Below are 227,845 nucleotides of genomic sequence, written 5' to 3' on the forward strand. Positions count from 1 at the left end.
CGCGCCCCGCGGTGGCGCGCTCCACCAGACGTACGTCGAAGACCTGGCGGCGCGGCACATGGCCGTCGGGGTGCTCGATGCGATCGCAGCAGCGTCTGCGCCGCGGTCTTGCCCATGGCTTCCAGCGGCTGGTGGACGGTGGTGAGGCCGACCATGGACCAGCTCGACATGGCGATGTCGTCGAAGCCGATGACGGACAGGTCCTCGGGCACCCTGAGTCCCCGCTGATGCGCCGCCTCCAGGACGCCGTACGCCACGATGTCACTGCCGCACAGGACGGCGGTGGGCGGCTCGGCCGCGTCGAGGAGTTCGAGGCCGTGCGCAAGACCGGTGGCGTGGGTGTGGCTGCCCCAGCGGGTGAGCGCGGGGTCGAGCGGCCGAGGGCGTCGAGCGCGGCGGCGAAGAAGCGGGTGCGCTCGCGCCCGGAGGAGGTGTCTGATGGCCGGCGAGCAGGGCGATGCGGCGGTGGCCGTGACCGGCCAGGTACTCGGCGACGATACGGCGGCCCGCGGCGTCGTCCACGAGGACCCGGTCGACCTCGCGGCCGTCCACATCGCGGTGGAGCAGCACGAGCGGCATCCCGGACTCGAGGAAGTCATCGACCGCCGTGGACTGCACGGTCGCCGCCGCAAAGACGACGCCGTCGACGGTGCCGCCGCGCAGCGCCTCCAGATCACTGGGCCCCGCGCCGTCGGTCTCGGCGCCGCGGGTCAGCAGGACCGTGCGGTACCCGGCCGAGCGGAACTCCTCATGCAGGGTGGTGATCTCCTGCGGGTAGAGCGCGGTTGACGACGTCGGGAGTGACCACGGCCACGGCGTGGGCGCGGCTCGTGGTCAGAGCGCGGGCCGCCGCATTGGGCGCGTAGCCGAGGCGGCGGGCCGCACCGAGGACCGCGTCGCGGGTACGGGGCGCGACGAGCGGATCGCCGCGGAAGACCCGGGAGACCGTCGACTGGGACACTCCCGCGGCCTTCGCCACGTCACAGCCGTTCGCCACCCGCGCCTACCCTCGTGTCACTGTCTTCGATTCGGATCTGGAGTCACGGCCTGCGGACCTCGTGCCACCGCCTCCGGAACCGCCTCAGCCTACCGAGCCCGCCTCAGCACTCCGGCCGCGGCCAGCACCGCGTCCGCCCCGGCGCGCGCCCGCCTGCGCGAACTCCCGCGCTCCCAGCCGTTCGGCGAGGAACACCGACGGCGCCTCGACACTCACCGGCGTACCCGCCGGCACCGCGGCCAGGAAGTCGGCGAGCGGCAGTTCGCCCTCCCCGGCAACGCGCGCAACGCTCGTGACTCCAGCTTGAGGTCACTGCCGTCGGTGGACTGACCGAGCGGGAGGCGCGCGGGGCGGGGCAGGTCGTGCGGCTCGGCGAGCGGGGCGTCGCACAGCTGGACGTGGGGCACCAACGCCCGCTCCAGCGCCCGCAGTTCGTCGACGGTGCCGCCGAACCGGTGGACGTGCAGGGAGTCGAGCAGGACGGCGCAGCCCGCGGCACGGGCGAGGTCGGCGGCTCGGGGATCGAGTGCACCGGCTGGTACGTGATGGGTTCGAGGGTCGGCACCAGGCCGTAGGGCGCCGCGTCGCGGGTGAGCGCGGCCAGCGAGTCGGCGAGGCGCGCCCGGTCGGGGTCGGCGCCGACGACACTGAGGTGGGTGGCCCCGAGCCGGGCGACCGTCTCCAGGATCGGCAGCCACCGCTCCCGGCTCACCCGCTCATCGAGGGTGAGGAACTCGATGTCCCGCACGTACAGCCCGGTGTCCTTCAACCGCAGCAGCGTCTCGTCGAGCAGCGAGCCCGGCCCGCTCATCGGGTACTGCTCCTCCCCTCGCCGTGGCGGGCACCACCCGCAGCCCTACGAAGTCGAACCCGGCCTCCGCGGCCACGTCCACCAGTTCGGGCGGCGGGCAGCCGAGAGCGTGAGGTGCGATGCCCATGGGGTGCCGGTGCGCGTCATGCGGGACTCCTGGGGTTCCGGGGAAGTGCGGCGCTCTTGACGTCTGGCGAGCCAGGTCCGTAATTTCTACGCAACGTTAGTGACTGCGCAGTCATTCGCTGGCGAAGTCCTCAACCCGCCACTTAGTGAGCGGAGACCGCTGCTCGTTCCGAAGCGGTAAGCGCAATCCACTCACGCTAATCGCGACTGCGCACCCACTACCTGCACGATGCACGCCCACCCACACCCGAGGAGCCCCACCCATGCCCCCCTCCGCTCTCCGCATCGGCCTCATCGGCGCCGGCCGCATGGGCACGGCGCACGCCGGGTTCATCGCGCGTGAGGAGGAAACGGTCCTCGTCGGTGTCGCGGATCCCTCCAGTTCGGCGCTCGCGGAGGCCGAGGGCGTGCCGCACTTCGCCGACCACCACGCCCTGCTGGATCCCAACGGCGGCGCCGGTCTCGACGCGGTGATCGTCGCGCCAATCCGAACGGGGCGCATGTCGCCACAGCCCTGGACTGCATCGCGGCTGGCGTGCCCACGCTCCTGGAGAAGCCGGTGGCCGTGGAGCACGCCGAGGCAGCGCGACTGATCGCGGCGGAGGCGGCGTCGGACATCCCGGCACTCGTCGGCCACCACCGGCGCCACCACCCGGCCGTCACGGCAGCCAGGGAACTGATCAGCGCGGGGGCGATAGGCCGCCCGTCGGGGTCAGCGGCATCTGGACGACCAGGAAGGACGACACGTACTTCGACGCCGCGTGGCGCCGTGAGAAGGGCGCGGGCGTCATGCTGATCAACCTCGTCCACGACCTCGACCTGATGCGTCATCTGTGCGGCGAGATCGTCGCCGTGCAGGCCGCGACCAGCAACGCCGTACGCGGTCACGCAGTGGAGGACACCGCCAGCGTCGTGCTGACCTTCACCGACGGCGCGCTCGGCTCGTTTCTGGTGTCGGACGCGGCGGTGGCGCCGTGGGGCTGGGATCAGGCGACCGAGGACGATCCGACGTGCCCGTACCGGCCCGACACGTCCTGCTACTCGATCGCGGGCACGACGGGTTCGCTCTCCTTCCCGCAGTTGGCGCACTACTTCCACGACGGCGGGGCGTCCGGCGACTGGATGCGCTCCGCTGTCGCTGCGCTACAGAACCGAAGGGGGCCGGCGACTGCGCACACGAACCAACTGCGCCACTTCGTCCGCGTGCGCGCGCGGCGCGTGCGCGCCGCTCGTCTCGGTCGCCGACGCCGCCCGCACGCTCGCCGTGGTCGAGGCGGCCGGCCGCGCGCGCGGCCTCCGGCCACACCGAACCCGTACCCCTGACATCACCGGGCCCGCACACCCGCGCCCCAGACCCTGATCACCGCACCGAAAGAGTGAGAGTCCTCATGCGCACCCTGTCCTGCGACCTGCTGGTCATCGGCTCCGGAGCGGGTGGCCTGTCCGCCGCGGTGACGGCCGCCCACCACGGGCTCGACGTCGTCCTCGTCGAGAAGGACACCGCGATGGGAGGCGCGACCGCCTGGTCCGGCGGCTGGATGTGGACCCGCGCCACCCCCTGCACGAAGGCCCCCGCGAGGACATCGACCAGCCCCGTACGTACCTGAAGAACGTGCTCGGCCAGCGCTACGACGCCGACCGCGTCGACGCCTTCCTTCACGCCGCGCCGCACATGGTGGGGTTCTTCCACGAGCGGACAGCGACGCGGTTCGTCGACGGTGGTGGCATCGCCGACATCCACGGCGATCTGCCGGGCGCCTCACAGGCCGGGCGACAGGTCGGTCCAGAAACCGGTGAACGGCTGGCGCCTGAAGCCGTCGCGTGCTGCGCAAGCTGACACGACAGATGTACGAGACGTCGTTCCTCGGCATGGGCATCATGGCCGGCCCGGACCTGCAGAAGTTCCTGCACGTCATGTCGGGCCCGCGGAACTTCGCGCACGCCGCGTGGCGGGTGGGCCTGCACACGGTCGACATGGCGGTCCGCCGCCGCGGCATGCAGCTCGTCAACGGCCCCGCTCTCATCGCCCGGTTGGCGAAGTCCGCGGACGACCTGGGCGTGCGCATGTACGTCGGCGCTCCGGCGAAGCGGCTGCTGCTGGAGGGAAAGGCGGTGCGCGGCGCGATCGTGGCGACGGCGCGGGGCGAAGTGGAGGTGCGGGCCCGTCGCGGCACGGTCCTGGCCACCGGCGGCTTCCCGAACGACGCCGAGCGCACCGCCGCCCTCTTCCCGAAGGGCACCGGTGAGAACCACAAGACGCTGTCCCCCGCAGCGACCACCGGGGACGGAATCCGGATGGCCGAGGAGGCGGGTGCCGTCCTCGACACCTCGGGAGCCTCGCCGGCCGCCTGGTGCCCGGTGTCCCTGGTGCCGTCTCGCCAACGGCCGGGTGGGCCGTTTCCCGCACATCATCGACCGTGGAAAGCCGGGCGTGATCGGGGTGTTGCGCGACGGCCGCCGCTTCGTCAACGAGGCCGACGGCTACCACCAGTACGTCGACGCGATGATCCGTGCGACTCCGGAGGGCGAGGAGGTCGCTTCCTGGCTGATCTGCGACCACCGCTACCAGCGCCGCATGCCGTTCGGCATGTCGCGCCCGTTCCCGCTCCCCCGCTTCCCGTATCTGCGCAACGGCTACCTGCGGCACGGCCGCACTCTGGAGGAGCTGTCCGTCGCCTGCGGCATCGACCCGACCCAACTGCGCCGCACCGTCGATGAGTTCAATGCCGGCGCGATACGGGGCATCGACCCGGAGTTCGGGCGCGGCAGGACGGCGTACAACCGCAGGTCGGGGATCGTCTGCCCGCGGCCCGAACTCCGTCACTCGGCCCCATCGAGAACGCCCCGTTCTATGCCATCAAGGTCTACCCGGCTCGTTCGGTACGTTCGCCGGGCTGCGCGCGGATGCCCACGCCCGCGTCCTCGACGCTGCGGGCGACCCGATCGAGGGCCTCTACGCGGTCGGCACCGACCAGGCGAACGTCCTGGGCGGGCACTACCCGTCGGGTGGCATCAACATCGGCCCCGCGATGACGTTCGGGTATGTGGCGGCGCGCCGCGCGGCGGGCGTCACGGGTACGAGTGGACGTCTGCTGAGGTTGTGGACACCCACGCAAAACCCCAAGTCGCTGCCGGCGGTCGGCCGCGCCAAAGGCAAGTCTTGAGGTGAGCTGCGGAACGCGACCGGTCGGCTCCGCGACGAGTGTGGTCGGAGCCGACCGGTGCGGGCGGGTCACGAGAATCAGCGGCGTCGCTGGTCGGCGCGGAGTTCAGAAGTCGCCGTAGCTGTTGTCGACCGGGTTGACGGTGACGCCGGGGGCGACGATGTCGTCGATGGCGTCGAGCACGTCGGAGACAGGGTGATGTCCGCAGCCGGCAGGAACGCCTCCAGCTGGTCCATGGTGCGCGGTCCGATGATGGCGGAGGTGACGCCGGGGTGGTTGATGACGAAGGCGACGGCCAGCTCGATCAGCGTGTGGCCGGCTTTCTCCGCCACGACGGCGAGCTGCTCGACGGCCTCCAGCTTGCGCTGGTTGGCCGGGGTGCTCATGTCGAACCGAGCCTGGGGCCGGGCGGCGGAGGCCGGACCTTCGGTGGCGTTCTTGCGGTAGCGGCCGAGAGCCAGCCGCCGGAGAGCGGACTGTAGGTGAGGGTGCCCATGCCGTGCCGGCGCACGGTGGGCAGGACGTCTTCCTCGATGCCGCGCACGGGGATCGAGAGTACGGCGGCTGCTCGGTGACGAAAGCGCTCAAGTTTCGCTCGGGAAGCCCAGTGCGCCTCGACGATCTGAGAGCCGGAGTAGGACGAGAGAGCCGATGTAGCGGAACCTTGCCCTGGCGGACCAGATCGGTGAGGGCGCCGAGGGTTTCTTCGACATCGGTGTCGGGGCTGGGGCGGTGCACCTGGTAGAGGTCGATGTGGTCGGTACCCAGCCGCTTCAGCGAGTTCTCGACCTCACGGATGATCCAACGACGGGAGCCGCCACGCTGGTTGGGGTCGTCGGCGTTCGTGGGCATGAAGAACTTGGTCGCCAGGAACACGTCCTCGCGGCGGTCCTTCAGTGCTTGCCGACGATCTCCTCCGAGACACCGGCGGAGTACACGTCGGCGGTGTCGACGAGAGTTGATGCCCGCGTCCAGAGCGCGGTGGATGATCCGGATCGAGTCGGCCTCGTCCTCGCTGCCCCAGGGGCCGAACATCATCGCGCCCAGGCAGAGCGGGCTGACCTGGACGCCGGTGCGGCCGAGCGGTCGGTACTGCATGTGGATCTTCTCCCTTGTGCGTTCGGGTGTGCCCGGTCAGTCGCTGGTGGCCGGGAGGTCTGCGCCGGCGGTGGTCCAGCTGGCGAGGAGGGCGAGGGCCTGCTGCTCGGGTGAGTCCGGCTCGGGGGTGTAGAAGTTCAGTCGCAGGCCGGGGTCGGAGGGCAGTTCCATCGCCTCGTGAGGGCAGCGCGAGATCGCCTACCAGCGGATGGTGGAGCTTCTTCACACCGGAGCGGTGGAACTTCACGTCGTGGCAGTGCCCACCGGCTGGCGAACTCACTGCTCTTGGTGGTCAGTTCACCGATGAGATCGGTCAGGGCCTTGTCGTGGGGTGCGCGGCCCGTCTCGGTGCGCAGGAAGGCGACGGCGTCGTTTGCGCCCTTGTCCCAGTCGACCCAGAAGTCCTGGCTCGCGGGGTCACAGGGACATGTGGCGGGCGGTGTTCACCGGCCCGCGCTGGGCGAACAGGGGTGAGTCGAAGACCGGTGCGTACAGGGCGCGGCCAAGGGTGTTGGCGGCGACGGTGTCGAAGCGGGCGTTGCGCACGTACGCCGGCACCCCGGTCATCGAGTCGAGCAGGCGAAGGATCGTGGGGCGGACCCGTGAAGCGGTCAGCGCGGGGCGCCGTCCTGCCGGGGTGGACGCGCGTGCCGGGTCGTAGAGTGGGTGCGTTCTGCCTCGTTGAGCTGCAGAGCGTGCGCGAGGGCTTCGAGGACGGCGTCGGACGCGCCGCTGAGGTTTCCGCGCTCGAGGCGGACGCAGTGGTCCACGCTCATGCCCGCAAGGAGGGCGACCTCCTCACGGCGCAGCCCCGCGACGCGGCGGTTGCCGCCGTACACGGGCAGACCGGCCTGCTCGGGGGTGATCCAGGGCCCGCCGGGTGCTGAGGAACTCCTTGACCTCGGCAGCCAGCTTCTTCTTGTCGGGGCCTGGGACACGGGGACTCCTTCGGTATCGGCGTGGATCTTGTGCCGGTTTCTCCACGGTAGGCCGGTCCGCCAGCTCTGCGAGGTACTGCCGAGTACCTGGAAGAGCAATGACTCCCACCTGCCGGCACGTGTGCGTTTTCCTGAAGAAGGAGACCGAGGCCGGGATGCCAGGGACATCGATTCCCGCACCCGACTGTGCACCGATCCGAAGGAACATTGTGCGCACCGCATCCCCACCCGCAGCCGCGCCGACCACACGGCCGACCCGAGCGTTTCTGCGCCCGTCGGCGCCCCGAGTCCGCACGACGCTGATCCTCACCATCATCTGCGTCAGCTGCTTCATGGTCATCCTCGACAACTCGATCGTCTTCACGGGCTGCCGCAGATCCAGTCCGCCATGGGGTTCTCCGGGACCGGGCTGTCGTGGATCACCAACGCCTATGTGCTGGTCTTCGGCGGACTGCTGCTCCTGGGCGCCCGGGCCGGTGACCTGTTCGGACACCGCAGGATGTTCGTGTGCTCGCTGGTCGTCTTCGCGCTGGCCTCCCTCCTGGTCGGCGCGGCGCAGTCCCAGCGGTGGCTGATCGGCGCCCGCGCCTTCCAGGGGGTCGGGGCGGCTGTGCTGGCGCCTTCCGCGCTGTCGTTGCTGACGCGCAGTTTCGCCGAGGGCCGCACCCGTAACCGGGCGATGGCCGCCTACAGTGCCGTCGCCGGTCTGGGTGCCTCGCTCGGCCTGGTCGTCGGGGGCCTGTTCGCCGACCTGATCTCGTGGCGGGCCGGGTTCTTCCTCAACGTGCCCGTCGGTCTGGTGATGATCCTGCTTGCCGTGCGATACCTGCCGGAGACGCCCGGCGGCGCGGCGGCTTCGATGTCACCGGCGCGCTCCTGGCCACCCTCGGATCGACGCGCGCTGGTCCTGGGCATCGTCGATGCCACCGACTTCGGCTTCAGGGGCGCCCGCGCCGCCGTCGGCCCGCTGGCAGCCGGCCTTGCTGCTGCTCGCCGTGTTCGTCGTGGTGGAGCGGCGGACCACGCAGCCGATCGTCCCTCTGCGGCTGTTCGCCGGCCGGGAGCGCAGCGGCGCCTACCTCGCGCGGATGCTCTACATGGGCGCGATGATGGGGTTCTTCTTCTTCACCGCGCAATACGTGCAGAGTGTGTACGGCTGGACGCCGCTGCAGGCCGGTCTGGCGTTCCTGCCGATGACCTTGAGTCAACTTCGTCGTCGCCGTCCAGGTGCCCCGTCTGCTCGAGCGGGCCCGCAGGCCGCTGGTGCTCTCGCGGCGTCGTACTGACCGCGGCCGGCATGGTGTGGCTCAGCCGTCTGGCCCTGCACACGCCCTACGTCACGGGCGTGGCGCTGCCCATGATCCTGATCGGTGCCGGACAGGGCCTGGCGCTGGCCCCCATGCGACCTCCAGCGGCGTCGACGGCGTCGCCTCCGGCGATGCCGGCGCCGCGTCGGGCCTGGTCATCACGGTGCATCAGATCGGCAGCGCGCTGAGCCTGTGAGCATCCTGACCGCCGTCGCCGCGAGTGCGGCGACCGGCTCCACGGCCCTCGACATCGCTTCCCGCTCGAGCGCGGCCCTGACCGGCTCCGCCGTCCTGCTCACCCTCGCGGTCCTGACCGTCCTCACACCCTGATCGTGCCCGCACGCACCCCCGTGCCGAAAGGTCCCTGTGATGCAGAACCTCACCCTCAACAACGGCGTCCAGCTGCCCACCCTCGGGCTCGGCGTCTTCCAGACTCCGCCGGATGGGACCGTCGCCTGCCGTCGGGCCGCCCTCGACCTCGGTTACCGGCATATCGACACCGCCGCCGCCTATGGCAACGAACGCGAGGTCGGCCGGGCCCTCCACGACTCCGGTGTACCGCGCGAGACGTCTTCATCGAAACCAAGATCTGGATCAGCGACTACGGCTACGGCGAGACCCTGCGCGGCTTCGACAAGAGCGCCGCCAAGCTCGGCATCGATCAGATCGACCTGCTGATCCTGCACCAGGCCCTGCCCTCCGGCTTCGACAAGACCCTCGCACGCCTACCGCGCCCTGGAAAAGCTCCTGGCTGACGGCCGTGTCCGTGCCATCGGCGTCAGCAACTTCCTGATCGACCACCTGCGCGCACTGCTCGACGCCACGTCCGTCGTCCCGGCCGTCAACCAGCTGGAGATCCACCCCTACTTCCAACAGCGCGACGTCCTCGACTTCGAGCGACAGCCACGGCATCCTCAACCAGGCGTGGTCGCCCATCGGCGGCATCACCTTCTACCCCGGCTACGGCGAGGACCGCAGGAGTGTCCTCCAGGACCCGGCCGTCACCGGGATCGCCGAGGCGCACGGCAAGAGCCCCGCCCAGGTCCTGCTGCGCTGGGGCATCCAGCAGGCCGCTCGGTGATCCCCAAGTCCACCAAGCGCCACCGCATCGCGGAGAACATCGACGTCTTCGACTTCGACCTCACCCAGGACGAGTTGAAGGCGCTCGATGCTCTGGAGACCGGCCGCCGCGGCGCCCCGAGCCCGCGAACGTCACCCTCGCCGCCTACGGCAAGACCATCCCCGAAGCCTGACCACTCCTGTGCGCCGGCATCAAGCCAAAGACATCAACACCGCCTACGAGCGCATCAACTCCTCCGACGTCCGCTACCGGTTCGTCATCGACGCCGCGACCTTCGCCAAGCCGTCCCAGGCATAGCCGGAGGACCGCGCTCACCCGCCCCGCCCCCGGCTGAGGGTGACCTGCGTCGACGGCACCGCGGACGATCCGCTGCACAGAACGCGTGATCGTCACACCCGAGTGAAACTGTCGACACGGGAGCCCGCCGCGTACCTCAACTGCAAGGAATTGAACATGGCAAACCGCCCGCTGACCGTGCTGGTCGTCGGCGCCACCGGCAGCATCGGACGGCTCGTCGTCGATGAGGCGATCGCCCGCGGGCACACCGTCCGCGCCCTGGTACGTGACCACGCGAAGGGCGTCCGACTGCTGCCCGCCGACACGAACTCGTCACCGGCGATGTGACCCGACCCGAGACCCTGCCGGACGCGGTGTCCGGTGCCGACGCGATCATCCTCACCCTCGGCTCCTTCGGCACCTCCTCCTCCCCGCAAACGGTCGACTACGCCGGTGTACGCAACGTCCTGACCGCCCTGACCTCCGCAGATGGCCCAGGCCCCCGGGTGAGTGCTGATGACGTCCATCAGGGGCCACCACCCGCAGCAGCAGCTACGGACACCTGCTGGAGTGGAAACGCCGCTCGGAACGCCTCCTGCGGGCCAGCGGCCTCACCCCACCATCGTGCGCCCGGGCTGGTTCGACATGAACAGCCCCGACGAACACCAGCCGGTGTTCCTCCAGGGCGACCGCCGCCGCTCCGGCGGCCCGCCGGCTGGAGACCATGCGCGCGCGCCGACATCGCACGCGTCCTGGTGGCCTCCCTCACCTCGCCCGAGGCAGCCGACCGTACCTTCGAGCTGATCGCCGAACGGGGCGCTGCCCCCAGCGACTTGGGCCCGCTGTTCGCGGCACTGGATCAGGACCCGCCCCAATCCCTGGACGCGGTGCACGACAGAGGCCAACATGCCCCTCGAAAGGAACCGCAGCGGGTACGCGGCGACCTCGAGAGTCGTCCAGGCACGCGCCGCCACCTGACACCACCGCCGTTTCCCGCGCAGTGCCCGCCCTGCTCACACCAAGGAGTCACCGTGCCCACAGCCCCCGCCGAGGCAGACCGGGAGGCCATCCTCAGACTCACCACAGCTACCTCGACGCCATGGTCAAGGCAGACACCCCAACGCTCGACGGCCTGCTCGACGGCGGCTTCACCCTCACCCACATGACGGGATACGCGCAGCCCAAAACCGAATGGCTCGCCGGGATACGAGCCGGGCAGTTCGTCTACCACTCCATCGACGAGACGGACACGATCCTCGACCTCGACGACAGCACAGCACGGCTGACCCTGCGGACCATGACCGACGCGACGGTGCACGGCAGCCGCTCCACCTGGCAGCTGCAGTTGATCACCGACTACGCCCATCGCGACGACACGTGGATTCCCTGAGAACGGCCGCCACCACATGGTGAGCAGCAGCCGAAGACCACCGGATGTCCCTGATACAGCAAAGGGTCAATCCGTCCGACCGGTTGTGAGGAGAGCGCATCGTGGCGGCCCTTGAGTTCGTCGTCGTACTCGGATGCGCCCTGCTGGTCAGCGGCGCCTCGCCCACCGGCTCAAGGTAGCCACGCCCGTCATGCAACTGGCCGCCGGTGTCCTGCTCGGCTTCGTACCCGCGCTGCGCGCAACCGAGCTGCCACCGGATGTGCTGCTGCTCGTCTTCCTGCCGGTGCTCCTGTACTGGGAGAGCGTGACCACCTCGCTGCGAGCGATCCGGCGGGATCTGCGCGGCATCATCCTGACCGGCACCCTTCTGGTCGTCGTCACCGCCTGGGCCGTGGCCGCGCTCGCCCACGCCCTCGGCCTGCCGTGGGGCCCGGCCTGGGTCCTGGGCGCCGCCGTGGCACCGACGGACGCCACCGCAGTCGGCGTCGTGTCCCGGCTGCTGCCCCAGCGCAACGTCACACTGCTGCGCGCCGAGTCGCTGATCAACGACGGCACCGCACTGGTCGTCTACAGCCTCGCGGTAGGAGTCACCGCAGGCTCCGAACACCTCAGTGCGGCCACGTGAGCTGGCTGGTGGCGCTGTCCTACGGAGGCGGCCTCGCAGCCGGCGCGGTGGTGGCGTGGCTCGGCATCCAGCTGCGACGCCGGGTTCGACGCCTGGGCGACACCCTGCTGGACAACCTTACGATCATCCTGATCCCGTTCAGCGCCTACCTGGTAGCCGAACAGCTTGAGGCGTCAGGAGTGCTGGCGGTGGTGGCGTGCGGTCTCATCATGAGCCAGGCCGGGCCGAGTCTGGGTCGGGCATCGGCACGGCGGCAAACGGAAGCCTTCTGGTCGCTGGCGATGTATCTGCTCAACGGAGCCCTGTTCATCCTGGTCGGAATCGAAGCGCAAGCAGCGGTCCGCGCCCTGTCCGGCGCTGCCCTGACCAAGGCACTGGTGATGGTGGCGGCTGTGGCGTGTGCGCTGGTCGTCGTCCGCTTCCTGTTCCTGTTCACCACGGTGTACGCCATCAGGGTGCTGGACCGGCGCCCGCAGCAGCTTCGGCGCCGGATGGGCCATCGGGCACGCGTGGTGAGCGCGTTGGCCGGCTTCCGCGGAGCGGTTTCCCTGGCTCTGGCCCTGTCTGTGCCTTACACGGTCGATTCCGGCGCGGCGTTTCCCGACCGCGACACGATCGTCTTCGTCACCTCTGGTGTCGTCGTCTCCGCTCTGGTGGTCCAGGGGCTCGTCCTCCTGCGGTCGCCCGCTGGGCGCGTCTGCCCCGGGACACGGGCTGGGAGGAAGAACTCGCCCTCGCCGCGAGCGCCGGTTCGCAGGCCGCACTCGATGCTCTGCGCGAGGTCGCAGCCGATCTGGGCATCGACGCTGATGTCACCGAGCGGCTGCAGGCCGAATACGAGACGCACCTGAGCGCGGTGCACGCCGCCGGCACTGCGAGCGACCCGGAGTCGGGAGCGCTGCTGCGGCGCCGAGCAGCAGGAGACCGCCCTGCGTCTGGCTCTGCTGGAGCACAAGCGCTCCGCCGTGATCGCCCTGCGCGACAGTCACCGCATCGACGACTCCGTGCTGTTGCGGGTCCAGGAACAGCTGGATGCGGAGGAAGTCCGCCTGACGCAGCTGAAGAAGGACCGGTGACCGATGGCCTGCAGGCACCCCTGTCCGTGGGCCCTGGCCGACCGGTCAGACCGCGGCCCAGCCGTCGTCTACCGGGACCACGGCGCCGTTGATGAACGTGGCGTGCTCGGAGGCGAGGTAGACGATCGCGTCCGCCTGCTCGTCGAGCGCTACCGCGACGGCCGATGTTGCCGCGGATGAGGGGGCCGAGGACCGCGGGACCGTGTGCGTCGGGGCGGGGTTCGACGTGAATCTTGGTCTCCGTGGGGCCGGGAGCCACCGCATTAGTCCTGATCCCCTCGCCCTGGTACATGACGGCGAGGTTCTTGACCAGGCCGATTACCGCGTGCTTGGAAGCGGTGTAGGCGGCACCTGGCGGCGCTGCCCCGCAGTCCTGCCTCGGAGGCGGTGAAGGCGATGGCACCGCCTCCCGCGCTGATCATGCTAGGCAGTACGGCACGAGTCAGGCGGAACGGGGCGGTGACGTTGACGCGCATCACACGATCCCATTCGGTCTCGCCGAGCGCGGACATGCGGTCCATGATGCCCGCGTTGTTCACCAGGACGTTCACGGTGCCGGATCGTTCCACGGCACGCTCCACGAGCCGCTCGACCACCCGCTGGTCGCTGAGGTCGCCGATGACCATGGCTCCGCTGCCGCCGGCGGCCTCCACCTCCCGTTGAGGTCTGGGCTCGGGGTGGGTACTGGGGCCCGATGGGGGCGGGCAAGGTCAGGCCGTCTGCTCTCAGGCTCCGCGCAGTTGCGGTGCGGCTGCCTCTGCAGGCCTTCTGGGGGCGCTCAATCAGCGGGGAGGCCGGGCGCCGACGGTGATGCGCCCGGCCGCGGGGATCACGCGTGCTGGTCGCCGCTGCCAGCGGACACGGGCTCGTGGGCAGCGTGGGTTACACCGTGACCTGCTGCCGTCGGCCGCTGACGCGGGATGAAGGAGAGGCCACCGCAAGGGCCAGCAATGCGGCTCCGGCCCCGATCCCCATCACCGTGCGAAACCCGTTCTGCGAGGCCACTTCGGCCGGGCCGAAGCTGATGGTCATCTGAGACAGCACCACTCCGGCCAGGGCGCTGGAGACGGAGGTGCCGATGGCTCGCATGAGGGTGTTGAGACTGTTGGCGGCGGCGGTCTCAGAAACCGGGACGGCACCCATCACCAAGGCAGGCATCGCCCCATAAGCAAGGCCGACACCGGCGCCGATGACGCAGGAAACCAGCACCAACTGCCAGATCTGCGCCATCAGGAAGATGTTCAGGACGTAGCCGGCCGCGACCGTGACGGCGCCCAGCATCAGGGTCGTCTTCGGCCCCTGAGCTCGGGAGATACGAGCCGAGAAGGGAGCCATCGCCATCATGACCAGCCCCTGCGGGTGCCAGCACAAGACCGGAGACGAGCAGCGACTGGCCGAGGCCATATCCGGTGGCTTCAGGAAGCTGGAGCAACTGGGGCAGCACCAGGGACATCGCGAACATCGAGAAGCCGAAGGACATCGAAGCCAGGTTGGTGAACAGCACCTGCTTGCGGGCGGCGACCCGCAGGTCCACCAGGGCGTACGAGGTGCGCAGTTGATAGGCGCCCCAGATGAGCAGGATCACGATGCCGGCCGCGAACAGGCCCAGGGTCGTACCGCTGGTCCAGCCCCAGGCCGCGCCCTTGGAGATGGCAGAGCAGCAGGCACACGAGCGCGGCGGAGAGCCCGAGTGCACCCATGAGATCGAAGCGGCCTCCGCTGCGCACCCGCGATTCCGGCACCAGGGAGACGACCAGCACACGGTGGCCAGGAGGCCGGCGACGGTGGAGACCCAGAAGAGTACGTGCCAGTCGAAGTGGTCGGCGATCAGCGCGGCGGCGGGCAGGCCCAGGGCACCGCCGACACCCAGCGAGGCGCTCATCACCGCGGTCGCGGAGGCCAGTTTCTCGGTCGGCAGTTCGTCTCGCATGATGCTGATGCCGAGCAGGGATCGCGCCCGCGGACAGCCCTGCAGCGCACGTCCGATGATCATCGGTACGAGGAATCCGCCAGGGCGCACACCACCGATCCGGCGGTCAGCAGCACCAGGCTGATCAGCAGCATGCGGCGCTTGCCGTACATGTCGCCCAGACGGCCGATGACCGGAGTGGCGACCGCAGGGGCGAGCAGGGTGGCGGTGACCGCCCGAGCGGTGTCGGAGGGCGAGGCGTTGAGGAGGTCGGGCAGCTGCGGCACCAGTGGGATGACCAGGGTCTGCATGAGCGAGACCACGATCCCCGCGAAGGCGAGCACCGCCACGACGGCGCTGGCACGTGGGGCCGCGACCTTCCCCTCTTGGGCGGGCTGGATGGGCGCGTCGGACATGGGAAGGGGCCTCCGTCTGGACAAGTGGGATGCGAAGCGACAAACTTTTAATTCAAGCCGTTGATTTAAAACTAGACCTCGCCTTCAGTCGGGTCAAGCGGGCCCCGCAAGGAGGAAGCAATGCGTTGCGGCGCATCCCGCCCGCGAGGCCGCGGACCACGCTGCGGGCGGGCGAGGACCTGAGCCCGGTGCTCGCTAGGCTGACAGCAGCGTCGCCCGCCACCGACGAAGATGCGGGGGCCGTGGGTGGCGAACGGGACTGGCCGATCAGCGCCAGCGCGATGTCTCAGAGTGGTGAGGGCGGTGGCCGGTAGAAGCGTGCGCGAGGAAAAGGTCGAGGCGACGAGGGAGGCCATCCTCACGGCCGCGGAACGCCTCTTTGCCGAACGCGGCGTCTACAACGTCTCCAACCGCCAGATCAGCGAAGCCGCCGGCCAGGGCAACACCACGGCAGTCAACTATCACTTCGGCAACAAAACCGACCTGGTCCGGGCCATCTCCCGCCGCCACACGAACAGATCGAACTCATCCGCGACCGCATCGTCACGCAGAAACCCAGGGCTCCACAGCGCTGCGGGACTGGGTAGCGTGCATGGTCCGCCCCGTCACCGAGCACCTCGACGCCCTGGGCAGCCCACCTGGTATGCGCGCTTCAACGCCCAGGTGACCGCTGATCCCGCACTCTACAGAAGCCATCGCGGCCGAACCCGCCACCGCACCTCACTCCGCGCGCTGCTCGACGGTCTCAACACCTGCCTGCCCGCGCTGTCGCCCACGGTGCAGGCCGCCCGCGGGGCCATGGCCCGACACCTCATCGTCCAGATGTGCGTGGAACGAGAGCGCACGCTCACCGGCGGCCAGGCATGCGCCCTCCGCCTGGGCGGACACCGCCGACCTGCTCATCGACGCGCTCACAGGACTCTGGAACGCGCCAGTGAGCGGCTCGGCACCCTGAGGCGCCGCAGGCCCTCCAGACGGTCGAGGGCGCCCGGCTGCCGAAGCCTGGTGCCGGCGGCAGCAGCTCTACGGAGCAACAGCCAGAAACGAGGCCGGAGTTGCCACCTCTGCGTGTGAGCGGTTCACACGGGAGTTCCGAGTCGCTCCGCGAAGGACGGACGACCGTGAGGGAATCGCTTTCGGTGTGTGGGCGAGGACGGACCCACCGGTGATGTTGCCAGAGACAGCGTGGCAGCGATGCCGCCACAGCGCGTGCGGCGGCGACCACGGCGGCCGAGCAGCACGATCTCCTTGCACAGCACCTACGGGGTGTGTGCCACTGGCCGCGGAGGTCGATGCGGGCACGACCCGGCACCGACAGCGGCCGTCCGACGGGATGCCCCCGGACGTCGCTTGAGGCCGGCCCCTGCCGCCGCAGGGGCCAGCTCTCGCTCGCTCAGTTCGCTCCCTTCTTGGATTGGATGGGCGGATTGTCCGGTGTCATCGATTCCTCATGCGGTCTGTCAGGCCGCGAGGGTGAGGTCGGCGGCGTGAGCTCGTAGCACCGCCCTTCGCTCAGGACAGCACGCGGTAGGTCACGTGTGTGACCGAGTCCGTTGCTCGCGACTCCAGTTGTTCAAGATTCAGTGACGGCACGCCGTCGAACAGCCGGTGCCGGCACCGAGCGTGAGCACGGCACGATGTGCAGCCGCAGCTCGTCGACCAAGCCTGCGGCGAGGTACTGAGTTGATGGTGAGTCGCGCCCCCGTGGATCGACACGTTGCGGTCCCCTGCCGCCTCGCGAGCCTGCAGCAGCGCGGATTTGATGCCGCCGGTGACGAAGTGGAACGTGGTGCCGCCGTCCATCGGTTGTGGGTCGCGCGGATGGTGGGTGAGCACGAAGACCGGTGCGTGATACGGCGGATTGTCGCCCCACCATCCCTTCCACTGTCGATCCCATGCGCCGCGTACGGGGCCGAACATGTGCGCCCCATGATGAAGGCGCCGACCATCGTCAGCCGGTCGAGCTCAGCCTGCCGCCGCTCCGGGTTTCGAACATCCAGGCGTGCAGTCTGTCGCTCCCCAGCCATCGCCGGCGTCGTCGCCGAACGCGCTGCTCGGTCTGGTTGAGTCGGCCGAGTACCCGTCGACGGAGATCGAGAGGTCGCAGGTCACCTTGCCCACATGTTCGGTCACTGTGCCGTCCTCCTGGTAGCGACTTATCGTTACCTTCGCGGTGAGCCGTCTGCAGGGGTAGACCATTTCGGGCCCGCAAACTCATCGCCCGGCCCTGCCTCCTCCCCCGGCGCCGTGCGACTGCCCGCGACCAGTGACGCTGATGGCACGCGCTCAAGGTTCCCTACGCTGTTCTGCGGGACGTGGTGAAGCCCTTCGTATAGTTCATCCACCCTGGGGTGTCGGCGTGATGCGAATGTGGCTGTCAAACCGGCAGACCTGAACGAAGGCGTCGGGGGCTCTGGTCCACTTCGAGTGGTCGCGCGCACAGCGTGACTGTCGATCTTCTCGTCATGAGGGCGCCGACGAAATGCAGCTCGTGGGGTGACGGAATGTCGGCGCGCGGCCCAAGCTTCGATCAGTCTGGCGGTACTTGCGGGATCTGGCCCGCTGGGGCTGGGCGGCAAGCCATTGCTGTAGTTCTCGGTGGCGGAACTGGTAAGCGTTTCCTGAACGTCGCAGCAGGCCGGCGCGGTAGGCGTAGGCAAGAGTCGTGGTCAAGTGGAACGGCAGAACCTTCCGGGCGCACCACAAGAAGACCACGTAGCGGCGTGCCGACCGAAGCCCGACTATCAGCCCAGGCATCAGCCCGAACGCAAGCCCCAACGGCAGGCCGAGACGCAAGCCACCCGCCAGCCCCAACGCCAGACCGACCGCCAGGCCGAACTTCGCGTCTCCCGGCATGACCTCTCAGGGGCGGCGATGCGTCTCGGGTCAGCCTGCGCCCCAATCGCCAGGCCGACCACCGCCAGCCCGTACGCCAGGCCGACTCGCCAGCCGTACGCACGCCCAGCGCGAGCCCGATCGCCAGCCCGGCCGGCAATTTGGCTGTCAGCCCGACCGTCAGACGACCCATCAGCCCGAACGTCAGTCCCAACAGCAAGCCCGACGGTCAGCGCGGCCAGGGAGCTCCTCGAATTCGTGCGGATGGCCTGCCACGCTCCATCTGCGCGGGAGGCTGGTGGTCTGACTCCCCGCTATCACGCGGTGACACAGGGGTACACGGCGAACGTCACGGTAAGGAACGTGCTGATGGGCCATAGCAGCAGGATCGCGGGCAGGCAGGCGAGCAAGATCGCCAGTGTCGTAAGTGTGGCATCCCAGGCGCGTACGCGAGCGTGGCCGGCGATCGGCCACAGCTCGTACAGATGGATGTCCGTGCGCGCGCCGACGCCGGTGACTGACCCGTGGCCAGCGGTGCGGAGTTGAGATGTCTGGCGATGCAGGTGAGCCAGCTCCGGATCTGGTCGGCCTGGTAGCCGCGGGGCGGCGGATACAGGTTGCAGGTGGCAGGGATCAGCAAGGCGAGCAGGTGCTCGTCCAGTTCCTGCGGGTGGACAGGGCGCGCAGCGGTGCCGGGTCGGTAGTGCGGTAGACGGTGGCAGCCAGGGACAGGCGCCACGGTGTACTGAGATGCCCGGCCAGCAGGCCGGAGCGAGCCCGTGCGCAGCTCCTGCAGGAGGCTGGCCCAGCGGGAGTTGCCCTGGGTTCGGGCGGCGAGGTAGGCGCGGGCCCGGGCCGGGGTCACGGGCTGGATGGCAATTCGAGTGGCCGGGGTGAGCCGGGCCGGCGGCCGCGACGGTGCCGTGGCCGCGAGCGCTTGGTAGTGGGCGGTGCGGCAGAGCAGGATCAGTGGGGCGGGATCCTTCCCGTGGCTGTGAGGCATTGAGTGCCTTCAGCGCCGCCCGGGCGCGGGGGCATCGGGGTCGGGGAGCTGACGCCCCTGGGGGTCGCAGACCGGAGCGCCGTCCGCATCGGTCAGGCCGGGATCCATCTCATCCAGCCCGTCCAGGACCGGCAGGATCCAGTGAGCCGTGCACCAGTTGGTGGGCACGCAGCAGGGGCTGGTCGTAGGACGCGTGGTGAGGTGAGCGGTGAGGAAGTCCTCCAGCGGTAGCGCAGGATCCCACTGGGCCAGCGACAGGCGCACCGGCACCGGGTCGGTGGCGCCCCGGGTTTGATCAACTCGGTGAGGAGCTCCAGCGCCAGGACCGTCTTGCCGGCGCCGGGTTCGCCGGTGATGACCAGCCGCCGTGCTTCGGTGCTGCTGTAGTAGGCGGCGATGGCCGGAATGTTGGGGGTGCCGTCGCGCAGCTGCCCGCGAGCCAGTGGCCCAGACGCGCTGGCCGGTGTCTCCCGGGTGAAACGGACGATTGATCAGGTGGCGGTCTCCGTCGGCGAGGTTGGCACCCTGCAGGTCCAAGAGCTCCTTGCCCTCGGCCCGGGCGACGGCGTCGGCGAGGGTTCGGGCGGCAGACTCCCCAGTGCGGCGGCATCCGCCCGCTGCTCCCAGCCCGGCCCTGGCCAGCAACAGGCCGGCCATCGCCACCACAAAGCTAGGAACCACGAAGGCGAACGTGACCACGTTCGCTGACGCTCTCGCCCCGACGCAGCTCCCGAACGCCCCAGCCTGCGGCAGCCAGCGCCGCCACCACCCCAGCCACACACAGCACCGCCCAGATGCGGCGCTCCCGTCGCTCCCCACCCATCACCATGGATACGAGGGTCCCAACCCGCCCACACGCATTCACCCGCCGCCGCACGTCCGTTACCCAGCGGCGACAATCCGTCCACGTGCGCGGCCATCTTGTCGACGGCAGCACGGCCGCGCCGGCGCCACGTCCACCTCCGTGAATCAACCCGCAACGTCCAGGGCAGCACGCCCGCCTCAGTCCATTCAGACAGTGATCACGTAGGCCACCGAACAGCGCCCCCGAACACACGTCGAAACGACATCACGCAGAGTTACACAGCTAGAGGATCGTGCCCTCGATACGCACGCATCGGCCGCGGCTTTCGTCCGGCGGAGGGTAGATCACTACGGGCGTGCTGCGCCGTGTTCTCAGCGTGCAGGCAGGACCGTAGTACCGCATGCGGGCCTTCTCCTGGACGCACGGTGCCGGTCCGGCGGCGGGGTCGGAGCCGCATCGCCGACCGTGCGGCTCCGACCTTCCGCTCGCAGCGCCAGCCTCGGGCAGGTTCCCGCATTCCAAGACCCCGCGAGCAGACCGGTGAGGAAGCACCCGGGGATGCGCGCTGCCCCAGCAGCGGGCCCGACCCAAGGTCACGAGGCCGCGCCGCTATGTGACTTCCTATCCGGTGCACGCGCGTAGCAGTCCCCGCGGTGCGACCTTCGCTCTGCGTCTCCGCGTGCGCGAAGAGCCGGCGGGCCAGGGGACAGCGCGCAAGTCGACCGAGGTGGCCCGCGAAGCTGCCTCCCGGCGTACCGTCGGAGCAACGAGCGCATCCGGCGTGGGCGGGGAGCGCATGTCAAGGCGGTTGGGGGACGGCCGCTGCCGGTGGTGCGGCAGCGGCCGTCCTGGCGTGCGGGACTCGTGCTCCCCTGCCTGTCCCGCACGTGGTGTCCCCTGGGGCCGGGAGGCGGGAGATGCTCTACCGGTGGCAGGGGACGGGAGCTGGGATCGCTTCAGTCGGCGATTGCGGTCCCAGCGGGCATGCAGGCCACGCCACATTGAGCCGCCTCTGCAGCAGGGAGGCAGGCAGGGCGCGGGCAGCAGCCGGTATTGCCAGTGGCGCTGGTCCCAACGCCTCCACCAGAGAGTAGAACGCCAACTCGCGCTATCTCAAGGGGTACTTGACACGCTGAGCTTTGTGTTTCACCTCTGTCACTTGCCAGCGGCCGCTTTGCCCGTAGCACGCAAACCGTCTGCCAGTCGTCAGGCGCAGAGCGCCGGACCGGCTCACCGAATGCGCGGCTCCGACCTCTCCCTCGCGGACCGTGCAGCGGGCACTTCTCCCGCTGCTCCGTCCACGGAGCAGGCAGGAGACACGTGGCCGACATCCTGCGGCCACTCGGCCCTACCGGCGACGATCCGACGCGGCGCGCCAGCGAACTCCTCGCTCTGGCGCATCAGATAGCCGGCCTTGACCTGGAGAGCATTGACGTCGATCGGTTTGTGGATGATGTCGGCAACACCCGCCTCCAATGCCTCGCCGGTCAGCGCATCGTCCAGCCACATCCCCTGTGACCAGGATGATGGGAATGCGGCAGGTCTGATCCAGCCGAACCAGATAGCGGGCCACCTCCAGACCGCTGACCCGGGGCATGCGCACATCCATGACGATCAGCCCGACGCCGCCCTTCAAAGCCGCTTTCAGCGCCTGTGCGCCCCCGGTAGCGCGTTCCACCGGATAGCCGAGCGGTATCAGAGCGGCCTCCAGGGCAAGCAAGGTGTCCTCGCGGTCGTCGACCAGCAAGATCCGCAACCTGTCCGCCATGGCCGCCCTCCTCGACGCCGATGCGTCCTCCTGCCAGGAGTCTGAGCCCTCAGATCACCTTCCTGCAGCGGCTTTGCGCAGCAACAGAGCCAGAGTTGTGTCCCTACTCCGTGTGAATGGTTCACACGAGGAGTTCCGCCGCATTGCGGGAGGACGGACGACCGTGAGCGAGTAACTTTCAGACTGTGGGCGAGAACCGGCACTGGGGTGATGATGTCGAGATGGCGCGGCAGCGTGCCGCCGCAGCGCGTGCCCGTGCCGCCAGTATCGGTCGCGGCGGCCGAGCAGCACGATCTCCTGGCGCAGGAGCAAGGGCGGCCTGAGGTGCTCCGAGGGCTGGCGGCGCTGCATCGTTCGATGGCTGCCAGCCATCCGGCGGCCGCCGAGATGCAGGAGGCGTACGCCGCCGGATGGCCGCCTGGTCGCTCAGGAAGCAGGAATCCGTCCCCTGTTCATGGGCAGCGTGGTTGCGGCGTGCGGGGTCGGGGGCGGGGCGCTGGTACTGCTCGGCCCGAGCATCGGGACGCCTCGCGGTCGCCACGTCCGATCAGCGTGCCGAACGGGCGCAGGATCTGGAGTGGGTGCTGGGGGAAGGCCCGGTCAGGGAGGCGGCGCGTAGCGGTGGTGTGGTGGCTGCCAGGGGCTCCGGTCTGATGGCGCGCTGGCCGGTCTACGGGTGTGGCATGCATGATCTCGGGCTGCGGGCTCGCTGCCGCCGTGCCGCTTACAGCCGGGGAGAGACGGTTGGGTGTGCTGGCGGTGTACGACCACGAAAGCCTGCCCCGGCCGGCAGACCTCCAGCGCATCGGTGCGGCCCTGACCGAGGACATCCTCCTCGGCCCGGGCGGGGACCCTTGGCTGTACGGGGAAACCGACCTCCACAGCGAGGTCCACCAGGCCGCCGGCATCACCGCGGAAAGAGAAGGCTGCAGCGTCGCGGACGCCCTGGTCCTCATCAAAGCCCGCTCCTACACGGAGGGCACGACCACGAGCGACATCGCCCACCAAATCATCCACCACGGCCTTCGCCTGACCAACGAGCCGGAATAGGCCACGGCTGCTACGGCCCGCGCATCGTCGGGGCAATCGAACGCGTGACCCACTACGCGCATGCGCAACCTACCGATTCCGGATGATCTCGTACACACCCTGATGGAGTGGACGCGTACGAATCGCTCGCCCACGAGGGGACGGTCCGCACGCCGTCCCGCGGCGGCTCCTGGTGCTGCTCCCCGTCCGGCTGGCTGCGCATCTCTGCTGGACAGGCCGGACACTCCCGCTAGGCGTCCGTATGGAGCTGCGGCGCCCATTCATCCGGTCGTAGATACGGGAGCACCGTGCGGCGCCGACGCTCGCCCGGATCGGAGCAGTCGGACTGCGGTCACAGTCCGCAGTCCACCACCGGATGCGCCAGCTGCAGACGCTGGGCCTGGTCCGCATACGGAAGGGCCAAGCCCGATCCAGTGGGATCCCTCGCCGCCCGGCGCAGCCGAGGGCCATCCGCCCGCCCAGCGGGGTACGTACGGAGACCGTCGTGGCCCCGTCCGTCGCGACATCGGACGCCCGGTACGCACCACGGAGCGGCCGAAGCGAAGGCGTTCCGTGTGCGCGCCGCCGGGTCACCAGGCCAGGCAGGTCAGTCCTGCGAGAACAAACATGGCGAGCGTGATCCCGTGCACCAGACGCGTCCGCGCCTGCAGTTGAGTGAGCGCCGTGCTGCTGTCGCGACTGCACAGGCAGGTGTCCGGATGCGGGGCGGGCGAGTCGAGCCAGTAAGCGTCCAGGAGCTGGGCATGCGGGGCAATGGTGGTCTCGTCAGGGTGCATGAATGGTTCAACGCAGAACGCCGGACGAATGCTACGGCCGTGTCAAAGGCAGGTGCAGCCCGCTACCCGGACGGCTCGACGACGACGGGCAGCCGTTTGCCGGTGCACGTGGCGGGCAGGAGAGGCCGCTCGGACGCGGTTGGCAAGCAGTCCTGTTACGGCGTTGAGTCCGAGTGGCGGGTTCGGGCAAGGAGAGATCGTTCCTCGGTCGGCGAGCGGCAGGTGTGGTTCTCGCGCGGCGGGCTACTTCGGTCTGACGGCGTGCGCGGCAGTGAATCCCCGTGGGTCTGCCGCGCCGAGGCTCTCCGGTTCAGGCTGGAGCCGGGAGAGCCGCCCTGGCTACAGCGATGCCCTGCTCGCACAACTGGCGTGCCACCTCACGCAGTTTGATGTTGTTCTCCTGCGAGTAGCGGCGCAGCACGCTGAAGGCTTCGTCCTCGTCGATGTGGTGCTGGGCCATCAGGATGCCCATGGCCTGGCCGATGGTGTGGCGGGTGTCGATCGCCTGCTGCAGCCCGGCATGCTCACGGGCCCCGGATATCGCGACCGCGGCGTGGGAGGCAGCAGCCAGCCGGCGGTCTCGCTGTCGTCGGTGAACGCGCCGGGCCGGTGCGAGTAGAGGTTGAGCGCGCCGAGGTTGTCCTTGTCCTCGGTGTACAGGAGGAAGCCCATCACGCTGCCGATCCCGAGGGCGTGGGCCTTGGGCGCGTAGGCGCGCCAGCGCACGGACTCGGTGGACAGGTCACGCAGACGGAAGACGGGGTGCTCGATGCGGGCGGCGTCGAAACAGGGGCCCTCGCCCAGCTGTTCCTGCAACCGGTCGCTCTCATCCACCAGGGGATCGGTCGACGCCAGGGTGGTCACCTGCCCCCGGCGCAGGGTGAGGATGCCGGCCGCATCACAGTCGTCGACCAGGCCGACGGCCGCATCCGTGATCTTGTCCAGGGTCGTATCCACACTATCCCGGGCCAGGAACCCACGCGCCATCGACGCCAAGTGCACAGCAAACTCACGCCAGTCCATGAAGCTCCCCTACCCCCGATCTCCCGATTATGGAGATGCCGTGCAGTGCTGAATCCGTCGAGACCGCTACGCGCATGACGACCGTGCCGTTCTCAAAGGGGCCTTGCCGCAAACCAACTCCCCCCTGCGGCAAGGCCACTTGTGAGACAGGGCGTCCCCCTTCACGCGCTGCCCCACCAGGTCCTTCCGTGGACCTGTAAGGCACTGCGAGAGCACGCTCCACCGGATGGGCATCGCCCATGCGCTGAACAGAGCACCAGCATGAGCGCGGGTCGCTGGCCAGCCCGGTCGCGGGCGGGGGCGCGGCGGACGCCATGAAACGACCTCGGCGACTGATCAGGCGACCGCGACTCGTGCCCGGTGCCTGCGCACGGCGTCGCGATTGGCGCAGCGATGTGAGCAGTAGCGCTGCCGTCCGGTTCGTGAGGTGTCGGCGAAGGCCCTGTCGCATTCGATTACTTCGCAGCGCCGTAGCCGGTGCATGCCGCGGCCCGCGAGATGCATTGCGGTGCCGACCGCGAACAGCGTGAACAGCACGGAGCCGAGCGGCTGGTCCGCGTCCCGGTAGTGCAGGTGCCAGCCGGTCCCGGGGTGGGAGGTCAGTCTCGGGTAGGCGGCGGCTCGGCCAGCATCCGGTTCAGCAGATCGGCGCGCTCCTGCTCTCCGGTGGCGTCGACGATCTGCTCCCAGGCGTTCAGCGCGGCCTGGCCACGGCTGAGGTCGTCCGCTGTCACCCGGCGTTCCAGCGTGAGCCCGGCGGCGCGACAGCGGTCTGCCAGCTCAACTGCGCTCTCTGGCCGGTGGTTGGCCAGGTCCGCGGCCAGGTTCACCGCACCCTCGCCGTAAGTTGAGTTGCATGAGACTATTACATCAGCGTGGTCCGTATGACACAACAAGCCGCCCGACTCACCGGATCAGGGCTCACGACCCGTGGCGCTATCGCTGGATCGTGCTGGGCATCGCCACCTTCACCCAGGCCGCGTCCGGCTTCTTCGTGGGCGGCCTCGGAGCACTCGGCGTGCACCTGCAGAGCGCCCTGGACCTGACCACCGCACAGTTGGGACTGCTCATTTCGGCGGCCCAACTGGTCCCGCTGGCCGGGCTGCTGGTCGCCGGCGAGCTCCTCGACCGCTACAGCGAGCGCTGGGTGGTCGGGGTCGGTGCCAGCATCGTCGCACTGGCCCTGGGCGCGGGAGCCTGGCTCCGGGATACGCGGCCCTGCTGGTCGCGACTCCTGCTGGTCGGTGCGGGATACAGCACCGTCCAGCCGGGCGGAAGCAAGTCGGTGGCCTCCTGGTTCGACGGGTCACAGCGCGGCTTGGCGATGGGCATCCGGCAGGCAGGTCTGCCCCTGGGAGCAGCGCTCGCATCGGCCGTACTGCCCCTCGTCGCCGAAGGGTTCGGCTGGCGAGCGACCTTGTTGACCGGCGGCTTCGTCGCACTCCTCGGAGCCGCCCTCTTCGCTGGGCTGCTACCGCCGCCCGCCCGCCGCGTCCGCTCGACAGGACAAGGGCCGTCGGACCCGCTCGCGGCGCAACTGGGCGCCCGGCTGCGCATGCTCCGTGAACCGTCCACGGTGAAGATCATGTTGTCGGGGACCAGTCTGATCTCGGTGCAGTACGGCGTGGCCGTCCTAGCCGTGCTCCACCTCCACCAGACGTCATCGGTCGGCGCCGGACAGGCCGCCCTGGTCCTGGTTGCCTCCCAGGGTGCGGGCGTTGCGGGCCGGATATGTCTGGCCGCCTTGAGCGACCGGAGCGGCTCCGGGCGCTATGCCATCGTGCTGGTCTGCATGGTCGCTGCGATCGCCGGACTGGTCGTGCTGATGACACCGGCCGGGCGGGCACCGGTCGTAGCTTCCGCAGTCTTCGTCTGGCTCGGCTTCTTCGGATTCGGCTGGTACGGCCCGTGGGTCGCCTACGTCACCGAAGCGCTCCACCGGGCAAGACCGGCTTCGCCCTGGGCCTGGCCATGTCCGTCAACCAGATCGCCATCGTCACCGTGCCGCCCGCGCTCGGCCTGCTGGTCGACCTCACCAGCAGCTTCACCCCGGCCTGGGCGCTGCTTTCCTTGTTGACCGTCGTTGCCCTGGCGGTCACAGTCAAGGCGGAACTCCACACCCGCTGACGCGCCTCGGGCCATTGCCCCTCAGGCATAGCCCGAAGGCGCGGACGACCTCAACTCCCCACCGCGCCCGTGATGTTCGTAATCGGCGCCAGTACCGGACGGACCAGGCCGCTTACCCAGGACACCTCAGGCGATACCGACCTACCGCTGGCGATGGGCTGAGCCGGGAGGGCGCCCTGCCCGGCAGGCCTCGCCGTGCTCGCACTGCTGTGGAGAAAACTGTCACGCTGCCGTGACCCGGCCTCTGTCCGACTCCGCACACGAGGGGCCGAGGCAGCCATCGCGACCGCGCAGACCCGCACCAACACCGGCAACGACCACCACACGCCATGGAGGAGAACACAGTGCAGAGCATCGGCATCATCGCAGTGGGCGAGATCGACGGGTCCATCATCTGAGCGCCTGCCCATCGGGAGCGATGCATCGGCCGGCATCTTCCTCTCTCCCCGGAGGCCCGCACCACCTGGTTCGATCCGGCTAACGCCGCAGCTCTCAGAGACCCTGGACGGCCTCCCAAGAGGTGATCTCATCAGGTTGCTGCCGTGAGTGGACGAGCGGCTTCTCACATGCCGCGGTCTGGGCCGTATCAGGGCGTTCCGGGCGTTCGCCGGCGGACATTGGAAGGTGCTGCAACCGCACGCCAGGGGTAAAGGCTGCGCTGTTGGGCCCGGTCATGTCTTCACCGATGAGGTAGCGGTAGAGCCATTCCGCGAAGCTCATGCGGTGCTCTGCCCAGGTTTCGTCAAAGCTCACCAAGAACCTCGGAGCATCAGGGGCGGCGATCAGGAAGATGAACTCTCCGCGGTCGGTGCTCGCGATCGGCCACAGCCCGTTGCGGGTGCCGAAACTCAGCTCGTCAAGGTCGAAGAGCAGGCAGTCCTCGTCCGCGTCGAGATCGTCCCACGACACCTCGGACCACGCCTGATCGTGCTGCGGATGTACTCGCCAGGTTCCACCCCTCGGTCGCGGGGTGGGAGAGGTAAAGGTGCCCATTGATCTGAATGGGGGCGTGTGCGCGTCCACAAGGACCCGGTAGTCGGGCGGAAGCTGTATGCCGGTCGGCAGATGGAGACGGTCCCAGGCGGCCGGATCCTCGCATAGCGATTCTGGGCCGGGCCGAGCACCTACCATCACGGCAGCCAGGTAGTCAGTCATGAGTTCCTCGACGGTGCGTACGCGGCGCGGTCCACGGAGTTGAACCGCGCTATCAGAAGCTCCGTACTTTACGGACCACGTCGAGTCGATGACCTTGGGAAGCTGCGATAACAGACTCAGAGCGGCGGCCATGCCGGCGGTAAGAGCGAGAGAGTCCCGTGCCTGCGCTCGTACCCACCGTGCAGGGAGTCGGCATCCAGCGAGCCGGGCGCAACCGTCCGCTCCACCGTCCAGCGATGATGTCAGCATCTGGGAGGACTCGAAGCCCTTGCGCGCGATGCGCGGGTGATGTCCTGCGAGCGCAGCTGCATCGGCGCAGGCGATGGCAGTCGTACCCTGGCCGCCATGGAGCTTGGCGGAGTCTCGCCGCTTCGCATGGCCACGGCGTGCGCGGAGGAACCGCACCTGACTGATTCCCTATCCGGGCCACCGTGCTCGACAAGACCGAGCGCGCTACGCCTCGCACAGCAGGCCGGCCATCTGGACCGGGCGGGCGATCCGGTCGGCATCCTGATGTTCGTCAACTTCAGGTCTCGCCATGTCCTGGGCGGGCAGGCCGACCTGATGCCCGGCAGGCGCGTCAGGTCGGGTGTCATTCTTCGCCGCGCGCGCGCAGGCCATCGCGCACGGCGGTGCGCTGTTCCCCGCTGCCTCGGCCCAGCCCCTGCATGGCCGACGGCCGCTGGTTCGAAAGCGACTTCAGTGGCGGCGGCGGCGACGGCGAGCCGCAAGGCCGATCAGCGCGATGCCGCCCGCGCCGCCGATCATCGGCAGCCGCCGGTCGGAGCCGGCGAACCAGGTTCGGGCGGCCGAGGCGCCCAGGCGCATCGTGTCGCAGACCAGGCCGATCGCAGCCGGGACAAGGCCTGAGGACCATCATCTGCAGCGGGACGTTCGCGCCGTCGCTCACGAACTGCGGCAGGACCGCGGCGAAGAAGACCAGGCTCCTTGGGGTTGGTGGCGCCCACCTCAGCAGGCCGTCCAGGACGGTGTGCGCAGATCACCGCGCCGTTCGCTTTCCCCGGTCGTCAGGTCGGCGCTCATGCCGGCCGCGGTGGCGGTACGCCTGGACGCCGAGGTGGGCAGAGGTGAGGCGCCGCCGGCCGGCTTCACGACGGTGAACACGGTCGCCGAACTCTGCACCAGGGCCCCGACGCCGAGGGCGACGGCCAGGACGAGGGCGTGCAGCAGCCCAGGAGGTTGCCCAGCACGGTGGCGAGTGCGGTGCGGCGTCCGTGGGCGAGGGCGCGGCCGACGACAACAGGACGCTTCGGTCGGGGATCGCGGTCGCGACGAGGGACATCGCGGCGAACGCGAGGAGGCTTTCGGTACTCACCATGGGCCGGGACTTCCTGATCTGTGCCGCGCCGCCGGAGTAGGGCCGCGCGGTGCAGAGAGCGGTACGAGGGGCGGGCCCGGCGCATGCGGGCGGGGCGGTTACCGGGAGAGCCAGCGCGCCGCGCCGGGCCAGGACGGCGGAGTCGATCTGAAGGGTGCGATGGGCCGCTCTCCACGGCGCATACGCAGTAGACGGGCCGAAGATCCGGCTCCGCGACCGCCGTAGTCGACCAGGCACGGAGCCCGGGCCGGTGTGGCTGACCGGCGGGACACGGGCACCAGGCCACTCCGCGGCGAGCAGGCCGGCGTCCGCCGTGCGCAGCCGGGGGCGGCTGATACCGAGCACGGCCAAGCCAGGCGAGCGAAGTCCACCCGGTCCTCCGCCCGCAGCGCCACGAGCAGCAACGGCACGTCCGTTGTGAAGGCGAGCGTCTTGACCGCCTGCGACCAGGAAAGGGCGGGGCCTGGCGCTCGGCGACGCCTGTGCGCGGCGGCGCGCTCGCTGTGGACGGTGTACCGGCAGCCGTCCGCACGTCCAGCACGGCTCGCCATGGCGCTTCTCGGGCGTACTCATGAGAAAACCACCTGCGGCCTTCGGCTCAGCAGAAAGAACAAGGAGTCGACCTGCGGCCGGTGTAGGCGCGCGGTCTGCTCCGAGCCTCGCTCGACACGGCGAGATCCGATCAACTGATTGTGAAATCCTGCACTCGTGATCACTCCTGCGCTTCGCCGACACGGCCGAGGAGGACATCGCCTTCTCCGTCTCTGCTCGAAGCCATCCACTCCTGGCACGTCTCACCGCGGCCACCACTGCCCTGCATCGTGCCCTGTCCGACGGTGCCGCCGCCTCCTCCGTCCGCCCTGCGCAGGCGGATGCGCGAGCACGACTACGTCGTGGCCGACTACATCCCCGCCCTCTTCGAAAGCCAAAGTGCCGGTGATCACAACGCCGACTTCGCGGACCAGCTCGCGGCCGTACGGGCACTGCCGCCGCCCGCTCTGCTAGCCGCCGAACTCGCCCGAACGCTCGTCGACACCACACCGCCACTGCGGAGTCGACCTCGTCGACGACCCCGCGCCACCCGCGCCGCCGCCCTCGACGAGTACCGGAACGGCGATCCCGGGCGGCGACACGGCTGGAGGGCGTCCTCACCGACTTGCCGTGCTCGACAGGCGTACTCAACGTTCTAGAGGACTACTGGCACGACGCCTTCGCCTCGGAGTGGGGGCGCATCGAGCCCTCGCTGGCCGCGAGTCGATCTGCGCTCAGGCGCCCGGATCGCCCACGAGGCCTGCTCCGATGCTTCTTGCACCCTCGCCCCCCAGGTCCGCATCGACTGCCCGCCGACGCGCTCCTGCGGCTCGACCGCCCGCGCACGACCACGACGTCGCTGTCGCGCGCGAACGCGCCCGCCTCGACTGGCAGATCGCCACCGCCCTCGCTGCCTCACCTCCGCCCGTAGAACTGAACGAACGATGCCTGCGAGCCCTGCGGGCATCGCCGCTGCAAGACCTGTGTCCGGCAGACCACACGACCAGCCGTCGCAGTCAGTGCCACCACGCGCATCGGCCCAGCGTCTGCCGCAGAGCCAATCGCACGAAGCAGGCCAGGACTTTGGCACACAGGGAAAAAGCCTGCCCCTGGGGCCCCGGCCGCTCCCTTACATGCCACCTATCGCGCTCAGCCGCCAACTAGCGCTCTGACCGCATAGGTTCACCGGGTGGGGCGGCATCTTCGGCTGGAGGATCGAGCCAAGGCCGTCCGGCTGCGACGTGTTCTCCACCGCCCACTCGCGGAAGAGCATGAGTGCCTCGCTGAGGTTGCAGGGTCCGCATGCGGCGTGAAAGGCCGTGGCCGAGGAGTCCACGCCACGCGGCCCACTCGTCCTTGCTGCGTTTGACTTCCTTGCAGCAGGAAGTCGTGCTCCTTCGAGATCGGTGTCCTCCGGGTCGATGCGGACCGACCAACCGCGCTGTCAAGCGTGTCGATCTTGATGCCCCATTCCTTGCTCCCAGTCCTCATTGCACTGTGCGGAGTACCACTGCAGCCAGTCCAGGACGTCCTCGGCGTCGTTCATGGCACGAGATGCTAGGTCAGCCGCCAGTCCAGCACCGGACGCGGATGGTGCAACTTGTCCCGGGAGACGCGATGGCCGAGCCGGTACGCGTGCGCGAAGGCTGACCGATCGCGAGGGGCAGCGGCTACGCGGCAGACCGTGCGGCGAAGCGCAACCCCGTCCGCTACCGGCGCGCAATGATGCTGCTGGCCTCGCCGGCGGGAGCGAGTGCCTGTCATTGCCCAACTCGTGCATCGCGGACGAGGAAACCGTGCGCGATTTCGGTTCTGTGACGGCGCGAAGAAACAACCGCTCAACCGGCCGCGTGCCGATCAACATCACCCGTAGGGTGGTCTGATGCTCGATCGCTTGGAGATCAGAGTTCTGCCGCCGGGCCGATTCGCTGCTCAGGTGCGGCTCTGGGTCAACGGCGACGCGACATCATCGAAGCAGCGTGGTCGACGCGGGCGGCCGCGCGGGCCGTATGCCGCCGGCGTCCTGCCGGCGGGGCGGCCCAGCCCTCTCCGGGCGACCAAGGTAGCCCGCCGCCTGAAGCTGAGAACCCGACTGCACCGGCGGGTGCTGCAGCTTCCTGAGCGTGGTCGTGCAGCGGTCCGAGAGATCGTGCACTGGTCGCACTGGGAGATCCGCAGGCGGCACACACACCTGCTCCCTATCCTGCCAGAGTTCCACTTCGATGCGAGTCAGTACGACGCCGAATTGGCCCGCGCCGAAACAGACCCCTGGTGGAAGGTGCACCCGTAGACCCGACACGGCACTGCCCCGCCCGGCCACGGAATCGCACCGACTGAACACGTCCCAGGCCAACGGGACGCATCAGCAGCCCCAGGCCCCGTCGGAACTCGTGAACACCCCGGCCAACCTGCGACCGCCAGCCACCTCCCGAAATCACATCGAAGTGCCGCCCGCTCTCGGATCCGGGTCAAATGCCGGCCAGCGGCGACGGCAGCGCAGCGTATGTAGAGGAAGGCTCACCGGACAGCTCCTGTCCGAGCGCCCTGAGGCCCAAGCGGCAGAGCGCCCAGGACAGCTGCTCGGCGAAGCCGATGACCACGAATAACGGGGCACTGGGAACGGTGCTCGGTCAGCGCGCCCGCCAACAGTACGGAATCGGGGTCCGGCCCCGTGCGCCTGCAATCCTCAATGAGCTGCCAGAGCGCGTTCTCGTCCATGCCCGCGAGCATGACTCAGGCGTCTGACCCTATGTGCTCCAGCGTCATCTCTTCGTTGCTGCTGTGAGAAGGACGGGTTAGCGGAGCAGTGGCAGTGGTTGAGCCCGCGCTGCGGAACTCGCTCATGTCGGATGAGCGCGAAAGCGGTTGACCTCAACGTGGCGACGAAGGGATTGAGGGACCGGGTGGCGCACCTCACACGCCTCAACTGTCGCGCACGTACAACCCTTTCGCTTCATCGCTGATCAAGACAGTGCGGTCGCCGCGGCCGTGCGTGATGTGGGCCAGCCCATCCGCGAGCTGGTCCGCCCGCCGACAGTCCATAACGGAGCCTCCTCATGCCCCAGCACTCCCGCAAGAAGTTGACGTCCGGCAAGAAGGTGACCCTGGCCGTCGGTGCACTGGCCGCCTCCGGGCTCGCTGTGGGCCTGCTCGTCACTCCCTCCGCGACGGCGGGCGAGACCGACGCGGCCGAGGCGCTCAAGCAGAACAAGGACGCGGCTGCCGACGCCTCGGCGGCGAAGGCCGCCGCGCCCAAGGCCAAGACCCTGGCCGCGAGCGCTGCCGACACCACCGTCGTCTCCGGTATCACCGTCAACGGCGGCAACAGCGCCCGCGTCGGGACCACGAACACGCAGACGATCACCGTGAAATGGGCGATCAGCGGCGGAACGAAGCTCTACGGCAGCAATGCGTCGATCTGGCGCGGCACCGACCGCGACAGCGGGCTGAAGCGGTTCCTCAACTCCGAGCAGTTCAAAGCGGACACCGACCCCTGCGTGCAGTCCGACGATGCCACGTACAACTGCACGGCCACCTTCAAGATCGACCCCCAGAGCTACCTGGCGAACGAGGACGCCGGAGCCTGGAAGATCTCCCTGTGGGCGATCACCGACGCGGCCACCGACGTGGACACCGACAACGCCAAGACCTGGTACCTCAAGCGCTGGTCCCGGCTGAGCAACAACGCGGCCCCCGAGCCCGTCGCCAAGGGCAAGACGATCACGATCACCGGCAAGCTGGAGCGCGCCAACTGGGACACCCACAAGTACGCGGGCTACACCCAGCAGACCGTGCGCCTCCAGGAGCGTTCGCTGACCGGCTCGTACGCCACCACCAGCAGCCACGTCACGGGCACCGGCAGCCTCGCGGGCGTCGAGAAGCAGACGCGCACCGCCACCACCGACCGCTGCTACCGCTACAAGTTCGAGGGCACCTCCACCACACCGCCGGTCACCGCCACCGGGGACTGCGTAGACGTGCGCTGAGCCCGCTGACCTGGCTGACCGGACACCGGGTCAGCCAGGCGACGGACGCACGTTCGTCCCGGTGCTGGCCGGCCTGCGGATCCGATCGCGCGATCCGGGCCGGCCCGGCCCGGACACCTGCTCGGCGACAGGGCTGCCTCGATCGAGTCGCGCCACCCGCGCCTATCCGCGAGGCCGCACCGTCAACCCGACTTCTCCCCCGGCGCCGGCGCACGGACACTGCCGGCGGCGCGGAACAAGCGACTCGTCGAATTCGTCGACGACTCCATCACCACGGGCACCACCTCGTCGAGAACCACACTCACTTCCTACGGCAGGCTGGCCGGAGAACGACTCGGCGGGTGGCGCTCGCGCCGACTCCAGGGCCGGATCCCGGGCCAGCGCAGGGGCCAGTGCAAGGGAGCATGCCCCTTTGCACTGGCCCGTGTGCTCCGGGCAGGAAATCAGCTGCGGGTGATCTCCACCGTCGCCTCAGCCGAGGAGGCGGCGTGCCAGTGGTCGCCGCCGTACGCCACGACGTAGCGGACCTCGCCGGGCCTGGCCGGGGCGTCGGCCGCCGTGAAGGTGCCGTCGGCCGCCACCGGTACGGCGCCCAGGGAGACGCCTTCAGGGTGGGTGGCGTCGTAGCGTGTGACCGTGACCGTGGTACCGGGAGCGATTCCGGGGGTCAGCGTGCCCGTGAGGGTCAGCGTCCGGCCCTTCCTGCTGGTCGCCGGCGCGTTAAGAGTGAGCGCCGTCTGCACCGTGGTGTCGACCTGGAGAGAGTGGAAGCGGAGCCCCATGACCCCGCTCTCCCCCGTCACGGCGAAGAGCCGGCTCCCGTCCGGCGCCCAGGCCAGGCCCCGGACCACCGGGCTCTGCGTGGCGGCGCCCAGCTCGACCGCGGCCAGCGGAGCCGGGGCAGTCGGAGCGTACAAGGACACGTCCGGCACGTCGGCGCTGGTGTTCTGGGCGCCCCCCGCCACCGTGCCGTCGGGCCCGGCGGCGACCGCCAGGGGCGAGGCCGGGGCCGTATGCGTCGCCACGTCCGAGAGATCGTCGAGGCGGAAGGCCCGGTACCCCGGCGAGATGAGGGCAGCGGTCAGGATCGTACGGCCGTCCGGTGTCACGTCGATGTCCCGCAGACCGTTCATCTCGGTCCCGGACAGCACCCGCCGCTTGGCCATCACGGGCAAGCCGCTGCTCACGTCGTACACCGTGAGGGTGTTGCGGTTGGGGTCACCGGTGCCGACCACCAACACGTTCGGGTCGGCGGGAGAGGTGACGAGCTCCGCCCCGAAGTCCAGCGAACTGTCCAGGCCCAGTTCGACGACCGGCTCGGCGCCGCGCACGTCGATCGAGCCGAGATCCCCGCTGACGCCGTAGCCGAACCACAGCTTGCCACCCGCGACCGCCACACCCCACGGTGCTGTGCCGTCACCCACGTGGTACCGCGCGGTCTCCGCCAGAGTCGTGGTGTCGTACGCCACGATGGTGTCGATGTCCCGCGCGGCCACGTACAGGGTCTGGTTGTCCGGCGAGAGCGCCAGCCCGCCGGCCCCCGGGAGCCCGCCGAGCCACGTGCTCTTCCCGTTGTAGTCCGTCACCACCACACGGCCGTCGGCTCCGGCCGGCATGCTGAGGAAGATCTTCTGATGACTCCCGTCGACCTTCATGTCGGCGAGCTGGTACAGCGGCAACGACACACCGGTCGCCGCGTACGCCGGCGTACCCCCCGGTACCGCCAGCAGTAAGGAACCGAGCACCGCAGCGAACGTGGCACCCAGCATGCGTCTGGAACTGCGCACGGCAGAACCCCCCTCTGTGTCCTGTGAGTTCGCGCCGGCAGCCCCCTCGACCAACCGGCGGAGACGACGCATGGCGCCGTCGCTGATCATTCTGCGTCGCGATGGGTGAATCCGGCGGCCTATTGGGCAAGAAAAGCCAAGAAACCAGGGTCTGTGCGTAAGGCCCGTTCTTGGTGGCCTTGCCGGCACGGTCGCGGCAACGGCCACGGCAGAACCCGGGATCCACCCCGCCCGCCGTACGTCTACACGGGTGCCCCCACGTCGACCGGCTGGGCGCCGGACTCGACGCGCCGCCCCTCAGCCGGTTCACCCCGGACTGCCCCGCAACTGCTGCGGGAGTTGTCCTTGCGGGACGGGCGTCGGCCTTGAGACCCAGAACAGCGGCCCGATCTGCCGCATCGTCAAATCCGTGCGCCAGAACGCCGCGACCAACAGGATCCGGCCCTCCAGAGGCAGGACCCACTCCCGTCCCCGACCGCGGCGCACCACCACCACGGCGCCGCACCAGAGCGGACAGCTTGCGGAATGCACGTGTCACTCGCGCGCCGCGGCGAGCGTCAGTGTCATCTCGCCGGTGATGATGAGCCTGCTGTCGATCCGCGGGAGCGGCAAGCATCTCGTTGGGCCAGACCTCCACCAGCGCCGCCTGCGCCACTGCCTCGGACTGGGCCTGGTCACGCGATCATTGGACACCAGGGCTCGGTCCGACGAGGAGGATGAATGACCAGCCGCGAGCCGACAGCACCCGAAGCCATGCCGCAAACGGGCAGCGCCCTGACGGTGTGGCACACACCCATCAGGGCGCGCGCCGCCGTGCTGTTCCTGCACGGCGGCCGGGCGGACAGCCGCTCTCCCTCACGGCCGTGGCATCTTGCCGCACTGCGGATACGGCCCTTCCTGAAGGCTGTCGCCGCCGCCCTGCCCGATGACGTTCTTCTCGGGCAGGTGCGCTACCGCGTGCGCGGCTGGAACGGCACAGACGCTGACGCCTTGCACGACGCTCGCCTGGCACTACGCGAACTGTCGCGGCTGGCCGACGACGTGCCCGTGATTCTCGTGGGCCACTCCATGGGCGGACGAGCCGCCCTGGGTGCCGCAAGCGACGCCAGAGTCCGGGCCGTCGTGGCCCTCGCCCCTTGGCTTCCCGAGGGCGAACCCGTGGCGCACCTGCGCGGCAAGGAGGTCGTGGTGCTCCACGGGGACCGCGACCAGGTCACCGACCCGCACGCATCGGCGGTGTTCGTGCAGCGAGCCAGGACAGCCGGCTCTCAGGCACAGCTGCATCTCGTACCAGGCGGCGACCACGCCATGCTGCGCGGCAGCGCACATTGGCACCGCACGACGGCGTGGACTGTCGCGTCCCTCGTGACGGCCCGAACCAGGCCCCCGCACAGCTGAATCGAAAGCCTTGCTCGCCGTTCGCGGCGCTCCCCCGCTGTCGACAGCTGTGCTGCGCGCTCCGATCACTCATGCAAGGCCGTCGGCTGTGCGTTCCAATGCGGCCAGCTCGGCCGAGAACTGGGCTCCGGCGAGCAGCGCCAGGTTCGACAGCCACAGCCAGATCAGAAAGACGACGCTGCCGGCGAGAGATCCGTACAGCCTGCCGTAGGTGGTGATCATGGATGTGTAGAGCGCGAAGCCAGCCGTCACGACGAGCCAGAGCACGGCGGCCAGAACACCGCCCGGAAGACTGAGGTGACGTGCGCGGGCGCTTTGGGGACCGTTACGGAACACGGTGGAGACCAGCGGCATGATCAGAGCGAGCAGCAAAGGCCAGCGGGCGATCGACCAGGCGAGTGTCACCGTGGAGTCCAGATGCAGCGCTCGACCGATGCCCTCGGCCACCGGTCGGCTCAACACGAGCACCAGAGCGATCAGGACGAGAAGAGCCAGCAGGGCGAACGCAGTCAGGACGATGCGGTGCGCCCGCGACAGGGGCGTGCGCCGGTCGGGGGTCCGATGCATGTGGTGCAAGGCGCGGCGGAAGACCGCCAGATAGCTGCACGCGGACCACAGCGCGCTCACCAGGCCGGTGGAGATGACCGTCCAGGCGCCGGCGTTCTCCCGGATCATGCGGGTGAGCAGTTCGTGGAGCTGGTTGCCCGACTGCCCCGGCGCATAGGCGGTGACGTGCTCGACCAGGGATTGCGCGGTGGCGGGGCTCACGAGACCGAACGTCGCCACCATCACGAGCAGGCCTGGCAGCACGGCCAGGGTCGCGTAGTAGGTGAGCGCGGCGGCGTAGTCGGTGATGTCGTCGTTCCACAGCGCCACGGGCGTGCGGCGTAGCGCACGACGCAGATCCCCGTGCGAGGGGGCGATGCGTTCGGCAGCGGCTGCGCGGGCGGGGATCGGGGCGGGCTCAGTGGACATGAGGCGTGTGGTGGTGTGTGCGGCGCAGCCGCACGTGGACGCTGAGGGGACGCGGCTCAACCGCGGAACGGGCCTCCTCGGCAATGGCGTTGAGCGCGCCGATCACGCTGCCGGGCGCGACGCCGGGCTCCAGCCGCACCACCTGCCGTACGTGGAGGTGACGCCGGCGGCGGGCAGCCAGTGCCGTTCCTGCGAGCATTCCCTGAAACGCCCTGCTCACCGTGAGCCTTCCTCTCCTGTGCCCCACGACGGGGCAGCTGATCATTCCGTCCGTGCCGAGCGCAGCCGGCCGTCCGTGGGCTACTCGACCCGGGAGTCGGCCTGGGTGGGGGCGTCGTCGTCTTCGGGAAGGTGGACGTCGTTGACCGTGATGTTGACCTCGACGACCTCCAGGCCGGTGATCCGCTCGACCGCGAGGATGACGTTCTCACGTACATCCGCGGTGGTTTCCATGATCGGCACGCCGTACTCGACCACGAGGCCGAGGTCGATGGCGGTCTGACGCTCTCCCACCTCGACCTTCACCCCGCGGCCCACGTTGGCCCGGCCGCCGGGGATGCGCTCGCGGACAGCTCCGATCGTGCGTGACAGGCCGCCACCCATCGTGTGGACGCCGGGGATCTCCCGCGCCGCCATGCCCGCGATCTTCACCACGACCACGTCCGCGATCGCGGTCTTGCCCCGCGTCGATGCCGGCTCGTCCGCGCCCGGGCGCCCGGCGCCGACCTCGGTCGTGGTCTCGGAAAGCGTGCTCGCCTTCACCGAGGCACCCTCTTGCTCAACGGTTGCGATCTGCTGCGTCACGATGTCCACATCTCCCTGCTTCGTTGACTGCGTGCACCAGTGGTCTGTCTTCTTGGACCCTGCCCGCCGACGGTTGTGATGCGGCAGCACCAGATATTCCTCATGCCCCGCCGACTCGCTCGCATCCGCGGCGCGCCCACCAGCCCTCTACCCCCAGATCGGGATTTCGCTCATGGCGTGCCCTTCACGCCGTGCACAGAGGACCTGGCTCTCACCGGTGCAGAGACGGCACAGATGGCGAGCGCCGCCGGCGACGAGCATCCGACGCCCGGCCCTGCGACCGGTCCGTCCCCGCGATCGAGCGAAATGGTCCCCCTCCTCCGTCCCAGAGCGCTGTCGCGACGGATCAGGGGCAATCGGCTCGCGGACGCCTCCTTCGCGAGGTGGATTCGCGCGGCATTCCCGAAAGCCGCGTCACAAAGACGTCGGGCCTCAGGCCCCGGGCGGCGAGCGGCCAGGCGGGACTGAACTCAACTCCACCTCCACGCCCCACTCGGCGTCTCACCCGTGCATGGCGAGCGCTGCCGCAGCCGGCTCATCACCAACTTGTGGCGCTGCGCACTCTGCGGGCGCCTGCATTCTCGGCGCCGACAGTTCCCGGCCGTCAGGGCCGTTCGGCGGAACTGCGCAGACCGCGGGCTTCGTTCCGGCGTGGAGGCGCTCGCCTGTTGCTACTCCTTTGAGCCTGGGCGCTGCATACCTCGATGGTGTGACGGACCAATCCGGGCGCACCCTTGGGACGGATTCCGGTTATGGACCACGACACAACTCACAGGCCACTGGACGGCGTCAAACGCTTGGCACTGGGCGCACTGAGCGGTCTCCTGGCCGGCTACGCGGCCCTCACGGTGGCAGAGCTGGTCTCGGCAGCGGTGCGACCCGAATCTGGACCGATCATCGCGGTCGGCGGGTCCGCCATCGACCGCACGCCTTCCGGCGTGAAGGACTGGGCGATCAGGCAGTTCGGCACAAACGACAAGCTGGTGCTCCAGCTCGGGATCCTCGCCGTACTGACCGTACTGGCCCTGGTGTTGGGCATGGTGGCGACCCGGTGGAGGCTGATCGGTTCACTCGGTGTGCTCGCGTTCGGTGTGGTGGGGGCACTGGCAGCTGCGAGCCGTCCGGACTCGACGAGCATGAAAGACGCGCTGCCCTCCGTGGTGGGCGCGCTGGTGGGAGCCGGTCTTCTCTACTGGCTGATCGGACGCCTTGGTCCCACCCGTCGCAAGGTCGAGGGCCCGGACAGCCCGGATGTCGGGCGCGGCAGCACGACGGACACGGGCTCCGATGACGCGCACGATGCATCAGCGTCACCGGCCCCCGCGTCACCGGGGGCGGACTCGGCAGGGTGGGACCGACGAGGCTTCGTACTCGCCGCGACGGCTGCTGCCGCGGCCTCCACCGGTGCGGGCCTGGTCGGACGCGCGCTCAACGGCTCCCAGGGCCAGAACGCGGTCGCCTCGCGCAAGAGCGTCGTGCTCCCGGCGCCGTCGTCAACGGCTGCGCCCGTTCCCAAGGGTGCGGCACTGCGCATTGACGGGATCAGCCCATTCATGACGCCCAACGACGACTTCTACCGCGTCGACACCGCCCTCGTCGTACCCAAGGTGGACGCGACGTCCTGGCGGCTGCGCATCCACGGCAAGGGAGTCACACGGGAACGCACGATCTCGTTCGACGATGTGCTGAAGATGCCGCTCATCGAGCGGAACATCACCCTCACCTGTGTCTCCAACGAGGTCGGCGGCCCCTACGTCGGCAATGCCCGCTGGATCGGCGTACGCCTGGCCGACCTCCTCCGGGAGTGTGGCGTCAAGGCGCCGTCGAAGGGTGGCCGCGCTGACCAGCTGGTGGCCCGGTCGGTGGACGGGATGACGATCGGCAGCCCGGTGGAGGACGTGATGGACGGGCGGGACGCCATGCTCGCCGTGGGCATGAACGGACGGCCCCTGCCTTTCGAGCACGGCTTCCCGGCGCGGATGGTGGTGCCGGGCCTCTACGGCTACGTGTCGGCCTGCAAGTGGATCGAGGACATCGAGCTGACCACGTTCGACGCCTACGACTCGTACTGGGTGAAGCGTGACTGGGCCCAACGCGCGCCCATCAAAACGGAGTCACGGATCGACACCCCGAAGCCGTTCGGGCGCCCGAAGGAGGGGGCTGTCATGGTCGCCGGCGTCGCGTGGGCCCAGCACCGGGGCATCGAGAAGGTCGAGGTGCGCGTCGACGACGGTGAGTGGCAGGAGGCCAGGCTGGCAGTGGAGGACACCCGCGATACCTGGCGACAGTGGTCCTATGCCTGGGACGCCACCAAGGGCAACCACACGCTGACGGTGCGGGCCACCGACAGCACCGGTGAGACACAGACCGAGAAGCGCACGCCGCCCATTCCCGACGGCGCGTCCGGTTGGCACTCGGTCGTCGTCACGGTGGAGGCGTAGCGCGAGAGACGGCGCCGAGCAGGATTCGACGATCAGGGTTCTGATGACAGATGGTTCCGGCGACCATGAGCCCTCCGGCGGCGCTGGAACTGCCGGCCTGAGCATCAACTTCAAGGGCGGGCATGCCATCCACGCACGCGCGCGTGAGAGGCGCCGCTCCCTCCTCCCGGTGGGCGCCTCTCGGATTGGGTTGGTGCCTTGCGGTGCGGGACCTCAGCTCTTGGGCATCAGGACCGTGTCGATGATGTGGACCGTGGCGTTGGAGGTCGGGACGTCGCCGCAGACAATCTTGGCGCTGTCGTTGACCTTGTAGCTGTCGCCGGATCCGGCGGTGGTCAGCATGCCGCCTTCCAGAGTCTTGAAACTGCCGTCGGCCAGCTTGTCCTTCGCCACCTTCTCGCCGACGACGTGGTAGGTCAGGATCTTGGTGAGCTGGTCCTTGTTGTTGAGGACCTTGTCCAGGTCAGCCTTGGGGATCTTGGCGAACGCCTCGTTGGTCGGCGCGAAGACCGTGATGTTCTCCGCCTTGTTCAGGGTGTCGACCAGACCGGCCTTCTTCACCGCGGTGACCAGGGTGGAGAGGTCGGGGTTGTTCGAGGCGGCGGTGGCGACCGGGTCCTTGGCCATCCCGTCGAAGGACCCGGCGCCCTCTTTGGGCACGGACGAGCAGGCCGGACCGAAGGGTCCCGACATGTCGTCTGCGGTGGCCGCGGGTGCCAGTGTGATCACTGACAGCGGCAGCACGAGCGCCGCCGCTCCGGTGACGATGCGGCTGCCTGCGTGGTGAGCGGGTCATGACGAACACTCCTTCGTGGCGGGTGAACGGGTCCCGCCGGGCCCCGGCCGCCCGGGGTCGGTGAGGGCGCGGGCAACCGGGGTTCGGCGCTTCCTTCGCGCCCTCACACCGGTAATCCGAAGCCATCCGTGAGCCGGATTGGGATGATTTGCGCATTTTGTCACCCATGGCAATCCGGCCCGGCCGCTGGCGCGGATTACTGGTGGAGGGCGCACTCGGATGCGGCGCCGCAGCATCGACACCGCGGACGCAGCGGGCAGGGGGCGAGCACCACAGGGAGTTCGGTCATGACACACCCGAAGAGCCAGGCCGGGATGCGCAGCGCAGTCCTGGCAGCAGCTTGCGCGCTGGCCGCCGGGCTCGCCGCCGGCACGGCCCATGCCTCCGACCCCGGCCCCGGCCCCGGCCCCGGCCCCGACGACGGATGGAACCAGTCAGCCACGTACGGCTACACCATCACCTCGACGACCACGTTCTGGCCCGTTTCCGCTACGGACAGCAACCCTGCGGCCCCCGCTGTGGTGACATCCTGGACGCCCCTCGCCGTCCGCGACGCGCCGACCACTCATACGAAGGCGACGTCCCATCTGCCCGTGGGAGCCCACATCCGGCTGTTCTGCCAGACCACGGGTGAACGCGCACAGGGGACATCCACCTGGTACTTCGACAACGACGCGCACGGCTGGGTCAGCGCGGCGTACGTCCATCCCACCCACGGACAACCGCCCGGCTGCTGAGCCGACCACGTCACCATCATCCAGGGGGTGTGGAGACGCTGTCATGACCGCCCTGGACCCGCGGCCCGACGATCCTGGCCGGGTCGCCCGGGACGATCACCTCCTGCCCGTCGACCACCGCCTGGGCAGGTCTACCGCTACTGCGCCGGCTTCGTGGGGGGTTCCTCATGGCCTTCGGCATCCTCGGCCTGACCGGCCGGATCGGCTCCTTCGCCATGAGAACCGGCGACATCGCCCGTCGCGCACCGGACGGCACCGTCGTACACCCGTCACCCGATCGGGAATCCACCAATCCGCCGCCCCGGGTGGTTCCGGATTCCCGTCGATGGAGGCGAACGGCCTTCATACAACCGATCTTTGAGGGATTGTCATGCAGACTCGAGTCCGCCGTGCAGCCGTCGCCGTAGCTGCCGCCGCCATGCTGCCGCTCGCGCTGACCGCATGCTCCGACAGCGACTCCAAGGACAAGGCCTCCGACAGCGCTTCGACGTCCGCGGACAAGAGCTCGGCGATGGCCAGCCCTTCCGACGACATGACCCAGGCCAGCGCGCCCTTCGGGCCTGCCTGTTCGTCGGTGCCCAAGGACGGTGCCGGCTCGTTCGACGGGATGGCCAAGGACCCGGTCGCCACCGCCGCCTCGAACAACCCGGCCCTCTCGACACTGGTCACCGCGGTGAAGAAGGCAGGTCTGGTCGACACGCTCAACAACGCCGAGAACATCACCGTCTTCGCGCCGACCAATGACGCCTTCGCCAAGATCCCCAAGGCCGACCTGGACAAGGTCCTCAACGACAAGGCCCAGCTCACCAAGATCCTCACCTACCACGTCGTGGGCCAGAAGCTCGCGCCGAAGGACCTGGAGAACGGCTCCTTCGAAACGCTGGAGAAGTCGAAGCTCACGACCTCGGGTTCCGGCGAGAGCTACAAGGTCAACGACAGCGCGAACGTGGTCTGCGGGAATGTCAGGACGGCCAACGCCAACGTCTACATCATCGACACCGTGCTCATGCCGAAGAGATGACGACCACGGAAGCGGCGCATTCCGCAGGGCCTCCCACAGGTTCCGGGGAATCGTGCCCACCAGGGCGGGCGGCGATGCGGAACCGCAGCCGCCGAGCGTGCAGCAGGGGCCGGGCGCTCCCGCAGCGTAAGTCAGGAGCCGCGGGTGAGGCTCGGTTGAAAGAACTCCACAGACGATGGGGAGCGGGTCCGTGGTTCGGGCCCGCTCCGCGGTCGGACGAGCTGAAGCGTGAGAACTCAGCAGGTGGACGGCGTACCGTCGTAGAGTCCGGAGTCCGCCGACGACGCTGCGCTGGTAGTAGCCGCAAGTGGAACGCCGAGCGAAGTCGAACGTGGCTCCTGGCTCCAGGTGCCAGATCCGCACCAGACCCGCCACCACGGTCTCGATGACGGCCATGGTGGGCACGAGGCTGTCGTACGGGGGCGAAAGATCGAGTGGTGACCCGCGCGATGCGTTCGCCCTCCTTCAGCCGATCATGCGCCTCTTCGCCCAGTGCCCAGTTACCAGGTCGACAGCGAGGTCGACGACGTCATTCTGACGACCTTCCCGGAGTTCGCGGCCGCGGCAGCGGCTCCTGCGAGGATTCCTCGTGCGCGCCGTGCGCTACCTTGCGGCCGAAGCGGCATCCGGCAGCCTTTCCTGCGTGCCCTCCGCCACCGCTTGCGCCTGATGGCGCTCCGCTACGACCGGTGCGGCCCCCTCGTAGTTCGTCTCGCGTTCCACGGCCCCGGTGAGCGAAGTACGCCATGAGGCTGGACCGGCCGCCGGGGAGGTAGGTCGACGCGCAGGCGCGGGAGATCCCCATCCCGGCTGCCACGCGGGCAATCGAGCGGTTCTGACATCACTGCACGAGCCGAAGCTTCCCCTCGGGAGGCAGCGGAGGATTCCGATGAAGCACGGGCGTTCCTAACGCCAAGGGTCGAGGGCGAGCTTGCCCTGGGTCCGGCCCTCTTCGAGTTGCTGCAGCACCTTCGGTCCCTCGGCCAGGGGATGCACGTGGGGGTTGCCGGGTGGGTACACGCCGTGGGCGATGAGGGCCTCGATCTCAACGAGCAACGACTGGTAGAGAGATGGTGCCGCGACCGCCAGTGCACCGATGTGCAGACCCTTCACTTGGACCGGGTGGGTGAAGACCAGGTCGTGGGTGGAGAGGGTGGCGTCGCCGGAGGCGGCGCCGAACACGACGATGCGTCCGGTGAAGGGTTTGGTAACGGACAGGCTGGTCTTGAACGTGGCCTGTCCGACTGATTCCAGGACCAGATCGACGCCGCTGGTCAGGCGGGTGATCTCTTTGGCCAGATCGGGGCGCCGGCCATCCAGGACCTCGTCGGCGCCGAGCGCCCTGACGGTGTGATGCTTCGCCGGTGAGGCCGTGGCGATCACGCGTGCGCCGTAGTGGCGGGCGAGGCGGACGGCGGCCTGCCCGACGCCTCCGGCCGCGGCATGTATGAGGACCGCCTCACCCCTCTTGATCTCGCCCAACGGCTTCAGTGCCGCCAGGGCGGTGGCCCAGTTCAGCACCAGGCCGAGGGCTTCGGCGTCGCTCCAGCCGGCCGGGACGGGAAGCGCACCCGCGGCCGGCATCGTCATGTACTGCGCGAAGGCGCCCGGTCCGGCTCCGACAACATGGGTGCCGAGCTGCAGCGGAGTCTCTACGTCCGGGCCGACACCTACGATCTCGCCGGCGGCCTCGAAGCCCGCCACGTAGGGCGCCTGCGGACCTCCTCCGTAAGTACCGTGGGTCTGCATGGCATCGGCGAAGTTGACCCCGGCGGCGCCGACGCGGATCAGATACTCGCCGCGCCCCGGGGTGGGGCGGCGGTGAGCAGTCGTGAGGGCCAGGTCCTTCGGTCCCCTGCGCGAGTACTGGACCAGTGCTCGTCCCGGTTGCTCGACGGTGTTCTGCTGCTTGTTGATCTCCATGCACTGAACGTAGGAGCCTGACACTTGTGTCAAGGTCAAGAGGGCTGTCCGAGATCGGTACGGCGCGCCTCACGCAGGTAGGCGTCGAGTGCCGCGTGCTGATCGCTGAGCACAGCGATGCGGGCGGCGAGCCGATCGCGATGGCGCTGCACCTCATGGAGGAATTCCGCGCGCACCACATCGGTGCCGGCATCGGATCCGTCAGTGAGACCGGGCAGGGCTTCCCTGATCAGCCGTACGGGCAGCCCGGACTCCAGCAGCGAGCGGATGACGAGCACCCGGTCGATGGTGGACTGGCAGTAGTCGCGGAACCCGTTGCTGAAACGGCCGGGGACGATCAGGCCCTCGTCCTCATAATGCCGCAACGATCGCGCACTCACGCCGCTGGCCCTCGAAGCCTCACCAATCTTCATAAAGCCAACCAACGTCCAGGAGCATCGCAATCTTCCGGCACTCGCCGACGACGCGTTGAAGACCTGCTCAGGTGTCAACAACCTCATGTCCCGCGACATCTTGGGGCAGCGTTTGTCCGCCGGTTTGGGCAGCAGTTGCGGATCTTGAGGCCCGCCAATGTTCAGGAATACCACTGAGGTTGTGGGCATGATGTCGTCAAGGTCAGTCCAGTGGCTGCGAGACATCTGTCGATGACGTCGCTGCGGTATTGCAGCTTGCGCGCCCGGTCAGTGTCCTGATGCGCTCCAGCGTCCGGATCTGGTTCGGCCAGCCGTGCGCGAAGGGCCCTTCGGCCAGTTCCCGCTCCAGCACCGCGACCAGGTCCTCGCTCAGCGTGGGCCGGGCGGCCCAGCCATACCGCAGCCGTCACCGACCGCCAGCCCCAAACGGACATCACGGTGACACGTTCAGTAGCAGCGTTGGCGGCGTCACTGCCCGGCGCATGGCCGGGTGAATCCGGCTGCGACCCTGGTCAGCATCTGGGCGAGGAGGTGGAGAGCTCGTGCCCGTGTCGGCACTCCGCGCGCTGTGCCGGTCCAGTAGGTGTTGGTGAGCCTCTCGGTCACCACGAGGGTTCGGCTGTCGTCCTTAGCTGCGAGTACGAGGACGAACCGCACGCAGTCGCCGATGTCGGTGTCCTGAGGGTGCTGGTTCACGAAAGTGTGCAGACGTGCTGTCAGGGCGGGCAGAGTGCGGTCCGTCGGGAAGACGACCGCGAGTCCGGCAAGGGCCAGCCGGCCGGACTGCGGGGCATTCCGCGGGCCAGCGCGCCAGCATGTCAGGGGTGTGCCACTGGACCGCGTTGCGGGCCCGGGCCTCGCTGTCGGGATCGGTATGTTGCGGGGCAGCCGGCCAGGTTCCGGCGAGGTGGCGCTCGGGGGCGGTGGCTGCACGGAACAGCAGGTCGACGGCTTGGAACCGGTACCGGGCGGAAATCCGGTCGTCGACGGCCAGTGCCGCGAGCAGGGCGAGGCCATCGGCGGTGTGGGGCTGACAGGTGTCCTGGTGGAGGATCTCGTTGTAGAACTCGGCGAGGAAGGCCCGGTCGTCCCAGTCGTGGTCTGTCTCTGAGCCGAACAGGATCGCCGCTTGAAGCGGCATGCGGTCCGGCAGGCGATCGGCGACGACGTCCCGGAAGAGCTGCCGGATCGGCGGACCAGAAGCGATCGAGTCGCTCCGGGTCTGCTCGGGTGCGGCGCGCGTGTCCATGACCAGCGCAGCCTACTGGAGCGTCTCGGGCTGGTAGCCCACCGCCCGGAAGGGTCGGGCCATCGAGGCAGGCAGCACCAGAGGTCAGCCGGCCTTCGCCCAACTCCACAGCCCGAGCGCGATCAGCATGACGTGACTTGCCGGCAGTCCCGGAGTCCTCGATCATGCGGAGCGGCCGACCCTTCCTGATCCATTCGCAGTCGGCGAGCGCGTGTTCGGCACACGATTCGACCGGCGCCGCGGGCGACTGAACCGACTTGGCCGGTGATCGCGTTGCCTCGCAACCGGTCGGTGGGGATGCTGATCCGCAGGAGGTGCTAAGTGATCAGCGTCGCGTTGAGGCTGTCCGTGCGAAACCTGAAGCCCGAGGATCTGCCGCAGTGCACATGGGCAGGGTCCTCCCTTCATCTCGCCGGTGTCGCCCGGCAGTTGGAGCGCGCGAGCAAGGGCGACGTCGACTACCTGGTGGTCTGCACGCCCACTGGCCTTCCCATCGCCAAGGGCGGTGTCGACTACCGGGTCAAAGAAGGCGCCGGCACGCTGTGGCAGCTGGCCGTCCACCCCGCCCTGCAGTCCTGCGGCATCGGGACCGTCCTCGTCGGCGCCGCGGAACAGCGGGTCAGGGACCGAGGCCTGCGGTACGCGGAACTGAGCGTCGAGGACAGCAACCCACGCGCCCGCGCACTGTACGCACGCCTGGGATACACGGCATACGACCGGCAACCGGATTCGTGGGACGAGCAAGGCTTTGACGGCTCGCTGCGTCGTCGCGAAACGATGTGCACGCTGATGCGGAAGATCCTGCACTGACGGGCGCCGACCGGCCGGGAGTTCGGCGTCATGTGGGCGCCCTCCCGGCCCTGCCGTGGCGGGCCGTGCGGTCGCCGTGTCGAGCATGAACTGCGCGGCGGCCTTCCGCCGGATCCGCGTCCTCGCGCCATAGCTCGGTGATCAGCTTGCCGAACTGACGTGGGCTCAGCCCGGTGAACGGGGCTATCCAGGACGGCTCGAACGCCCATATCACAGCAACCACAGCGAGATCGTCGCAGAGAACTACCGCATGGCACGATAACCGCCATGTCAGGTCAGGTCTGGGTGTCACTCATATCGCTCGGCGGCGTTGCCCTCGGCGGCTCGCTGTCCTTTCGGCTCCCACCTCGATGAACCGCTCCAGCAGCACCAGCCGTTCCCCGCGCCTGGCCTCCGACAGAGCGATACATCGTCCAGCACAGAACTCAACTCTCCGCGGAACGCGCTGAACAACAACGGCAGGTGATTCTGCCAGTTGGAAGTCGCTTCTCTTGGCGATCGGGCGCCGGGCATCATCGCCACCGGCAGTGGCCACGGTGCGAGAGGACAAGTACGGCAAGCCCGGTCCCGGGGGTACATCGACTCGACCTCGTTGGCGTCCACGACGCGGTCAAGGTTCCAGCGCCAGGCAGGGGTTCACGGCTCAGGTGATCGGTCACGGCAGGGCTCGCCCGCGTCGTTGCCGATCACCGGGACGGTGAACACCGATGCGGTGGCGATGGTGGGGCGTTCGGAGTGGCCCCAGCCGAAGGAGGCTCAGCGGGTCTTCGGATCAGCCACACCCGGTAGGTTTCGTACGGCCAGCGCCACAGCCTCGCGGGCTGTGGCGCACAGGCCGAGGTCCTGCGCCACGATGCTCTTGCCCACCCCGTACGTGCCATCACTGTTCGCTGTCAGGCATGGGCCGGTTGGGGTCAGCTGGGGGCGCGTGGTGGCCGAGAAGCGCAGTACCCAGTGACTGGTGAACGGGTACAGGTCGCGCAGTGCAGGCTCGGCAAACGCAGCCTCGACCAGGCTCCGATAGGCCGGAGACCAGGATGAAGACAGCTCAGTCGCCTCAAGACGCAGGTGCTGCCATTCGCTTTCCATCCTGCGTGCAGGATCTGGGTCACGCAGATCGAATCGGCCGGTCAGATGGACGAACGGAGCGGCGTCGCTGATCTCACGGAGCGTTTCGCCGTCGTGCCATGCGCGGGCAACCGCTGCAACCGCTGCCAAGTCGGCCGTCCTGCCCTCGATGAGAGCCATATTGTCGAAGGCGTCAGCGCCGCGGATCGACCAGCAGCGCTCGTGGCGCCATCCATCGATCTGCAAAGGCAGGCGATGTGGCACGGCGCAGCTGACCGCAGCATGAGTCAGCGGCTCGGATTCCGAGCTGGCGATCGGAATGGCGAACAGGACGCCCCCGGCTGCGAATCGGAGGGCCGCGCCAAGACTGCCCTGGTGCGCGACATCGGGGTACAGGGAGGAAGGGTCAGGAGGTATGGCCATGAAGCCTCATTGTGCCGCGACCGACGAGAAGAACGGTTGCACGGTGGATCACGACGGCGCTAACGAGCCCGTGCCTGGTTGGCGGCCGGGCGTCGTGGTTGGTTGATGGCAAGCGTTGCCCGCTTGGTGGTCGTCAACGGATCGCGGATGACCGGGATGACCATGAATGTGATCCCGGAACTCGTCGCTGAGATCGGCCCGTCGTGGGCCGATCAGCAGTAACGGCGACTTCGGGACGGCCGCGGCAACGAGCTGTCGAAGCGGGATCCGTCTGACACCGTGGCGTCACCCGACTGCAGCGTGGAGCGACACGGTTGTGGAGGAGCAGGGCGAAGCTGACGAGGGTGCGGCCCAGTCCCGCGTGGGAACGAGGACCGGGCCGCGGCGCGATCAGCCCGTGACGCGGACGCCGAACTGGAAGCTACCGATCGTGCTCATCGACTCGTAGCGCACCGAAGCCCCCGGATACGGCGCGTGCACCACCTGGCCGTTGCCCGCGTAGAGGCCGACGTGCTCGGTGTTGTTGAAGAACACCAGGTCACCGGGCTTGAGGGCGCTCATGCCGATGTGGGCTCCCTCGTTGACCTGCGTGTACGTGACCCGGGATATCTGGACCCCGGCCTGCCCGTACGCCCACTGTGTGAGGCCTGAGCAGTCGTAGGAGTTGGGGCCCGTGCCGCCACGGACGTACGGTTTGCCGATCTGGGAGGCGGCCGCGTTCAGGGCGGCGGCACCGAACTGGGAGGCGGCCACTTCGTTGCCGAGGTCGACGCGGTCGGCGGAGGAGCGGCTGGCGCGCTCCTCCTCGTCGGCCATCTTCTGGCGCTCGGCGGCGGTCAGGGTGTTGAGCAGCTTCTGCGCCGAGCTGAGCTTGCCCTGGATCTCCTTCTTCTTCTTGCCGAGTTCGGTGCGGGTGTCGGAGAGGTCGTTGAGCTTCTCCGATGCCTCGGCGCGCTCCTGGGCCAGCGTGCGCTGTTTCTCCTGGACCTTCTTCAGCGCCTCCAACTGCTGCGTGGAGAGCGAGTCGAGGGTGGACGCCTTGTCGAGGTAGTCGTCCGGGTCGGCGGAGAGGAAGAGCTGGACGGAGGGATCGATGCCACCGGAGCGGTACTGCTCGCTGGCCATCGCGCCGAGGCCCGTGCGCAGTTCGTTGAGCTCTTCCTGCCCGCGGGCGACCTTGTCCTGGAGCTGGTCGATCTCCTTCTGCAGCTTCTTCTGCTTCTCCTGGGCCCCGTCGTACTGGTTGGTGGCCCGCTCCGCCTCTTCGTAGAGCTTGTCGACCTTGGCCTTGACCTCGCTCTTGTCGGGCTTGGGCGCGGCGTTGGCCGCCTGCGAGGTGAGTGCCACGGCAGCGGCGGCGGTCGCGGTGAGCACGGTCACCCGGGTGCGGCTCGACTGCTTGGGTCGACGGTGGGACGCCACGAAGGCGGGCTCCTTCATCCTCCGGCCGCCCACGGAACGACCAGTGGGCGGTGCCCTCCACCGTCACTCGCCTCGTGGGAGTGATCATTTGAAGGTCCGAGACCCGACCTTAGTGACCTTCCTGTGACCATTTCAAAGTCTTGCGTGAAAAAACTTGGCCACACCTGCATTATTTACGCACAACTCACGTCCAGTGATGCCAACTTGACGGTATGCAGCCGTCCGACGGCCCTGGGCTGCGCCTCGGCCTCGCGGTCTTCTCACCTCGCCGACCTTGCCCGGACCGAGGGTGCGGGGACCGACCGCTTCCAGGGCCGCGCCGAGCCCACTGTGTACGGACCTCCAGGGTCGTAGGACCGGTTCAGGGCGGTCGTGCGGCAGCAGGTTCCAGGCGTAGCGGGCGAAGAGCCCGCGGTCGCCGAACTTCCCGTCTGACCAAACGGTGACGGTAGACCGCAATTTCCCTGTGTCCACGGTCGGCCCCTACCCGATCGGTTCGCCTCCCACGACCGGCGAGGGCCCGAGAGGCAAGTCACGCGCGAGAAACTGGCGCCCCCAATTGTGAGCGGGAACGGACCGCATCGGGGTGTCCCGATTCTCCCCAGACGCCGAGCTTCCGTCCGGCGTGTGGCACGGTGCGGAGCATGTGGGACTCCTGGGTCGACGCGCCTGGCGCAGGGCGGGGGCTCACGAACGGCCGAAATGCCAGTGCAGCCAGCTGTCAAACGACACAATCTAATGCGCCGGAGCGACATACACACAGCAAGCAGATCGGTCGGGCTCTCAGGGAGCTAGGCGGCCCAAACGGGCTGACCCGTATGCGGGGAGGCCTGAAGTCGACCTGGCGGAGCGACTGTTGAACCGGCAACCTGGTTAGCTGCTGCGCGCCGCGCGGTGGCAGTCGGTCCCGGCGTCTCATCTCCGTGATAACGGGACCGACACGCATTCCATGGGACGCTCGGAGCCGACAAATCTGATGACGCATTCAGCCTGCCCGCACCGGTCTGCCGGCACGAGCCGATCCACGCGTCCGCGGAGTACGGACGGGGCACGGAACACGAGGTCCTGGGCCAACTAGGGCGTGTTTGAAATGAGGTCACAGAGACTGCCGTATCAAGGCGAGTTGGACGGTCGCTTCGTAGCGGACGGCGAGCTTGTCGTAGCGCGTCGCGACGCCGCGGGCCTGCTTCAACAAGCCGATCCGGCACTCGACCTTGTGCCTGGCCTTGTACTTCTCTCGGTCGAAGCCGGGTGGTCGGCCACCGGCCGATCCCCGGCTCCGCCGGTGTCCGGCCTGATCGCGCTTCTCCGGGATGGTGTGCGCGATGTTGCGTCTGCGCAGGTAAGCGCGGATCTCACGGGAGGAGTACGCGCGGTCGGCGAGCACGTGATCAGGCCGGACACGAGGCCGCCCGCCGCCCGGCCGGGGGACCCGGATGCGGTCCATGACCTCGATGAACTGCGGCGCGTCGCCGCGTTGGCCGCCGGTCACCACGATGGCGAGGACGTGCCCGGCGGCGTCGGCGGCCAGATGGAGCTTGGTACTCAGGCCACCACGCGAACGGCCGAGCCCGTGGTCCGCCGGTTCGTCCGCCAGGCCGCCGTCGTCCGGCCGGCCCTCACGGTCAGCCCCCTTTTGCGGGCTCCAGCGGCGTGCTGATGGGCCCGGCAGACCGTCGAGTCCACCGACACCTCCCACTCGACGTGTCCAGCAGCATCGGCCTTGACCTGCAACTTCTCCAGGACGCGGGCCCAGGTCCCGTCGATCTGCCAGCGCCGGAACGCCGAGTACGACGTCTCCCATGGTCCGTACCGCTCGGGTATGTCCCGCCACGGTGAGCCTGTCCGGGCCCGCCACCAGATCCCGTCGAAGACCTGCCGCCGGTCCCGCGGCTTGCGCCCCATCGTCGGCAGCGGTGGCAACACCGCTTCCAGGCGCAGCCATTGGTCGTCCGTCAGATCTCCACGAGCCATCCCAAGATCGTTTCACGACCTTGATCAACATCTCAAACACGCCCTAGTTGTCTGACCGTGGAGGTTCACCGGGTTCCGTTCGGGTCCGAGCGTCACAGGAAGTCGAATGCGGCCTGGCTGTGCGTCTGCGACCATGCAGCACCGTGGAGATCAACAATTTTGTCGTCCGGCGTGCGGTCGACTCCGATGCCGCGACAGTGGCCGAGGTGTGGCTGCGTTCCTTCACGGCCGCGCTTCCCAGTGTGCGTCGCGCTCATACGAACGACCAGGTCAGAAACTGGTTCCGGCAGGTGGTCGTGCCCAGTCTGGAGACCTGGGTGGCGACGGTCGACGGGGCGGTGGTCGGGATCATGGTGCTGGACGGCGACGACCTGGACCAGCTCTATCTCGATCCGGCCTGGCAGGGCCGAGGAATTGGCGATCATCTAGTGGAGGTGGCGAAGCAGCGTCGACCGGCAGGTCTGACTCTGTGGACGTTTCAGATCAACAAGCCGGCCCGCCGCTTCTACGAGCGACACGGCTTCATCCCCACCGAGTGCACCGACGGTCACCGTAACGAGGAGCGGGAGCCGGACATCCGATACCTATGGCGCCCTGCCTTGGGGGCGAATGCCAACGGGGGTGGCATGGCGGAGTTCGTGTCGATCGATGCGCGGCAGTTCCATCGGCTGCCCGACGACGTGGACCTGAAGCAGGGCGCTCTGTGCGCGAGGGGTCGAGCACATTGTGGTGTCCGAGCCCAACGCTGAGCGTCGGGGCAAGATCGCGGCGCTCGGGGCGCATGTCGTAGATCCCGTCGGCGAGGATCTCGAAGCGGTGGTCTCGGGCCTGACGGGAGGGGATGGTGTCGATGTGTTCCATGACGCTGCCGGTGCCGGTGCGGCGCTCCGTAGCGGCCTGGCCAACCTCGCTCCCGGCGGCCGGGTGATCTTGCAGTCGGGGCACGAAGGGCCGTTCGAGATCCAGCCGAACGAGATCATGATGGGCGAGTTCGAGTTGCTGGGGTCCCTGGGATACCGGCCCGAAGAGTTTGACGGTGTGATCGGGTGTATGTCCGCGGGCGAGTACGACACCAACGGCTGGGTCGAGGTGATGAAACTCGACGATGCTGTGGAGGCCATCCACCGGCTGCGTGCGGGAGCCGGGACCAAGATTCTGCTGCGTGTGGGGTGACGCCGGCACAGCACGGTGGGCGGACTGCCGGTTCGCCCACCGACCCCCTCGTCCAGCGGAGTCGTTCAGTGTGCCGCATCCATCTCGTTCTCGCGCCGCTGCAGCCAGTCCAGGTACCAGCTGCGAAACGTGTGGGGCATGCCGTGCGCGTCAGCGTACGGTTCAAACGGAGGGTTGTCCGCGCAGTCCCGGTCGCGGAGTTCGCCGCGGTGTGGTCCGACGAGGATGAGCCAGCCGGTCATTCCGCATCCGTTGTCGCTGATCTGGACCGCACCCCGAACGCGATCCAGGTACCAGAGGTTCTCGCCCGCCTCGCCGAAGGCCGTGAGGTAGTCGTCGTAGTAGTCGTCCTCCTCGTCAGGGGTGGTGGGCTCGTAGCCGGCGGCACGAAGCGTTGATGCTTGCCTGTCGCGCCAGTGTTCCGACTCGACGAACGGCCCGCTCGGGTCAGGCCGCAGGGGTACGTCATGGGTCCCCCAGACCCACGCCCATTGCCCGTCGATCCGTCGCAGGGATGTCAGTTCGTGCTCCGGACCGGGCCCGCCCGCACCGACCTCGGCCAGGAAGGTGCGGTACTCCTCGGGGAGTTCGACACCGTACTGGTCCTCGACCTCAGCGATCTCGGCGGCCGTCAGAACCGGCTCGAAGACCGGCTGGTCATCCGGCCGGCTCCAGCCGCGGGCTCGGCGCCCGGCCAGTTCTATCGCGATCACACGTTCACGGACCCCGGACCAGTTGCTCTGTGTGCCCACTCGGCCTCCCCTGTCGATGGCCTGCTGGACACTAGCCGACGCCACCGACACCCGCCGCCACCGGCCGGAGCAGGAGCAAGGGCAAAGGGCGGCATGATTCGGGGGATGCAGTGGTGACGCGGCCTCATTCCTGGCGTGGGAATGAGCGCTGGTCGTAGAGGCAGACCGTGGCTTGGCAGGTTCGCAGGCGTGAGGTATCGGGGCTTCAACAGCACGGGCCACACGGAATCAATGAGCGTTGTCAGCGTTACCGCTCCAGAGCGAGGAGGTCCTCAGCGGCGTACGACACTCGATTTCATGTCGCATCAGGGGTCTCCGAAGATGTGCCGGGTCCTCAGACGGGCCGCGCACGTCCCGTTCAACAAGCCTCGCTTCGGAGGCCTGTTTGGCCGCTCCTTCGTCTCGCCGTGCTGCAACAGCTCGCGAATTCTCAACAAGGCTGCCCACGGCGGGATGTCCCAAGCCACCATCCTGAACCGCTCGATGTCTTCACCCGTCGTGCCGAGGCGGCGGAAGACCCCCAGCAGGATCCGCTTCGCTGAAGAACAGCAGTGACGGCCACGTGAAGGTTCATTTCCGCATGGAGATAGACGAGGACGGCCGGCCGCCGACAAGCGTCGAGAGCATGTGGGCGAATGCGGCGGCGGCTTGGCACGTCACAGCTCGACGATGGAGTCAGAAAGTCCAAGAGCATGCGGAATTCATGCATGGCCGCCCGGACGCATGCGTCACCAGGATGACCTCCATGAACAACACCTCAGACCGGGCCGACACCCTTCACCCGCTGACCTCGAACGGCTACGAACTCGATGCCGATCGGCTGGGCCCCCTCAAACCGGTCACACCCGAAGAACTGGATGATCGGGAGACCGTACTGGCCCGCTTCGAGCAGGACGGCTACCTCTACATGCCGGGTTTCCTCGACAGAACGAGCGTGCTGGACTTCCGCCGGCACTACTTCTCCGCCCTGTCCAGCAGCGGACTGACCCGGCAGGGAAGCGATCCCGGCGAGGGCATCGCCGCCGACCCCGGGTGCGTCGACCGGGGGCGGCTGCGGGCGACCCTCTTCAACGAAGTCGTACCCGGCGCGGAGTACGAGGCGCTCTGTCGTCATCCACGACTGGTCGCCTTCTTCCGCTGGCTGCTCGGAGAGGAGGATCTGCACCTCCACCGCCGCAAGATCATCCGGCATGTCGCCCCGGACGAGGCCGGGATCGGAACGGCGACCCAGGCCCATTACGACCTGGTCTACCTCCGCGAGGGCACGGACCGAGTGGTGTCGGCCTGGATTCCGCTGGGAGACATCCCAGTCAGTCGCGGCCCTCTCATCTACCTCGAGGGCAGCCATCACGTGACGCTCCGACAGGAGGCGGAGGGCACGCTCAAGCGCCCGGCTGCGTCCCTCACCGCCGACCTGCCCGCCCTTGCCAACGCATACGACTCACGCTGGCTCGTCACCGACTTCACGGCGGGCGACGTCATGATCCACAACGCGCACATCATCCACGCGTCGCTCGACAATCATGACTCCGACGGCGTGTTCCGTCTGTCCACCGACATCCGCTACCAGCCCGCGGCCCAGCCGGTCGACCGGCGCTGGCAGAACCACTGGCATGACCAGGACGGCCTCTGACCGGAGGCGGCTCACGGCGAGGTCACCGTCTCGCCAGCTGCGTACGGTCGAGTCCGTCGACACGTCCCAGCCGAACTCGCCTACCGCATCAGCCATGGCCGATACACGCTGAATCGAGCGTTCCCAAGTTCGTCTGACGACCACGGCCGACGGCCCGCGACGGGACTCGACGGGACTCGACGGGACTCGACGGGCAAGGATTCATATGGAGGGTGTTGGTCGCGCTCCTTCGGTGCGGCGGCCTGCTACTGCTTGCTCATCTTCCGTACACCGCCCGCAGCGGAGCGCAGGGTATGTGCCGCGTCGAACGAGCGGGTGAGAGCGCGGTGCGCGGCGTCGCGTACGGCGCCGGGTGGGCGTCGTACGGGGCCGCGGCGCAGCAGGTCGGTCCAGAGGTCCAGGTGCCGCTGGGCGATGCGCGCCGGGTCGAAGCGGGCCGAGTTCCGCAGAGCTGCCTCACCCATCTGCCGTCGCAGTTCGTCGTCACCGACCAGTTCGAGCAGTGCGGCCGCGATGCCGTCCACGTCACCGGAGGTCGTCAGGCGTCCGTCGACGCCGTCCGCGATGATCTCGCGTGGTCCGACCGGGCAGTCCGTCGAGACGACGGGCAGACCGCAGCGCATGGCTTCGACGATGGTCATGCCGAACGACTCCTTGGCGGAGGCCGAGGCGGCTATGGAGGCCTTGGCCCACTCCGGTTCGAGTGGGTTCACCTTGCCCATGAGGAAGACGTTGCGGCTCAGGTCGAGTTCACGGATCAGGGCGGTCAGGGACTGTTTCGTGTCACCGGTGGCGTCGCCGTTGCCGAATATCCGCAGCTGCCAGTCCGGGTGGGCGGCGACGACCTGGGCAAATGCCGTGACGAGGAGGTCGTATCGCTTCGTGGGGGTGAGTCGGCCCGCGGCCACGATCAACTTGGCGGTGCCGTCGGCCGGTTGCACGGATGGGGCGGGAACACTGTTCGGTATCGCTTCCACCCTCACCCCCGGCAGGTTCAACTGCCGGTAGGCATGGGCATCGGCCTCGGTCACGGTGGTGAGCGCGTCCAGCGACGGGTAGCGGTGGCGCATCTCATGGCGCATGCGCAGTCCGTAACCCGACAGGGTGAGGTTCTCCTGGCCGACTCTCACGGCAGCCGGATGCGCTTGCCGGGCGATGTGCACGTTCAGGCCGGGCCGGGTCCCGACGACCACGTCGGCGTCCAGGCCCGACAGGTACCGGCCGATGCGTTCGTCGGTGAGGCGGCTGTACTGGTGGTGGCGGCCGTCGGCGCGGGGGAAGACCCTGGCGCGCTGGGCGTACCGGGGGTCGTCGCCGTCGTAGTCGGGAGAGGCGGCGCGTCTGTCGACCAGAGGGGTGAGCCTCACCCCTGGGGGCGCGCCCATGAACGGCACCCGGCGGTGCCGGAAGACCGAGATGATCTCCACGTCGTGCTGTTCGGCCAGTGCCGTGGCGAGGTTGAAAGTCGTCCTGATCGTGCCGCCGATGCCGTAGGCGTTGTGGATGAGGAAGCAAATGCGCATGCGCGAGACATTTCGTGAGGGGCGAGGGATCTTGAACGGATGACGCCCAAGTCCGCTTCGGGACAGGGGACTTCGCCGCGTCGTGCGACGCGCGTCCTGGGTCTCCCGGCAGTCTCGTGCGCGGCGCGTCCGCGCCGCTTCGGGCGAAGGGTCCCGGTCCAGGGGCGCAGGAGGGCCATGGGAACTGCAGCCGTTCGGATGATGTGCTGGGGCGGAGACAGCGGTAGATGTGGTGAGTAGGGACCCGTGGACAGGGCGCGCACAGGAAGAGGATCAATCAGTGACTGAGCACCATGACGCGGGCCTGGGGAGCTCCGATCCCGACGCGTGGTGGCTGACGGCAGCCATGCAGACCGCGTTCGTCCTGCTCCTCGCCGGCTCGATCACGCGCCTGCTGACGCACGACGGGCCGGATGCCCACACCGGCTGGAGCCTCGGACTGTTTGTCCTCTTCGGGCTGCTCCATCTGAGCGGACGAATATGGGCCCCTGCCCCGCGACTTGGCGAGCGGCCCACCACCCGGTACCTCCTCCGCCTCGGTGGGGTGGTTGCCGTCTGGCTGGTCCTGCTCGTCCTCGAACCCAGCGCGACGTGGTGCACCCTGCCGCTGCTCTTCACCGGTCTGCTCCGGCTGCCGGGGCAGGTCGCGGTGGCGCTGGCCGCGCTGCTGACGCTCCTGATGGTCGCGTCCGAACTACGCGTGGCGACGGGCCCGTTCAACCCCAACCTGGTGATCGCGCCGGTGGCCCTGGGCATCGTCGCCGCGGCTGTTCTGCTGCACAGCCGGCGCCTGGCGGACCGGCAGCGCCTGCTGATCGACGACCTGGTCCGCGCCCGCGGTGAACTGGCCGCGAACGAGCGGCACACAGGCGCCCTGGCCGAACGGGAGCGGCTGTCGGCGGAGATCCACGACATCCTCGCGCAGAGTCTGTCCAGTCAGCAGATGCTGTTGCAGGCCGCTGACCGGCAGTGGCGCACGGCGCCGGACACCGCGCAGGAACACGTCCGCGAAGCCCTGGCGGGCACCGGCCGTGCGCTGGCCGAAGCGCGCCGGTTCGTCCGCGACCTGACCCCGCTCGACCTCGACGGGCACACCCTGGTGCATGCGCTGCGGGGACTCGCCGTGCCACCCGGCGGGCCACCGCCGGACGCGGAGACCGCGCCGGGCCCGGCCGTCGAGTTCCGGCTGGACGGCACACCCGGAGATCTTCCCGAGCAGATCGAGACGGCCCTGCTGCGCGTGAGTCAGGGCGCGCTCGCCAACGTACGCGAACACTCGGGAGCGACCCGGGCGGTCATCACCCTGACCTGTTCCAAGGACTCCCTCTGCGTCGACATCGCCGACAACGGCCGCGGTTTCGAACCGGGCCGCGCCCCTCGCCGGCGGGAGGCCCGCACACGCGGCCACGGCCTCGCCCTCATGGAGATGAGGGCGAGGCAGACCGGCGGAACGCTCCGCATCGAGTCGGCACCCGGCGAGGGGACGGTCGTGACGATGTCCGTGCCCCTCGCGACGCGAGAAGACACGACCACCCGAACACCGCTCAAGGCAGAGGAGGCGACACCGTGAGACCTGCCGAGAGCCGCGAACACGGACAGAACACCGAGGGATCCGAGCCGGCTGGTTCGGACTCCGGTGGCGGGACAGCCCCCGTCCGTGTTCTCCTCTGCGACGACCACGCCGTGGTGCGCGCGGGACTGCGGGCGCTGCTCCACAGCACCGAGGGAATCGATGTCGTCGGCGAGGCAGCGAGCGGAGAGGACGCGCTGGCGGCCGCCACGCGTCTGCGGCCGGACGTGGTTCTCATGGATCTGCAGCTCGGCGACGGCATGGACGGGGTGACGGCCATCCGCCGGATGGCCTCCATGGCTGCCGGACCCGATGAGCGGGGCGGACCGGTACCGCGGGTCCTGGTCCTCACCATGTTCGACACGGACGCCGACATCACCCGCGCCCTGGCGGCCGGCGCCACCGGCTACCTGCTCAAGGCGGAGCCACCGGAGCTGTTGTTCGCCGCGATCCGGGACGCGGCCGCCGGACGCCCCGTGCTGTCGGGGACGGTCGCCGACCGGATGGTGTCCCGGATCCGTGACCCGGGCCCCTCCCTCACCGAACGCGAGCGGGACATCCTCGGCCAGCTCGTCGGCGGGCTCACCAACCGCGAGATCGCGCGCGCCCTGTTCCTGAGCGAGGCCACGGTCAAGTCCCACCTGGGCCGCATCTACACCAAGTTGGAGGTGCAGACCCGGGCGGCTGCGGTGGCGACGGCCGCGCGCCACCGCCTGCTGCCGTGAGGAGCAGCACGAGGGCGATGCCTCGCGCGGGCGACCCCACCCGCGGACAGTTCGGTCAGCAGGCCCGCACAGGACCGGCCAGTGTGACGCCGACGGAGACGAAGGCCAGGAACAGGCCGCCCGTGTGCCGCAGCGGCGGAACGGACCGCTGCTCGCCAAAACCGCGCATGAGGGCACCCGGCGATCCCCGAGCCAGGGCGCGCCCGCGGTTCCGGTCGCGGCGGTAGCGATGATGTGGCCGGGCAGGTGGTTGGTGGGGCGCTTCACCGCGGAACCCTTCTGATGCCAGTCGGCGGTGAGCTGCACGCCCAGCGTGCAAGGCCCCGCGTCGTCGAGACGACTGCGGGAAGGCAGGACCGGCGTGTTCGCCGCGCGGGCGCCCAGCTGTTGTTCGGTCACGGTCTCTTTCCAGGGCGCGGCCTTCGGGCGCTCTATCAGCGGCCGGCCGCCGACTGTCAGGGAGCCGGACACGATCCGCCGCACCCACCTCAAGGGCCGTCGCGATGTCGTCGAACAGGCCCTGGGCAGTCCCGTACGCCGGAGGCCGGGGCCTTCGTCGAAGGGCGGACCGCGGCTGCGGTCTGCCGGACAAGGCGAAGGGCCCCCGCGCGGTCCCACGAGAAGAGATGCGGAGCCTCGTCATCACCATTGCCGAGGGTGACAGACCTCGCTATGTTAATGAGAAATCACATCGCTCGATCAGCTCGACAGTGATCAGAATGCGCATCTTCCTACGTCAGGTGTGCAGTTTCTCCTGGCTGGCTCCATCTCGGAGCCAGTAAGTCAATTCAGAGTCTCGAAGGCTCCGCAAGCTGCGGTCACGCACTGCCCGGCGTGGGGTGACTCGTTCAGGGGTCCACATCAGGCGCGCGGGGGCGCCTGATGGCAGGCTTCCGCGATCCACTCCTCGCTTCCAACGACCTGCACCCAAGAAGGAGTTCGCGCAATGGACGGGTTGAGCAGACGGAAGATGTTATTGACGGGCGGAGCCCTGGGTGCCGTCGGAGCGCTGAGCATGGCCTCACCGGCCGGCGCCCGGCCCCTGTGGACCTGGCCGGCGGCCAGCTCCGTGGCGGGCGCGGGCGCCGGCCTGGACCCCGAGTGGGTGTGGGACGACGAGGCGGACCCGGTACTGGCGGCCGTCATCGACCGCGGCGACGTGGCCAAGGTCAATGCCGCCCTGGCGAAGTGGACCCGCAACGACCAGCCCCTGCCCACCGAACTCCCCTCGGACGTACGGGACTTCATGGAGCAGGCCCGCAAGCTTCCGACCTGGGCGGACCGCACGAAGCTCGACCGCGGCTCCCAGTTCAGCAAGACCAAGGGGATCTACGTCGGGGCGCTGTACGGTCTCGGCAGCGGCATGATGAGCACCGCCATACCCCGCGAGGCCCGAGCGGTGTACTACTCCAAGGGCGGCGCGGACATGAAGGACCGCATCGCCAAGACCGCGCGACTCGGCTACGACATCGGGGACCTGGACGCCTACCGGCCGACGGGCTCGATGATCGTGACGTGCGTGAAGACCCGGATGGTGCACGCCGCCGTACGGCATCTGCTGCCCCAGTCTCCGGGGTGGACGCAGACCAGTGGCGGCCAGACCATACCGATCAGCCAGGCGGACATCCTCGTCACCTGGCACAGCCTGGCCACATTCGTCATGAAGCGGATGAGGGACTGGCGCGTGCGGATCAGCACGGCCGACTCGGACGCCTACCTGCATGTGTGGCAGGTCAGCGCCGCCATGCTCGGCGTGCGGCAGGAGTACATCCCCGCCACGTGGGACGCGGCCAACGCCCAGTCCGCACAGGTCCTGGACCCGATCCTGGCCGCGAGTGACGAGGGGCAGGCACTGACCGAGGTCCTCCTCGACATCGTGGCCGAACTGGATCTCGGCCTCACTCGTCCCCTGATCAGCGCCTTCGCCAGGTACACGCTCGGCGACCGGGTCGGGGACATGATCGGGCTGTCCAGGGAGCCCGTCCTGGAGCCGCTGATCGCAGCCGCCTGGCCCTTGCTGGTCGCGTTCCGCGAAGGCCTGATCTCCTTGCCCGTCATCCCGTCCATCGCCTGGACGCTGGAAGAGGCGATCCGCCAGTTCGTCCTGCTCTTCCTCGGCGAGGCCAAGCCGATCGCCATCAGCATCCCGGACACGAACCGCCCGTCCTGAGCGCAACTCCCCCGCGGACGCCGGACTGCGGCGCCCCCGGGGTGACCAGAGTGCCGGGGGCAGCCGGCCCCAACTGCCCCCGGCACCACCCCGTACCCCGCATCAGCACCGAGCGCGGTCTGATCCGCACAAGCCCCAGCCGGGAGGAACGGCAATGCGCAAACGAGGTTGGATCCTCGGCGGTACAGCAGTGGTCCTGGTGGCCGCATCGGCCGTGACACGGTTCACGATCTATCCCGCCCTGCATCAGATACCGGCAGACAGTGAGACCACGTTCCGGCTCCAGGGCACGGCCACCCTGCTCAACTCCCCCGCGCTGAGCGGCGGGAGCGGTGACCTGTTCCTCCAGGACGTGCCGGTGAAGATGACCCGGCACGTCGAGGTGAGCGACACGAGCGGGCGGACCGCGGTCGTGCACGACGACGCGTCACTGCGCGGCCCGGACGGCAAGCAACTCACGGCCTCCGCCAACGTCTGGGCGCTGGACCGGCGCGACCTGACCGAACGCCCCGCCCCCGAGGGCTCCGGGGCCCAGGACCACACAGGCCTCGCCGTAGGCTGGCCGCTGGAACCGCACCGTCGCGACTACCCGTTCTGGGACACCGGTACCCGCAAGACGGTGACCGCCAAGTACACGGGAGACAAGACCGTGGAGGGCAGGGACACCTACGTGTACGACGTGTCGGCAACCGGGCGACTCGCCGATCCCGCCGTCGCGAAGAGCCTCCCCCCGTCCCTGCCGCGAGCCGTCGTCGTCAAGGTGGCCGGCGCACTGCCCGCAGACCAGCGGCCCTCCGCATCCGCGCTGGCCGCGCTGCCCGAGACCGTCCCCCTCACCTACGGCTCGACCACCGCACAACGCGCCTGGATCGACACCGCCACCGGACTGACCATTGACGGCACACTCCACCGGACCGTGACTGCCCGGACCGAGCGCCCGGACGGCCCGCTCACGCTCTTTCCCGTGACCGACGTGAACGTCCGGGCGACGAACTCAACGGTTCAGAACCAGGCCGACACCGCCACCGACACAGGGCGACTGCTGTGGCTCCTGAGGGACGCCGGTCCATTGGGTCTCCTCATCCTCGCCCTCGTGCTGGCGGCGACGGCGGTCTGGCGAGCCCGCCGCCCCGTCGCCGCCCAACCCTCCCGGGAGGAACAGCCCCTCGATGCAGCCGGGACGCCGGCCTCCTGACCCGGACCGGCTCGCCGCAGCCGCCCTCTGCACACGCGACCAACAGAGAACTTCGGTCTCAACCACCCCCGAGCTGCCCGCGCGGCTCGACACCCAGAACAGGACACACCGCATGAACCAGTTCGAAGCGCGCACCCGCTTCCGGTCGCTGCGCGAGACCGAAGGTCCGGTCGAGGCCGCCGAACTCGACGAAATCTGGGCCGCCTTGGCCACCGTGCGGCCCGAGGAGATCCTCGGCGAGTGGAAGGGCGGCGAGTTCGACACCGGCCACCCGCTCAACGGCATGCTCGCGAAGGCTGGCTGGTACGGGAAGACGTTCCACACGCTGCAGGACGCCAAGCCCTTGATCTGTCGAGACGCGGAGGGCCGCTTGTACTCCAACCTCGAACTCGGCATGGGCGAAGCCAGCCTGTGGACCGTCGAGTTCCGCGGCGAGTCGACCGCAACGATGGTCTACGACGGCAGGCCGGTGCTCGACCACTTCAAGCGGGTCGACGACACCACCCTGATGGGAATCATGAACGGCAAGGAGGTCCCGCTGCACGGCCCCTTCTACTACTTCTTCCTGGAACGCGACCCCGCAACCGCCCACGCTGCTCAGGAGCCCAACGACAGCGCGTGAGGCGCAAGAGGATGCGTTGGTGATCGCGCCCGGCGAAGGCTACGGAACATGCCCGCCGGGATGCGGTTACCCGAAGAACAGTTTGCGATGTCGGTTTGTTCTGACGTCAGTCATCGCCCCGGGGCTACCGAAAATTAGATCGTCAGGGCGGGCTGAGCCCCCTACCGTTCCGTCATGCAGATCGTTGTGACCCTGGACTGTGTCGACACCGAAGCGCAAGCCGAATTCTGGCTCGGCGCGCTCGCACCGCTGGACTACCAGCGCGGCTTCCACGGACCTCCCTACCTGAGCTTGGTCGGGCCTGCTCCTGCACCGACTCTTCTTCTGCAACAGGTCCCAGACCCAAAGCAGGGCAAGAACCGCATGCACCTTGATCTCGACTTCGGCACCACAGACCTGATGCCCGAGGTCAACCGCCTCGAACAGCTGGGCGCTACGAGACTCTCCGAAGAACTCGGCGAACACGGCTTTCGCTGGATCGTCGTTGCCGACCCGGAGGGCAACGAGTTCTGCGTATTCAATCCTCCCAACAGCAACAACGCTGCGCAGTAGCTAAGAAGCCACGCTGAGGCTTCGCGCCTGCCCCATGCCGGCGTGCATGCGATGGCGCGGCGGACGTGATCGCTGTGAGGTCGGCCCTGGACCGCAGACTGCGGGGGAAGTCCCGAAGGTCCCCTTCCGAGCTGGAGGTGCGGAGGGGCGAACGCGGTGAGCACGATCTGTTCGAGCGGCAGGTTCCGCAGCCAGCGAGTCGGAGCTCCGGTGGTGGGCACACCCGTGGTCCGGGCCACCGTCTGATGGTGGGCGCCGGCCGAGGTGCCCTGGGTGCCGCCGCACCGGTCGGCGACCAGCTTGTCCTTGCCTCGAGAGACCGGAGCCGGACTCGCCGGAGGCCACCGGGCGCTTGGCGATGCGGTCCTGGACTCCGCGCGGATGACGGATCTTCCGGCCCGGGGTCGGGGGCCGGGTCGAGGCCGACTGACCGCGCGCGGCCGCCCGATCATGAGCCCATGCGCTGTGCCACAGGTCACCCGGGGGCGGGGCACTACCTCGGGACATCTGCGTACAGGTTGTCGTTCAACTGACTGTGGCTGCGGAGGGGACAGTGTCCCCGGGCCTCACCTATAGCCCATGGGGACGATCGTTCGGCTGAAGCCCCATGGAGCCCTTCGCCGAGAGGCGACCGCCCTCCGCGCGCCACCTCGTGCGGCCCTGGTTGGACTCCCCCCTCCAGCCAGGGCCGCCGCACGGCCTTGGGCCCTTGGTTCGCGGACGCCGTACCCATGGAATACCTCGAACGTGAGCCGAAGCCCCGAACCCGAACACACCCCGGACGGCCACTACGTGGTGATCCGCGGACGCAAGTGGCGAGCCACCGATCCAACCGTGCCCGACGACATCGCGGCGCGACTGCGCTCGCATCTCATGGCCGCTCGCCGGGCGGTAGGTGTCGCGCTCCGCGAGAACGACACCGCAGCGGAGCGTGCCGCGCGCGAGCGGGTCCACGCCGCGAAGGTCGCTCTCGGAGAGCGAGGCACACCGGCATGGTGGCAGCAGAGCAAGGCGGAGCGGAGACGGCGGTGGGAAGAAGGCTTGCACCGTCTCGACCACTCAACCTGAACTCGTGACGTGGGCTCAGGATTACTGTGCCGCCGGACGGCTGCTCCACGATCCTGTGCTTGCCAACCGCGAAGTGACGGTCGGTGTCAGCGAAGCAGCCATCCACCATCCACCAACAGCGGGTGATACTGGCTTTCTTGGAGTCGGCGTTTCACCGCCCGGGTGATCTGGTCGAGGTCGGCGGCGGCGAGGTTGCCGGTATGTCGCCGCGGACCAGCGACCAGATCCCCTCCTGCGGATGCAGATCGGGAGCGTAGGCCGGCGGCTTGAACACGGTGAGCCACTCGGCGTTCGCGTCGATGAACTCCTTGATGTCTGCGGTCAGGTGGAGGCGGACGTTGGCCCAGACCGGCACGATCGGGCCACGGAGCTGAATACGGGCGCGGACGACCAGGTCGTGGAAGTTCCGCCCCGAAGCCCTTCGGCTCGTCCTTGGGGCCTCGATACTCACGGATCGCGTTGATGAGCCGGGACCGCTGACCTCGTGTAGCAGGCGGCGAGCCGATCGGGACACCCCCTCGCCGCCCTGCGCAGCCAGCACCGCACCCGTGTCGTCGTGGTCCCATCCATCGAGGAGCCAGAACCGAGAGGCGGGGCGAATAGGCCCGGGCCCGTTGCTCCGGTGTCAGGAGCGGCGCCGATGCACAATGGCCCGGCACAGACAGCCGACGGCGATCAGCGCGGCCGCGCAACCGGCGAGCAAGTAGCTGGCGGCTTTCCCCCCGGTCTTCGCCAGTTGCGCAGGAGGAGAGGACTCGGCCCTGGGCGGGCCGGACTGGGATGCTCCGGGCTGCTGCGGGGTCGGGGTGGTCGAGGTTGGGGACGACGGCGGCGCGGATACGCGCGGTGACGCGGACGGTGACGTCGTCGACGAGGGGGCCGGCGGAGTAGCGGACTGCGACTGGAAGACCGGCGGGGCCACCGAGGAGGTCGTCGACGGCGAGGGCGAGGTGGAGGGGGTCTCCTCCATGCCGTACCCGGTGTCCCCGTAACCGTTGTCCCCGATGTCGGTGGTCCCGGAGTCGCCGTACTCCCCGACGTCGTGACCGGAGCCGGTATCACCGTAGCCGGACGACTGCTCGGCCGGCCGCTGCCCGTCAGGGTCGCCGGAGCTCATCGGCGACCCGGACGTGGTCGCGTGCACACGGGGTTGCACCACTTCTTGCGGGGAGGCGCTCATCGGCGCGGGTGCCGTCGCGACCGCCGCCGCTGGAGCCGTCGCGCAGCCGATGGCCACGGTCGACATGATCCCCAGGAGCGCGGTGCGGATGCCGTGCGAGCTGACGCCCGCCCTTCGGTTGATGTGATGTTCACACATAGCGGCCGATGATCTATTGCCGTGGGTGCGCGCAAAGTGCGGCACGCTGCCTACCTCCTCGTATTCACCCTCCTGCCCGGCTATTCATCGAATCCGGCTGCCCCGACTACAACGACTTGAGCGTTGCGCCTCACCCACACAGATGCGCTGCCCTTGGGGATGCCGCTCGTCGGCGACTCCTGTTTCGCCACTCTTACCGCGTGTCCAGCACTCCCCGGAAAGGTCCTGAGCTAGGCGCTCGCTTCGTCGTGGCGGGCGCGTTCCCGGAGCGTTCACGTCGGCTCGAGAAGGCAGCCTGACCGACATGAGCTGATCTCGGCGTGACTGGGGATCACGGCACCGGAGCCGCTGGCGGCACCCTCCACGGCGATGCTCAGGGTTCGCCGTCACTGTGACTGAGCGTTCTGGTCTGCCAGTTGAACAGTGCGTCCGAGTGGGCACCCTAGCGGCCGACGGTGGTCCAGTCGGTGGGGGCGGGCGGTACCGAGTGGCCGGCGGCGTGCTCGCGCAGGCGCCGAGTCAGTTCCGGCAGGTCGTACGCCGGGAAACTAATCTGGAGCAGCTGGAGACGAAACCGCGATGGCAGCTCCTCCTTGAACATTGCCACGTCCATCGGCTTGACCTTCACGTCCCACGCGTCGGGAGCTGCCCAGTGCGTCATCCGCACGTAGAACGCGTCCCGCGGGCCGGCGTTCGCTACGGCCGAGAGGAACGCGAGGCCGCTGTCGACCGGGAAGTCGATGAGTATCCAGCCGCGCCGGGACTCCACCCACTCCCGCATGTGCGGCAGCTTCTGCGGCCAGCCCGCGTTGCTCTCGCCGATGTCCTGGCAGCAGGTGAAGGTGTCGAACCCGCACTCCCAGATCGCCTGGATCGTGGGGGCGAGCTGTTCGTCGATCTGTGCGTGCTGGTCGCCGACTTGGACGAGAACGGTGGGATGAGTGCCTTCGTAAGAGGTCATCGAGCGATGATATGAGCGAGGTACGACACTCGTCGGGACAGGTGTCGTACCGTCCGAAGTCCCGCACCGCGGCCTACGGTCGAGCCCATCCGCCGTGCTCGCGCCGACCAATTATGACGCTGGGTCACACCGGCGAGCGGGGGGTAAGCCACGGCCCCTCCCCCCAGTCGCCGCGGCATTCCCCTCAGAAGTTGAGGAGCGATCTTGTTCTGGCGACACCGCCCGTCCAAGGCCAGATGCTGCGTTCGGGGATTGCCTGGGAACCCGCCCGGCCCTAGGCCAGCAGGGGATCTTTCAAGTGCGAATCAGCGGCCGAGGTGGTCAGCGCAGGGTGCGCAGGAAGATGTCTGCTTTGCCGTTGGTGTCGTCGGGGACGAGGTCCTCGGCTGTGGACCGGAAGACCACATGGCGCCCGCCGGCGCTGACCGAGTCGATCTCGGCCGTGGCGGGGCGGTCGGTGACGGTCTCGTCGGTGCCCGTCTGCAGGTCGCGCAGCGTCAGCGGTGCCGGCCCGGTCGTACCGGACGGGGTGTGCAGGAGGTAGCGGCCGGTGGGGTCGATGGCGACGCCCTTCACTCCGGGTACCTGGAGGTCGGTGCCGGAGGCGATGTCGTGGACGTAGGTGTCTGCGCCCGAGAGGTAGACGATCTTGTTGCCGTCGTCACTGAGCTGCACGAGCTCGGCCGCCCTGTCCGGGCCCTCGATCGGGTAGGTCACGTTGTTGTCGGCCCAGTCCCACAGGAGGATGTCCTGCTCGCCGCCGTCCTGGTAGGCGAGACGGGTTCCGTCGCCGCTGAGGGACGGCCGGATCGATGCGGTGTTGTGGATGATGTCGACGGTCTGCAGCTCGCCGGTGTCCGGTCGGCGGACCTCGACGCGCTGATTCTGCTCCGGGTACCTGAAGCTGACACTGAACGCCTGATGGCGTTCGCTCGCGCCCATGGACGCCTCGCAGCTGTTGAGCGAGCAGGTGTAGGAGGACGACCACCCCAGGCTCAGGTGGTTCTGATAGAGGGCCATGTGGTCGAACCTGGGTGCCAGATAGGCGAGAACCTGCCCGTCGCTGCTGAGCATGGGCGGCGCCATCGCGGGCCCGCCGAACTGCTGGTTCTGCCCCGTCGCCAGATCGCGGACGAACACCCGGTCGTTCCGTCCCGTGTTCCCGGGGGTGAGGTTGTTCGCGTACGAGGAGAAGGCGATCCGGTCACCGGACGGCGTGATCGACACCTCGGCGGAATCGTCGTTGGCCTGGGTGCCGTCGGCCGCGACGCTGACCCTCTCGACACCGACCACGTCGGCGCCGGCCCCGATCGCGCCGTCGGCGGGCCCGGCCCAGGCCGCTCCGGGCAGGACCGCCGTGATCACACAGACCACGGCCGCCGCGCTCGCCGCGACCCGCCCGCGTCTTGCTGTAACCCGCTTCATACGTCTCTGCATGTTTCCCCCCAGACACCTTCTGCCTCGGTACCCCATACGGAGAACCACGGACATGCAAACGTCACAGAGCGACGCGGTCAACGCGCAGACGCGCCAGATGCCCTGCCGGCACGCACGGTTTCAGTCATCCCAGATCCATTCCGTCACCCCGCCAACTCCCGTCACAACGGCGGCAGCAGGGCTGTGTCGATGCCGTGCACGCAGGCGGGCAGCCAGTCAGCGCGTTGGATGGGGGATTGCCATCGAGTGCTCGTCGGTGGACGTGTCGGCGGGCATGGGGTGTGCAGGGTGCGGCTCGGTCCCGGTGGGATGGAGTGCGGCGGTGAGACGGCGACGGAACGGGGTGGCGAGTCGCTGGTCGATCAGCCCGTTCAACGCGGCGGCCAAGAGGATGGAGGCGAGAAGCCCCAGAGCAACGGAAGGCAGGAGGCCGAGTCCAGGGGCGGCCTTGAGGATGCCGCGGGCGACAGGGATGCCCAGACTCTGGTGGACCAAGTAGAAGGGATAGGTCAGGGCTCCTGCGTAGACGAGGAACCGCCATTGGATGTGGCGCAGCGGCCCTGGTCCGGCCAGGGCCAGCAGGACGAGGAAGCCGGTGAGGACGGCGGCGCTGACCGCCCAGTTGGAGTCGGCGTGGCCGGCGACGCGGTCGTCCAGGACGGTCAGGGTGTAGCACCAGGCGAAGCCGGCCAGGAGCCACAGGAGCAAGTTGGGCCCGAAACGGTGCATCAAGTAGAGCGCGATACCGGTGGCAAAGAGCCCGGCGTACTGGCTGAGGAGGATTTCGTCGAGGGCGGCCGAGTTGAGCTCTCGGCCGATGGACGCCAGGAGCAGCCACAGGAATGAGAAGGCTATGACGCGCCGGTAGGTCAGGCCGATCAGGAGCAGGGCGCCCATGAGGAGGTAGAAGCGGGCTTCCACCCAGAGCGTCCATGCGACCCCGTCGGTGAAGTCCAGACCGAGCGGGCTGGGAATCATGGTGAGGTTGCCGAGAGTGGTGCGCAGGTCTGTGGGTGCTCCTGATCGCTGTCCGAGGAGCACGGTGACGGTCCCCGCGGCGACAATGATCAGCACCACGGCCCAGTACAGAGGGAAGAGCCGCGCGATGCGGGAGACAGCGAATTGCGCCGGGCTTCGGTCCCAGCAGCTCATGCAGATGACGAATCCGCTGACCAGGAAGAACGCCTCGACGCCCAGCCAGCCGTAGCTGCTGACGGCGTGGAGGAGCGGTGCGGCCTGGGCCAGTTCGTAGTCGCTGCCCCAGAATCGGGGGGTCGGGGTGCCGAGGTAGTGGTAGGCGGCTACGGCTCCTGCCGCAAGGAGCCGGAGGCCGTCGACCGCGGCCAGGCGCCCGCGTTTGGCGGAATCGCGGGACCGTGGCTGCCCGTCCTCCTGGCCCGGCGTGAGCGGGCTGCCGCCGGTTTCGGGTAGGGGCACGGACATGGGAACTCCTGTGGCAAGAGAGCCGATCGACGAACGTCGCCGGTAGGGGAAAAGGGATGAGGAAGGCATGCCGAAACAGCCCCTTGGCTGCGTGCAGGGCAGGGCAGGGCATGAGCAGAATGGCCGGCGCCGTGGTGGTGCTCGGCCACGTGCGTTCGGGCCGGCTCAGGGGACGGCGATCGTTGTTGCCCGTCCGTCGTCCCCCGATGCAGATGACTCGCGGTCGGCGAACTCTCCCGTGGTCAGGCCGGGTTCACCGTGTTGGACCCGGTACGGCGGTACAGCCGCAGTACCACGGCCGTGACCGCCAGGGCTCCGACGGCCGAGAGAACGTCGTCGTTCTGCGCGTAGCCGGAGAAGTACAAGGTGGCGATGAACGGTGCGGCTGCGCCGGCCAGCCGGCCTGTGGTGCGGATCTGGGCGAAGGACCGTCGGCCGACCAGGAACAGGGCCGCGGCTGTCGGGATGCCCAGCCTCCAGGGCAGGAGCAGGCCGATCCCGAGCGGGTCGATCACGGTGACAGCGGCCACCACAAGGACGGCCCATACGGCCAGGGAGAGTACCCCTGCCGTGGTGCGCACCCGGGGCGCGGGGCGCAGATCGGGCGGGCAGAGCAGAGGGAGCGCTCCGATCAGGATCGGTGTGACCAGGAATCCCACGAGGTGCCAGTGCAGATCGAGCGGCATTCGCCAGACCGGGAAGAGGAAAGCCAGCGAGCTGCCCACTGCGCCGGCGAGCGAGCACAGCACCCCGAGAAGGTGGCGCCCTGCCAGCGCTGTCACCGTGCCGATCAGTGTCAGCAGGTAGCAGACGTTCAGCAGGGTCACGAGCGGACCGACACTCCCGGTGTCCATGACATACCAGTCGGAGGTGGTGCCGATGAGATTGAACGCGGCGTACGCGGCCGTTGCCGCCAGGGCGAAGGGGGTGATGGCGGCGAAGAACTGTCCGCCCGGCCGGGCGGAGCTGACGCCCAGGCGTACCCGGAGGGCGTGTGTGACGACGTCGGTGGATTCGTGGAGGCGGGCACGCCATCCCGCTCCCTCGGTCGCCTCGCCGTAGGACTGGGCGATCTCGTCGCCGAATGCCCGGCGGTAGCTCGCGGGATACAGGTGCAGGAGAACCGGGTTCATGCGGTGGCCGCCTTGCCGGAGATGTTCAGGCGCCGAGCGGCCTCGCGCGCCGTGGCGGCGATCCGCTCGGCTTCGGCGGCGAGGGCCGCACGGCCGGGAGAGGTCAAGGTGTAAGTGCGCCGCAGCCGGCTGTCCACGACCTCCTCCTTGTGCACTTCGATCAGTCCCTGCTGCAAGAGGCGTTCCAGCGCCCCGTACAGCGTGCCGGTCCGCATCTTCACCCGGCCGCTGGAGATCGCCTCCACCTCACGCGCGATCGCGTAGCCGTGACGTGGCTCGTCTGCGAGCGCGGTGAGGAGAAGCAGGGTCGGTTCCTGCATCGCACGGTCAGTCATGAGAACAGCATACGTCGGTCACCGACATATGTCGGACGGGGGGTGCCTCGTTCCGGCCAGGCAACGCTGGAGACAGTGCTGACGACGACGATCTGCGCAGCACCGCCATCAGCCCGGCCCCCGCCGACACAGCCCAAGGATGGATCGGGCAGATCGGCCACCTCTTCGACCGCCAGCCGGACAAGCTCGCTGCCCGGTGACCTGCGCCTACGGCACTGCGCTCAGCCGTGTCCTCACTGCCTCCATGAGCCCGCCACAGCACGGAAGCGCGACAGCCCTGCCCGACACCGACCGCCCACATGCGACCGGTTGCCCTTCGCGAACGCACAGACAAGGATGGCAATCGTCCAGTTGTACGTCCGCGCCGGACACGGACGGCGACACGGTCCTCGACCATGGGCGCCCCCGACAGCCGCGAACCGGTCACACGCGACGAACACGCCATCCACAGGAACGGACACCGACACCATGAAGTCCTGGCGCTTTCACGGAACCGGCAAGCCGCTGACGCAGGAGGAGGTACGGCCACCGACCGCCGGAGCGGGCGAGGTCGTGGTCGACGTCAAGGCCGCAGGCCTGTGCCACTCCGACGTCAGCGCCCTCGACGACCCTGGCTGGATGGCGCTGTTCCCCCGCATCCCCATGACGCTCGGTCACGAGAACGCGGGAATCATCGCCGAAGTCGGCGAGGGGATGGAGCACTGGAAGATCGGTGACCGGGTCGGGCTCTCCCCGATGATGCCCGACGGCGACGCCATCGGTTACGGCGCCTGGGACGGCGGTTACGGCCCGAGGATCCGCGCCACCGACGCCAATCTCGTGCGCCTCCCCGACGAGGTCTCCTTCGAACTCGGCGCCATGGCCACTGACGCGGGCCTCACCTCGTACCACGCCATGGTCACCCGCGGTGGCGCGAAGAAGGGCATGCGGATCGGCGTGATCGGTCTCGGTGGCCTCGGCTACATCGGTGCCCGTGTCGCGGTCCTCAAGGGAGCCAAGGTGTACGCGGCGGAGACAAATCCCGCCACCCGTGAACTGGCCGCCGAGATCGGCCTCGTCGAGGTCGCCGAGTCCATCACCGAGTTCACCGACAAGAACCTCGAACTCATCGTCGACTACGCGGGGTTCGGCACCACCACCGCCCAGGCCATCGAAACCCTCGGGGAATTCGGCACCCTGGTGCAGGTGGGCATGGGCCGACTGGAGTCCACCATCAGCACCAACAGTGTCATCCTCAAGCAGTTGCAGATCCTCGGCTCCAAGTCAGGAACCAAGCAGGACCTGGAGGAGCTGTACGACCTGATGCGCTCGGGCGAACTGAATCCGCCGCTCAACCCCATCACCCCCGACAAGATCCCGGACGGTCTCGACCAGTTGCGCGAAGGCGGTGTCGTCGGCCGTCTCATCGCCATGTACGACGACTGATCCGCCTGCCCGGCCCTGGGAAACGAGACGGGATCGCACGTGCCGGCCGGGGCAACGGCCGGACACAGCGTCGACGGCCCACCTGATCAGGCGCGTGCGAGCAGTCTGGAACCGGCCGAGCTCGTCCGGCAGATCTCCGTACGCACCGCCACTCAGATCACTCCCGTAACAGTGACCGTGACACGGACCGTCCCGTTCCCCGGCGTGGAGGCCGCCATGCAGGTCGTGACCGCCCGGCGAGCGGCGCGCGCCACGTCCACCGCGCGGGTCCGGCTGTACGCGACGAGCTTGATGTCGACGTGCCACGTGCCGTCGGGGTCCTGCGGACGGGCGAGGCGCACCCCGGACGGGACTGCCGTATGACCGGTCCGCTCCGGCGCGGCCAGGGCGGACCGCAGCCGCCCGGCCAGATCCGGCTTGAGGAAGGCCACCCCGGGCACATCCGTCACGGCGCGGGCGATGTCCTCGACGAGGGAGGCGGGAGTTGAGGTCCTGGTCATCAGTCGCGACCTTCCTGGTGGTCGGTGGAGCTGTCGATGAGGTCGGTGACACGGATGTCCACGGAGGCGACGGGCATGCCCAGGTCGCGGTCCGCCGCCTGGCGGACCTGTGTGCGTACGTCGTCGGCGAGGGCGGCCAGGGCGACGCCGGACGGCGCATGGATCTCCATGCGGACCTCGACCACGGAGTCGCCCTGCTCCGGCGAGAGCCGAAGGCGGCACGATCCGGCCCGCACCCCAGGCACCTGCTCCGCGGCCGCGCGCAGTTTCCGCGCGGCGACTGCCTCCATGACCCACAGGTCCTCGTCCGGTTCTCCGAGAGGCAGCGGACGACCAGGACGCAGTTCCAGACGGACGACATCCATGACCCTGCGGGTCAGTGAAGCCGCGTCCGGGACCACGCCGTCCCAGGACTCCTCGCGCAGGCCACCCATCGCCGACTGCAACTGGTCGAGGTCGCGCACGGCCGCGCCGCAGTGCGCGCATGCGTGCAGGTGCGGGTCGTCCGCCTGGTCCTCCCACGCGGCCCAGACCTCCGACAGCAGGCGACCACATGGCAGTTGCTCGTCCTCGGTACCGTCGGAGGGTGTGTTGGGCGGGTCGGTGTGAGCGGTCATCGCCAGGCCCCCAGTGCTTGAGTCAGGCATCGTCGTGCACGGAAGACACGCGCCCGGACAGCCTCCTGGCTGATTCCGACCGCGTCCGCGATGAAGTCGTACGGTCTGCCGTCCAGTTCACGCAACACCCAGCACGCGCGTTGTTCGGCCGACAGCAGATCGAGGGCTTCCCGCAGTTCACGTACGGCGTCCCGGGCCTCAGTGATCCGGGACGGTGAGACCGCGTGCTCGGGTGCGGGTACCTGCCCCGCCGTCTCCAGCGGTGCGACCGGCTTGCGGGCGCGCAGCACGTTCAGACAGCGGTTGGTGACGATGCGATACGTCCAGGTGCCGAACGAGGCCGTGCCGTGGAACTCGGGCAGCCGCCGCCACGCGCTGATGAACGCGTCCTGCACGGCGTCCTCGGCCTCCGTTCGCGAGCCGAGCAGGCGGGTGGCCAGCCGGATCAAGGACGGTGCGTGCCGTTGCACGAGCACAGCGAAGGCATCCTCGTCCCCCTCCGCGGCCCGGATCGCCAACAACCCGTCGTCGCCGGGGCTCCGGGTGTCCGGCGGCCCGGTGTGTCTGCGGACACCCGCCACTGGGTGGCTCCTCTCGTCGCGTTCTGACAGTTGGACACACTCACGTCGATGCCTGTGACGCGCTTCCGGGAAATCGGCGCCGGGCGGGCATGCCCGCTCCCTTCGGAGCACGGGGCCCGGGGCATGGCCGCCACGTCGTGACCGTTCACTCCAACGAGGCGCCGACGCGTTCGGAGAATTCTTCACGCTCACGCGTCACAGACGCATCCGGGGCGGGTCCACAGAGGTAAGGGCAACCGACCACTCCAGGAAGAAGGACTCGCCATGAGTACGCAGACACAGAGTGTTCCGACGGCCAAGAGCATCCCGACCGACCGGACCGGCGGCACGGACCGGACGACGGCGGTCTCCACCGGCGCGGCAGGGGCCGGCCAACCTGCCTCCGACCGCGGCAAGACCTCCATCGCTGACGTCGTCGTGGTGAAGGTGGCCGGCATCGCCGCCCGGGAGATTCCGGGGGTCCACGACATGGGCGGTGGCCTGTCGCGCACCATCGGCGCCGTGCGCGACCGGGTGCCGGGCGGCAGGCCGAACGTCGGCCGAGGAGTCAAGGTCGAGGTCGGCGAGCGGCAGACGGCCATCGATATCGACCTGGTGGTCGAGTACGGGGTCCCGGTCGCGGATCTCGCCCGCGACGTACGGGAGAACGTGATCTCCGCCGTGGAACGCATCACGGGCCTGGAGGTGGTGGAGGTGAACGTCACGATCAATGACGTCCACCTGCCCGAGGACGACGCCGACGCGCCGGGAGCGGAGAACCGCGTGGAGTAGAGGTCGGACGTACCGACAGACCGCAGAGGCGAAGGCCGTCCAGGTCTGCCGACAGTCAGAGACCAGGGCGGTCGTGGCCCTGGTCAAGAGGGGATGAACAAGGTGGCAGTGAGCAGGGCGTTCATCGGAATGCTCGCCGGCATGGCGTTGGCCTTCGCGGGATTCTTCGGTGGCTTCGGGGCGTTCCTGCTCGTGGCCGCCCTCGGCGGTGTCGGCTCCGCGGCCGGACACTGGCTCGATTCGGGAGGCCGGGTGCAGGACCTGCGCGACAGCTTCGAGCGGGGGCGACGATGACCGCGGCCGGAGAGCGCGGCACGACGATCGTCTCGGACAGGGCCGTGCGCAAGATCGCCCGTCGTGCGGCCGGCGAGGCCGAGCCGATCCTCGCCGGGAGCGCGGAAAGTTCCGCGACCGTCCGCGGCCGAAGGGCGGACGTCGCCGTCAAGGTGGCCCTGCCCTTCCCGGCACCGCTGCCTCAGACGGTCCGGCGGATTCAGGCCCATGTCACCCATCGCACGCACGAACTGACGGGACTTCACGTGGGCCCGACACGGGTTCAGGTCAACGGACTCCTTCCCGTGCAGGCCTCGCACACCATGACGACGCCGACGGCTGCGCACGACGCCGTTCCCGCGCACCGGGGAACATGCCCGCGTACGCCGATGCGCTGGTGGTCCCCACGCAGGCTGCCGATGGCACTCCTCACCCTGACAGCCGCCACGGCCTGTGGCGCCCTGGCATACGACATGGCCCTGGTGCACCTGGCACACCGGTCGCCCGCTTCCTGGCGCACCGAGGTGGTCAGCCGGCTGGGCCGGCACGGTCCTGACGACGCCGTCGTCGGCATCGGCGCCGGCACGCTCGCCGCCCTCGGAATCCTGATGGTCTTCCTCGCGGTCAGTCCCGGACGACGTGGCCTGCTCACCGTGGTCACCTCCACCGCCCAGGTGCGAGCGGTCGTGGACCGCAAGGCGGTCGCCCTGGTGGTCCGTGATGCCGTGGAGGACGTCCCGGGAATCAGTACCGCGAGGGTCCGGGCAGGGCGGCGGCGCCTGCTGGTGCGCGCCCAACTGGCCTTCGGAGAGCGGGAGACCGCGAGGCGTGACGTGGCGGCGACGGCACGCCGAGCCCTCGACGGCTGCGGCCTGCGGCGCCCGCCGACGCTGCGCGTCAGGGTCCGCCCCGACAGCACCTGGGCCTGCGCCGAGGGCCGGGTCGGCGACGGCGATCAGCAGCAGGCATCTGGAACGGCAGGCGTACCCCAAGAACAGAAGGACCGTGCCCCTGATGCCCCGTAGCCGGACGGTCCTGAATCGCATCACGCTGGGCCTGTGCGGCCTGGGGGCCACCGCAGCGGGTGCCTGGCTCGCCCTGGGGCGCACGGCCTGGCGGACCGCCGTTCCCGAGCGGTGGTCCGCCCTCCTCCCCCACACCCCTCTCGTCAGTTCCGCACCTCTCGCCTCGATGCGCGGTCAGGGATGGTGGACGCCCACTGTCATGGCGAGCGCGGCCGTCTCCGCCCTCCTGCTCGCCGTCTGGGGCGCACGGCAGCTCCGTGACCAACGGCTGCGGCGCATGCCCCTGCCTCCGTCCCAAGGTCTTCTGCGCACCCGTGCCATGGAGGACGCCCTGGCCGGTCTCGTCACGGATCTCGACGGTGTCGCCCAGTGCCGGACCCGCGTGCGGGGCAAGCCGAGGACGGGGCACCTGGAGGCGGTGCTGCGCGTACGTCTGCGCCCCGACTCCACGCCCTGCGCCGTACTTCCCTCACTCGTCGAGATCGCCTCCGACACGGCGGAAGCGATGGCTCCGTACGGCTTTCAACTGCACGTCCGCTTCACGGCCCGCCCCCACCGCCGACCCCATGTCCGCTGAACGCCTGTGGTCCGCGTCCAGCTATTGGCGGTCTTCCGCCGGGAGGCGCCGTGGCCGCCCTGGTGTGGCTGTGCGCATCCGCCGGATTCGCCGTCCACGCAGCGGTGTTCAGCACCTACAGCAGGCTCTACGGCTCACTGACGGGCGCCGTGGTCTTCCTCATCCTGCTGGGGCTGTCCAGCGGGGCTCTCCCGGCGCACAGTTCACCGCAGAGCTGAGCGGTGCCCGAGGAGGGTCTCCTTCTGTCACAGGGAGCCGCGAGGCCCGGCGGCACGGCGCAGTCGGTTGGCGATCGCGAGACCGAGCCCTTCCTCGTCCGGCAAGGACGCGACGATGACGTCGCATCCCTCCTGATCGAGGTCGCGCAGAAACCCGAACAACGCGCGCGCGTAAGCCGTCGGCGAATCGGGGACCGCCACCACCGCGTGCGCCTCGACCGGTGTTCCGGCCAACGAGGCGGGCAGCAGGACGCCCACCTTGTGTCCCAGCTCCCGTACGGACTCCGCCTCGACTACGACCTTCGCCGGCTCGACCAGGACCACCCTGGCGCGCGGCGCGTAGTGAGAGGGGTGCTGGCCCGGCACCCTGGTCGAACTCGTCTCGGGGACCTCCAGGCGGCGGCCCAGGGCTGCTTCGAGGTCCTCTCGGGTCACTCCGCCAGGCCGCAGAATGGTCGGCGCGTCGCCGCTCACGTCGACGATCGTCGACTCCACACCGACTGTGCACGGACCGCCGTCCAGCACGAAATCGACGGCGTCACCCAGTTCCGCGTGGACATGGTCGGCCGCGGTGGGGCTGATCTGGCCGAAGCGGTTGGCGGACGGGGCCGTGACACCGCCGCCGAACGCGGACAGCAGGGCGAGGGCGACAGGGTGGTCGGGCACGCGCACCGCCACCGTGTCGAGACCTCCGGTCGCCTCGAGAGGAACCCGGTGGCCACGGCGCAGTACCAGCGTGAGCGGCCCCGGCCAGAAACGCTCGGCCAGCAGTCGTGCCGTCGCGGGGACCTCTTCCACCCACTGGTCCAGCTGCTCGGCGCCGCCGATGTGCACGATCAGCGGGTGTGAGGACGGACGCCCCTTGACCTGGAAGATGCGTGCCACGGCCGCCGGGTTCTCGGCATCGGCACCCAGCCCGTACACGGTCTCGGTCGGGAGGGCCACCAGCCCTCCGGAACGCAGCACGTCGGCTGCCTTTTCCACGTCATGGGTATGCACTGTCACGCGGCAGATCCTCTCACCTCCGCGCATGTCGCCTGGCCCCGGCCGACCACCTGGTGGATCGGCCGCGGCCACCCGGACTCCGTCCGGCCTGGAGAGCCCCGACCGGCCGGGATCCTTCCGCGTGCATGTCACCTCATGGTCGCCCCGCTCGGGGATGGGCCGGGTCTCGTATTCCGCCTCCGTCAGACCTCATCCGGGGCCGTGATCGACGACCAGCCGCTGACGCCCCGAGCGACCTTCGACCTGCTGAGGTGGTGGACAGCCCGAGTACGGCGCACTCGGGCTGTGGAACCGCCGCCGGTCCCACAGCCGCAGCGCTCACAGGTGGACGACAGGCACGGTCGCCAGCAGATACCCCACCGCGATCCAGACGCCGACCCCGGCCGCCATCAGGCGGAACCTGCGCAGCCGGGCCGGCGAGACCGGGTCCGGCCGGGGGCCCACATCCAGGCCCGTCACTGGTCCGCATGCGCGCGGCAGCAGGGTCGTAGCGACCGTCATCACCCGGTCACGGTGCCGGGGTACGGGCCGTTGCTCCGCAACGGACGGCGGTTTCGTGGCGGGTGTGGTGCGGCACCTGCGTGGGGAGGGGCCATCGCCGTGCGAGACGGCGTGCCCGGTGGTCGCGTCGGACGCGAGCCCCTGGGACAGCCCGGCGAGGAAAGCGGCGTAGGCGGCCCGGCGGGCACCGGCCGGTGAGGTACGGCCCGTCTCCCACGAGCGGACGGTCGCCGCGGTGACACCGAACGCCTGGGCCACCTGCACCTCGGTGAGTTGCCAGGCTCGCCGCACTCGGAGCCGCTCGGCCGGCGGCGGCAGGGGGCATCTCTTGTCCCGGCGGCGGGGATGCGACGGCATGGGCTGCGCTGCACGAAGATCGATCGTCATGACCGTACGACAATCCGCCTCGGGGCGTGTGACGCGCCTCGAACGAGGTGCACTCGGATGCCGTAGGCGAGGATCCGCGCTGCGCCGGTCGCGGGGCGGGCCGGGACGGTGCCCGGCACTGCGTCTGCGGCGGCGGAGGACCTCGCCCGACGATGCGGGGCCCCTCATCTCGCGCGCCGACGGTCAGGGCTGCTGCGTCGCCTCGCCCTCGCTCTCATCCTCGTCCGCCGCTTCCACGCCCCCGCCCCGGTGGAGGACGCTCGCACCGACCATCACACCCAGAGCCACGGCGACCACGGTCAGCAGCGCGTTGACGGTGGTGAGCAGGCCGTCGGACGCGTGTCCTTCGATCAGTTCGCCGACCCCCGTGAGACTCAGGGAACCCGGCACGAGCATCCAGAACGCCGGCAGGAACGTGACCTGCGCGGGCGGCGCGGACCGCCACTGCTCGACGACACGGGCGATCAGCGGCAGCGCGATACCGCCGAGAAAGGCTCCCACCAGGGTCCCACCCAGCGAACGCCCGATCTGCTGAACCGTCTCCACCACCAGCAGCACCGTCAACAGCCAGGGCAGAGTGACCAGGGGCGCCGACGAGTTGAGCGCGAATCCCACGCCCAGCAGCACGGCTCCGGCCCAGGCCGACCACGCCCCGAAGGACGGCAGGTGGGTTCCGGCGGGAACCGGGTGCTCCGTCATCAGCTGCGCGCCGATGGAGATGCCGAACGCCAGCAGCACCAGGACGTTGACCCCGTAGACGAGCCGGCTGGTGCCCGAGACGATCGAGCCCGTGGCCAGTTCCATCGTTCCCATGGTCAGTGCCGCACCCGGCAGGAACGCAAGCAGCGGCGGAATGATCACCTTGCTCGCGCTCTCGCCGAGCAGCGGGCCGCTGAAGCGGTAGGCGAGAACGGTCACGACGATGGCGGCCACGACCGGCAGCGCCAGCGAGAACAGCCGCAGGGGGCCGGCGACGACCTGGCGGAGCAACCCCACGGCCAGGCCGAGGGCCGCGTAGCCGACGAGTGCCATGGGGTTGGGGTAGGTGAGCATGCCCAGGCCGACGGTGAGCACGACGTATCCGGCGATCCGCAGCACCGCCGGGAAACGCGGCGGCCGCGCCTCGATCTCGGCGAGGCGGCGCCTGCCCTCGTCCGGCGGAACCAGGCGCTCGTGCAGCAATTCGTCGAGGAACTCGTAGAGTTCACCGACCTGGTCGAGGCGCAGCTCGTCCGTGCGCACAGGTGTGAAGTCCATGGTCGCGCCCGGCCCGTCCCCGATCCGCACGAACACACCGGTCGGCAGCACGAAGGCGTGCACCCGGGGCATGCCGTAGCGCGCCCCGAGCTTCACGATCACTTCCTCCACCCGCTGGGTGGTCTCCCCCGCCCTGCACAGCACCGCGCCGCAGTCACGCAGGAATCTGCTGACGTCCTCGGTGCTCAGCGAAGAGTCGTCGTGCGCACGGACGGGTGCCTCGCGCCAAAGGGAGCCCAGCCGGGAGGCCGTGTGTCCGACACGGCCGGCGATCCGGTGCAGCGCGTCGGCGGCCGGGGCCCGCTCCCGGCTCTCGGCGTCCGTTCCTCCGGCCGCGTACCGCGACCCGAGGGAACGGCGCAGATGGGACACGCGCCAGTTCGCGGGGGGGCGCGCCACCGAGACACCGTCTCCTACGCCGCGGACGGCCGGTACACGGCCAGCGCCCAGATCACGAAGACGTCGAGGGCGATGGCCACGACCGCCCAGACCGGCGCGTAGGGCAGGAACAGGAACTGCAGGACGATGCTGATCGAGGCGAACAGGATGCCCGCCGCACGTCCCCACGCGGCCCCTTTGAGAATGCCGCCGCCGACCAGGGCCGCAACGATGCCGAGGATCAGCAGGAGCCAGCCCCATCCCGTCAGGTTGATCTTGTAGATGTAATCGCCGACCCGCTCGTACACGTCGTCCTCGGCAATGGCCGAGATGCCTTGCAGGACGGCGAGAACTCCGTTGACGAGGAGCAGAACTCCGGCGAAGACGACACCACCGGTCACCCAGCCACTGTTGGCCGACGGCGCGGGCTGCTGGGACATGACGGTCACCCTCCGGTCGTAGTGCTCCGACGCCGTATCGCACGAGGGCCACCGGCTGCCTCGACCTTCGACGGCATGCGGCGCGTGCGCCAGATGAGGTCGCCCGTACGAGTGACGGACCGGCTCCGCGAAACACTCGCGTCATCCCCACCAGTGGTGGCATGCTCACCCGGCACGACCGCTGATCGCCTCCCGACGTACTTCGCGCCGAGCGCGACGAGCAGCGCCATCACAATGGCCGCGTTGTGCCTGGCCATCCACTCCTTCCAACTGGCCGGCACATGCGTGGAATTGGAGCGCGCGGCTGTTCTCGAACACTCTCGCCTTGTTGATTCTGCGTTCAAGAACAGGCCGTTCAGGGATCCGAGGCGATCGCGCACTTCTCCGACGGCATCGCTCCGCCGGCTGCTGCCGGCCCTTGCGCCATGGGGGGGGACGACAGGCCTGGTTCAGAGCTGGGTTTCACCGCCGTCCACAGCAAGCTCGATGCCGCTGGTGTACGTGGCGTCGAAGGCGAGGAATGCGGCTGCCTTGGCGAACTCCTCGACGGTGCCGTAACGCTTCATGGGGTTGCTCGCGGTCCGCTCCGCCCTGAACTGCTCGACGGCCTCCTTGGACAGGTTCATCGTTTCCAGGATTCCCGAGTCGATGGGGCCCGGGGAGATCGCGTTGACACGGATACCTCGCGGAAGCAGTTCGCGGGAGAAGGAGCGAGCCATCGAGCGCAGCGCCGCCTTGCCGGCTGCGTAGACGCTCGTGTCCAGCATGCCGATGACGTTGGCGATCGAGGTGGTGAGGACGACGCCGGCGTGCGCGCTCAGCAGCGGAGCGAGCTTCTGCACCGAGAAGAAGGCACCCTTGACGTTGATCGCGAACAGTTCGTCGTACGCCTCCTCGGTCGTCGACTCGAAGGGCGTGAGGGGTGAGATGCCGGCGTTGACGAAGAGAGCCTCGATCGAGCCGAGTTCGCTCTTCACCAGGTCGGCGAGCATGTCCAGGTCGGACAGTGAGGCCACATCGGCCCGGACGGGCACGGCGTTCTCACCGAGCCGCTCGCGCGCCGCGTCGAGCTTGGCCTGGGACCGGCCGGTGATCACCACGCGGGCTCCGTCTTGCACCAGCAGCTCCGCCACCGCGAGTCCCATGCCGCTGCTGCCGCCCGTGATCACGACATTCTTGTCGCTGTACTTACTCATGCCGAGGTTGCTCCGTTCCATGGCCGAAACTGGGCGGTACGCATGGATGTCGGTGTTCGTGCTGTGCATCAGCGCCGGGTTTCGATCTTCATGTCGCCCGAAGTGACCGTGCGGATGTGGTCGCTGGCGAGCAGGCCGTGCGGGTTGCCGAGGTCGATGGCACTGACCTCGTCGAGGCGGGCCAGCTGGGAAGGAGTGAGGTCGACCCGCAAGGCGCCCAGGTTGTCCTCGAGCTGCTCGATGGTGCGGGCGCCGATGATGGGTGCCGTCACACCCGGGGCGTGCAAGGTCCAGGCCAGTGCGACCTGAGCGGGTGTGCGGCCCAGCTCCGTGGCCACCTCCTTCACCACATCGGCTAGGGCGAGGGTGCGTTCGGTGACCATGCCCAGGGCGGCGTTGAGGCTCTTGCGGCTGCCGGCGGTTTCGCCGGCGACGGCATCCGCCGGATTCAGATCGTCCCGGCTGTACTTGCCGGTGAGCAGCCCGCCACCCAGCGGCGAGAAGGGGACCACGCCCAGGCCCATCTCGCGTGCCATGGGGATGAGATCGCGCTCTGCTGTACGTTCGATCAGGCTGTACTCGGTCTCCAGCGCGACCAGTGGCGACCAGCCGCGCAGGTCGGCGATCGCCTGCATGCGTGAAACCTGCCAGGCCGGGGCGCTGGAGATCGCCACGTACAGAACCTTGCCCTGCCTCACCAGGTCGTCCAGGCCGCGCAGGATCTCCTCCACCGGAGTCCTGAAGTCCCAGACGTTCAGATAGAGGAGATCGATGTAGTCCGTGTCGAGCTGCCGCAGGCTGCCTTCCACCGACGCGAGCATGCTCTTGCGCTGCGTGCCACCGGAATTGGGGTCACCGGTCTGACGCAGCGTCGAGTACTTCGTCGCGAGCACCAGGCGCTCGCGATCGCCACGGGCGAACTCGCCAAGAAGGCGCTCGGAACTGCCGTTGGTGTAGGTGCTGGCGGTGTCGAAGAAGTTGCCGCCGAGCTCGGTGTAGCGCTCGAACAGCTTGCGCGCGTCCTCCCGTTCGGCGCCCCAGCCCCACTCGGTGCCGAAGGTTGCCGTGCCCAGCGCCAGCGGTGAGACTCGCAGGCCGGAACGGCCCAGCAGTCGGTAGGTGTCGAGAGTCAGTGGCATCGCGTTCTCCTGTTGGTTGTGGTGCGTGGTGTTCGAGAGGTGCGGGCCGGCGGCCGCCACGTGCCCGCAGTTCAGGCGCCGAGCCCGTAGCCGCCGGCCACGGCGATGTCCTGACCGGTGACGTATCCGGCAGCGTCCGAGGCAAGGAAGGCGACGACTTCCGCGATGTCCGCGCCGGATCCGAAGCGCTCGAACGGGATCTTCGTGCGGAGGGCGTCCCGGCCGCTCTGGGGAACTTCCAGCTTGTCGAACAGCGGGGTCTCGGTCGCTCCGGGACTCACGGCGTTGACGCGGATCCTGCGCGGAGCCAGTTCGAGCGCGAGCGAGGGCAGCATCGCCAGCAGGGCGCCGCGCGTCGCTGCCCCCAGCGTGGCGCCAGGGCTGCCGCGACGGGCTCCGATGCCCACGGTCAGCACGATCGATCCGCCGTCGTTCATGAGCGGAAGGACCTTCTGGAGGGTGAAGTACTGGCCCTTGAAGTTGACCTCGACCTGCTTGTCGAACGACTCCTCCGTCACGTCGGCGACCGGTGCGGGGTGGAAGATCCCCGCGTTGAGGAACAGCAGGTCGAGAGACCCGAAACGTTCGGCCACCGTCGCCACGAGAGCGTCGGTGTCGTCCAGAACACGTGCGTCGGACCGGACGACGAGTACGTCGTCAGGAAGCTCGAGCCTGGCCCGCGCCAGGGAATCGGGGTTCTGTCCGGTGACGGCGACCTGATACCCACGGGCATGCAGCAGTTCGGCGGTCGCCCTGCCGATTCCGGTCGTGCCGCCGGTGATGAGCGCTGCGGGCATGGCGGGCCTTTCGTCGAATAGGCGGAGTCGACCATCATCAGCAAACGGGGAGGTCCCCGTTTTCATCACCGTACACTAACCGGAGACATCCCCGATTCGCTGCCCGCCCCTCGCCCGCCACTCCTGATCGGAAGGTCATGACGCCTCCACGAAGCACCCTGCGCGCCGACGCCCAACGCAACCGCGAGCACCTGATCGCTACGGCAGTCGAAGCCTTCGCCTCCGGAAAGGCGATCTCTCTGGATGCGATCGCCAAACGCGCAGGCGTGGGGAGCGGCACCCTCTACCGGCACTTCCCCACCCGAGAGGACCTGGTCGAAGAGGTCTACCGCGACCAGATCCGCCCGCTGCGCGATGACGCACGAGCCCTCCTGGAAACCGAACAACCCGCAGAGGCTCTCCACGCATGGATGCACCGCTTCGCCGAGTGGGCGGGCGAACGACGCGGCATCTGTGAAGCCCTGGTCGCCATGAGCGCATCCGGACGCTTCGGAACGGGACCGGTCTGCGATGAGGTCCAGCAAGTCCTGGGCATGGTGCTCGAGGCCGGCGCCGAGGCAGGAGAACTGCGCAGCGACATCGATCCGGTCGACGTCGGCAGCATCCTCGCCAGCGTGCTCTCCGTAGCCGGCGCACCCGAGCAGCGCGCCCAACTCGACCGCATGCTCACCATCGTCGTCGACGGGCTGAGACCGCGCCGCTGACCTCGGGTGCGGGATGTCGTCAAGGAGATGTCCGCGGGCCGGTGCTGGTCGGGCGGCCGGCGGGGACGTCGTGGCGGGGCGGACCTGGGTCAACGAAAGGGCGGCGGAACCGCCAGTACCTTTTCCATCGCAGGATGTCAGCCCATGAGCCGTGGCGTACACCGTTCACGGTTCTGCGCCGATCACCTCGCAGAAGTCGACCTCACCTTGTCCAGGCCATCCGGCGACGTTGTCGCCCGGCATCCAGATCACCGGGAGCAGTTCCCGTGGGCGTTAGGCGGCCCGGCCCCCCTGCGCCTCGTCGAACTCGGCCGGCCAGCCGGCCAACCAGCCAGAGGGGCTTCTCGTCGGCCGGGGAGCGAATGAGTGTCGGACACTGAGTCGCATCCGAACAGCAGCCCACACAGTGCCAGTTGCGTGCGTCGCTTCAGGGGATGCCGTTGGAAGGCCGATGGGGAAGCTGCACGGGTCCGCCCGAACCACCGGTGCCCGCTGGAGGGCGGGGCGTTCTCCTCCGTGGGCAGGTCGACCGACGGAGGTCCGACGCACTTGCGAGGCAGACATGTCACACCGACCGAGCACCAGCACGCGCGCTCCCGGCACCTGTCGGGCCGCGCGGATCACGGCCGTGCACCGCAGGAGTGTCCTGAGTGGGCATGCGGGCCCCGTAGGAGCATTCACCTCCGACCAGCTCCGGCGACGTTCTCCCCGACCGGACCCGCACCCATCACAACGACTTCATACGTGTGAGCAGACGCGTCAGCTCTCCTTGGCCGTGCGGCCCAGCCGCAGAGCCGAGATGAGGAAGAAGATGCCGCCGGGGACCGCATAGCCGACCGCACTGGTCAGCGCGGGATCGTCCGCCCCGGCCGACGAAACGAACGACGCCCCGGCCAGAATCGAAATGGCACCGCTGACGATCATCGGCCACTGACCGCCCAGCCTGCGGCGGGGCACAGCCACGATCAGCTGGACCAGCCCGGACACGATCGCCCAGGCACCCCACACACGCAGCACCGCCGGAACGCCGGACGCGCAGGCGACACCCACACCGACCGCCGCGATGAGGCTGACCGCCATGTTCACGTACAGCAGGGTCGGCGATCCGTCGTCGCGCGACGACCTGGCATCGACAACCGCCGCCCCGACGTCGAACAGCGGATACAGCACCAGCAGCACGGCCGCGACCGGGCTGATCTCCTTGGTCATCGTGAACATCACGAGGGCCCAGACAATGGCAAACGCGAACCGGACGAAGTACAGCCGCCGCAGAGCAGAGGCCGTCCCCGTGGCAACAGACGGAGCAGCAGTGGCGCTCACGATGATCCCTTTCAGTGGACCCGGAGAGGGGAGCAGTTCAAAGATTCCGGCGGCCAGGCGACAACCCGATGCCGCCGGACAAGGCCGGCGCTCGGATGCCACAACCACAAGAATGAACGTTCTGCCTCCTAGGCTGGCAAGCAGGCCACCGCTTGTCAAGACCGAACGTTCTACCCGCTAGACTGGGCGGCATGGTGCGCAGCGAAACTGAAGGCCGGCCGTCCGAAGCCCGGTCCCGGCTCCTCACGACGGCCAGCCAGGTGTTCTACGCGGAGGGGATCCACTCCGTCGGCGTGGACCGCATCGTCGCGGAAGCGCGCGTAACGAGGGCCACCTTCTATCGCCACTTCCCCAGCAAGGAATCCCTCGTCGTCGCCTACCTGAACGAGGTCGACCGTGCCATGCGCGGCCAGGTCGACACCGCCGTCGACGCCGGCCTTCCGGCCGCCGACACCATCCGGAAGATCAGCGAGGCCATCACCCAGGGCATCCGGTCACCCGGCTTTCGCGGGTGTGCGTTCCTCAACGCCGTCGCCGAGTTCCCCGACGCCGATCACCCGGTACACCTGGCCGTCCTCGCCCACCGTCAATGGTTCCTCGACACGGTCACCGGCCTCCTGGCCAAGATCCGGGAGCCTTCCGCTGAACCCGCCGCCCGTCACTTCGTGATGATGCGCGACGGCGCGATGGCTGCCGGTTGCCTCTTCGACCCGGATCTGGTGTGCGAGACCTTCCTGTTGGGAGTCGAAGGGCTCCTCGACCAGGTCAGCCGAGGGCTGCTGACATCCGAGTGAGGAATGACGTCAGGCGGGCCGGTCTCCGCTGGACCTAGACGTTGCGGCACCGGCACGGACCAGGAACATCCCGCGACTCGGCCAGTTCCGAGTTCACGTTCATTTCCTACGGGTGCGCCGAACCAGACGTCACAGGCCCACGTCGCCCGACAAGGCGCCGTGGGCCTGTGCTTGATCGAGCACAACCGGCCCGGGCTCGGGACAGCGAGGCATGACCGACGTGCCGCACCTCGCCCCAGGAAGCGATGTGAGCGGCAGTCACGTCAAAGACCGCGCTCCCGTCCGTCAGTTACGACCGGACGCCTCACTCGGGCGGCACACAGAGTCCGGCGCCGTCCTGAGCGCCTGGCGGTGAAGGGTGTCCAACTCTTCCCGCACCGCCCCTGACGCAGCGGCCAGCGCAAGCTGCACCGTGCACGCGACAGGCTTGTCGCGCAGTTCCTCCGTGCTCTTCAGCTCTTGCAGCAGATCCGTGGTCAGCCGGTCGAGCTGTTCGCGAATCTGCCCGAGGTCGGGGCGCGTCGTGGGCGCCTCTTCCGGGTGCGCTGTCCAGCGAGCGAACAGCCCCTTCTGTACCACCTTGCTCGCGGCGATCTGATCCTGGAAGAACGCCACTGCCGCTTCCGGGTCCACCCCGAGATCGGAGGCCTTGTCCCGGACCTGCGTCAGCACCTGCTCCTCGCGGGCAGGGTCATCGATGGGCGAGTCGGTACCGAACTTGGACTCTGCCACCTTGTCACTCACGCGAAGGCGTTCGATGACAAGATTCGTCAGAGCGCCGAGCCTGCCGAGCGGCTTGACGGTCCCGTCCGTAGCGCTCGAGAGCTCGGTGCCCATACGCGCATCCGTGGCCGTGGCCATGGCCTGAGGCACGGCCAGCGCCGTTGCAGCTACCAGCAACGCAGTGGCGGTTGCACCACGGGTCACATTGTTTCGCAGGTTCAATTCTCTACCTCGAATTCGGTCTTCAAGTAGGGCGTTTTCACTGAGCGTGAATCCAGAATCAGTGGGGTGTTCGCGGCAGCCCCAGGAGTCCTTGGCCACGGCGCGTGGGAGCACCGCACCATGGGGTCAGCGCTCGAGCGGCAATGGGATCGCGCGGAAGACGTTGTCCGGATCGAAACGGCGCTTCAGCTCGAGTAGCCGCTCGGTGTTCGGGCCGTAAGCATGTGCGATCTGTGCGGCCTCGTCCGTGCCGAGCAGGTTGGGGTAGCCACCCGGCAGGGCCTCGGGCTCGAGAGCAGCGGTCACGTTGCCGGCCCAGGCGCGATGCTCTGCCGCCCGGGTGTCACCGGGTTCCCAGAGGGCGATGAACTCGATCATCAGGTGGGGGTCGCGGTTTCCGAACGCCGTGTCCGTCACGGGGACGCGGGCTGCGGCTCCGTGCAGGCTGTGTACGGATACGGCCGAGTGGGGCGAGGTCAGGGTGGAGCCTGCAAGGCTCAGCACGTCACGCACTCCCGGGGCGAGTGACAGTACCGAACGCGAGCGGATCTCGACGTGCCGGCCGAAAGGGAATTGTGCGTCGATGGCCGCAAGCATCTCGGGCATCGTGGTGGGGGCGATCTGAGAGACGAGAGCCGTGCCGAGGGTGTCGAGCCGCGCCAGCGCGCGTACTCCCTCCTCGGTGTCGTCGCCGCTCCAGGTGGGCGAGAGGAACACCACGGGCTTGCCGTCGGGGCCGGGCAGGACCCCGGACTGCACAGTCAGCGCGTCAGGCCCCTCGTGCAGGATGTCCGACAGCCCGGCCAGCACTGTTTCGACCTGATCCCACGGATACATCACCATGCCGGACAGGAGTGTGGGCACACGGTGCAGACGCACCCGCATCGACGTCACGAGGCCGAAGTTCCCGCCGCCCCCGCGAAGGGCCCAGAACAGGTCCGGCTCCCGTTCCGCGTCGGCAGTGACGACCGAGCCGTCCGCGAGCACCACGTCCGCGGACAACAGACTGTCCAGAGCGAGGCCGAAGCGACCGCTGAGCGGTCCGTAGCCGCCGCCGAGTGTCAGCCCCGCCATGCCCACCGAGCCGGCGGAGCCGGTCGCCGCCGTCAGGCCGAAGGGGTGGGCAGCGGCGACGAGATCGGCGGCCGTGGCTCCTCCTGACACGTCGGCGACTCCGGCCACGGGATCCACCGTCACTCGGCGCATCCCGGTGAGGTCAACGGTCAGACCGCCGTCGCTCAGCGACCTTCCCGCCCAGTCGTGGCCGCCGCCGCGCACGGACAGAGGCACCCCGTACTCCTGCGCGGCCAGCACAGCGGCCCGGACCTCAGCCGAGTCGACGCATCGGATGATGGCGCCGGGACGGGCGGACACGGCGCCGTTCCAGATGCTTCGGCCGGAGTCGTAGTCCGGCCCGGCGGTTACCACCCGTTCCGCATGGACAGTCCGTCGCAAGGTGTCGGTGAGGCGGGTGAGTTGTTGGTGTGTCGTCGCCGACATGGCACCTCTCTCGGGCAGATCTTGACAATTGACTTCTTGCTGACGGTCCGTCACCAGCCGCTCCGAGACCGGCCCGCGACTGCAGCCGTGGGCCGGTGTCGGAGGCAGTCCGGCCCAGGCACACCGAGACCGGGATCATTGAGGCCCTGTGTGCGCCCAGGCGGACTGCAGCAGTCGCCACCACGTACGCCGCCGGAAGCTGCTGCCGCAGGCAGGGCCTCTGAGCTCTCAGCGTCCCACTGGCGGGTTCCCCCTCTGGGGTTCGACGTAATGCTTTCACCGGGTGCTGCGGGCAGCGTCCTCGATGACCTGCGTGACCGCTCCGGGACGGCTGATCATCACTGCGTGGGAGGCGTTGACCTCCTCGATGCGCGCCCCGGCCCGCTTCGACATGAAGCGCTGGACGTTAGGAGCGATGGCGTGATCCTGACCGGTGATCAGGCTCCAGGAAGGAATGGAGCGGAACGCCTCCTGGACGCTGGCGTCGGATACCGCCTTGGTGTTGGCGGGCCGCTGAACCGCCGCCAGGTCCGCGGCGGTTGTCTTGTCGACATCGCCGGCGAAGGCGTCACGGAAGTGGTCGGGATCGATGGACACGTCCGTACCGTCCGGGACAGCCGTCGGGATCAGCGGTATGGACGGCGAGGACTTGGCAGCGAGGTCGCCCACCGTCTCGCCCTTTGCCGGGATGAAGCCGGCGATGTAGACCAGAGCCTTCACATCGGGGTCCGAAGCGGCGGAGTTGGTGATCACGGCGCCGCCGTAGGAATGGCCGACCAGCACCACCGGGCCGTCGATCTCGGACAGGTAGCTGGAGACGTAGGCCGTGTCGCTGGTGAGCCCTTGCAGTGGATTGGCGATGGCGCGCACGGGATAGCCGTCCTTGCGCAGTCGCTCCATCACCAGCGACCAGCTGGAGGAGTCCGCCCACGCTCCGTGGACGAGGACGACGGTCGGCTTCGGGGAACTGGGCGCGGAGGAAGAGGCTTCACCGGTCGCCATCGCCACGCCTGGAACAGCGGCGGCACCGAGCAGAGCGAGAGCTCCGGCAGCAAGTGCGACGCGACGGGGGACGTGGATTCGCATGGGGTGACCTTTCGATTCGGCTGTGGTTTCGAGGCGTTGGAGCTGAGCTCTGTCGCTTCGCGCGGCGGCCCGCTCGCCGCGGACACGTGTGCGGCAGCGGTCGCTGCCGCACCCTCCCGGCCGCGACACCTTGACCAACACGGGGTAGAACGTTCGGTATTGCCATTAGACGCATCCAACGATCCCCACGTCAAGACCGAACGTTCTACCCCCATGTTTGCTAGTGTGGCCCGATGAGTCCCAGCCCAGAAGGTGGCAGCACCTCCGAAGCGCGAACACGGCTGCTCAACACGGCAGCCAGAATCTTCTACGCGGAAGGGATCCACTCCGTCGGCATCGACCGGATCACCGCGGAAGCGAAGGTGACCCGAGCGACCCTGTATCGACACTTCACAGGCAAGGAAGACCTCGTCCTCGCCTACCTCGACGAAGCCGACCGGGGAATCCGAGAACAGGTCGCCGCCGCCCTGGCGAGCAGCGAGACAGCCGCCGGCAAAGTCCAGGCCGTCGCCGAATCCATCACCCACGGCATCCTGTCCCCCGGCTTCCGCGGTTGCGCCTTCCTCAACGCGGCAGCCGAATACCCCGACCCCGCCCACCCGGTCCACCAATTCGTCCTGGCTCACCGCCAATGGTTCCTGAACACCATGACGGAGCTGCTGGAGCAGACGACCGACGAGCCGCCCACCCGGCCGGCCCGACACTTCGTCATGCTCAGAGACGGCGCCATGGCCGCAGGCTGCCTCTTCAACCCCGAACTGGTGTCAAAAACCTTCCTTCGAGGCGTCACGGGACTCCTCGCACGCATCGGCACAGCAATCGCGCCTGACGACGCGCCTGCCACCATCAGCAACGCCGCGGACGGGGCACGCTGAGCCCTCCCATGCACAGACATGCCCCCGCGCAACACCGACAGCCGCAAGGCAGCACGGAGGGCGCCCTCGAGGGCGTCTTTCGTAATCGCGGACGAGCATCGGCGGAGGCGCCGACAGTCCGCAGGTAACTGCCGATACCGCCTGCCAGCTGCCGGCTAGATCAAGCCGGTCCATACTCGCCACGCGATCCGGACCCCTCAAGGGAGAATTCGCCAAGGACGCGGTGCCGATCGTGGACGGCACCCTGGTACCCACCCGGGATGAAGCAGCCTCGCCTCACGCCATGCCGCTCAGCGGACCGAACGTTCCACCCTCCGTTGGAGCCGCAGCCGCCTCCACCCAGCACCCGAGCCTCACTCCGGCGACTTGAGCATCTCCTGGAGGATGCGCTGAAGTTCGGTGCGATCCTGCGCAGTGATCCTGGCCAGCCTGCGGTCGTACTCCGCCGCGAGCGCCGCGAGCGCACGACCCCGGGCATCCTTGCCCTCGGCGGTCAGCACGAGCCGATGGCGCCGCAGGTCCGCGTCGTCGATCTCACGCCGAATGAATCCCTTGGCGACGAGGTTACGGACGTACACCGTGACGCTCGCCTTGGGGAGCATCAGCGCCGTCGCGATCTCTGCGGGGTACGGCGACGCGGCCACCTCGGCCAGCACGAAGAACTCCTTCGTTTCCAGGCCGAGTTCGGCCAGCTCCCCGCTGCAGGCATCCATCACGACACTCAGCAGCTTCTGGTTCAGCGTCCACAGCTGCGCCCCGTCGACCGTCACGCGCGCACTCCGTTCATCCAGGTGGTACGGTTCTGAATTAGTTCATAACTGTACGACATGCCATCTCGTACTAACCGGCTACGGAACAAACATCTCACGAAGGGTTCTCATGCTTCAGCGCATCACGATCCCGCGCGGCCCGATCGAACTCGCGGGCGATCTCTACCTGCCCGACAGTGCCGATGAAGCGGCGCCCCTGCGCGCCGTAGTGCTCTCCACCCCTGGCAGCAGCGTGAAGGAGCAGATCGGCGCCAACTACGCTTCCCGCCTCGCCGCCCACGGCATCGCGGCGCTCGTATTCGACCCCGCCCACCAAGGACAGAGCGGCGGCGAGCCCCGCGACCTCGAAGACCCCTACCGCCGTGGTGAGGACATCTCCTACGCGATCGACGCCCTCACCACGAGCTCCGTCATCGACTCGCGGCGCATCGGCGTCCTCGGGATCTGCGCCGGCGGCGGGTACGCGGTGCACACCGCCCGCACGGACCACCGCATCAGGGCGGTCGGCACGGTCGTCCCCAGCAACATGGGCACGTCGTTCCGCGGCTTCCAGCCGGACGGCGCAGCCGCCGCACTCGACGCCATGGCCGACGCGCGCATCGCAGAAGGCCGCTCTGGCGAACTTTCCCGCGTGAACTGGCTGCCCGACACATTGGAGGAAGCCGCAGCGGCCGGGCTGACCGACATCGACACGACCCAGGCGATCACCTTCTACCGCACCGAGCGGGGCCGGAACGAGCACTCCACGAACCGCCGCCTCTCCCGCGGTGACTCGCTGCTTCTGGGCTACGACGCGTACCACTTGGTGGACCAGCTCATGACTCAGCCCCTGCAGGTCATCCTCGCCGGGCGCAAAGGCAACACCGGCTCCTACGAGTCCGGCATGGAGTTGTGGAAGCTGGCTCCCAACCCGGTCGACCTGATGGTCATCGATGGCGCCGGCCACTACGAGATGTATGACGAGCCCGAGTATGTAGACGCTGCTGTCGACCGGCTCGCCAGCTTCTACTCGAACAACCTGTGATTCCCTCAGCCCGACGCACCCGAGCCGTCAGGAACGACCTGGGCCGCACTGAAGCGAGTCCGGATGGACGCAACGCTGTCCCGCACCCGCAGGACCGGGTCGGCGGCGCGGGGCCGGGCAAGGCGCCAGCGCCTGCCAGGCCGCTGCTGGAGCAGCGTTCAGTACGGCAACCCTTCCATCGCCGCCCGCAACGCCGCTTCGAGGCACTCGCCGATCTCCGCGCCGGAGGCCGCGGTCCGGCCCTCGTACCGTAGGGCGAAGTCCTCCGCCGCCGCACGCAGCGCGCCGTTGAGGGTCGCGGCGTGCACAGCGACGCGCAAGGATTCGGCGTCGCTTCCGGAGCGCTGGGCGAGCGCCCGGGCCAGGACCGGCAGGGCGTCGTCGTGCGCCTGGAGCCAGACGGTCCGCAGCGCCGGGTCCTTGGAGGTCATGCGGATGAGGTCGAGTATGACACCCGTCTCTGACGGAAGATCACTGATCTGACAGGTCTCGGTGAAGAAGTCCAGCAGGCTCTGGTCCGGCGGCCAGTGGCGCAACCGGTCCACCACGAAGTCCAGCCCCACCGCCAGCAGAGGAAGGACGCAGCTCTCCTTGGTGGGAAAGTAGCGCCACAGCGTACGGGCGGACACACCCACGGCCTGGGCGATCTGCTCCCCGGTGGTGGCGACAACGCCCTGCGCGGCGAACAAGCGGACTGCTTCACGGGCGATCTCGAAGCGGAGAACCGCCTTTCGACGCTCGACGAAGGACGGCCGGTCACCCGTCGAATCCTCTTGTTCCTGCACCCCTGACGGCGCCTCTCGCACCCCACCCCACCACCCTCTGAATCCAGTGCACCGCAGCATATCCGGGGGTGCCCGACGGGCCGGGGCCGCACCGGATCCGCGAACGCGGGAGGAAAGCGGTGCGGATGGGCCGCGCCCACGGCGCGGCCGGCATCGATCGCACCTCTCAACGTGAGGGCACGCGTGCCCCGTTGGCGCCAAGCGGACGAAATAGCACGCGCAGACATCTTGTCACTCAGTGACACCCGCTCCTACTCTTCGGTAGGTGACCGGCGAGTAACCGCTTGCGCTCACTCACATTTGGCATGGACATGCTTGACGCTGTGGCGCCACGGTGGCAGGACCTGCCCTCCCGTGGACACGGCCCGAACTCCCCGCTCTCCCCCACTCGTTGGAGCCACGCATGCCCACTCCCCGCCGACGCGCCGTACTGAGCGGCGCCGCCGGACTCGCCGCCGGTGCCGCCCTGCCCACCGCGACCGCATCAGCGGCTCCGGCACGAACCCGCCTGACCAGGGAAGAACACCGGGTCGTCGTCATCGGATCCGGCTTCGGCGGCGGTGTCTCCGCGCTGCGCCTCGCCCAGGTCGGCGTACCGGTCACCGTGCTGGAACGCGGCCGCCGCTGGCCCACGGGCCCGAACTCCGAGACCTTCCCTCGCGTGTCCGGTCTCGACAAGCGAGCCCTGTGGTACGGCACGCTGCCCGAAGCCGCCCGCCCGCTCGCCGAACTCCTCGGCACACCACTGAACTTCGCGCCGTACGCAGGGCTTCTCGAGCCCGTGCTCGGCGAGAACATCCTCAGCGTCTGCGCGGCCGGCGTCGGCGGCGGCTCGCTCGTGTACCAGGGCATGACCCTCCAGCCCTCCGAAGCGGTATTCACCACCTGGCTGCCCGAAGCACTCGACTACCGGCGCATGGACCGCATCCACTACCCGCGAGTCGCCCGCATGCTCCAAGTGGCCACCGCACCGGACGAGTTGATCGGTACACCCACCTACTACGCGGCACGCACCTTCGCCACGAGGACCCGCCGGGCCGGCTTCTCCGTCGAGAAGATCCCGATGCCGATCGACTGGTCCTACGCGCAGGCCGAACTCCGGGGCGAGATGAATCCCTCCTACACCAACGGCGACTGCGCCCTCGGCGTCAACAACGGCGGAAAGCACTCCGTCGACGTCACCTACCTCCAACAGGCCGAAGCCACCGGCAAGGTCACCGTACTGACCCACCACAACGTCACCTCCGTGGCACGGGCCGCCGACGGCCGCTGGGAGGTGTCCGTCGATCGCACCGACGACTCCGGCAACGTGCTGGAACACAAGATCCTCACCAGCCGGGCCCTGATCATGGCGGCCGGCAGCGTCAACACCAGCAAACTGCTCGTCCGCGCGGACGCCACCGGCGCCATTCCCGACCTGCCCGACGGAGTCGGCGAGGGCTGGGGCACCAACGGTGACCGCATCTACGCCTGGACCAATCTCCAGGAGGACTTCGGCAAGGAACAAGGCGGCCCCGTCGTCTACGGCAGCAAGGCCTGGGACGATCCGCTCACCGCCAACACGATCATCCAGGCGTCCCTGCCACCTCTGGGCATCGACACCAGGACAACCATGCTCGTCGGCTTCGGAGTCAGCCCCGACCGAGGCCACCTGCGCTACGACTCGGCCACCGACTCCGTGTCCCTGCACTGGCCCCGCAACGGCGACAGCGGCAGCTACCGCACGATCCACCGCCGCGTGACCGAGGTCTCCCGCGGCCTCGGCGCCCTCATCGACACCAACTCCCTGGTGAACAGCACCTGGCACCCCTTGGGCGGAGCCCCGATGGGAACGGTGTGCGACCTCGACGGTCGCGTACGGGGCCAGAAGGGTCTCTACGTCCTGGACGGCGCACTGATCCCCGGCACCACCGGCGCCTGCAACCCGTCCATGACCATCGCCGCCGTTGCCGAGCGAGCACTCGACAGCATCACCGCGCAGGACGTCGGCACCGTCATCTGACCACTCCTCCGAGACGCCGTCACCACCTCCAGCCATGCGAGACGAACGACAGGAGAGCCCATCTTGAGCCGCAAGAGAGCGCGTTCCCGTTCCACTGCCTTCGCCACCTCGGCGCCGCTCGCCGGAGCGATCGCCGGCGCCGTCTGCCTCGGTCTGACGGTCACGCCCGCTGTCGCCGACGACCCGCACTCCGTCGTCTCCCGCGGAGTCACCATTCCCGAGTTCTACACCCCTCCGACCGAACTGCCCGAGGCCAACGGCACCCTGCTGCGGACCGAGGCCATGCCCCTCGGCCTGAGCATCCCCGGCCTCGACGGACGCGCCATGCCCGGCACCGCGACCCGGCTGATGTACAAGTCGACCGACTCGGCCGGCCGGCCCGTCGCCGTGACCGGCGCGTACATCGAACCCACCGCCGAGTGGACGAAGTCCGGGCCGCGCCCGCTGGTCGCGGTGGCACCCGGCACCATGGGGCAGGGCGACCAGTGCGCCGCCTCGTTCGCCCTGGAGCACCCGCTCACCCTCAACGGGGACACGGTGTCCGCCGGCTACGAAGCCCTGGCCATCTACCGGATCCTGGCCACCGGAGCGGCGGTCGTCCTCACCGACTACGTCGGCCTCGGCTCCACCGACCGGCTCCACACCTACGTCAACCGGCTGGACGAGGGCCACGCCCTGCTGGACGCCGCCCGCGCCGCACGCTCCGTACCCGGAGCCTCGGTCACCGCCTCCTCGCCCACCGGGCTCTACGGCTACAGCCAGGGCGGCGGGGCGAGCGCGTCCGCCGCCGAACTCCAGCCCAGCTACGCCCCGGACGTTCCTCTCGCGGGCACCTACGCCGGAGCGCCACCGGCGGATCTCACCACGACCATGAAGGGCATCGACGGCAGCGCCCTGGCCGGCGCCCTGGCCTGGTCGATCAATGGATTCGTCCAGTCCGACACCGATCTCCGGGCGGTGGTCGAGGCCAACATCAACGACACCGGCAGGGCCGCGCTGAAGGACGCCTCCACCATGTGCGTCGGCGACGCACTCTTCGGCTACGGCTTCGCCAAGAGCACCAAGTGGACGACGAGCGGCGCCTCGATCGCCGACGTCATCGCCTCCGAACCCCGTGCGCAGGCCGCCCTGGACAGACAGCGCATCGGCACCCTCAAACCGACCGGTCCGGTGCGCGTGGCCACCGGCGTGCAGGACGACATCGTGCCGCGCGGGCAGGTTCGCCAACTGGCCAAGGACTGGTGCGCGAAGGGCGCCACGATCACCTACAAGCCTCTCATCCTGCCGAACCTCGGTGACAAGATCCTCACGAACCACCTCGTGCCACTGCTCACCGACCAGGGCGACGCCATCTCCTGGCTGACGGACCGCCTGGCCGGCAAGCCGACCACCTCCAACTGCACAACCCTGCCGCTCCAACCCTGACCAGCACGCCCCGGACTCCGGCACGCCATACGATCTCCCCGGCACACTGTCGCGCGTACCGAGCGACGAAGGGCGGCCGGGCCGAACGCTCCACGCGTCCGGCCCGGTCGCCCTCTTGGCATGCCCACCCTGTCCGCGCCTACCTGCCCCGCCGTTCTCGATGGTGCCGGGCGATGGAGTACAGACATCGAGCGAACGGCAGCGCGCTATCAGGAGCGGCCGGTGTGCAGTGCCTCGCGTGCCCAGAGGTGGCGCGGCTGGGTATGCAAGCGCCAGTAGTGCTCGGCGATGTCGTCGGGGTCGAAGTCGGTGCCGGGGGCGACCGGGCCGTCCACGGTGACGCTCGCCGCGTGGACTCCGAGGGAACCGTACTGCTGGTCGAGCAGTGTGATCAGGGTCCGGACACCCGCCTTGCCCAGGGAGAGGCTCACGTACTGCGGTTTGGGCTCGGGCATGCCGCCCGTCACAAGGAAGGTTCCGCTCCCCCGTGCCGCCATGGCCGGCGCCAGGTGCGCCGCGGCATTCTGCGCGCCGACGACGTTGACCGCCCAGGCCTCCATATGGTCGCGCACCGACAACTCGCCCAGTCTGTCCGGGCGCACCAGCGCGGCGTTGTACACGGCGACCTCCGGTACACCGTGCTCGCCGACCGCCCGGTCCAGGGCCGCGTCCAGCTCGGCCCGGTCGGTGCTGTCGGCTCGCAACGTCATGACCGGAACATCATGGGGAGCAAGCCCGTCCGCAACACCGCGCAGCGCTTCTGGGCCCCTGGCGATCAGCGTGATCGCCATCCCCTCTCTGGCGAACCGACGAGCGACCGCCTGCCCGATCCCCGGCCCCGCACCAATGATCACTGCACCCGGCATGATCCGGCCCCCTCTTCCCCTTCGGCGATACTGGGGACCGTAGGGCATCACATCAATGTGAAGGTCAAGGAGCAGTCCCAGGATGCGAATCGGCGACCTCGCTCACGAAACCGGCGTGAGCAGGCGGCTGTTGCGCTACTACGAGGAACAAGGTCTGCTTCGCCCGGCACGATCGGACAACGGCTACCGCGCATACGCAGACGCTGACATCGCCACGGTGCACCACATCCGGGCCATGCTCGCCGCAGGACTCTCCACCACGGTGATCGGCAAGATCGTGCATTGCGTGCGCGGCAAAGACGAACTGAAGGTGCCACTCGGCTGCCCGACCTTCATCGGGGAGTTGCAGCGAGAACACGCCCGCATCACCGAGACGATCAGCCAACTGGAGAACTCCCGGCGCATGCTGGACGCCGTCCTCGACACAGCACCCCGCAACGCCGAGAAGTCGTAGCGCGAGCTCCTTCACGGGCGGCGCCAACGCCGGCGCCAGGAAAAGGCGGGCCCGGCGCCATAACGAGCCTCCACAGACCATGACAACGCTGTGTCCTGTGGATCTGACTCCTGGAGCGAAATCCAGGTGCGGCCGGTTGCCGCGGTGGTGTGGGATGCGGCCATGACGATCGTTCTGAGCGAACCCGGTATCGACGGACTCATCGGGGTCGTGGACGCGCTTCGCGCATGGCAGGACGACCGGACGCCGTTGCAGCTCCATCCTGGAGACCTCGGCTGGGCCTGGGCGCTGGGTGCGGAGAGGCTGGCCGCTGCCGTCCGCACCTGGAGCGACGACGGGCGGATCATTGCCGTCGGGTACCTGGACGCTCCCGACGTGCTTCGCCTCACGACCGCGCCGGACGTACGACAGGACGAGACTCTGGCGCGTCAGCTGCTGGCGGACCTCAACGATCCGAAGCGCGGAGTCCTGCCACCTGGGAAGGTCGGTCTCGAGCTCCCCAACGGTGCACTCCTGCGCGAGCCCCTCTTGGAAGCGGGCTGGAATCCGGACGAGCCGTGGACGCCTCTGCGCCACGATCTCTCCGAGCCGGTGAAGGACTCCGGCCTGCGGATCGAGGTAGCCGGTCCGAAGACGGCGGGGACACGGACCGCGGTGCACCGCTCGGCGTTCGGCAGCCCGAGGTTCACCGAGGAGATCTGGCACGTCCTGGCGGCCGGGCCGGTCTACGCCGATGCCCGCTGTCTGATCGGCTACGACGACCAGGACAACGCGGTGGCCGCGGTGACGATCTGGTCGGCCGGGCCCGGCAGGCCCGGCCTGCTGGAGCCGATGGGTGTCCACGCTGACCATCGTGGTCACGGCCACGGGACGGCGATCTGCCTCGCTGCTGCGTCGACACTGCGCGAGATGGGCGCCTCAAGTGCGCTCGTCGCCACCCCGAGCTCGAACACCGCCGCCGTAGCCACCTACAGGGCAGCCGGGTACGAGCCGTCGCCCGAACGACTGGACGTCAGCCGACCCGCCTGACGTGTCCGAGCGGCAACCTCAGCCAATGACGGTTGAGAACCCTTGCCTGCTCGGCGAGATGGCAAGCTGTTCGCTAGGCTCGCTGGGCCGATCACATGAATCCGAAGAATCGCGTCCACCACGTGGGCCGCGCTGCGAAGCGCTCCAGCGCGCTGGGGCCCGTGTAGTCGCTCTCCAGTAGTTCTTCGGGGACGCTCACGTACCTGAGTTCGGTCAAAGCCTCTTCCACTGTGGCGAGGTCAGCGGGATCCAGCGCGCCCTCGTCACGGGCCTCGTCCGTGCCAAGGAAGGCCCCCGGGTTGTCGGCGCACACCTCGGCGAGGGAGCCGAACTTGCTTACGCAGACCACGATCCGTGTTCCGCAGATCGTTGCGTCTGCGGGCACGTGGATGCGTCCGTACTGGCTGGAGTCCTGGGTGTCCCGCTCGGACTCGCACGGGGAGCCGAAGTCCGCTTCGAGTCGGCGGATCAGCCTGCTGAACGTGAGGCCGGTCGCGGCACGGTCGTAGTACAGCGGTTTTTCCAGCCTTTCGGGGTCGTCCAGTTCGCGTAGCAGGGCCAGCAGTTCCGTCTCGCTCATCGTCATTCGCCTCGCCGAACACTGTCCCCAAGCCCTGAAGGTCTGGTTCGAGATCAGGACGTTCGCACTCTTTTCGTAGCGCTTCGAGATCACCAGGCCGGGGCGGCAGGTCAGGAGCCGTCGTCCGGATGCGGGCGCAGGCCGTCGGCGACGAGGTCGAGCAGTTGCCGGGTGCGCCCGGCCCGGTCGCCGGACGTGGTGGACAGGAACACGCCGAGAAGCAGGGTGATGACGTCGTCGGGGTCGACGTCCGCCCGCAGGGTGCCGGCCCGGGCGCCCGCGTCCAGCAGGGTCGCGACCGCCGCGGTGAGGCGGTCCCGTGTCGACACGGTCGCCCCCCGGCCGGGCGCCCAGCCCGTCGTGGAGCCGCCGATCATGCCGCGCTTGGCCGAGACGAGATCCGCGTAGCGGTCCATCCAGGCGCGCAGTGCCTGCTCCGGGGGCAGTTCCCGCAGCAGGGTCTCGGCGCTGTCGGTGACGGCGTCGAGCTCCGCCGCGTAGACGGCCTCGACGAGGGCCTCGCGGGTCGGGAAGTGCCGGTACAGGGTGCCGATGCCGACGCCGGCCTGGCGGGCGACGGTCTCCAGCGGCACCGAGGTGTCGGCGGAGGTGAACGCCGCCAGGGCCGCGGCCAGCAGCTTCTCGCGATTGCGGCGCACGTCGGCGCGCACGGGCCGGTCGGGGCGGATGGCGTCGGCGGGCTGCCGTTCGGACGCGGGCAAAGTGGAGGCACCTCCGTTTGTGCTACGGTCGGTTCACAACACGGAGGCTCCTCCGTTTCACTCCATTCTCGCATGAGATGGGATCGTCATGACCTCTTCCACTCCCGCCACTCCCACCGGCTCCGCCGACCCGGCCGCCCGGACCGCCACCGGCGCCCCGCGCGCAGGTGGAGCGGGCCGCCTCGGCGGCCGCACCGTCTCCCGCATCGGCTTCGGCGCCATGCAGCTCCCGCGCCTCCGTGAGGACCGCGCCGCGGCCGCCGGCATCCTGCGCCGCGCCGTGGAGCTCGGCATCGACCACATCGACACCGCCTACTTCTACGGCGACGGCTACTCCAACGCCCTGATCCGCGAGGCGATCCGGCCCGAGGACGACGTCCTCGTCGTCACCAAGGTCGGCGCCACCCCCGACAACTCGGGCGGCCCGCACCCGCTGCGGCTCGCCCAGCGCCCCGAAGAGCTGCGCACCGCCGTCGACGACAACCTGGCGAGCCTCGGACTCGACCAGCTCCCCCTGGTCAACCTGCGCCGCGCCGCCCGCGCGCCCGGCCTCGTCGCCGAGGGCGACCAGGTCGTGGACCTCGACGACCAGCTCGCCGTCATGACGGCCCTGCGCGACGAGGGCAAGATCGCAGCGATCGGCATCAGTCACGTCGACGCCGACGACCTGCGCCGGGCCGTACCGGCCGGACTGGCCTGTGTGCAGAACGCGTACAGCCTCGTCGCCCGAGACGACGAGAAGATGCTGGAGATCTGTGTCGCCGAGGACATCGCCTGGGTGCCGTACTTCCCCCTCGGCAGCGCCTTCCCCGGCATGCCGAAGGTGACCGATGAGCCCGCCGTCATCGCCGCCGCTGCTTCCGCGGGCGTGACCCCCGCCCAGGCCGGCCTGGCCTGGCTCCTCCACCACGCGCCGAACGTCCTACTGATCCCCGGCACCGCCGACGCCGGGCACCTGGCCGCCAACGTGGCCGCGGGCGCCGTCCGCTTCGACCCCGCCACCCTCGCCGCCCTCGACTCCGTGCCGACGCGCAGTGGCGAGATCGAGCTCCGCTAGGCGCCCGCCGGCCACCTCCGTCAGCGCTTGATGCCGGCCCCCCACCAGCAGGTTGATCTGAGCGTTCGTCGGCTCCGCCCCGGCGTGGGCCGCACGGCCTGCCGCCCGAGCATCTGGCGGCAGGCCGTGCGGGGGTTGGTGGCGGCCCTGCAATCGAGGGCACGGGCCGCCGAAAGAGTGCGGCACGCCGTGTGGCACACCACGCGGACGGCACTCCTGGTCAGAACACGCCCTGGTCGGACCGACCGCGACCGTGCAGGTGTTTGCGCAGGAAGGCGATCTCCTCCTCGACGACCTCTTCATGAGCCTCCAAGAAGGGGGCGTAATGCCGCCCTTGAACGTGCAGTACCTCCGCGTCAGGGGCCTGCGCGGCGACCCGCAGCGCCGGCCCGGGAAGCGTGCTCCGATCCTGGTCGCAGATCACCATGAGCAGGGGGCACCGGATCCGGGAGGCGTGCCGGCCGGGCCGGTACCCGCCCATGTGGAGCGCGATCCGTGCGGCGACCGTCTGGTCCCAGTCCGAGTAGCGGTGGTCGGGGTCCAGGGCACGGTCACCGTCCATCGCGTCGGGGGTGGTGAGCGAAGCGACCTCACCACGTACGCCCGCCGTGGGGATCAGCAGCGGCCGACCTCCCACGAGACTGCCGAGTACGTCCGCGACCGCCAGGCCCATGAGCCGCAGCAGGGCGAGGGCCGTCATGGCGCGCAGCGCGTTGGGGGCAAGGGCGCGACCGTCGGCGACCGGTGACTGCGTGATCACCGATGCCAGGCCCGGATCGTCGGCCGCCACCTGGAGGATGTGACCGGCTCCGAGGGAGAAGCCCCAGAGGGAGACTCCTTCCGGGTCGACGTCGGGCAGTTCGCGTGCGAAGGCGATCGCGGACTGCCAGTCGGTGCGCTGCTCGGCGAAGCGGACGACCTGGCGCGGGGTGCCGCCGCTCTCCCCGAAGTGCCGGTGGTCGAAGGCAACGACCGCGAAGCCGGCCTCGTTGAAGCGCCGGGCGAAGCGGTCCGAGGCGGGCTCCTTCGTCACGGCGGTTCCGCCCGCCATGATCACGCAGCCGCCGTTGGTGCCTGGATAGTGCCAAGCGGCGCACGTCGTGTCACCGCTGGTGAACCGTACTTTCTCGCGTGTGGCGGAGAGGGACACGGGAACCACCTTTCGTCCGTCGGGGAGCGAGGACAGCGCGCTGAGTGCGTGTTCTCCATGCTGGTACCGGGCCCGGCGGAAGAGGCCGCAGGCGGCGCCCGGATGAGCGAAACTCGCCTTCATGGGCAACGTTTCGGCGGATTCCGTACTCAGCCTCACCGATCAGCGGCTGGTGGCCGCCCTGCAGTGCGACGGCCGTCTCAGCGCCGAGCGGGCGGCACAGGTGCTCGGCCTCGGCCCCGCCACGGTGCGCCGCCGTCTGCACGCGCTCGTCGCGAGCGGGACCGTGCGGGTGGTGATCTCCCCGGTCGCCCGGCCGCGCAACGGCGGCTCGGCCGGTGCGCTGTTCCTACGGATCAGGGTGCTGCGGGGAAAGCTCGACACGATCGTGGCCGCGCTCGCGGCGCGGGAGGACATCCCGTTCATCGACGTCACCACCTCAGGTGACGAGATCTTCGCGGTGGCCCGCACCGAGCCGGGCTCGCCGAACCCGCTGGTGTTCCGCCAACTCCCCTCCACGCAGGCGGTCACCTCCCTGGAGAGCGCCACCATCCTGCACGTCTTCCGGCTCACTTCCGAGTGGCGTCACGCCGTCCTGTCTCCGGACGAGCGCACGGCTCTGACCCGGGAGGATCCGGAGACGGGGCCGGGGCCCGGGATCGCCGGCTCTCCGGGGCTGTACGGCGTCGACACCGACCCAGTGGAACAGTCCCTGCTCGACGCCCTCACCCCCGACGCCCGGCTCTCCGCCGCCGCGCTGGCCGCCCACACCGGTCACCCGGAGACAACGGTCCGCAGACGGGTCGCCCAACTGGCCGCCCAAGGGCGGCTGGTGACGCAGGTCCTGGTCGATCCCCACCGCCTCGGGCTGCCCATCGAGGCCAAACTGCTGCTGCATGTGGCCCCCGACCACCTGGCCGCCGCGGGACAGGCACTGGCCGACCACCCCTCGGTACACGGCGCGTTCGCGACATCCGGCCCCTCGAACCTTCACGCGGCCGCCTACTTCCCCGACCTGCCCGCGCTCTACAGCTTCCTCTCCCAGGACTTGACCGGCCTGGGGATCGCACAGGTGGAGACCGCCATAGTCAGTCGAGCCGCCAAACGGACACCGTCCCTGGGCGGGCATCCCGCACCCACTCCCCTCGCAAGGCGTCGGCGATCGGCCGACCTGAGAAAGGGATAGGACTCAACGACTCAGTCGCGTCACGTCACCTGCCGCGACGAACTGGCCTGCAGCAGTCCGACAAACTCCCTGACGTGGGGACGACGCTCCTTCGCCTTGGTGGCGAGCACCACACGGCACGGTTCGATCCCTTCGACGGGAATCGTGGTGAGGTCAGGCCGGAAAGGGGCACGGTCGCCACCGGCCGGTGCGAGAGCGACGGCCTGACCGCCGGCGACGAGTTCGAGTTTGTCCGCCGTGGTCAGGGCGTGTGGGCCCTCAGGTGCCGGACGCCCGTCCGGGCGCGGGTCGAGCCGCCAGAAGGCGTCGTACGCGGCGTCGTTGTACCGAATCAGTGCTTCGTCGGCGAAGTCGTCGACGGTGACCGACGCACGACCGGCGAGGCGATGGAACGTGGGCACCATCAGGACACGCGGCTCCTCGTACAGGACCGTCACGTCCAACTGGTAGGTCAGAAACGGTTCTCGAGCGAGGACGGCGTCGACCTGGTGATCCAGAAGGGCCGCGTTCACCTGATCGAAGTTCAGGTGCCTCGTGTGGACGTGTGCGTTGGGGCGGCGTCTGCGCAGGTCACGCACCATGGCTGTCACGGTGAGGCCGCCGACGTGTCCCAGGGTGAATTGGTCGGGACCCGCGGCGGCGCGGGTCGTCGCCAGGGCTTGTCGGGCGGATCTCAGGAGCGCCTGCGCCTCAGGCAGGAAGATCCGGCCCGCCTCGGTGAGGCTGCTCCCCTGCTTCGAGCGGTCGAGGAGACGGACGCCCATACGCTGTTCGAGACGCTGGATCTGTCGGCTCAGAGACGGTTGGGCGAGGTGCAGTGCGTCGGCCGCGCGATGGAAGCTGCCGTGCTCGGCGAGGACCGTGAAGTAGCGCACCAGACGCAGATCGAGGTCGGCCGAGGGAGAGGACTCGTCGGGCATGCCAGCAGGCTACGTGTGATGACCGTTTCGTATCACGCGATGCGGAACGGGACTTGGACGCACGGCATCTCCCCTTCCTACCGTTGACGCACAGGCCCGCCGCTCTCCGCGGCCCGGCCGACTCACCACCGCAAGGGGATCGTCGTCGTGCGCATTTTCGTCACAGGTGCCACCGGGTACATCGGATCCGCCGTTGTCCGCGAGCTCCTCGGAGCAGGTCATCAAGTGATCGGCCTCGCACGCTCGGACTCGTCCGCTGCGGCGTTGGAGGCGGTCGGCGCGCAGGTGCGTCGCGGCGATCTGGAAGACCCCGACAGCCTGCGCGCTGGCGCCACTGTCGCGGACGGAGTCATTCACGCTGCCAGCCAGCACATCAGCGAGATCACGGATCCGGCCGCGCGCGCCCGGACCGAACTCGACGCCGTCCAGGCGATCGGGGAAGCTCTCGAAGGCTCCGGCAAACCGTTCGTGGTGACCTTGGGAACCATGGGCCTCAGGCTCGGCCGCACGGGCACGGAAGCGGATGTGCCCGATGCGGAAGCCCTGGGCGCCTTGGCCCTGAGGGTTCCGACCGAGCATGCCGTGATCGCCCTGGCAGAGCGGGGCGTGCGCTCGGCCGTACTACGGCTCGCGCCGCTGGTGCACGGCGAGGGAGACCACAAGGGCTTCGTGCCCACGCTCATCGGCATCGCCCGGGCGAGAGGCGTGTCCGCCTACGTCGGCGACGGAGCGAACCGGTGGCCCGCGGTGCACCGGATGGACGCGGCACACCTGTACCGGCTGGCCGTCGAGGGCGCTCCGGCCGGCTCGCGGCTGCACGCGGTCGATGACGAGGGGGTGCCCTTCAGGAAGATCGCCGAAGCCATCGGCCGCCGGCAGAATGTGCCGGTCGTCAGCATCGCCGCCGAGGACGCAGGCCAACACTTCGGCTTCCTCGGCCCCCTGGCGTCGATCGACACTCCGGCGTCGAGCACGCTCACACGGCAACGCCTGGGCTGGCGGCCCCTGCACGTCCCGCTGATAGCGGACATCGAGAAGGGCCACTACTTCAACGGCATTCAGCACGGAACCACGGCCCCTGAGGGCTAGGGAGCTACTTCTCTCACTTGCTCCGGCCCGCCTTCCCATTCCTGCCGACCGAGCCAAAATGCGGCAGCGCGCTTCGTGGCGCGGCATGCACTCTCGATGGCGCCGGCGGCGGTGGGCTGCTCGCTCAGCTCATCCATCGCCGCGCCGCGCGTCCACCGTCAACGCGCGGGACAGTCCTGCGCCACCAGCACACGGTTCGGGTAGGGCCCATCCGGCATGGTTCCGTTCAGCCAGTCGGTGAGCCATTCGGCCGGCCAGGACGAGATCGTCATCGGTCACCAGCCGATCCTCAACCGCACCCGCCTGCTTGTCCATGGACAGCGCTTCAGCTCAGCGCCTTCCCTAAAGCGAACCCCACCCAGCCCAGATGTCGGCCGGCGTTGCACCAACCTCCCGAGGGAGGTTCAGGCGTGCGGGGCCGCCAAGTGTCCTTGGTGGCCCCCGCAGCACCCCGAGATGCTGCGCACGTCTGACGAGTCTCCCAGTCCCCCGTCTCTGCTCCGCTCGACCAGGAACTGGTCTGCTCTGCGTGCGATGCGGCGAACAGGGGTCACCAGCGGTGGTGCACCTGGCCTCGGATCTTGTCGTCGTACAGGGCCTGGACGGCGTCGAGCGTCGACTGCGGCAGCGGCGCCAGAGCAGAGGCCTGGGCGTTGCCACGGGCCTGCTCGGGGTTGCGGGCGCCGGGAATGACCGAGGAGACGCCGGGCTGCTGCATGATCCAGCGCAGTGCCGTCTGCGACGGGCTGGCACCTTCGGGCGCCAACGCCGAGAACTCGGCGGCGGCCTCGACACCCGTCACGAAGTCGACGCCTGCGAAGGTCTCTCCCTGGTCGAAGGCTTCACCGTGCCGGTTGAAGGTGCGGTGGTCGTTCGCGGCGAAGACCGTGTCCTTGGTGTACCGACCGGACAGGAGCCCGCTGGCGAGCGGGACCCGGGCGATGATGCCGACTCCGGCCTGTGCTGCCGCGGGCAGTACCTCCTCCAGGGGCTTGAGCCGGAACGGGTTGAAGACGATCTGTACGCTCGCGGTGCCAGGGCGCGCGATGGCGGTCAGCGCCTCTGCGCAGGTCTCCACACTCACTCCGTACGCCGCGATCCGGCCCTCCTCCACGAGAGTGTCGAGGGCGTCGAAAACGGCGTCCGAGGAGAACACCGGCGTGGGCGGGCAGTGCAGCTGCACCAGATCCAGACGGTCCACCCCGAGGTTGCTGCGCGAACGGTCCGTCCACGCGCGAAAGTTGTCCAACGTGTACAGCGCCGGATCCAGTTCCACGCGGCGGCCCATCTTCGTCGCCACCAGTACATCCGCGTCCGGGCGCCGGCGCAGGAAGCGGCCGATGAGCTGCTCGCTGCGGCCGTCCCCGTACACGTCGGCGGTGTCGAAGAAGGTCACCCCGGACTCGACGGCAGCATCCAGCACCGCCAGAGCGTCCTCCTCCTGCACGTCACCCCAGTCAGCCCCCAGCTGCCAGGTGCCCAGACCGGCAACGGACACCTGCTGCTTGCTCCTGCCGAAAGTCCGCTGCTCCATGTTTCCCATCCTCTTTCTTCCTTCTGCTGTACATGTGCGTCTGGTGGGCGCGGCGGCTGAGTGCCGTGATCTTCGATCTTCGCGTCTCCAATCATGCCAATGGTGCGAGACATGAACACACACGTCCAGTGAGGCATGTGCACTCCGAAGTTGCAGATGAGGGCCATGGTGTGGGGGTCGCGCAATGTTCGTGCTGGTCGAGGCCGGATGACTTCGGCGAAGGTCGTCGGTCGTCGGTCGCCGGGAGACCTCGTCGTGGGTGAGGACCAGTAGGCCCTGACTCCATCGCCTGAGATCGACTCCCTGAACGAACCGTCCTTGCGGCCGGCGAGCCGCGCACAGCCGTCAGGCGGACCACCCAGGGTGACCTCGCGGTTCGGCAGTGTGGGTAGTCAGGGCGGATCCAGAAGCCGGCGCCCTCTACCCATGATCACTAGGGGACGTCCGGCGCGTTCAGTGTCGACGCCACGGAACATGGCCTGCCTCAGTGCGTATGCCTGGTCAGGCCCGGGGAGCAGTCAGCAATGGGGATGAGCACGGGCATGGCCCGATTCGGGATTGCGGCAGCGCTTACGGCATGTGTCCTGGCGGTGCGCGGGGCGCGGCCCAGTCGCACAGGACGGCGTGTGGGGGCCGGCCACCAAGGCCGCGGTGATCGCGTTCCAGAAGAACATCGACGGCCTGACCCCGGATGGATACGTGGGCCCGCACACGGGCTACGACCTCATGTACTACGGGGACCCCTGGTACATGGGCAACGAGAGAAACCCTGGCTACTGCTACCAGTACGTTCCGACGATCCGCTGACGGACCGAGAAGGGCTCGGGCCGGGCGACTCCGCGCTAGTTCGCGGTGTCGCCCGGCCCGGTGGCCAAGGGCTACTGGGTCATTGCCTTGCGAGGCGGATCGAGCACCTTCTCAGCTACGCGCTGATCGCAAACGAGGTCGACGGTAACAGCGAACCATGAGACACCAATACATACCCGCCCCCACGAAGTACCAGAGCAGATCGGGCGCGTTGAAAGTTGCCCCGAGGAGCGGTTGCAGGAGGCGCGGAATCCCGACGATCTGCAGGAACTCGACCGCCCAGCTGAATGCCAGCGCGGTACCGGCCACGACGGTGGTCCGCAGCTGGGGCGCTATCAGCGCCACGAGGAAACACACCAACACCGTATAGAGAGCATCACCGGCGTACTTCGCGAAGTCGCCACCGGTCTGCGATCGGACGGCGAGACCGGCCGCGACGGTCAACGCCGCACCCCCGAGGGCCTTCCAACGTCCGAGCTTGTTACGCCTGTTGTTCATCCCGCCCCTTGCAGCCGTCCACGGACTGCATCCTCCCGCACTCCTCCTCCTGTCGTGACGCCTCTGTGGATCACAAGAAGGCTGATACAGCTGATACAAGGGCATCTGCTGGGGCGGATGCTCACTCACGACGGCAGCCTGACCGGAACGCTCCGAGGTTCAGACCGCCAGCGCCGCGTGCAGCGCGCTGAAGGTCTCACGAAGCTCCGACGTGGCGATCGGATCGATCTCCATCTGCAAATGGCACACAACGTCGTCGCCGTTAGGGGTCAGGCGCACGAAGAGGGCGAACCCGTCCCCGACTGGCTCCGCCTTCAACGTCAGCGGATTGTTCCGACCGGGAGTCACCGCCGCCGAAAAGCGTCCACCCGACGGCGCGCGCAGGTGAGAAAGCATGCGGGCCGCGAAGTCCACGATCTCCTCAGCGCTGAGATCTGCGGTGAAGTCGGCGGTCAGCCAGGAGGACCAATCTGCGGTGATCTGCCAGCTGTCCGTACGGGTCCGCGCCAGTTCCAGCCACACATCATCGTTGCCGAGGCGTATCCGCGGCTGTTCCATCGCCGCCCTCCGCCATCCATGATCCGGACTCAAGATCGTATGGGGCGAAGCTCCGTCATCGGAAGTCGTCGCCTGCCGTCCACAGAACAAGTCGCGGGTGGCGGCAGGCAGAGTTACAGCGTCGGAAGAATGTCCTGGAAGAAGGGCTGGTCCCCCGCGAAAACAGGGTGCAGTTGCCCGAACTCCTCGGCAGTGACCCACCGAGTCTCGCTGACTTCCCCGGGATCAGGCCTCAGTTCGCCGCCCTCGACGGTGGCGGTCCACCAGTGGAGCACAAACGACGCGTCATCGGTCGTGCTCTCCCAGACCTTCCTGTCGGCGGAGACCTCAAGGCCGATCTCCTCGCGGACTTCGCGGACCAGCGCCTCTTCCTGGCTCTCGCCCGCCTCGATCGTTCCGCTCAACGGCGCCCAGTAGTCCGACAGTCGGGCTTGCGGACCTCGCCGGATCACCAAGACCCGACCGCCCTGGCACAAGACCGCCACTACAGCTTCGCGCCTGATCGTCTGCCTTCCCACGCCCAGCATCCTAACCAGCCTTCGTGCGGCACCTGTTGGTTCACGGACGCCGGCCACTGTGCATTCGGACTTCCTTCGCCAGAGCGACCAGCCGACCACCTCTGGCAAAGACCAGCGAGGGACCAGCCTTCCGTTCGATGCGGTAGCGGAGACGGCGCAGCCGGCGGGCCGGACCATGGTGCGGCGGCTCCAGGGCAATGGGTGTCGGGCAGTTCTGGGCGCTCCGCTACCGGCGCTGACATGGCGTGGCGGCGTGCACGACCTGAGTCACGCCTTGGCGGCCGGAGCGGCACGCTGATCAGGAGTTGACGTCTCGCCGTGCTCACGGCGGTTGTTGGCGGTGCGGAGCCAAGCAGGTTGGGCGGCAGCGAGGAACAAGCACGCGAGAGACATGGCGCACCACAAGCCTGTGGGTCCGGCATGGTGGAGGAGTTGTGTGCCGGTGATCGGGGCGACGATGGCGCCGATGCCCCAGCTGGTGCCGTAGACCGCCAAGTAGCGTGCCTTGGCGCCGGAAGGGGCCAGGGCGGCGACGATTGCGTAGGCGCGTCCCACGAGGAGGAGGTCGCCCACGCTCCACACGAGGGTGGCCGCGATGTGGGCGACCAGGGTGTGGGCGAGGGCGTATCCCGCGAGGCCGAGGGCCAACAGGAGGTAGCCGCCGGCGAAGGCCGCGTGGGCGGGAAGTTCGGCGAGTCGCCGTAGGCGTAGAAGCGGCTGTCCGGCGGTGATGACGACAGCGGATGTGGTGAACAGGACTCCGGCGTCAGCGGGTTGCAGTCCGCGCAGTTCCATGGCGAGCGGCAGCATGGTCATGATCTGTAGGTAGACCACCGCGAAAAGGGTCCCTGCTGCGAGCATCGCCAGCAGCGATCGGTCGCGCCACGGCGCGGCGGCGACCGATTGTCCGCTTCGGGCGGTCGACGCGGGTTGGTCCGCGGGCAGGACCAGGCGCACCGCCAGGGCGCAGAGCAGGCAGGTGAGGGCGTCGACCGCGAAGAGCCAGCGCAGGTCCCAGCGGCCCAGCGCGGCCGCCAACAGCCCTGCCCCCATTCCGGCCACGGCCAGTGCCGCGTTCAGCAGGCTGTAGGCGCGTACGTGGTCACTGGGTGCCACGACGTCCGCGATCATTGCCTGACTGGGCGGCTCGTAGATCTCGTAGGCAAGTCCCAGAAGTACCGCGAAACATGCGGCGGCCGTGAGGCCGTTGGCGCAGGCGAGGCCGAGTTGCGCCACCGCACACCCGGTCAGTCCGATCGCGATGGTGCGGCGGGGGCCGAGGCGGTCGGCGAGGCGTCCGCCGATGAGGCGGGAGGGAATCGTGGCGAGCCCGAAGGCGGCGCTGATGTATCCGGCGACCGCGGCACTGGCGCCGAAGCTCGTGGTGATCAGCACGGTGAGAAACGCCAGGGAGAAGGCGCCCAGGCGGTTCACCGCCCGTGCCACGATCAGCAGTCGCACCGTTCGCGGCAAGTGCTTCCCGCTGCGCGCAGATTTCACGGAGTCCCCCTCGTGCGTGACCGTCGAAACGACTATCGTCGGTTACGTAAGGACGCTAAGGGTCGAAGGAGTGACCGGTCAAGTGATGTTCGATGGTCACGTGGTGACGCTGCTCGACGCGGCCGTCTCCCTCGTGAATGCGCTGACTGACGGCACCCGGCAGGGCCGCCCCTACACCGCTCCGCGCGGAGAGCAGTTGCCGCGAGCGGTGCACGAGGCACTGCCGCTCACCTCGCATCGCTCCGCGGTCGAGCCGGACCACGCCGCCTACCTCGTGCACACCGCCCAGCAGATGCGGGCCGTGTTCGAGGCCGTGGACAACAATCACATCGACGAGGCAGCCCAACTCGTGAACGTGCTCCTGCGCACCACGGGCGCCCGGCCCCAACTCGACAGCGTCGACGGCGAACCCTGGCAGGTCCACTTCCACGGCTCCGACGACAGTCTCTCCGTGGGCTGGAGCGCCGGATGCGCCACCGCCCTCGCCCTGGCCATCGGCAGCACCCTCGCCGGACGCCTCGGCGTCTGCACCGCCCCGCAATGCGACCGGGTCTACGTCGACGGCTCCCGCAACGCCGTCCGCCATTTCTGTTCCACGGCCTGCCGAAGCCGAGTCAAAGCAGCCGCATTCAGAGCGCGCAAGGCATCCCAGAACTAGTTATCAACTGACGCTGGCGCGCAACTCCGTCGCGGGCGGCAGTGGCTCCTGGCGAGCGTCCTCGGCACCAAGGAAGCCGGAGAGGGCACGTCACTGCCGGCGCCCGTCAGGTCACCGCCGACGCCGGCCTGACGGTTGTCCAAACCGACGGTCGGGACCGCGTCACGCAGGGACGTGCAGCGGCGGGTGCTCGAGCACGCGGGGCTTGTACTCGACCAGCTGGATGCGGCCGTCGAAGGTGCGGTGCTCGATCATCTCCAGGGCAACGTCCGGATAGCCGTCGTAGATGCGTTCTTCACCCGTGGCCCCGGTGATCACCGGGAACATCACGACCCGGAAGCGATCGACGAGCCCGGCTCGCAGCAGCGACCGGGACAGGCTGAGGCTACCGATCGTGCTGAGGAGCCCCGTGCCACTCGACTTCATGGCGCGGACGGTCTCGACGGCATCGTCGCGGACGAGCGTGGAATTGGCCCACTTCAGCGGCTCCTCGAGCGAGGAGGAGAACACCACCTTGGACGCTTGCGAGAGCTCGTCGACCGATGCCTCCTCCTCGGGCCTGAACTCGTCCTGCCCGGCCGGCACCTCGCCCGCGGCGAAGCCTGACATCAAGCGGTAGGTGTTCGATCCCATCAGGTAGGTGACCTCGGGCTGCTCGCCGAGCCACGCGAGGTACTCGGGGCCCTCCAGGCCCCAGAACCCGGGCCAGCCCTCTCCCGATGCGTAGCCGTCGAGGGAAGTGATGAAGTCGACGAGAAGCTCCGACATGGCAGTGTCCCTTCCTGGGGTGTCACAAGCTTGGACCGGCCGCGGCCCACAAACTCATCGGCCACGCTGCGAAGCGACGAGAAAACCCATGACATTGCAGCCGTCCATACCCGCGGAACGGCACTGCCGCAGAGGCTGGAGGCCTACACCCGTCGCGCCTGGCCGGGTCTTGTACGACACTCAGATACCAACGGTAACGCTCAGTCACGTCGCCCCAACGCGGCAGATCGCGCATCCCTACAGGACGCCCGGACTCCCCCGCCCACCGCTCGCAAGCAGTCGCGACGGCAGGCCCGCGAGAGGAGCAGCAGCGATCATGCCTGGCCTGACCGAGCGACAGGGTGTGGTGCCGCCTTCCGCGCCGGTGGATCCGGGAGCACCGTGAGCCGCCGATGCGCGCCCGGAGCGGGACCAGGTGCGCATCGTGAACGGGAGGCTGCAGCCGATCGAGCGGGCTCCCTCGCCGCCTGTTCTGCCAGCGCCGGGCGCACGTGCATCGGCCCGCCGCACCACGGGGGTGAGCGCGACGGGCCGTGGACCGCACTCTATGCCCAACGCCGGAAGCCGCAGCCCTTGATGGTGGATCTGCCGGGTTCAGCGGCAGAGCTCCATGAGGGTGTCATCGAAGCCGGGGAACTCCTGGGCGGCCAACTCGATCACTGCGGCGGGTGACCGACGCCGGCCCGAGGCGAACCGTTCAGCGACTGCCGTCAGCTCCTGGTTGGGGCGCGGGGTCCAGGCGGGCTCGTATGAGGTAGCTGCTTCCCAAGGGCCGAAGCCACCTGCCAGCAGCCACAGGAACTCGCCCAGATCGCGTGCGACAACACCGGTCTCCCCCTCCGACCCGAGGAAGACGACCGGTTGATCGGCCAGCGGCCGGCTCGGGCGGACGAGCCAGAAGGCCGCATACCCACCCGAGCCGTTCTGACCGAACACGCGGAAGTCATCACCGCTCAGTTCGCCGTTCCCCGTCCATGCTCGGAACCAGTCGGTGGTCTCCTCGACGGACAGGAAGGCCGGGAAAGGCTCGAAGTCGACCCCGTCACCGCCTGCGTAGTCGAAGGGAACGGCCATCGCGGCGGCGAGCGCTGCGGGAAAGTGTCGATCATCGGTGGGTATCACCCGCCCAAGCCAACGGGGAAGTGCGACAGAAGGTCAAGGGCTGCATGCCGGCGAAGCTCGCCACCGATGAATTTCCCGTGCCGCGTCGGTCTGTACGCGCGGGACCCATTCACGGAAGGCTGGCACCATGCGGAAACTGATCTACGGCATGAACCTGTCCCTGGACGGCTACATCGCCGCGCCCGGCGACGACATCGGCTGGAGCGTGCCGAGCGACGAGATGTTCCAGTTCTGGTCCGACCAGTTGGAGGCGACCGACCTGACGCTGTACGGGCGCAAGCTGTGGCAGACGATGAGCTCCTACTGGCCGACCGGCGACCAGCAGCCCAACGCCAGCCCGGCGGACATCGAGTTCGCGCGCCGCTGGCGGAACATGTCGAAGGTGGTGTTCTCCTCGACGATCGACAAGGTGGACTGGAACTCCCGCCTGGTCACCGGCGACGCGGTCGCCGAGATCACCCGGCTCAAGGCGGAGGACGGCGGCCCGATGGACATCGGCGGCGCGACGCTCGCCGGGGCGGCCATGCGGGCCGGACTGATTGACGAGTACGTGCTGGCCACCGCGCCGGTCCTGGTGGGCGGCGGCACGCCGTTCTTCAGCGTGCTGGACAACTGGGTGAACCTGAACCTGGTGGAGACGCGGACGCTTCCCTGCGGCGTGATCCTGACCCGGTACGAGACGAGGCGCTGAGCGCCCGCCACGCGAGTCGATGGAAGTCAGGCGCTGACGCCAAACCCGTCTCCTGGGCGCGTGAGCTGACTCTTCCGGCAACAAGGGTCCGGATGTCGCAAAGGGGACGGTGCTCAGCGGGGCGGGAAGGAGGCCAGTGAAAGGTCCCACTGATCAGCCGCGTGACGCAGCGCCGCGGCTTCCATCTCGACCTCCACCGCGTACTGGTAGATGTCAGCCCCGTCGTCACCCCGTTGCCACGGGGGCGCGGCCTCCAAGGACAGATGAACACGAATCACCGCGGTCCCGCTCAAGGTCCGCTGCGCGAGGCTGAAAGCCACGACCGGCTCGATGAACCACGTGTCCGGCGACAGTTCACCTTCGGCATCAGGTTCGGTGACGTCCACCGTCCCGTCGGCCACCGCGCGCAGCCACGAGGACACTTGACGGGCCTCGCTGGTGAGCAAACACGGATCGGCGAAGGCCCAGCTTCCCTCCGGAGTCATCACCGTGCCTTCGACGACCAGCCAGTTGTCGTCGTACGAGTCGCCCTGGACCGTGCCGAACTGATAGCGCGCAGGGCGCAGGTCGACACTGCGGGAGTGGTCGTTCAGGAGCACCGGGCCAGGATGTCACGCACGGGTCTGCAAGGCGTCCGTACCCCCCGGCCCAGGCCGCTTCTTTCGCGGAAAGAGCCAGGCCTCACGGGTCTGAGCCGAGGATCAGGGCTGCCAGGCGGGGAAGCCGACGGCTCATCTCACCGTCGTCGTCAAAGTCGAAACCGACACCCATATCAGCGGGATGCGTGTTCTTGGGCTCGGCGCTGTGAAAGTCACGCCAGGCTTTGTAGAAGGCGTCTGCGTCGCCCGTGATCTGTTCGAAAGCTCGGCTGGCCGCGTAGTTCACGTCCTCATAGAACAGAGCCTCGTCATGGACTCCCACCGCCTCAGCCACCTCAGGATGCTCGGCGAGGCTGTCCGGGGAGGCCGCCACGCGGTCGTACCACTGACGGCCCAGGGCGATCACACCAGCGCGGAAATCCATGAAGCTGTCGTCGGAGCAGCCGCCCCCGATGAGGTACGCAGCCGCCCACACGTCCCAGCGGTACAAGGCGTCGCGCACTTCATCAAAGTGCTCGGCGTACTCCAAGATCTCTTGGCACGGTCTCTCCGTGAGCCGGCTGACGAGAGCCTCGTCGAACGGCTCGCCCGTCGAGGCCGCCGTGGCCCGTGCAGCTTCTATGACGTTCCAGAAAGCGTCGTTGTCCATGACCGCGCACTCTGCCAGGCCCCTATGACAACGGATCGTGCACGCCTCTGCCGTGCACGCACCCCCGGCCAACCGGGGCAGTCGAGCAGCAGGCCGACGGCACGGCGCTCACCCCCGTTCGGCCCGCCGCGGCGCAGTTCCCCGGCGGGTCCACATCAGCGGTCGCCACTCCACGAAGCCGATGTCGCCGCAGGACTCCCTTCCCGTACTCCTCCCCCGCTACCGTTGACAGGGACTCACCCGGGGGGCGCTCGTGGCAAAGAACGAGATCTTCATTCACCTCTGGACCACTCTGGTCAACACCTTCGTCCATCGGATAGAGGACACCAGGTCGGACCAGATCCCGTCCGAAGCGCCGCAGAGACCGGCCGAGTCTCACGTTCAACGTCCCCCAGCCACCTGGAAACAGCTCGACAAGCAGCACGACCTGATCTTGCGTACGAACACCCGCAGTGTGAACGCCGAAGAGCTGGACCACCTCCGCAGCACCGGCTCCCGCGGCCTCCTCCAGCACGCCGCCCGCATCAATCTTCAAGGCCTCATGCGGGAGGCCGACCACCTGCCCGGCCTCAGCAGGACCGAGAGCGCCGAGGCGGCCCCACCGTCCGCCGCCACCCTCGACCACGCCCTGGCCCGCCTGTTCCTCCGCCTCGGTCCACCACCCGAGCCCACCCAGACCGATCACACGCCTTCGTACAGCGGTGGAGGAGGTGCCCACGAATGAGCACCGACCTCCCGAACCCGCCCCACCTCCCCGAACCCACGCCCACACCCCCGGCGACCACGCCACCCGACCCGGTCATCTCCGCAGGCCTGGACATCGCCGTGAAGTGGGGCGCCGCGCTCGGTGCGGACAAGCTGGAGATCGCGCTGCGGGCCTTGGAGCCCCAGCTCAAGCGCGAACACCAGATCCTGATGAAGCGACTCGACATGGAGCGCGCGGCAGCGGACCGTAGCGCCCAGGCCGCCACCGAGGCAGCCGAACGTGCGGCCCGCGAACGCCGGGAACAGAACAAGCACAACCGTCACATGGCAGGCCTCGCGGCAGGCGTGGTCATGGCGATAGCCATGCTCGGCGCCGGCGTGTACGTCGCCCAGGACGCCTGGTGGCTCGCAGCATTGCTGTGCGGGCCCAGCTTGCTCGCCCTCGCCAAGATCTTCGTGCTGAGGCGCAGTGACCCCGACGACATGAAGTTCGTCGCGCAGGCCTCCCGCATCGCGACGAACACCGCAGGACAAGCCCAGCAGTCATCTCCCCCAGTGCCCTGAACACCGGTACCCGCAACCGAAGTCGGCAACGAGACGCGGGTGCTTGTCACAGGCCGGCCCGTGCACCGGACGAGGGCACGTGAGGAAGGTCGGCGAGCTCCTCCCCGTTCATCCGGGTGATCTCTGGCCGGGCGGCGTGACCTGAACCGGTCCCGGGGCGGTTGAGCGGACCATGCCGAAGAAGATCACCAGCACCGCGCACATCCGCATGACCGTCACCGCTCTGACCCTGACCGCAAGCCTCGCCGCATCCGCCCTTGTCGCGGCCGGAACCGTCGAAGCCGCCACGAAGGGCTGCTACATCACCGCGAAAGCGGCCTCCCTCCGGTCCAAGCCGTCCTCACGCTCCACCTCTGTCGGCATCGTGTACAAGGGCAACAAGTGCTCCGATCGCGACGCTGCCTACCAAGGCGGCCACAGCTGGTGGAAGGTCAAGATGACCACGGGCAACGCCAAGGGCCGCAGCGGATGGATCCGCAGCGATCTCCTCCACACCGCAGCCGAGGACGTGCCGACCGAACTGCACTGAGACGCGGGTCCGGTAGATCTCTACCGATCACGTATGCACCCATACGGCCGGCCCCGTTACAGGTTGAAGGTCTGGGACACCCTCTGCGCCTCGCCTCCTCGCCACCGCCCTCACACAGGGACGTAGAGGTCCTGCGATGACCCGCTCAGGACGAATCCGTTGTCGAAGCGGACCTGCACCGTCACCAGCGGCCCCTGCTCCTGGAACGCGATCCATGCCGGCTCCAGCGCTCCGACCTTCTGCTCCAGTTGCCTCTTGCTTTCCGGGGGCATGCCGTCACCGTAGGAGTCGAGCAGCGACTTGAGCCGCTCGTACTCGCGGACGTCGGCGTCATCGCGGACGTGCTCGACGACTTCTCCCACGGTTCCCTCGGCGTCGGCGGCGAGGGAGAGGACGCCGATCACCGCCCCGGACATCTCGATCGGGTCGGTCAGGCGGAGATCGGCGGCCAGCTTGACTCGCTGGCCTTCCTGCAGAGTCATGGATTCCCTGTTCTACGTTCTACGATCCGGATCCGGTTGTGCTCGCCCCATGATCGCGCTCGTCCGGGTGAGCCAGTGCGAGTAGGGCTTGGCGGCTCACGCTGGGGCCGCATCTGCATCTGATCAGTCGCGCCCGGGCAGTCCATAGGACGTCGCCAGGCGGCCGAGCGCCGCAGTGAGCGCAGCCTGCTGGGACGAGGTGAGGTCGGCGGTGAGTTCTGCGTCGAGGGCGAGGGCCTTGGCAGTGCATTCCGCAAGGAGATCGCGCCCGTCATCAGTGAGGGTCAAGGTCTGGCGGCGGCGGTCGGCCGGGTCGCGGAGCCGCTCGATCGCGCCCATCGACTCCAGGTGGTCGGCGAGGGACACCACGAGGCTGGGCGCCACCCGCATCAGCTTGGCGATCTCGAGCTGCGAGGTGGCAAGACCTGCGTCGAGGACTCCCAGCAGGCCGACGTGCTTGGGCTTCAGATCGTGCACAGCCAGAGCAGCTGCGTACTGATCGGCGATCAGCGCGCCCAGGGTGCCGAGCCGGAAGCTGAGGGTCTCGGACCACTTGGCATCACTCATGACAAAGATGCTACCGTCTTCGAACCATTCAAGCTCTGAATGATTTGAGGAGAGAACAGTGATTGATCCTCGCACCGTGCAGATAGTCTTCGCCGACCTGCAGGACAGCATCGTGGCCCTGAGCAGGACAAGCAGCCCCGAGGCCATCAGGCGCTCGGCCGGAGTGCTCGGCAGGGTGGCGCAGACGCTGGACATCCCGTTCACCGTGTCGGTCGCACCCAGACCTGACGGACCCGGCGTCATCACCGAAATCCCCGGAACGACCCCGTTCGTGCGCGTCGGCCCGTGCTGCTGGGACGACCTGGCATGGCGCGAAGCGATCGCCGCCGAGAGTCGCAGAACGCTGGCCATCTGCGGCGTAACCTCGGAGATCGTGGTCCTGCACACCGCGCTCGACGCCTTGGCCGACGGCTATGACGTGATCGTCCTGGTCGACGCGAGCGGTGGCATGTCGGAGCGGACGGAGAACGCGGCTCTTGGCCAGATCGTGGCAGCGGGCGGCACCGTGACGTCGGTGGCGAGCTTCGTCACGAGCATGGTGCGCGACTTCACCACCCCGACCGGTCGCGGCACCATCACCGCACTGCACGGCCTGATGAGCTAGCGAACACGGCGACGGTCCCTGCCCTCGAAACCGGCTCCTCCCGCTCTACGTCCACGCCTCCGAAGGAAGTCGCATGAAACTCGCACCCCATCTGCACCGCCTCGGTAACGACCTCGTGGCGTGCTATCTCATCAGCAACACCGCCGAGGGCATCACGCTCATCGACGCCGGACTGCCCGGCCACTGGCAGAAGGACCTGCAGCGCGGAACTCCGCTCTCTGGGCAGAGTCCTTCGACGACATCCGCGGCCTGGTCCTGACCCGCATGGCGATCTCCGACCACATCAGGCTTCGCCGAACGCCTGCGAAGCAACCACGGCGTACCGGTGTTCGTGCACGCCGCCGACGCCGTCCGCGCTTGCACCGGAGAGAAGCCAAGGTCGCGTTCGGTGCCTGGCGTGCTCGGCTCGACGCTCGGGTTCCTGGGGTACTCTGCATCCGCAAGAACGGCCTGCGCACACGATACGTCGGCGCGACGTCACGGAGGTGGGTGACGGCGACGATGCTGGTTCCTGCCCGGGGCCGGTGATCGTAGGCATGCCTGGGCACTCTCCGGGGAGCGATGGCAGTGCACGTCCGTCCGCCGATGCGGTCTTCGTCGAGGGGACGCGCTGACCACGCGGCACGTCTCACCGGACGTACAGGCCCCAGCCGGCACCCTTCACCGACAACCCGGTCGAAGCGATCTCCTCCCTCGACCGGATCGCCGGCCTTTCGGCGTCCTGGGTACTTCCGGCCACGGCGCCCCTGGCGCACGTCACCAGCAGGTACGCGATGCCGTTCGGTTGGGGACGTCGAAGCAGTAGCGGCATCCGCTCACCTTGCGAGTTCGCGCGATCGGCTCGAGACCTCTCCGTGCCCGGTGCATCGTCGAGATGCAGGCGGCGATCTTCTGATGCCCGATCGTGATCCGCGGATGCACAACCCCGTTGGGTTCCCGGCTATCTGAAAGGCGCCGGAAGATGACTTTCCGGCGTTCCGGGAGAGAGATCGGGGATCAGGTGGAGAAGAGGATCTGGAGAGCTGCCGTGGCCGTCGGCGCGGCAGCGGTGTTCACGGGCGTGGCCGCGGCGCCGGCCGGGCGGCCGAGGGTGGGGTCTCGTTCACCGTGTCCATAGGTGAACAGCGGCAAGCCGATCGTGATCGGTGTGTCGAACGAGTCGGGGCGCCCACCTCGCGCTTCCAGCCGAGATGTCGACACCAAGCAGTGGAAGTGACAAGCCTCGGTGCGTTCCTCTACCGCGGCAACACACGGGTGAGCGGCTGTGGCACGCCATCATTTGACACGAGCGACTGCATCAACGTGAGCGCGGGTGTCTGCGACTTCAAGGAGACGATGTACTTCGACCCACAGCGAGTGGGACATGTCCAACGGCGAGGCCGGGCCTGGAGGGTCGCGGCGAGGTGTACTCCAGGAGCGGCGGCGGTGACGTCGATGACGAGGGCCTCACCGTCTACGTCAAGCGCAGCTCCCGCCTGACCGTGAACGCCTCGCCGGAGCCGGTGACCACGGGCAGACGATCACCGTGACCGGGAGAGGTCACGCGAGGCCAACTGGGAGACGAGGAAGTACGCCTCCTACGGCGGCCGCCTGGTGACGCCTGCAGTTCAAGCCCACCGGGAGCACCACTGCACCACCGTGAAGAAGGTGTACGCGAGCAGCTCGAAGGTGATCTGCGGACGACCGTGAAGGCGTCAAGACGGGCACATGGCGCTGGGTGTACTACGGCAACACCACTACTGGACCGTCGACTTCGTCCGGGGACAACGTCATCGTGAAGTGAGCTCCCCGGGGATCCTCGCTGACCGGCATCCGGCTCCCCGCAGGTCGCGCGCCGTGTTCGGTGCAGGGGCGCGGGCTGAGTCGCGGTCGGCGAGCCCAGGCAGTGGAACGCTGCTCAGGGGGCCGGGGCGCGGTGGAGGCCGGACAGGCGGCGGCTGCGAGTTGAGGCGCGGGGGCGAACCGCACCGAAGTCGGTCCGGCCGTCGGGACAGTTGGCCGGTTCGCCGTCGAAGACGGTGTCGATCCACTGCTCGGTGGCATCGCTGCTCGAGCGGGTCTGGATCTGCCCGGTCTCGCGTCGCCGCAGCTCGCCCCGGTCACTGTCAACTTCGGCTCATGCCACGGCCCGCGGCCTCCGGGCCACTACCTCGCGCTGATCGAGGAGGGCGGTTCAACGTCTAGAGCCCCAACCCGCCCACAACAGTCAACTCCTGCCGGGTGAAATCTCCTGTCAGCAGCGGCATGGCGCTGCCGATCGCGGCCTTCGCCTCCGGCAGCTCCAGTGAGAGCATCGTGATGGTGCTGCTCTGCCAGACCTCTGTCACCCAGATCGTCACGTCATCGTCGTCGGACACGCTCACGACGTAGAGGTGGCATCCTGCCTCGCGTAGGCCGTCCACACCACTCAGCAAGATCGAGACGACCTCGTCGCGGGAATCAGGCCGAGCCTTCATCGACCCGATGTAGCCGTGCGCCATCGTGACTCCTTATCCGTGGAACGGACCGGGGCTTGATCGGACCGGACCTTGCCATCTGCCGTCCGGGGGCACAAGGCTCGCCACCCCCGCGCCAGCGCGCCGAACATCAAGCAGCCAGCTGATCGCTTGCTCTTCGGACCGATGCCTTCTACCGTCGGACGGTCACTCGTCTTCCCCGCTGGAAGTGCCCATACCTCACCGGTCACCGGGCGAGATCAGAACCGAACAACCCCGTCGCGGAAGCGCTGGAAGTCGACAGGTCATCCCTGGTCTGTCCACTGCGACGAACCGGCAGATCGCACGATTCGAAGTTCGGTACCGGTTGCCTCCCGGTCACGTCGCCCACGCCTTCCGGGCATGGGCTCAGGCGCTTCATTCATGGCCGGACCACGGCCCCAACCACGGGCGAGGGAACCACCCTCTGGCGGGACATGCACGCCCGCACACTGCTCCAAGGCGCGGCCCTGCAACCATGCATCGCAAGGCTCGCCGTGAACTTCTCGGAGCAGTTGCTCCTCTGGACGACCGCTTTCTGACACGGACCCTGCCAGATCCGTTCTCACCACCCACGGATCCCTGGTGGAAGCGCCGCCTCGCAGAGTGATCCTCCTACAGGCCCAAGCTCGAAACGAAGTCCGAGAACGTAGGTGCTACGACCCGCCACCGGCACAGAAGGGCGTCCGTCCAGAAGTCACTGCCGACGACGCGGGGATCCGAGGAGCCGGTCCGGTAGTCGAGAGCCAAGGCACCGTCGTCACCGGGGTTGCGAGTGATGGCGATCAGTACCGCCTGTTCAACGTCGAGCCATGGCAGTTCGAGTGGGGCGACACCCCTGCTTCCGCGTGCCTGGCGAAAGAGGCGGAGTGCGGATCATCGGCGAACATGTCCATTGACTGGGACGCGTACGCCATCTGCTCGGGGTTCGGCACGAAGGCAAGTGGGTCCTTCAACCACGGAATTGCCTTCGCCAGCACCGCGTCGCCCGGGTGACGCCAGAGGTCGTGATCGATGAGCGAGGTCAGCGCGGCGGGCAGAGCAAGTCCACGGACTGTCGGGGGCGCCATGACGCGCAGTTTCGCACGCTGAGGTCGGGGCGCATCACTCCATCGACGCCAGAATGCGGTCGAGTGTCCGGCGTCCCATTCCGCTCATCGTCGGATTGCTCTCGACGTAGTACCAGACGACACCCATCGCCTGTTGGAACGCCCACATGCCTTGCCGCGCTCCCACTCCAGATCGTCACAGCCCAGCGTCCGCCGGAACACTTCCCGCGGGCCCGGCTCCAACAGGTGCCAGACGCTGACCAGATCCAGCGCGGGATCGGCCGGGCCGAAGCTGCCGGTGTCCAGTACGCCGCTGGGCCGGTCGCCCGCGACCAGCACAGCTGCCGGGAATCAGATCACCATGGCTCATCACGTCGGCGCCCTTGCGTGGCAACTCGGAAGTGGCTCCACGCCTGGCGCAGCCGGGCGCGTCGAGAAGCCCGTCGCTCTGCTCGAAGCACTCTGCCATCCAGTTGTCGTGGTGAGCGAGAACGCCGCCACGACCTTGGCCGCTGAAACGCCGCCCGCGCGTCTCAGCGCTGCGCAGAGCTGCGATGAAGGCCGCAAGGTCTTCGGCAAAAGCGTCCGATCCACTCGGGTCGGCATCGAAGGCGACCGTTCCCGGCACCCACGTCTGGACCGACCACGGCATGGGGTAACCCGCTCCAGGCTTTCCCAGGGCGACGGGTTCGGGAGCGGGGAACCGGGACGCCTTTGCCAGCTCCGCGCTCGCCCGGGCTTCCTGTTCCAGAACCGCCAGGGTCTCGGCAGGATCGGCCAGACGCAGGGGGAAACGCGCGGAGAGACCGTTCCCTGATGCGGAAGATGGCGTTGACCGTCCCGGTCGATGACACGAGTCGGATGGCCTTGCCTCGCCATGGGGGGAACTGTTCCTGGATCAAGGTCGCGACGATCTCGGTGGTCACGTCCACTTGGTCATCGTGCATGGTCAATCCGGCCGGCCCTCCGCTAGCCCAGTCCCTGGCAGCGCCGATCGCCCGGGTCACCGCCATCAGGGCGGCGACCCGGGACCATCAGGCATGTCGTCATGGAAGGGTACGGGAGGCCGCACCGCGAGCCGTTATCGTTTTCCGCTCCCCTTCGTGACAGGCCCGATCAGGTGCGGGTCCAGCGCTGGTTGCTGCCGTTCGAGCAGGAGTAGAGCTGGATCTGGGTGCCGTTGGCGGTGCCGGCCCCGACGGCGTCGAGGCAGAGGCCGGACTGGACACCGGCGATGGAACCGTCGGAGTTGAGGCGCCACTTCTGGTTGTCGCCGCCCCAGCAGCTGTAGATCTGGACCTTGGTGCCGTTGCCGGTTCCGGCGGCGTCCAGGCATTTGTTGCCGTAGACCTTGAGTTCACCGGCGTCGGTGTAGGTCCACTGCTGGTTGGAGCCGCTGGAGCAGTCCCACAGCTGGACCTGAGTGCCGTCGGTGGTACTGGAGTTGGGCACGTCCAGGCAGCGGCCGGAACCGACGCCCTTGATCGTGCCCCGCCGCCCGTGGGCGGCGTGGTGGTGCCGCCGTTGAGCGCGTTGAGGACGGCGGTGTAGGCGGCCTTCTTGCTGCCGTCATTGTTGAACAGCAGCGGCGTGTCGCCCGATCGCCAGGAGTCGGAGTCGCGCACGCCCCAGACGGTGATGCCGAGGCGGCGCGAGACGGCCAGGCAGTCGTTGGTCACGTTGGCGTAGGTCGTGGCCGAGGCACCCTGGATGTCGAGTTCGGTGACCGCCACGTCGACGCCGAGGGCGGCGAAACTCTGCAGGGTGGTGCGGAAGTTGCTGTTGTACGGGCTGCCGCTGTTGAAGTGCGACTGGAAGCCGACGCAGTCGATCGGCACGCCGCGCTGCTTGAAGTCCTGGACCATGGAGTACACGGCCTGGGTCTTGGCCCAGGTCCAGTCCTCGATGTTGTAGTCGTTGTAACAGAGCTTGGCGGCCGGGTCGGCGGCGCGCGCGGTCCGGAAGGCGACCTCGATCCAGTCGTTGCCGGTGCGCTGCAGGTTGGAGTCGCGGCGGGAACCCGAACTGCCGTCGGCGAAGGCCTCGTTCACGACGTCCCACTGGGCGATCTTGCCCTTGTAGTGACCCATCACGCCGTTGATGTGGTCGATCATCGCCTGGCGCAGGGTGCTGCCGCTGAGGCTCTGCATCCAGCTGGGCTGCTGGGAGTGCCAGGCCAGGGTGTGGCCGCGCACCTGCTTGCCGTTCTGCACCGCCCAGTTGTAGACACGGTCGCCGGCGGTGAAGCTGAACTGGCCCCGCTGCGGTTCGGTGGCGTCGATCTTCATCTCGTTCTCGGCGGTCACCGGGTTGAACTCACGGCCCGCGATCGTCGTGTACGCCGAGTCGCCCAGCTTGCCCGAGGCGATGGCGGTACCGAAGTAGCGACCGCTCTGCGCTGCCGCGGCGCCGAGCGTGCTCTCGGCTGCGTGTGCGGGCGGTGGCGCGGCCAGCGCGAGGACGGCACCGAGGACGCCGGCGATCAGCAGGGCAGCAGGCTGCGGATCTGACGGTGAGCAAGGGGTCTGGGAGGGGCGTGCAAGCCCATGGCTGTGCCTCCAAAGTAGATGTCACGTACGGACTGACGTGCGGGGAACGGCTCAGCCGGCCGCCGCGCGGCGTCGCGCACCTCTCCGTCGGCACGAAGAGCCAGGATGCGCTGATGCGGACCCACCGGAACGAAACGGGGTGTGACGCAGGTGCGTTGGTGCGTGGATCTGTCGTGCGGCTGCGCGGGGTCCTGCCCGGCAGCACAGGCCCCAGGGCCGACATGGTTCGACATTCCGAACCATGGCCGGTTCTTCAGACAGGGATGATTGAGGAGTTGGCGGTGAACCGTCAATACTCCCCGCAGAAAAAATTCCGGTACTCGACCGAAACTTTCAAGGTCGGATCGGGCCTGCCGGGCGAACCCTCGCACCGACCTCGCAGGACGTCAGCAGGCCAGGTCGAACCAGGGCAGGGGCAAGTGCGCGAATGGCATATTCCTCAACTTGCCTTCTCCCAGGCCCCCTTGGGCCACCCGCTGTTTACGGACAGCTCTGTGACAGACCTTGACCAGAGAGCCTCTCGTTCCTAACTTGTGGCGTCACAGAATCCGAGAACTTTCCGAAAAGTCTTCGAAACTACCGTCGCGCGGCCGCTCCGCTCATTCATCTCGCCCCCATCCCCAGGAGGGCCCCCTGATGTGGGTTCGCAGCCCATCCCCGGCCCGTCCAAGGCGCCTGCTCAGACGCTTGCTCACCGTCCTCTCACCCTTGTTGCTCGTGGCCGCCTTCCTCGGCGCACAGCCCGCCGAAGCGGCGACCGTGGACACCAACGCCTCGTACGTGCTGGTCAATCGGAACAGCGGCAAGGCCCTGGACGTCTACAACAGGGCGACCACCGATGGCGCCCGCATCACCCAGTGGTCCAGGAACGACCAGGACCAGCAGCAGTGGCAGTTCGTCCCTACCGGCGACGGCTACTACCGCATCAAGTCCCGTCTCTCCGGCAAGGTGCTGGACGTCTACAACTGGTCCACCGCGAACGGCGGCTCGATCGTCCAGTGGGCGGACCTGAACGCCACCAACCAGCAGTGGCGGCTGGCCGACAGCTCGGACGGCTACGTGCGGCTGATCTCGCGGCACAGCAACAAGGCCCTCGAAGTACAGGGCGCCTCGACCGCCGACAACGCCAACGTCGTCCAGTGCACGACGACTGGGGCGGCACGAACCAGCAGTGGCAGCTCGTCAAGGTCGGCGACGACGACACCGGAGCGTGCGATCTTCCGTCGACCTACCGCTGGACATCGACGGGCGCGCTGGCACAGCCCAAGTCGGGATGGGTCTCGCTCAAGGACTTCACCGTCGTCCCCTACAACGGCAGACAACTCGTCTACGCGACGACGCACGACACGGGCACCAGCTGGGGGTCGATGAACTTCGACCTGTTCACCAACTGGTCGGAGATGGCCTCGGCCGGCCAGAACAAGATGTCGTCCGCCACCGTCGCGCCGACGCTCTTCTACTTCGCTCCGAAGAACATCTGGGTGCTCACCTACCAGTGGGGCGGGACCGCCTTCTCCTACCGGACGTCGAGCGACCCCACCAATCCCACGATGGCTGGTCGTCCCCGCAGGTCCTCTTCTCCGGAAGCATCTCCGACTCCGGAACGGGGCCCATCGACCAGACGCTCATCGGTGACGGCACGAACATGTACCTGTTCTTCGCCGGCGACAACGGCAAGATCTACCGGGCCAGCATGCCGATCGGGAACTTCCCGGGCAGCTTCGGCACGAACTCGACCGTGGTCATGAGCGATACGACGAACAACCTGTTCGAGGCCCCGCAGGTCCACAGCTGCAGGGCCAGAACCGCTACCTCATGATCGTCGAGGCCATCGGCCGCAGGGGCGCTACTTCCGCTCGTTCACCGCCACCAGCCTGAACGGCTCGTGGACGCCCCAGGCCGCGACCGAGAGCAATCCCTTCGCCGGCAAGGCCAGCAGCGGCGCCGGCTGGACCAACGACATCAGCCACGGTGAACTCATCCGCACCAGCGCCGATCAGACCATGACCGTCGATCCCTGCAACCTGCAACTCCTCTACCAGGGCGCAGCCCCAGCTCGGGCGGTGACTACGGCCTCCTGCCCTACCGTCCCGGTCTGCTGACCCTGCAGCGCTGACCAGCTGGGCCGTAGTCAGGTGCATGAGCACGGTTCGTCGTCCGGGCACAGATCGTCGATCTGTACCCGGACGGCACCGGCCGGTCGCCCGCCCGGTCCTCGCTGTGCGGACCGGTCGTCGCGGAGCGGTCACACGACACGGCGCAGCAGCAGTCGGCGACCGCCGTCGGGCTGCTCGGCGTCCTCGGTGATCTCGAAACCGCGCTCTGCCGCGTAGCGTAGGGCGGCGGCGTGGCCGTAGGCGCGGGCCAGCCGCTGTTGCCAGCGGTCGCCGCGCAGGCGCGTCGAGGTGGCGTCGTCGACGATCTCGTAAGTGCCGTCAGTGCCGCGGCTGAATCCGAAGGAGTCCTCGCGGTGCGGACGACGACCTGATGCCGCCCTCGGGGTCACCGTCATTCGATGGGATTCAACCGGCTCTCGTAGACCACCGCTGAACTCATCGAGATCCCCGGCAGGTGAGCTGCCGCGGCGCAGTGCGGTAGGAACGCACCTCGACGTCGTACACCGGTGACCGGGCGTCCGGCCGGTGACGCGGACGTTCCAGCGGTCGCCGAATCGCGCCGTGTCCTCCACCACGTAGTGATGGCGGCCCGCCGGTCCGAACTCCCTCAGTGACCCTGCTGCCACAGCGGCCTGTTGGGGCGGGAAGAGGTTCGTGTATCCGCGCAGATGGTCCGGGTGCACGCGGTCGGCCAACTGTTCCGCGATCGCGGTGACGGACGAGGTGGCATCGAGATTGCCGTAGTAGACGCCGTCGGCGACCACGACGTTCGCGGCGAACCTGTCACCGCCCACGTGTGTGCATTCCCAGACCAGCTCCGGCCAGCGCTCGCTCAGCGCCCGCGCCACCGGTCGCCTCGCACGGCGCAGCAGGTGTCGTGTTGGCCATGGGTGCAGACGAGGACCACCGGGCGGCCGGTCTCGCCGGGAGCGGCGAGCGCGTCAGACGATACCGACCAGGTCCTCGTCCCGCTGCCAGGTGCCCCAGGTCTCGCCGGTGCGTGCCGTCGTCTGCGTAGCGCAGGACGGCCCAGCCACGGGGTCCGCTCGGGCGCCCTGCTGCGGTGGTGGCGCCGGACGAGCAGTATGCGTGCCCTCATGGCGTGGGCCGCGTTGAAGACGAGCTGTTTGGTTTCGGGTTGGAGCGGCAGGCCGTCGAGCGCTGGGCGGCCGAAAGCCCGCCAGGTACTCGATGAGGATCCAGGTGACGCCGCACGGTGCCGTGCCGGCGAGTGCGTCACCGCGCAACCGGGCGGCGTCCGCGCAGCAAGAACCTTGCCGCGGCGTCTCCTCCCGTCACGTCATGGTCCAGGTGGTCCGGCGGGCACGAGCACGCCCGCGCGCAGCAGCCTGTCGGCGAAATCCATGCCAAGGTCGCCTGCCGCGTGCACCCGACCTTCCAACAGGCCTTCCACCAGCGGGAGTTGTTCGTCCGGAAAGTCGAGCCAGCCGACACGCGAGTGCAGACGGCGCCCTTCGAGCCGTGCTTCCAGGGCGTCGCGCAGCCGCACTTGCGTGGCGGGCGCGAGATCGTCGACGGCCGCAAGCTGGGCGAGCGGCCCCAGCGGTGCCGGGCGCGCCTGACGGCGCCGGGCCCGATGGGAACTGCGGCGCGGCGTCCGCTTCCGCCAGTGCCGCGATGAGGCGTAGCGCGGACCGTGGCGAGGTCGTCCTCGCCCTGGGCCCGTCAGCTCCCAGGGAAGGGATCTGCGCATCTGGGGTCGTCGCGCAGCAACTGCAAGGCCGACTGCGCGAGTTGCTCGGCCAGAGCATGGCGCGTCCAGTTGTGGACCCCAGCGTCAGGTGGATCGAGACGGCGCCCTGGGCCTCGGCGGCGTGCAACCAACCGCGCGGCAGATAGAGGACGTCCCCGGGCAGTGAGCACGGCGCCGAGGTGAGCTTCGCGCTCGCCGCCTCCGCCACGTCCGAGCGACGGTCGGTCCAGGGCTGGTCCCGCAGCGTCTGGGATGGACCGGTTCATGGATGATCCAGCGTTTGAGCTGCCCGAGACCTGCAGGTGACGAAGACGTCGTGCACGTCGTAGTGGTCGTCGAACCCTCGGCTCTGCGGCGGTGACGTAGGCATTGGCCTGCACCGTGCCCCAGTTCGACGCCGAGGCGGGAACTGAAGTCGGCGACGGCTCCCAGGTGCGCTGCAGCGCCTGAGGACCAACGTGGCGCCGTCGGCAAAGCTGCGCCACAGCGCGGTGTCGTCGAGCTGGTCCCGATCGAGGCGCCCACGCCGCCGGGCGAGGTGAATCGATGCTCCGGCAGCGTGGCGCTCGCTCTTTGGCCACGCGCGCAGGAAGGGCGTACGCAGCCCGCGCCGTGAGACCAGCTCATCGACCGCGTCGGCGGAGAACAGTCGGTGAAGTCGCCGCGGGCGCGGGTGAGCAGGGCGCGCGCCCCCAGACGTCGTGGGCGAAATCCTGCCGGCTCAGGTTGGTCAGCCGAGTTTCCAGGACGCCGCGGCCCGCCGGGTGGCGGCGTCCTGGACGTCCGCGGCGGGGATACTCAAGCGCCGCTGCCGGACTCGCCGTGCCCCACCGTCGGCGCCGCCGTCCTGACACCCGGCGTACCGGAGGCGCCACCGTCGGCCGGGCCCTCAGCTCCACCGTCAGCACCGCCGTCGTGCACACCCGGCGTACCCGCGCGCCCCACCATCCGCGGGGCCCTCCGCCCCACCATCGGCACCGCCGTCATGGACACCCGGCGTACCGGAGGCGCCACCGTCGGCCGGGCCCTCCCTGCTCCACCGTCAGCACCGCCGTCGCGCACACCCCGGCGTTCCCGCCGCCCCACCATCCGCGGGGCCCTCCGCCCCACCATCGGCACCGCCGTCCTGAACGCCCGGCGTACCGGAGGCGCCACTCGTCCGCGGGGCCCTCCGCCCCACCATCGGCACCGCCGTCATGGACACCCGGCGTTCCGGAGGCGCCGCCGTCCGCAGGTCCTTCGTTCTGGTTCGGGTCCTGATCGGGGCTCGTCATGTCTCCTCCTGAGGGTGGGATGGTTCAGACGGGCAACGCTTTGAGTAACCCCCACAACACCAACCAAACTGGCCCATCCGAATCCCACCAGCAACTGGAGCGTCGGGCGGCGACGGAACCCTCTCACTCCGCCCGAACCCCGGCCGCCACGCGTCCGACCTGCATCGCGGCTGGCCTCATGGCGCCCCGAGGGACTACCGGCCGGCGGCAGGCGCGACACCGGTCAGACACCGGTCAGCTTCGCGCTCGCATCCCACAGGCGACGTGCTGCTTCGCGGTCCTCCAGCTGCGCCCACAGCCGCTCGCGGTGCGGGGCGGCCCCGCAGGCCGAAGATGCGCGGGCCCCACAGCTCACCCCCGGCGATCCGCGGATCGAGCACCGCCCGGACCGCCGGCCGGGCCCCGGCGTGCTTGCCCTGAAGCAGGAGGGCGGCGGGCGCCGCGCGCAGTGCCGCCCCGGCCTGCCTTACGTGGACAGGTGGCCGCGACGGGGTGAGTGCATTCAGTGCCCCGCCGGGGTGCACCACCATGCTCGACACCGTGCTGCCCGCGGCGCGCAGGCGACGGTCCACTCGAGCCCGACAGTACATCTGGGCCAGCTTCGAGCGGGCGTAGGTGCGCTTGGCCCGGTAGTCGGTGCGGGTCTGCAGATCGTCCAGGTCCAGGTGCTCCGACTTGGCGGCGAAGCTGCCGACGGTCACGATGCGGGCGTCCGGCGCGGCCTCCAGCAAGGGCATCAGCCAGTGGGTCAGCGCGAAGTGCCCGAGGTGGTTGATGCCGAAATGGGTCTCGCTGCCGTCCCCGTTTCCGTCCGCTCCGGCTCTTCGAGGAGGACGCCGGCGTTGTGGACCACCGCGTCGAGGTGCTCCACCTCCAGCGCTTCCGCCGTCGCCTGCAAGCGGAGCCGAGGTCGGCGAGGTCGAGACGCACCGACCGCACCCGAGCTCCGGGCACGCGCGCGCGGATCGCGTCGAGGGCGGCTTCGGCCCGCCCGCGGGCTCCGGCTGCCCAGCACGACCGTGGCACCGGTGCCGGCCAGCTGCTCGGCGGTGAAGTACCCGATGCCCGCGTTGCCACCGGTGATCAGGTACGCGCGGTTGGTGGTGGATGCGGGTTGAGACATGGCGGAAGCTCCCGTGGGACGCGGCGGAGGCTGCTCGGAAGAGCAACGCGACGACCACGATGTCACCAGTCACCGATATATCGCCGACATGCGACCGACAGTACGGATTCGGCAGCGAGGACACCCGCAGCGGCATCGGCTCGCCGCCCTTCGCGCGCTCGTTGACCCACGTGCTCTTGCCCGCGGCGGGCGGGCCGATGACCACGAAGAGAGCCAGGGTTCCGCACTCTCCTCCCGGGTCAACCCTGAATAGTTCCAGGTTCTCAGCGCGCAAAGAGGTCTCCACAGTGACCAGCAGCATCTGCCGCACCGCGGCAACCGGCTCGACGCACACACAACGCATGGGGGACCACGTGAAGAAGTCGCTCGCCAGCCTCGCCGTCCTGGGCATCGCACTGACCGCATCCACGGTTCCTGCCGAGGCCAAGACGTCTGACGGATGGATCCGCGGATACGACGGTACGGTGACGATCTCAACGGCGAGGGCAGGATCGACATCTCCACGTTCGCGACCTCCAACGCCGCCTGCTTCTGGCAGAAGATCCTTTGGGCCGAGGGCGCCGAGTACGACAGCGACGGTCACAGTTCACCTTCGCCATGGCAGACGGCATCTTCGGCCCGAAAACCTCGCAGGCGACCAAGGACCTGAACTGGCGGATCCGGAAGGTGAACAACAGCGCCGCAGACGCAGACATCTTCTTCTACGTGACTCCTCCCCGGATAAATCCGGGGCTTCTCCTGTCGGTGGCTATGCCACGTCGGGAAGGACCAGCCCGGCCCTGAGTGCGACGTTCCAGGCACCCACGCGGTCGGCGTGGTCGATGTGCTGGCATGAGGTGCACTGGAACCTCTCGCCGTCGCGGTTCTGCGCGTCCACGTGCCCGCACTTGGGCGCAGGTGCGCGAGGTGCTGCGGGGGTCCACCGGGATCAGTACGCGAGCGGCGCTTTCAGCCTTCTGCGCGAGGATGCCCAGGAACACCCCCCAACCCGCGTCAAGAATGCCGCGGTTGAGTCCGGCCTTCGAGGCGGCGCCGTTCGGCAGGAACGCTCCGGCCTCGGGGTCGGGCTTCGGCTTGGGGGTGCGAACCATGTTCGCGATGCTCAGCCGCTCGTGCGCGATCTGGTCGTAGTCGCGGACCAGGCAGAGCGCGGCTTTGTGCGCGCGGTCCAGGCGCTGACGGCGGACCTTGCGGTGCAGCTTGGCAACCTTCTCCACGGCCCGGCGGTGCTTGGTGGTGCGGCTCTCCCGCTTGCGACGAGGGAACGCCTTGAGGGCACTGCTGAGCCTCGGCGAGGGCGTCGGCGTTGCGCTTGCCGGGCCGGAGGTTTTCGACGTGCGCACCCTCGGAGGTGGTGAGGAAATGCGTGACGCCGTGTCGATGCCGCACGCCGTACCCGTGGCGGGCAGCGGCTCGGCGGCCACCTCGTCGCAGGCGACGATGACGTACCACCGCCGACCGCTCGCGCTTGATGCTGACGGTCTTGACGCGACCCTTCACGGGCCGGTGCTGGTGCACGCGGACGTGTCCGACGCCTGGAGGCGCACGCGGGTGACGGGGTCGTGCGGGGTGGAGTCCCAGCGGCATCCGTCGCCGTCCTTGGGGAAGTCCACCGTGTCGAACCAGTTCACGCGAAAGCGCGGGTAGCCCGGGTGGCCGGACTTGACCCGGCGGAAGAACGCGGCAAACGCTTTGTCGAGACGGCGCAGGGTGGCCTGCTGCGAACTGAACGACCAGCGGCCCTGACGCTCCGGGTCGAAGGCGCGATTTCCTTGAGCTGCGCGGACCGCTGCCCGTACTTGATACTGGTCTTCGAGGCATGCCGATAGGCGTCGCGGCGTTCCTGTAAGGCGCCGTTGTAGAGCGAGCAGTGATCCGCAGCATCTCGCCGAGCGCCTGGCGCTGGCGGACAGTGGGGCGAAGGAGAAACTTGTAGGCGCGTATCACGCCTGTCCCTCCTTCTGCTTCTTCGTCCAGGGCCGTTCCCACTCGGGCGTTGATGCACTCGCACCGTGTCCGCGCGCTGACCGCGCCGACCGAGGCGACGAAGAACGACTGACGACCAGCAGCGTGCACCTGCGACTCCTCAGGTGCGGAACTCGAACGGAGCACGCGGGAGGTGAAGCCTTGAACCGGTTCAGCGACGTAGGACGCAGAGCCTTCGGCTCGTGCTTGATCGAACAGGTGCAATGCGTGATCGGGCAGCACCTCAAGGGCGATGATCTCCCAGCCCTTCTCTGCCGCCTTCGCCTCGACCAGCTCAGCGCGGCCGGACAGCGCGACACGGCCATCCAGAACCCGGCGACGGTACTTCGGGCACCACACCACGTGCAGCCCCAAGCGTGCGTACACGCCGCCGGAGTACCGGCGAACCTTCCGCGTCACCGTCACGGCGATCACTATACACACGACACGCATCTAGTTATCTGAGGTCAACAGTGCATACCCGTGAGGACAGTTGAGGTCAGAGCAGCCCTGAGAAGCGATTCCATCATACCTAAAGGCACGAGTCCCTCGCTAGATCAGCTGATGGGGAAGAAGCTCGTTCAGACCGGCAGGTCGACTGCACGCGGCTAGGACTTGTTCCTGAGTTCCGGGGCGAGTCGTACACCTTCAGGATCAAGCGGAACTCGGTGCAAGCACACCTTCGATGACCGGAAGGGCAATCACGTCCAGGCGCGGATACCGCTACCGGTCCTGCCAGTAGAACGCAGCTGCCACGGACGCGGTTCTACCGGTTGGTCACCCGATCGTGATGGAGCGTTCGTTGGTGCGGTCGGCACTCGTGGTGACTACCCCGGCCAGACGCTGCACCTCTGACCGTGCGATCAGGTCGCCGCGCAGCGCCTTCAGGTGCACCACCTGAGGCAAGCGTTCCACTGCGCGTCGGCGGTGCGATGTCTTCACGCCCGCGTACCGCCATGCCGCCGAGGCGAAGCGGAGCAGCCTGTAGCACGCCGTTGCTACGCCCGGGCGGTAGGCACGTGCCGACCTGGAGCGGCTGAAGCCCACGGCCCTGGCCGCCGTGCCCGCCACCACCTTCGGCTCGGCTCGCCGACGCCGGCTGGTGGCACCGCCTTCTGCACCGTGGGCGCTCTTGCAAGACTTGGCCCGCCATGAGTGAGGCCGGCCCTGACGCTGCACACGGGCCACGCTCCGCCTGCGAGTGCGAGCGCCGCTCGCGATCAGGATCTGCTGCACCTGGTGGCGAGGTCGGCCGCGGCTCGCGTATCGGCGCCGCCACACACGTGCGCCAGGTCGACGCGCCGGAACTGGAGTCCGCCGCAGCAGCCGTTAAGCCGCGTTGATGTGCCTGTTGCCGCTGGACTCGCATGCGGCGACCTCACCCCAGACGCTGGCGGGCGCGGCGTCGGCGCCGCCCGCGCCGCTCACCACCACACCCGTGCCGACGACGCCCGCTGCAGGCCGTCATCGAGATCGCCCAGCTGGGTCTTCAGGGCCTTCGGCTTGCGGCGCCGGCCGTGCTCGCGCGGTCGCGCCCCATACGGATCGACCCTATGCGGTCTTGGCCGCTCGTGCCGGTCGCCTGTCTGCGGGCGAAAAACGCCGCCAGTCTCGGCGGCAAGGAATGGGTGTGCCGCGCTGCTGCACAGCAGGGACCCGCCTCTCGCGGGCTGAAGACCCGTCAGGGCCCAGGCCCACCAGAGGACGCCTGGTACGGCGCAGCGCACCTGACTCGTTTACCACGTCGAGCAATGCCCCTTTCGTGCACTAGCGGCCATGCGCCAGCGGCGCCGTTCCCGGCGCAGGCGACGACGCTCTAAACGCCGCACAGCCCTGCGACGAGCCTCATGCAGACGAGCCCCCAGGCCAGCAGGCGCGCCACCAGAATCAGCCCAGCCAGCGCCATCTGAGTTGCAGCAGCCGTTCGCGGTGCCAGCACGGTAGAAGCCCAGCACCGCACCGCAGGCAGGCTGCGAAGACAGCCAGGAGCACGCGCTGAGACGCGCGCAGCAGCACACCCGAACGCCCCTCGGACGGCCGAAGTTTCTAATGCGCCTCGTAGATCGCATATCCGAGGTCAAGCACGCATGTCGAGCATGCGTGATCCAGAGCGCCACCAAGCATCGTCAACACCCGCTGCAGAGTGCATGGGGCTCAGGCTGCAGCCGCACGGCTCGTCTCCGCCTGAGTACCGCTACTCAGACGGCCTGCGCGCGCGAACGACGGAGGGCTCGGGAGCGGCTCGCACTGGACGATGCGCAGGCAGCTCCTTCAGGTCTTACCTCGACGCTGCTCATCCCGGCGGTCAGTAACGCGGCGCCCTCGCGTCTTCAGCGGTACACAACTTCACGCGACCGACCAGCGTAGAGCGCCGCAGCCTCCGTGTCGGCGAGGATCACGCACGCTCTCCTTCCAACAGCGACTCTGGGCCGACGGCGGCTACCAGAGCAGCACTCTTCAACCGCGGCGCCGGGCTCGGCATCGATGTGGAGGTCGTGCGGCGGCCGCGGGCTGGCGGGGATTCGAGCCGCTGAGCAAACGGTGCCACCGAGCGGACATGGGGCTGGCTGAGTGCAGCACCGCCGCCTGACACGCGGCTACGAGGCCCTGCCGCAGAGATCCCGCACGATGATCCACCGGGTCATGGCTCACATAAATGCCGACCGGGCAGGGGAGTTCAGGATTGGCGTGGGCTGCAACGAATTCACCGCAATGCGCGGGTGACCGTCGCTGGTGACCGGCGTTGACTTGATCATGAACCTTCGTCGCATGACCACCGTGCTCGGCACCATGGCCGCATCGGCTCTTCTCGCTGTCTCAGTCCCGCCTCGGCTCATGCCGCAGGAGGGGTGCTCACCATCAACGGCCAGGATTTTTCGGACCCGAGCGGCTGCTACTCGGTGGACTGGTTCCCAACCTCCATCGCCAACAACACCGACGCCATCGTGGAGGTTCACAGCGGCCCCGACTGCACCGGCTCCGTGGAATGGCTGGTTTACCCGGGCGAGACGTACCACACCGAGACCGCACAGAGCGTCTTCATTCTCTGACCGGATCTCGCCTTCCTCGGGCTCACGGCGCCCCCAGTGGTGGGTTGGCCGCGATCACCTCGCGGATCCTCTTCACTGACGGGGCGTCGTGCCAGGCCGGGCGATCGGGGTCTTGGTCAGCCCAGCTGGTTTGCGTGCCGAACCAGCGATGCAGATCGACGTCAGAAGTGGGCGGAGGCTCGGTGGGGCCACAAGCTCTGTCTCACAGAGAGGTTTTGCTCCCCAGCGCTTACGACAGCTGCTCCTGCAAAAATCGATCACGGAGCCACTTCAGCCGTGGTCTTCTACTGGGGTGGAAGCCATAATCGCCAGTGCCATCGCCGTCTTAGGCACCCTGCTCGGTTCGGGTATCACCCTGGGGGTTCAGCGGCGCACCTCGGAGAGAGGCCACCAGTTCACACGGGGCGAGAAGCTGCGTCAGGAACGGCTGGACGCACACACGGCCTACGCAGCAGCTTTGGTCAACTACCGGCGATGTCTCGTGCACCTGTGGTTCTGTACGCATGAGCAGCCCCTCCGGAAGCCGCTGAGGCTGTGCAGATCCGGGCATATGACCTCAGGTCCAAGGCCCAGGAGGCTCTGTTCCGGATGCAGATGCTCACCGACAACGAAGAGCTGAGCCGCAAGGGTGAAGGCTTACTTGCTGAAATCACGAACGTGCACAAAACAGACCACCGGCCGGAGCTGGATCAGCGAAGGACGCGCACTCGGGATGGCATTGCTCATCTAGTAAGGGCAGCAAAGCAAAACCTGTGAGGCTGGTAGTTGCGGAGTGGACCTGACCGGATTCGAACCAGCACCATGGATGCGCTGTTAAGGCACTCGCTCTGCCGCTGAGCTACAGCCCCCTGGTCCGTCCGGGGAGCGAGTCGGTGCGCCATGGGCGCGGGTCGCATGTCCCGGACGGGGCTGTGAACAGCTCCCGTGGCGCTGGGGCGGGACGTCGCCGGCCTTGAGCAGCAGCAGCAGCAGCGCGTCCTTCTCCGCCTCGTCACCGTGCAGGAGCAGGACGGCCGGTTCGCCGGACGCCGTCTCGCACGGCACGAGGGTCGTGCACCCGTCGTGCAGGACCACGCGGTCCCAGACGACCGGGACGAAACCGATGATGTCACTCACTGACACACGCCCCACTCCTGCCGCCACGGCGAGAACGATCACGGCGAGGACTGCACCCGCGTACGAGTGATCGACGTACTACGGCATCAGGTCGTAGATCGCCGCAGGCGGCGCGTTTCCGTCCGGGCCGGCTCACCCCGTTCGAACGTGCTGCTTGCCGATCCCGATGAGTTGTTCGTACTCCCAGGGCAGGGCTTGGTCCGCGACATCGCCGACCGATGGTTCCGCCACATCGGCATCACCCCCGCATAGCCGTGGAGGCCGCCGGGCACGAAGCCCTGCTCGCTCTGGTCGCCCTCGGCTCACATGGATCCGGCGCACCGATCTTCACCGCCCCCTCGGTCGATGCCGCCTGGGCAGCCACAGGGACCGGACCTTTCCCACCGCCCGACCCCAGGAGGGACGACGGGCGGCAACCTCAGGTTGGGCCGCATCTCGGCGTCCACGATGCCACCCGCCACCGATATATCGCGCCGCCTAGTCGACCGGCGGCATGAAGCCGGCTCCGCCTGGGGCGTGGACCGGTACGAAACAGTGGGGCTGCTTTGGCCCCGTCTTCGCACGGGATGCACGCGTTCCGCGGTTCCGAGCAGAGGGCATGTCAAGTTCATGACGGAGAAGGCGTCGGGTTCCGGGGAGTACGTCTGGCGGGCCTATGAACGGAGCCATCGACTGGTACAAGATCGCCGAGTCCAAGGCGCAGATCATTCTCTACCGTGAACGGCTTGCTGGTCACTTTGCTGTTCAGGGAATTGCCGCGCGGCCCGTCTCGCCCCAGGCAGACATCAGGCACTCCTCGGGACCTGAGACCTGGTGCTTTCTTGCGCTGTCCGCGTTGGCTCTCATAGGCGCGGTCGGATGCGCGGCTGCCGCTCTGTGGTCTCGGCACGTGAAGAACGTCCAGGGCACCTTCGCCCTTCTGGGTGTCCACCCCGACGACCCGGACACCTACTGTCCCGAGGTGCTTTGGTACTTCGGTGATCTCGCCCACCTGAGGATGAGCGAGGCAGCCGCCAAGGTGGCTCAGGCTGACCAAGAATTCGAGCTCAAGTCACTCTCGTACAACCTGGTCCACATCGCGCGCGTGGTGCTGCGCAAGCACCGCTACGTCAATGCAGGCTGGATGCTGACTGCAATGGCGATCGTCGCCCTCGTCTGCGGTGCCATGAGCCTCTTCGCCCACACACGCGGCTGAGAGCGGACGCACCGTCGACCGCACACGCAGGACGCTACGCGAGCGGAGCGAAGAACCGCGAGGCGCGCCCGCGCTGCTGTACCACCTGGCGTCGCAGGGCTGGGTGTGCATCAGTGCCAACTATCGGCTGCGACCCCAGACCATCTTCCCCGGCCACCAGATCGACGCCAAGAAGGTCATCGCCTGGGTGCGTGAACACGGCAGCGAGTACAGCGACCCCTCACAACTGTTCGTGGCCGGCAGTTCCGCCGGATCGAACACGGCGGCCCTTTGCGCACTCACGCCGAACGACCCCTCGTTCCAGCCCGGAGTTCGAGTCGGAGACACGTCGGTCACCGCGGCGATCTGCCTCTACGGCTACTACGGACACTTCTTCGGGAACCACCGGACGAGCCCGCCCCTGCCCAGCAGCCTCGAGGGATACGTACACGCCGGTGCGCCACCGTTCCTCGTCGCCCATGGCACCAAGGACATGCGCGGCACCGTCGAGCGCACGGAGCTTCGTCGCGCAGCTGCGGCGCGCCTCGAACAGTGCCGTCGTCTACGCCGAACTGCCCGGTGGGCTGCATTCATTCGACGTCTATCACTCTGCGCGTTTCGAGGCGGTCGTGGACGGGGTGGAAGCCTTCGCCGCCTGGGTTCTCGCCTCCCGTCAGCACTCCCGATCCTGCTGCCCAGCCTGCTCGGCTCGGCGGCACAGGAGCTGGGCTTCGGCTCGGGCGTGACGTGCAACCACGCGGCGTGACCCGAAGCGGACGAGCCGGTTTGTTCGCGCACGACAGGGAACTCGCGTAGGCGGAACGAATAAGGGCGTACGGCACAAAACGTGTCACCCGTCCGTGCACCCGATCCGCGGAGGAGGAACCATGAGCGAGAACATCTGGAACTACCGTCCGCCGCCGGCCACAGCCCGGACACGATCTGACCGGATACAAGGTCGAAGCGATGGACGGCAGCATCGGCAAGGTCGACAAGCACTCCAAGGACGTCGGAGACCGGTACATCGTCGTCGACACCGGGATGTGGATCTTCGGCAGGAGGTCCTGCTGCCCGCCGGCACGATCACCAGCATCGACGCGGAGGCGAAGACCATCAGCGTCGCGCGCAGCAGGAGCAGATCAAGTCCGCTCCGGAGTTCGACAAGGACAAGCACCTCGGCAACACCGAGTACCACAAGGAGCTCGGCACCCACTACAGCAGCGGTGCAGGCAGCGGCATCACCTCGCCCACCCCGCCCGGAACGGAAACCTCGGCGAAGGCCCCGGCCCGTCGTAGGCCCAGGACTACGGCCGGCCGCCGACGCCCGCGGCTTGATCGCGTCCAGGCCAGGCCCTGACCACACCTCGGTCAGGGCCTGTCACGTCTGGTCAGGAACCAAGGCGATGGACACTGACCGCGTAGCCGCCGTCGTCGTAGGCAGCCGCGTCCCAGGCTGCGAAGCGATCGACGGGAGTGAGTCCGGCCGCCGCACAGTGGGCGTCGTACTCCTGCAGCGTGAGAGAAGGCGGTACGGGCAGGTGGGCGGCGTCCAGGCCGAAGCCCGCGACCAGCAGGCCGCCCGGACGCGAGCGCAGCAGCCAACCTGCCGACCACCGCGGCTTCGGTCCCGGGGCGAGCAGCGCCAGGACGTTGCCCGCGGCGATCACGAGGTCGAAGTCGGCGTCGATGCCGAGCAGGGCGGGGTCGAACTCCGTGGCGTCGGTCTGGAACCAGGGCAGCTGAGGCGCCTGCTTCCGGCCACGTCCAGCATCGACGCATCGAGGTCGAATCCGACGCAGTCATACCCGAGCTCCGACAGCCGGATCGTGACCCGCCCTGTTCCGCAGCCGGCGTCAAGCACACGACTGCCGGCGGGCACGGCGAGCCGCGCAGAGCGCGCAGCCTGCGCCGTGCATGTCACTTTCCGCTACGGCCCAGCGCCTCGAAGCGGGCGCTGCGTACTCGGCTCCGGACGTTCCACGCGGTCGAGAAGTTCCTGCCAGCGACTCATGTGATCGACTATAGGCCGCCGCCTCGGCGCTGCCGCCTCTGAGGCCACTGATGAGCTCTGGACTGGCCCGGCACAGGTGGCAGCGCGGGTGGATCCTGCGTCACGGCTGCGGGGATGTCCACGCGGGTAGTTGCACGGTGATGCGCAGGCCGCCGGTCTCGCGCGGGGTGAGGTGAGCGTGCCGTCGTGTGCTCGAGCGATGGTCGCACGATGGCCAGGCCGAGGCCGACGCCCGTCATGGTCGGCGCGCACGCGCTCGGTGCCGCTCTGGAACGGCTCGGTGAGCGTCGAGACCAGGTGCAGAGCCGAGCTTCTCGCGTGTTCTCCACCGTGAGCGTCACGGTGCCGGCTGCGCGCTGGTGGTCGACCGCGCCGATGCCCGGGCATGGAGATTGTGGACGATCGCGTTGTGCACGAGGTTCGTGGTCAGCTGCAGCAGCAGCGCGGCGACCGCTCGCGCGAAGCGATCGTCGCCGCGTGGTCTCGATGGCGACGCCGTTCCTGTTTTCCGCGAGGGAGGAGCAGCGCCTCGGCGACGCCTCCTCCGCCAGGAGCGACAGGTCGACGGTTCGCGGGTGAAGGACCGCTGACTCGGCCCGGCTGAGCAGCAGCAGACAGCCTCGGTGGGGTCGATCGCCCGGGTGTTGACGGCGTGGAGGCGGTCAGGAGCCGGCGCCGGTGTCGCCTGGTCAGATCGGCGCGGGCCACGTCCAGGAGCGTCTTCGAGATCGCCAGCGGGGTGCGCAGCTCGTGCGAGGCGTTGGCGCGAACCGCCGCTGCTCGACGACGTGCGCCTCCAGCCGTGCCCGAGCATCGCGTCGAAGGCGTCGGCGAGTTCGCGGAACTCGTCCTGGCGGCCGGCAGTCGATGCGGTGCGCCAGCGACCCGTCGCGGCGCGGCGGGTGGCGTCTGTGATGCGGGTGAGCAGGCGCGAGCAGTACGGCCGGCAGGATCCCAGCGCCAGCAGGCCGACGACCAGCAGCACCGCCATGACGTGCGACCGCGACGGGCAGCGAAGCCCCGCACGCAGGTCGTGCGGATGTGCGCTCTCCACGCGCTTCATTGGTCTGCAGCCACTCCGCAGGAGCCACCAGGTCCGACGGCGCGAGCAGCAAGCACCGGCGACCATGAGGAATCCGGCGTAGCTGAGAGTGAGCTTGAGGCGCACGCTGAGACCGGCGGGCCTCCGCACCGTGGTCTCCGCCGCGCCGGCGAGGCCTTCACGCCAGAGACGATCGTTCCCCATCGCCTCCGGTCGCAGGCGGTCGCGGATAGCTTCTGCCGTACAGGGCTGGTCCTCGACGATCGGCACACGCATGCCCTCGATGCTACGAGCGGGCGCATATCGTCCGCGTATCCAAAACCGCGTACTCGCCGACACACGGGCAATCCGGGCACGCGGGCCTCGGCCCATCACTCCTACATCTCTGGACTCGGCTTCGATCGCACGAGATTCACGAGTGCACGAGCGCACGAGCGCACGAGCGCTGGATGCCCCTACGCTCAGTGGTCGCGGACAGGTTCAGTCGGTCCCGATCGCCGAACGAGGCCCTGCGCGGGATCGCGTCCAGGAGGCGGCCCCACTCCGTACATCTCGAGCCTTGCGGGTGTGCAGAGCGAGGATCTTGGCGTCGAGGTCGGGGTCGGGGTCGTCGGAGAAGCGGAACGCGGCGAGCTGCCGCGAGATGCGGGATGATCAGCCAGTCGCCGTCGATGTGGACCGGCTCGATGCAGGTAGCGCTCGAGCGCCTCCAGGTCCGCCACCGCGGCACCGGTAGGTGTGCGTAGCAGCCCTCCGTCGGATCGCCCGTAGTACCGGCCGACCGTGCCGGGTACCACGACCGGTTCGGTACTCGCCGTGCGCCGCACATCGCGGCGAGCACGGCCTCCTCGTCCTAGTGGCGACGTGCCGTCCTTGAAGCTGAACCGCAGAGTGTTGACGATCATGCGCTGCCCCTTCCGGGATCTCGGCCGCACTGCGCCATGGGCTCCAACTTGAACCCATGAGTTCAAAGTAATGGGCTGAGCGGTCGGCGCGCAGCAGTTCGGGAGATTGAACTCATGGGTTCAACTCGCCCTGGGCGCGGGGTAGTCTGCGCCCGTGACACCAGCGACGACGGCGGCCGCGGGACGGCCCGCTCCACGGGGCCGCATCGACAAGCGGCAGGCGATCCTCGACGCCGCGTTCGCCGCTGTTCGCGCGGCGCGGCTACGCACAGGCGTGCGTGCGGAGATCGCGGAGGAGGCCGGGGTCGCCAAGCCGACCGTCTACAACCACCTCAGCGACAAGGAGAACCTCTTCCGGCATGCCGTCAGCGGCTGCCGCCGACCTCGTGATGGCCGAGAACCTCGCTGTCGTCGAGCGGCTGCGCGACCGGTGACGATCTACGCGCCGGGCTCGCGGACGTCGGGTACGCGGCTCCTCAAGGTGTGCTGCGGTCAACGGGCCTCCGCGCTGCGGGCCTTGACGCACGCGCAGCTCGCGACGTTCCCCGATCTCGCCGAGGTCGTCCAGGGCCGGACGGCGGGGCGGCGCTCGGCGAGGCCTTGGCCGACCGGTTCGCGCGGCTCGCGCTCGCACGGGCGGCTGCGCGCGGCGGACCCGGCGCGCGCGGCCGAGCGGTTCCTGGCGCTGCTCACTTCGCGCCGATGGAGGCATCGGTCGCGGCTCGGGACGCGCGCGGTGAGCGCCGCCGAGACCAGGGAGATCGCGGGCGCCGCCGTCGACGCACCTTCCTGCACGCCTACGGGGCGAGGGACTAGGGTCCGCCTCTGCGTCTCCGGCGACTCCGGCGACTCCGGCGACTCCGGCGACTCCTGGCGACTCCGGCGACTCCGGCGACTCCGGCGACAGCAAAGTGCCAGCTGCGCGCGAGCTTCGGGCGGGCGGATTCGTGCGGTTCATCGTGCGAGGCGAATCATCAGGCGGACCAGAGCGTCTCACTGCGAGCCTGCAGCCACCAGAGCCGCCGTGATGGGTTCGAGCTCCGTGATCGGCTCGTCGAGTTCGGCGGCCGACGGCGCCTCGTAGGGCGGGGCGGCGAGTTCGTCGGTGACGGTTTCGATGCGCTGTTTGGTCGCGCGGCCGGCGTCGGTGAAGTGACCGTCGATGTCGACGAGTCCGCGTTCGCGCAGGCCGTCCATGACTGCGACCAGGCGCTCTTTCGGCGGAGTGATGGATGCGTCCGAACGACTCGGGCGGGTGGATGCCTGCTCCAGCGCGGAGAGAGCACATGGGCCTCCGTGCCACCGATGCGCGCTCCGAGAGAGCGGCGATGTGGCCGCCGCCGCGGTGCTCGCGCAGCATGCTCGCGGAGTGCCACAACCGGGCGACGGGGTCGCCGGGGATCTCAAGGTGCGCATGCCGGCGTACATCACGCGGCCTTCGGTGGGGGCGCTCGTCGCGGCCTTCGTGGTCAGGTCCGCGGCACGCGCCAGTCCCGGGAACCGGCCAGCTCGTCGCCGAGGATGCGGCGCAGGGAGGCGCCGTGCTGCCCCGCTCTCGCGCGGCGACGGACGCCTCGGGCGGGATCGTCTCCCACGCGCTGGGGATGTGCCGTGCGGCTTCCCCGTCGGCGAAGTTGTAGAAGGCTGCGTGCACGACGTGAGCGGTACTCGTCCCAGTGGTGCGGCGCGGCTGGCGAAGTAGCCGTCCCAGTAGGTGCGGTGGCCGAGTGCGGCCAGTTCTTCGTTGCACTCGTCGGCCATGAAGGTGACCAGGCAGATCGGTTCAGGAGCTCGAACATGCGGCGGGCGATGTGTGCCATCGGATCGTCCACGTGCGTCTTGGCCATCGGGTTCTCCCGTTGTAGTGTGCCGACTTGGACCGTCCGGTACACCGAAAGCTCATCGGCGATGCGATCCGCCGGTGCCTCCCGAAAGCTGCTCCTGCGGGCCCGGCAAGGTCATCGTGCGGAACCTCGAGGCCAGGAACGGCTCCGAGGGCGAGCAGGTTCTTGGGGCGGTGCGGCGGGATGATGTGGCCGCGGTCGGCTGAGCACGTGAGCCGACGAGGTGATCGGCGACCGGTCGCAGCTGCTGTTCGAGGGCTTTCCACCGGGTGGGCGCCGATGGCCAGGGTGGGGACGGTCAGCCGGCCCGTGTCGACGGCGTCCTGGATCTGTTCGGCGCTGGTGGGCAGAGCCCGGTAGAAGAGAAGGCGCACCGCAGGGCGTCGGTGCCGGTGTACGCGTGCACGAAGGCGTCGCGCACGGCGGGGGCCACCCTCCCCAGGGTGCCGGTGGTGAGGAACCAGTCGAGGTAGTCGGCTCGATGCCCGCTGAGTACGGTTTCCGCGAGGCCCGGCACCGCGTGAAGCGAGCCACCACGGTGCCCCGTGGGCGAGGAACTCCTCGGCACCGGGCAGCCTGCCGAGCAGCGACTCCATGACCACGAGCTGTCGGACGAGATCGGGCCGGCGCATGGCCAGCAGGAACGCCGGTGGGGTACCGGCATCGATGCCGACCACGGCGGCCGACGTCTCTCCGAGGGCGCCGAGGAGCGCTTCGGCATCGTCCGCGAGCGTGCCGGCGTCGTAGCCGTCGGAGCGCGGGTGCTTCCGCCCGCGCCGCGCTCGGGTCGGCGCGATCACCGCCCGGTACACTGGCCTGCGAGGGAGTCGAGGACATCGGTCCACAGCTGCCAGGTGTGCGGGAAGCCGTGCGGCAGAAGCACCGCCGGGCCGTCGCCGGCAAGCCACAGTGAGGTCGACGCCGTTGACGGGGACTCGGCGGAGCTCGACGGGTGACGAGCGATGTCCGTGGATGTGCTGGGAGTTGACGAGGCATGGTGCTGCTTGGTGGTTACGAATGGTGACAACAAAAGCGATAGGTAACCACGGTGGCTGCTGCAAGACCGCACTTCTCCCCCAGGTGGTGAGCTCCAGGTGACCCCCTCCTCCCAGCACTCTGCTCCGGGCAAGCGCGGCGATCTGTTCGATCCGGAGTGTCCGACGCGTCGGCTGCTCGATCGGATCGGCACGAAGTCGGACCTCCATGGCCATCAGGTCCTGGCCGAGGCCGCCCCGAAGGAGGTGCGCTTCGCGGAGCTGCAACGCAGGATGACCGGCGTCTCGCAGAAGATGTTGTCGGTGACCCTGCAGAACATGACCCGTGACGGCCTGGTGCACCGGCGGGTGGAGGCCGCGGTGCCGCCCCGCGTCCACTGCGGCTCACCCGCTGGGCCTGACCCTGGGAGAACCGCTGGCCGGGCTCCGCGCATGGGCCGAGGAGCACATGAGCCGAGGTCGGCGCGCGCCAACGAGCGGCACGCCCAGGAGACGACCGCCTGATCCGGACGTTCGGCGTGGGGCGAAGGCGCTGCGGGTCAGGCGACCCGGGACTGCCCTGCGCCCGCGGGTGTGGCCGGCGCGGCGTGATCGGTGTGCGCCATCGCCGCCTCCGTGAGGGAGTACGACTTCTCGACCGGGATGTGGAGCGCTGCACGCGGGTGATGAGGTCGACGGCTTCGGACGAGCGCACGTCCGGGACGCTCCCGCGGCCACGCCGGAGAAGCGGACGCCCGGTCGCGGTGCACCGAGGTCGGCGATGGACAGCACCACCTTGCGCGCGTCGCGGTCAGCTCGGCGAGTTCGGGGATCACGCCGGAGCCGGCCAGGTCCAGGGCCGCGTCGGCCCGGCAACTGCCGCACGCGCTCGACCCAACCCACGCGTCGTAGGTCGTGGCGAGGGCGCCCAGGCCCGCAGCTTAGTCCTGGTTCGCCGCCCCGGCCGATGCCGATGACCGCGATGCGCGGGCGCGGGCGATCTGCAGCTTCCCGCCGATCCGACGCCGCCGGACGCTCCGCTGACCAGCAGTGTCTGTCGGGCCGCACGCCCACCTCCCCGATGATGCGCAGCGCGGTCGCCACCACCGACGGGTAACCGGCCGCCTCCTCGAAGCTCAGCCCTCGGGCATCCGGGCGGGCCGACAGCACGGCGAACTCGGCGTGCGTGTCCGTGCCTTCACCGAAGGCTACGGTCGCCGACCTCGGCTCCTGCGACGCCCTCGCCCACTTCGTCCACGACTCCTGCCGCGTCCAGTCCGAGCCCGGCGGGCAGCTGGACCGGATGCGCTCAGGACCTGAAAGCCCTCCCGGATCCTCAGTCGACGGGGTTGACCCCTGCGGCGGCCCGCACGGCGATGCGTATCCGGCCGGCGCCCGCGTGAGGGCTCCTCCGCTTCCACGAGACTGCGGGACCTCGGGACCGCCGAAGGCGGCGAAGCTGATTTTCTTCATGCGATCGAAGATAGCCCTAACCGTTAGTGTTTCACAACGGTTCTGTTTTCCTACCTGCTAGTGTCTGACCATGACCGAGCCGTCCGGACGCCGCGAACGCAAGAAGGCCGCCACCCGCCAGAAGATCGCCGACACCGCGCTGCACCTCTTCCTGGAGCGCGGGTACGACACCGTGGGCATCCGGGACGTGGCGGCCGCGGCCGACGTGGCCGTCACCACCGTCTTCGCGCATTTCGCCTCGAAAGAGGCCCTCGTGTTCGAACGCGACCAGGACTTCGAGCAGCGCCTCACACGAGCCGTGACCGACCGGCCCCCGCACGAGCCGCTCATCACCGCGCTGCACCGCGAGGTCCAGGCCCTGGTACAGCACTGCACGGCGGAGGGAAGCGCCCCCGTCCGACGCCTGATCGAGGGATCACCGGCCCTGCAGGAGTACGAGGAGTCGATGAGCCTGCGTCACGCACAGGCTCTGGCAACGGCACTGGCCGCCGACCCCCACCTGTCCCGGAGCGCTACGGCCTGCCAGGCAACCGCACGGTTCACCATCGACGCCTACGCGCTGGCCTGCCGGGCCGACGATCCCGGGGCCACGGTGGACGAGGTCTTCCGCATGATCGAGGCGGCCTGGGAAGCCACCGCACCCTGAGCCGGGACGCGTGCGACACCACCGGCCGGTCAACATCGAGCCTCCGCTTCCGCCCCGGGCGGCAGGCTGATCGACGCTCGACAGACAGCGGGTTTCCTGGCCTCGGGCTCTGCTCCTCGCGGGCTCGGTGGTTGCGCGGACAGGGCCGGAGGACCGACCGTGAAGCATGGACTATGTCGCGCAATTGCGCCGCGATGTCGAGGCGTTCGAGGCCGCGGCCGGCCGGGCGACACCGCAGGAAGGGGACGGCAGTCCCGCTCTCGTGCCGTCGTGCCCCGGCTGGTCGATGGCAGATCTGGTGTTCCACCTGGGATCCGTACACCGCCACGTGATCCAGGTGGTGGGCGCGGGACGACACGGCTGGCCGCAGCGCGCCGACCGGTCCTGGCTCCGGCTTCCGACCGCCCGGGGCGACTGGCCCGATCCTCAACGAGCCCCGCACCGCGGCCCCTTGCCCCCGAGCCTCCTCGACTGGTTCCGGGAGGGTGCGGCCCGGCTGGCGGAACTGCTGGCCGGCCGGGACCCGGCCGAGCGGGTGTGGACCTGGGGCAGTGAGCAGTCGGTCGGGTTCTGGCAGCGGATGCAGGCCATCGAGGCGGCCGTGCACCGCTGGGACGCGGAGAACGCCGTCGGCTCCGCCGGGCCGGTCGAGCGACGCCTTGCCATGGACGCCGTCACCCACACCTTCGAGGTGATGGCCCCCGCCCGACGACGCTGGTCCCCCGCACCACCCGGACAGGGCGAGCGCATGTGGTTCCGGCAGTCGGACGGTTTCGGCATCTGGGTCGTGCAGCTGGACACCGAAGGAGCACTGCTCAACCACGGCAGCGGATGCTGCCACGCCGAACTGACCGCCACCGCCTCCGACTTGGCCCTGTTCCTGTGGCACCGCATCCCCAAGGACGGACTGGAGGTCCGCGGCGACGCCTCCCTCCTGGACCTCTACTTCAAAGTGGTGCCGCCCCAGTGACCGGCCCCGGGGCGCCACACCACCGCGCTCACGGGGAGAGGCGGGGCGTAGATGCGTCGAGTGCCGTCGCACGGAGAACGGCCGCCACCCGCGTCACGGCCGGGGAGGGCGGGGCGGGGAGCCGCGCCAGCACCAGGCGTCGCTGTTCTTGCGGACCGCCTCGGACAGGGAGGACACGCACTCCGGGAGGCGCGGCCGCGACGAGCGAGGCGGGGATGGTGGTCAGCCCGAACCCTGCGGCGACGAGGTGGAGCTTGGCGAGCCAGTCGCGGGCGACGTGGGCGATCTCGGGACGCTCGTCCAGGCCCGGCCACACGCCCATCAGGCGGTCCTCCCCTGATGTGGACCCGGCGATCCAGCGCTGCCCGCGCAGATCGGCCACGTCGACGTACTCACCGCGGGCCAGTGGATGGGTGGCGGGCACCGCGAGACGCAGCGGGCGTTCGGCGAGCGTCTGCAGTGCCAGCGGGGGCGACTCCGTGTCCGGCGCACGGAACGGCGGCTCGGAGCCGAGCAGGGCCAGATCCAGACTGCCTGCCCGCAGCGCGCGGACCAGCGCAGGAGTGCCGCCCTCGCGGCCGACGACCTCGAGCCCGGGGTTGCTCGCGCGCAGTGCGGTGAGGGCTTGCGGAAGCAGCACCGGCCCGACGCTGGGCACCCATCCCAGACGGACCGTACCGGTCTGCTCCGGCAGGCCGGACAGTTCTCTGGCGGTGGCGGCGATCTCGTCGAGCACGACGGTGGCACGCCGCATGACGACACGGCCCGCGGCGGTGAGCCGGGCCCCGTCGCGGCGCCGCTCCAGGAGTTCCGTGCCTGCCGCACGCTCGATCGCGGCGATCTGCCGGGACACCGCGGACTGCGTGTAGCCGAGCGACGCCGCGGCCGCGGTGAAGGTCCCTTGTTCGGCAACGGCGCGCAGTACGCGCAGTGCGGTCAGTGACACATCCGTGAAGTCCATGATGTTTACGCATACTACCTGTGCCTAACTTTCGTTGGACTCATGGATGCGAGGTTCCTAACGTGGACGTATGACCGCTTCGCGCATCGCACTCGTCACAGGGGCCAACCAAGGACTCGGCCGGGCCTTCGTCGCAGGACTGGCCGCTCGCACGGGCCCGCAAGATCTGGTTCTGCTCACCGGTCGCGACCAGCAGCGGGTCGCGGACGCCGCCCGTGACATCAGTGAGCTGCCCGCCTCCCGCGCCCGTGTCGAAGGCCGGGTCCTGGACGTCACGGACACCGACGCCGTCGCCCGTCTCGCCGAGGACCTGCACGCCCAGTACGGAGGGGTGGACGTCGTCATCTCCAACGCGGTCGCCCGCCTGCTGCCCGAGGAGTCGCAGGCCGAGCGGGCCGACGAGTTCATCGACGTCTCCAACACCGCCACGCACGCGATCCTGCGCTCCTTCGGCCCCGTGCTGCGCCCGGGTGGACGGCTGCTCGTCGTGGCCAGCAGCCTGGGCACGCTCGGCCATCTCGACGTCCGGCTGCACCACCTGTTCGACGGCGCGAGCCTGGAACAGGTCGAGTACGCCGTGGAGTCGTGGCGCAGCGCCATCCACCACCAGACCGCCGCAGAGGCGGGCTGGCCGCTGTGGCTGAACGTGCCCTCGAAGGTGGCCCAGGTCGCGGCCGTCCGCGCCGTCGCCACCGAACGCCGCGCGCGGGACCTGGCCGACGGCACGCTCGTCGCGGCCGTGTGCCCCGGCATGGTCGACACCGCGACCTCGCGGCCGTGGTTCAGCGACTACAGCCGGGCCCAGTCCCCCGACCGGGCCGCTCGCGCCGTCCTCGACCTGGTCCTCGCCCAGCACGTCGACCCCACCCTCCACGGCGAACTGGTGCGCTTCGGCCAAGCCCTGCCCTGGCACGACGGCACGCCCCCGGTCGAGCAGGACCAACTGCTCGTCCCCTGACCGCGCCCCAACTGGCGCCTCCGTCATTCCTGCAGCGTCCGTGGGCGCTGCACACCACAGTCCTTCAGCAGAGAGTCCCGTTTCATGAATGCCATCACCACCCCCTTCGGGTTCGCCAGCACCGCCGACGACGTCGTGTCCGGCATCGATCTCACCGGCCGCCGTGCCGTGGTCACCGGCGCCTCATCGGGCATCGGGGCGGAGACGGCCCGCGCCCTGGCGGCCACCGGCGCTGCCGTCACCCTCGCCGTGCGGGACGTGGCGGCCGGAGAACGCGTCGCCAAGGACATCACCGGATCGACCGGCAACCAGGACGTCAGGGCCGCGCACCTCGACCTGACCGATCCGGCGTCCATCACGGCCTTCACCGCCGCCTGGCAGGGATCGCTGCACGTTCTGGTGAACAACGCGGGCGTCATGGCCTGCCCCGAGCAGTACACGGAGCAGGGCTGGGAGTGGCAGTTCGCCACCAATCACCTGGGCCACTTCGCCCTGGCCACCGGCCTGCACGGCGCGCTGGCCGCCGACGGCAACGCCCGTGTCGTGGCGGTGAGTTCCACCGGCCACCAGCAGTCGCCGATCGTGTGGGACGACGTCAACTTCGCCTTCCGCCGCTACGACCCGTGGCTGGCCTACGGGCAGTCCAAGACCGCCAACGTCCTGTTCGCGGTGGAGGCGACCCGCCGCTGGGCCGACGACAACATCACCGCCAACGCCCTGATGCCGGGCGCCATCTACACCAACCTGCAACGGCACATGGACGGCGGGGGCAGCGGCCGCGTAGCTGCTGAACTGATCAAGACCGTCGAGCAGGGAGCCGCCACCTCGGCTCTCCTCGCCACCTCTCCGCTGCTCGAAGGCGTCGGTGGCCGATACTTCGCCGACTGCAACGAGACCGAGATCGTCGACCGACGCTCCGGCACCCTGCACGGAGTCGCCCGCTACGCCGTCGATCCGGCGGGCGCGCGGCGCCTGTGGGAGCTGTCCGAGGACCTCCTCGCCGGCGCCGCGTGATCCGGACCCGCTCCAACTGGACCGTGTGCACCTGCAGGGCGGGCGCACACGGTCCAGCCGGATCCGTGCGGTGAGCACCACCGCCGGACAGCGGTGCTCATCTCACGGAACTCAGGGTTCAGGACTTGCCGTTGCTCACCACCCACTTGCCGTGAACCCAGTTGCCGACCTTCTCGTAACCCGAACGGAAGGAACCGCGCCAGTTGAGGGACAGATTCGACTCGGCCGACGACAGCACGGGCGTGTAGCTGCTCGCCTCGTCGGCCGGGCCGCCCGTGGTGTTCTTCGCGATGTACGGGAAGGGGTACACGGGACGCGATGCGGTCGTCCTACCGCTGCTGTCCACGGACTTGGTGATCAGGCTGTCCGGCGCCCGGCCCTCGGTGACCCAGTCGACCAGGGCGGTCAGCGCGTCCATCCGGTCCGGTCCCTGTCCGCCGCCGCAGTGGGCGACGCCCGGCAACAGGAAGAGCCGCGCGACGTCCTTGGTGGCCGAGGTGCCGCCCATGGTCTTGGTCACGGCCTTGTAGTACGCCATGGTTCCGACGGCAGGGATGTGCTGGTCGCCCAGTCCGTGCCAGAGGATGAGCTTGCCGCCCGCCTTCTTGAACGCCCTCAGGTCGGGGTCCGTCGCGTCGTACATGCCCTCGTTGGGCTGCATGATCTTCTTGAAGTACGCGGCGGTGAACTTGACGTCCTTGTACGTCAGGTCGGGGCGCGGCTCGTCGAAGGCCAGGTAGCGGATGGCGTCCTTGACGAAGGCCATGTCGCCGGTGGTGCCTGTCGCCGTGGTGGGGATGATGACGCCGGCCCAGTTCAGTTCCGAGCCACGCAGCTGATAGCCGGGGTAGAGCAGTTTGCCGTGCTCGTCGGTCGGTCCGGCGTAGATCCGGCGCAGTGTGGTGACCTGGTCGGCGGTCAGGCAGTAGTCGGAGTTCGTGGGGGTCTGCCCCGCCCTGCACTTGATGCTCGCCGGATCCCAGTCGCAGTTCAGCGGGTCGGTGATGACTCCGTCGGAGGCACCGGCACCGCAGCCTTTCAGGACCGCCTTGTGCAGCGGCTCCAGATCGGCGGTGGTGAGGGTGGCCGGTCCGCCGTCGAGGTAGACGGACTGGGCGGTCCACGCGTGGGAGAAGGTGTTGAGCGCGGTGAAGTTGTTCGCCGGGGCGCCGGCGATGATGCCGTCGAAGTCGGTCGGGTAGCGCTGGGCCTCGGTGAGTCCCTGGTGGCCGCCCTGCGAGCAGCCGTCGAAGTAGGAGTGCGCGGCGTCCCGGCCGTAGTACTTCTTGATGAGGGCCTTGGCCGCCTGGACCAGCTGGTGGTCGGACTTGTAGCCGAAGTCCGCGCGCAGGGTCGGATCGGTGCCGAACAGGCCCCCGCCGCCGGAGTGGCCCTCGTCGCTGGTGGCGACGGCGAAGGCGCCGTCGGTCAGCGGGGCGCATCCGTTCGTCGCGGGAGCCCCGGACTTCAGACTCACGTTGCCGCACAGGCCCCCGCAGCCGACCTGCAGGTAGTTCGCCTGCCAGCCGGTCTGGGGCAGCAGCAGCTCGAAGTGGATCTGCGGGGCGATGACGCCCGTCACGTCGCAGGCCGCCCACGCGCCGAACGCGTTGTCGGAGGAGGCCAGCGGCTTGGCCGAGCTGATCTGGAAGGGCACGCCGGGGACTGCGCCTGCGAGGTCGAGCCTGGCGACGTCGGCGCAGGTCATGGCCGGAGGAATCCCGGAGGAGGCGCTGTTCGCTGCCGCGGCGTCGGCCGTCTCGGTGCCCTGCGCGGCGCTCGTAGCGCCGGAGGCGAACGCCAGGTTTCCGGCGATGACGAGTGCCACGACTGCGGCGAGAACAGCGCAGAAGACGGTCGCCTTCTGCCGACACCATCTGATCAGAAGCGGCATGCGAGGACTCCTTTGAACGGTGCGCCGAACCGGCCGCTGGGTCACCGGGCCACCACGTGCGCGGCACGGCGCACGACGCGGGTGCGCCGTCCTTGCGTGGTCCGCGGGCGCACGCCTGGGTGAGTGGAGTGGACGATGCGGTGCTGCGGGTGACACGGCCCCGCCGGGAAGGAAGCTATCCCTCGCACCTCTGCCGGAACAAGAGTGTTGACAAAATCGTCGACGTTTATCGAGTGCTGTGGATGCACCACGGGTTGACGCTCTCGGCACCTCGAGTTGGAGATGAGAGTTCACTCGAGTTGCGCATCAGACATGGCTCGATGAGCGGATGTTCCTGCACTCCAGCAGGTCACACGAGTTGCGCCGCCCCAGGACACGAGCCCGTCGCTCCAGCAGCCGAGACGCCAAAGTGAAAAACCATACCGAGTTTGTTTTTGAACCCAGTCTGATTATTCTGGTTGGGTGACAGGGCTTCGGGAACGCAAGAAGGAACAGACCCGGCAGCGGATCGCCGCAGTGGCGCTGCGGCTGTTCAGCGAGCGCGGTTTCGAGGGGGTGACGGTCAACGAGATCGCCGAGGCCGGCGAGGTCGCCAAGGCGACACTCTTCGCGTACTTCCCGACCAAGGAATCTCTGGTCCTGCACGGCGCGAGCGGTGACGACCTGGCCGGGATCGTGGCCCAGCGGCCGGCCGGTCAGTCGTTCCTCGACGCACTGCGGGCCCACCATCGGATGCTCGCCACCGCACAGCTACCGCCGGCGGTCCTGGATGCCCTCCTCGCTCGCGTCCGGGTGATCCAGGCCAGCCCTGCGCTCCAGGCCGCGGCGAACGGTCTCCTCTACCAGCAACGCCAGGCACTGGCCGAGGTCCTGGCCGAGGAACACGGCCCCACGCCCGCCGCGCTCATGGCCGCCCAGATCGCCGCATCCCTGCTCACCCTCCAGGAGACGTACTTCCAGCGGCTGCTGGACGGAGCCTCCCCCAAGGAAGCCGGCAGCGCCCTGGCGAAGAACGTCGAGCTCGCCTTCGACCTGCTGGAACACGGACTCAACCACGAAGAAGGCCACTGACGTGCGCGCACGAGGCATCACCTACGACACCGGCACCTTCCCCGACCCCTTCCTCACCCGAAAGACCTTCGACGCCGCACAGGTCGGGCGCGACATGACGACACTCGCGCGTGATCTGCACTGCGACGCCGTACGCATCTCCGGCCGCGATCCCGAGCGGCTGGACACCGCCGCACGGCTCGCCGCGGACGCCGGCCTCGAAGTGTGGTTCTCCCCCTTCCCCGTCGACCTTCGCCCCGACGAGATCCTGGCGCTGTTCGCCGACTGCGCGCAGCGCGCCGAAGCACTGCGGCGGAACGGCGCGCCGGTGGTGTTCGTCGCCGGCTGCGAACTCAGTGCCTTCGCCCACGACTTCCTGCCCGGTGACACCCACCGTGACCGCCTGCGCGCCATGGCCACCGCCGACATGAACTGGTGGATGTCCCTCGGCCCGGTCCCCGAACGCCTCAATGCCTTCCTCGCCGACGCCGTCACGACTGTCCGTGCCCACTTCGGCGGGAGGATCACCTACGCCTCCGGCGCGTGGGAGCCGGTCGACTGGGCCCCGTTCGATCTGGTGGGCCTCGACGCCTATCGAACCGCGCAGAACGCCGGCACCTTCCGCGCCCACCTGCGCGAGGCCCTCGCCCACGGCAAACCCGTCGCCGTCACCGAGTACGGCACCTGCGCCTACCAAGGCGCAGGCGAGCTCGGCGGCATGGCCTGGCAGCCACCCCAGGGAGCGATCCCCGACGAGGACGAGCAAGTGCGCTACTTCGACGAACTGCTCGACGTCTTCGAGGAAGAAGGCGTGGACACCGCTCTGTGGTTCTCCTTCGCCAACTACGACAAGCCCGGAGACCGCGACATCGCCTCCTATGGCGTCGTGCGCATGCTCAACGAGTCCCGCTGGGAACCGAAGAAGGTCTTCCACGCCATGAGCACCAGGAACCAGCGGCCAGCCGACAGCGCCGCCCGCAGTTCCGCCGGCCGCTCCGCCTGAAGGCGATGACCAAGAAGTTCCCTCCGGCGTTCACCCTGCCGTCGCACCGACCGAGCGGATCAGATCGCCCAAGTCGTCGAAGCCGACCGGCCCCTGCGCGATGCGGCGCACCGTCGCCAGGCCGGCCGACTTCTGGTTCAAGTCCGCAATCGCCGCGCGCGACGCTGCGTAGAACTCCCACTGGGACACGACGAGCGGGTCGTAGTCCTCGTGCCGGATCGCCGTGTGCAGGGCGAAGACGTAGACGTCCGCGTTGTACGTCGCCTCGTCCGCGAAGCCGACGCCGGCCGTCCACGGGCGACGCTTGTCGACCGAGAAGCTGATCCGCGAGAGTTCCCGCTGCTCCCACGACTGCAGGTAGGCACTCGCCTTCACCTCGACCCGCAGACCGTCCTCGCCGACCACGTCGTAGCAGTCCCACTCGTCGGGCTGCGTCGTACTGCCCAGCGCGGTGTGGACCAGGAACTGCGCGAGCAGCCCCCGCGACGTGTTCGTCATCAGGTTCGGCACACAGTAACGCCAGAAATCGGCCACGGACTTCCCGTCCACACCGATGAAGGGTTCGTCGCCGGTGAGGTACGCAGCGCGGGTGGGTGCTCCCCATGGCCTCCACGGCCCGTCGTTCGGCATGGCCGCCCTTCGGCAGAGTGATCACTGGTCCAGCCCGTCCACCAGGGGCGCCTCACCTCGATGCCGGTCGACGGCCTGACTGCACCATCCCCATCACCACCAGAGCGGCACCTCCCGTAGCCGCCCCTACCGCTCCCACGGCCAAGAAGCTGCGAGAAGAGCGCCAGGAGAGTACGGACCACCGCGACTGCGCGGAGAACAAGGACCCCGTGCTCAACCACGACCCGGTCGAGATCAGGGACAGAGTGGAGCCGACCGAGCCGGCCGACAGGGCGCTCCCGATCGAGCCCACGGACAGGGCCGACCCGACGGAGCCGATGGACAGCACCGAACCCACCGAGCCGATCGACAACACAGAGTCCTGCGACCACAAGGACAGCACTGAACCCGAGGAGGACCGACGAACCGACCGCGCCAGCAGCTTTGACATGAAGTCATTCTGCGCGCCAGACGCTCCGCCCGACCCCCTGTTCCTCACAGAGGGCCACCCCAGCACTCACTCCCGCAGCAAGGGCCCCGGTGGCCACAGGCGTAGCCGGGGCCCTCCACGCCTGCGCCCTGTCGGGCCGCGGTCCCGAATGGCGGCCCTTCCCGGTCTGAAAGATCATGGCCCGGTCAGGCACTTGTGCTTCGCAGCAGGGGAAGGGCCCGGCCGTGTGGCAGTTCTTCGCGGACAATCCGTGGGTGACCGTCTTCGCCGTGATCACGGCGGGAGCGCTCCTCGGCATGGTCCGGTTCGGGCCGGTGAAACTGGGCGCGGCGGGAGTGCTGTTCGTGGGCCTCTTCGTCGGCGCGCTCGACCCGGACATCGGCCCCGCCGTCCCCGCGGGCGTCTCCGCGCTCGGACTCGCCCTGTACGTCTACACGGTCGGTCTCGAGTCAGGTCCGGCGTTCTTCCGCGAACTGCGCGGCCAGCTCGCGGTGATGGCGGGCGCCGTCGTGGCCCTTGCCCTCACCGCGGTCGTCGTCGGCCTCGTCGGCCACCAGGGCTTCGGGATCAGCGGCCCGTTCCTCGCCGGCGGCTACGCGGGCATCGGAACCACCACGCCTGGACTCGCCGCCGCCCAGGCCGCCTCGGACGACCCCGCCCAGCCGGCCGTCGGCTATGCCATCGGCTACCCCCTGGCCGTCGTCATCACCATCGTGTTCGTCGCGGTGATCGCCACCCGGCGCAGGTGGAAGGCCCGGCGCGACCCCGACTCGGGCCTCCCGTCGAAACTCGTCGCCCGTACGGTGCAGGTGACCCGCTCCGTCCGCTGGGCCGACGTGCCGGGGGTCGCCGACCGGCGCGTCCTGGCGACCGAGTTCCGCCCGGCGGGCGGCGAGACCGTCGTCGCCCACGCCCTCGACGTCCTGGCCCCGGGCGACCAGGTCGTCCTGGCCGGCGGCGAGAACGACCTGGACGCAGCCACCTCGTACCTCGGCTCCCCTGCCGCCCAGGATCTCCTCGAGGACCGTCACACCGTCGACTACCGACGCATCCTGCTCACGGATCCCGCCCTCGCCGGCCACACCATCGCCGAGTTGGGCCTCAAGGAGCGCTACGGCGCCCTCGTCAGCCGGGTCCGGCGCGGCGACTTCGACATGCTGGCCCACGACGACCTCGTCCTCCAGCTCGACGACCGACTCCGCGTCGTCATGCCCCGCCAGCAGTCGAACGCCGTCAGCACCTACCTCGGCGACACCGAGACCAAGGTCAGCGAGGTCAGCGCGGTCAGCCTAGGCCTCGGCCTCGCCCTCGGCTTCCTCATCGGCATCCCGTCGCTGACCCTCGGAAGCACCACCCTGGCTCTCGGCACGGGCGCCGGCCCGCTCGTGATGGGCATGATCCTCGGCTGGCGCCGCCGCACCGGACCCTTCGTGTGGACCCTCCCCACCCGCGCCAATCTCACCCTGAGGCAGATCGGTCTCCTGCTCTTTCTCGCCGTCGTGGGCCTGACGTCCGGATACTCCTTCCGCCAGAACGCCTTCTCCCTGTTCGGCCTGAAACTCCTCGCGGTTCTCGCCATCGGAGCCGTCGTCAGCTACGCCCTGATGATCCTGGTGGCCCGCCTGCTGGGCCAGAGCCGCGAACGCACCATGGGGCTGCTCTCCGGCTACGTAGGCAACCCCGCGATCCTCGCCTACGCCAACGCTCGGGCCACCGACAGCCGCATCAACGCCGGATACTCCACGCTCTTCGCCCTCGCCATCCTGGTGAAGATCGTCTGCATCCAGCTCATCGTCGGGCTCTGACTCCAGGAACCGCACCCCCGCATCGGGCCCACATCGGACGAAGGCATCACCACCAGACCTCCGCGCGACGGAGCCAACGCATCCGCCGCCCTGCCACCGAGCAGGGCGGCGAAGACCGGACACCGTGTTCGTGCCCCGGTCGCGGGATCAACGCGGGGTCAGCGCACCACGAGCGTGCTGCCGGACCAGGTGAACACCTGGTTGGGGTCACCGCTGGCGCACGGCTTCAGCGTGACGATGTCCCCGTTCCTGCGACCGCTGCCGGCGTCCATGCACTTGCCGGTGTCGTTGTGGACGAACTGGGAGCCCTGACGGGTCCAGTCCACGCGGCTGTCGCTCTGGCAGAGCCACATCTGGACCTGGTCCTGCTGCGTGGGCCAGTTGTACGCGCATGTGACGCCCTCGGAGGAGGTGCCGTCCGTGGACTCCAGGCGGTTGCTGGCGTAACTCCACTCCGAGGCGTACTCGGCCTTGTCGATGTCTGCGCACTTCCAGATCCGCACCGGGTCGTGCAGCGTGGCGTCCTTCGGTGCCACCAGGCACATGACAGGGACCGGGACGTTGACGTTCAGCGTGCCCGTGGGGCTGTAGCGGTTGCCTTGTGGAGTGCGGAAGTTGAAGGTCCCGGTGCCCGTGGGGAGTTTCCCGAAGGGAGCGTCGGCATCGACGGTGACCTTGGGGCGGAACTGGCGATAGGTGTAGTTGTTCCAGCTGCTGTCGCCTCCGTTCTTGGCGTAGGCGTCGCAGGTCAGGGTGCGGTCGTTGTTGCTGCGCCGGCAGTTGCGCAGGCCCACGTTGGTGGAGCCCCAGCTCTGTCCGTTGGCGCTGTAGAGGCTCGGCACGGAGGTCTGCTCGGCGAAGGTGGTGTTCTCGGGCGCCGTGAAGACCACGGAGGCACCGGACGGGGCGATGCCGTAGTTGCCACCGGTGTTCTGGTAGGTGAAGGGGACCTCGGCGGTCGCACCACGCTCGATGTCCACCGTCTTGGGGACGTCGGCAGCCGAAGCGTTGGGGAGCGCCGCGCAGACCAGGGCGAGCGTGGTGGCGGCGACGCTGGCCGCCTGAATGAGCCGGTGACGCAAGGAGGGCATCGCGGAGCTGCTTTCACTGAAGGGTGGAGTGCCTCGGCCCGGCCGATGGCCGTACGGACGCATGCCGCGCCCGGAGAGACGATGATCATGGTCGCGCGTCCGCTCCCCCGGACCTGCAGGCTCGGATCCCGGCCACCCCATCGGACGATCATGACTACACGTCAGGTGCAACGGCGAACGAGAAGTGGGGAGGGTGGTGCCGAGGGGGTGAGGCTCCAGGACCTGGGGCGGGGCTGATTGCATCGGATTGCAGGATCGTCGTGTCCCCCTGTTGCAGATCGCTCAGAAGACGATGGCTGAGCTTCCGCAGAGCCGCGCCCACCGGCGCGGGCCGGGCACCTGCTGATTGCCTGCATGGGGCAGTCGCCGACCTTCGGAGACCCTGGGAGAACCCGACGGCCCACCGCCCCCTACGACGTGGGCAAGGACCGCGAAACGAGCTCAGAACTCCCCTGTCCGAGGTTCAATTACGGCGTCACGTGATGCGACAGCAGCAGGACCAGGGGGTTGGGTTGTACATCGTTGGTGTGCTGGCCATAGCGCTGTTCATCCTGGCTTTCATATGGGCCGTCCTCGGGATCCACGCAATTCTCCTGGGCCGCATGCCGGGCCACTGGCTCCAGCAGCGAGTGCGCCAACCAAGACTTTGGGGGCAGGAGCCCTACTGCTGCTGGTCAGCTGGAACCTGCACTCGCCCTCGCTCCTCACCGTGGCGATCGGCCTTGTAGTCCTGGGACATGTCGTGAAGCCCATGCGTTGAATCTGCCCACTCGATCCAGACAGACCCCTCGGAGACCACTTGGCCAGGGCCCCCGCGGCCAGCGTTCGAAGATCTGCGGGCAATCTGCCCAACCTTGCGCGCCGCAACTGAGCGCGCCCGCCCGAAGCACCCTCCGGGCATCCCGCCATCGGGGTACTCGATGCCCAAGGCGGAACCCGCTTCGGCGGAGTCCATGAGCACTGCCGGACCGTCCAACAGCAAGCCACCGCAGGAACGTTCGAGATTCAGGCAGATAGCAGCTGGTGGCCGACTCGTACGCGAGCACCAGTGCCTGCGCACCGTTCTCGCCGACGGGGATCACACCGGCCAAACCGTCCACCGCGCAAGCCCGGTCGTAGCCGTCAGGAGCGGTGGCGTCTCCCGCCAGGACACCACTCTCCGTGCACCCACCCCAGGCGGCCAGGGCGACGGGGACGACGGCCAGAGGGCCGCCCGTCGACTCCACCCAGACCTCGGCACGCTACGAGACGTCCGGCCGTGTCATCAGCGGTGATCGCACATGCAGCCTCAGATCCGGGCCGGTCAGGGGTGGGGTGCTCCATATCGCCGTACCGGTCTCACCGTCGATGGTCAGCCGGACATGGTGCGGGGTGGTGATGACGTACAGGTCGGCGACGAACAGCTCGCCCTGCCAGGCGCCGGCCGCGACGATCGGTCGGCCGAGTGGGGCGCTCTCCCGCCAGTGGCCGTGGCCGACTTCGACGTCGAAGACCGACTCGAACCGCACCACCCATCCACCGTCGACGGGATCGACCGCCACCGCCGTCCCATGGGGCAACGCCGAATCCTCCGCAGAGGCGTCCAGCTTGGCGGTCACCGACCGTCCCGGTTGCGATGATCCCGCCACCAGGGGCAGGGCCAGTTTCCGAAGTCGCTCTGTTACGTGTGCGTCGTCCAGGTCGCCGTCCGCCTCATGCCCGGTTTCGGCAGCAGCCGCCGCGGTGCCAGTGCCGACCGCCGACTCCAGGCCCGGCAGGAGGCATTCCCACAGGGCATCGAAGACCTCCTGCGACTCTCCCTCGGCGGTCACGGCGATCACCAGGTCGTGCGAGGGAACCACCACGCACTGCTGCCCGTAGGCGCCATGGCCGTGGTAGCCGTGGCGCGACATCCAGAACTGGTAGCCGTATCCGCAGAAGAAGTCGGTGTTGGGCTGTCCCTCCTGATGCCAGCCGGAGTCGATGTGCCGGCTGGTCGCCAAGTCCACCCAGTCACGTGGGACGAGTTGTCGGCCGCCCCACCGGCCGCCCTGCAGCAGAAGTTGACCGAAGGCGGCCACCGCCTCGGTGGTCAGGTGCAGTCCCTGGAAGCCGAAGGAGGCACCGCTGGCGACCCGGTCCCATTCGGCTTGGTCGATGCCCATCGGCTTGAAGACACGCTCGTCCATCAGCTCGGGCAGAGCGCGGCCGGTGACCTTCTCGACCATCCTGGCCAGGAGGAAGGTGGTGGAGTTGTCGTACTCGTGCCGCGTTCCCTCCGGCGCGGCGAATGGCAGGCGCAGAAAACCCTTCACCAGGTCCCGGGGTTCCAGCTCCCACGCCTCGGTCAGGCTGTCGGTGGGGTGTCCGGCGGTCATGGACAGCAGATGGTGGACGGTGATGCGACGGCCCTGCTCGCTGACATCGGCCGGGACGTGCTCCGGCAGCACGTCCACCACCCGGTCCTCCAGGGACAACAGCCCGTCTCCGACCGCGAGTCCCACGGCAATCGAGGTGAACGACTTCGTCAGCGAGTAGAGCAGGTTCAGGCGGTCGGCCGAGTACGGGGCCCACCAGCCCTCGGCGACGACCTGGCCCCGGTGCACCACCATGATCGAGTGGCACGCGCCGGACACCGTTTCCAGCCGGTCGAGCAATGCGTCGAGCGCCTGCGGCGGCAGTCCCGTGGCCGACGGCGCGGACCGTGGAAGCAAGGGGTGCTGAGACGACATGGCCACTTCCTCACCGGGCTGACGAATCGTGCACGACAACAAGTTCGCCATCATCCACGCCAGACGCGGGGAGAGGAACAGCGCCAGCGATCGATGTGGGTGGGGACCTTGTTCGCCGTCCAGGGCGCCTTGCCAGTCGGCCAGGCACGCGAGCCCTCGACGAAGTGTGCCTCTCCCCCGTCGCCGCCTCGGCTCGGCGGAGCTATCGGATGAGTTCCTCACCGCTGCGGCGCTTGATGGCCGCCCGCATCCGCTGCTGGGTGGCGGAGTTGAGCTTGATGTAGTGGGAGCAGCGCGGTGCGACGACCGCGTTGAGGGCCAGGGTGATGTCAGCGGGTTGCAGCGGCTCGCTGTGTGGTCGGACGTCTGGCTCGAAGTGCTGTGCGAGGCCTTTCAGGGCCCGGTGCTGGAGGACCTTGAGGGCGTTTTCGCTGCGGTTCATGATGTGCGCGCTCTCGGCCACGCTCAGGCCCTGGAAGAAGCGGAGCACGATGCACTCGTACTGGGCGGGGTTGAGGCTGTTGAAGGCCTTCAAGAGCGTGTCGATGTTCACGGTGGCTTTGGCGGCGGGCTCCTGGGCCGCGGCGTCGCGCAGGGCGGTGACGGCGTCGTGCCGGTCGCCGCGGGGGCCGGGCACCGCGGCCGGGCGGCCGGCGACGAAGGTGCGCGCGGTGGCGATGAGCCAGGTCTTGGGGTCGTCGTCCGTGGCGGTGTGGTGGGTCAGGGCGTAGCGGAAGGTCTTGCTGGTGAGGTCCTCGGCGGCGGAGCCGGTGCCGGTGAGGAGTGCGATGTAGCGGTAGACCGTGTCCACGTACCGGTCGTAGGCGGGGCCGACGGCGGGCGTGAGGGTGCCGGTGTCCGACGGTGGCCGCGCGGGCGGCTCCTCGAATGTCCCCGCCCGGGGCGTGGGCGGGTCCGTGAGCAGGTCGCGCAGGTCGCGGCGGGCGTGGACGAGGTGGGCGCGCACGGTGCTGGGGGTGATGCCGAGGCAGGTGGCGATCTCGTCGGTGGTGAGGTCCTGGATGTAGTAGGCGACGACGATGCGGCGGCGGGTGGGGGGAAGGGTTCTGAGTGCGTCCAGGAGCGTCCTTCTGAGCACGACGGTTTCGACGGGCGCATTCTCGGCGAGCGCGCTCTCCTCGAAGGTGGAGGTGGGGATGGTGCGGGCGGAGTTGCGGGCCTGGTCCTGGAGCTTGTGCCGCAGGGCGCGCACGCCGTAAGAGGTGGGCTGGCGGATGGTGTTCCAGCGCGCGTAGAGGTCGGTGAAGGTGTCGTGGACGATGTCCTGGGCGCCGTCGCGACTGGTGGTGTAGCGGCAGGCGTAGGCGAGGTAGGTGGTGTAGGTGCGGTGGTAGAAGTCGGCGAAGTCGGCGCAGTCGGCACCTGGGTTCTCGCCGGTGGTGGCGGCCCGGGGGCCGGGCTCCTGGGTGGAGTCCGGCCCGGGGGCGTCGAGTTCTGCTTGAGTGGTCACATCAGATCCCCCGCTCGGTGGCGGTGATGTTCGGTGCGTGGGTCGGGGCGGGCAGGCCTTTGGAGTCGTCGGCGGAACCGAGGGTGTTGAAGAGGTTGATGAGGCCCACGACGAGGGCGACGATCAGCGCGCAGAACGCGATCCGTTCGCTGATGCTCCAGGGGGTCCAGAACCAGGACAGGCTGTTCTTGCGGATCTTGACGATGCAGCGGTGCACGAAGCGGTCGCCGAGGGCGACGGCGGCCGCGGGAATGGCCAGCAGGGCGATCAGGGAGATGGTCAGGGCCGCCGCCGAGTGCACGATCTGGGATCCGGCGATGATCCAGGCGAGCGTGACGGCCAGGAGGTCGAGCGCGAGGCCCGCGACGAGGTAGCCGCGGCGGCGGGATACGCGCCACACCGCCCATGCGGGGTGGTGCCCGTCCTCCACCGCGTGCTTGACCTCCTGGGAGCGGCCGCTGACCCAGTCCCGGTTGTCCGACTCGATGAACGCGGTGACGCCCTGGCGGGTTATCGCGACGCTGATGTGACGTCCCGGGGCCTCCGCGTCGAGGGTGAGTTGAGTGAGTTCGACGGCTGCGGCGGCCGGCAGCTCCCGCCGGATCCGGGGGTCGTCGAGGAGCTCGTCCAGGGCGTGGGCGCCGTTGACGTAGATGCTGCGCCGCGTGCCGGGGCTCCACTGGCGCGGGATGCGGTAGTCGGTGCTGAGGTTGATCTGGTCGGGGGTGAACTCCTGGCTCAGGACGTGCATCAGCGCATCGACGCCGACGCGGGTGATCTTCCGAGGACGCAGGACGGGATGGTCGAAGTGTTCCAGGCGCGTCATTGCTCATCTCGCATGTGCGGCCGGGTCCTGCAGCCCCCTCAGGGGCTGCAGGCCGGTTACCTATTGGAAAGCGACCCGTCGCGCTCCGGCCAGAACACAGGGGTCGGCACCGCAAGAATTACCGCAAAGAAACCCTGGCGTCCAGAGAATCTCAGGCTTAATCGCAGGTCGGATGTTTCCTTTGTTGTGATCCTTTTGACGTATAGTCAACACGGATGGCGCGCAGGCGCGTTCCGCAGGAGCGAAAGCGTCGGTGAACGGGCGGCACGGGAATCAGATGCGACAGCGGATGCATATATGCAGGCCGACAGCGAAACCTACGTGCGTTCGAAACCCGCGATGAAATCGCACACTTGACCACAGAGTCGATTGGTCTACTCCAACTGCCGCCGAGGCCACCGGAGTTGCGGCTCACTTGCACTTGAAAGGTACGAGCAGTCAGGCGAGTTCGGGCGAGCGGAAAGAATCGTTACTTCAGGCGCTCACTCGAAATTCTGCAGGCATCCACTCACCGAGCAGAGAACAGCGCCAGAACAATCAGCACGCGAGACAGAAGTCTCCGCTCCGCCCACCGCCGCGAAATACCCGCCACGTCGCGGGCGGGGATTGCCAGATGGTCCGCACGCCCCACGACGGAATCCCCAATGGGAACAGGCGGGAGCCGCGAAGCCCCCGCCTGACGGGGTCTGTCCCTCTGATCTCTTGGCCGGAGCGCAGGGTCAGACCTTCTCTTCCAATAGGCAGCTACCGGCGTGCCAGTAGCCATGCAGTCGGCTGAGCCGTCCACACAGCTATATAGACTGCCACGCCGCCTTCATCGCTGAACCCGTTTGGGGGTTTCTAGGTTACGCAGACACCCGATACGGCTCCGTACCGTGTTCACAGAAGACCCCGGCGTGCTACACGCCACTCCAACAAGCAGGCGTTTCTGATGGAGTTGCCGACAAGTGCGGCCGTCAGCGGAACCACGCCGACGGCCGCGGACCGGCCTGCCGTCAGTCGACCGACTCCGTCGACGTGTGCAACACCCCGCTGCGCGCGACCTTCCCGTACCAGTGGGCGCTGGCCTTCGGGATCCGCTTGCCGGTCGGGTAGTCGACGTAGACGGCGCCGAAACGCCTGCTGTACCCGTAGCCCCATTCGAAGTTGTCGAGCAGGGACCACAGGAAGTAGCCGCGGACGTCGACGCCCGCCGCGATCGCGCGGTGGACCGCGGCGAGATGTCCTTCCAAGTACGCGATCCGGTCGGGGTCGTTGACCTCGCCCTGCGGGTTGACGTAGTCGTCGAACGCGGCGCCGTTCTCCGTGATCATGAGCGGCAGGCCGGGGAAGTCCGCGTCCAGCCGGAGCAGCAGTTCGTTCAGGCCCGTGGGGTCCACGGACCAGCCCATCGCCGTGGTGGGGCCCGGGGTCAGGTGGAAGGCGACGTCCTTTGCCCCCGGCCACGGGCTGTGCGCACTGTTGCCGTGGCCGTCCGAGCCGTGGCTCGACTCCGGGGCATCACCCGAGACGAGGGTGGGCGAGTAGTAGTTGACGCCCAGGAAGTCGAGCGGCTGGTGGATCTCCTGCACGTCCCCGTCGCGGACGAAGGACCAGTCGGTCAGCCTGGCGGTGTCCTGGAAGAGGTCGTCCGGATAGGCGCCCTTCAGCATGGGGCCGGTGAAGACGCGGTTGGCGAGGGCATCGATCCTGCGCGCCGCGTCGACGTCCTGCGCCTGCTCGGAAAGCGGCCTCACGTGATGGAAGTTGAGCGTCACCGAGATCTGCGCACGGGAGGGCAGCGACGCGCGCAGGGCCTGGACCGCCTTGCCGTGGCCGAGGTTGAGATGGTGTGCGGCACGGAGCGCGGCCACGGGGTCGGTCCGGCCGGGGGCGTGGACCCCCGAGCCGTAGCCGAGGAAGGAGCTGCACCAGGGCTCGTTCAGCGTGGTCCACGTGTGGACGCGGTCGCCGAGTGCTTCGGCGGCCAGGGACGCGTACTCGGCGAAGCGGTCGGCGGTCACGCGCTCCGGCCAGCCGCCGGCGTCCTCGAGCTCCTGCGGGAGATCCCAGTGGTAGAGGGTGGCGACCGGCTTGATGTTCTTCTCCAGCAGCTCGTCGGTGAGCCTGCGGTAGAAGTCGAGTCCCTTCTGCACGCTGGGGCCGCGGCCGGTCGGCTGGATGCGGGGCCAGGCGAGCGAGAAGCGGTACGCCCCGACGCCGAGGTCGGCCATCATCGCGACGTCTTCACGCCAGCGGTGGTAGTGGTCGGTGGCCACGTCACCGGTGTCCCCGTTGCGTACGCGGCCCGGGGTCCGGCAGTAGGTGTCCCAGATGGACGGGGTGCGTCCGTCCACGGCAGCGGCGCCCTCGATCTGGTAGGCGGCGGTGGCCGTGCCCCACAGGAACAAGGGGGGAAAGGCGAGCGTCTCGGGAGTCCCGGCCTGGGGCGCGACGTGTCGGACTGCGGTTACCACGGAGTTCCTTCCGATGAACTGTGCTGTCGGCAATGCGAGATGTGGTGGAGGAGGGTCAGCCCTTGACCGCGCCCTGCATGATGCCGCCGACGATCTGGCGTCCGAAGACGACGAACATGGCGAGCAGCGGGAGGGTGCCGAGCAGGGCGCCGGCCATGATCAGGGACTGGTCGCGGACGTAGCCGGCGCTCAGTTGTGTCAGGGCGACGGGGACCGTCGGGTTGGTCATGTCGAGCACGATGAACGGCCAGAAGAAGTCGTTCCACGCGTGCACGAACGTGATCATGAACAGGACGGCCATGGCCGGGCGGGCCACTGGCAGGACGATGCTCCAGAAGATGCGGAGCGAATGGGCGCCGTCCACGCGGCCGGCCTCGACCAGCTCGTCGGGCAGCGCGTCACTGAGGTACTGGCGCATGAAGAACACGCCCACGGCGCTGACCAGCGTCGGGAAGATGACGGCGGGCAGCTTCTGCCCCCAGCCGAGGTCGGTCATCATCATGAACAGCGGCACGACCGAGAGCTGCGGCGGCACCATCATCGTCCCGATGACGAGCATCAGCAGGATGTTGCGTCCCTTGAAGCGCAGCTTGGCGAAGGCGAAACCGGCGAGCGTGGCGAACAGGACGGTGGCGGTGGCGATGGCACCGGCCACGATCAGGCTGTTGGCCATCGCCTTCCCCAACGCCGCGTCCTGCCAGGCCTTGCCGAGGTTGTCGAGGAGGTTCGGCCCGGGCAGGAAGGGCGGCGGGGTCTGGGTGACCCGCGTGTTGTCGGACGAGGCGGCCACCAGCGTCCAGTACAGCGGGAAGAGCGAGACGAGCGTGGCGATGCCGAGCAGGATGTAGGCGAGCGGGCCCGCGTGGTGCTGACGCCCGGCCTTCATCTTCGTGGGCAGCCGGAGACCGCGCCGCCTGGCCGGGGCGTGCTCCGTCACGGAAGGGGCCTGGAGAGTGTCTGTGGTCATGGGGAGCAACTCCTGGTCAGGACGAGCGCGCCGAACGCCACTTGCTGAGCAGGCGCTGGACGACGAAGACGAGGACGAGCAGCAGGAACATGGCCCAGGCCACCGTCGCCGCGCGGCCCATCTGGTAGTTCTTCCAGCCCTCCTCGTACAGCAGCAGGCCGAGGGTCTGGTACTGGTTGTCGGCGCCGCCGGTGATGCCGTTCGGCCCCTGGCCGAAGATGAGGGGCTCGCCGAAGAGCTGGGTGGCGCCGATGGTGGACAGGACGATCGTGAAGACGATCGTGGGCCGGATCCCGGGCACGGTGACCTTCAGGAACTGCTGCCAGCGGGACGCCCCGTCGATCGCGGCCGCTTCGTAGCGGTCGCGCGGGATCGCCTGCATCGCGGCGAGATACAGCAGGGCATTGTAGCCGGTCCACCGCCAGATGACGATCGTGGAGATCGCCGTCTGCGCCGCCCACTTGTTGCTCTCCCAGTCGACGTGATCGATGCCCACCAGGCTCAGCGCCCAGTTGATCATGCCGAAATCGCGCTCGAAGAGCATGGTGAACACCAGCGCCGCGGCGCCCACCGAGGTCGCGTACGGCGTCAGTGCGGCGACCCGGAAGAACGTCGATCCACGCAGCCGGTAGTTCAGCAGGTGCGCGAGACCGAGTGCCATGAGCAGCTGCGGGACGGTGGAGAGCACACCGATGGTGATGGTGTTGGTCAGCGCGTTCCAGAACCGCTCGTCCTTGACGAGGTTGACGTAGTTGTCGAACGCGATCCACTCCATCAGGTCCATCGTCGCGAGCTCGACGTGATGGAGCGAGATCCACGCCGTGTAGAGCAGCGGATAGAAGCTGAAGGCGGCGAAGATCGCGAAGAACGGGACGATGAAGGCGTAGGGCGCCCCCTTCACGTCCAGGCGGTGCAGCAGCTTGCTCCGCCAGCTCGGGGGCCGGCTCTTGCGGAGCCCGGAAGCGGGTCGGGAGCTGCCGTCCTTGTCGTTGAGGGGCGGCTCGACGGCCGCGGCACTCGAAGTGTGTGGTGCCACGAGGGGTCCTTACGTGGGCGGTGGACTGGCGGGCTGGGCCCCCGGCCGCCACGCACCCCGCAGGTGCGTGGCAGCCGGGAAAGAGGTCAGCCGACGGCCTTCTGGATGCGCTCGTCGGTGGTCTTCCACGCCTCGTCGGCGCTCTTGTGCTGGGTCTCGATCAGGCGCAGTCCCTGGGAGAAGATGTCCTTGATCGTGCCGTCCTTGCGGCCCAGGACCTGCTCGTCGGGGATGTCCTTGGCGGCCGCGGCGAAGATCTGGCCGATGGGGGCGCCGTTGAAGTAGTCGGACTTCGCACCCACCACCTCAGGTGAGGCCAGCGCCTTCTCCGACGAGGGGAAGTTGCCGAGCTCCTTGAAGATGCGGGCCTGCTGCTCCGGCGCGGTGAGCCAGGCGATGAGCTTCGTCGCCTCGTCCTTGACCGGGCTCTTCTCCATGACGCCGAGGAAGGACCCGCCCCAGTTGGCGCCCTTCGGCGCCTTGGCGACGTCCCACTTGCCCTTGTTCTTCGGGCCGGCCTTCTCGCTGATCTGCGCGAGCATCCACGCCGGGCAGACCGCCGTGGCGAACGTGCCGTTGGCCAGGCCGGGGTCCCAACCGGGCTGGAACTGCCGGAGCTTGGCGCTCAGGCCTGCGGCGCCCGCCTTGGCCGACAGGTCCCAGGCATCGGCGACGGCGGGGTTGTCCTGGTAGATCAGCTTCCCGCTCTTGTCATAGAACTGCTGGGAGTCGCCGTAGATCATCGCGTTGAACAGACCGCTGGAGCTGTCCATGAAGGCGACCTTGCCGCCCTTGAAGCCGGCCTTGAACTTCTCGCCCGCCTCGACGTACTTCTTCCAGTCGCCCGCCCACAGCTTGCCGACCTCGTCGCGGTCCGTGGGCAGCCCCGCCTGCTTGAAGTAGTCCTTGCGGTAGCAGACGGCCATGGGGCCGGTGTCCGTGCCGAGCCCGATGACCTTGCCGTCCTTGCCGGTGACCTGGTTCTGCTTCCACGGCAGGTAGTGGTCGGTGCCGGGCACCTTCGCCAGGTCGACGAACCGGTCGGCGCGGGTGTCGATGAGTTCCTTGGCCCGGCCGATCTCGATGCCCTGGATGTCCTTCAGGCCGCTGTTGGCGGTCAAGTGCGTCTGGAAGGCCGTGTAGTAGGTCTGCTCGTCACCGGCGACATCGACCTTGACCTCGACGTTCGGGTGCTGCTTCTCGTACTCGTCGAGGATCCCCGACTCCTTGATGCCCATCACACCGAACAGGCCCATGGTGATGGTGGTCTTGCCGTCCTTCACGCCTCCGCCGGTCCCGCCGCCACCACCACCGCAGGCGGACAGGAGACCGAGGGCCGCCACCACCGATATGAGGGCGGAACCTCGCTTGTTCAGCAATTTCCGGGTGTTCTTCAACGGTCCTCCCAGACGGCGCAGACGCACCGGAGAGACGGGCCGACCGCCGTCCTGACGATCGGCCCGACAAGTTTGGGAACGTGCCCACAGGTGGGTGGGAACGTGCCCATCGATGGGATGGGAACGTGCCCAAATGGCAGTGGGAACGTTCCGCCGGGCGCTCGAAGACTGGCCGCCCCGGAGCACCGTGTCAACAACTTGAAACCAATCGGTTGCCAAAAGATGTCGCGCGGCCCCCGCCCCAACTCACCCTTCGCACCCGTCCGTTGGCCCGATGATCTGGCACAATGTGCTCGCTAACGGCGTTCAATGGGCAGGGGACGAGGAGAACGACATGGGGGCACCGCAGCGGCCGACCATCAAGACCGTGGCCGCTCGGGCCGGGGTCGGACGGACCACCGTTTCAAGGGTTGTCAACGGATCGGATCTCGTCAGCGATGCGGCGAAGGCCGCCGTGCTCGCGGCCATCGCCGAGCTCAACTACGTTCCGAACTCCGTCGCCCGCGGCCTGGTGACCCGGCGCACGAACTCGATCGCCCTGGTCATCCCCGAATCCGAGAGCCGACTCGGCGCGGAGCCCTACTTCTCCGCCGTGATCCGCGGGGTGAGCGCGGCACTGCGGGACACCCGTACGCAACTGCAACTCGTCCTGGTGCGGGACAGGGAGGAACGCGACCAGCTCACCGCCCACGTGGCGGAGCGGCGGGTGGACGGTGTTTTGCTGGTCTCCGTCCACCAGCACGATCCCCTGCCGGACATCCTGGAGAACCTGGGTCTGCCGACGGTACTCGCAGGTCGGCGCAGCGCCGAGGAGTCCCTGAGCCACGCGTGCTCCGACAACCTGGGCGGCGCGAAGTCGGCGGGCCGGCACCTCGTCGACAGCGGCCGGACGGCCATCGCCACCATCACCGGCCCACTCGACATGGACGTGTCCCGCAGCCGTTTGCAGGGATGGAAGAACGCCATGGAAGAAGCCGGCATGCCGCCCGAGAAGTGTCCCGTCGCCACGTCCGACTTCACCGAGGAGGGCGGGATGGAAGCCATGCGATCACTTCTTGCACGCTCACCGAAGCTGGACGCCGTGTTCGCCGCGTCGGACGTCATGGCGGCCGGGGCCATGCTCGAACTGAGGCGGCAGGGTCGGCGCATACCGGAGGACGTGGCCGTCGTCGGATTCGACGACTCGTACATCGCCCGTTACGCGCATCCGTCGCTGACCAGTGTGCGCCAGCCGGTGGAGGAGATCGGGTCGACGATCACCCGAGTCCTCCTGGAGGAGATCGCCGACCCCGGCTCGCAGCGCCAGAAGCTCGTGCTCCCCACCGAGTTGATCGTGCGGGATTCGTCTTCGCCTTGCGGGGGTTGAGGCGGGGAGCGGTTTCGGCTTGCGCGTTCCGTAGGTGCATCAGCCGCTGCGAGGGGCGAACTCCGGCTGCGACCGCTGCGAGGGGCGGCTCGGCGCGACCCGTGTCCTGATCAGCGCGCTGGACCAGGCGGATGGGAGGGCCATCGCAGCGCCGGCGACCTGAGACCCGCGGGTCAGACGGTTTGCATTTGCCACTGCTGGGAGTTGCCGCCCGTGCACGCGACCAGCTTGACGAGATGCTTGGCGTCCGCGCCCTCGCCGAGGCAGGTGTCCGTCACGTTGTTGATCAGCTCGAACCCTACGGTCGTGGGGGCCAGGACCCACAGGGCCGCCGGGTCACTGGCGAGGCACGGTTTCATTGTCGCCGCGCCGTTGCGGGCCACGAGACAGAGCCGGTCGCCCGCGTTCTGGCGCATCGCGGACAGTTCGAAGGTCGTCGCGTTGATCAGCCAGGTCTGGTAGCCGCTGTTGTTGCAGTCGGTCGCGTAGACGCCGTAGTCGGCCCGGTAGTCCAGGCAGTGGCCGGTGGCCGTGTTCTGGAAGTGCACGTAGATGGATGCCGCGTTCGCAGTCGTCGTGCTGAGGCCCCATGCCAACACTGCAGCCGCGCTGACCGCGACAACTCTCTTCAGCACGCCGTCTCCCCTTGACCTCGTTGGGTAGCTTGCACCGCCACTGAACAGTTAAGCGCAGACGCCCAACGCCCGGTGGGCCAATGGGAATTCGGGAGTGGGGGCATACGCGGCGTGGCACCGCCGCCGGTCAGCCGAGGGCGCACAGTCGCGGCCAGGACGCCTTCTAGCGGACCAACTCCACCCGCCCGTCCACCAGAACCACAACCCCCACCACGTCACCTGTCTCGGACCGGCCGACCCAGACCGGGTACGTACCGTCGCCCGTCGTCGCGAAGGCCACCAACTCACCACCGGAAGCCCGGTCCCGAGTACGCAGCAAGTACATCGAGTCCTCGATGTCCTCGAACACGTCAGGCGCCAGGTCCGGGTCCCCCTCGATCAACCCCTTCCCGAAGAGAGCGAGGAGCGGCTCCCAGGCCCCCGCGTCAGCGAAGCAGCCCGTGGCGCCGTCGGTGCCGAAGCCGAAGATCTCGTCCTCCCGGAGCAGGCGGGGGTCGTCCACGGGACGGCGGGCCATCTCCCAGGTCACGGCGGGGGCGTCACTGACGCGCACGCGGACGGCCAACGGGTCCGTACGCGTGACCTCCTGCCCATCCCAGGTGTAGGCATGGTGGGCCTGAGCCTCTTCCAGCACATGGATGCCTGGCGGGACGGGGATCGTAAGGTGCGGCCCGTCTCCATCGTCGATGTCCGGACCGGAGACAGCCAGCAGGCCGCTGGGCACCCGTAGGGAACCGATCTGACGCGGCTCCACCACCGTCATCACGGGGTGGTAGCCGTCAGTCACACACGTCCCTGCCTGGAACAGTTCAGTCAGGGGCCCAGGCTGCGCGGGGCGGGGAGGACGCCAGCAAGTGCTGGGTGCGACCTTGCCGGCGCCGTCGGCGGCCACCGCCTCCCCGACCTCGAAGACCAGCGGCTCCGTGAGTCCATGGACCTCGGACGAGAGGAGGGGCCATTCCCCGAAGGCAGGGCGCTCCATCCACCGTTCCCCGTCGTCCACTTGGGGTACGGTGACGTGCACGCCACCGCCCGCGCCTCGCGGCTCTTCCTCCCGCCGGCCCTTTCCGTCCGGGAACAACTCCACGGTGACCCGCGGACATGCTTCGTCGAACTCCGCCATCTGCGGACCGGGGTAGTTCCAGCCGATCGTGCACCGGCGCAGAAGTCGCGCCGGGTCGTCGAGCAGCCTCATGTCCAGGTCGTAGACACGGCGCCCGTGTACGTCATAGACCCACAGCCCTACGTAGTGGTCACGCCAGGAGACGAGTCGGACCTCCAACGGAGCCTGTCGCCCGGCAACCGTGTACACCACCACGTACGGAAGCCCAGCAGCATCCCGCTCCCCCGCCTCCCCGACCGATATCGGCCGCCAAGGCACCCGGCCCTCCTGGTCCCACGCCTCCGCATACCCCACCTCGACCACCATGGACCGCTCCCCGCTCCCCACTCGCCTGCCGAGATGCAACGTAGCCGCCACCACTGACAGTGGCCCTGCCGGGTCGGGCAGCAGCACGCTCTTGATCACTGGTCGTTAGACTCCCGGCGTCCGGATGGTGTCGGTGGACCGGAAGGCCTGACCATGGGCGATGACCGCTGGGCCGGCTGGCCCGAGGCGTGGGCAGGTACGGATGTCGACGTGCGAACGGTCATGGGCGCGATTCCGCGGGAGGTCAAAGACCGATTCCAGTACGACAGGATCCCCTGGCAGCGTTTCCCGCACCGCTACGGACCGGGCGAGGAGATACCCGTTCGCCTGACGACGCTCGCCTCCGGAGATGCCGAAGCCGCCGACCGGGCCTTGGGGGAACTGTGGGAGAACCTCCACCATCAAGGCAGCACGGTCGCGGTGGGAGCACTGGCAGTCCCGTTCCTGGTCCGCATTGCCGCGTCCGGGATTCCCGGCGTCCGGGCGGACACTCTTCGCCTGGTCGCGGAGATCGGACGCTGCCAGCACTTCGGGGACGGAACACGCGAAGGACTTCTCCACGTCGCCGAGGATCCGCTGGAGGTGGAGGGCACCACGATGTGCCCGACGAACTGGGCGATTCAGGCTGCGCGCGACGCCGTCACCGACGACCTGGATCTTCTGTTCCCTCTTCTCTCCGATCCGGACGCCGCAGTCCGCTCGGCGACCGCCTTCGTCCTGGCCGTGGCGACCGGCCAGATGCCGCGCACCAGCTCAGCTCTGCACCGCAGGCTGGCCGTAGAAGACGATCCAGTGGTCCGTGCGAGCTTGATCCTGGCGATCGCCCAGCTCGCACGCGAGCACCAGGATGAACACGCGCCGGGGTGGGCCCGGGAGTTGTGGTCGAATCCCGGACGATCGCCCGAGATCCGTATCGGCGCCGCGCTCGCCTGGTTGTGTCTGGTCGACGACCCGGTCCCCGACGAGCTCCGAGCCCTCCTGAACGACCCGACCACCGACCAATGCAACGACCTGTTCCAGCGGGTGCCGTGGCTCCCACCGGTCGACTCCAACGACGGACTGCGCCGCTGCGTCCACGACATGCTCACACCGGGGCTCCCCTGGCCGCCCTGGCACAACGTTTGAGATCAGGCAGTCGGCGTTGGCCACGCAAAGGCGGGGCCCGGCCCTCAGCTGGGACTGGCGCCCACCCTGATCTCACCGGCGAGGTGGTCGAGGAACGCGGGACAGTCGTAAGCGGCGATCTCCGCCGGCTCAAGCTCGTGCACCTCGGCGAGGTACACCCGCCCCTCCTCGGAAAGCAGGGCGGCGCCGATCTCGACCAGGTGCTCGGGGTCGTCGATATCGTCGGGGTGGGAACCAGGGCCGTCGGCGCAGGTGCAGAGCGCTGAGGCGAGGGCGGTGTTCAGGGCATTCGCGGCCTCCGCGTACGCCGTGGGGACGCCCGTCTCGGCGAGGCGGTAGCCGACGTACCAACAGGTGGCGTAGAGAAGGATGGCGTGGCCGGTCCGTTCCTTCACTCCCTGGTCGCCTGGGGCGGGCCGCGCGAAGGCGCCCTTCGCCGCGTCGACCAGGACGGTGAGGGCCAGTTCCGGGTCCACGTACGGGTAGTCGCTGACGATCCCGGAGAGATCGCCGATCAAATCGCGCTGGTCGGCGGGGATTTCAGGCGTCACAGCAGCAGTACTGGACTCAGAACTGGATTCAGGATTCACATCAGTCACGTCTGTACCGGACGATCAAGGGGCCTCCACGGTTCCCTGCCGGGGCGGCAGCCCATCGAAGCATCGAAGCCTCGTCCGCTTTGCGTCGGTCGAAAGCCTTTGCAGGTGCCGGCGTCCGGATGATGAAGCGACACTAGTCGACACACGATCAGGCGCGCGCTGGGCGCCGGGTGGCGAGCGCTGGAGCCCGCGCACCCTCGAGTACGGAACGGTCGGCACACGGCCGACTACCCGCGCCGCAGGCAATGTCAGCGATCGACGACGCCGAGGTCCTCATCGCACAGGCCGGTTCGGCAGCACGTCGGCAACCAATCGGCCGCGATCTCGCGAACCCGCTGCAGTCGGGCCCGATCGGGCTCCACCGCAGTGAGGATCTCGAACGCGGTGCCCACGGCCCCGAGGGACCGGTTCGACATCACCTCTCCATAGAGGAGCCAGAGGCCCTGCAGGGCAAGGCTCCTGCACGTCTCCGGAAGATCGAGCCCCCGCCGGGCCGACTCCCCGTCCGTGCCCTCGCCCGCCACCACGTACTGCAGGAGGTCGAGGAACCACTCCCGGGATGCCGGTTCCACATCGTCCGCGAGGGCCGCCAGAGCGACGGATGCCGCCGCGGGGGCCGGCTCCCACAGCACCACCGGAGACCAGACGTGCTCTTCGAGGCTGACGTGGTTCGCTTCCTGCCGGACTCCCCCGCCCGCGACCTGCAGCAGATCCCGGGCTAGGTGTTCAGCCGAGGCGCCGCACCCACACAGCATGCTCTTCCAGTCATGCTGGGCGATCTCCATCTCTACAAGTCGCATAAACCCCAGACCCTAAACGGGCGTCGGGGTCAGCCCTCACGTGGATACGACGCTCGTTCAGGCTGCGCGAAGACAGAAGGGATGCCCGGCGGGGCTGGCGTAGACGCGGCTGCCGGTGGGGCCTTCCGGAGTGCTCTCCTCCGTTGGCCGCAGGCGGATGGCGCCCGCCTCGGTGGCCGTGCGGTCTGCGGTCGCAAGGTCTTGGACACCGAAGTCGAGGTGCATCTGCTGAGAGGTGCCGTCTGGCCAGCTCGGGGCGACGTGTCCGGGCGCTGACTGCACGACGACCACCGGCAGGCCGGGAGCCTGGATGAAGTGATGCGTGGGTGTGCGGTGAACGGAGCCGCCCAGTAGACGGTGCCAGAAGGCGCCTTCCGTCTCGATGTCGGCAGCGTCGATGATCACTGACGTGAGGGTGATGGGGCTGATGGGCATGCCGGGTGTCCTGTTCTTCGCGCTGGTCGGGCTTCAGACGGTGGGGAGGATGCCGCCGTCGACGCGGAACTGTGCGCCTGTGAGCCATTTCGCACGGCTGGAGGCGAGGAAGGCGATCATCTCGGCGACGTCCTCGGGGTCTCCGGGGCGCCCCAGGGGAACCTTCAGGTGATCCACGATCTGCTGGGTGATCTCGTCGGTGGTCAGGCCCTGTTCCTCGGCCATGTGGCGCAGATGGGCGGTCGCACCCTGGGTAACGACGAAGCCAGGCAGGACGCAGACCACGCGCACGCCGTGCTCGCCGACCTCAGTGGCCAACTCCCGGCTGTAGGTGTTGAGCGCGGCTTTGGCGGCGGCGTAGGACGCCTCGGTGCGCTGGGGCAACTGGCTGGCGATCGACGAGACGTGCACGACGACGCCGGAGCCGCGCTCGACCATTCCCGGCACCAGGGCCCGGTCCAGGCGCACCGCACTGAGGAGGTTCATCTCAAGGTCCGCCTGCCAGGAAGCGTCGGACCGGTTCAGGGTCGGGGCCGGCGCGCTCGCCGCACCGGCGTTGTTCACCAGAACGTCCACGCCGCCCACGTGCTCGACGACGCGGCGGCCGAGATCGGCCACGCCCTGCTCCGTGGACAGGTCGGCCGCGAGGAACGTGGCGCCGCTGTCCGTCGCGGGCCGGGTACGGGAGGCCGTCAGCACGGTGGCGCCGGCGGAGACGAACCGGCGCACGGTCGCCTCGCCCAGCCCCCGGCTGCCGCCGGTGACCAGCACGCGAAGTCCGTCCAAGCTCTTGTCGGTGGTCGTCACTGGAGATCCCCTCAGTAAAATGAACCGGACTCCGGAAACGGTACACCTAACCTGAACCAGACTCACCTTATGGAGGTTTCCTTGACGGCATCACGCCCTCTGCGCGCCGACGCGCGGCGCAACCGCGAGGCGCTGCTGGCCGCGGCCCGCGAGGCGTTCCTCGACGGTGACACCGACGCGCACGTGGAGGACATCGCCCGAAGCGCCGGGGTGGCCGTCGGGACGCTCTACCGCCACTTCGAGACCCGCGAGGCACTGATCGAGGAGGTCTACCGCAAAGAGGTCGACGAACTGGTCGCCGCAGCCGACGACCTGCTGGCGCAGTGCGCTCCGGAGGAGGCCCTGCGTCGTTTCCTGCTGCTGCTCGTGGATCACGCCGCCGTGGGCAAGGGCATGTCCGTGGCCTTGGAGAGCATCATGGCGAGCGACTCACAGGTCTTTGACGACGCCCGCACCCGCATGAGCGACGCCCTCACGCGGCTCATCGACGCCGGCAGCGCGGCCGGTACCGTCCGCGGCGACGTCACCGGGCCCACCCTGTTGCGGGCTCTTGGCGGCATCTGTGCCTTGCGCGTGCACGAGGGGTGGCTGGATGAGGCCCGGACCATCACCCGCCTCCTCCTCGACGGGCTGCGCCACGGTGCTGCGCGCGCGACCTGAGCGAAGGGGGTGCGTGCCAGCGTGGTCCCGCAGCGGGCGCAGAAGACCAGTAGACGGGACGCTGGGAGTGAACCGGTAGCGGCCGAGCAGGTTCAGGTCGCACTGTCTGAGCAAGGAAAGCCGAACGCCCTCCCCCGCGCGGATCTCGTCGCCTCGGCCCGGAGCTTGGCGACGAAGCTGGCAGCCAACCAAGAACAGAAGCTGCCCGGCTCAATCACGGGGCGGCTCGCCCACGACCCACCATTCCTCCGTGTCTGCTTCCATCAATTCCAGAACCAGCATGTCGGCCATGCGGCCGATCGCTGCTTCGTCAGAGCTCTGGTCAAGACTTGCCCGATGCGAACGAGTCGCCTCCCAGTACTCCAGAACGATTCGATTGTGGAAGAAGATCCGCAATTTCCCGAAGAGCTCCTGACGCGTCATCACCCCGACACGCCACTCTAGGAGGTACGTCCGGTACACGGCCTCGACAAAGAGGAACTGTCGGTGCCTCTCGGCAGGGAAAGCCTCGTCGTAGACGTCCAGGGCCGCCATGAGAGCCGGATCGCCGATCGCCTCTCCGAGTAGCCCGAGACGGATGTCATGAGCTGCTATCAGGCTCGCCTCACGATCTTGCGCATGGCCCTTGCCGTGGGTCGCGACGCCAGCGCCCCGTTTCCGGCGCGCTTCGGTCACTCCTTCCGCGAGCCCCGTCAAGAACCGGCTCGTGCTCCTTCCGAACCGTCGGCCGCGAGTTCTCCACTGCTTCTTCGAAGCGGCCCTCGTACTGAGGATTCGCCGCAGTTCGTCAATGTCGGCGGCCGTTGGGTCGCGTCGCATCCCGACGTCCGCGATCAAGGCGGCTGCCCGGCGCGCTCCCTCTGCCCGCGCCTCGGGCACAGTCTCGTGAAGCATCTCCCCGAGCAGGGCGTCGAGCGACCTGCGCGGCGGCACCAGTCCCTCCTCATCCGAAGGGTGCCGTGTCGTCATAGGGCACACGCCCAACACTTATGCACCCGGGCCAGCGTCCAAGCCAGCGTCTGGGCGAGGCTCTCAGCCCGGCGTTCCGCCAACTCCGCCTGCATGTTCTCCAGTTCCTTGGCGTTGTGCGCGATGTACTCCACGGTCCGTGACCAGTGGTCCTGCGCCCTGCTCCAGCGGCCCCCGTGGGGTCCGTTGACAAACTGCTCGACAAAAGCGCGCGATTCGCCACTCTCGGCGTGCAAATCCTGAAGCGACTTCATTCAGAGCCCTGTGAATCTGCTGAGAACCCCGCTTCGCGCCGCATTCGTGCGAGGAGTTCCTCGGCGTCCACCGTTCTGCGTCGCTCGATCTGATGCGTGACGAGGTAGCCGGCAACTCCTCCGATGATGGCTGGTACCAGGAACCAGCCCAGCAAACCCAGTACGTACGCGTAGGCCGGGACCGGTGTATCACCCGGCGCCGCGAGGCCGACCAAAACCTCGTAGGCAGTGCGCCACCCCAGGGTCACGCCTCCCAGGACATACAGCAGGCCGAATCCCACGAGCCATGCCGGCGCCCGGGTCACGAGCCAATAATGGGGTCGATTCAAACGCGCCAGAGATCGCCGCAGATCACGCGCCTGTTCTAACCACGTCACCTTCGGTGGAACCATCGCCGGCTCAGGCATGCCATGACGGTAGCGCCCAGACGTCGCCCGCGACAGACTCGTCGCAGGATCCCCCGGCGCACCGGGTGTTGACGTCCGGCAGCCGTTCAATTGCCGCCCCGGATCGGCCTGTGTGACGCGTGCGCGTGGGTTTGGCAGCTGGGGCCCTTCTTATGGATGAAAGTGATGCCCCGCATGTGCGTCGCGGGGCTGTCGGCCGAGACGGAGTGTGGGAGAAGATCAAGCGCAACCGGGTCCATCGAGTGTTCAAGAGGCAGCAGCTGTGATCGACGAAGCACAGGCGGTCGAACTCTTCCGGTTCGCAGACCCGGCCCAGAGTGTCACCGTCGAGGTGAGATGCAGTGATCCTCGGCGAATGGAAAAGGAGCGGTACTACGCCGCCGAGATCGTCGTGGAGAGCGACTTCGTCAGCGGACGGGTCGGACTGCAGGTGTCACTGCAGGACCTGGACGAGTGGGAGCGGTGCCTCGGTGCCCTTGAGGCCGAGGAGGGAGTCGAGTGGCCAGCGGGTGACCGTAGTGCCTGGTTGGAGGTAGTTCCGGATGACCCGGTGGAGGTGACGGTGCACGACTCGCCGTCGACACAGATCGCCGTGCGGGTCCCGATCGATGTCGGCCCGGAGTGGCTACGGGAGAACCGGCTGCGGCTGGCCGGTGTCCGAGAGGCGGTCGCACGCTAGGGTTCGGCCCGTTGTTAGTGATCTCAAAGTCCGCTGCGGGGCGAGTCATCGACGGCCTCGGGCAGGATGCCGTCGGGAACACCACAGTGATTGCCGATGGCGGATATCGCGGAACCGGCCTGATCATCCCGCACCACCGCGACCCTGGATACTGTGACCCGCATCCTGGGAAAGGGCGGGCCAGTCAGTGGACAGTGACCTGCGGCATGCGGTTGTCGTGGCCCTTGGCGAGCTCGGGCGAAGCGACGACTGGCGCGATCGGGCAGATGCCGGTTACGGCCTGGCAGGGTTCGCCGAGCTCCCGGAGGCTTCGGAGCTGCTGATGGGGCTGGTACTCGATCCTGGTGACACCTTTGTCACCCGCCGGACCACGGAGGCCTTGCTTCGGCGAAGTGACCTGACTGGACTGACGATCGTCGCGTCCGCGCTGGCGGTCGCCAACGACCATCACGCCGACTACATCCACACCGCAGTCGTCGACGTCTTCAGCATCTTCTCGGTCGACCTGGACGAGGCGCTACGACTCTGCGAGGTGATGGCGGGCGACAGCGACGATCGTGTAGTCCTGGGAGCTCGTCGATTGCGCGAGAGTCTGGCGGAGATAGATCCCGTTCTGCGCCCCTGCTAATGGGGGTCCGTCTCTGTTGTGGGGATGCAGGTCCTCAGGGCCGCCCGCCGCCCGTACCCACACCCCCCACCTCGAAGCAGAACGCCAGCCGTGTCCTCCGCTCGGTCAACTCGGTGCGGATGCGCAGGAGATGGGCCGTGTCGGGTTCGCCGTCGTGGTTCGTGGTGTGCACCGTGTCGACCTCGACCTGCGTGGTGCAGTCATCCGGCAGCCGCAGACGCAGCCGGGCCTGCGCCGCACGGCCCGTCCAGACGATGCCGTCCGGTCGGACCGCCGGTCGCAGTCGGCTGACGAACACCTCCTCCAGAGGCATGGGCCGTTCCGCCTCCACCTCGTCCACGAGTAGCAGCTCGCCGGCCTCGCGGCGCCAGTCGAAGTTGCGCCGCAGCGACGTCAGGCCGTCCACCTCGTAAGCCCCTGCGATGTCGACGGAGAAGGAGATGCCGTCGTCGGCCGGTTGGCAGGACCGCACCCGTGCCGCGTGCGCGCGCCCGGCGGACTGTTCGCGGCCGTCGACGCGGGGGACGGAGTGGGCGCGGGACGCGGCGTGCAGGAAGTCGTAGCGGGTGGCGTCGTCGAAGTAGCCCTTGCGGTACTCGCCGGCGCCCAGGTCGGCGAGGAGTACCTCGCCTCGGGCGGCCAGGACGAACTGGCCGAGGTCGTTGTGGTTGTGGGGCTCCGCGTTGTGGCCGCCCTTGGCCGCGAAGGCCGCGTCGGGGCCGCGGTCGACGACCCAGGCGAGGTCGGGAAGGTAGGTGGCACCGAACGCTTGCGGGGGCGGTGTGGGCTCGGGGGCGTCGGCTGCCCAGCGCAGGGTTCTGGAGAGGTCCGCCCAGTCTCTGGAAAGGTCCCAGTCGATCGCCTCGGACGGGACATGGGCGTCCAGGCGCCGGGAGAGCCGGTGGGCGAGTCCGGCCGGAACATGGGTCCGCTCCCCCGCGTCCGAGAATGCCGGGAAGAGGCCACCGCCCAGATGCACCGCCGCGGGGAACCCCGCGACGGCCCGTGCCGTGGGGTGCGAGAGGAGGTCCTCGCCGGTGAACTCGCGCAACCCTTCGGCGAAGTAGACGAAGTGCGCGAACCCGAAGACCCAGTAGTCGACCCCCTCCGCGCAACCGCCGTCCTCGCCGAAGCCGCTGAGATAGGTCAGCTGCGCGGCGCGACAGCGGTCGATCACCCGCGTCAGGCGCGGTCCCGGTTCCCACAGGGCCAGCGCGGCCAGGCCCGTGCAACCACCGCACACCGCCGCCCAGTTGTGGTCCCAGCCCTCCCAGAGAAGCAGCCGGTCGTCGTCCGCGAGGAGGGACAGGACCCGGTGGTCCACCTGGGTGCGCACGCGCGCCGCGACCCGGGCGTCGAGCCGGTCGCCGCACACCCGCACGGTCTCCGCGAGGAGCTGCGCGGTGAGTGCGGCGAACAGGTCGAGGCACTGGTCCATGCCACGACCGAAGTGCGTCGCGTGCATCTCGTGGGCGGGCAGCGCCCAGGTGTACTCGTCACAGACGGACCACAACGCGTCGGCCAGGGCATCCAGTTGAGCGTCCTGGTCGATCAGGGCCTCGGCCGCGAGGGCGGTCACGTGTGCGCGGCGCCGGAAGTAGAGGTCCTCGTACGCCAGGCGGTCGCCGTCGTCCTCGAAGCGACGGTATGCCGAGAACGGCAGCTCCGGCATCGGCGTGCTGCGCGCGGCCTCGGCCGCGTCGCGGATCCGGTCCCGCAACCCCGCCAACTGATCAGACGTGCGCAGCCCTTGACCGTTCTTCACTGGCGGCATCTGCTCCCCTTTCCCTTACCGCAGGCGCGACAGGTACGCCAGGCACTCCATGATCGGCTGCCGCGCGCCGATCCGTGAAGTCCGCCATGACCTGGCAGTTGCGTCCTATGACGAACAGCACGCACCCGGGCAGCACCGCCAGGCCCATCAGCGGGGCCTGGTTGACCAGGAGCAGGGCCACCGCCGCGAGAACCAGGTTCATGAGGGTGAGCAGCGGGTGCCGGAGGGCGGCGTACGGTGCCAGGAGGAAGAGCCGTCGCCCCACCGTCCCGCCTCCGGCCACATGGGCGAGCGCCACCGGCCAGGCGACGGTCGCCACCAGCGCGACCACCACCGCCATCGGGACAACTGCCGCCCCCAGCGCCGACGTTCGGAGTGTCACCACGTCCACCACGGCCGCGACGACGAGCAGTACGAAGGGCGCCGAGACCAGCACCGCTCGCCGGAACAGCCGCCGGTAGGCGGCGACGAAGACCCGTACGGGCGCCTGCTCCTCCGAGGCCCCGGTCGCCGCAGCCGCTCCAGTCGCCCCGCCCGTCACGACCGTCGCGCCGAGGTACGCGAACGCGGCGGCGAGCGACGGACCCGGCAGCACCAGCAGGAGCACCCCGAAGAACACCGGGTGCCGCCAGGGCTGGTGGGTCATCTGCAGCGCCAGCAGCAGCGGCAGGTTCGTCACCGCGATCCCGAGGTTGACCACCAGGACCCGGTGGACGTGGGACCAGATCAACTCCCATGAGCCGTACGCCACGTTGAGCCGCGGTCGTCGCACGGTCCCGTTCGGCATCGCCATCCCCCCTCAGCCCTTCACGCCGGTGGTCGCGATGCCGCGCACGAAGTAGCGCTGCCCGAGCAGGAACACGGCGAGGACCGGCACCACGGAGAGCACCGAGCCCGTCATGATCATCGCCGACTCCGCGTCGTACTGGCCGATGAAGGCGCGCAGCCCCAACTGCACCGTCCACAGGCGGTTGTCCGTGAGGTAGATGAACGGGCCCATGTAGTCGTTCCAGGTGTTCACGAACGTCAGGAGCGCGAGGCTCGCGAGGGCCGGCTTGGACAGCGGGAGCACGATCCGCGCCCAGATGCCGTACTCCGTGAGACCGTCGAGGCGGGCGGCCTCGCTGATCTCGTCCGGGATCGTCAGGTAGAACTGCCGCATCAGGAAGACGCCGAACGCGCCGAAGGCCTGCAGCAGGATCAGTGACGTGTAGGAGTTGACCAGGCCCAGCTTCTGCATGATCACGTACTGCGGCACCATGTACGCCTGCCACGGCACCGCGATCGTCGCGATGTAGCCGGTGAACAGCAGGTCCCGGCCGGGGAAGCGCATCTTCGCGAAGCCGTACGCCGCGAAGCTGCCCGTGAGGACCTGGAGGAACGTGATGACGACGCTCAGGAAGAACGAGTTGCCGAGGTAGGCGCCGAACGGGACCCGCGTCCAGATGGTGCTGAAGTTGCTCCACTTGAACTCTTCGGGGATCCACTGGATCGGCACCGTGAACACGTCGCGGTCGTCCTTGACCGACGAGATCAGCATCCAGATGAACGGCAGCAGGACCCCGAGCGCGACCACGGTGAGCAGCACGTACAGGGCGATCCGCCCGGCCACCGCCGCCGCGCCGGTGCCGGGGCGGTGGCGGCTCGGGTCCTGAGCGTCGGCGGGCGCCGGGGCCGTGGGCGCGTCGGCGTCCTTGCGCAGCACGGTGGTGTTCATCGCTCGCTCCTTCGCTGCATCTGGAACTGGATCACGGTGATCACGAGGCAGATCAGGAACAGCGCGAGGGACACCGCCGAGGCGTAGCCGAAGCGGCCCTGCGTGATGCCCTCGCGGAAGATCAGCTGGGACAGGACGAGGGTGGACCGGCCAGGGCCGCCCTCGGTCATGACCTGTACGAGGTCGAAGACCTTGAAGCTGGAGACCGTGATCATGACGGTGACGAAGAAGGTCGTGGGCCGCAGGCCCGGCAGCGTGACGTGCCAGAACCGCTGCCAGGGACCCGCGCCGTCCATGCGCGCCGCTTCGTACAGCTCGGCCGGGACCGTCTGCAGTCCGGCGAGGAACAGGACCATGTAGTAGCCCATGTCCCGCCACACGCTCGCGATGATCAGCGCGGGCATGGCCCAGTCCTGGTCGCTGGTCCAGCCCGGCGGGTTGTCGATGCCGATGAAGGTCAGGAACTGGTTGACCGGCCCGGACTCGGGGCTCAGCAGCATGTTCCAGACCACCGCGACGGCGACGAGCGAGGTGATGTACGGGAAGAAGAACGCGGTGCGCAGGACGCGCACGCCGCGCAGCTTCTGGTTGAGCAGCACGGCGAGGCCCAGCGAGACCGCGAGGGTGAGCGGGATGTGCCCGGCCGCGTAGTAGAAGGTGTTCTGCAGCGCGGCCCAGAAGTTCGAGTCGTTCCACAGCCGCTCGAAGTTGTCCAGGCCGATCCACTTCGGGGTGGAGTACGAGTCCCACTGGGTGAAGGACATCGCGAGCGCGCCGATCACCGGGACGAGGGTGAGGGCGGCGAACCCCAGGAAGTTGGGGAGGATGAACGACCAGCCGAGGAGGGTGGTGCGGCGCCGCCGGCGCTTCGCGGCGGCCTGGTGGGCCGCGGAAGCGCCGGAGGGCACGTGCTTCGGGGTGGGCGGGGCGGCGACGCTCACTGGACTTCGTCCTTCACGCGGCTGTCCATCTCCTTGATGCCCGCGTCGACCGACTTCTCCCCGCTCATGATCATCTCGTGCTCCTCCTTGAGGATCTGGTCGACGTCGGAGGACTTGTCGCTGACCGGCATCTCCAGCTGCACCGTGGACGGCTGCATCGCCGTGCGGGACAGGGCGTCGCTCGGCATGCCGTCGACGGAGAAGAAGGTGTCGAGGATCTTGTCGCTGGTGTAGGCCGGCGTGACGCCGATCTTCGCGACGGCGGCGGCGCCCTCGGGGCCCGAGGCCCAGGTGACGAACTTCTTGGCGGCGTCGGCGTTCTTGGCCTTCTTGTTGACGGCGAACGCGGTCGGCGAGCCGAAGGTGACCGTCTTGCCGTCGTTCTTGACCTGCGGCATCGGGGCCATGCCCCACTTGACGTCGTTCTTGCCCTGCTTCGCCTCGGCGAGCAGCGCCGCCGCCCACCAGGAACCCATCGGGACCATCGCGGCCTTGCCGGTGGTCAGCTGGGAGTCGTACGTGATCTGGTTGCTGGAGGCGGTGGCGAACGGCAGCGTCGCCTTCGCCTTCTGCAGGCCGAGCGCCATCTCGTACTGGTCCTTGAAGAAGGCGTAGTCGCCGCCGAGCTGGTCGCCGCCGGTCTGCGCGGAGGAGATCGCCTGGACGACGGAGCGCCAGGTGTGCAGGTAGGTGCCGTAGACCTTGTCGGAGCCGGAGCCCTTGGTGAACCGCTTGGCCAGCTTCGCGTAGTCGTCCCAGGTCAGCTTGGACATGTCCGTCTTGCCGACCATGTCCTTGTTGTAGAAGAGGACCCAGAAGTCGGAGCGGTAGGGCAGCGCGTAGTACTTGCCCTGGAGGTCGTAGTCGCTGAGACCGGAGTAGGCGGCCTTGTCCAGCTCGGACGCCACGTCGGTCAGCGGCAGGAGCTGGCCGCGGGTCGCGTAGCGGGAGTAGTCGGTGACGTTCTTCATCGTCAGGACGTCGGTGGTGTCACCGCCCGCCAGCATCGTGGTGATCTTGTCCGGGTAGTTGTCGGCGAGGATGTCGACCGGCTGGACGTCGATCGACGGGTTCTCCGCCTCGAAGCCGTCGATGAGGGCCTTGAACTCGGGCGTGGTCTTGTAGTTCCACAGCGCGATCTTGACGACGGTCTTGCCGTCGGACGACGAGGTGCTGTCCGTGCCACTGGCGTCGCAGGCGGTGGCGGTCAGGGTCGCGGCGACGACCAGCGGCGCGACGCGGGCGAGGTTCTTCTTCAACTTCATCTCGGCGGCTCTCCTTTGAGTCACGGGTGGAGCGGTCGGGGACGGTGCGGATCTACGGTTCGGAACGTGTACGGGTACGGGTGGCGTCAGGCGCTCAGGCCCAGCGCCCAGCTCTCCGCGGTGATCTCGGCCTGCAACGGACGGCGGTCGACCCAGCGCGCGAGTTCGTCGAGGACGTGGTCGGTGAGCCGGCCGATCTCGGAGCCCAGGGACCCGGCGATGTGCGGCGTGATCATCACGCGGGCGAGGCTGCGCAGCGGTGAGTCGGCGGGCAGCGGCTCGGGGTCGGTGACGTCGAGGATCGCGAAGAGGCGGCGGTCGGCGCACTCGGCGGCCAGGGCCTCGGCGTCGACGAGGGAGCCGCGCGCGGTGTTGATGACGGTCGCGAAGTCCGGGAGCCTGCGCAGCTGGGCGGCGCCGATGAGGTGGTGCGTCTCGGGCGTCTCGGGGGCGTGCACCGACAGCACGTGCACCCGCGGCAGCATCTCCTCGAGCGGTACGAGGGTGGCGCCGGCCCGGGCCACCTCGTCCGGGTCCGCGTACGGGTCGGCGACCAGGACGGTGGTGCCGCGCAGCACCTTGAGCAGCTCGACGACCTGCCGCCCGATCCGGGAGAAGCCGACGACGCCCACGGTCCGGCGGAAGTTGGACAGGTCGCCGTAGCCGTGCACCGAGCCCCAGCCGCCGTACGCCCGCTGCTCGTCGGCGGCGAGGAACGGGGCCTTCTTCCCCGCGAAGATGATCGCGGCGAGGGTGTACTCGGCGACGGGCACGGCGTTGGCGTCGGCGGCGCTGGTGACGCGGATCCCGCGCCGCCACACCTCCTGGCCGACGAGGTCGCGGACGCTGCCGGCGCCGTGCAGCACGGCCCGCAGGCGGGGTGCCGCGGCGAGCCGCTGCGGGGTGAGGGCGGGGGCGCCCCACGACGTGAGGAGAACCTCTGCGCGAGCGAGGCGTTCGCGTGCCGTCGGGCTGTCCAGGTCGTCGGTCCAGCACGGCTCGTCCAGGGTCACGAGGTCGGCGAGGCGCCGCAGCCGGTCCTGGTCGAAGTGGGCTTCGAAGCTGGACCTGCTCATCACGACCAGAGCGCGGGCCTTGGTCTGCATGTGGTGCGGGCTCCTCTGCCTCCGGGCTCCCGCTCGAACAGCAGGTGCCATTGATGTTTCCGGCGAGTTCCAGCCAGAAGACGCTGAGTCAGAGATAGTGGTCGTCCGCACAGAGTCACCAGAGCTCGACCAGGTACGAAGCAACCTGAACAGATTCGAACATCGCGCCGGGCTCAGCACCGGACGGGAGGGACACGCCATGACGGGAACCGGAGGAGCCGACCAGCTGTTCGCGCTGCAACGCCGCGAACGCCTCATGGACCAGCTGCGCCTGCACGGGGCCGTTCGCGTCCGCGATCTCGCCGTCGAACTGTCGGTGAGCGAGCTGACGATCCGCCGCGACATCGCGGCCCTCGCCGATCGCGGCCTGCTCACCCGAGTCCACGGTGGTGCGACGCTGCCGTCGCCGCTGGAGCACGAGCCGGTGCGCAGACGACGGCTCGCGACGCCCGCGTTCACGATCGGGATGGTGGTGCCTTCGCTGGACTTCTACTGGCCGCACATCGTCAGTGGCGTCCGCAACGCCGCGGCGGCGCACGGTGTCAACGTCCAGCTGCGGGGTTCCAGCTACGACCAGGCCGAGGACCGCAGGCAGATCGTCCGGCTGACCGAATCGGGCCAGGTGCAGGGGCTGCTCCTCGCACCCAATCTGGAGGGCCCCGGCATGCACGAGATGCTCGACTGGATCGGCAAGCTGCCGGTCCCCGTCGTCTTCGTGGAACGACAGACGCCCGACTGGACCCCGACCCCGCACCAGCTGGAGTGGGTCCGCAGCGACCACGCGACCGGCCTGGAGATGGCGGTCCGGCATCTGCACACGCTCGGCCACCGCAACATCGGCCTGGTGCTGTCCAAGGGCAGCCCCACCTCGGCGCACCTCGCCGTCGGCTGGCACCGCGCGTGTGCCGCGCTCGGTCTGTCCGACGCCTTCCTGATACGCGAGAGCGTCGCCCTCGACGTCCCGGGGCACCGCCGGATCATCGGCGACATCCTCGACGGCTGCCACCGCTCCGGCATCACCGCGCTCATCGTGCACAGCGACCCGGACGCCCTGTCGATCGTCCAGTACCTCACCGAACAGGGCATCCGGGTCCCCGACGACATGGCGCTCGTCAGTTACGACGACGAGGTCGCGCACCTCGCCGATCCCGCCATCACGGCCGTGCGGCCGCCCAAGGCGCTGGTCGGCCGCACGGCTGTGGAGATGATGCTCGCGCGGCTCCTCGAAGGCAGCCGCAGGCCCGCCCAACGGGCCCTGATCCTCCCGGAGTTGGTGATCCGTTCGTCGTCGCTCCGGGCCGCGCCGCAGACACCGCCCGCACCGTCCGTGCCGGCGGCCCGGCGCCGCGAATCGGCCTGAGCGTCCTACTGGTCCGCGGGCTCCAATTGGCCGTAGGCCGCCCGCAGCCGGTCCGCGAGCTGCTCGGCGCCGACGGTGTCCAGCCCCTTGCGCCCGCTCACCGCAGCCTTCGCGGCCTGGAGGTTGTCCGCGAACACGGCCCACGAGGCGCCGGTGTAATCCCCGCGCTCGGGCGCACCGACGTCCGCGAGCGCACTGCGAATCGCCGAGGAGTCCACGGCTCCCCGCACCGCACCGGACGCCGTCTGCAGGGCGTCGACGACGAGCTTCCCGGACTTCAGCACGAACCGTGCCTCGTGCTTGCCGTCCGGCAGGCCGCGCAGCGCGTACGTCGCAAGGCGCTTGTCGGTGGCGGCGGTCTTGGCGTCCCGCGCGACGAGCCGGCCGTCGACGTACACGTCGACCACGGCGCTGCCGTCGTTCCCGCCGATGACGTCGACGCCCGTGCCGCGGAACGGGACGGTGAAGGACGCGCCTGCCGCGGTGCTCGTCGAGGTGGACCGGTACCAGTCCATGGCGTCGCCCAGGGACGCCTTGCGGCTCCAACTGCCCTCGTACGACACTGATTTGTCCATGTTGTCGAGCTGCTCGGTGCCGTACGGCGCGTACCCGTCGACCGTCTCGACCTTCAGGTCGTCGAAGCCGGTCCTGTGGAAGTCGCTGCCGAGCTTGACGCGGCCCTGGCGCTCCGGGGTCGGGTCGTCGTAGGTGGAGACGGCCTTGCCGTCGACGAACGCCGTGATGCGCGCCCCCTTCGCCTCGACGGCGAGCCGGTAGCGGTCGGCCGCGGCGACCTTGCCCTGGCCGACGGCCGTGCCGTACTCGTAGAACGTCCAGGCGCCGTCGGCCCCGATCCGCAGGTTGTAGGCGGCGTCGCTGATCGCCATGCCCTTCTGCTGCCGCACGCCCAGCGCCGCCAGCCCCCCGTCGGCGTCCGGGAACGAGACGTCGACGGACGCCTTGTAGTTCTCCCAACGGAAGTCGCCCACCGTGGTGTTGGGAGTGTTCTTGTTCCAGGCGGCGGTGTCCTTCATGGACTGGTCCATGTACTGGTACAGCGTCCCGTTGTCGCCCACTTCCCAGGCGCCGGTCTGGTCGACCATGTAGCGGGGCTGCTGGCCGCGCGAGGCGAGGTACGGCTGGTAGATCTTCCCGACCCGGACCTTGCCCTCCTCGCCGTACGCGAAGTCGTCCGCGTACAGATAACGGTCGCCGGTGTCACTGCGCCCGCCGCTCTTGTCGGTGTCCAGGACGGAGCGCGTCCCGGACGAGGGCAGTCGCCGGGCCGCCGCGTCGTCGGCGCTCGCGTCGAGCGTCGTGAGGGTGGTGATGGAGCGCGGCTTGACGGTGTACGCGTAGTACCCGTCGCCGTCGGGGCGGATCTCGTCGACGAGGTGCTTGAAGTTGGCGTCGTAGCGCTGCCCGGGGTCGGCCGCGCGCGTCTCCCAGACCTCCATGGTCGGATCGCTGCCGAGCCGCAGGTTCTCGGCCTTGATCCGATAGGTCTTCGCCTGGTCGCTGTCGTTGACGACGACGGTCGAGAAGTCCTTCTTGGCCGGGTCCGCGAGCGTCATGTAACTCGGGGCGCCGTTCGACCCGTCCAGGTTCTCGGTACCGCTGACCCCGCTGTAACTGGCCTCGGGCACGGTCCGCCAGATCCCCGCGGTGTTCGTGTCATTCTCCCAGCCGGTCTTCGCGAACTGGGTGAACTGCTGCATCACATAGATCGCCGCGTCGTAGTGCAGGTATCCCGACCAGGGATCGCGCGCGCTCACCAGCTCCTTGTGGCTGTACTGAGCGCCTTCGTAGAACGACCCGATGGCCGGCTGGAAGACGTAGTGCGTCCGCTTCGAGTTCGCGTACCCCTTCACCAGGCGGTTCGCGACGTCGAGGGCACTCTGCACGCCGCCGATCCCGGTACTGGCCCCGCCCGGCCCCTCGTTGTTGTTCACCCGGTAGTCGGTGAACCCGAAGGACCCGGTCCCCTCGCTGTACCAGACCTCCTTGTCCTGCCCGTACGCGTTGTCGCCGGTCGCCAGCTTCGTGTACGGGAGGTTGGTGGCGCTGTCGGCTGCGCCGTCGTGCCGGTCCTCCGTCGTGTAGTGGTACCCGGTCGCGTCGACGATCCCGAAGAGATCGGCGTCGCTGAGCATCGCGGGACCCATGTTGAGGGTGTTGTTCTCGTCCGAGGCGACGATCTTGATCCGGTGGTAGGCCGCGGCGACCTTCGCCCGGTCCTTCGCCGCGATCCCGTACCGCGCGTCAGCGAAGTCCGTGTCGCTCACGACGGCGTTCTTGTACCACTTGATGAACGAGATGTCGGGCGACCGGGTCTCGTTCTTGTCCGGGTTCACGTAGTCGACCATGTACCCGTACTTCTCGTACACGTCGAGAACGGTCTCCTTGTACCACCGGTACATCTCGTCCGTCCCGGTCCCCTTGTTCCACTCCTGCTGGACCCACTGGGGCATCTCCCAGCGCAGGATCGAGACCTTGAGCCCCGGATTGACCGTCTTGGCGTCGGCGGCCAGCTGGAACCCGGGGGAACGCGCGGCGTCGGCCAGCTCGTCCGCCGTGCGCATGGTCGCCGGATCGGCGCCGGTCGAGGTGTTGGTGTCCGACCCCATCTCGACCTTGACGTGATTGATCAGGGGATGCGTGCCACCGAACATCGTCCGGATGAACTGCCAGTAGCGTTCCGGGTGTTCGGCCTTGTAGTCCATCAGCAGATTGCTCGTGCTGTTGCAGCTGAGCACGCCGAGACCCTTGTACGTCAGCCCGTTGACGTTGTCGGCCCGCACGTCGTTCCCGTCGACCACCACCTCGACGGGCCCGTCCTCGGCGTGACCGGGAGGCGCGGCGAGCAGCCCCGCCCCCAGCGTCACCGCGGCGGCAGCGGCGAGTGCGGCCCATCGCGGTCTTCCCTGAGCACACGTCTTCTTCGGCGCGTGCGTGTTCGTCTCTGAATGCATGGGACATGACACAACGTGGCCGTTCAGAGCCTCTACGGATCGCCCTGACCCGAACGGACTCGCTCCGACTCGAACACCGGGCCTGCTCAAGCTCCGCCGTTGATGGTGTCGCGGGCGGCCCTGCGGAAGTCCTGGACCGTTTGGTAGAGGAGGTGTTCGCGCTGCGCCGCCACAGCGAGATCCTCGGCCCTGCGAGCCCTCTCACCGGCGTGGGCGTCGTCGACCATCCGTCGCATGACCACCGCCAGCTCGTGGGAAGCCCTGGTCACGCGATCGGCAACGGCAGCGAGCCCAGCCGGACCCTCAAGGACGACCACCTCCAAGGACCGGTGCACTTCACGGGCGAGGTCGACGAAGCGGCGTACCCCGTCGTCGACGTCCGAGAGTGCCGGCTCATCGGCACGCAGCGCGGCGAGGATGTAGTCCATGGCGATGTCGCGGTCGTGGAGGGCGCTGAGGTAGCCGGCGCACGCGTCGCGGCGCTGCTGGCGACGCCACTGCCTGTGCTGTGCCTGCGCCTGCGAGCGGCCGCTGATGAACGCGGCGCCCAACGTCGCGAGAGAACCGACGCCAGCGCCCAGTACAGCTGCGAGACCTGCATCCATCCCGTCAGTCTGCCGTGGCTGGAACTTGTACGGGAGCTCAGGGCACTGCAATGATCGGCGATCATGCGACGGGAAGAACTGGGGCCGATCGAGAGCCAGTTGTGGCGCGCCTGTGCTCAGGGGCAACCCGTCGACCTCCGTCCCGAGTCACCGCAGGCCGCCCGGCCCGCCGTACGAGCCGAGTTCCTGATGGGTCTGCTTCTCGGCGCCGGGCCCGAACCCGGGCCGGGAGAACGCCCCGCGTTGCGCCTGAGCGGCGCCTCCATCACCGGCACGCTGGACCTGCGGTTCGCCGACGTCACCGTACCCGTCGTCCTCGCGGACTGTCACTTCGCCGAAGCCCCCCTCATGCAGGGGGCAGAGTTCCGTGAACTCAGCTTCAGCGACTGCGTGTTGCCGGGACTGCACGCCGGCGCCGTCCGGGTTCACGGTCGGCTCGTCCTCTCCCGCTGCCGACTGTCCGGCCCTCTCGTCCTCACTCGGGCCGAGATCCACAGCGACCTGGACCTGACGCATACGGAGATCAACGCTCCGGACGGCGAGGCCATCTCCGCCGTACGCCTGACCACGGGCGGGGATCTGCTGGGCACCCACCTGACCGTGCACGGTGGCGTGCGGGTGACCGGCGCCTCCATATCCGGCGAGTTCGAGCTGCAAGGCGCACGGCTGAGCAATCCCGGCCGGGTCGCCCTCGACGCCTACCACGCCCAGATCACCGAGGACTTCACCTTCCACCCCGGCTTCAGCGCGGAGGGGCGCATCATCATCTCGGGCGCGACCGTGGCCGCGGCCATCGGATTCTGCGGAGCCCGTCTGGACAACCCCGGCGACATCGCCCTCGAAGCCGTCGACGTCACCGTCAGCCGCAACTTCGACCTCGGCGTGGGCCTCAAGGTGAACGGCGGCATCAAGCTCGACGGCAGCCGCATTGGCACCCGCCTCAGTTTCCACAACGCCGACGTGACCCTCCCCACCGGCACCGCACTGTCATTGCGCCTGCTCCAGGCGCGGGAGACGGATCTGCGCACCCACCAGCAGATCGCCGGTACGGTCGATGCCAGCAACGCCCAACTCGGCGTCCTCTACGACTCGCCCGCCACCTGGCCGGCCCGACTGCGGCTCACGGACACGGCCTACGAGTCCCTCGCCACTCCCCTCCCCGCGACCGAACGCCTCGCCTGGATCCAGCGCGGCGCAGGGGGCTACCTCCCGCAGCCCTACGAGCAGCTCGCTGCCGCCTACCGGCGTCTGGGACACGAGGACGAAGCCCGTACGGTGCTGCTCGCCAAGCAACGCCACCGCCGCTCCACGCTCCCCTGGCACGCACGCGTGTGGGGATACCTCCAGGACGCCACCGTCGGCTACGGCTACCGGTCCGCGCGCGCCGCCCTGTGGATCATCACGCTCCTCGCGCTGGGCACGTCCTTCTTCTCGACGCATCGCCCCGCCGCCCTGGAGGCGGACAAGGCCCCGCCCTTCAGCCCCGTGTTCTACACGCTCGACCTCCTGCTCCCCATCATCGGCTTCGGCCAGAAGGCCGCCTTCGCACCGCACGGCGGCGGCCAGTGGCTCGCCTATGCGCTGACCACCGCCGGATGGATCCTGGCGACGACCGTGACCGCCGGAGTGTCCAGGGCCCTCAGCCGCCAGTGACCGGGGCGTCGGCGTACCGGCTCGGCAGCCCTGTCGTAGACACACCGAAGCGGGCCCGTCACCTGTACGAGTGACGGGGGCCAAGCCGTGTGTGGACCTCGTTGCGTTGGGGACCCGAACTCTGCCGAGGGGCCCGTCCCGAACAGGCGCCCCACGCCTGGGGCTCCCGGCCGCCGCACCCGCGGGCGAGTGCCTCCTGTCCAGTGGACGCCCGTAGGGTGTCGGCGCCCCGTCGGCGCCCATCAGATGTGCGGCCCTACGAGCCCGTCCCTATGGGTGCAAAGAGCGCTCAGAGCCCTGCGTAGAACTGTGAGGGCGTACCGCTGCGAAGGCCCTCGCGCAGACCCGCCTGCACCCGGCCCCGGCGCCATCTCCACCCCGGGTTCCACCCATGGGTCCAGGTGCCACAGGCCCTGTCGCAGCAGTCTTGAGGCATGACAACGACCGAGTGGATCACCGACATCGCCCTCCTCCTCGTCGTCTTCCGGCAGCTGCGGGAAGGACGCCTGGATCTGAAGACCTTCCTCATCCCGCTGGGGATCGTGGCCTTCGTGGCCTGGTCCTATCTGGACACCGTTCCCACCGGGGGCAACGACCTGGTGCTGATCGGCACCCTCGTGGCGGTGGGAGCCGCGCTCGGCATCGCCGGCGGCGTCTACACCAGGATCCGGACCTCGGGCGAACACCTCCTGATCAAGGCCGGCGCCGTCTCGGCCACTCTGTGGGTGCTCGGCATGGGTGCCCGGATGGCCTTCCAGCTGTGGACCCAGCACGGCGGTGGCGACACCGTGGCGCGCTTCAGCATCACCCACCACATCACCAGCGACCAGGCCTGGGTCGCGGCGTTCGTCCTGATGGCACTGACCGAGGTCGTCACCCGGCTGGCCACGATCTACCTCCGCAGCCTCCGCGTACCCACCGCGCCGGTGGCCGTGGCGACCGTGCCGGTGGCCGACCCCGCCGTGCGACCGTGAGCTATCGTCTGGCCGTGGCAGCCACCGAGACTCCTCCGCCGTCCGGGCCGGCCCCCTCCTCGGGGACCGGCCCGCGGCCGCTTCCCGGCCGGGAACCCTGGCTGCAGTGGGTGCTGAACATCGGCGTCGTCGTCGCCGGCGCCCTGACCATCCGGCCCATGGGACTCGACGGCCGGGGCCTCGCGGTCCTGGTCCTCTTCGTCATCAACAGCGTGGCGCTTCTCGCCCGCGCCCTGCCCGAGTCCAAGGTCCCGCCGCGGGTCGCGGTGCTCTGGCTGACCGGCGGCATCATCGCTGCGGCCGCCCTGATCGGCGTCAGCCGCAGCGGTTCGAGCTACATGTTCGCGTTCTTCATCGCCGGACACATCGGCTACCGGCTGCCCACGAGGACGGCCCTCACCCTGGCGGGGCTGTGCAGCCTGCTGTGCGGCGCCGTCCTGTACTTCCGTCTGGGCCCCGGCCACGACGCGCTGCCGTGGGCGCTCGGTCTGGCCACGGGCGTCCCGGTTCTCGTCGGGATCATCAACCGCAGCAGTCAGCGCGCCGTCCAGGCGGTGATCGCGGCCGCCGAGTCCGCCGAGCGGGCGGCCCGTGCCGAGGCCCAGGCCGCCGTGCTCACCGAGCGCAGCCGGATCGCCCGCGACGTGCACGACGTCCTCGCCCACTCCCTGGCCGGGATCAACATGCAGCTGGAGCTGGCCGACGCGCTGCTCGACACCGGCGACCTGGACAAGGTCCGGGAGGCCAACAACAAGGCGCACAGCATGGTCAAGGAGAGCCTCAAGCAGGCCCAGTGGACCGTGCACGCCCTGCGCGAGGACGCTCTGCCGCTGGTGGAGAGCCTGGCCGCGATGACCGAGTCGTCCGGTCACCGCGACGCGCTCACCGTCACCGGGACCGTCCGCCAGGTGTCGGCCCGGGCGACCCAGAACCTGCTGCGGATCGCGCAGGAATCCCTGACGAACGCGGGCCGGCACGCGCCCGGCGCGACGGTGGCGGTGGAACTGGCGTTCGCCCCCGCGTCGACCACGCTGCGGATCCGCAACGGCCCGGCCACCCGTGCCGTGACCGCGGGTGTCGGCAGCGGCATGGGGCTGATCGGAATGCGCGAGCGCGCGGCCCTCCTGGGTGGCACGATCACCGCGGGCCCGGTCACCGAAGGACCGGAGCAGGGCGGCTGGCAGGTGGAGGCAGTGATCCCCGATGAGTGAACAGGGCGAGAAGGTGCAGCAGTTGAGGGTGGTCGTCGCCGACGACCAGGCCGCGGTCAGGGAGCCGCTCGCCGCAGTGCTCGGCCTGACCGAGGACATCGAGGTCGTCGCTGCGGCCGCGGACGGCACCGAGGTGCTGACCGCCGTCTCCGGTGCCGCGGTGGACGTGGTCCTGATGGACCTGCGCATGCCGGTCATGGACGGGATCGAGGCGACGCGCCGGCTCAGTGAGGAGCACCCCGAGGTGGCCGTGGTGGTGCTGACCACGTTCGCCGACGACGAGTCGATCCTGGCCGCGCTCGGCGCCGGGGCCCGCGGCTATCTGACCAAGAACGCCGGCCGCCAGGACATCGTGCGCGCCCTGCGCGCGGCGGCCGCGGGCCAGTCGGTGCTCGACCGCGAGGTCCAGGACCGGCTGCTGGCCACCGTTCGCACCAAGCCGCAGGCGTCGGGGACGTCGCTGCCCCAGGACATCACGCCGCGCGAGCGCGAGGTACTCGGTCTGATCGGTCAGGGCCTGCCGAACCGGGCCATCGCCGAGCAGCTGTTCATCAGCGAGGCCACGGTCAAGACGCACATCAACAACCTGTTCGCCAAGGCGGGCATCCGCGACCGGGCCGACGCCGTGCGCAGGGCGATCGCGGCGGGCCTCGCCTGACCTTGCCTGACCTCGCCTGACCTCGGCGGGCCTCTGAACGCGACCTGTACCAATTCCGCGTACGGCTCACGTAGAAGCGAGCCCCGTCCCGCTCGCCGGCTCAGTCCCCGGCGACGCGGATGATCGTCTTGCCGGGTGTCCGCTTGGCCGGGGTGAAGGCGGCGATCGCCTCGGTGAGCGGTCGCACGTCGCCGACGACCGGCTTGAGGCGGCCGTCCCGTACCCGTCGGGCGAGGTCGCTCAGGCGGGCGCGGTCGGGTTCGACGACGAAGAAGACAGCGCGTCCGTCACGGGGACGGACGGTAACGGGTTCGGCGATGGTGACCAGGGTGCCGCCGGGGCGGACCAGGGCCGTGGAGCGTTCGAGGATCTCGCCGCCGATCACGTCGAACACCACGTCGACGTCGCCGACGTCCTCCAGCTTCTCGCCCTGGAGGTCGACGAAGGCGTGGGCGCCGAGGGCGAGTGCCCTGTCGCGGTCGTCGGCGCGTCCGGTGCCGATCACGTGCGCGCCGGCCGTCCGGGCCAGCTGCACGGCGATCGAGCCGACGCCGCCCGCCGCGCCGTGGATGAGGACGCTCTGCCCGGTCCGGAGGTCGGCGTGGTCGAACAGGGCCTGCCAGGCGGTGAGTCCGGAGATCGGCAGTGCGGCGGCCGTGACGTGGTCGACGTCGGCGGGGAGCGGCGCGAGGTTGCGGGCCTCGACCGCGGTGTACTGGGCGAGGGTGCCGTTGCGGGCCCAGTCGGTCAGGCCGTAGACGCGCTGCCCGATGGTGAGGCCGGTGGTGCCGTAGCCGAGTTCGACGACGACGCCGGACAGTTCGTGACCGGGCACGCTCGGAGTGCGGTCGCGTCCGGCCCGGTCGGTCCAGGTGCCGGGCCAGTCCAGTTCACCCGGTGTGAATCCGGCGGCGTGGACCTTCACGATGACGTCGTTCTCAGCGGCGTGCGGATGGGGCAGCTCGGCGAGGGTGAGGCCGCCTGCGCCGGCCGCGCGGTCCTGGACGGTGATGGCTTGCATGAGGGGTGCCTCCGAGGTGCGAGAGGTGAGCGCCGGCGTGCGGCGCCACCAGGGTCACTTCGACTCTAGGATCCAGGCGTCCCAATGATGTGGGCCATGCTTGCCCGCTTCGAGTGGGCCATTCGCTCCGACTGTCCGCACCTCGTCATCTCGCTCTTGCGATAGGCAGGTAAATACCTGCATAATGATGAGCGTGAGCCTAGAAGCAACAGCGATCGACTCGGTGTTCAAGGCGCTGGCCGACCCCACGCGGCGGCTCCTGCTCGATCGACTGCGCGAGCACAACGGGCAGACGCTGCGCGAACTGTGCGAGCGCCTCGACATGGCCCGCCAGTCGGCGACCCAGCACCTGGACGTCCTCGTGCGGGCCAATCTCGTCACCGTCGTACGGCGCGGCCGGGAGCGCCTGCACTACCTCAACCCGGCCCCGATCCACGAGATCGAGGAGCGCTGGATCTCCGGGTTCGACAGGCCCCGCCTGCAAGTGATCAGTGCCATCAGGCACCAGGCAGAGGAGTACGCCATGACCGACGCACCCACTTCAGTACCGAACTACGTCTACGTCACCTACATCCGCGCCAGTGCGGAGCAGGTGTGGCAGGCCCTGACCGACGCCGACCTCACGGCGCGCTACTGGGGACACGCCAACGTCTCCGACTGGCAGGCGGGCTCGGCCTGGGAGCACCGGCGGGTCGACGGGTCGGACAAGGTCGACGTGTTCGGCAAGGTCCTGGAGACCGAGCCCCCGACCCGGCTGGTCATCACGTTCGACGACGCACCCGACGCCGAGTCGCCGCGGGAGCCCTCGGTCGTCACGTTCCTCGTCGAACCGCATCAGGACATCGTCCGCCTCACCGTGACCCACGAGAACCTCCCCAACAAGGAGATGCTGGCCGGGATCTCGTCGGGCTGGCCGGCCGTGCTGGCGAACCTCAAGTCGATGCTGGAGACCGGCGAGGTCCTGCCGCAGGCGCCCTGGGACATGTCCCCCGCCCACTCCTGAGCCGCGCTACGCCCCTCAGCACTTCCGCACTCGTCTGCCCGTCCGCCCGCCCGTCCGTCCGTCCGTCCGCACAGGGAGTGCCCGACATGCTGGACACCGCGCCGCTCCAGAACTCCTACCGGGCGCTGCTCGACGCCGCCGCCACCGTGGCCGAGGCGGCGGACCCCGGCGTCGCCCCGCCGGACGGCGGGTGGAACGCCGACCAGATCCTCGCGCACGTCTCGCTCGTCAGCGCCGCCACGATCGCAGCCGTCGCCGGTGTCGCGGCCGGGGCGCACACGACGTACGACAACCGGATCGCCCTCGACGCCTGGACCATCGAGCGGGCCGTCGCGCACGCCGGCGGCAACCCCGGGCTGCGCAACCGCATCAGCGCCCAGGCGGCCGCCCTGTGCGCACTCGCCGGAGCTGCGGTGCTCAGCGACGCAGAGCTCGCCACCCCGGTGCCCACCCGGCTCCTGTCCAACGACACCCTGCTGGTCGATCAGCCCGTGCCGCTGGGCGACATCATCAACGGCCTGGCGGAGACAGAACTGCCCGGCCACACGAAGCAGCTCCTCGCCCTCCTTCCCGAGCGGACTCCGGCCGCGCGGTGACCTCCCCGCCCGGCCGCGTCACATGGCCGCGTCACATGGCTTCGGCTCCCGCCCTGATCGCCTCACGGATACGGAAGTACGTGCCGCAGCGGCACACGTTCCGTATGCCGTCGAGGTCCGCGTCGGTGATCTCGCGGCCTTCTTCCTTCGCCCTGCGGACCACGGCCACCGCGGCCATGATCTGGCCGGGCTGGCAGTAGCCGCATTGCGCCACGTCCTGGTCGAGCCAGGCCTGCTGCATCGGGTGCAGGTCCGCGTCGACGGTGTCCGCGAGGCCCTCGATGGTGGTCACCTCGTCGTCGGGCCTGAGCGCCTTGACCGGGATCGCGCACGGGTTGACGGCCTTGCCGTTGAGGTGGCTGGTGCAGGCCTTGCAGACGTTGATGCCGCAGCCGTACTTGGGGCCGGTGACCCCCAGGACGTCGCGCAGCACCCACAGCAGGCGCACGTCGTCGGCCACGTCGACGGTGACCGTCTCGCCGTTCACGCGGAAGGTGTGCTCGGGCACGGGTGCTCCCAGGTGTGAAGTTCGGAGGGGTGGGGTTCAGGGATACGGGGCTCAGGGGGTGGGGGGGTGCAGATGTGTGGGGTTCAGATGGCGTGGTCCAGGCCGTCGGTGGGCGAGGCCGGGACGGGCGGGACGGTCGGCTTGGGCTCGAAGGAGAGCGTGCCGTGGTTGATGGGGAAGCTGGTCGGCATGGTGCCGGTGGCCCGCGCGTAGGCGCAGGCGACCGCGGCCATGGCGGCGGCGACCCCCAACTCCCCCGCGCCACCCGGCCTTTCGCTGCTGCTCGGCATGATGACGATGTCGAGTTCGGGCGGGGTGTTCCACTGCCGGGTGTAGAAGTAGTTGTCCCAGCTGGCTTCGAGGAAGGCGCCGTCGCGCAGGTGGAGGCTCGCGGTGAGGGTCTGGGCGATGCCGTCCATGAGACAGCCCATCATCTGGGCCTCCAGGCCGCGGGGGTTGACGGCCAGGCCCACGTCCACGGCGCACACCGCCTTGGTCACGCGCGGTCCGGCGACGCCGTCGCGGATCGGCCGGTTCACGGTCTCCGGGCGGCAGTCGATCTCCACGAGGACCGCGTTGGCGGAGTGGTACTCGGTGTGCACGGCGATGCCCTGCGCCGTGCCGGCCGGCATCGCGCGGCCCCAGTTGCCCAGGTCGGCGACCTTGTCCAGGACCGCACGGGCCCGCTCGTCGCCCAGCGCGTCGTGCCGGAAGCGGACCGGGTCCTTGCCCATGTTCGCGGCGAGCCGGTCGACGATCAGCTCTCGGGCGCAGGTGACGTCAGGTGAGTAGACGTTGCGCATGCTGCCCGTGTTGAAGCCCTTGTCGGTCTCGTTGAGCACGCGGCTGTACACGCCGAAGTCGTACGGCATCGACTGGGAGAGCTGGAAGAACGTCTCCGAGAAGCCGATGTCGCCTACGGGAAGTTTCGCGGCGATCGCCGTGATGATCTCGCCGAAGCCGTGGCTCAGGTCGGTGGCGACGCTGGTGTGCCGCTGTTTGTAGCCGAGCACCGTGCCGCCCAGGTAGGAGGCCCGTACCCGCGAGGTGGCCATGGGGTGCGCGCGCCCTTGGCGGGCGTCGTCCGCGCGGTGCCACATGAGTTTGACGGGCTTGCCCATCTTCTGGGAGGTCTCGGCGGCCTCCCGCGCCGCGTCGAAGAACAGTTTGCGACCGAAGGAGCCGCCGCTCTCCGTGACGTGCACGGTGACCGCGCCGACCGGGAGGCCCAGCTGGGCGGCGATGGTCTGCTTCGCGACGATCGGCGACTTGAGGCCGGACCAGATCTCGGCGCGGTCCGAACGGACGTCCGCGATGGCGCAGTTGGGCTCGAGAGCGCTGTTGCCCCGGAAGTGGAAGGTGAAGGTCTCCTCCACGGTCGGCGTCACCGAGGGCAGGCCCATGGACGGTTCGGCGGCCTTCAGTTCGTCCAGGACGGTCCGGTCGGACTTGCCGGCGGCCGTGCCGGGCCGCCACGCGACGTTCAGGGCCCGTACGGCGTCGATGCACTGGCCGAACGTCCGCGCCCGGACCGCCACGCCGGTGGAGATCACCACGGCGTCGGTGACACCCGGCATCGTGCGGACGGCATCCAGGTTGGCCACCGACGCGACCTTGCCGTTGATGGTGGGCGGCCGGCACACCATGGTCGGCAGCGCGTCGGGGACGGCGAGGTCCATGGCGAACTTCTTGCGGCCGGTGACGGCGGCGAGCGCGTCGACCCGGTTCCGTGGCGTGCCGATGACGGTGAAGCGGTCGGCCGGCTTGAGTGCGACGGTGACTGCTTCGGTCGTGACGGCCGCGGCCTTCCGCGCGAGGCCACCGATGCCGATGCTCTCTCCGGCGGCGCCGATCACTTCTCCGGCCTTGATCGTCAACGTGGAGACGGCCACGCCGAGTTCGGTCGCGGCCGCCTCCAGCAGGCGGCCGCGCGCGACGGCGGCGGCGACCCTGACCGGCGTGTACGTGGAGATGGTGGTGTTCGATGCGCCGGTGAGCTGGTTGAAGAGGAGTTCGGGGCGTGCGTCGGCGAGCGTGACCCGCACCCGGTCCAGCGGGACGTCCAGCTCCTCGGCGATCAGCATCGCCGTCGAGGTGGTGATGCCCTGGCCCACTTCCGCGCGGGGCAGCGCGAAGGACACCGTGCCGTCGGTGTTGACCTGGACCGTGATCAGGGCAGAGGTGGGCGCCGCGGCCAGGGTCATGGCGTCGTTGAGGTCGACGATCTCGGTGATCTCCGTCGTCGGGATGCCGGGTCCCGAGGCGGTGTCGGCGGCGGTCGCTGCCGGGGCCGGGGCGAGTTCGGCGGCGGCCATCAGCGTCGGTGCCGCGAGGACGTAGCCGAGGAACCGGCGTCTGCCCAGAGCGGGTTCCGGTGGTGGTGGCTGGGGGTTTCGGTCGGTCGTCCCACTGCTGCGCGGTCTCATAGGCGTGTCCCGTGTGTACGGCTCGGCCCCGGGTGGTGGCCGGCGGTCCGGTTGCTGCGGGGTGGCGGGCGGCGGGGCGGTTCGAGCGGTCACCGTCCCAGCCGCCCGCCCGTCGGGGGGCTGTCGGAGCCGAACCGGCCGTTCAGGAGGGCCGGTTCATGTCCGGGATGTTGATGGCTATGGGCTTTCCTTCGGCGAGGAAGAGCAGGACGAACTGGCGGATGGCCTCCTCCAGCGTCCACACCACCGAGGGGATGCCGGGGAGCGGGATCAGTCCCTCCCGGAAGGCCACCAGCAGCGGCCAGGCGGTCGCGATCAGCGGCTTGAGGATCGGCTCCCTGGACAGGCCGATCATGTCGCCCACCTGATCGCTGAGCGTGTACCGGGAGAACGCGCTGATCAGGGGGCGTGTGATGCCGAGGTCGAGTTCTGCCACGATGCCCAGGAGGACGTCGGCCAGTGCCTCTCCTTCGGTGGTGTGCGCCAGGATCGGGTCGAGGACCTGCTTCGACTGGGCGTTGGCCGCGTCCCACGTGGCGGGAATGTACTCGGCCTTGACGCCGAGCATCGCCGCGCTGACCTGCCACACGTGCAGATAGGCGTCCGCGTCCGCGGTGGAGACCTTCACTCCCCACTCTTTTAGCTTGCGCATGACAAACGTGGCCAGGCTGTGCCAGGTGACCAGGATGTCGGCCTGGCTGATCGGGATCTTCTGACCGCCGCTGACGCGCGTCCAGTCCGGGGACTGCGGGAGCAGGTGCCGCACCGCCGCGTGCACCAGCCGCGTCTTGACGGCGGTCACGACCATCGAGCCCTGCGGCTTGTAGGCGTACACGTCGCCGATGTCGTAGCCGAGCCGGGCGGTCTTGGCGATGCGGTCCTTCATGTCCGCGCCGCCCTTGGAGTAGTACACGGCGCGCGACTCACGTGGGATGGCGGTGCTCATGAGGCCGCTGCCGAGGCCGTAGAGCGCGCCGACGTAGATGCCCTTGGTCTTGCTGAACTGGGAGGCCCGGTCGAGCTTCGTCGTGTCCGCCCATGAGGGCAGCTGCCGGGCGTGCTCCATGAACTCCCGCAGGTCAGCGGGGAGTCCGTCGGGCAGCGCCTGGTCGTTGCGCGTCCACTGCTTCAGCGCCGCGTTGGCCTTGGCCACCTCGCCGCGCTCGATGACGGCGGCGAGGACCGGGTCGGCCTCCTCGTCCCACACCCACTCGGGGTCGACGCCGGCGCCCTGTCCCGCCACCGACCCGCTGGGCGACCACGTCCACAGGGACCGGGCGGCGGCGGGCGACGCCGCGCTCAGCGCTCCGAAGGCTCCGAACGCTCCGCCGGCCAGCAGCATGTTCCGCCTGCTGAGCCTGCCGTTGAGCTGATCCATCCTGGACATCCTTTCAGCGTGCACTCGGCCGGTTGGTGTCGGGAATCGTGAGTTCCGTGCCTTTCCCCTTGGTGAGGAAGAGGAGGATGTACTGACGCGCCGCCTCGTCGACCGTCCAGGCGAGCGGCGGCACCAGCGGGAGCTTGATGAGCCCCTCGCGGAAGGCGACCAGCTTCGGCCACACGGTCTCGATGGTCCGGTGCCAGAACGGCTCCGCGGGAATGCCGTCCATGTCGGCGACCCGGTCGCCGACCAGGTAGCGGGCGAGGGCGTTGACGAGCGGTCGGTCGACACCACCGGGGCTGGTCTGCTCGGCGAGCTGGCCGAGCAGGATGTCGGTCAGCTCGACGCCTTCCTTCGTGGACCGGAGGATCGGGTCGAGGACCTGCTTCGACTGGGCGTTGGCGGCGTCCCAGGTGGCGGGGATGTACTCGTCGCGCACGCCCAGCATGTGCGCGGTCACCTGCCACACGTGCAGATAGGCCTCGGAGTCGGCGGAGGTGACCGGCACCTTCCACTCCAGGAGCTTCTGCATCGCGTACGTGGCGAGACTGTGCCAGGTCACCAGGATGTCGGCCTGGCTGATCGGGATCTTCTGGCCGTCGCTGACCTGCGTCCACGCCGGGGACTGCGGCAGCAGGTGCCGCACCGCCGCGTGCACCATCCGCGTCTTGACGGCCTGTACGGCACAGTCGCCGCCGTCCCGGTAGGCGTCCAGGTCACCGACGGCGAAGCCGAGGATACTCGTCTTGGCGACGCGGTCCTCCATGTCGGCGCCGCCCTTGGAGTAGTACACCGAGCGGGCTTCCCGGGGGATGGCGGTGCTGAGCATGCCGCCGCCGATCCCGTTGAGCACGTTCAGGTAGAAGCCGCGCGACTCGTTGAACTTGGCGGCCCTCTCCAGCTTGTCCCGGTCGGCCCAGGACGGCAGGCGGCGCGCCGCGTCCATGAACTCCCGTACGTCCTGCGGGAGTCCGGCGGGCGGTGCCTGATCGTTCCGGGTCCAGGCGTGCAGCCCCTCGTTCACCTTGGCGACGTCGCCCCGGTCGATCACGGAGGCGATCAGCCGGTCGGCCTCGTCGTCCCAGACCCATTCCGGGTCGGCGCCCGCCCCCGCACCGGCGACGGAGCCGCTCGGCGACCACGTCCACACGGAGCGCGCACTGGCCGGCGACGCCGCGCTCAGCGCGCCGACGGCTCCCAGCGCACCTCCTGCCAGCAACATTTTCCGCCTACTCAACCCGTCCATTGCTCTGAACTCCTCCTAGAGTTCGATGGATCTGCTCGTCCTGCAGTCGCTTTGGTACGGTGAAACACATCGAGCTTCTCTGTATCACCAGGGGAGCACAGTCACCCCATGAACGCCAGAGGCTTCACGGAATCAGGGAGGCACTTGTGGAACCTGTCCTGTCCGAGCCGGTGGGAGCTTCCGGCCCTCCCTCCGTCCTGGAGCTCGCCTTCAGCGACGCCGCCGCCGACTCCGCGGACATGGACGACGAGGTGTCCGTGCGCCTCCTCGACGCCGCGTACGAGCAGTTCTGCCGCATGGGCATCAAACGCTCGACCATGGCGGACGTGGCGAAGCTCGCGGGAGTCTCGCGCATCACCGTCTACCGCCGCTTCGCCACGAAGGAGGCCCTGGTCGAGCAGGTCGTACGGCGTGAGTTCCGGCGCTACTTCGACCAGTTCGCCGTCGAGGTCCAGGCCGCCGGGACCGTCGCCGAGCGGGTCGTCGTGGGCTTCGTGAGCTCCCTGCGCGCCATCCGGCACAACCGGCTCATCGGCGGTCTGATGACCGTCGAGCCGGAGGTCGTCGTGCCGTCGATGACCGGCGACGGGGGCCGCACCCTGTTCGTGGTGCAGCAGTTCGTCGCCGAGCGGCTGCGGCAGGAGCAGCGGGCCGGCCATGTGGGCGCCGACGTGGACGTGGACGTGGTGGCCGAGATGATGGTCCGCGTCTGTACGTCGTTCCTGGTCGTGCCGAGCCAGGTCATCGACCTCGACGACGACGAGCGGATGCGCACGGTGGCCCGGCAGTTCCTGGTGCCGATGCTCGGGCCACCGTGCGCGGACCCGCGTCACGCGTAGTGCTCACCCCGTTCGGCCCTGGCGACGAGCGACGCGGGCGGATCGAAGCGCCGTCCGTAACGCTCCGTCAGTTCCCGTGCCCTGGTGACGAATCCGGGCAGTCCCCCGGGATAGCCGTTGATGTACTGCAGTACGCCACCGGTCCAGGACGGGAAGCCGATGCCCAGGATCGAGCCGACGTTCGCGTCGGGCACCGAGCGCAGCACCCCCTCGTCCAGGCAGCGCACGGTGTCCACGGCCTCGGCGAACAGCATCCGCTCCTTCATGTCCTCGAAGGGGATGCGCCGGCCCGGCACGGTGAAGTGCTCGTACAGGCCGGGCCACAGGCCGGTGCGCCTGCCGTCCTCGCCGTAGGCGTAGAACCCGGCTCCCGACGACCGTCCGCCGCGCCCGAACTCGTCGATCATGCGGTCCACGACGGGTTCCGAGCCGTGCGGGTGCCACGTGCCGCCCTCGGCGAGCGTCGCCGCCCTGGTCTCCTCGCGGATCCGGCGCGGCAGGGTCAGGGTCAATTCGTCGAGGAGTTGGAGGGGCGGTGCGGGGTAGCCCGCCTGGGAGCCCGCCTGTTCGATGGAGGCCGGGTTGAGCCCTTCGCCGAGCATCGCGACCGCCTCGTCGATGAACTTCGAGATGACCCGGCTGGTGAAGAAGCCCCGGCTGTCGCCCACCACGATCGGCGTCTTGCCGATCTGGCGCGCGATGTCGACGGCCTTCGCCACCGTCGCCTCGCCGGTCCGCTCCCCCGCGATGATCTCCAGGAGCGGCATCCTGTCGACGGGCGAGAAGAAGTGCAGACCGATGAAGTCCGCCGGCCGCTCGACGCCCTCGGCGAGCGAAGTGATCGGCAGCGTCGAGGTGTTGGAGGCGAGCACCGCGTCCGGTGCGACGACGCCCTGGATCTCGGCGAACACCTTCTGCTTGAGGCCGGGGTCCTCGAAGACGGCCTCGATGACCAGGTCGCAGCCGGCGAGGTCCTGAGGATCGGCGGTCGGCAGGATGCGCGCGAGGATCGCGTCGGCCTTCTCCTGTCCGATCCGACCTCGGGCGACGGCCTTGGCGAGGATCCGCTCGGAGTACTCCTTGCCCTTCCGGGCGGCCTCGTACGTGACGTCCTTGAGTACGACGGTCAGGCCGCCGCGGGCGCACGCGTAGGCGATCCCGGCTCCCATCATGCCCGCGCCCAGCACGCCGGCCTTGCGCGCGGTGTGGCGCGGGTGGCCGGCCGGGCGGCTGCCGCCGGAGTCGATGTGCTGCATGTCGTAGAAGAAGGCCTGCATCATGTTCGTCGAGACCTGGCCCGTCATCAGCTCGACGAGATACCCGGTCTCGACCTTGAACCCGGCGTCGATGTGAAGCTGGGCGCTCTCCACGGCCGCGGCGAGGATGTTGCGCGGCGCGGGCAGGTTCGCGCCCTTGAGCTGCTTGCGCAGGGTCGCGGCGTACGCGGGCAGGCTCGCGGCGACCTTCGGATGCGAGGGGGCTCCTCCGGGCATCCGGTAGCCCTTGGCGTCCCAGGGCTGTACGGCATCAGGATGGTCCAGCACCCAGCGCCTGGCCTTGTCCACCAACTCCTCGGGTGTGTCGACGAGTTCGTGCACCAGACCCTTCGCGACCGCATCCTTCGGTTTGTACTGCTGCCCCGTCAGCAGGACGTCCGTCAGCGCGTCCTGGAGGCCCAGCAGGCGTACGGTCCGGCTGACGCCGCCCGCGCCGGGCAGCAGTCCCAAGGTCACCTCCGGCAGGCCGATCCGGCTGCCGGGGGTGTCCAGGGCGATGCGGTGATGGCAGGCCAGCGCGACCTCGTAGCCGCCGCCGAGCGCCGTGCCGTTCATCGCGGCGGCGACCGGCTTGCCGAGGGTCTCCAGGCGGCGCAGCTGGTCCTTCAAGGTCACGCACAGCTCGGTGAGCGCCTCGGCGTTCTCCGGCCGGGCCCGGCTCATGAAGCCGATGTCGCCGCCGGCGAAGAAGCTCTTCTTGGCCGAGGTGAGGACGACGCCCGCGATGCCGTCGCGCTCCGCCTCCAGGCGGGCGACGGTGGCCTCCATCGAGTCGACGTACGTCTGGTTCATCGTGTTCACGGAGCTGTCCGGGTCGTCCATCGTCAGCACGACGACCCCGTCGCAGTCCTGCTCCCAGCGGATCATGTTCGTCTTCGGCATCGGTACGGCGTTCCTTTCGGCAGGTGTGCGCCGGTCGGGGGGATGTGCGCTTCAGTGCTCGGTGAGGGGCGTCGTCACGGGCCCTCTCAGCGGCGTCCTCACAGGCGTTCGATGACGGTGGCGATGCCCATGCCGCCGCCGACGCAGAGGCTGACGACGGCGCGGCGGGCCGAGCGGCGCTCCAGTTCGTCGACGACCGTGCCGACGAGCATCGCGCCGGTGGCGCCGAGCGGGTGGCCCATGGCGATGGCGCCGCCGTTGACGTTGACCTTCTCCCAGGGCAGGTCGAGGTCCTTGACGTAGCGCAGGACGACGGACGCGAACGCCTCGTTGATCTCGAACAGGTCGATGTCGTCGACGCCCAGCCCTGCCAGGTCGAGCGCCTTGCGGGTCGCCGGAGCCGGCCCGGTGAGCATGATGGTCGGGTCGGCGCCGCTGACCGCGGTGGAGACGATGCGGGCGCGGGGCACGAGGCCGAGCTCGCGGCCCACGCCTTCGCTCCCGATGAGGACGAGGGCCGAACCGTCCACGATGCCGGAGGAGTTGCCCGCGGTGTGCACGTGGTCGATGCGCTCGACCCAGTGGTACTTCTGCAGGGCCACCGCGTCGAAGCCCGCCGTCTCGCCGAGCTCGCCGAAGGACGGGCGCAGTGCGGCGAGGCTCTCGACCGTCGTGTCGGGGCGCGGGTGTTCGTCCTCGGCGAGCACGATCACGCCGTTGCGGTCGCGCACCGGCACGACCGACTTCGCGAAGTGGCCGCCGGTCCAGGCCTTCGCTGCCAGGTGCTGCGAGCGCACCGCGTAGGTGTCGACGTCGTCCCGCGAGAATCCTTCGAGGGTGGCGATCAGATCGGCGCCGATCCCCTGCGGGACGAAGTACGTGTCGAACGCCGTCTCCGGGTCGGCGGCCATCGCCCCGCCGTCGCTGCCCATCGGCACCCGCGACATGGACTCCACGCCGCCCGCGATGACGAGTCGGTCCCAGCCCGAACGGACCTTCTGGGCTGCGGTGTTGACGGCTTCGAGGCCCGAGGCGCAGAACCGGTTGAGCTGCACTCCGGCGACGTGGTCGGGCAGCCCCGCCGTGAGCGCCGCGGTCTTGGCGATGTCCATGCCCTGGTCACCGACCGGGGAGACGACGCCCAGCACGATGTCGTCGTAGCGGGCGGGATCGAGGTCCGGGTGGCGGCGCCCGAGCTCGTCGATCAGGCCGGTCACCAGGGACACCGGCTTGATGTGGTGCAGCGATCCCGTCCGCTTCCCACGGCCGCGCGGCGTGCGGATCGCGTCGTAGATGAATGCTTCGGTGCGTGCTTCGGTCACGGTGACTGCCCTCGCGTCTCGTCGTCGCCTGGCGCATCCAGCGGGGACAGGTAAGGGCATCTATTGGCGCACTGTCAATAGTCGATGGCCGGCTCTACGCTGCTCTATCTACCTTTCAAAGATGGAGAGTTGGCCATTCTCTCCAGGTCAGACGCTAAGCAGCCCGCACTGGGCACCACCTCTATTGACATGACGCCAAGAAGGGGTTCAGTGTGGGCGTCGCTCACGCACCATCCGCCCACGGTTCACGTTGGAGGGAGCCCGCCGTGACCACAGCAGAGCCGCTGCACCAGTCCACCGAAGAGCTGACGATCACCAGGCTGCTGCGCCGCAACGCCGAGGACTTCGGCGCACGGCCGGCACTGACCACCGGCCTCGGTCCGGACGCCGGAACACTGACCTGGACGCAGCTGCGCGCCGAAGTCGCCGCCCTCACCCGGGGGTTCACCCAGCTCGGGCTGCGCCGCGGCGAGCGCGTGCTCATCGCCATGTCGAAGCGCGCCGAGCACTGGGTCACCGACCTCGCGGCGATCCACGTCGGTGCCCTGCCCTGCAGTACGTACGACACTCTGAGCACCGAACAGATCGGTGCGCTGGCCCGGCACAGCGCCGCCACCGTGCTCGTCCTGGAGGGCGCCGAACAGATGCGCCGCTGGGCGCCGGTCCTGGACGACCTGCCGGAGCTGCGCGCCGTCGTCGTCCTCGACTGGTCCGTCGCCCCCGCCAACGATCCGCGCTTCGTGAGCTACGCGGCCGTGCGCAACGCGCTGCCGCCCGACGACGCCGCGTTCGAGCAGCTCACGGACGGTGCGAAGCCGGACCAGCCGCTGGCCCTCGTCTACACGTCGGGCACCACCGGCGACCCGAAGGGCGTGGTGCTGTCCCATCGCAACGTCATCCACGAGTCCCTGATGCAGGATCAGCTCGCGCCCGTCCCCGATCACGCGCGTTCGGTGGCGTACTTGCCGCTGGCGCACATCGCCGAGCGGGTCCTCGGGATCTACCTGCCGATCTGCCACGCGGGGCACGTCACCATCTGCGCCGCCCCCGATCAGCTGCTGCCCACGCTCCGGGCGGTGCGCCCGCACGGCTTCTTCGGGGTGCCACGCGTGTGGGAGAAACTCGCGGCCGGACTGCGGGCGCAGCTCGCCGCGCTTCCGGAGGACCAGGCCACGGCCGTGGAGCAGGCCAGGAAGACCGCGCTCGACGTGTACCGCCGACGCTCGACCGGCCAGGACATCCCTGCCGAACTCGCCGAGCAACACCAGCAGTTCGAGGCATCCGTGCTCCAGCCACTGCGGGCCGCCCTCGGATTCGACGACTGCCGGCGGGCGTTCAGCGGGGCCGCACCGATCTCCACGGCCGTCCTGGAGTTCCTGGCGAGCGTCGGGCTGCCGGTGTACGAGGTGTGGGGGCTGAGCGAGACCACCGGTGCGGCGACGGTCAGCACGCCGGAGGCGTTCGCACTGGGCGGGGTCGGCCGGCCGGGCCCGGGGATCGAGGTCAGGGAGGGTGAGGACGGTGAGCTGTTCGTCCGCGGGCCCGTCGTCTTCTCCGGCTACCTCCAGTCCGACGGCTCCGTGGCCTCCGGCACCGACGCGGACGGCTGGCTGCCCACAGGTGACATCGGCACGGTCGACTCCCGCGGCATCGTCGCCGTCACCGACCGCAAGAAGGAACTGATCATCACCGCAGGCGGGAAGAACATCGCTCCGACGAGGATCGAATCCCTGCTGCGCACGCACCCGTTGATCGCGCATGCCGTCGCGATCGGCGATCGCCGCCGCTACGTCACGGCCCTGCTCGTCCTCGACGAGGAATCGGCCCCCGCATGGGCGAAGGCTGCGGGCCTGGCCACTACCGATCTGGCCGAACTAGCTCTGCACGCGGAGGTGTTGACGGCTATCGACGCCGTGGTCGAGGAGGCCAACGCGGTCCTCTCGCGGGCGGAACAGGTCAAGCGGTACCGCGTCCTCGCCGGGCCGTGGACGGCGGAGACCGGAGAACTCACCCCGAAGCTCAGCCTGCGCCGCCGGGCCATCGACGAACTGCACGCGGCCACCATCGAGTCGCTGTACCCGTAGTCCCGCATCCGCAGTCCCGGCACACGGAGTCCCGGCACACGTAGTCCCGGCACACGGAGTCCCGAGTCCCGATGTAGACATGGGTCCGTCGGACATCCGCGTCCGGCACTTCGCGACCACGGAAGGAACCCTCCCATGGGCACAGAGCGCCAGGCCCAGCGACGCCGCATGGAGCCCGACGCCCGGCGCGCCGAGATCCTCGGCGTGGCCCGCAGACAGTTCGGTGCGGCGAGCTACGCGTCGGTGTCCATCTCGGACATCGCGGCCGAGGCGGGCGTGGCGCGCGCCCTGGTGAACCACTACTTCGGCGGGAAGCGGCAGCTCTACCTGGAGGTGGTGCGGCAGATGATGGTCATCCCCGCCTCGGTCTCGGAGCGGCTGCCCCCCACCACCGCCGAGGAGCGCCTGTCCATCTGCGTGGACCGCTGGCTCGAAGTGGTCGAACGCAACCGGGACATGTGGCTGTCCGCGATCGGCCTGGAGTCCCTCGGCCATGACCCCGAGATCGACCGGATCATGCTCGAGGCCGACGAGATCGCCACCGACCGGATCCTCGAAGCCGCCATGATGACCGACGTCACCGAGGGCCGGGACAAGCTCCGCGCGATCATCCGCGCCCACAGCAGCATGCTCAAGGCCGCGTCCCGCGAGTGGCTGGTCCGGGGCACGCTCAGCCGCAGCGACCTCCACGTCGTCCTCACCCGCACCGTGCTCCACCTTCTGCACACCGTCTTCCCCGCCCTGCGGGACGACTGACCGTCCCTGAGGAGTCACACCGTGTCCCGAAACCTGACCGACGAACGCCGCGACCTGGTGAAGGCGATAGCCGACTTCTGCCGCCGCGAGTGCGGCACGAAGGATCAGCGCGACAAGCTGACGGCCAACGGCACAGAGCATCACAACCAGCAGCTCTACGAGAAGATGGCCGCCCTCGGCTGGCTGGGCATCGCCGTGCCGGAGGAGTACGGCGGCGCGGGACGCGGCATGGTGGACCTCTGCCTGTTCCTTCAGGAGACGTCCTACGGGCGGGCCCCCATCAGCGGCTTCAGCACGACGATCATCTCGGCGGCCGCCTACGAGAAGTTCGGCACCGACGACCAGAAGCGCACCGTCCTCCAGGGCGTGGTCAACGGCCGGGTGGAGGCCATCTCGATGTCCGAGCCGGGCGCGGGCTCGGACGTGGGCGCCCTCACCTGCCGCGCCGAGCGCACCAGCGGCGGCTACCTGGTCAACGGCCAGAAGACCTGGTGCTCCAACGCCCACTTCGCCGATCACATCCTGCTCATCGCCCGTACCGGCCAGGGGAGTTCGAAGCACGAGGGCCTCACCCAGTTCATGGTGCCGGCGGACGCGGCGGGCCTGCAGATCCGGGGCATCGAGACCATGGGCGGCAAGGAGGTCAACGACCTCTACTTCACCGACTGCTTCCTCCCCGACTCGGCGGTGGTCGGCACCCCGGGCAAGGCCTGGACCCAGCTGATGGCCGGACTCAACCTGGAGCGGATGATCCTCGCCGCGCTCATGCTCGGCGTCGCCCAGCGGGCCTTCGACGACACGCTCACCTACGTCCGTGAGCGCGAACAGTTCGGCCGGCCGATCGGCTCGTTCCAGGCGCTTCGGCACCGCATCGCTGACATGGCGACAGAACTGGAGTGCGCCCAGCTGCTGCTGGACGACGTCGCGACGTCCATCGACGCCGAACCCGACCGCGTGTTCGCCCGCGAGGCCTCCATGGCCAAGCTCAAGTGCACCGAACTCGCCAAGCACGTGACCCTGGAGGGCATGCAGATGATGGGCGGCTACGGCTACGCCACCGAGTACGGCATGGAGGCCCTGCTGCGCTCGACGGTCGTGTCCACGGTGTACGGCGGAACGAGCGAGATCCAGCGGGACATCATCGGCAAGACATACGGACTCTAGGAGCCGACATGCTGACGACACGCTTCACCGAGACCTTCGGCGTCCAACACCCCATCGTGCAGGGCGGAATGCAGTGGGTGGGCCGCGCCGAGCTGGTCTCCGCGGTGGCCGACGCGGGCGCCCTCGGCTTCCTCACCGCACTCACCCAGCCCACCCCCGAAGCGCTGACCCGGGAGATCGCGCGCTGCCGCGAGATGACCGACCGGCCCTTCGGCGTGAACCTCACGATCCTGCCGTCGATCAACCCGCCGCCGTACGACGAGTACCGGCGCGCCATCATCGAGTCGGGCGTCAAGGTGGTCGAGACGGCCGGGTTCAACCCGGAGGCGCACCTCCCCGAGTTCCGGGCGCACGGCGTCAAGGTCCTGCACAAGTGCACGAGCGTCCGCCACGCGGTGAAGGCCGAGCAGATCGGCGTCGACGCCGTGAGCATCGACGGGTTCGAGTGCGCGGGACACCCCGGCGAGGACGACATCCCGGGCCTGATCCTCATCCCTGCGGCGGTACGACGGCTCACGGTCCCGGTGATCGCCTCCGGCGGCTTCGCGGACGGCCGCGGCCTGGTCGCGGCGCTGGCGCTGGGCGCCGAGGGCGTCAACATGGGCACCCGGTTCCTGTGCACCGAGGAGTCCCCCGTGCACCGCCGGGTCAAGGAACAGATCGTCGCGAACACCGAACTCGACACCGAACTCATCTTCCGCCCGCTGGGCAACACCGCACGCGTCGCCAGCAACACGATCAGCCGCAAGGTCGTCGAAGTCCTCGACGAGGGCGGCGAGTTCCCCGACGTACGGGACCTGGTGGCGGGCGTCAGGGGGCGGCGGGTCTTCGACGACGGCGACCTGGAGGCCGGGATCTGGAGCGCGGGCCTGGCCCAGGGGCTGATCGACGACATCCCCACGGTGCGCGAGGCCGTCGACCGCATCGTGGCCCAGGCCGACGAGGTGATCGCCGAACGCCTTGCCGGCGTCCGACGCTGACGTCCGGGACGTGTCACCTCGACCTCCCGCAGGTCAACGGAGTTCGTCGGTTGTCCGACACCCTGAGTCTCGCGGCCACCCGGCGTCACGGCAGGCTCGCACCGTGACGCCCCGGCTGTGCAGTGCGGACGGGCTACGTCATCAACTCGATGTGCGGATGCTCGGGCTCCGCCGGGCAGACGAACAGGTGCTGCCGGTAGCCGCTGCCTATCTGGACCCCGGTCGCGTTGTAGCCGCGGTGGCCGGGGTACGGCCCAGCACCTGGGTGAGGGTACGGAGACCAGCTGTTCCCGGCGTCGTCCCCTTCCTCGAACGTGGCGACGGTCATCAGGACCTCCATGCGGGTGCCGCATGCGGAGCAGGGCTGCGGGCTGGGGTCGGTGGAGTTCCAGGCAGGCCAGCCGCCGACCTTCCAGCCGGGCGCGTTGGACAGCACACAGTCGTAGTAGCACTCCGGGTCCATGTCTTCCTCTGCAGACTGCGGCACACTCCACTGCTTGAGCTGCTCCCGCAGTTCTTCGCTCAGCTCCAGATGGTCGGGGTACTCGGTGATCTGCTCCGGTTCGAGCACGCACGGTTCCGGTAGATAGCCGTCGAACTGCACTGCGGGCGGCTCGGGGGGCGTGTCGAGGATGTCGGTGACGGCGGCTGCCGAACGCCAGAAGAGAAGGGTTCTGGGCATGATCGGATGATCGAAGGGGCACCACAGAACCTGCAGCAGGTCCTTGCCCTCCGGCGGGCTCAGATCGGGCACATCCCGTACGTACAGCTGCGCGACGGGAAGCATCGCTACGGGGCCGTCGTACGACTGGACCGCCAGCCTCACCGGATACGTCCGAGGGGGCCGGATCCGCTCGAGAGTCTCCCGCTCCTCCGGAGTCAGGTCCCGGCCGTGCGAGGCGGCGAAGATCCGTCGTTCCAGCCGCAGATCCGCCGGGGACCGGGCTGGGTTGATGCCGTCCACCACATGCGGTTCCTCGCAGTACGGCCACGGCTCCTCAGCGGGCCACAGCAGCGGCCCGCCGATCGAGCTGTCGTGCCACGTCGGCGCCCCAGGGTGGGGGTGCAGGCGAGTCGCCGTACGGGCCAGCGGGGCCAGTTGGGGAAAAACCGCGGCAACGTCGATCGGCCGTGGCGGAGTGACGGGAGTGACATTCATGGCCGCAATCATGCCGATCGCCTCTGACAGCGGCCCTCGTGGCCGCCCCACGATGAGCTCGGGAGCCAGCGCAACTGCGTTCACGCTGCGCTGGAGTGGTGTTGCCGCTTCCGGGTCTGCCGGGAACGAGGGCCGGCACGGCACTTCGAAGAGACTGGCTCTAGTCGTCGCCGGTGAGGCGTCGCTCCAGCACGTCGAGGTCCTTGCTGAGCCGTTCCGCCTGGCGACTGGAGTCGTCCGCGCGGGAGAGGACCCGGTCGACGTCCCGGACCAGGTCACCGTCGCAGGGCGTGGCCTGCGACGGGGCCATGGCATGGATCCACTTCAGGTAGTCGGTGGCCGCGTCGACCGGGCCCATGAACGCGACCGTTCCGGCCGGGGTCAGCTCCTTCTCGGCGCCCTCGCGGAACTGGACGTCCACCAGGTAGAGGCTCGGGTCGATCGCCTCGATGCCCCCGATGGTGAACAGGACGCGCTCCACCTCACCGGCCGCCAGATCGTACGTCCCGTCCACGACGACGGTGACGGGTACGCCTCGCTCACCGAGTTCCGAGAGGTCGACGTCGTAGTTGGCGGTGATCTCCGTGCCGCCGCCGGTGTTGGGCAGGCAAGGACGGGGCCCCGTGCCGCTGATGAGCACCTTCTCCTTGCGCACGGTGAACCGGAATTCCGTGATCGCCGCCTTCAGATCACCGCGGTTGCGCACGGTGAGGGCCAGTCGGGTCGCCTGCGTCGTTCCGGACCGGAGCGTCTTCCCCTCCTTGAACTTGGCGGGAATCCGCTCCGGTTCGGGAAACTGCCGGGACAGCACCTCCACGGCGGGCTCCCTCTCCGGCGCCGGCGACGAAGGCGGCGTGTTTCCCGTGGCTGGCGGGTCGTCGGCGAAGGGGTTGGGCAGCCACCCGAAGAAGACGGTCACGAAGGCCAGCGCGACCGCCGTTCCTGCCGCAGTCGCACTGGCGCGCCAGTGCGCGCCTCCCGTCGCGCTGTTCGTGCCAGGGTTCGAGTTCGCGTTGCTGGACGAAGCGTCCGGCGATCCGTCGTCACCGCCCGATCCCGACCCTGGCGTCCCGTCTGCCATGCCTCCGCCCCCTCTGCCGCCCCGCTCCCGACCGCTCGCCCGTCGTTCACGGCAGCCTTCAATCGGGTTCCTGAGCGGATTCCCTCGCATCGTCGGGACGGCACGGATCCGGCCGGACGGTGACATTGACGAACGCTTCCCGTTCACTGCCCGCAGCTTGGAGAGTGAGGGTGTGATCGCCCAGTGACAGGACTACGTCCAGGCTCGGCCCCGTACCCAAGTCTCCATCGCGCGAGGAGCGCCACCGCAGGTCGTCGGAGAACCGACCGGGGTCTTCCGGAAAGGCGGCCTGCCCCATGAGCACGACGGGCGCACCGAACGGGATCTCCGCACCGTCGTCGGGACACAGAATCAACGGTTGCGGCCCCTTGCCACGTACGGCGAACGCAGGACTGTCGACGACTGCCGTGTGTAGTCCGTCGGAGGCCATGACCCGTATTTGGCACTCCGCTCCCCCCGGCAACTCATCGAAATCCACTGACGTTTCCGTCTCGGCCTGAGGAAGGCAGAGCGGCGTCCACGTGCGACTGTCCGCGCTGTAGAGGACGACGTACGCGAGGTCCGCGCGCTCGGGATGACGGGCGTCCCACCTGATGACCTGTGCGCCGCACTGCTCTCCTTCGGGCCGCCAGGACAGGCGGACTTCCGGGCTGCCTCGTGGAACCACGAAGTGGTGCACTTCGCGATGGTGGAACAGGAAGCGCAGCGAGGAGGCTCCCTCGACGACGGCGACGGCCCCTGCGACGAGCCGGGGTGCGGGCAGGCCCGACCGGTACGCGCACAGGGGCACCGTGAGGACGAGCCCGCGGCCGATGACCCGGCCTTCGGCGTCCACGCTTTCGACGACCAGGGCGTCAGGAGCGTGTTCGCCTCCGGGCGGGACCGCACCGGCCGGTTCGTCGATTCGGAACCCGTGGGTGAGCCGTAGCGTGGTCTCGTCCAGGAGCGTGCCTGTGATCGTCAGGTATCGCATCGGTGTCACCGCCCGCTCATGCCGGGTTGTCGTAGACGTGGTCGTACGTTTCGATCGATGGCCAGGTCGGGTTGGGGCAGTAGCCCATCAGTTCCCCGGTGCCGCGACGACGGATGAGCATGTCCTCGATGTGCAGTCCCGTCGCGTTCGTCCGGCCCGGCAGGCGCGAGTCGTGCGGCCACGGTTCCGCGCCGGTGCACAGCGCGTGATCGAGGCCGTGGGTGTGGCCCATTTCGTGGGCGAAGGTGTCCTCATCGGGTACGGAGGCGAAAGCTGGCGCCGTGAATCCGATGCGGGGAATCCCCATCCCTGACACCGGATAAGCCCCGTTGAAGGGCAGCAGGCCACATCTGATTCCTCCCGAGCGGCGGCCGATGAAATTGATGGTGGCCAGGCCGGAGAGCATGCCCGCCCAGCCGAGGACTGAAGTGAGGTCCTGCGTGACCGGCAGAGTGATCGGCGGGTTGACGCTGAAGAACGGCACCGGAAGCCTGGCCAGAGCGCCGCGCCGCAGGACACGGACGAACGTCGCCATGGTGGGCGGTGGTGCGCCACCGACGGTGTCGATGAGCAGGATGGGAGTGACTTCCTGGGGCCGCCGGTCGCGGAGTTCGACGGTTGTCGAGCTTTCGGCGCTCCAGCCGCCGCCCTCGCCGTAGTGCCCGCGCACCCATATCCGGGCACGCAGCTCGATGGAGGGTGTCGAGACCGAGGACAGAGGCAGCCGGTAGTTCAGCGAGTGGCCGAGGTTCTCCGTGTCCAGCTCACGCAGGGGCATCGCGGTGACGACACCGCCCGGATTCACGGGTTGCAGCGCGGCGCCGGACGAGCCGGTTGCCGGATCGATCACTTCCAGGTCGCCGGTCACTCCTGGCCAGCGGTTGCGCCCCGCACCCGCGTCGAACCCGTTGTCCACGCCCGACACCACGAACACCCTGACCACGGTCGAGCGGTTACGGATCAACCGGATCCGGTTCGCCGCACCACCTGTCTGAACGGATTGGTTTACCTCCACATACCGCACGCGCAGATCAGGCCGCGTGTCCGGGGACGGAGGAGGCGTATTGCGTTCCGTGCATGCGGCCAAGTCCCGCTTGGCATCTCGGATCTCTGCCCTGAGCTTGTTGATCTGCCGGCCGATCTGCCCCTTCTCCCCTGGCCCTGGCCCCGGCTCGTCCTTCGGCCTGTCGAGACCCGCCAGGTCCCGCTGGAGGGCGTCCAACTCCTGTTCCAGCGCTTCGATGCGGTCGGCGATGCTCTGACAGGCTGCGGGGATGGGCGGCATGAGGAGCCTCCGTCCGAACGGTGGGGGTGAGGTCCGACGAGTCGTGGGACACAGCCTTTGCCACGGGAATACCCCGACGACCCTCGTCTGCCCAGCCCGGAAGTGGGGCCTCCGCGCGCGCGGGCCCGAAGTTCGTCCGTTCATCATCACCACGGATGAGAGGGCGCTCCTGTGACGAGACCACTCCATCCGCTCCCAATTCTGCGCGGGCGATGGTTTCAGGGCCAGCGCTCGAAGACTTCGTCCAGGAGATCGGACACCCTCCTCGCAGGTACACCGAGCCAAGGCAGGAGCAGACCGATCACGTACACCGTCATGAACCGCTCGACCCCGCACATTTCCCGCATCACCTGATGCGCCACGAGGTAACGGTCTTCGGGACTGTAGCCAGCTTGCGGACGGAGCAGCAGGGAAAGCGCATCCAGTTCCTCGTTCCCTATGTCTTCCCCCGCCCGCGACACGACGAGAACGACGGCCGTGGCCAAGGATGCGGGAGGCAGCAGATCCGCGAGCCCCGCCAGAGTCGGCACCGGCATCTCGTCCGGCTGGGCCGAGGCAGCCTCCACCGCTTGTTCGGCCAGGTCCCGGGCCAGCGTCCCGCTCCCCCGGCGTGCGAGCGCAGCCAGCATCAAGGGATGATCCGGGGACATCCGGACCAACCGTACGACGTCGTCCTCGCGCACATACGGCACCAGTTGACTGAACACGTCCAAAGCAAGGGCTGGTGCCCAATAGTGGGCCTGGCGAAGTGCGGCCGCGGCAAGCCGGCCACTCAGTTCGTCGGGCACGAGCGGAGCCATCTGATTGAACACCCAGCCTTCCAGGGGGACGACACGCCCGCACGCTCTTTCCAAGAGCCGCATCGCGTGCTCAGGACGGTCCGCGCGGCACAGTGCGGGAAGCATGGCCTGCAGCGCGTAGCCGGCCCGGGGACGGTTGCAGACCTCGAGCGCAGCCTCCGCCTCACACCGCAATCGCTCAGGATCGCTGATGCAGTCGGCGAGGCTTCCGAGGACGAACCACCGCTCCTCCTCACCATCCAGGGAAGCCCGAGACAGGATGCGGTCAACAACGTCAGACGGAAGAGACCTCACGCTACGAAAGGCCTGGACGACGTCCGAGGACCTGGGTGATTGCTCGGCAAGAGCGGCGGCGTAGCGGACGAGTTCCTCCCGCTCCGCACCAGTGCGGCGGGCCGCCAGCGCAGTCGCCACAGTCAGCCTTGCGTACACGTCATCTGCCGCCCGGTCCATGCAGAGACGTGCCGCTTCGTCGAGTGCCGCCTCCGGCAGTACCGCGATCAGCGACTCCACGGTGCCGCTCCGGAAGGCGTCCCGCGGCAGGGAGCCGAGGATGCGCAGGGCGTATTTGGCATCCCCTGCCACGGCCGACCGTTCGGCCAGAGCACGCAGGGCGTGCTTGGCGCCGGAGCTCCAAGGTAGCGGCCCGACCTCCTCGAACGCACGGGAGAGCAAAGCACGCCGGTGGTCCGGGCCAAGCCACGGGAACGCCCACTTGAGAATCTCCAGCCGGTGCTCGACGCCGTCCAGTTCCTGGTAGGCGCGGAGGAACCGGTCGGTCAGCGCCACCGTGTCCTCGGGACCCGCACCCGCGGCCAGCATGGCCCATACGATCGGCCTGATCGCGCCGTCGCCAATGTGCCGTGCCTCACGAAGCGCAGCGGTCAGCAGCTCGCTTCCTTCGGCACCGCCGGCATCCGCCGCGACGGCCACCCGAACCGGCACGTCCCAGGGGCCCTCCGAAGCCGTGGCCGACCGCGCTGTCGCGACCCCCGCCTTCCGAGCCAACTGGGCAATCAGCAGTGCACGGTCCTGCGGCGGTACACGGTCGGCGAGCCGACGGCAGGCGTGCAGACACTGTCGTATCTGCCTTTCTGTCATATGCGGCACGATCGGCTCGAGTCGCACCGTGTCGCGCTCGTACGAAGCCAGCGTCGAGTCGGGAGGCGTCGTGTTCATCACTTCGGCGGCAGCAGCCAAGAGCTGCCGTCCGGCTTCGATCCGCCACGGGTCCGGCAGGTGGGGATGAACGGACCGCAGGGCGCCCGCGGGCCACGGGGAGGCGTCCGCATTGGTTCCGACGCGTTCCCATACGTCGGCCAGGGCTTGTGACCGGTCCGGTTCCTCCAGCAAGGGCGCCAGAACGCCCAGGGTCAGCGGGTCCAGCGGGGGCCGCAGTGCCTTTGCGGTGTGCAGCCGGTACAACTCGGCACGCGAGTCCCTTGGTAGAGCGTGCAGCATCTCCTCGAGCAGCGGCGACGGGCTGGTCCCCGCCAGACCTCGGCCCTGCGGCGTGCAGCCAGGAAGAGTGGGGAGAAGGAGAGTGCGGACGTCGGGGTCCAGCGCAGGGAAGACATCGCGGAACCACTTCATCAGCTCCCACATCCCCCAGCGACGCCATCCGTATTCCTCGCTGATCCGGAAGGCTGTTCCGGGGTCCCCGGCCTGTGCCCAGCGCGTTGCCAGGGCAAGTGCCGCGCTCCCTCCCGTATTGGCGCCCAGGCGGCCCAGCACCTGTTCCACCCCGTGCAGTGCATCGACCGGGGCAACCTTCACCAGGGCGTCCAGCAGGTTGTTGGGCAGGTAGATGTCCCATCCCGACAGCACTCCCGCGAGGGCCTCCGCTGCCTCCGGCGGTTCAAGCTGCGCCGCCGCGTTCTCCAGTACGTACGAGTGAAGCCATGCGTGCTCGCCGTCCGCCCGTGTCAGGGACAGTGCCTCCCGCGCGTGCCCACCCGACACGAGTGCGGCCATCAACTCGGTGGACAGATCCCTGTCGTTCTCCGCCAGGCTTTCCCGCAGGGAGTCCACCACCGGCGCTGGTAGCGGTCCCGGCAGCAGGGGCAACAGCAGACGCAGACCCTCCGCCCGCTCCTGGGCAAAGGGGAGGGCCAGAACGGGGCCGACCAGAGCTTCCGCGGTCGGCCGGTGGGTCAGGTCGGCGTATCGCAGGCACGTTACAAATCGCCCGCCCTCGGTCGACGAAGCGGCGCGCACCGTCTCATCGAGCAACCGTGAGGCATCGACGCCCTCCATCATCCCCGCCAGACTCAGGAGCACGGCTGCCCGGTCGTCCGCTTCCGGCAGGCGGTGCAGCGTCTTCAGAGCCGCCTCGCAGAGACCCCTTCGGCTGTAGGTGCGCGCGATCTCGCTGATGGCAGCGGTGCGTTGGCTGCATGCCGGCATGGCAAGCGCCTCATCGGCGACGCCGGCCAGCTCGGACGGGGACAGCGCGTCCGCCGTCACCGACAGCAGAGCGGCCCAGGAACAGGTGTCACCTGTGGCGTGCGCCGTGTCCAGGGCGGTTCGAGCGAGTGATCCTCGGTCGGCGGGGTCCGACTCGGGGACTGCGGCCGCCAGGACCCAAGCCCGCGGCAGAGCGAGGGAGAACGACTGCACGGCGTCCAACGCGGCTTGCCGGACCGTTCCCGTGAGATACGGCATCATCCAGGCCAGCGCCTGCCCCTTTGCCACGTCCCCGGACAGGTCGAGCGCCGTACGCAGTGCATCCCCGTGCAGCTCGACAGCCAGCTCGGGCATCAGTTGGGCCAGCGCTTCCGCCGCGGGGTCGCAGCCTGCGCCGTCTCGGCTGTGAGCCACCGCCTGTACCAGTGACACGGCCTCGGCCACGAGTTCGCGGCGCAGGACCGGCTCGGCGTCCGAGGCGATCGATCCCAGCAGGTTCACGCGCAGGGTGACCGAGGTGACCGCACGTGCCAGGACGAGCAGGTCGGGGCGGCGCTCCGGCGGAAGTACCGCGGCAAGGCCCACGCCCCAGGTGCACGGGACTTTCGGGCTCACCCTCTCCCAAGGAGGAGCGTCGTAGGCGAGCTCGATCGCCGCGTCGTAGGCCGAATGCCGTTCGGCTTCGGGGAGACAGGGCACGAGCCCCGCACGCACTGACGGCCAGTCCTCGGCGGCGCACAGGCCCGAACTCGTGTCCTTCCACGCCTGCGCCTGGCGTGCCAGGTCCCGCAGCCCGGTCAGCTGCCGGTCGGTCAGATGGCGGGCAGCTCGGGACACGGCCGTCGCGCGGGGTACGAATGCGGTGATGCGAGCTGCCGCGGTCAATGCCTCGTCGGTTGCTCCGAGTTGCGCGGCCGCTGGAACGGTGGCGAGCAGCGCGTCGTTCCGCTCGCTGTCGGTCGCGGCACGCGCTGCGATGTCCAGCGCCTCCACCGCGTGAGCTCGGCTCGGCTCAGGCGGTTCATCGCGCGCGACAGCGAGCAGGGCAGCGGCGGAACCGGCCGCGCCGGGCACCTGCCGGGCCCAGGCGAGTGCCTGCGCCGGTGTCCACTCGCCCTGCCGGACCAGAGCGGACACCATCTCGGGGGAGACTCCCCTGGCCTGCTCGCCGATGCTGTTCTCGGCGAGTGTGCACAACGCCTCCTGCGCCGCAAGCGAGGGCTCCTCCCCCACCGACACTGCGTGGAGGCAGGCCTGGTGCAGAGCCTCACGACAGCTGCGCGCATCGGAGAGGAATCCGCCGGCGCTCCCCTCGACGGCCAGCCAGGAACGCTCCCGCCCGGAACCGAGGAGACGCAACCAGTCCTCGGGGGCGGCACCCGAACGTTGCATGTGGGCCGCGAGGTACTCCACGGCATACGTGGGTGCGGCGTGAGGGGGCAGGGTACCGCCCTCCACGGCGGCACATATCTCCAGCCCCCACGTGGTGAAGCGGGTCTCGGTCTGCCGGACCTCCCCCCGGCCCATCTGCCGGGAACGCCAGTGCTCGGCGAGCCGGGAGTGGCTCAGTACGTAGCTCTGGTCCGCACCGATTCCTACGGCGAGGAACCTGGCGAGCGGGCCGAGGGCTCGCCGCACACCGCCGGTGGACAGCGCCGGGTCGACGACCCGGCCCACGTCCTCGGCACCGAGGGGGCCCAGCGCACAGGCGAGCACGGACATCACGGCATGCGCCTGCTCCTCGACGGCCCGCGCTTCCTGCCTGCCGAACTGGGACTGCCACAGGGCCTGCTGGTCCTCCCACCAACGCTGCAGGTAGCCGTCGAGCCCAGCAGGGATTCCGGTGAGTCGCTCCGGGGGGTCTTTGACGTACAGGCTCAGCAACAGCGGGTCACCGTCCGTCAGTTCGTGCAGTCGCAGCGCATGCCGCTCGCGTTCCCCGGGCGCCACACCGGTGGGCCTGCTCTCCTCCCGGGCCTCCAGCACTCGCCTCACCCCGTCAGAGGACAACGGGTCGAGGGTTCGGTCCGTCCCCAGACCCGTGGTGTCCCATGCGAACAGGCGAAGCCAGTCCCGGGCCGTCGGCCTCGCCCCGGTGGGACGCGCGGAGACGACGACCCGCAGCCCCGGTGGGGGGTCAGCCGGCAGGATGTACGGGCCGAGCTCCCAGTCAGCCGCCTCGTCGAGGCCGTCAAGGACTACGACCAGCCGCTGCTGAGGAGTCGGACGCCCCAGATAGTCGGAGACCACGCCCTGCCAGATGTCCGCGGGCACACCCGCGGTGGCGGGCGGCGTGTCCCCGTGGATGTCGGCGAGGCGTGCCGCCAAGCACATGAAGAACACAGCGGCGAGGTTGGTCTGGTACCTGATGCTGACCGGAACGAAGACCACATCGGTGTGCCCCCGGGTCTGCAGGCGCTGCACCCATCGCACCAGCAACGCCGACTTGCCTCGCCCGGCGGCTGCGCTCAGCAGCAAGTAGGGGGTGGCGACAGGATCGTCGAGCCAGTCGTCCAGGGCCGCGAGATCGGCGTCACGACCGCCGAACGGCACCGGGTGCCCACGACCTCCCAGATACTCCGTCACGAAGTTTTCGATCCTCGGCCCATAACGAGTCGGAAGTCTTTCGATGCCGGCCAGGAAGTTCTGCACGACAAAGTTGTGACTTCCGATCACCGTCCCCTGAGGCGACTCCAGATGCAGACGGGATCCCTGTTCCGGTCCAGGGCCTGGCACCGTCACCTCTTGGGCGGTTCCGCGGGCCGATCGAAGTTCATGGTGACATTCGCGTGGTTGCCCTGCACCGTTCCTTGGACGTTACCGCTGAACGTCGTGTGGAACGTGGTGCCTGAGCCCGCCCCCTCAGCGTCGAGCAGTTCCTGAAGCCGCGTGGCGGCCGCGAGTACAGCCGTGTCATCCGCAGCCCCGCTCGCCAGCAGTGCGTCCCGCAGCTGCTCCCGCCAGACATCGGGCCGCGCTTCGAACTGATCGAGGGCGAGCTCACCGTGGGGCTGATCGGCAACCCGGTTTGACACGAGCCCGCGCAGCGCGACGTAGGCGTCGCCGATCGCAGACGTCACCGCATCCTTCAACCCGGCGACGGCACCTGCTGAGAGCGCGGCGAGAATCAATGTGGCAGGGTCCATGGCGTTCCCCCGTACCTGTGAGCCGATAACGCACTGGTAATGAACCAAGCACACTTTCCCACAGACACGAAACCCAGGTAAGTCCCGAAGTGCCGTACGCATTCCAACTCGGAGAGCACCTCATC

At 68.9% G+C, this 227,845-nt stretch carries 200 protein-coding genes and 30 pseudogenes (1 of these 230 cut by a window edge); 99 read left to right on the forward strand and 131 right to left on the reverse strand.

Features of this window, described 5'->3' with window-relative positions; all coding sequences use genetic code 11:
• A pseudogene (locus tag RBJ77_RS49865) lies at positions 1-60 on the reverse strand (LysR family transcriptional regulator) (its annotated part extends 189 nt beyond the left edge of the window); the annotation flags it as partial.
• Between the two features lie 20 nt (positions 61-80).
• A pseudogene (locus RBJ77_RS49870) lies at positions 81-554 on the reverse strand (substrate-binding domain-containing protein); the annotation flags it as partial.
• On the opposite strand from RBJ77_RS49870, the gene RBJ77_RS49875 reads away from it, so the two are divergent.
• Positions 439-789 carry a hypothetical protein gene (locus RBJ77_RS49875; protein ID WP_372351583.1) on the forward strand — a complete coding sequence of 117 codons (351 nt, stop codon included), beginning with the start codon at positions 439-441 and terminating at the stop codon, positions 787-789. The pseudogene RBJ77_RS49870 and the gene RBJ77_RS49875 overlap by 116 nt on opposite strands.
• Here the strand turns inward: RBJ77_RS49875 and RBJ77_RS49880 are convergent.
• Together RBJ77_RS49880 and RBJ77_RS49885 are read right to left on the reverse strand one after the other, a co-directional pair.
• Complete coding sequence (locus RBJ77_RS49880) at positions 749-997, reverse strand: LacI family DNA-binding transcriptional regulator (RefSeq protein ID WP_372351010.1); 249 nt, start codon at positions 995-997, stop codon at positions 749-751. The two genes, RBJ77_RS49875 and RBJ77_RS49880, sit on opposite strands and share 41 nt — an antisense overlap.
• Before the next feature lie 103 nt (positions 998-1,100).
• A complete protein-coding gene (locus RBJ77_RS49885; protein ID WP_372351011.1) occupies positions 1,101-1,808 on the reverse strand; it encodes a hypothetical protein in 708 nt (235 codons plus the stop codon).
• Between the two features lie 389 nt (positions 1,809-2,197).
• Between RBJ77_RS49885 and RBJ77_RS49890 the strand changes: the two genes are divergently transcribed.
• The 7 genes and pseudogenes from RBJ77_RS49890 to RBJ77_RS49920 all read left to right on the forward strand — a co-directional run bounded on the left by RBJ77_RS49890 (position 2,198) and on the right by RBJ77_RS49920 (position 5,098).
• Positions 2,198-2,527 (forward strand): Gfo/Idh/MocA family oxidoreductase, encoded by a 330-nt coding sequence (locus RBJ77_RS49890; protein WP_372351012.1) that lies wholly within the window; start codon positions 2,198-2,200, stop codon positions 2,525-2,527.
• Positions 2,470-2,730, forward strand: coding sequence for a hypothetical protein (locus RBJ77_RS49895; RefSeq protein ID WP_372351013.1), 261 nt, complete (start codon positions 2,470-2,472; stop codon positions 2,728-2,730). The genes RBJ77_RS49890 and RBJ77_RS49895 overlap by 58 nt, the downstream gene beginning before the upstream one ends.
• Complete coding sequence (locus tag RBJ77_RS49900) at positions 2,724-3,257, forward strand: Gfo/Idh/MocA family oxidoreductase (RefSeq protein WP_372351014.1); 534 nt, start codon at positions 2,724-2,726, stop codon at positions 3,255-3,257. Before RBJ77_RS49895 ends, RBJ77_RS49900 begins: the two co-directional genes overlap by 7 nt.
• Before the next feature lie 65 nt (positions 3,258-3,322).
• A pseudogene (locus RBJ77_RS49905) lies at positions 3,323-3,771 on the forward strand (FAD-dependent oxidoreductase).
• Positions 3,772-3,848: 77 nt separating this feature from the next.
• A pseudogene (locus RBJ77_RS49910) lies at positions 3,849-4,316 on the forward strand (FAD-binding protein); the annotation flags it as partial.
• A 58-nt stretch (positions 4,317-4,374) separates the two neighbouring features.
• Positions 4,375-4,680 (forward strand): annotated as a pseudogene (locus RBJ77_RS49915) (FAD-binding protein); the annotation flags it as partial.
• Positions 4,658-5,098 carry an FAD-binding protein gene (locus RBJ77_RS49920; RefSeq protein WP_372351015.1) on the forward strand — a complete coding sequence of 147 codons (441 nt, stop codon included), beginning with the start codon at positions 4,658-4,660 and terminating at the stop codon, positions 5,096-5,098. The pseudogene RBJ77_RS49915 and the gene RBJ77_RS49920, both read left to right, overlap by 23 nt.
• Before the next feature lie 77 nt (positions 5,099-5,175).
• Here RBJ77_RS49920 and RBJ77_RS49925 read toward each other — a convergent pair whose 3' ends face one another.
• From RBJ77_RS49925 to RBJ77_RS49935, 3 genes and pseudogenes are all read right to left on the reverse strand, one after another.
• Positions 5,176-5,559 carry an aldo/keto reductase gene (locus RBJ77_RS49925; protein WP_372351549.1) on the reverse strand — a complete coding sequence of 128 codons (384 nt, stop codon included), beginning with the start codon at positions 5,557-5,559 and terminating at the stop codon, positions 5,176-5,178.
• Between the two features lie 259 nt (positions 5,560-5,818).
• Positions 5,819-6,196: pseudogene (locus RBJ77_RS49930) on the reverse strand (aldo/keto reductase); the annotation flags it as partial.
• Positions 6,197-6,232: 36 nt separating this feature from the next.
• Positions 6,233-7,108 (reverse strand): annotated as a pseudogene (locus RBJ77_RS49935) (helix-turn-helix domain-containing protein).
• 147 nt (positions 7,109-7,255) lie between these two features.
• Here RBJ77_RS49935 and RBJ77_RS49940 point away from each other — a divergent pair.
• The 7 genes and pseudogenes from RBJ77_RS49940 (at position 7,256) to RBJ77_RS49970 (ending at position 12,664) form a co-directional block, all read left to right on the forward strand.
• The gene (locus tag RBJ77_RS49940) at positions 7,256-8,629 is read left to right on the forward strand and encodes an MFS transporter (protein ID WP_372351016.1); all 1,374 of its coding nucleotides are present in this window, start codon (positions 7,256-7,258) and stop codon (positions 8,627-8,629) included.
• A gap of 4 nt (positions 8,630-8,633) precedes the next feature.
• Positions 8,634-8,771, forward strand: coding sequence for a hypothetical protein (locus RBJ77_RS49945; RefSeq protein ID WP_372351017.1), 138 nt, complete (start codon positions 8,634-8,636; stop codon positions 8,769-8,771).
• 39 nt (positions 8,772-8,810) lie between these two features.
• A pseudogene (locus RBJ77_RS49950) lies at positions 8,811-9,275 on the forward strand (aldo/keto reductase); the annotation flags it as partial.
• Between the two features lie 700 nt (positions 9,276-9,975).
• Positions 9,976-10,146 (forward strand): NmrA family NAD(P)-binding protein, encoded by a 171-nt coding sequence (locus RBJ77_RS49955; RefSeq protein WP_372351018.1) that lies wholly within the window; start codon positions 9,976-9,978, stop codon positions 10,144-10,146.
• Between the two features lie 376 nt (positions 10,147-10,522).
• Positions 10,523-11,188, forward strand: a complete 666-nt coding sequence (locus RBJ77_RS49960) for a DUF4440 domain-containing protein (protein WP_372351019.1) — start codon at positions 10,523-10,525, stop codon at positions 11,186-11,188.
• Positions 11,189-11,378: 190 nt separating this feature from the next.
• A complete protein-coding gene (locus RBJ77_RS49965; RefSeq protein ID WP_372351020.1) occupies positions 11,379-11,813 on the forward strand; it encodes a cation:proton antiporter in 435 nt (144 codons plus the stop codon).
• A complete protein-coding gene (locus RBJ77_RS49970; protein WP_372351021.1) occupies positions 11,810-12,664 on the forward strand; it encodes a cation:proton antiporter in 855 nt (284 codons plus the stop codon). The genes RBJ77_RS49965 and RBJ77_RS49970 overlap by 4 nt, the downstream gene beginning before the upstream one ends.
• A gap of 270 nt (positions 12,665-12,934) precedes the next feature.
• Here the strand turns inward: RBJ77_RS49970 and RBJ77_RS49975 are convergent.
• The 4 genes and pseudogenes from RBJ77_RS49975 to RBJ77_RS49990 form a co-directional block, all read right to left on the reverse strand.
• Positions 12,935-13,548 (reverse strand): annotated as a pseudogene (locus tag RBJ77_RS49975) (SDR family oxidoreductase); the annotation flags it as partial.
• A 223-nt stretch (positions 13,549-13,771) separates the two neighbouring features.
• Complete coding sequence (locus RBJ77_RS49980) at positions 13,772-14,293, reverse strand: MFS transporter (protein ID WP_372351022.1); 522 nt, start codon at positions 14,291-14,293, stop codon at positions 13,772-13,774.
• Between the two features lie 7 nt (positions 14,294-14,300).
• Positions 14,301-14,882, reverse strand: a pseudogene (locus tag RBJ77_RS49985) (MFS transporter); the annotation flags it as partial.
• Positions 14,879-15,214 carry an MFS transporter gene (locus tag RBJ77_RS49990; RefSeq protein ID WP_372351023.1) on the reverse strand — a complete coding sequence of 112 codons (336 nt, stop codon included), beginning with the start codon at positions 15,212-15,214 and terminating at the stop codon, positions 14,879-14,881. The gene RBJ77_RS49990 and the pseudogene RBJ77_RS49985, both read right to left, overlap by 4 nt.
• A 231-nt stretch (positions 15,215-15,445) precedes the next feature.
• On the opposite strand from RBJ77_RS49990, the gene RBJ77_RS49995 reads away from it, so the two are divergent.
• Complete coding sequence (locus tag RBJ77_RS49995; RefSeq protein ID WP_372351024.1) at positions 15,446-16,288, forward strand: TetR/AcrR family transcriptional regulator; 843 nt, start codon at positions 15,446-15,448, stop codon at positions 16,286-16,288.
• A 438-nt stretch (positions 16,289-16,726) separates the two neighbouring features.
• On the opposite strand, the pseudogene RBJ77_RS50000 reads toward RBJ77_RS49995, so the two are convergent.
• Positions 16,727-17,347, reverse strand: a pseudogene (locus tag RBJ77_RS50000) (dihydrofolate reductase family protein).
• A gap of 3,830 nt (positions 17,348-21,177) precedes the next feature.
• Between RBJ77_RS50000 and RBJ77_RS50005 the strand changes: the two are divergent.
• Positions 21,178-21,375: a hypothetical protein gene (locus RBJ77_RS50005; protein WP_372351584.1), complete on the forward strand. Its 198-nt coding sequence runs from the start codon at positions 21,178-21,180 to the stop codon at positions 21,373-21,375.
• A 49-nt stretch (positions 21,376-21,424) separates the two neighbouring features.
• Here the strand turns inward: RBJ77_RS50005 and RBJ77_RS50010 are convergent.
• A pseudogene (locus RBJ77_RS50010) lies at positions 21,425-21,625 on the reverse strand (response regulator); the annotation flags it as partial.
• A 744-nt stretch (positions 21,626-22,369) separates the two neighbouring features.
• Between RBJ77_RS50010 and RBJ77_RS50015 the strand changes: the two are divergent.
• From RBJ77_RS50015 to RBJ77_RS50025, 3 genes are all read left to right on the forward strand, one after another.
• Positions 22,370-22,675 (forward strand): ANTAR domain-containing protein, encoded by a 306-nt coding sequence (locus tag RBJ77_RS50015; RefSeq protein ID WP_372351025.1) that lies wholly within the window; start codon positions 22,370-22,372, stop codon positions 22,673-22,675.
• Between the two features lie 107 nt (positions 22,676-22,782).
• Positions 22,783-22,908, forward strand: a complete 126-nt coding sequence (locus RBJ77_RS50020) for a hypothetical protein (RefSeq protein ID WP_372344022.1) — start codon at positions 22,783-22,785, stop codon at positions 22,906-22,908.
• Positions 22,909-22,949: 41 nt separating this feature from the next.
• The gene (locus tag RBJ77_RS50025; RefSeq protein ID WP_372344039.1) at positions 22,950-23,294 is read left to right on the forward strand and encodes a hypothetical protein; all 345 of its coding nucleotides are present in this window, start codon (positions 22,950-22,952) and stop codon (positions 23,292-23,294) included.
• On the opposite strand, the gene RBJ77_RS50030 is transcribed toward RBJ77_RS50025, so the two are convergent.
• From RBJ77_RS50030 to RBJ77_RS50040, 3 genes and pseudogenes are all read right to left on the reverse strand, one after another.
• Positions 23,245-23,451, reverse strand: a complete 207-nt coding sequence (locus RBJ77_RS50030; RefSeq protein WP_372344021.1) for a hypothetical protein — start codon at positions 23,449-23,451, stop codon at positions 23,245-23,247. The genes RBJ77_RS50025 and RBJ77_RS50030 overlap by 50 nt on opposite strands.
• A gap of 310 nt (positions 23,452-23,761) precedes the next feature.
• A pseudogene (locus RBJ77_RS50035) lies at positions 23,762-24,474 on the reverse strand (GAF and ANTAR domain-containing protein).
• Positions 24,475-24,810: 336 nt separating this feature from the next.
• Positions 24,811-25,340: pseudogene (locus RBJ77_RS50040) on the reverse strand (CGNR zinc finger domain-containing protein).
• Between RBJ77_RS50040 and RBJ77_RS50045 the strand changes: the two are divergent.
• Entirely contained in the window at positions 25,331-26,551 is a 1,221-nt protein-coding gene (locus tag RBJ77_RS50045) for an MFS transporter (RefSeq protein ID WP_372351550.1), read from the forward strand. The pseudogene RBJ77_RS50040 and the gene RBJ77_RS50045 sit on opposite strands and share 10 nt — an antisense overlap.
• Positions 26,552-27,093: 542 nt before the next feature.
• Here RBJ77_RS50045 and RBJ77_RS50050 read toward each other — a convergent pair.
• Entirely contained in the window at positions 27,094-27,756 is a 663-nt protein-coding gene (locus RBJ77_RS50050; protein ID WP_372351026.1) for an SMI1/KNR4 family protein, read from the reverse strand.
• 699 nt (positions 27,757-28,455) lie between these two features.
• Positions 28,456-28,584 (reverse strand): hypothetical protein, encoded by a 129-nt coding sequence (locus tag RBJ77_RS50055; RefSeq protein ID WP_372351027.1) that lies wholly within the window; start codon positions 28,582-28,584, stop codon positions 28,456-28,458.
• Between the two features lie 1,347 nt (positions 28,585-29,931).
• Between RBJ77_RS50055 and RBJ77_RS50060 the strand changes: the two genes are divergently transcribed.
• Positions 29,932-30,285, forward strand: a complete 354-nt coding sequence (locus RBJ77_RS50060) for a hypothetical protein (RefSeq protein WP_372351028.1) — start codon at positions 29,932-29,934, stop codon at positions 30,283-30,285.
• A gap of 470 nt (positions 30,286-30,755) precedes the next feature.
• On the opposite strand, the pseudogene RBJ77_RS50065 reads toward RBJ77_RS50060, so the two are convergent.
• A pseudogene (locus RBJ77_RS50065) lies at positions 30,756-31,052 on the reverse strand (hypothetical protein); the annotation flags it as partial.
• A gap of 1,630 nt (positions 31,053-32,682) precedes the next feature.
• Between RBJ77_RS50065 and RBJ77_RS50070 the strand changes: the two are divergent.
• Complete coding sequence (locus tag RBJ77_RS50070; RefSeq protein WP_372351029.1) at positions 32,683-33,612, forward strand: calcium-binding protein; 930 nt, start codon at positions 32,683-32,685, stop codon at positions 33,610-33,612.
• A gap of 443 nt (positions 33,613-34,055) precedes the next feature.
• On the opposite strand, the gene RBJ77_RS50075 is transcribed toward RBJ77_RS50070, so the two are convergent.
• Together RBJ77_RS50075 and RBJ77_RS50080 are read right to left on the reverse strand one after the other, a co-directional pair.
• Positions 34,056-35,357: a hypothetical protein gene (locus RBJ77_RS50075; RefSeq protein WP_372351030.1), complete on the reverse strand. Its 1,302-nt coding sequence runs from the start codon at positions 35,355-35,357 to the stop codon at positions 34,056-34,058.
• A gap of 408 nt (positions 35,358-35,765) precedes the next feature.
• Positions 35,766-35,937: pseudogene (locus RBJ77_RS50080) on the reverse strand (IS5/IS1182 family transposase); the annotation flags it as partial.
• 182 nt (positions 35,938-36,119) lie between these two features.
• Here RBJ77_RS50080 and RBJ77_RS50085 point away from each other — a divergent pair.
• Complete coding sequence (locus tag RBJ77_RS50085; protein WP_372351031.1) at positions 36,120-36,797, forward strand: alpha/beta fold hydrolase; 678 nt, start codon at positions 36,120-36,122, stop codon at positions 36,795-36,797.
• A 69-nt stretch (positions 36,798-36,866) separates the two neighbouring features.
• Here the strand turns inward: RBJ77_RS50085 and RBJ77_RS50090 are convergent, their stop codons facing one another.
• Both RBJ77_RS50090 and RBJ77_RS50095 read right to left on the reverse strand, forming a co-directional pair.
• Positions 36,867-37,772 (reverse strand): YihY/virulence factor BrkB family protein, encoded by a 906-nt coding sequence (locus tag RBJ77_RS50090; RefSeq protein WP_372351032.1) that lies wholly within the window; start codon positions 37,770-37,772, stop codon positions 36,867-36,869.
• A gap of 300 nt (positions 37,773-38,072) precedes the next feature.
• Positions 38,073-38,579 (reverse strand): Asp23/Gls24 family envelope stress response protein, encoded by a 507-nt coding sequence (locus tag RBJ77_RS50095; protein ID WP_372351551.1) that lies wholly within the window; start codon positions 38,577-38,579, stop codon positions 38,073-38,075.
• Positions 38,580-39,328: 749 nt separating this feature from the next.
• Here RBJ77_RS50095 and RBJ77_RS50100 point away from each other — a divergent pair.
• Entirely contained in the window at positions 39,329-41,017 is a 1,689-nt protein-coding gene (locus RBJ77_RS50100; RefSeq protein ID WP_372351033.1) for a molybdopterin-dependent oxidoreductase, read from the forward strand.
• A gap of 213 nt (positions 41,018-41,230) precedes the next feature.
• Here RBJ77_RS50100 and RBJ77_RS50105 read toward each other — a convergent pair whose 3' ends face one another.
• The gene (locus RBJ77_RS50105; RefSeq protein WP_372351034.1) at positions 41,231-41,761 is read right to left on the reverse strand and encodes a fasciclin domain-containing protein; all 531 of its coding nucleotides are present in this window, start codon (positions 41,759-41,761) and stop codon (positions 41,231-41,233) included.
• A 339-nt stretch (positions 41,762-42,100) separates the two neighbouring features.
• Between RBJ77_RS50105 and RBJ77_RS50110 the strand changes: the two genes are divergently transcribed.
• Positions 42,101-42,550, forward strand: a complete 450-nt coding sequence (locus tag RBJ77_RS50110; protein WP_372351035.1) for a hypothetical protein — start codon at positions 42,101-42,103, stop codon at positions 42,548-42,550.
• A 370-nt stretch (positions 42,551-42,920) separates the two neighbouring features.
• On the forward strand, positions 42,921-43,571 hold the full coding sequence (locus RBJ77_RS50115) for a fasciclin domain-containing protein (RefSeq protein ID WP_372351036.1): 651 nt from the start codon (positions 42,921-42,923) through the stop codon (positions 43,569-43,571).
• Between the two features lie 906 nt (positions 43,572-44,477).
• Here RBJ77_RS50115 and RBJ77_RS50120 read toward each other — a convergent pair.
• Positions 44,478-45,494, reverse strand: coding sequence for a zinc-binding dehydrogenase (locus RBJ77_RS50120; RefSeq protein WP_372351037.1), 1,017 nt, complete (start codon positions 45,492-45,494; stop codon positions 44,478-44,480).
• 35 nt (positions 45,495-45,529) lie between these two features.
• Positions 45,530-46,096, reverse strand: a complete 567-nt coding sequence (locus RBJ77_RS50125; RefSeq protein WP_372351038.1) for a MerR family transcriptional regulator — start codon at positions 46,094-46,096, stop codon at positions 45,530-45,532.
• A 718-nt stretch (positions 46,097-46,814) separates the two neighbouring features.
• On the opposite strand from RBJ77_RS50125, the gene RBJ77_RS50130 reads away from it, so the two are divergent.
• Positions 46,815-47,018 (forward strand): hypothetical protein, encoded by a 204-nt coding sequence (locus RBJ77_RS50130; RefSeq protein ID WP_372351039.1) that lies wholly within the window; start codon positions 46,815-46,817, stop codon positions 47,016-47,018.
• 459 nt (positions 47,019-47,477) lie between these two features.
• Positions 47,478-47,966: a GNAT family N-acetyltransferase gene (locus tag RBJ77_RS50135; RefSeq protein WP_372351040.1), complete on the forward strand. Its 489-nt coding sequence runs from the start codon at positions 47,478-47,480 to the stop codon at positions 47,964-47,966.
• A 112-nt stretch (positions 47,967-48,078) separates the two neighbouring features.
• Here RBJ77_RS50135 and RBJ77_RS50140 read toward each other — a convergent pair.
• The 4 genes and pseudogenes from RBJ77_RS50140 to RBJ77_RS50155 all read right to left on the reverse strand — a co-directional run.
• Positions 48,079-48,189: pseudogene (locus tag RBJ77_RS50140) on the reverse strand (IS5/IS1182 family transposase); the annotation flags it as partial.
• Between the two features lie 533 nt (positions 48,190-48,722).
• Positions 48,723-49,457, reverse strand: coding sequence for a DUF6193 family natural product biosynthesis protein (locus tag RBJ77_RS50145; RefSeq protein ID WP_372351041.1), 735 nt, complete (start codon positions 49,455-49,457; stop codon positions 48,723-48,725).
• Positions 49,458-49,847: 390 nt separating this feature from the next.
• Complete coding sequence (locus tag RBJ77_RS50150) at positions 49,848-50,879, reverse strand: NlpC/P60 family protein (RefSeq protein ID WP_372351042.1); 1,032 nt, start codon at positions 50,877-50,879, stop codon at positions 49,848-49,850.
• 1,096 nt (positions 50,880-51,975) lie between these two features.
• Positions 51,976-52,853, reverse strand: a protein-coding gene (locus tag RBJ77_RS50155) for an IS5 family transposase (protein WP_372351043.1) whose coding sequence is annotated in 2 segments (ribosomal slippage) — positions 51,976-52,517 and positions 52,517-52,853 — 879 coding nt in all. Because the reading frame shifts where the segments join, the coding sequence is not laid out codon by codon here.
• A gap of 143 nt (positions 52,854-52,996) precedes the next feature.
• Between RBJ77_RS50155 and RBJ77_RS50160 the strand changes: the two are divergent.
• Positions 52,997-53,449, forward strand: a pseudogene (locus tag RBJ77_RS50160) (N-acetyltransferase family protein); the annotation flags it as partial.
• Between the two features lie 133 nt (positions 53,450-53,582).
• Positions 53,583-54,026, forward strand: coding sequence for a zinc-binding dehydrogenase (locus tag RBJ77_RS50165; protein ID WP_372351044.1), 444 nt, complete (start codon positions 53,583-53,585; stop codon positions 54,024-54,026).
• A gap of 65 nt (positions 54,027-54,091) precedes the next feature.
• On the opposite strand, the gene RBJ77_RS50170 is transcribed toward RBJ77_RS50165, so the two are convergent.
• Positions 54,092-54,778: an SMI1/KNR4 family protein gene (locus RBJ77_RS50170; RefSeq protein WP_372351045.1), complete on the reverse strand. Its 687-nt coding sequence runs from the start codon at positions 54,776-54,778 to the stop codon at positions 54,092-54,094.
• A gap of 580 nt (positions 54,779-55,358) precedes the next feature.
• On the opposite strand from RBJ77_RS50170, the gene RBJ77_RS50175 reads away from it, so the two are divergent.
• A complete protein-coding gene (locus tag RBJ77_RS50175; protein ID WP_372351046.1) occupies positions 55,359-56,411 on the forward strand; it encodes a phytanoyl-CoA dioxygenase family protein in 1,053 nt (350 codons plus the stop codon).
• A 245-nt stretch (positions 56,412-56,656) separates the two neighbouring features.
• Here the strand turns inward: RBJ77_RS50175 and RBJ77_RS50180 are convergent, their stop codons facing one another.
• Entirely contained in the window at positions 56,657-57,934 is a 1,278-nt protein-coding gene (locus RBJ77_RS50180) for a glycosyltransferase (protein WP_372351047.1), read from the reverse strand.
• Between the two features lie 346 nt (positions 57,935-58,280).
• On the opposite strand from RBJ77_RS50180, the gene RBJ77_RS50185 reads away from it, so the two are divergent.
• From RBJ77_RS50185 to RBJ77_RS50215, 7 genes are all read left to right on the forward strand, one after another.
• Positions 58,281-59,504 (forward strand): sensor histidine kinase, encoded by a 1,224-nt coding sequence (locus RBJ77_RS50185; protein WP_372351552.1) that lies wholly within the window; start codon positions 58,281-58,283, stop codon positions 59,502-59,504.
• Positions 59,501-60,229: a response regulator gene (locus tag RBJ77_RS50190; RefSeq protein ID WP_372351048.1), complete on the forward strand. Its 729-nt coding sequence runs from the start codon at positions 59,501-59,503 to the stop codon at positions 60,227-60,229. The genes RBJ77_RS50185 and RBJ77_RS50190 overlap by 4 nt, the downstream gene beginning before the upstream one ends.
• Before the next feature lie 946 nt (positions 60,230-61,175).
• Entirely contained in the window at positions 61,176-62,399 is a 1,224-nt protein-coding gene (locus tag RBJ77_RS50195; protein WP_372351049.1) for an oxygenase MpaB family protein, read from the forward strand.
• A 154-nt stretch (positions 62,400-62,553) separates the two neighbouring features.
• Positions 62,554-63,594 (forward strand): porin PorA family protein, encoded by a 1,041-nt coding sequence (locus RBJ77_RS50200; protein ID WP_372351050.1) that lies wholly within the window; start codon positions 62,554-62,556, stop codon positions 63,592-63,594.
• 112 nt (positions 63,595-63,706) lie between these two features.
• Positions 63,707-64,216, forward strand: a complete 510-nt coding sequence (locus tag RBJ77_RS50205) for a DUF4334 domain-containing protein (RefSeq protein WP_372351051.1) — start codon at positions 63,707-63,709, stop codon at positions 64,214-64,216.
• A gap of 174 nt (positions 64,217-64,390) precedes the next feature.
• A complete protein-coding gene (locus tag RBJ77_RS50210) occupies positions 64,391-64,768 on the forward strand; it encodes a VOC family protein (protein ID WP_372351052.1) in 378 nt (125 codons plus the stop codon).
• 747 nt (positions 64,769-65,515) lie between these two features.
• Positions 65,516-65,836 carry a hypothetical protein gene (locus RBJ77_RS50215; RefSeq protein WP_372351053.1) on the forward strand — a complete coding sequence of 107 codons (321 nt, stop codon included), beginning with the start codon at positions 65,516-65,518 and terminating at the stop codon, positions 65,834-65,836.
• A 151-nt stretch (positions 65,837-65,987) separates the two neighbouring features.
• On the opposite strand, the gene RBJ77_RS50220 is transcribed toward RBJ77_RS50215, so the two are convergent.
• A complete protein-coding gene (locus RBJ77_RS50220) occupies positions 65,988-66,287 on the reverse strand; it encodes a transposase (RefSeq protein ID WP_372351054.1) in 300 nt (99 codons plus the stop codon).
• Between the two features lie 355 nt (positions 66,288-66,642).
• Between RBJ77_RS50220 and RBJ77_RS50225 the strand changes: the two genes are divergently transcribed.
• Complete coding sequence (locus tag RBJ77_RS50225; RefSeq protein WP_372351055.1) at positions 66,643-66,828, forward strand: hypothetical protein; 186 nt, start codon at positions 66,643-66,645, stop codon at positions 66,826-66,828.
• A gap of 768 nt (positions 66,829-67,596) precedes the next feature.
• Here RBJ77_RS50225 and RBJ77_RS50230 read toward each other — a convergent pair.
• From RBJ77_RS50230 to RBJ77_RS50250, 5 genes are all read right to left on the reverse strand, one after another.
• Complete coding sequence (locus RBJ77_RS50230) at positions 67,597-68,115, reverse strand: hypothetical protein (protein ID WP_372351056.1); 519 nt, start codon at positions 68,113-68,115, stop codon at positions 67,597-67,599.
• Positions 68,116-68,436: 321 nt separating this feature from the next.
• Entirely contained in the window at positions 68,437-69,552 is a 1,116-nt protein-coding gene (locus RBJ77_RS50235) for a hypothetical protein (RefSeq protein ID WP_372351057.1), read from the reverse strand.
• 216 nt (positions 69,553-69,768) lie between these two features.
• Positions 69,769-70,995: an acyltransferase family protein gene (locus RBJ77_RS50240; protein WP_372351058.1), complete on the reverse strand. Its 1,227-nt coding sequence runs from the start codon at positions 70,993-70,995 to the stop codon at positions 69,769-69,771.
• A 242-nt stretch (positions 70,996-71,237) separates the two neighbouring features.
• A complete protein-coding gene (locus RBJ77_RS50245) occupies positions 71,238-72,128 on the reverse strand; it encodes a hypothetical protein (RefSeq protein ID WP_372351059.1) in 891 nt (296 codons plus the stop codon).
• Positions 72,125-72,463, reverse strand: coding sequence for a PadR family transcriptional regulator (locus tag RBJ77_RS50250; RefSeq protein WP_372351060.1), 339 nt, complete (start codon positions 72,461-72,463; stop codon positions 72,125-72,127). The genes RBJ77_RS50245 and RBJ77_RS50250 overlap by 4 nt, the downstream gene beginning before the upstream one ends.
• 468 nt (positions 72,464-72,931) lie before the next feature.
• On the opposite strand from RBJ77_RS50250, the gene RBJ77_RS50255 reads away from it, so the two are divergent.
• The gene (locus RBJ77_RS50255) at positions 72,932-73,888 is read left to right on the forward strand and encodes a zinc-binding dehydrogenase (protein WP_372351061.1); all 957 of its coding nucleotides are present in this window, start codon (positions 72,932-72,934) and stop codon (positions 73,886-73,888) included.
• A 152-nt stretch (positions 73,889-74,040) separates the two neighbouring features.
• Here the strand turns inward: RBJ77_RS50255 and RBJ77_RS50260 are convergent, their stop codons facing one another.
• From RBJ77_RS50260 to RBJ77_RS50270, 3 genes are read right to left on the reverse strand one after another with little or no spacing between them, the layout of a single operon-like run.
• Positions 74,041-74,388 (reverse strand): hypothetical protein, encoded by a 348-nt coding sequence (locus RBJ77_RS50260; RefSeq protein WP_372351062.1) that lies wholly within the window; start codon positions 74,386-74,388, stop codon positions 74,041-74,043.
• On the reverse strand, positions 74,388-75,005 hold the full coding sequence (locus RBJ77_RS50265) for an Asp23/Gls24 family envelope stress response protein (RefSeq protein ID WP_372351063.1): 618 nt from the start codon (positions 75,003-75,005) through the stop codon (positions 74,388-74,390). Before RBJ77_RS50265 ends, RBJ77_RS50260 begins: the two co-directional genes overlap by 1 nt.
• Complete coding sequence (locus tag RBJ77_RS50270) at positions 75,002-75,586, reverse strand: RNA polymerase sigma factor (protein ID WP_372351064.1); 585 nt, start codon at positions 75,584-75,586, stop codon at positions 75,002-75,004. The genes RBJ77_RS50265 and RBJ77_RS50270 overlap by 4 nt, the downstream gene beginning before the upstream one ends.
• A 264-nt stretch (positions 75,587-75,850) precedes the next feature.
• Here RBJ77_RS50270 and RBJ77_RS50275 point away from each other — a divergent pair, with 264 nt between their 5' ends.
• The 5 genes from RBJ77_RS50275 to RBJ77_RS50295 all read left to right on the forward strand — a co-directional run bounded on the left by RBJ77_RS50275 (position 75,851) and on the right by RBJ77_RS50295 (position 78,450).
• Entirely contained in the window at positions 75,851-76,357 is a 507-nt protein-coding gene (locus RBJ77_RS50275) for an Asp23/Gls24 family envelope stress response protein (RefSeq protein ID WP_372351065.1), read from the forward strand.
• A 93-nt stretch (positions 76,358-76,450) separates the two neighbouring features.
• Positions 76,451-76,651, forward strand: coding sequence for a hypothetical protein (locus tag RBJ77_RS50280; RefSeq protein WP_372351585.1), 201 nt, complete (start codon positions 76,451-76,453; stop codon positions 76,649-76,651).
• A complete protein-coding gene (locus tag RBJ77_RS50285) occupies positions 76,648-77,655 on the forward strand; it encodes a DUF6286 domain-containing Asp23/Gls24 family envelope stress response protein (RefSeq protein WP_372351066.1) in 1,008 nt (335 codons plus the stop codon). Before RBJ77_RS50280 ends, RBJ77_RS50285 begins: the two co-directional genes overlap by 4 nt.
• Positions 77,645-78,232 carry a hypothetical protein gene (locus tag RBJ77_RS50290; protein WP_372351067.1) on the forward strand — a complete coding sequence of 196 codons (588 nt, stop codon included), beginning with the start codon at positions 77,645-77,647 and terminating at the stop codon, positions 78,230-78,232. Before RBJ77_RS50285 ends, RBJ77_RS50290 begins: the two co-directional genes overlap by 11 nt.
• Before the next feature lie 50 nt (positions 78,233-78,282).
• Positions 78,283-78,450, forward strand: a complete 168-nt coding sequence (locus RBJ77_RS50295) for a hypothetical protein (protein ID WP_372351068.1) — start codon at positions 78,283-78,285, stop codon at positions 78,448-78,450.
• Between the two features lie 27 nt (positions 78,451-78,477).
• Here RBJ77_RS50295 and RBJ77_RS50300 read toward each other — a convergent pair whose 3' ends face one another.
• The 7 genes from RBJ77_RS50300 to RBJ77_RS50330 form a co-directional block, all read right to left on the reverse strand.
• Complete coding sequence (locus RBJ77_RS50300) at positions 78,478-79,482, reverse strand: L-threonylcarbamoyladenylate synthase (RefSeq protein ID WP_372351553.1); 1,005 nt, start codon at positions 79,480-79,482, stop codon at positions 78,478-78,480.
• 291 nt (positions 79,483-79,773) lie between these two features.
• Positions 79,774-80,313: a helix-turn-helix domain-containing protein gene (locus tag RBJ77_RS50305; RefSeq protein WP_372351069.1), complete on the reverse strand. Its 540-nt coding sequence runs from the start codon at positions 80,311-80,313 to the stop codon at positions 79,774-79,776.
• A 213-nt stretch (positions 80,314-80,526) separates the two neighbouring features.
• The gene (locus tag RBJ77_RS50310; RefSeq protein ID WP_372351070.1) at positions 80,527-81,999 is read right to left on the reverse strand and encodes a threonine/serine exporter ThrE family protein; all 1,473 of its coding nucleotides are present in this window, start codon (positions 81,997-81,999) and stop codon (positions 80,527-80,529) included.
• A gap of 14 nt (positions 82,000-82,013) precedes the next feature.
• A complete protein-coding gene (locus RBJ77_RS50315; RefSeq protein ID WP_372351554.1) occupies positions 82,014-82,418 on the reverse strand; it encodes a hypothetical protein in 405 nt (134 codons plus the stop codon).
• Positions 82,419-82,867: 449 nt separating this feature from the next.
• The gene (locus RBJ77_RS50320; protein WP_372351071.1) at positions 82,868-83,614 is read right to left on the reverse strand and encodes an SDR family oxidoreductase; all 747 of its coding nucleotides are present in this window, start codon (positions 83,612-83,614) and stop codon (positions 82,868-82,870) included.
• A gap of 68 nt (positions 83,615-83,682) precedes the next feature.
• Positions 83,683-84,753 carry an aldo/keto reductase gene (locus RBJ77_RS50325; RefSeq protein ID WP_372351072.1) on the reverse strand — a complete coding sequence of 357 codons (1,071 nt, stop codon included), beginning with the start codon at positions 84,751-84,753 and terminating at the stop codon, positions 83,683-83,685.
• 71 nt (positions 84,754-84,824) lie between these two features.
• A complete protein-coding gene (locus RBJ77_RS50330) occupies positions 84,825-85,550 on the reverse strand; it encodes an SDR family NAD(P)-dependent oxidoreductase (RefSeq protein ID WP_372351073.1) in 726 nt (241 codons plus the stop codon).
• A gap of 137 nt (positions 85,551-85,687) precedes the next feature.
• On the opposite strand from RBJ77_RS50330, the gene RBJ77_RS50335 reads away from it, so the two are divergent.
• Positions 85,688-86,254: a TetR/AcrR family transcriptional regulator gene (locus tag RBJ77_RS50335; protein ID WP_372351074.1), complete on the forward strand. Its 567-nt coding sequence runs from the start codon at positions 85,688-85,690 to the stop codon at positions 86,252-86,254.
• A 759-nt stretch (positions 86,255-87,013) separates the two neighbouring features.
• Here the strand turns inward: RBJ77_RS50335 and RBJ77_RS50340 are convergent.
• The gene (locus RBJ77_RS50340) at positions 87,014-87,574 is read right to left on the reverse strand and encodes a DUF308 domain-containing protein (protein ID WP_372351075.1); all 561 of its coding nucleotides are present in this window, start codon (positions 87,572-87,574) and stop codon (positions 87,014-87,016) included.
• Between the two features lie 191 nt (positions 87,575-87,765).
• Here RBJ77_RS50340 and RBJ77_RS50345 point away from each other — a divergent pair, with 191 nt between their 5' ends.
• Positions 87,766-88,368, forward strand: coding sequence for a TetR/AcrR family transcriptional regulator (locus RBJ77_RS50345; RefSeq protein ID WP_372351076.1), 603 nt, complete (start codon positions 87,766-87,768; stop codon positions 88,366-88,368).
• Between the two features lie 285 nt (positions 88,369-88,653).
• Here the strand turns inward: RBJ77_RS50345 and RBJ77_RS50350 are convergent, their stop codons facing one another.
• From RBJ77_RS50350 to RBJ77_RS50360, 3 genes are all read right to left on the reverse strand, one after another.
• Positions 88,654-89,313 (reverse strand): chorismate mutase, encoded by a 660-nt coding sequence (locus RBJ77_RS50350; RefSeq protein ID WP_372351077.1) that lies wholly within the window; start codon positions 89,311-89,313, stop codon positions 88,654-88,656.
• A gap of 126 nt (positions 89,314-89,439) precedes the next feature.
• On the reverse strand, positions 89,440-90,813 hold the full coding sequence (locus tag RBJ77_RS50355) for an FAD-binding oxidoreductase (RefSeq protein WP_372351078.1): 1,374 nt from the start codon (positions 90,811-90,813) through the stop codon (positions 89,440-89,442).
• A gap of 276 nt (positions 90,814-91,089) precedes the next feature.
• On the reverse strand, positions 91,090-91,815 hold the full coding sequence (locus RBJ77_RS50360) for an alpha/beta fold hydrolase (protein WP_372351555.1): 726 nt from the start codon (positions 91,813-91,815) through the stop codon (positions 91,090-91,092).
• A 317-nt stretch (positions 91,816-92,132) separates the two neighbouring features.
• Here RBJ77_RS50360 and RBJ77_RS50365 point away from each other — a divergent pair, with 317 nt between their 5' ends.
• Positions 92,133-92,774: a TetR/AcrR family transcriptional regulator gene (locus RBJ77_RS50365; RefSeq protein ID WP_372351079.1), complete on the forward strand. Its 642-nt coding sequence runs from the start codon at positions 92,133-92,135 to the stop codon at positions 92,772-92,774.
• Positions 92,775-93,127: 353 nt separating this feature from the next.
• On the opposite strand, the gene RBJ77_RS50370 is transcribed toward RBJ77_RS50365, so the two are convergent.
• A complete protein-coding gene (locus tag RBJ77_RS50370) occupies positions 93,128-93,544 on the reverse strand; it encodes a MarR family winged helix-turn-helix transcriptional regulator (protein ID WP_372351080.1) in 417 nt (138 codons plus the stop codon).
• A 109-nt stretch (positions 93,545-93,653) separates the two neighbouring features.
• On the opposite strand from RBJ77_RS50370, the gene RBJ77_RS50375 reads away from it, so the two are divergent.
• Entirely contained in the window at positions 93,654-94,568 is a 915-nt protein-coding gene (locus tag RBJ77_RS50375; RefSeq protein ID WP_372351081.1) for an alpha/beta hydrolase, read from the forward strand.
• Between the two features lie 158 nt (positions 94,569-94,726).
• On the opposite strand, the gene RBJ77_RS50380 is transcribed toward RBJ77_RS50375, so the two are convergent.
• Positions 94,727-95,374, reverse strand: a complete 648-nt coding sequence (locus RBJ77_RS50380) for a TetR/AcrR family transcriptional regulator (RefSeq protein ID WP_372351082.1) — start codon at positions 95,372-95,374, stop codon at positions 94,727-94,729.
• A 382-nt stretch (positions 95,375-95,756) separates the two neighbouring features.
• Between RBJ77_RS50380 and RBJ77_RS50385 the strand changes: the two genes are divergently transcribed.
• On the forward strand, positions 95,757-97,355 hold the full coding sequence (locus RBJ77_RS50385) for a GMC oxidoreductase (protein ID WP_372351083.1): 1,599 nt from the start codon (positions 95,757-95,759) through the stop codon (positions 97,353-97,355).
• Between the two features lie 63 nt (positions 97,356-97,418).
• Complete coding sequence (locus tag RBJ77_RS50390; RefSeq protein ID WP_372351084.1) at positions 97,419-98,780, forward strand: lipase family protein; 1,362 nt, start codon at positions 97,419-97,421, stop codon at positions 98,778-98,780.
• Positions 98,781-98,989: 209 nt separating this feature from the next.
• Here the strand turns inward: RBJ77_RS50390 and RBJ77_RS50395 are convergent, their stop codons facing one another.
• On the reverse strand, positions 98,990-99,694 hold the full coding sequence (locus RBJ77_RS50395) for an SDR family NAD(P)-dependent oxidoreductase (RefSeq protein WP_372351085.1): 705 nt from the start codon (positions 99,692-99,694) through the stop codon (positions 98,990-98,992).
• Between the two features lie 34 nt (positions 99,695-99,728).
• Between RBJ77_RS50395 and RBJ77_RS50400 the strand changes: the two genes are divergently transcribed.
• Both RBJ77_RS50400 and RBJ77_RS50405 read left to right on the forward strand, forming a co-directional pair.
• On the forward strand, positions 99,729-100,100 hold the full coding sequence (locus RBJ77_RS50400) for a MerR family transcriptional regulator (protein ID WP_372351086.1): 372 nt from the start codon (positions 99,729-99,731) through the stop codon (positions 100,098-100,100).
• Between the two features lie 162 nt (positions 100,101-100,262).
• Positions 100,263-101,129, forward strand: a complete 867-nt coding sequence (locus RBJ77_RS50405; RefSeq protein ID WP_372351087.1) for a GNAT family N-acetyltransferase — start codon at positions 100,263-100,265, stop codon at positions 101,127-101,129.
• A gap of 91 nt (positions 101,130-101,220) precedes the next feature.
• Here RBJ77_RS50405 and RBJ77_RS50410 read toward each other — a convergent pair whose 3' ends face one another.
• The gene (locus RBJ77_RS50410) at positions 101,221-101,709 is read right to left on the reverse strand and encodes a hypothetical protein (protein ID WP_372351088.1); all 489 of its coding nucleotides are present in this window, start codon (positions 101,707-101,709) and stop codon (positions 101,221-101,223) included.
• Between the two features lie 110 nt (positions 101,710-101,819).
• The gene (locus tag RBJ77_RS50415; RefSeq protein ID WP_372351089.1) at positions 101,820-102,431 is read right to left on the reverse strand and encodes a TetR/AcrR family transcriptional regulator; all 612 of its coding nucleotides are present in this window, start codon (positions 102,429-102,431) and stop codon (positions 101,820-101,822) included.
• Between the two features lie 88 nt (positions 102,432-102,519).
• Between RBJ77_RS50415 and RBJ77_RS50420 the strand changes: the two genes are divergently transcribed.
• Positions 102,520-103,488 (forward strand): aldo/keto reductase, encoded by a 969-nt coding sequence (locus RBJ77_RS50420; protein WP_372351090.1) that lies wholly within the window; start codon positions 102,520-102,522, stop codon positions 103,486-103,488.
• A gap of 220 nt (positions 103,489-103,708) precedes the next feature.
• Here the strand turns inward: RBJ77_RS50420 and RBJ77_RS50425 are convergent, their stop codons facing one another.
• Positions 103,709-104,638: an alpha/beta hydrolase gene (locus RBJ77_RS50425; RefSeq protein WP_372351091.1), complete on the reverse strand. Its 930-nt coding sequence runs from the start codon at positions 104,636-104,638 to the stop codon at positions 103,709-103,711.
• Positions 104,639-104,759: 121 nt separating this feature from the next.
• On the opposite strand from RBJ77_RS50425, the gene RBJ77_RS50430 reads away from it, so the two are divergent.
• The gene (locus tag RBJ77_RS50430) at positions 104,760-105,824 is read left to right on the forward strand and encodes an Lrp/AsnC family transcriptional regulator (RefSeq protein WP_372351092.1); all 1,065 of its coding nucleotides are present in this window, start codon (positions 104,760-104,762) and stop codon (positions 105,822-105,824) included.
• A gap of 20 nt (positions 105,825-105,844) precedes the next feature.
• Here the strand turns inward: RBJ77_RS50430 and RBJ77_RS50435 are convergent, their stop codons facing one another.
• The gene (locus RBJ77_RS50435) at positions 105,845-106,744 is read right to left on the reverse strand and encodes a LysR family transcriptional regulator (RefSeq protein WP_372351093.1); all 900 of its coding nucleotides are present in this window, start codon (positions 106,742-106,744) and stop codon (positions 105,845-105,847) included.
• A 147-nt stretch (positions 106,745-106,891) separates the two neighbouring features.
• On the opposite strand from RBJ77_RS50435, the gene RBJ77_RS50440 reads away from it, so the two are divergent.
• On the forward strand, positions 106,892-107,833 hold the full coding sequence (locus RBJ77_RS50440) for an SDR family oxidoreductase (RefSeq protein WP_372351094.1): 942 nt from the start codon (positions 106,892-106,894) through the stop codon (positions 107,831-107,833).
• A 550-nt stretch (positions 107,834-108,383) separates the two neighbouring features.
• Here the strand turns inward: RBJ77_RS50440 and RBJ77_RS50445 are convergent.
• The gene (locus tag RBJ77_RS50445) at positions 108,384-109,367 is read right to left on the reverse strand and encodes an aldo/keto reductase (RefSeq protein ID WP_372351095.1); all 984 of its coding nucleotides are present in this window, start codon (positions 109,365-109,367) and stop codon (positions 108,384-108,386) included.
• 558 nt (positions 109,368-109,925) lie between these two features.
• Between RBJ77_RS50445 and RBJ77_RS50450 the strand changes: the two genes are divergently transcribed.
• Positions 109,926-110,174, forward strand: coding sequence for a peptidoglycan-binding protein (locus RBJ77_RS50450; protein WP_372351096.1), 249 nt, complete (start codon positions 109,926-109,928; stop codon positions 110,172-110,174).
• A gap of 111 nt (positions 110,175-110,285) precedes the next feature.
• Here the strand turns inward: RBJ77_RS50450 and RBJ77_RS50455 are convergent, their stop codons facing one another.
• The 4 genes from RBJ77_RS50455 to RBJ77_RS50470 form a co-directional block, all read right to left on the reverse strand.
• A complete protein-coding gene (locus RBJ77_RS50455) occupies positions 110,286-110,672 on the reverse strand; it encodes a DUF2809 domain-containing protein (protein ID WP_372351097.1) in 387 nt (128 codons plus the stop codon).
• Positions 110,673-110,831: 159 nt separating this feature from the next.
• Positions 110,832-111,230 (reverse strand): hypothetical protein, encoded by a 399-nt coding sequence (locus tag RBJ77_RS50460; RefSeq protein ID WP_372351098.1) that lies wholly within the window; start codon positions 111,228-111,230, stop codon positions 110,832-110,834.
• 113 nt (positions 111,231-111,343) lie between these two features.
• Positions 111,344-111,748 carry an NUDIX domain-containing protein gene (locus RBJ77_RS50465; protein ID WP_372351099.1) on the reverse strand — a complete coding sequence of 135 codons (405 nt, stop codon included), beginning with the start codon at positions 111,746-111,748 and terminating at the stop codon, positions 111,344-111,346.
• 267 nt (positions 111,749-112,015) lie between these two features.
• Positions 112,016-113,209, reverse strand: coding sequence for an MFS transporter (locus RBJ77_RS50470; RefSeq protein ID WP_372351100.1), 1,194 nt, complete (start codon positions 113,207-113,209; stop codon positions 112,016-112,018).
• Positions 113,210-113,333: 124 nt separating this feature from the next.
• On the opposite strand from RBJ77_RS50470, the gene RBJ77_RS50475 reads away from it, so the two are divergent.
• On the forward strand, positions 113,334-113,906 hold the full coding sequence (locus RBJ77_RS50475) for a CGNR zinc finger domain-containing protein (protein ID WP_372351101.1): 573 nt from the start codon (positions 113,334-113,336) through the stop codon (positions 113,904-113,906).
• A gap of 162 nt (positions 113,907-114,068) precedes the next feature.
• On the opposite strand, the gene RBJ77_RS50480 is transcribed toward RBJ77_RS50475, so the two are convergent.
• A complete protein-coding gene (locus tag RBJ77_RS50480; RefSeq protein ID WP_372351102.1) occupies positions 114,069-114,674 on the reverse strand; it encodes a dihydrofolate reductase family protein in 606 nt (201 codons plus the stop codon).
• A 594-nt stretch (positions 114,675-115,268) separates the two neighbouring features.
• The gene (locus RBJ77_RS50485; RefSeq protein ID WP_372351103.1) at positions 115,269-115,796 is read right to left on the reverse strand and encodes an SMI1/KNR4 family protein; all 528 of its coding nucleotides are present in this window, start codon (positions 115,794-115,796) and stop codon (positions 115,269-115,271) included.
• 127 nt (positions 115,797-115,923) lie between these two features.
• Here RBJ77_RS50485 and RBJ77_RS50490 point away from each other — a divergent pair, with 127 nt between their 5' ends.
• Positions 115,924-116,487 (forward strand): dihydrofolate reductase family protein, encoded by a 564-nt coding sequence (locus RBJ77_RS50490; protein ID WP_372351104.1) that lies wholly within the window; start codon positions 115,924-115,926, stop codon positions 116,485-116,487.
• 113 nt (positions 116,488-116,600) lie between these two features.
• Here the strand turns inward: RBJ77_RS50490 and RBJ77_RS50495 are convergent, their stop codons facing one another.
• The gene (locus RBJ77_RS50495) at positions 116,601-117,086 is read right to left on the reverse strand and encodes a hypothetical protein (protein WP_372351105.1); all 486 of its coding nucleotides are present in this window, start codon (positions 117,084-117,086) and stop codon (positions 116,601-116,603) included.
• Between the two features lie 82 nt (positions 117,087-117,168).
• Positions 117,169-117,735: a DUF4240 domain-containing protein gene (locus tag RBJ77_RS50500; protein ID WP_372351106.1), complete on the reverse strand. Its 567-nt coding sequence runs from the start codon at positions 117,733-117,735 to the stop codon at positions 117,169-117,171.
• Positions 117,736-118,168: 433 nt separating this feature from the next.
• Here RBJ77_RS50500 and RBJ77_RS50505 point away from each other — a divergent pair, with 433 nt between their 5' ends.
• The 3 genes from RBJ77_RS50505 (at position 118,169) to RBJ77_RS50515 (ending at position 119,533) form a co-directional block, all read left to right on the forward strand.
• Complete coding sequence (locus RBJ77_RS50505) at positions 118,169-118,459, forward strand: hypothetical protein (RefSeq protein WP_372351107.1); 291 nt, start codon at positions 118,169-118,171, stop codon at positions 118,457-118,459.
• Positions 118,456-119,004 (forward strand): hypothetical protein, encoded by a 549-nt coding sequence (locus RBJ77_RS50510; protein ID WP_372351108.1) that lies wholly within the window; start codon positions 118,456-118,458, stop codon positions 119,002-119,004. The genes RBJ77_RS50505 and RBJ77_RS50510 overlap by 4 nt, the downstream gene beginning before the upstream one ends.
• A 172-nt stretch (positions 119,005-119,176) precedes the next feature.
• Positions 119,177-119,533 (forward strand): SH3 domain-containing protein, encoded by a 357-nt coding sequence (locus tag RBJ77_RS50515; protein WP_372351109.1) that lies wholly within the window; start codon positions 119,177-119,179, stop codon positions 119,531-119,533.
• Positions 119,534-119,643: 110 nt separating this feature from the next.
• Here RBJ77_RS50515 and RBJ77_RS50520 read toward each other — a convergent pair whose 3' ends face one another.
• The gene (locus RBJ77_RS50520) at positions 119,644-120,015 is read right to left on the reverse strand and encodes a hypothetical protein (protein WP_372351110.1); all 372 of its coding nucleotides are present in this window, start codon (positions 120,013-120,015) and stop codon (positions 119,644-119,646) included.
• A gap of 123 nt (positions 120,016-120,138) precedes the next feature.
• The gene (locus RBJ77_RS50525; RefSeq protein WP_372351111.1) at positions 120,139-120,582 is read right to left on the reverse strand and encodes a MarR family winged helix-turn-helix transcriptional regulator; all 444 of its coding nucleotides are present in this window, start codon (positions 120,580-120,582) and stop codon (positions 120,139-120,141) included.
• A 112-nt stretch (positions 120,583-120,694) separates the two neighbouring features.
• On the opposite strand from RBJ77_RS50525, the gene RBJ77_RS50530 reads away from it, so the two are divergent.
• A complete protein-coding gene (locus RBJ77_RS50530) occupies positions 120,695-121,186 on the forward strand; it encodes an isochorismatase family protein (protein WP_372351112.1) in 492 nt (163 codons plus the stop codon).
• A gap of 73 nt (positions 121,187-121,259) precedes the next feature.
• A complete protein-coding gene (locus RBJ77_RS50535; protein ID WP_372351113.1) occupies positions 121,260-121,445 on the forward strand; it encodes a hypothetical protein in 186 nt (61 codons plus the stop codon).
• A gap of 737 nt (positions 121,446-122,182) precedes the next feature.
• On the opposite strand, the gene RBJ77_RS50540 is transcribed toward RBJ77_RS50535, so the two are convergent.
• Positions 122,183-122,317, reverse strand: a complete 135-nt coding sequence (locus RBJ77_RS50540; protein WP_372351114.1) for a hypothetical protein — start codon at positions 122,315-122,317, stop codon at positions 122,183-122,185.
• A 272-nt stretch (positions 122,318-122,589) separates the two neighbouring features.
• On the opposite strand from RBJ77_RS50540, the gene RBJ77_RS50545 reads away from it, so the two are divergent.
• A complete protein-coding gene (locus RBJ77_RS50545) occupies positions 122,590-122,715 on the forward strand; it encodes a hypothetical protein (RefSeq protein ID WP_372351115.1) in 126 nt (41 codons plus the stop codon).
• 651 nt (positions 122,716-123,366) lie between these two features.
• Here the strand turns inward: RBJ77_RS50545 and RBJ77_RS50550 are convergent.
• The 4 genes and pseudogenes from RBJ77_RS50550 to RBJ77_RS50565 form a co-directional block, all read right to left on the reverse strand.
• On the reverse strand, positions 123,367-123,666 hold the full coding sequence (locus tag RBJ77_RS50550; protein ID WP_372343098.1) for a putative quinol monooxygenase: 300 nt from the start codon (positions 123,664-123,666) through the stop codon (positions 123,367-123,369).
• Positions 123,667-124,445: 779 nt separating this feature from the next.
• Positions 124,446-124,730, reverse strand: a complete 285-nt coding sequence (locus RBJ77_RS50555) for a hypothetical protein (protein ID WP_372343097.1) — start codon at positions 124,728-124,730, stop codon at positions 124,446-124,448.
• A 175-nt stretch (positions 124,731-124,905) separates the two neighbouring features.
• Positions 124,906-125,496, reverse strand: coding sequence for a phosphotransferase (locus tag RBJ77_RS50560; protein WP_372351556.1), 591 nt, complete (start codon positions 125,494-125,496; stop codon positions 124,906-124,908).
• A 329-nt stretch (positions 125,497-125,825) separates the two neighbouring features.
• A pseudogene (locus tag RBJ77_RS50565) lies at positions 125,826-127,257 on the reverse strand (endo-1,4-beta-xylanase).
• A gap of 637 nt (positions 127,258-127,894) precedes the next feature.
• Between RBJ77_RS50565 and RBJ77_RS50570 the strand changes: the two are divergent.
• Positions 127,895-129,374, forward strand: a pseudogene (locus tag RBJ77_RS50570) (non-reducing end alpha-L-arabinofuranosidase family hydrolase).
• Positions 129,375-129,503: 129 nt separating this feature from the next.
• Here the strand turns inward: RBJ77_RS50570 and RBJ77_RS50575 are convergent.
• From RBJ77_RS50575 to RBJ77_RS50605, 7 genes and pseudogenes are all read right to left on the reverse strand, one after another.
• Entirely contained in the window at positions 129,504-129,770 is a 267-nt protein-coding gene (locus RBJ77_RS50575) for a DUF1257 domain-containing protein (RefSeq protein ID WP_372351116.1), read from the reverse strand.
• Positions 129,767-130,622 (reverse strand): annotated as a pseudogene (locus RBJ77_RS50580) (sucrase ferredoxin). The gene RBJ77_RS50575 and the pseudogene RBJ77_RS50580 overlap by 4 nt, the downstream one beginning before the upstream one ends.
• A gap of 53 nt (positions 130,623-130,675) precedes the next feature.
• Positions 130,676-131,891: pseudogene (locus RBJ77_RS50585) on the reverse strand (cupin domain-containing protein).
• A gap of 666 nt (positions 131,892-132,557) precedes the next feature.
• Positions 132,558-133,100: a hypothetical protein gene (locus RBJ77_RS50590; RefSeq protein WP_372351117.1), complete on the reverse strand. Its 543-nt coding sequence runs from the start codon at positions 133,098-133,100 to the stop codon at positions 132,558-132,560.
• Positions 133,101-133,111: 11 nt separating this feature from the next.
• A complete protein-coding gene (locus RBJ77_RS50595; RefSeq protein ID WP_372351118.1) occupies positions 133,112-133,486 on the reverse strand; it encodes an SDR family NAD(P)-dependent oxidoreductase in 375 nt (124 codons plus the stop codon).
• A gap of 748 nt (positions 133,487-134,234) precedes the next feature.
• A pseudogene (locus RBJ77_RS50600) lies at positions 134,235-135,433 on the reverse strand (RNA-guided endonuclease InsQ/TnpB family protein).
• 123 nt (positions 135,434-135,556) lie between these two features.
• Positions 135,557-135,904: pseudogene (locus RBJ77_RS50605) on the reverse strand (transposase); the annotation flags it as partial.
• A 2,396-nt stretch (positions 135,905-138,300) separates the two neighbouring features.
• On the opposite strand from RBJ77_RS50605, the gene RBJ77_RS50610 reads away from it, so the two are divergent.
• The 5 genes and pseudogenes from RBJ77_RS50610 to RBJ77_RS50630 all read left to right on the forward strand — a co-directional run.
• A complete protein-coding gene (locus RBJ77_RS50610; protein WP_372351119.1) occupies positions 138,301-138,501 on the forward strand; it encodes a hypothetical protein in 201 nt (66 codons plus the stop codon).
• 588 nt (positions 138,502-139,089) lie between these two features.
• Positions 139,090-139,257: a hypothetical protein gene (locus tag RBJ77_RS50615; RefSeq protein WP_372351120.1), complete on the forward strand. Its 168-nt coding sequence runs from the start codon at positions 139,090-139,092 to the stop codon at positions 139,255-139,257.
• Between the two features lie 1,015 nt (positions 139,258-140,272).
• Positions 140,273-140,812 (forward strand): hypothetical protein, encoded by a 540-nt coding sequence (locus tag RBJ77_RS50620; RefSeq protein ID WP_372351121.1) that lies wholly within the window; start codon positions 140,273-140,275, stop codon positions 140,810-140,812.
• Between the two features lie 103 nt (positions 140,813-140,915).
• Entirely contained in the window at positions 140,916-141,557 is a 642-nt protein-coding gene (locus tag RBJ77_RS50625; RefSeq protein ID WP_372351122.1) for an alpha/beta hydrolase fold domain-containing protein, read from the forward strand.
• A gap of 121 nt (positions 141,558-141,678) precedes the next feature.
• Positions 141,679-142,010 (forward strand): annotated as a pseudogene (locus RBJ77_RS50630) (PRC-barrel domain-containing protein); the annotation flags it as partial.
• Positions 142,011-142,179: 169 nt separating this feature from the next.
• On the opposite strand, the gene RBJ77_RS50635 reads toward RBJ77_RS50630, so the two are convergent.
• From RBJ77_RS50635 to RBJ77_RS50645, 3 genes are all read right to left on the reverse strand, one after another.
• The gene (locus RBJ77_RS50635; RefSeq protein WP_372351123.1) at positions 142,180-142,458 is read right to left on the reverse strand and encodes a hypothetical protein; all 279 of its coding nucleotides are present in this window, start codon (positions 142,456-142,458) and stop codon (positions 142,180-142,182) included.
• Entirely contained in the window at positions 142,455-142,712 is a 258-nt protein-coding gene (locus tag RBJ77_RS50640) for a class I SAM-dependent methyltransferase (protein WP_372351124.1), read from the reverse strand. The genes RBJ77_RS50635 and RBJ77_RS50640 overlap by 4 nt, the downstream gene beginning before the upstream one ends.
• Positions 142,713-143,139: 427 nt before the next feature.
• Positions 143,140-144,114: a HAMP domain-containing protein gene (locus tag RBJ77_RS50645; protein WP_372351125.1), complete on the reverse strand. Its 975-nt coding sequence runs from the start codon at positions 144,112-144,114 to the stop codon at positions 143,140-143,142.
• 909 nt (positions 144,115-145,023) lie between these two features.
• On the opposite strand from RBJ77_RS50645, the gene RBJ77_RS50650 reads away from it, so the two are divergent.
• Complete coding sequence (locus tag RBJ77_RS50650) at positions 145,024-145,833, forward strand: TetR/AcrR family transcriptional regulator (RefSeq protein ID WP_372351557.1); 810 nt, start codon at positions 145,024-145,026, stop codon at positions 145,831-145,833.
• Here the strand turns inward: RBJ77_RS50650 and RBJ77_RS50655 are convergent.
• The 3 genes and pseudogenes from RBJ77_RS50655 to RBJ77_RS50665 form a co-directional block, all read right to left on the reverse strand.
• Positions 145,743-145,946 (reverse strand): hypothetical protein, encoded by a 204-nt coding sequence (locus tag RBJ77_RS50655; protein ID WP_372351126.1) that lies wholly within the window; start codon positions 145,944-145,946, stop codon positions 145,743-145,745. The two genes, RBJ77_RS50650 and RBJ77_RS50655, sit on opposite strands and share 91 nt — an antisense overlap.
• A 175-nt stretch (positions 145,947-146,121) precedes the next feature.
• Positions 146,122-146,510 (reverse strand): annotated as a pseudogene (locus tag RBJ77_RS50660) (MarR family transcriptional regulator); the annotation flags it as partial.
• Positions 146,511-146,648: 138 nt separating this feature from the next.
• A pseudogene (locus tag RBJ77_RS50665) lies at positions 146,649-147,567 on the reverse strand (alpha/beta fold hydrolase).
• A 120-nt stretch (positions 147,568-147,687) separates the two neighbouring features.
• On the opposite strand from RBJ77_RS50665, the pseudogene RBJ77_RS50670 reads away from it, so the two are divergent.
• A pseudogene (locus RBJ77_RS50670) lies at positions 147,688-148,057 on the forward strand (winged helix-turn-helix transcriptional regulator); the annotation flags it as partial.
• Between the two features lie 83 nt (positions 148,058-148,140).
• Here RBJ77_RS50670 and RBJ77_RS50675 read toward each other — a convergent pair.
• A pseudogene (locus RBJ77_RS50675) lies at positions 148,141-149,040 on the reverse strand (alcohol dehydrogenase catalytic domain-containing protein); the annotation flags it as partial.
• Between the two features lie 70 nt (positions 149,041-149,110).
• On the opposite strand from RBJ77_RS50675, the gene RBJ77_RS50680 reads away from it, so the two are divergent.
• Positions 149,111-149,686 (forward strand): TetR/AcrR family transcriptional regulator, encoded by a 576-nt coding sequence (locus RBJ77_RS50680; protein WP_372351127.1) that lies wholly within the window; start codon positions 149,111-149,113, stop codon positions 149,684-149,686.
• A 166-nt stretch (positions 149,687-149,852) separates the two neighbouring features.
• Entirely contained in the window at positions 149,853-150,656 is an 804-nt protein-coding gene (locus tag RBJ77_RS50685; RefSeq protein WP_372351128.1) for a maleylpyruvate isomerase family mycothiol-dependent enzyme, read from the forward strand.
• Between the two features lie 28 nt (positions 150,657-150,684).
• On the opposite strand, the gene RBJ77_RS50690 is transcribed toward RBJ77_RS50685, so the two are convergent.
• Entirely contained in the window at positions 150,685-151,617 is a 933-nt protein-coding gene (locus RBJ77_RS50690; protein ID WP_372351129.1) for a LysR family transcriptional regulator, read from the reverse strand.
• 70 nt (positions 151,618-151,687) lie between these two features.
• Here RBJ77_RS50690 and RBJ77_RS50695 point away from each other — a divergent pair, with 70 nt between their 5' ends.
• Both RBJ77_RS50695 and RBJ77_RS50700 read left to right on the forward strand, forming a co-directional pair.
• On the forward strand, positions 151,688-152,575 hold the full coding sequence (locus RBJ77_RS50695; protein ID WP_372351130.1) for an SDR family NAD(P)-dependent oxidoreductase: 888 nt from the start codon (positions 151,688-151,690) through the stop codon (positions 152,573-152,575).
• Between the two features lie 84 nt (positions 152,576-152,659).
• Entirely contained in the window at positions 152,660-153,589 is a 930-nt protein-coding gene (locus RBJ77_RS50700) for an SDR family NAD(P)-dependent oxidoreductase (protein ID WP_372351131.1), read from the forward strand.
• A gap of 118 nt (positions 153,590-153,707) precedes the next feature.
• Here the strand turns inward: RBJ77_RS50700 and RBJ77_RS50705 are convergent, their stop codons facing one another.
• The gene (locus RBJ77_RS50705; protein WP_372351132.1) at positions 153,708-155,483 is read right to left on the reverse strand and encodes a tannase/feruloyl esterase family alpha/beta hydrolase; all 1,776 of its coding nucleotides are present in this window, start codon (positions 155,481-155,483) and stop codon (positions 153,708-153,710) included.
• Positions 155,484-155,945: 462 nt separating this feature from the next.
• On the opposite strand from RBJ77_RS50705, the gene RBJ77_RS50710 reads away from it, so the two are divergent.
• Positions 155,946-156,554: a TetR family transcriptional regulator gene (locus tag RBJ77_RS50710; protein WP_372351133.1), complete on the forward strand. Its 609-nt coding sequence runs from the start codon at positions 155,946-155,948 to the stop codon at positions 156,552-156,554.
• 1 nt (position 156,555) lies between these two features.
• Complete coding sequence (locus tag RBJ77_RS50715; protein ID WP_372351134.1) at positions 156,556-157,536, forward strand: hypothetical protein; 981 nt, start codon at positions 156,556-156,558, stop codon at positions 157,534-157,536.
• A 30-nt stretch (positions 157,537-157,566) separates the two neighbouring features.
• Here the strand turns inward: RBJ77_RS50715 and RBJ77_RS50720 are convergent, their stop codons facing one another.
• Entirely contained in the window at positions 157,567-158,034 is a 468-nt protein-coding gene (locus tag RBJ77_RS50720) for a hypothetical protein (protein WP_372351135.1), read from the reverse strand.
• Between the two features lie 816 nt (positions 158,035-158,850).
• Here RBJ77_RS50720 and RBJ77_RS50725 point away from each other — a divergent pair.
• A complete protein-coding gene (locus tag RBJ77_RS50725) occupies positions 158,851-160,401 on the forward strand; it encodes an aspartate:alanine exchanger family transporter (protein ID WP_372351136.1) in 1,551 nt (516 codons plus the stop codon).
• Between the two features lie 158 nt (positions 160,402-160,559).
• Here the strand turns inward: RBJ77_RS50725 and RBJ77_RS50730 are convergent, their stop codons facing one another.
• The 9 genes from RBJ77_RS50730 to RBJ77_RS50770 form a co-directional block, all read right to left on the reverse strand.
• Positions 160,560-161,492 carry a ricin-type beta-trefoil lectin domain protein gene (locus RBJ77_RS50730; protein WP_372351137.1) on the reverse strand — a complete coding sequence of 311 codons (933 nt, stop codon included), beginning with the start codon at positions 161,490-161,492 and terminating at the stop codon, positions 160,560-160,562.
• A gap of 704 nt (positions 161,493-162,196) precedes the next feature.
• The gene (locus RBJ77_RS50735) at positions 162,197-162,718 is read right to left on the reverse strand and encodes an Imm21 family immunity protein (protein ID WP_372351138.1); all 522 of its coding nucleotides are present in this window, start codon (positions 162,716-162,718) and stop codon (positions 162,197-162,199) included.
• Positions 162,719-162,733: 15 nt separating this feature from the next.
• Positions 162,734-164,203 (reverse strand): serine hydrolase domain-containing protein, encoded by a 1,470-nt coding sequence (locus tag RBJ77_RS50740; RefSeq protein WP_372351139.1) that lies wholly within the window; start codon positions 164,201-164,203, stop codon positions 162,734-162,736.
• A 202-nt stretch (positions 164,204-164,405) separates the two neighbouring features.
• A complete protein-coding gene (locus RBJ77_RS50745; protein ID WP_372351140.1) occupies positions 164,406-165,674 on the reverse strand; it encodes a sigma-70 family RNA polymerase sigma factor in 1,269 nt (422 codons plus the stop codon).
• A 1-nt stretch (position 165,675) separates the two neighbouring features.
• The gene (locus RBJ77_RS50750) at positions 165,676-166,500 is read right to left on the reverse strand and encodes a hypothetical protein (RefSeq protein WP_372351141.1); all 825 of its coding nucleotides are present in this window, start codon (positions 166,498-166,500) and stop codon (positions 165,676-165,678) included.
• Positions 166,501-167,495: 995 nt separating this feature from the next.
• Positions 167,496-168,956 carry a GH1 family beta-glucosidase gene (locus tag RBJ77_RS50755; RefSeq protein ID WP_372351142.1) on the reverse strand — a complete coding sequence of 487 codons (1,461 nt, stop codon included), beginning with the start codon at positions 168,954-168,956 and terminating at the stop codon, positions 167,496-167,498.
• Between the two features lie 55 nt (positions 168,957-169,011).
• Positions 169,012-169,923, reverse strand: coding sequence for a carbohydrate ABC transporter permease (locus tag RBJ77_RS50760; protein ID WP_372351143.1), 912 nt, complete (start codon positions 169,921-169,923; stop codon positions 169,012-169,014).
• 16 nt (positions 169,924-169,939) lie between these two features.
• Positions 169,940-170,959, reverse strand: coding sequence for a carbohydrate ABC transporter permease (locus RBJ77_RS50765; protein ID WP_372351144.1), 1,020 nt, complete (start codon positions 170,957-170,959; stop codon positions 169,940-169,942).
• 86 nt (positions 170,960-171,045) lie between these two features.
• Positions 171,046-172,356, reverse strand: coding sequence for an ABC transporter substrate-binding protein (locus RBJ77_RS50770; RefSeq protein ID WP_372351145.1), 1,311 nt, complete (start codon positions 172,354-172,356; stop codon positions 171,046-171,048).
• A 334-nt stretch (positions 172,357-172,690) separates the two neighbouring features.
• Between RBJ77_RS50770 and RBJ77_RS50775 the strand changes: the two genes are divergently transcribed.
• Positions 172,691-173,722, forward strand: a complete 1,032-nt coding sequence (locus RBJ77_RS50775; protein WP_372351146.1) for a LacI family DNA-binding transcriptional regulator — start codon at positions 172,691-172,693, stop codon at positions 173,720-173,722.
• Between the two features lie 173 nt (positions 173,723-173,895).
• Here the strand turns inward: RBJ77_RS50775 and RBJ77_RS50780 are convergent, their stop codons facing one another.
• Positions 173,896-174,357: a ricin-type beta-trefoil lectin domain protein gene (locus RBJ77_RS50780; RefSeq protein ID WP_372351147.1), complete on the reverse strand. Its 462-nt coding sequence runs from the start codon at positions 174,355-174,357 to the stop codon at positions 173,896-173,898.
• 163 nt (positions 174,358-174,520) lie between these two features.
• Positions 174,521-175,786 (reverse strand): DUF4241 domain-containing protein, encoded by a 1,266-nt coding sequence (locus tag RBJ77_RS50785; RefSeq protein WP_372351148.1) that lies wholly within the window; start codon positions 175,784-175,786, stop codon positions 174,521-174,523.
• A gap of 153 nt (positions 175,787-175,939) precedes the next feature.
• Here RBJ77_RS50785 and RBJ77_RS50790 point away from each other — a divergent pair, with 153 nt between their 5' ends.
• Positions 175,940-176,911, forward strand: coding sequence for a hypothetical protein (locus RBJ77_RS50790; protein WP_372351149.1), 972 nt, complete (start codon positions 175,940-175,942; stop codon positions 176,909-176,911).
• 44 nt (positions 176,912-176,955) lie between these two features.
• Here the strand turns inward: RBJ77_RS50790 and RBJ77_RS50795 are convergent, their stop codons facing one another.
• The 4 genes from RBJ77_RS50795 to RBJ77_RS50810 all read right to left on the reverse strand — a co-directional run bounded on the left by RBJ77_RS50795 (position 176,956) and on the right by RBJ77_RS50810 (position 179,552).
• Positions 176,956-177,462 carry a hypothetical protein gene (locus tag RBJ77_RS50795; protein ID WP_372351150.1) on the reverse strand — a complete coding sequence of 169 codons (507 nt, stop codon included), beginning with the start codon at positions 177,460-177,462 and terminating at the stop codon, positions 176,956-176,958.
• 296 nt (positions 177,463-177,758) lie between these two features.
• Positions 177,759-178,295 carry a hypothetical protein gene (locus RBJ77_RS50800; RefSeq protein WP_372351151.1) on the reverse strand — a complete coding sequence of 179 codons (537 nt, stop codon included), beginning with the start codon at positions 178,293-178,295 and terminating at the stop codon, positions 177,759-177,761.
• Positions 178,296-178,367: 72 nt separating this feature from the next.
• On the reverse strand, positions 178,368-178,745 hold the full coding sequence (locus RBJ77_RS50805; protein WP_372351152.1) for a VOC family protein: 378 nt from the start codon (positions 178,743-178,745) through the stop codon (positions 178,368-178,370).
• Between the two features lie 33 nt (positions 178,746-178,778).
• Positions 178,779-179,552, reverse strand: a complete 774-nt coding sequence (locus RBJ77_RS50810; RefSeq protein ID WP_372351558.1) for an oxidoreductase — start codon at positions 179,550-179,552, stop codon at positions 178,779-178,781.
• 81 nt (positions 179,553-179,633) lie between these two features.
• On the opposite strand from RBJ77_RS50810, the gene RBJ77_RS50815 reads away from it, so the two are divergent.
• On the forward strand, positions 179,634-180,212 hold the full coding sequence (locus tag RBJ77_RS50815; protein WP_372351153.1) for a TetR/AcrR family transcriptional regulator: 579 nt from the start codon (positions 179,634-179,636) through the stop codon (positions 180,210-180,212).
• A 210-nt stretch (positions 180,213-180,422) separates the two neighbouring features.
• Here the strand turns inward: RBJ77_RS50815 and RBJ77_RS50820 are convergent, their stop codons facing one another.
• The 3 genes from RBJ77_RS50820 to RBJ77_RS50830 are packed head-to-tail and all read right to left on the reverse strand — an operon-like array spanning position 180,423 to position 181,842.
• A complete protein-coding gene (locus RBJ77_RS50820) occupies positions 180,423-181,145 on the reverse strand; it encodes a DUF6082 family protein (RefSeq protein WP_372351154.1) in 723 nt (240 codons plus the stop codon).
• Between the two features lie 32 nt (positions 181,146-181,177).
• A complete protein-coding gene (locus tag RBJ77_RS50825; RefSeq protein WP_372351155.1) occupies positions 181,178-181,435 on the reverse strand; it encodes a DUF6313 family protein in 258 nt (85 codons plus the stop codon).
• Positions 181,432-181,842, reverse strand: a complete 411-nt coding sequence (locus RBJ77_RS50830; protein WP_372351156.1) for a DUF6313 family protein — start codon at positions 181,840-181,842, stop codon at positions 181,432-181,434. Before RBJ77_RS50830 ends, RBJ77_RS50825 begins: the two co-directional genes overlap by 4 nt.
• Positions 181,843-182,104: 262 nt before the next feature.
• On the opposite strand from RBJ77_RS50830, the gene RBJ77_RS50835 reads away from it, so the two are divergent.
• The 3 genes and pseudogenes from RBJ77_RS50835 (at position 182,105) to RBJ77_RS50845 (ending at position 183,149) form a co-directional block, all read left to right on the forward strand.
• Positions 182,105-182,521 (forward strand): DUF5959 family protein, encoded by a 417-nt coding sequence (locus RBJ77_RS50835; RefSeq protein ID WP_372351157.1) that lies wholly within the window; start codon positions 182,105-182,107, stop codon positions 182,519-182,521.
• Positions 182,522-182,583: 62 nt separating this feature from the next.
• Positions 182,584-182,670: pseudogene (locus RBJ77_RS50840) on the forward strand (IS5/IS1182 family transposase); the annotation flags it as partial.
• 38 nt (positions 182,671-182,708) lie between these two features.
• Positions 182,709-183,149, forward strand: a complete 441-nt coding sequence (locus RBJ77_RS50845; RefSeq protein WP_372351158.1) for a hypothetical protein — start codon at positions 182,709-182,711, stop codon at positions 183,147-183,149.
• A gap of 34 nt (positions 183,150-183,183) precedes the next feature.
• Here RBJ77_RS50845 and RBJ77_RS50850 read toward each other — a convergent pair whose 3' ends face one another.
• The 6 genes from RBJ77_RS50850 to RBJ77_RS50875 all read right to left on the reverse strand — a co-directional run bounded on the left by RBJ77_RS50850 (position 183,184) and on the right by RBJ77_RS50875 (position 189,952).
• The gene (locus RBJ77_RS50850) at positions 183,184-184,923 is read right to left on the reverse strand and encodes a heparinase II/III family protein (protein WP_372351159.1); all 1,740 of its coding nucleotides are present in this window, start codon (positions 184,921-184,923) and stop codon (positions 183,184-183,186) included.
• Positions 184,883-185,710, reverse strand: a complete 828-nt coding sequence (locus RBJ77_RS50855) for a hypothetical protein (RefSeq protein ID WP_372351160.1) — start codon at positions 185,708-185,710, stop codon at positions 184,883-184,885. Before RBJ77_RS50855 ends, RBJ77_RS50850 begins: the two co-directional genes overlap by 41 nt.
• A 12-nt stretch (positions 185,711-185,722) precedes the next feature.
• Positions 185,723-186,640 (reverse strand): carbohydrate ABC transporter permease, encoded by a 918-nt coding sequence (locus tag RBJ77_RS50860; RefSeq protein WP_372351161.1) that lies wholly within the window; start codon positions 186,638-186,640, stop codon positions 185,723-185,725.
• Positions 186,637-187,581 carry a carbohydrate ABC transporter permease gene (locus RBJ77_RS50865; protein WP_372351162.1) on the reverse strand — a complete coding sequence of 315 codons (945 nt, stop codon included), beginning with the start codon at positions 187,579-187,581 and terminating at the stop codon, positions 186,637-186,639. The genes RBJ77_RS50860 and RBJ77_RS50865 overlap by 4 nt, the downstream gene beginning before the upstream one ends.
• Positions 187,578-188,846, reverse strand: coding sequence for an extracellular solute-binding protein (locus RBJ77_RS50870; RefSeq protein ID WP_372351163.1), 1,269 nt, complete (start codon positions 188,844-188,846; stop codon positions 187,578-187,580). The genes RBJ77_RS50865 and RBJ77_RS50870 overlap by 4 nt, the downstream gene beginning before the upstream one ends.
• 86 nt (positions 188,847-188,932) lie before the next feature.
• Positions 188,933-189,952, reverse strand: coding sequence for a hydroxyacid dehydrogenase (locus RBJ77_RS50875; protein ID WP_372351164.1), 1,020 nt, complete (start codon positions 189,950-189,952; stop codon positions 188,933-188,935).
• A 199-nt stretch (positions 189,953-190,151) separates the two neighbouring features.
• On the opposite strand from RBJ77_RS50875, the gene RBJ77_RS50880 reads away from it, so the two are divergent.
• Entirely contained in the window at positions 190,152-191,312 is a 1,161-nt protein-coding gene (locus tag RBJ77_RS50880; RefSeq protein WP_372351165.1) for a substrate-binding domain-containing protein, read from the forward strand.
• Positions 191,313-191,317: 5 nt separating this feature from the next.
• Here the strand turns inward: RBJ77_RS50880 and RBJ77_RS50885 are convergent, their stop codons facing one another.
• Positions 191,318-194,284: a GH59 galactosidase gene (locus RBJ77_RS50885; RefSeq protein ID WP_372351166.1), complete on the reverse strand. Its 2,967-nt coding sequence runs from the start codon at positions 194,282-194,284 to the stop codon at positions 191,318-191,320.
• A gap of 86 nt (positions 194,285-194,370) precedes the next feature.
• Positions 194,371-194,889, reverse strand: coding sequence for a proline dehydrogenase (locus tag RBJ77_RS50890; protein ID WP_372351167.1), 519 nt, complete (start codon positions 194,887-194,889; stop codon positions 194,371-194,373).
• Positions 194,890-194,952: 63 nt separating this feature from the next.
• Here RBJ77_RS50890 and RBJ77_RS50895 point away from each other — a divergent pair, with 63 nt between their 5' ends.
• The 4 genes from RBJ77_RS50895 to RBJ77_RS50910 all read left to right on the forward strand — a co-directional run bounded on the left by RBJ77_RS50895 (position 194,953) and on the right by RBJ77_RS50910 (position 199,385).
• Entirely contained in the window at positions 194,953-196,542 is a 1,590-nt protein-coding gene (locus tag RBJ77_RS50895; protein WP_372351168.1) for an oxidoreductase, read from the forward strand.
• Positions 196,543-196,976: 434 nt separating this feature from the next.
• A complete protein-coding gene (locus RBJ77_RS50900; protein ID WP_372351169.1) occupies positions 196,977-197,516 on the forward strand; it encodes a hypothetical protein in 540 nt (179 codons plus the stop codon).
• Positions 197,513-198,727: a sensor histidine kinase gene (locus RBJ77_RS50905; protein WP_372351170.1), complete on the forward strand. Its 1,215-nt coding sequence runs from the start codon at positions 197,513-197,515 to the stop codon at positions 198,725-198,727. Before RBJ77_RS50900 ends, RBJ77_RS50905 begins: the two co-directional genes overlap by 4 nt.
• Positions 198,720-199,385, forward strand: a complete 666-nt coding sequence (locus RBJ77_RS50910) for a response regulator (RefSeq protein WP_372351171.1) — start codon at positions 198,720-198,722, stop codon at positions 199,383-199,385. Before RBJ77_RS50905 ends, RBJ77_RS50910 begins: the two co-directional genes overlap by 8 nt.
• 100 nt (positions 199,386-199,485) lie before the next feature.
• On the opposite strand, the gene RBJ77_RS50915 is transcribed toward RBJ77_RS50910, so the two are convergent.
• Complete coding sequence (locus tag RBJ77_RS50915) at positions 199,486-200,406, reverse strand: NADP-dependent oxidoreductase (RefSeq protein ID WP_372351172.1); 921 nt, start codon at positions 200,404-200,406, stop codon at positions 199,486-199,488.
• Positions 200,407-200,620: 214 nt separating this feature from the next.
• Between RBJ77_RS50915 and RBJ77_RS50920 the strand changes: the two genes are divergently transcribed.
• Positions 200,621-201,409, forward strand: a complete 789-nt coding sequence (locus RBJ77_RS50920; RefSeq protein WP_372351559.1) for an ArsR/SmtB family transcription factor — start codon at positions 200,621-200,623, stop codon at positions 201,407-201,409.
• 86 nt (positions 201,410-201,495) lie between these two features.
• The gene (locus tag RBJ77_RS50925) at positions 201,496-202,005 is read left to right on the forward strand and encodes a hypothetical protein (protein WP_372351173.1); all 510 of its coding nucleotides are present in this window, start codon (positions 201,496-201,498) and stop codon (positions 202,003-202,005) included.
• Between the two features lie 31 nt (positions 202,006-202,036).
• Here the strand turns inward: RBJ77_RS50925 and RBJ77_RS50930 are convergent, their stop codons facing one another.
• From RBJ77_RS50930 to RBJ77_RS50945, 4 genes are all read right to left on the reverse strand, one after another.
• The gene (locus tag RBJ77_RS50930) at positions 202,037-202,513 is read right to left on the reverse strand and encodes a (2Fe-2S)-binding protein (protein ID WP_372351174.1); all 477 of its coding nucleotides are present in this window, start codon (positions 202,511-202,513) and stop codon (positions 202,037-202,039) included.
• An 83-nt stretch (positions 202,514-202,596) separates the two neighbouring features.
• Entirely contained in the window at positions 202,597-204,939 is a 2,343-nt protein-coding gene (locus RBJ77_RS50935; RefSeq protein ID WP_372351175.1) for a molybdopterin cofactor-binding domain-containing protein, read from the reverse strand.
• 142 nt (positions 204,940-205,081) lie between these two features.
• Positions 205,082-206,317, reverse strand: coding sequence for an oxygenase MpaB family protein (locus RBJ77_RS50940; RefSeq protein WP_372351176.1), 1,236 nt, complete (start codon positions 206,315-206,317; stop codon positions 205,082-205,084).
• Between the two features lie 13 nt (positions 206,318-206,330).
• On the reverse strand, positions 206,331-207,566 hold the full coding sequence (locus tag RBJ77_RS50945; protein ID WP_372351177.1) for an oxygenase MpaB family protein: 1,236 nt from the start codon (positions 207,564-207,566) through the stop codon (positions 206,331-206,333).
• 146 nt (positions 207,567-207,712) lie between these two features.
• Here RBJ77_RS50945 and RBJ77_RS50950 point away from each other — a divergent pair, with 146 nt between their 5' ends.
• The gene (locus RBJ77_RS50950; RefSeq protein ID WP_372351178.1) at positions 207,713-208,405 is read left to right on the forward strand and encodes a TetR/AcrR family transcriptional regulator; all 693 of its coding nucleotides are present in this window, start codon (positions 207,713-207,715) and stop codon (positions 208,403-208,405) included.
• Here RBJ77_RS50950 and RBJ77_RS50955 read toward each other — a convergent pair.
• Positions 208,396-210,564 carry a 3-hydroxyacyl-CoA dehydrogenase NAD-binding domain-containing protein gene (locus RBJ77_RS50955; protein ID WP_372351179.1) on the reverse strand — a complete coding sequence of 723 codons (2,169 nt, stop codon included), beginning with the start codon at positions 210,562-210,564 and terminating at the stop codon, positions 208,396-208,398. The genes RBJ77_RS50950 and RBJ77_RS50955 overlap by 10 nt on opposite strands.
• Positions 210,565-210,662: 98 nt before the next feature.
• Positions 210,663-211,886: an acetyl-CoA C-acetyltransferase gene (locus RBJ77_RS50960; protein WP_372351180.1), complete on the reverse strand. Its 1,224-nt coding sequence runs from the start codon at positions 211,884-211,886 to the stop codon at positions 210,663-210,665.
• A 266-nt stretch (positions 211,887-212,152) separates the two neighbouring features.
• Between RBJ77_RS50960 and RBJ77_RS50965 the strand changes: the two genes are divergently transcribed.
• The 4 genes from RBJ77_RS50965 to RBJ77_RS50980 all read left to right on the forward strand — a co-directional run bounded on the left by RBJ77_RS50965 (position 212,153) and on the right by RBJ77_RS50980 (position 216,870).
• Positions 212,153-213,970: a long-chain fatty acid--CoA ligase gene (locus tag RBJ77_RS50965; protein WP_372351181.1), complete on the forward strand. Its 1,818-nt coding sequence runs from the start codon at positions 212,153-212,155 to the stop codon at positions 213,968-213,970.
• A 135-nt stretch (positions 213,971-214,105) separates the two neighbouring features.
• The gene (locus tag RBJ77_RS50970) at positions 214,106-214,726 is read left to right on the forward strand and encodes a TetR/AcrR family transcriptional regulator (protein WP_372351182.1); all 621 of its coding nucleotides are present in this window, start codon (positions 214,106-214,108) and stop codon (positions 214,724-214,726) included.
• A 21-nt stretch (positions 214,727-214,747) separates the two neighbouring features.
• Entirely contained in the window at positions 214,748-215,890 is a 1,143-nt protein-coding gene (locus RBJ77_RS50975; RefSeq protein WP_372351183.1) for an acyl-CoA dehydrogenase family protein, read from the forward strand.
• Positions 215,891-215,898: 8 nt separating this feature from the next.
• A complete protein-coding gene (locus RBJ77_RS50980; protein WP_372351184.1) occupies positions 215,899-216,870 on the forward strand; it encodes an NAD(P)H-dependent flavin oxidoreductase in 972 nt (323 codons plus the stop codon).
• A gap of 133 nt (positions 216,871-217,003) precedes the next feature.
• Here the strand turns inward: RBJ77_RS50980 and RBJ77_RS50985 are convergent, their stop codons facing one another.
• The 6 genes from RBJ77_RS50985 to RBJ77_RS51010 all read right to left on the reverse strand — a co-directional run bounded on the left by RBJ77_RS50985 (position 217,004) and on the right by RBJ77_RS51010 (position 227,720).
• On the reverse strand, positions 217,004-218,029 hold the full coding sequence (locus RBJ77_RS50985) for a hypothetical protein (RefSeq protein WP_372351185.1): 1,026 nt from the start codon (positions 218,027-218,029) through the stop codon (positions 217,004-217,006).
• Positions 218,030-218,189: 160 nt separating this feature from the next.
• On the reverse strand, positions 218,190-218,846 hold the full coding sequence (locus tag RBJ77_RS50990) for a hypothetical protein (RefSeq protein ID WP_372351186.1): 657 nt from the start codon (positions 218,844-218,846) through the stop codon (positions 218,190-218,192).
• A gap of 322 nt (positions 218,847-219,168) precedes the next feature.
• Positions 219,169-220,083, reverse strand: coding sequence for a hypothetical protein (locus RBJ77_RS50995; protein WP_372351187.1), 915 nt, complete (start codon positions 220,081-220,083; stop codon positions 219,169-219,171).
• A gap of 16 nt (positions 220,084-220,099) precedes the next feature.
• A complete protein-coding gene (locus tag RBJ77_RS51000) occupies positions 220,100-221,368 on the reverse strand; it encodes a hypothetical protein (protein WP_372351188.1) in 1,269 nt (422 codons plus the stop codon).
• A 218-nt stretch (positions 221,369-221,586) separates the two neighbouring features.
• A complete protein-coding gene (locus tag RBJ77_RS51005) occupies positions 221,587-227,226 on the reverse strand; it encodes a hypothetical protein (RefSeq protein WP_372351189.1) in 5,640 nt (1,879 codons plus the stop codon).
• An 86-nt stretch (positions 227,227-227,312) separates the two neighbouring features.
• Complete coding sequence (locus RBJ77_RS51010; RefSeq protein WP_372351190.1) at positions 227,313-227,720, reverse strand: hypothetical protein; 408 nt, start codon at positions 227,718-227,720, stop codon at positions 227,313-227,315.
• Between the last annotated feature and the right edge of the window lie 125 nt (positions 227,721-227,845).

The organism is Streptomyces sp. KL116D (genome assembly GCF_030766975.1).
Classification (GTDB): domain Bacteria; phylum Actinomycetota; class Actinomycetes; order Streptomycetales; family Streptomycetaceae; genus Streptomyces; species Streptomyces longispororuber_A.

Coding starts and splice junctions, on each gene's coding strand:
- RBJ77_RS49875 (WP_372351583.1), top strand. CDS start 439: ATGGCCGGCGAGCAGGGCGATGCGGCGGTGGCCGTGACCGGCCAGGTA.
- RBJ77_RS49885 (WP_372351011.1), bottom strand. CDS start 1,808: ATGAGCGGGCCGGGCTCGCTGCTCGACGAGACGCTGCTGCGGTTGAAG.
- RBJ77_RS49890 (WP_372351012.1), top strand. CDS start 2,198: ATGCCCCCCTCCGCTCTCCGCATCGGCCTCATCGGCGCCGGCCGCATG.
- RBJ77_RS49900 (WP_372351014.1), top strand. CDS start 2,724: ATGCTGATCAACCTCGTCCACGACCTCGACCTGATGCGTCATCTGTGC.
- RBJ77_RS49920 (WP_372351015.1), top strand. CDS start 4,658: ATGCCGGCGCGATACGGGGCATCGACCCGGAGTTCGGGCGCGGCAGGA.
- RBJ77_RS49955 (WP_372351018.1), top strand. CDS start 9,976: ATGGCAAACCGCCCGCTGACCGTGCTGGTCGTCGGCGCCACCGGCAGC.
- RBJ77_RS49960 (WP_372351019.1), top strand. CDS start 10,523: ATGCGCGCGCGCCGACATCGCACGCGTCCTGGTGGCCTCCCTCACCTC.
- RBJ77_RS49965 (WP_372351020.1), top strand. CDS start 11,379: ATGCAACTGGCCGCCGGTGTCCTGCTCGGCTTCGTACCCGCGCTGCGC.
- RBJ77_RS49980 (WP_372351022.1), bottom strand. CDS start 14,293: ATGGCCTCGGCCAGTCGCTGCTCGTCTCCGGTCTTGTGCTGGCACCCG.
- RBJ77_RS49990 (WP_372351023.1), bottom strand. CDS start 15,214: ATGTCCGACGCGCCCATCCAGCCCGCCCAAGAGGGGAAGGTCGCGGCC.
- RBJ77_RS49995 (WP_372351024.1), top strand. CDS start 15,446: ATGCGGGGGCCGTGGGTGGCGAACGGGACTGGCCGATCAGCGCCAGCG.
- RBJ77_RS50030 (WP_372344021.1), bottom strand. CDS start 23,451: ATGCACCCTGACGAGACCACCATTGCCCCGCATGCCCAGCTCCTGGAC.
- RBJ77_RS50045 (WP_372351550.1), top strand. CDS start 25,331: ATGAGACTATTACATCAGCGTGGTCCGTATGACACAACAAGCCGCCCG.
- RBJ77_RS50050 (WP_372351026.1), bottom strand. CDS start 27,756: ATGACTGACTACCTGGCTGCCGTGATGGTAGGTGCTCGGCCCGGCCCA.
- RBJ77_RS50055 (WP_372351027.1), bottom strand. CDS start 28,584: ATGCGCCTGGGCGCCTCGGCCGCCCGAACCTGGTTCGCCGGCTCCGAC.
- RBJ77_RS50070 (WP_372351029.1), top strand. CDS start 32,683: ATGCCCCAGCACTCCCGCAAGAAGTTGACGTCCGGCAAGAAGGTGACC.
- RBJ77_RS50085 (WP_372351031.1), top strand. CDS start 36,120: ATGACCAGCCGCGAGCCGACAGCACCCGAAGCCATGCCGCAAACGGGC.
- RBJ77_RS50090 (WP_372351032.1), bottom strand. CDS start 37,772: ATGTCCACTGAGCCCGCCCCGATCCCCGCCCGCGCAGCCGCTGCCGAA.
- RBJ77_RS50100 (WP_372351033.1), top strand. CDS start 39,329: ATGGACCACGACACAACTCACAGGCCACTGGACGGCGTCAAACGCTTG.
- RBJ77_RS50110 (WP_372351035.1), top strand. CDS start 42,101: ATGACACACCCGAAGAGCCAGGCCGGGATGCGCAGCGCAGTCCTGGCA.
- RBJ77_RS50115 (WP_372351036.1), top strand. CDS start 42,921: ATGCAGACTCGAGTCCGCCGTGCAGCCGTCGCCGTAGCTGCCGCCGCC.
- RBJ77_RS50120 (WP_372351037.1), bottom strand. CDS start 45,494: ATGGAGATCAACAAGCAGCAGAACACCGTCGAGCAACCGGGACGAGCA.
- RBJ77_RS50125 (WP_372351038.1), bottom strand. CDS start 46,096: ATGCCCACAACCTCAGTGGTATTCCTGAACATTGGCGGGCCTCAAGAT.
- RBJ77_RS50145 (WP_372351041.1), bottom strand. CDS start 49,457: ATGGCCATACCTCCTGACCCTTCCTCCCTGTACCCCGATGTCGCGCAC.
- RBJ77_RS50175 (WP_372351046.1), top strand. CDS start 55,359: ATGGAGATAGACGAGGACGGCCGGCCGCCGACAAGCGTCGAGAGCATG.
- RBJ77_RS50180 (WP_372351047.1), bottom strand. CDS start 57,934: ATGCGCATTTGCTTCCTCATCCACAACGCCTACGGCATCGGCGGCACG.
- RBJ77_RS50185 (WP_372351552.1), top strand. CDS start 58,281: ATGCAGACCGCGTTCGTCCTGCTCCTCGCCGGCTCGATCACGCGCCTG.
- RBJ77_RS50195 (WP_372351049.1), top strand. CDS start 61,176: ATGGACGGGTTGAGCAGACGGAAGATGTTATTGACGGGCGGAGCCCTG.
- RBJ77_RS50200 (WP_372351050.1), top strand. CDS start 62,554: ATGCGCAAACGAGGTTGGATCCTCGGCGGTACAGCAGTGGTCCTGGTG.
- RBJ77_RS50205 (WP_372351051.1), top strand. CDS start 63,707: ATGAACCAGTTCGAAGCGCGCACCCGCTTCCGGTCGCTGCGCGAGACC.
- RBJ77_RS50210 (WP_372351052.1), top strand. CDS start 64,391: ATGCAGATCGTTGTGACCCTGGACTGTGTCGACACCGAAGCGCAAGCC.
- RBJ77_RS50230 (WP_372351056.1), bottom strand. CDS start 68,115: ATGACCTCTTACGAAGGCACTCATCCCACCGTTCTCGTCCAAGTCGGC.
- RBJ77_RS50235 (WP_372351057.1), bottom strand. CDS start 69,552: ATGCAGAGACGTATGAAGCGGGTTACAGCAAGACGCGGGCGGGTCGCG.
- RBJ77_RS50240 (WP_372351058.1), bottom strand. CDS start 70,995: ATGTCCGTGCCCCTACCCGAAACCGGCGGCAGCCCGCTCACGCCGGGC.
- RBJ77_RS50245 (WP_372351059.1), bottom strand. CDS start 72,128: ATGAACCCGGTTCTCCTGCACCTGTATCCCGCGAGCTACCGCCGGGCA.
- RBJ77_RS50250 (WP_372351060.1), bottom strand. CDS start 72,463: ATGACTGACCGTGCGATGCAGGAACCGACCCTGCTTCTCCTCACCGCG.
- RBJ77_RS50255 (WP_372351061.1), top strand. CDS start 72,932: ATGAAGTCCTGGCGCTTTCACGGAACCGGCAAGCCGCTGACGCAGGAG.
- RBJ77_RS50260 (WP_372351062.1), bottom strand. CDS start 74,388: ATGACCAGGACCTCAACTCCCGCCTCCCTCGTCGAGGACATCGCCCGC.
- RBJ77_RS50265 (WP_372351063.1), bottom strand. CDS start 75,005: ATGACCGCTCACACCGACCCGCCCAACACACCCTCCGACGGTACCGAG.
- RBJ77_RS50275 (WP_372351065.1), top strand. CDS start 75,851: ATGAGTACGCAGACACAGAGTGTTCCGACGGCCAAGAGCATCCCGACC.
- RBJ77_RS50280 (WP_372351585.1), top strand. CDS start 76,451: ATGAACAAGGTGGCAGTGAGCAGGGCGTTCATCGGAATGCTCGCCGGC.
- RBJ77_RS50285 (WP_372351066.1), top strand. CDS start 76,648: ATGACCGCGGCCGGAGAGCGCGGCACGACGATCGTCTCGGACAGGGCC.
- RBJ77_RS50290 (WP_372351067.1), top strand. CDS start 77,645: ATGCCCCGTAGCCGGACGGTCCTGAATCGCATCACGCTGGGCCTGTGC.
- RBJ77_RS50300 (WP_372351553.1), bottom strand. CDS start 79,482: ATGCGCGGAGGTGAGAGGATCTGCCGCGTGACAGTGCATACCCATGAC.
- RBJ77_RS50305 (WP_372351069.1), bottom strand. CDS start 80,313: ATGCCGTCGCATCCCCGCCGCCGGGACAAGAGATGCCCCCTGCCGCCG.
- RBJ77_RS50315 (WP_372351554.1), bottom strand. CDS start 82,418: ATGTCCCAGCAGCCCGCGCCGTCGGCCAACAGTGGCTGGGTGACCGGT.
- RBJ77_RS50320 (WP_372351071.1), bottom strand. CDS start 83,614: ATGAGTAAGTACAGCGACAAGAATGTCGTGATCACGGGCGGCAGCAGC.
- RBJ77_RS50325 (WP_372351072.1), bottom strand. CDS start 84,753: ATGCCACTGACTCTCGACACCTACCGACTGCTGGGCCGTTCCGGCCTG.
- RBJ77_RS50330 (WP_372351073.1), bottom strand. CDS start 85,550: ATGCCCGCAGCGCTCATCACCGGCGGCACGACCGGAATCGGCAGGGCG.
- RBJ77_RS50335 (WP_372351074.1), top strand. CDS start 85,688: ATGACGCCTCCACGAAGCACCCTGCGCGCCGACGCCCAACGCAACCGC.
- RBJ77_RS50345 (WP_372351076.1), top strand. CDS start 87,766: ATGGTGCGCAGCGAAACTGAAGGCCGGCCGTCCGAAGCCCGGTCCCGG.
- RBJ77_RS50355 (WP_372351078.1), bottom strand. CDS start 90,813: ATGTCGGCGACGACACACCAACAACTCACCCGCCTCACCGACACCTTG.
- RBJ77_RS50360 (WP_372351555.1), bottom strand. CDS start 91,815: ATGGCGACCGGTGAAGCCTCTTCCTCCGCGCCCAGTTCCCCGAAGCCG.
- RBJ77_RS50365 (WP_372351079.1), top strand. CDS start 92,133: ATGAGTCCCAGCCCAGAAGGTGGCAGCACCTCCGAAGCGCGAACACGG.
- RBJ77_RS50375 (WP_372351081.1), top strand. CDS start 93,654: ATGCTTCAGCGCATCACGATCCCGCGCGGCCCGATCGAACTCGCGGGC.
- RBJ77_RS50385 (WP_372351083.1), top strand. CDS start 95,757: ATGCCCACTCCCCGCCGACGCGCCGTACTGAGCGGCGCCGCCGGACTC.
- RBJ77_RS50395 (WP_372351085.1), bottom strand. CDS start 99,694: ATGCCCTACGGTCCCCAGTATCGCCGAAGGGGAAGAGGGGGCCGGATC.
- RBJ77_RS50400 (WP_372351086.1), top strand. CDS start 99,729: ATGCGAATCGGCGACCTCGCTCACGAAACCGGCGTGAGCAGGCGGCTG.
- RBJ77_RS50405 (WP_372351087.1), top strand. CDS start 100,263: ATGACGATCGTTCTGAGCGAACCCGGTATCGACGGACTCATCGGGGTC.
- RBJ77_RS50410 (WP_372351088.1), bottom strand. CDS start 101,709: ATGAGCGAGACGGAACTGCTGGCCCTGCTACGCGAACTGGACGACCCC.
- RBJ77_RS50420 (WP_372351090.1), top strand. CDS start 102,520: ATGACCTCTTCCACTCCCGCCACTCCCACCGGCTCCGCCGACCCGGCC.
- RBJ77_RS50430 (WP_372351092.1), top strand. CDS start 104,760: ATGGGCAACGTTTCGGCGGATTCCGTACTCAGCCTCACCGATCAGCGG.
- RBJ77_RS50435 (WP_372351093.1), bottom strand. CDS start 106,744: ATGCCCGACGAGTCCTCTCCCTCGGCCGACCTCGATCTGCGTCTGGTG.
- RBJ77_RS50445 (WP_372351095.1), bottom strand. CDS start 109,367: ATGGAGCAGCGGACTTTCGGCAGGAGCAAGCAGCAGGTGTCCGTTGCC.
- RBJ77_RS50455 (WP_372351097.1), bottom strand. CDS start 110,672: ATGAACAACAGGCGTAACAAGCTCGGACGTTGGAAGGCCCTCGGGGGT.
- RBJ77_RS50460 (WP_372351098.1), bottom strand. CDS start 111,230: ATGGAACAGCCGCGGATACGCCTCGGCAACGATGATGTGTGGCTGGAA.
- RBJ77_RS50475 (WP_372351101.1), top strand. CDS start 113,334: ATGTTCGATGGTCACGTGGTGACGCTGCTCGACGCGGCCGTCTCCCTC.
- RBJ77_RS50480 (WP_372351102.1), bottom strand. CDS start 114,674: ATGTCGGAGCTTCTCGTCGACTTCATCACTTCCCTCGACGGCTACGCA.
- RBJ77_RS50490 (WP_372351104.1), top strand. CDS start 115,924: ATGCGGAAACTGATCTACGGCATGAACCTGTCCCTGGACGGCTACATC.
- RBJ77_RS50500 (WP_372351106.1), bottom strand. CDS start 117,735: ATGGACAACGACGCTTTCTGGAACGTCATAGAAGCTGCACGGGCCACG.
- RBJ77_RS50510 (WP_372351108.1), top strand. CDS start 118,456: ATGAGCACCGACCTCCCGAACCCGCCCCACCTCCCCGAACCCACGCCC.
- RBJ77_RS50515 (WP_372351109.1), top strand. CDS start 119,177: ATGCCGAAGAAGATCACCAGCACCGCGCACATCCGCATGACCGTCACC.
- RBJ77_RS50520 (WP_372351110.1), bottom strand. CDS start 120,015: ATGACTCTGCAGGAAGGCCAGCGAGTCAAGCTGGCCGCCGATCTCCGC.
- RBJ77_RS50525 (WP_372351111.1), bottom strand. CDS start 120,582: ATGAGTGATGCCAAGTGGTCCGAGACCCTCAGCTTCCGGCTCGGCACC.
- RBJ77_RS50535 (WP_372351113.1), top strand. CDS start 121,260: ATGAAACTCGCACCCCATCTGCACCGCCTCGGTAACGACCTCGTGGCG.
- RBJ77_RS50550 (WP_372343098.1), bottom strand. CDS start 123,666: ATGGCGCACGGCTACATCGGGTCGATGAAGGCTCGGCCTGATTCCCGC.
- RBJ77_RS50555 (WP_372343097.1), bottom strand. CDS start 124,730: ATGGCGCCCCCGACAGTCCGTGGACTTGCTCTGCCCGCCGCGCTGACC.
- RBJ77_RS50575 (WP_372351116.1), bottom strand. CDS start 129,770: ATGACGGTGACCCCGAGGGCGGCATCAGGTCGTCGTCCGCACCGCGAG.
- RBJ77_RS50590 (WP_372351117.1), bottom strand. CDS start 133,100: ATGCCCTTGCTGGAGGCCGCGCCGGACGCCCGCATCGTGACCGTCGGC.
- RBJ77_RS50595 (WP_372351118.1), bottom strand. CDS start 133,486: ATGTCTCAACCCGCATCCACCACCAACCGCGCGTACCTGATCACCGGT.
- RBJ77_RS50615 (WP_372351120.1), top strand. CDS start 139,090: ATGCAGATGCTCACCGACAACGAAGAGCTGAGCCGCAAGGGTGAAGGC.
- RBJ77_RS50620 (WP_372351121.1), top strand. CDS start 140,273: ATGAACGGAGCCATCGACTGGTACAAGATCGCCGAGTCCAAGGCGCAG.
- RBJ77_RS50655 (WP_372351126.1), bottom strand. CDS start 145,946: ATGGACGGCCTGCGCGAACGCGGACTCGTCGACATCGACGGTCACTTC.
- RBJ77_RS50680 (WP_372351127.1), top strand. CDS start 149,111: ATGACCGAGCCGTCCGGACGCCGCGAACGCAAGAAGGCCGCCACCCGC.
- RBJ77_RS50685 (WP_372351128.1), top strand. CDS start 149,853: ATGGACTATGTCGCGCAATTGCGCCGCGATGTCGAGGCGTTCGAGGCC.
- RBJ77_RS50690 (WP_372351129.1), bottom strand. CDS start 151,617: ATGGACTTCACGGATGTGTCACTGACCGCACTGCGCGTACTGCGCGCC.
- RBJ77_RS50695 (WP_372351130.1), top strand. CDS start 151,688: ATGACCGCTTCGCGCATCGCACTCGTCACAGGGGCCAACCAAGGACTC.
- RBJ77_RS50700 (WP_372351131.1), top strand. CDS start 152,660: ATGAATGCCATCACCACCCCCTTCGGGTTCGCCAGCACCGCCGACGAC.
- RBJ77_RS50705 (WP_372351132.1), bottom strand. CDS start 155,483: ATGCCGCTTCTGATCAGATGGTGTCGGCAGAAGGCGACCGTCTTCTGC.
- RBJ77_RS50720 (WP_372351135.1), bottom strand. CDS start 158,034: ATGACGAACACGTCGCGGGGGCTGCTCGCGCAGTTCCTGGTCCACACC.
- RBJ77_RS50730 (WP_372351137.1), bottom strand. CDS start 161,492: ATGCCCTCCTTGCGTCACCGGCTCATTCAGGCGGCCAGCGTCGCCGCC.
- RBJ77_RS50740 (WP_372351139.1), bottom strand. CDS start 164,203: ATGTCGTCTCAGCACCCCTTGCTTCCACGGTCCGCGCCGTCGGCCACG.
- RBJ77_RS50750 (WP_372351141.1), bottom strand. CDS start 166,500: ATGACGCGCCTGGAACACTTCGACCATCCCGTCCTGCGTCCTCGGAAG.
- RBJ77_RS50760 (WP_372351143.1), bottom strand. CDS start 169,923: ATGACCACAGACACTCTCCAGGCCCCTTCCGTGACGGAGCACGCCCCG.
- RBJ77_RS50775 (WP_372351146.1), top strand. CDS start 172,691: ATGGGGGCACCGCAGCGGCCGACCATCAAGACCGTGGCCGCTCGGGCC.
- RBJ77_RS50785 (WP_372351148.1), bottom strand. CDS start 175,786: ATGGTGGTCGAGGTGGGGTATGCGGAGGCGTGGGACCAGGAGGGCCGG.
- RBJ77_RS50790 (WP_372351149.1), top strand. CDS start 175,940: ATGGGCGATGACCGCTGGGCCGGCTGGCCCGAGGCGTGGGCAGGTACG.
- RBJ77_RS50800 (WP_372351151.1), bottom strand. CDS start 178,295: ATGGAGATCGCCCAGCATGACTGGAAGAGCATGCTGTGTGGGTGCGGC.
- RBJ77_RS50805 (WP_372351152.1), bottom strand. CDS start 178,745: ATGCCCATCAGCCCCATCACCCTCACGTCAGTGATCATCGACGCTGCC.
- RBJ77_RS50825 (WP_372351155.1), bottom strand. CDS start 181,435: ATGAAGTCGCTTCAGGATTTGCACGCCGAGAGTGGCGAATCGCGCGCT.
- RBJ77_RS50830 (WP_372351156.1), bottom strand. CDS start 181,842: ATGCCTGAGCCGGCGATGGTTCCACCGAAGGTGACGTGGTTAGAACAG.
- RBJ77_RS50850 (WP_372351159.1), bottom strand. CDS start 184,923: ATGCCGCCAGTGAAGAACGGTCAAGGGCTGCGCACGTCTGATCAGTTG.
- RBJ77_RS50855 (WP_372351160.1), bottom strand. CDS start 185,710: ATGCCGAACGGGACCGTGCGACGACCGCGGCTCAACGTGGCGTACGGC.
- RBJ77_RS50860 (WP_372351161.1), bottom strand. CDS start 186,640: ATGAACACCACCGTGCTGCGCAAGGACGCCGACGCGCCCACGGCCCCG.
- RBJ77_RS50870 (WP_372351163.1), bottom strand. CDS start 188,846: ATGAAGTTGAAGAAGAACCTCGCCCGCGTCGCGCCGCTGGTCGTCGCC.
- RBJ77_RS50875 (WP_372351164.1), bottom strand. CDS start 189,952: ATGCAGACCAAGGCCCGCGCTCTGGTCGTGATGAGCAGGTCCAGCTTC.
- RBJ77_RS50880 (WP_372351165.1), top strand. CDS start 190,152: ATGACGGGAACCGGAGGAGCCGACCAGCTGTTCGCGCTGCAACGCCGC.
- RBJ77_RS50885 (WP_372351166.1), bottom strand. CDS start 194,284: ATGCATTCAGAGACGAACACGCACGCGCCGAAGAAGACGTGTGCTCAG.
- RBJ77_RS50890 (WP_372351167.1), bottom strand. CDS start 194,889: ATGGATGCAGGTCTCGCAGCTGTACTGGGCGCTGGCGTCGGTTCTCTC.
- RBJ77_RS50895 (WP_372351168.1), top strand. CDS start 194,953: ATGCGACGGGAAGAACTGGGGCCGATCGAGAGCCAGTTGTGGCGCGCC.
- RBJ77_RS50900 (WP_372351169.1), top strand. CDS start 196,977: ATGACAACGACCGAGTGGATCACCGACATCGCCCTCCTCCTCGTCGTC.
- RBJ77_RS50910 (WP_372351171.1), top strand. CDS start 198,720: ATGAGTGAACAGGGCGAGAAGGTGCAGCAGTTGAGGGTGGTCGTCGCC.
- RBJ77_RS50915 (WP_372351172.1), bottom strand. CDS start 200,406: ATGCAAGCCATCACCGTCCAGGACCGCGCGGCCGGCGCAGGCGGCCTC.
- RBJ77_RS50925 (WP_372351173.1), top strand. CDS start 201,496: ATGCTGGACACCGCGCCGCTCCAGAACTCCTACCGGGCGCTGCTCGAC.
- RBJ77_RS50935 (WP_372351175.1), bottom strand. CDS start 204,939: ATGAGACCGCGCAGCAGTGGGACGACCGACCGAAACCCCCAGCCACCA.
- RBJ77_RS50940 (WP_372351176.1), bottom strand. CDS start 206,317: ATGGATCAGCTCAACGGCAGGCTCAGCAGGCGGAACATGCTGCTGGCC.
- RBJ77_RS50945 (WP_372351177.1), bottom strand. CDS start 207,566: ATGGACGGGTTGAGTAGGCGGAAAATGTTGCTGGCAGGAGGTGCGCTG.
- RBJ77_RS50955 (WP_372351179.1), bottom strand. CDS start 210,564: ATGCCGAAGACGAACATGATCCGCTGGGAGCAGGACTGCGACGGGGTC.
- RBJ77_RS50970 (WP_372351182.1), top strand. CDS start 214,106: ATGGGCACAGAGCGCCAGGCCCAGCGACGCCGCATGGAGCCCGACGCC.
- RBJ77_RS50980 (WP_372351184.1), top strand. CDS start 215,899: ATGCTGACGACACGCTTCACCGAGACCTTCGGCGTCCAACACCCCATC.
- RBJ77_RS50985 (WP_372351185.1), bottom strand. CDS start 218,029: ATGAATGTCACTCCCGTCACTCCGCCACGGCCGATCGACGTTGCCGCG.
- RBJ77_RS50995 (WP_372351187.1), bottom strand. CDS start 220,083: ATGCGATACCTGACGATCACAGGCACGCTCCTGGACGAGACCACGCTA.
- RBJ77_RS51000 (WP_372351188.1), bottom strand. CDS start 221,368: ATGCCGCCCATCCCCGCAGCCTGTCAGAGCATCGCCGACCGCATCGAA.
- RBJ77_RS51010 (WP_372351190.1), bottom strand. CDS start 227,720: ATGGACCCTGCCACATTGATTCTCGCCGCGCTCTCAGCAGGTGCCGTC.